Here is a 207,325-nt window from a genome sequence, read left to right as displayed (position 1 = left end):
GGCTCCCCAGTGTTTTCAGAAGTGGGTGAATGCTAGTCTTGACCAACGCTGTTGCCAGGGAGCCCTCATGGGCAATCACAAGATCGAGATTCGTCGCAGTAACGTCGAGAAAATCCTGTTGGCCGCCGAGAAGGTCTTTGCCGAAAAAGGCTTCGGCAGCACCGCCATGGCCGACATTGCCGCCGAAGTGCAATTGCCCCGTTCCAACCTGCATTATTACTTCAGCACCAAGAGCGAACTGTACAGCGCCGTGCTGTTCGACCTGCTGGAGGTCTGGAAGCAGGACGCCTTGTGCTTCGAAATGTTCGACGACCCACGGGTGGTGCTCAGCAGCTACATCCGCGCCAAGATGAACCACTCCCGCAGCCGGCCCTACGGCTCGAAGGTCTGGGCCAACGAAATCATCCACGGCGCCCCAACGCTGGGCCAGGCCCTGGACGCCAGCCTCTACGACTGGGCCAAGATGAAGGAAGCGAAAATCCGCCAATGGGTGGAGGACAAACGCATCCTGCCGGTGGAGCCTTCAAGCCTGCTCTACATGATCTGGGCCTCGACCCAGCACTACGCCGACTTCGACCACCAGATCAACATTCTCAACGACCACCAGCCGCTGTCGGACATGCAGTTCGAACGGGCGGTGCAGACGGTGACCAGTGTGATTTTGCGGGGGATTGGGTTGGAGCCCTGAAATTTGTGGTGTGGCTGATGGCCCTATCGCGAGCAGGCTCGCTCCCACAGTGGATTTCTGGCGTACACAAACTCTGTGAACGACACGACCCAGTGTGGGAGCGAGCCTGCTCGCGATGGCGTCAGTCCAGACACCTCAGTCCTCAGACCGCTACATGGTAGGGATTACGCGGATCATGGTTCCAATCCAGGAACGGCTTGCCGGTGTCCACCGTCACCATCTCGATGCAGTCCTGCACCGGGCAGGTGATCTGGCACAGGTTGCAGCCCACGCACTCTTCATCGATCACTTCATATTTATGGGTGCCGTCAGCCTGCTTGAGGCTGGCGATGGCCTGGTGTGAGGTGTCCTCGCAGGCGATGTGGCAGCGCCCGCATCCGATGCACGCCTCCTGGTCGATCTTGGCGATGACCTGGTAGTTGATGTCCAGGTACTTCCAGTCGGTGGTGTTGCCCACCGCGCGCCCGGAGAACGCTTGCAGGTTGGCGTGGCCCTGGCTGTCCATCCAGCGCGACAGGCCGTCCTTCATCTCTTCGACGATGCGAAAACCATGCAGCATCGCCGCCGTGCAGACCTGCACCGCGCCGCTGCCCAGGGCGATGAATTCGGCGGCGTCGCGCCAACTGCCGATGCCGCCGATGCCGCAGATCGGCAGGCCTTGGGTCTGCGGGTCGCGGGCGATTTCGGCGACCATGTTCAGCGCGATGGGCTTGACCGCCGAGCCGCAGTAACCACCGTGGGTGCTTTGGCTGCCAACGCTGGGCAGGGCGACCATGCGGTCCAGGTCGACGCTGGTGATGGAGTTGATGGTATTGATCAACGACACCGCATCCGCGCCGCCGCGATGGGCCGCTCGGGCGGCGACGCGGATGTCGGTGATGTTCGGCGTGAGCTTGACGATCACTGGCAGCGAACAATAGGTCTTGCACCAGCGGGTCACTTGCTCGACGTACTCCGGCACTTGGCCGACCGCCGCGCCCATGCCCCGTTCCGGCATGCCGTGGGGGCAACCGAAGTTCAGCTCGATGCCGTCGGCGCCGGTAGCCTCCACCAAGGGCAGGATGCGTTTCCAGGACTCTTCGACGCAGGGCACCATCAGCGACACGATCAACGCCCGGTCCGGCCAGTCCTTTTTCACCTGGGTGATTTCCCGCAGGTTGATCTCCAGCGAACGGTCGGTGATCAGCTCGATGTTATTGATGCCCAGCACTTCGCGATTGGCACCGTAGTGGGCCGAATAACGCGAGGACACGTTCACCGCCGCCGGATCCTCTCCGAGGGTTTTCCAGACCACGCCACCCCAGCCAGCTTCGAAGGCGCGGACCACGTTGTAGGCTTTGTCGGTGGGCGGCGCGGAGGCCAGCCAGAACGGATTGGGCGCTTTGATGCCGGCGAAGACAATCGACAGATCGGCCATTTACGCAGCCTCCACGTTGAGCATCAGTTGAGCGTTGATCGCCTCGGCGGCGAGCTTGCCATGCTGCACGGCCTGCACCGTGAGGTCCTGGTCCAGGCTGGTGCAGTCACCGCCGGCGTAGACACCGGGAATGCTGGTGCGCAGGTGTTCGTCCACCAAAATCCGTCCGTCCTGGCGCTTGAGTTCCCGGGCCAGCGGGTCCAACAGTGCGTTGTCGTCGAAGGCCTGGCCGATGGCTTTGAAAATGGCGTCGGCGGGCAGGTCGAAGGTGTCGGTGCCGATGACCAGCCGGCCGTTCTCCAGATGCGTGCGGGAGAAGCGCATGCCGCGCACATGCCCGCCGTCATCGAGCAACACCTGTTGTGGCTGGGCCCAGGTCAGCAGGCGCACCTGATTGGCCTTGGCGATGTCTTGCTCGTGCAAGGTGGCCCCCATGTCTTCAAGGCCGCGACGGTAGACCAGGCTGACGTCCCGGGCACCGAGGCGAGCCATTTGCACGGCCATGTCGATGGCGGTGTTGCCGGCGCCGAGGACGATGCAGCGGTCGGCCAGGGGCAACTGGCTGAGGTCGTCGGCCTGGCGCAGTTCGCGGATGTAGTCGGTGGCGGCCAACAGCCCTGGCGCTTGTTCGTCACTCAGGCCCAGTTGTTTGCTGGCGGCCAGGCCGAGGCCGAGGAACACCGCGTCGAACTGCTGGTGCAGGTCGCTCAGGCTCAGGTTCTCGCCGAGTTTCTGACCGTGGCGGATTTCGATGCCGCCGATCTCCAGCAGGAAGTCCAGTTCACGTTGGGCGTAATCGTCCACCAGTTTGTACTTGGCGATGCCGTATTCGTTGAGGCCGCCGGCTTTCTCCCGGGCTTCGAACATCACCACCTCATGGCCATGCATGGCGCTGCGATGTGCACACGACAACCCCGCCGGCCCGGCCCCGACCACGGCGATGCGCTTGCCGGTGGCGGCGGCACGCGGGAAGGGGTGTTCGCTGAAGTGGGCGTTGTCTACGGCGTAGCGCTGCAACGAGCCGATCAACACGGGCGCGCATTCATGGGCGTTGTTGCGCACGCAGGCTTGCTGGCAAAGGACCTCGGTGGGGCAGACCCGGGCGCAACTGCCACCGAGGATGTTGGCCGAAAGAATCGTCTGCGCCGCGCCTTGGACATTGTCCTGGTGGATGTTGCGAATGAACGAAGGAATGTCGATCTCGCTCGGACAGGCGTTCACACACGGCGCGTCATAGCAGTACAGGCAGCGGGACGCTTCCAAGTGGGCCTGGCGCGCGTTGAGCGGCGGCGCCAGGTCGCTGAAGCGATCGGCGAGGGTGGCCGGGTCTTCCAGGGAATGGGGGAGGTGACTCAAGGGCTGGATCATGGAATGGGCCTCACGGTGTTTGAGGTGCTGCCTCTGGTGGGCAGTGGTTTTTGCGCAGGAACCCTGTAGGAGCTGCCGAAGGCTGCGATCTTTTACCCGGACAATTGAGTCTTGAGTGAAAAACCGCCAGATCAAGATCAAAAGATCGCAGCCTTCGGCAGCTCCTACGCACGGCGTTCGCTTATCGCTTGATGGCAACAGGCCTGTGCAACTCAGCCCGCTTGCTCAGCAAATCGAACACCGCCGGATACGCCGGCCGTTCGATGTAGCGCCCGGCGCCGCGTTCGGCCCGCAGGTCGCCGTCGGCCCAGACCAGCCGACCCTGGCTGATGGTGTGGCTGGGCACGCCGCGCACGGTCTTGCCTTCGAAGATGTTGAAGTCCACTTGCTGGTGGTGGGTCTTGGCGGAAATCGTGCGGCTGCCTTGCGGATCCCATAGCACCAGGTCGGCATCGGCGCCGACGCGGATCGCCCCCTTGCGTGGGTAGAGGTTGAAGATCTTTGCGGTGTTGGTGGAGGTGAGGGCGACGAAGTCCTGCATCGACAGTTTGCCGCTGTTGACCCCCTCGTCCCAGAGCACCGCCATGCGGTCTTCGATACCGGCGGTGCCGTTGGGGATCTTGCTGAAGTCGTCGCGGCCGGCGGCTTTCTGTTCGGCGCAGAAGCAGCAGTGGTCAGTGGCGGTGGTGTGCAGGTTGCCGGACTGCAAGCCATGCCAGAGCGCCTCTTGATGCCCGCGCGGGCGGAAGGGCGGGCTCATCACGTAACCGGCGGCGGTCTGCCAGTCCGGATCGCGATAGACGCTGTCGTCCAGCAGCAGGTGCCCGGCCAGTACTTCACCGTAGACCGGCTGGCCCTTGCTGCGGGCGTAGGTGATTTCGTCCAGGGCTTCCTTGGTGGACACGTGCACCAGGTACAGCGGCGTGCCCAGGGTTTCGGCGATGCGGATGGCGCGGCTCGCAGCTTCGCCTTCCACTTGCGAGGGCCGGGACAACGGATGGGCTTCGGGCCCGGTGATGCCCTGGGCCAGCAGCTTGCGTTGCAGGTGATAGACCAGTTCGCCGTTCTCGGCGTGCACGGTGGGCACCGCACCCAGTTCCAGGCAACGCTCGAAGCTCGCCACCAAGGTGTCGTCGGCGGCCATGATTGCGTTCTTGTAGGCCATGAAGTGCTTGAAGCTGTTCACGCCGTGATGGGTGACCAGCTCGGCCATGTCTTCACGGACTTGCTCGCTCCACCAGGTGATTGCCACGTGAAAACCGTAGTCACTGGCGCTTTTCTCGGCCCAGCCACGCCATTGGTGAAAGGCTTCCATCAGCGATTGCTGGGGGTTGGGAATCACGAAGTCGATGATCGATGTAGTGCCCCCGGCCAGGCCCGCCGCCGTGCCGCTGAAGAAGTCTTCACTGGCGACCGTGCCCATGAACGGCAACTGCATATGCGTATGAGGGTCGATGCCGCCGGGCATCAAGTATTGGCCGCTGCCATCGAGCACTTCGACGCCAGCCGGAACATCCAGGTTTTCACCAATGGCCTTGATCACGCCGTCGGCACACAACACATCGGCGCGATAACTTTCATCATGGGTAATAACGGTGGCACCACGGATCAATAGAGACATTCCGAGTTCCTCGCAGGCATGACCGACTGTTGCCGGTTCTTTATGTTTTTGGTTGTTAAGTGACAACGTCGTGCAGATTTGTATTCTTGTCACGACTGTCAGGATTAGACGCTAGCTGGAGTTATTGAAATGAGCAAGATTATTTTTTATAAGCTTATGCGTTAATTAAATTATTGAAATTAAACGATTAAATCTGAAAATCACCAAAATGGTGAGCCTGCTCACCATTTTGACGCACTTGACAGGATCATTATTTGAGCGAGATTTGTCATGGTAAATCAGCGGCTTGAAAGCGCTTGAAGTGCGGTCCAGACACCTCGCCTTGATTCGGGGTGCACCACTTTGAATCTCGAACTCGACAGGACGTGCAGGTCATCTAGCCTCAAGTCGATGAGGACAAAGTGAAGCAGGGCGGTTAATTGGCTTTAAATCTTTAAATATCAAATGTTTGAGAAGGTTATATCGATCGTCTGGTCAGCTCGGCGCGTTATTCGGCACGGTTATTGAGTGCCGTCGTAGTCTGGCGAGGTGGTCGGTAGCACGCGTGCAAGTACTCCGGCCATCGCCAGTCGATGAGCAAAAATAATGAAAACAGTGGAGCGGACATGACCAGATCAACAGTGACTGAGCGCGACGGGTTGTTCGAGCTTGAAGCCGGCAGCGACGTCCTCGACAGCCCCCGTTATAACCACGACATTGCGCCGACCCAGGTGCACGAGCGAACCTGGAACAAATGGCACATCACCGCATTGTGGGTGGGCATGGCGATCTGCGTGCCGACCTACACCTTGGGCGGTGTGCTCACTGCCTATTTCGGCTTGACGGTGGGCGAGGCGCTGCTGGCGATTCTGTTTGCCAACATCATCGTGCTGATCCCCCTGACCCTCAATGCCTTTGCCGGGACCAAGTACGGCATTCCGTTTCCGGTGCTGTTGCGCTCATCCTTCGGCGTGATTGGCTCCAACGTGCCGTGCCTGATTCGCGCCCTGGTGGCTTGTGGCTGGTTCGGCATCCAGACGATGTTCGGCGGACTGGCGATCCACCTGCTTCTCGGCTCGGTGTTCGAAGGCTGGAAGAGCCTGGGTGGCACCGGCGAAGTGATCGGCTTCATGCTGTTCTGGGTCATCAACCTGTGGGTGGTGTTGCGCGGCGCCGAGTCGATCAAGTGGCTGGAAACCTTGTCTGCGCCACTGTTGGTGCTGGTGGGCGCGGGGCTGTTGCTATGGGCATTGCCCAACGTTTCGATGACTGAACTGATGGCGGTCCCGGCCAAGCGTCCCGAAGGGGCTGGCGTGACCAGCTATTTCCTGGCCGGGCTGACGGCCATGGTCGGTTTCTGGGCCACCCTGTCGTTGAACATTCCTGACTTCAGCCGTTATGCCAAGAGCCAGAAAGACCAGATCGTGGGGCAGGTCATCGGCCTGCCATTGACCATGTTCCTGTTCGCCTCCCTCGGTGTGGTCATGACCGCGGCCTCGGAAAAACTGGTGGGGGTGACCGTCTCCGACCCGGTGAGCTTGATCGGGCACATCCAGAGCCCTGTGTGGGTGGCCCTGGCGATGGTACTGATCATTGTCGCCACGCTCTCGACCAACACCGCCGCCAACATCGTCTCGCCCACCAACGACTTCCAGAACCTGGCGCCGAAACTGATCGGCCGCACCAAGGCGGTGATGCTCACCGGGCTGGTGGGGTTGGCGCTGATGGCCCACGAACTGTTGAAGAAACTTGGCCTGATCGTCTCCGAGGTCAGCCTTGAGTCGGTCTACTCCAACTGGCTGCTGGGTTATTCGAGCCTGCTGGGGCCGATTGCCGGGATCATGGTGGTGGATTATTTCCTGATCAAGAAACAGCAACTGGACCTGGCCGGGCTGTACCGCGACGACGTCTACCCGGCGTGGAACTGGAACGGCTTCATCGCCTTTGGCGTGCCGGTGGTGCTGACGCTGCTGTCCCTGGGCAGCGATGCGTTCAGTTGGTTCTACAGCTACGGCTGGTTCACCGGCTCGGCGCTGGGCGGGGTGATTTATTACGGGTTGTGCAGTCTGCGAGCGAGCCCGTCCGTTGCCAAAACAGCGGTGTGAAGGACGGCCTCATCGCGAGCAAGCTCGCTCCCACACTGGATTTGGGTGGATGCAAAATCTGTGTGCAGAGCAGATCCCCTGTGGGAGCGAGCTTGCTCGCGATAGCGGCCTCAAGCACACCAAAAACATGCCTGAAAAAATGGAGATCCCCATGAACGCAGCCATCGACGTTCTGCAATCCACCCATCAGCACATCAACCGCGATCGCCTGTGGCAATCGCTCATGGACCTGGCCCAGCTCGGTGCCACGGTCAAGGGTGGGGTGTGCCGGCTGGCCCTGACCGACCTTGACCGGCAGGCCCGCGACCTGTTCGTGCAATGGACCCAGGCGGCGGGCTGCACCGTCAGCATCGATGCGGTGGGCAATATCTTCGCCCGTCGCCCGGGGCGCAATCCGAACCTGCCGCCGGTGATGACCGGCAGCCACATCGACACCCAGCCCACCGGCGGCAAGTTCGACGGCTGCTTTGGCGTGCTCTCCGGGCTGGAGGTGCTGCGCACCCTCAATGACCTGAACATCGAAACCGAGGCACCGCTGGAAGTGGTGGTCTGGACCAACGAAGAGGGCTCGCGTTTCGCCCCGTGCATGATGGGCTCCGGCGTGTTCGCCGAAAAATTCACCCTCGAAGAAACCCTCGCCAAGGTCGACGCCGAAGGCATCAGCGTGGGCCAGGCGCTCGATGCCATTGGCTATGCGGGTTCGCGTCCGGTCAGTGGGCATCCGGTGGGGGCGTATTTCGAGGCACACATCGAACAGGGGCCGATCCTCGAAGACGAAGGCAAGACCATCGGCGTGGTGATGGGCGCGCTGGGGCAGAAGTGGTTCGACCTGACGTTGCGCGGCGTCGAAGCCCACGCCGGCCCGACCCCGATGCACCTGCGCAAGGATGCCCTGGTGGGCGCGTCGATCATCGTCGGTGCTGTCAACCGCGCCGCCCTGGGTCATCAACCCCATGCCTGCGGCACGGTGGGTTGCCTGCAAGCCTATCCGGGGTCGCGCAATGTCATCCCCGGCGAAGTGCGCATGACCCTGGACTTTCGTCACCTGGAGCCGGCGCGTCTGGATTCGATGATTGCCGAGGTCAAGCAGGTCATCGAAGACACCTGTCGGCAGCACGGCCTGACCTTCGAGTTGAAACCCACGGCCGACTTCCCGCCGCTGTATTTCGACAAGGGCTGCGTCGACGCCGTACGCAGCGCGGCCCAGGGGCTGGGCCTGTCCCATCTGGACATCGTCAGCGGCGCGGGCCATGACGCGATCTTCCTCGCCGAACTGGGCCCGGCCGGCATGATCTTCGTGCCCTGCGAAGGCGGCATCAGCCACAACGAAATCGAAAACGCCGCCCCGGACGACCTCGCCGCCGGCTGCGCGGTGCTGCTGCGAGCGATGCTGGCCGCCTCACAAGCGATTGCCGAGGGGCGCATGGCGGCTTGAAGGCTAAAAGATCGTAGCTCCCACGGGGGAACGCCTATGTAGGAGCTGGCGAAGCCTGCGATCTTTTGATCTTTCGCTTGAGATTCAAGTGTCTGGGGAAAGATCGCAGCCTCGTTGCACTCGACAGCTCCTACACAGCTCCACACAGCTCCTACACAGCTCCTACATAGCTCCTACAGGGAACGCGTCGATATGTAGGAGCTGGCGAAGCCTGCGATCTTTTTGCTCATCAAATCCAAATGGCATCCCACAGGGGATAGTCACCCACGCGCATCACCAATCCGGCACGCAACGGATTGCTGATGATGTACCGTGCAGCGTCCTTCAGATCCTCATCCTTGCGTAGCGCACGATCATAGTAGCCTCGCTGCCACAATCGGCCTTGCTGGCAACGGGCAAGATTGACCGCTCGGCTGCTGCGGGATTTGATGCGGCTCATCAGCTCGGCCAGACTGCCGCTATGCAATTGTGCCAGCCAATGCACATGATCCGGCATCACTACCCAGGCGAGGGAGGTCACCATTGAGACTTCTTCGGCACAGCGCAACTGATCGACGAGCAGCCGGCCCAGTCGCCAATCGCTAAAAACAGGTTGGCGCTGGTACACCACGGCAGTCAGCAGATAGATTCGGTCGGGTTCATTTACTCGACCTTTACGCAAACGACATCCATGTGCTGCGGTGGGCATTGCGTGATCTCCAAAGGAAAATATGTAGATCATCGAAAATTAGTCGTTGCGACGAAGGACGATTGAAAAAGCAATTGCGCAATATTTCAGCGCATGCCGATTTCCGTAGGAGCTGGCGAAGCCTGCGATCTTTTGATCTTGATCTTTTGCTTGGGATTCAAGTGTTAGGGGAAAGATCGCAGCCTCGTTGCACTCGACAGCTCCTACACAGCTCCTGCGCAGCTTCTATGCAACTCCTACGGGAACGTGTCGTCACTGCGGGTGGTCGTAATCTCCATGCACTTGCGACCACATGGAGACCCAATGAATCAGCAAGTCCCGACCACCGATACCAACCGTCGTCAATTGCTGCAGATCATTGCCGGGCTGTCCGACGGGGTGATGTTGATCGAGGTCGACCAGACCATTGCCTGGGCCAACGCAGCGGCCTTGGCGATGCACGGGGTCGACGACCTCCGTGAGCTGGGCACCACGGCCCGGCAATACGCCCGGCGTTTCAATTTGCGTTATCGCAACAATCACCCGTTGAGCGAAGACAACTATCCCATCGCCCGGGTTGCCCGTGGCGATGAGTTCAGTGATGTGCTGGTGGAAGTCACGCCCCAGGCCGACCCGGATCGCACCTGGGTGCATCGGATCCGCAGCATGGTGCTGGCCGACCGCAACAGCGAGCCGGAGCTTCTCGTGCTGATCTTAAGCGATGCCACCGAATGGGCCAGCGCCGAGCAGCGCTTCGAGAAAACCTTCGGCGCCAACCCGGCCCCGGCGGTGATCTGTCGCCTCAGCGACCTGCGTTACATCAAGGTCAATCCGGGGTTCCTGGAGATGACCGGCTACAGCCGCGAGCAGGTGATCGGGCGTTCGGTGTATGAGCTTGATGTGCTTGAGGCCGCCGAAAAACGCGATTTGGCCATCGAGCGCCTGGGGCAGGGCGCGACCATTCCGCAAATGCAGGCCGAGTTGAAATTGCCCGACGGCACCGGCAAACAGGTGATCGTCGCCGGCCAGCCGCTGGACCTGCACGACGAAGACTGCATGCTGTTTTCCTTCATGGACATGGAGCCGCGACGCAAGGCAGAAACGGCGCTGCGCCAGAGCGAGGAGCGCTTTGCCAAGTCGTTCCGCCTCTCGCCCGTACCGACCCTGGTGTGCAGCGCCGAACAACAGTTGTTGGAAGTCAACGAGGCGTTTCTCCAGACCTCCGGTTACGCCAGCGAAGAGCTGTTGGGCAAGACCGTGGAGGAAGTCGGCTTTCTCGACAAGGATGCCAGCGCCGCGCTGTTTGCCCGGCTGGAAAAGGCTGCCGCTGTTTCAAGCATCGACGTCAAGGTGCACAAGAAGGGCGGCGAACTCATCGACTGTGAGGTGGCCGCCGATACGGTGCTCATCCAGGACAAGCCTTGCTACCTGCTGGTGCTGATGAACATCACCGAGCGCAAACGTTCGGAGCTGGAGTTGGTGGCGGCTATTGAGGAAGTGATGAAAGACGCTTCCTGGTTCAGTCGGACCCTGATTGAAAAACTGGCCAACGTGAAGAGCATCAACGCTCAGGTGCCGAGTGTGTCATTCACCGAGCTGACGGCCCGGGAGCGGGACGTGCTGGGGCTGATTTGCGAAGGCCTGGCAGACAAGGAAATCGCCGCGCGCCTGAAGCTGGCGCCCAACACCGTGCGCAATCACGTGGCTACGCTGTATTCGAAACTCGATGTCCATAGCCGCAGCGAGGCGATTGTCTGGGCGCGGGAGCGGGGATTGTTCGCTAATGAATGGCGCATGAAGGCACCATGATAGCCAGTGCAAATGCACCGGGCGTGCTGGTGCAAATTCGGGTTTTGCAGGGAGAGGCGGTTCCTTAGGCTGTCAGTGTGCGACATCGTCCGTGATGTCGCGTCCCCACGAAACAGTCAAGGAATACGCCACAATGTGCAGAGAACGAACTCAGTATGAGAGCGACAGGATGTCTATACGAACCAGGAGGCCGGCACTGTCCACCGTTCATTTGCGCCCCCGCGGCTGAGGTGCATCGCATGACCCATCTGGCCCCCTTGCGCGCCCGCCTCGAAGAAAGCTTTACGCCGCTGGCTTGCGAATGCAGCCTCAATGGCGACGGGACCCTCACCGTGCGCTTGTATCATCGTGAAAGCGGTGAAGTAGACCTGGTGGTGAGTGGCATGAGTGTCGACAGCGTCCGGTCGGAAGAGAGCATCGCAAAGTTGATCGACGAGCTGCGCTATGAGCTGGAAAACATCCCGCTGCATCGCAGTGACCATCTTCTGTAGGAGCTGGCGAAGCCTGCGATCTTTTGATCTTGATCTTGATCTTGATCTTTCGCTTGAGATTCAAGTGTCTGGGGAAAGATCGCAGCCTCGTTGCACTCGACAGCTCCTACGCAGCTCCTACACAGCTTCTGCGCAGTTCCTACACAGCTCCTGCACAGCTTTTGCGCAGCTTTTGCGCAGTTCCTGGCGGGAGCGAGCACTCTCGCCACAGGTGCTGTTCCAGTCCCATGGCTACAACAACGTCCCCCGGCAATCGAGCACCAACTGTGCGCCGCCGTATTCGCTGCTGCCCACCTCCAGTGTGAACCCATGCAGATTGACGATCGCCGCGACGATCGACAGGCCCAGGCCGAATCCGCCGTGCTGGCTGCTGCCCTCGGCACGGTAGAAGCGGCGGAACACGGCCTTGCGCTCCGCATCGGGAATGCCCGGGCCTGAGTCGAGCACTTCGATGCGCGTGCTGTCGCCCTGATCGACCCCGCGCAGTATCACCGTGCCTCCCGGCGGGGTGAACTTGATGGAGTTGCTCAGCAGGTTCGACACGGCTTCGAACAGCAATGCCCGGTCGCCGTTGAGCAGGGGCAGGGCATCAGGCGCCTCCAGGATGAAGGTCAGTTCGCCTTCCTCGGCCAGCGGCAGGTAAAAGTCATGCAACTCCTGCAATAACTGCAACGGGTCGAGGCGCACGAAGCCCGAGCGCCGTTGCTGGTCTTCCAGCTCGGAAATCCGCAACAAGCCACGAAACCGTGCCATCAGGGTGTCGGTTTCGCCGATCACCTGGTCCATTTGCAAGGCCTCGGGCGAGCCGTCCGGCGCTTGCTGCTGGATGCGATAAAGTTGGGCGCGCAGACGCGTCAAAGGGGTGCGCAGGTCATGGGCGATGTTATCGCACACGCCCTTGACCTCATTCATCAAGCGTTCGATGCGCTCGAGCATGGCATTGACGATCGCCGCCAGCATGTCCAATTCATCACGCCGGCTCGACAGCGGCAGGCGGTGGGTCAGGTCGCCGGCGACGATGGCTTCGGCGCTGGCCTGCAGTTTGCGAATCCGCTGCAACGGTCGGCGACGCAGCAGATGCCAGCCGGCGATCCCCGGCAGGATCGTCAGCGATACCCCCCAGAACAGCGCGTGCAAGATGATGCGGGTCACGGCGAACAGCGAACCATTGTCCCGCGCCAGTACCAGCCAGCGGCCGTCTTGGGTCCGGGTCGCCACCGCGTCACAACTGTCGGAAGGCACGCTCGGGTCGTCGGAATCGACGCAACCGCCGAGCATGTGGATCTTGCCGTCCAGCGGCAGGTCCGCCGGGATCCGCACGATCGGCCCGCTCAAATGCCGCAGTAGTGGATCGAACAAGCCGTAGGCGTCAACGCCGCGCTCGTCCAGCGTCAGGCTGGCCATGAGCGCATCTTCCAGTTGATCGCCATGGATCCGGGCGAACAGGTGCTGGCGTTGCATCAGGGAGTGCTTGGCCAGGCTGTCGAGGTAGCCGAACACTTCGTAATACATGACCCCCATCAGGATCGCGCTCCAGATCACGAACAGCGAACTGTACAGCGCCAGCAGGCGGCTGCTGGAGGAGCGCCAGCCTTTAGCGGGGTTCAGCAATGACATAGCCGGAACCCCGTACCGTGCGAATCAGCGGTTCCAGGCCCGGCGGATCGATTTTCTTGCGCAGGCGGCCGATGTGGACGTCGATCAGGTTGGTGCCGGGGTCGAAGTGATAGCCCCAGACTTCCTCGAAAATCATCATGCGCGAGAGGATCTGTCCGCTGTTGCGCATCAGGAACTCCAGCAACTTGTATTCGGTGGGCAGCAGGCTGAGCAGTTGCCCGTTGCGGCTGGCTTCGCGGCTGATCAGGTTCAACTCAAGGTCAGCCACCCGCAACACGGTTTCCGGTTCGCGGGCGCCATTGTTGCGCCGCAGCAGCACTTCGACCCGGGCGGCCATTTCGTCGGTGGCGAACGGCTTGGTCAGGTAATCGTCGCCGCCGGCCCGCAGGCCGCGGACCCGCTCGTCCACGTCGGAGAGGGCGCTGATCATCAGGATCGGCGTGGCCACGCCCATGGTGCGCAGCGTGGTGACGATTACCAGGCCGTCGAGCTCGGGCAGCATGCGGTCGAGGGTGATCAGGTCGTAGTCGCCGCTCACCGCCCGTTCCAGGCCTTCGCGGCCGTTGTCGACCCAATCGACATCCAGGCCGTTGCGGGTCAGCTCGGCAACGATTTCACGGGCGGTCACGGCGTCGTCTTCGATGGTCAGGATGCGGTTCATGGGCGGTACCGTGTTGGGAAGTTGGTGCTATTGCGCAGCATTCTGCCAAAGAATACCTGTCGGCTTTCTGAAAAAAAGTTCATGAGCCGGCGAGCCATTTCGCTGGCCTGGATCAACACTTGGTCACAAATAATCCCTAACATAAATTTCGTGCGCACTATCATGTTGCGTCTGTTGCCCTGTTTTGGCGCTACCGCTGCAGGGTACCGATGCGAACCGGTGATGGTGTGCCGCAAGGAGCCGAGCCCCCACAGAATCTTCAAGGAAGAGCAGTATCATGCAACCTTCAGACCTTCTACGCCGAAAATTCGATATCCAGCCGCTGCCACAGGCCGACATGACGGTACGCCTGGACGGGCAGGCTGTCGGCGCTGCCCACGGTGAAACCGTCCTCACCGTCATCCAGTCCCTGGGACAACGCCAGGTGGCCCGCAACGACCACGACCAGATCAGCGGTGCCTATTGCGGCATGGGCGTGTGCCAATGCTGCCTGGTCAAGATCGACGGTCGCCACAAGCGCCGCGCCTGCCAGACCCTGGTGCGCCCTGGCATGCAGATCGAAACCCGGGTCAACCGCATCACCGAAACGGAGGCGCCATGAACCTCGATCCGGTGATTGTCGGCGGTGGGCCGGCGGGCATGGCCGCGGCCATTGAACTGGCCTCCCACGGCGTGCGCTGCACCTTGCTCGAAGAAGCGCCGCGCCTGGGTGGCGTGGTGTATCGCGGGCCGCTGCGTGATGGTGTGCGCCTGGATTACCTGGGCCCGCGCTACAGCGAAGCCCTGGAGAAACTCCACGGAGAATACCAGCGCCACGCCGGCCTGATCGACGTGCGATTGAGCAGCCGTGTCATCGGTGCCGAAGGCTTCCGGGCGCTGATGCTGCTCGATGCCGACGAGCGCCTGGGCGAGGTCGCCTATTCCCATCTGGTCCTGGCGGCCGGTTGTCATGAACGCAGCGTGCCGTTTCCTGGCTGGACCCTGGCGGGCGTGATGATGCTCGGCGGCCTGCAATTGCAGATCAAGAGCGGTGTGGTCAAGCCGCCGAGCCCAGTGGTGATCGCGGGCACCGGTCCGTTGTTGCCACTGGTGGCCTGCCAACTGCACGCATCGGGCGTGGCGGTGGCGGGTGTGTATGAGGCTTGTGCGTTCGGCCGGATCGCCAAGGAAAGCCTGGCGTTGCTGAACAAGCCGCAACTGTTTCTCGACGGCTTGAGCATGTTGGCTTACCTCAAGCTCAATCGCATTCCCGTGCGCTATGGCTGGGGCGTGGTGCAGGCTGACGGGGAAGGTGAATTGAGCCATGTGACCGTCGCGCCGTATTCCAGTACCTGGGAGCCCGACCTCAAACGCGCTGAACAGATTCCAGCCCAGACGCTGGCAGTCGGCTACGGGTTTATCCCGCGGACTCAATTGAGCCAACAGATGGGCCTGGAACATGGCTTCAGCGACGACGGCTATTTGCGGGCCGTGTCCGATGCCTGGCAACAAAGCAGCGAAGCGCACATTCACCTGGCTGGCGACATGGGCGGGATTCGCGGCGGTGAAGCCGCCATGCTGAGCGGGCGCATCGCGGCGCTGTCGATCCTGATGCAACGCAACGTGCTGGACCCGTCTACCGCCCTGGCGCATCGGGAGCGCTACCAGGCACAACTGGAGCGGATCATTCGCTTTCGCGCCGCCGTGGATCGCTACACCCAGCGTGGCGCCGGGCAAACCGCGTTGCCGGCCGCCGATACGGTGATCTGCCGCTGCGAGCACGCCACCCGTGCCGACATCGACCGGGCGCTGGAGCAAGGCGTGCAGGACATGGCCAGCCTGAAGATGCGCACCCGCGTGAGCATGGGCGATTGCCAGGGGCGGATGTGCGTCGGCTATTGCAGTGACCGCTTGCGTGAAGCCACCGGGCGTGCCGACGTGGGCTGGCTGCGGCCGCGTTTCCCCATCGATCCGATTCCCTTTTCAGCGTTCCAGAATGTCGGTATGGAGGCCGTTTCCCATGATTAAGGACTATGACGTGGTCATCGCTGGCGGCGGTGTGATCGGGGCCTCGTGTGCCTATCAACTGTCCAAGCGCAAACACCTGAAGATCGCCCTGATCGACGCCAAGCGCCCCGGCAATGCGACCCGTGCCTCGGCAGGTGGCCTGTGGGCCATTGGCGAGTCGGTGGGCTTGGGTTGCGGAGTGATCTTCTTTCGCATGATGTCGGCCAACCGCAAGCGCCAGGCCCAGGGCGCCGCCGTGGCGGTGGATGCCAGTACGCCGCACATCCTGCCCCAGTCGTTCTTTGATTTCGCCTTGCAGTCCAACGCGATGTATCCGCAGTTGCACCGCGAATTGATCGACAACCATGGCATGGACTTCAAGTTCGAGGAGACCGGGCTCAAGTTCGTGATCTACGACGACGAAGACCGCTTGTACGCCGAGCACATCGTCGCCTGCATTCCCCACCTGGCAGACCAGGTGCGCTGGCTTGACCAGGCTGCCCTGCGTGAGGCGGAGCCGAATGTCAGCCATGAGGCCCTGGGGGCGCTGGAGTTTCTCTGCGATCACCAGGTCAGCCCGTTCCGCCTGGCCGACGCCTACACCGAAGGCGCCCGGCAGAACGGTGTCGACTTGTTCTTCAACACCAGCGTGACCGAGGTGCTGCGCAGCGGCACGCGGGTCACAGGCGTGGAAACCGCCGAGGCGGGGACGTTCAACTGCCGGACCCTGATCAACGCGGCCGGTGCCTGGGCGGCGGACTTGAGTGAGCAGGCCACTGGCGTGCGGATTCCGGTCAAGCCGGTCAAGGGGCAGATCCTGCTGACCGAGCGCATGCCCAAGATCCTCAACGGTTGCCTGACCACCAGCGACTGCTATGTGGCGCAGAAAGACAACGGTGAAATCCTCATCGGCAGCACCACCGAAGACAAAGGCTTCGACGTGACCACGACCTATCCGGAGATCGAAGGGTTGGTGCAAGGCGCGGTGCGGTGCATCCCACAACTGGCCCACATCAACCTCAAGCGGACCTGGGCCGGCCTGCGCCCGGGGTCACCTGATGAATTGCCGATCCTGGGGCCGATGCGCGGGGTGCAAGGCTATCTCAACGCCTGCGGGCATTTCCGCACCGGCATCCTGACCTCGGCCATCACCGGGGTACTGTTGGACAAGCTGGTGAACAACGAACCGTTGCCGCTGGACATTACCCCGTTCCTGGAAGATCGCTTCGAGGTGGCGACGACAGTAAAGCCCCAGGAAATGGAACTGGCCTGAAGAAACTCTGTGGGGAACACATATCCCACAGTCACCCGAAAACAAACTGTGTGCGAGCCTGTGGGAGCAAGCTTTGCTCCCACAGGTACTCTGGTTACCCCCAGGGGTTTTTGTTCACAACCGATTATTCCATCGGCGTACCGACAAACGCCTCCAACCCTTCGGCATAAGCCGTAAACGCGCTGATCAACGGGAAAGCCTTGCCCTGCACCTGGTCCGGCACCACCAGGTTGGTGAAGCTCCAGGCCACTGCCACGGTGATGCCGGCCTGATCGAGTGTGCCATCGGTGCCCAACGGCTGTTTCTCCAGCTCCTGTTCCAGCATTCCATAGGCCGCCGCCAATTGGCCTTCCACGCGTTCAACCCAGGGGGCGTGCTGGATCTCTGTCGGCCGCAGGTTGCGTTCGTAGTAGATCTGCACCGACTTCTCGCACGCCGCCAGGGCCAAGCCAATCAGGCGCAGTGAGCGCAGCCGTTGCCCAAGGTCGACCGGCATCAAGCTTTTGCCCGGCGCGGCCAAGGCCTCGAGGTAGTCGATGATCAATGTGGAGTCCATCAGCACGTTGCTGTCGTCCAGCACCAGGGTCGGGGCCTTGACCACCGGGTTGATGCGCTGGAACTGTTCGAAATGCCTGAACACCGAAACGGACTCGTGCTCCAGGGCAACGCCCAGGCACTTGGCGCAAATGGCGACGCGTCGCACGTAGGGCGAGTCCAGCATGCCGATCAGTTTCATGACTTCTCCTTTAGAAAGTCTTGCGGGTGTTAATCCTCGAACCCGACCTGTTCATGGATTTCATCGACCTTGAGTTCCAGTCGGTAAGCCACGGCGATGAACAACGCCTGGCACAGGCACAGCGTGGCACTCAACGAACGGAAGGCGAACGAGCTGCCTTCGTTGACCAGCAACACCGCGTTGGCCCGTTTGGCCAGGGGCGACAGGTTGCTGTCGGTGATGATCAGGGTCTTGGCCTGGTGGTGCTGGGCAATGCGCAGGCAGTGCTGGGTTTCCTTGCCGTAGGGCGTGAAGCTGATGGCGATGACCAGGTCGTTGGCGCGCACGCTGCGCATCTGCTCGCGGTAACTGCCGCCCAGGCCGGACACCAGGTGAATGCGTTTATTGGTGTGTTGCAGGTTGTAGACCAGGTAATCGGCGACCGCGAATGAGCGGCGCACGCCCACTACATAGATGTTGTCGGCGTTGACCACCAGGTCCACGGCCTTTTCGAACGCCTGGTCGTCCAGTTCCAACCCCAGGCGCTCGATGCCCGACAGGGTCGCATTGACGCACTCGCGAGCCAGGTCGCCGCCGCTGGCCTTCTGCGACTTGTTGGCGATCATGCTGCGGATGCGCTGCTGGTAGTTCTGCACCGGGGTGGTCTTGTGGGTGTAGGCCTCGCGGAACAACGCCTGCATTTCGCTGAACCCACTGAAGCCAAAGCGCTGGGAGAACCTGACGATGGCCGAGGGGTGCACTTCGCATTCCCGGGCAATGTCGCTGATGCGGTCGACCATGATCCGGTCGCTCTGCTGGCTCATGTAGCTGGCGATGCGTTTGAGCTGGCGCGGCAGGCTTTCGTACTCATCGGTGATCAGTTGCAACAGGCGCTCGGCATTGATCGGTGGGCTCGGGAGGGCGGGTTCGGACGCGCTCTCGGACGGCGCCGGCAGATCATCGGGGCGGGTCATAGAAAATCCTTCTGGCTTGTTCTTTTAGGGCGGCCCGGAAAAAGGCCGGCCCTCGACAATAGGTTGGCTGGTCGCAGTCTACAGCGTAGGCGCAGGGAAAATCATGGGCGGACAAATGTTGCCGCCTCTGCTGAAACGATGCACTGCGTCTGGCTCGCTTGGGTCATGGTCTATTGGAAAAAATATTCCACATAAAAAATTTATAGAATAATTATTGATTGTTGCGCGCTGCTCGTTTTAGTCTGCATCCACCAACAGCGTTGGCGCCGGTTTCGGCGACAAGCGCAGGCTGATAAAAATAACAGGAGCCAGCATGGGCCAGACTCGTTTTGCCGGTGGGCGTCAATTGGATGTGATTTGCCTGGGACGCCTGGGTGTCGACCTCTATGCGCAGCAAGTCGGCGCGCGCCTGGAAGATGTCGCAAGCTTCGCCAAATACCTGGGCGGTTCCTCTGCCAACATCGCTTTCGGCACGGCGCGATTGGGGCTCAAGTCGGCGATGTTGAGCCGGGTAGGGGATGACCACATGGGCCGCTTCCTGGTGGAGTCCCTGACGCGCGAGGGCTGCGACGTCAGCGGCATCAAGGTCGATCCCGAACGCCTGACGGCCATGGTCCTGCTGGGTATCAAGGACCGGGAAACCTTTCCCCTGGTGTTCTATCGGGAAAATTGCGCCGACATGGCGCTGCGCGCCGAAGACATCGACGAAACCTTTATCGCTTCCAGCAAGGCGCTGCTGATCACCGGCACCCATTTCTCTACCGATGGCGTGTACAAGGCCAGCATCCAGGCGCTGGATTACGCCCAGAAGCACAATGTCAAATGCGTGTTGGACATCGATTATCGGCCGGTGCTCTGGGGCCTGGCGGGCAAGGCCGATGGGGAAACCCGCTTTGTGGCCGACCAGAAGGTCAGCCAGCATGTGCAAGGCATCCTGCCGCGTTTCGACCTCATTGTCGGCACTGAAGAAGAATTCCTGATCGCGGGCGGCAGCGAAGACCTGCTGAGCGCCTTGCGCACCGTGCGCTCGCTGACGGCGGCGACCCTGGTGGTCAAGCTTGGCCCGCAAGGTTGCACGGTGATCCATGGCGCTATCCCGGCCCGCCTTGAAGACGGCGCCCTTTACCCAGGTGTCCGGGTCGAGGTCTTGAATGTATTGGGCGCCGGTGATGCATTCATGTCGGGGTTCCTCGCCGGTTGGCTGGAGGACGCCAGCGATGAGCGCTGCTGTCAGTTGGCCAATGCCTGCGGCGGCCTGGTGGTGTCGCGCCATGCCTGTGCGCCGGCGATGCCGACCCGGGCCGAGCTCGACTATTTATTCAAGAGCCCGGTGCCCATCACCCGGCCGGACCAGGACGCCGTGCTGCAACGGTTGCATCAGGTCAGCGTGCCCCGCAAGGCCTGGAAACAACTGTTCGTCTTTGCTTTCGACCATCGCTGGCAGCTGGTGGAACTGGCCCAGAAGGGTGGCCGTGAGTTGAGCAGCATCGGCGAACTCAAGCAATTGTTCATCCAGGCGGTAGAGCGGGTCGAAGCCGACCTGCAGCGCCAAGGCATCGAGGCCGACGTCGGTCTGCTGGCCGACCAACGTTTCGGCCAGGACTCGCTGAACGCTGCCACCGGACGTGGCTGGTGGGTGGCGCGACCGGTAGAAGTGCAGGGTTCGCGGCCACTGGCGTTCGAACACGGACGCTCCATTGGCAGCAACCTGATCGCCTGGCCACAGGAACAGATCATCAAGTGCCTGGTGCAATTTCACCCTGACGACGAACCGCTGCTGCGCCTGGAGCAGGAAGCGCAATTGATGGGGTTGTACAAGGCCTCCCAGGTCAGCGGCCATGAATTGCTGCTGGAAGTCATTCCGCCCAAGGATCATCCATCGCCGCACCCGGACGTGCTCTATCGCGCCCTTAAACGCCTCTACAACCTGGGTATCTTTCCGGCGTGGTGGAAGATCGAAGCCCAGGGCGCGGAGCAATGGAAACAGCTCGATGAGCTGATCCAGCAACGCGACCCGTATTGCCGCGGCGTGGTCCTGTTGGGCCTCAACGCCCCGGCCTCTGCCTTGGCCGAAGGCTTCCGCCAGGCCAGTCAGAGCACCACCTGCCGCGGTTTTGCCGTGGGCCGCACGATCTTCCAGGAGCCGAGTCGGGCCTGGCTGGCCGGGGAAATCGATGATGAAGCGCTGATCCGGCAGGTGCAGGGCAGGTTCGTGGAGTTGATCGAGGCGTGGCGTGCCGCGCGGGATTGATGACTGTGCAGGCTTGTGTGGCAGGGAGCTCGCTCCCGCAGGACGCTGTAGGAGCTGGCGAAGCCTGCGATCTTTTGATCTTGATCGTTCGCTCTCGACTCAATTGGTATTGGAAAGATCGCAGCCTCGTTGCACTCGACAGCTCCTACAGGGCGCAGCCGAGCGGGAGCAATCTCTGGCCACAGGTGATCGGTTGAACATTAGAGACAACAATAAAAGGTGCAGCCATGCCCGCTATTCGAATTGGCATCAACCCGATTTCCTGGAGCAACGACGACTTGCCGTCGTTGGGCGGCGAGACGCCGTTGAGCACGGCGCTGAGTGAAGGCAAGGAAATCGGCTACGAAGGTTTTGAACTCAACGGCAAATTCCCCAAGGACGCCAAGGGCGTCGGCGATGTGCTGCGGCCTTATGACCTGGCGCTGGTTTCCGGCTGGTATTCCAGTCGCCTGGCCCGGCGTTCGGCGGCCGAGGAGATCGACGCCATCGCCAGCCACGTCGAACTGCTGGCACAGAACGGCGCCAAGGTGCTGGTCTATGGTGAAGTCGCCGATTCCATTCAAGGCCAACGCATTTCACTGATCGAGCGGCCGCGTTTCCATACGGATCAAGCCTGGCAAGCCTACGCTGACAAGCTCACCGAACTGGCGCGCTTCACTTTGTCCCAAGGTGTGCGCCTGGCCTATCACCACCACATGGGCGCCTACGTCGAGTCGCCCACGGACATCGACAAACTGATGGCCCTGACCGGCAGCGAAGTGGGCCTGCTGTTCGACTCGGGCCACTGCTACATGGGCGGTGGCGAGCCGTTGCAGGTGCTGCGCAAACACATCGAGCGGGTCTGCCATGTGCACTTCAAGGACGTGCGCAAACCAGTGGTGCAACTGGCGCGCAATAACCTCTGGAGTTTCCCCGACTGCATCATCAACGGCACCTTCACTGTGCCGGGGGACGGTGACATCGACTTCGCCGCGTTGCTCGATGTGCTGCTGGCCGCCGACTACCAAGGCTGGCTGGTGGTGGAAGCCGAGCAGGATCCGGCCGTGGCGCCGAGTTATGCCTACGCCAAAAAGGGCTACGACACGCTGCGTGCCTTGCTGCAAGAAAGGAGTCCGTCATGAGCCTGTTGATCAAGAGCCATTCCAGTGGTCGAACCATGGTCCAGTTGCCGGCAGGTGAGCTGGAATACGTCGGGTTCGCCGCCTATCGCCTGAGCCTCGGTGAAACCCTGCCGGTGGCCGCCGGCGACAAGGAGTTGTGCCTGGTGCTGCTCAGCGGGCGCATCAGCCTCAAGGGCGAAGCACCAGGGCAGGGGGCCTTCGATTGGGACAACCTCGGCGATCGCCAGTCGGTGTTCGAGGACAAGTCACCGTATGCCGCTTACCTACCGCCCGGCAGCCAGGCCCAGGTCACCGCGTTGAGCGATGTACAGATTGCCGTGTGCGCCGCGCCGGGGTCTGCGCAGCACAGCCATGGCCCACGGTTGATCCGCCCGGACAGCATGAAGCGCAGCGTGCGCGGCAAGGGCGCCAACACCCGTTATGTCTGCGACATCCTGCCCGACAGCGAGCCGGCCCACTCACTGCTGGTGGTGGAAGTGCGCACGCCGTCGGGACACTCCTCCAGCTACCCACCGCACAAGCACGACACCGACGACCTGCCGCACCAGAGCTTCCTGGAGGAAACCTATTACCACCAGGTCAACCCGTCCCAAGGCTTCGTGTTCCAGCGGGTCTACACCGACGACCGCAGCATCGACCAGGCCATGGCCGTGGAGAACAGCGACCTGGTAGTGGTGCCCAAGGGTTACCACCCGGTCAGCGTGCCCTACGGGTACGAGTCGTATTACCTGAACGTCATGGCCGGCCCGAAGCGGGTCTGGCAGTTCCATAACGATCCGCAGCACAGCTGGCTGCTGGACCTCTGATTTCCAACATTCGCACGGAGAACACGCACAATGAGTGACGCCCCGGTAGTCGGCCATTACCTCAACGGCCACGTGCAGGACCGCGACAGCACGCGGTTCGGCAATGTCTTCAACCCGGCCACCGGCGCGGTGCAGGCCCGGGTGGCCCTGGCCGAGCCGGGCACCGTCGACGCGGCGGTGGCCTCGGCGCTGGCGGCGTTCCCGGCCTGGTCCGAGCAGTCGTCATTGCGTCGTTCGCGGGTGATGTTCAAGTTCAAGGAACTGCTGGACCGTCACCACGACGAGCTGGCGCAGATCATCAGCCGTGAACACGGCAAGGTGCTGTCCGATGCCCACGGCGAAGTTACCCGCGGCATCGAGATTGTCGAGTACGCTTGTGGTGCGCCGAACCTGCTCAAGACTGATTTCAGCGACAACATCGGCGGCGGCATCGACAACTGGAACCTGCGCCAACCCCTGGGCGTTTGTGCCGGGGTCACGCCGTTCAACTTCCCGGTGATGGTGCCGTTGTGGATGATTCCCCTGGCGCTGGTCACTGGCAACTGCTTCATCCTCAAGCCTTCGGAGCGCGATCCGTCCGCCAGTTTGCTGATGGCCCGTTTGCTGACGGAAGCCGGCTTGCCGGACGGCGTGTTCAACGTCGTTCAAGGCGATAAGGTGGCGGTGGATGCACTGTTGCAGCACCCGGACGTCGAAGCGATTTCCTTTGTCGGCTCCACGCCGATTGCCGAATACATCCACCAGCAGGGCACGGCGAACGGCAAGCGCGTGCAGGCCCTGGGTGGGGCCAAGAACCACATGATCGTCATGCCTGACGCCGACCTGGACCAGGCGGCGGATGCGTTGATCGGTGCAGCCTACGGTTCGGCCGGCGAACGCTGCATGGCGATTTCCATCGCTGTGGCGGTGGGCGATGTGGGCGATGAATTGATCGCCAAATTGTTGCCTCGCATTGACCAACTGAAAATCGGTAACGGCCAGCAGCCCGGCACCGACATGGGCCCGCTGGTCACTGCCGAGCACAAGGCCAAGGTGGAAGGTTTCATCGACGCTGGCGTCGCCGAAGGGGCTCGCCTGATCGTCGATGGCCGTGGCTTCAAGGTGCCTGGGGCCGAGCAGGGGTTCTTTGTCGGCGCGACGCTGTTCGACCAGGTCACCGCCCAGATGAGCATCTACCAGCAAGAAATCTTCGGCCCGGTGCTGGGGATCGTTCGCGTACCGGATTTCGCCACGGCGGTGGCGCTGATCAACGCCCATGAGTTCGGCAACGGCGTGTCTTGCTTCACCCGTGACGGCGGCATTGCCCGGGCGTTCGCCCGCAGCATCAAGGTCGGCATGGTGGGCATCAACGTGCCGATTCCGGTGCCCATGGCCTGGCACTCCTTTGGCGGTTGGAAGCGTTCGCTGTTCGGCGATCACCATGCCTACGGCGAAGAAGGCCTGCGCTTCTACAGCCGCTACAAGAGCGTGATGCAACGCTGGCCCGACAGCATCGCCAAGGGCCCTGAGTTCAGCATGCCGACAGCCCAATAATCTTTTTATAAGTGCCGGAGGGAGAACAACAATGAACAAGCCCCTGCGTTTTGCCTTGAACCGAATGGTTGCGCCACGCCTGTCACTGCCTGCTTTCATCGACCTGGCCCTGGCGTTGAAAACCGATGCCATCGAGATCCGCAACGATCTGAAGGGCGTCGAGATCGAAGACGGCATGCCGCCGGCTCGGGTGCGTGAGTTGTGCGAGGCGCGCGGCATCAAGGTGCTGTCGATCAACGCCTTGTATCCCTTTGACGTGTGGAACGAAGAGCGGCGTGCCCAGGCCGTGCGGCTGGCCGACTACGCCCGCGAATGCGGCGCCGAGGGGCTGGTGATGTGCCCGCTCAATGATCGCGCCGACCCGCGCAGCGAGGCTGAACGCGCGGCGGGGCTGCGTACGGCCCTCAGTGAACTGGCGCCGATCCTGCGCGCCTTCGGCATCTACGGGTTCATTGAACCCCTGGGTTTCGAAGAGTGTTCGCTGCGCCGCAAGCGCACGGCGGTGGAAGCGATCAAGAGTATGGGTGGGCTGGATGTGTTCCGCCTGGTGCATGACACCTTTCACCATCATTTGGCCGGTGAACAGGAACTCTTCCCCGAGTTGACCGGGCTGGTGCACATCTCCGGCGTCGAGGATGCCCAGGCGCCTTTGGCAACGATCCGTGATGGTCACCGGGTGCTGGTGGGCGAGGCCGACATCCTCGGCAACGCAGCGCAGATCGAGGCGCTGCGGGCTGGTGGTTATGCGGGCTACCTGTCTTTCGAGCCGTTTGCCGAGAGCGTCCATGAACTGGCCGACATTCGCCAGGCGCTGGGAGCGAGCATGAACCACCTGCAAAGCTGCCAGGCCTGACCCTGTTTTCGAGCTGATGAAGATCCCCTTGTGGGAGCGGGCCCGCTCCCACACTTGACCGAGTTGCGTTTGAAAAGGTGCAAGCATGACCACAACACGACTGACCATGGCCCAGGCCCTGGTGAAATTCCTCGATAACCAGTACATCGAAGTCGATGGCGTCCAGAGCAAGTTCGTCGCCGGGGTCTTTACCATTTTCGGCCACGGTAACGTGCTGGGCCTGGGTCAGGCGCTGGAGCAGGACAGCGGCGACCTGGTGGTCCATCAGGGCCGCAACGAGCAGGGCATGGCCCACGCCGCCATCGGTTTTGCCAAGCAGCATCTGCGGCGCAAGATCTACGCCTGCAGTTCGTCGGTCGGCCCTGGCGCGGCGAACATGCTGACCGCCGCTGCCACCGCGACGGCTAACCGTATCCCATTGCTGTTGTTGCCCGGCGACGTCTACGCCAGTCGCCAGCCAGACCCGGTGCTGCAACAGATCGAGCAGTTCCATGATCTGAGCATCAGCACCAACGATGCCTTCAAGGCCGTGAGCAAATACTGGGATCGCATCAACCGCCCCGAGCAATTGATGACCGCCGCGATCCATGCGATGCGCGTACTGACCGACCCGGCCGAAACCGGCGCGGTGACCCTGGCGCTGCCCCAGGACGTGCAAGCCGAAGCCTACGATTACCCGGATTACTTCCTGCAAAAGCGGGTTCATCGCATTGAGCGTCGCCCGGCCACCGAGGCGATGCTCGACGATGCCCTGGCGTTGCTCAAGGGCAAGCGCCAGCCGTTGATCATCTGTGGCGGCGGCGTGCGCTACGCCGGTGCCAACGCCGCGTTGCAGGCCTTTGCCGAACGCTTCGACATTCCGTTCGCCGAGACCCAGGCGGGCAAGAGTGCGGTGGTGTCCAGTCACCCGCTGAATGTCGGCGGTGTCGGTGAGACCGGTTGCCTGGCGGCGAACCTGCTGGCCAAGAAGGCCGACCTGATCATCGGCATCGGCACCCGCTACAGCGATTTCACCACGGCATCGAAATGGCTGTTCCAGCACCCGGATGTGCAGTTCCTCAACCTCAACATCAGCCCGTGCGATGCCTTGAAGCTCGATGGCGTGCAACTGCTGGCCGACGCCCGTTCGGGGCTGCAGGCACTGTCTGCCGCGATGGGCGACTATCGCGCCGAATGGGGAGGACAGATCGCCGATGCCAAGGCCCAGCTGGACGCCGAAGTGGACCGGATCTATCAAGCGGACTTCCAGGCCGAGAATTTCGTCCCGGAAATCAACGACCACATGGACCCGGCGGTGTTTCGCGAGTTCATCGAACTCACCGGCTCCTGCCTGACCCAGAGCCGCGTGCTCGGCACCCTCAACCAGACCCTGGCCGATGACGCCATCATTGTCGCCGCCGCTGGCAGCCTGCCCGGTGACTTGCAGCGCAGTTGGCGCAGCAAGGGCGTGAACACCTACCACGTCGAGTACGGATATTCGTGCATGGGCTACGAAGTGAATGCGGCGCTGGGGGTGAAACTCGCCGAGCCCGACAAAGAGGTCTACGCGTTAGTGGGTGATGGCTCCTACATGATGCTGCACTCGGAACTGGCGACCTCGATCCAGGAACGTCGCAAGATCAATGTGGTGTTGCTGGACAACATGACCTTCGGTTGCATCAACAACCTGCAAATGGAACACGGCATGGACAGCTTCGGCACCGAGTTCCGCTTCCGCAACCCGGACTCCGGCAAGCTCGACGGCGGTTTCGTGCCGGTGGACTTCGCCATGAGTGCCGCGGCCTATGGCTGCAAGACCTACAAGGTCAAGACCCTCGACGAACTGCACGCGGCCCTGGCCGATGCGCGGCGCCAGAGCGTCTCGACGCTGATCGACATCAAGGTCCTGCCCAAGACCATGATCCACAAATACCTGTCGTGGTGGCGGGTCGGCGTGGCGCAAGTGTCCACCAGCGCCCGCACCGATGCCGTCGCCAAGACCCTCAATGAACGACTGGCCAAGGCCCGTCAATACTGATTGCCCCAACACTACGAAAGGAGTTTTTCATGTCTTTGAAGCTGGGCGTCATCGGCGCCGGGGCCATCGGCCAGGACCATATCCGTCGCTGCAGCCAGACCTTGCTCAACAGCCAGGTGGTGGCGGTGACCGACATCAACCTGCAACAAGCGGCCAAGGTCGTTGCCGATCTCAAGCTGACCGCCGAGGTCTACCCCGACGGTCACGCATTGATCAAGGCGCTGGAGGTGGAGGCGATCCTCGTCACTTCCTGGGGCCCGAGCCATGAAGAGTTCGTGCTGGCGGCGATTGCAGCGGGCAAACCGGTATTCTGTGAAAAGCCCCTGGCGGTCACGGCCGAAGGTTGCCGCAAGATCGTCGAGGCCGAAATCGCCCACGGCAAACGCCTGGTGCAGGTCGGTTTCATGCGTCCGTACGATGAAGGCTATCGCGCGCTCAAGGCAGTGATCGACAGCGGCCAGATCGGCGAACCGCTGATGCTGCATTGCGCCCACCGCAACCCAAGCGTGGGTGAAAACTACAAGACCGACATGGCGATCACCGACACCTTGATCCATGAGCTGGATGTGTTGCGCTGGCTGCTGGCCGATGACTTCGTGTCGGTGCAGGTGGTGTTTCCGCGCAAGACCAGCAAGGCCCTGGCCCACTTGCGCGACCCGCAGATCATCCTGCTGGAAACCGCCCGGGGCACGCGCATCGACGTCGAAGTGTTCGTCAACTGCCAGTACGGCTACGACATCCAGTGCGAAGTGGTGGGGGAGACCGGCATCGCCAAGCTGCCGGAACCGTCCCAGGTGCAATTGCGCAGTGGCGCCAAGTTGTCGAATGCGATCCTGATGGATTGGAAGGACCGTTTCATCGCGGCCTACGACGTCGAATTGCAGGCCTTCATCGACGGCGTGCGCGCCGGGCAGGTGGGCGGGCCGTCGGCCTGGGATGGTTTTGCCGCTGCCGTGGCGGCGGATGCCTGTGTCCAAGCGCAGCAGAATGGGCAGATCGTCAAGGTCGACCTGCCCGAGCGCCCGCGTTTCTACGGCTAACCACAACCCCAATGTGGGAGCGGGCTTGCTCGCGAAGACGGCGGCACATTCAGCATCAATGCAAGCTAATCCACCGCTATCGCGAGCAAGCTCAGCTCCCACAGGGACTGCATTCAAACCGTGATCTAAGGAGCTTTCATGCGAATCGGACTAGTGGGCTACGGCAAGGGCGGGCGGTTTTTTCATGCGCCGTTGATCAGCAGTCTGCCCGGGGCCACGTTCGTCGGCGTGGTGACCCGGTCTGCCGAGCGGCGCCAGCAACTGGCGAATGATTATCCGCACGTCCAAGCCTTCGACTCCCTCGAACAACTGGTCGCCGCCGGCGTTGATGCGGTGGTGGTGTCCACGCCGCTGGACGGCCGCCCGGAGGTGGTGATGCAAGCCATCGACCTCGGCGTGGCGGTGGTCAGCGACAAGCCTTTTGCCTGGGATGCAGCGCAAGCCGAGGCAATGGTGGTCGCCGCCGAACAACGCAACGTGCCGTTGAGCGTGTACCAGAACCGTCGCTGGGATTCGGACTTCCTGACCTTGCGCAAACTGCTGGCTTCCGGCGCCCTGGGGCAGGTCATTCGTTTTGAATCCAGCGTCGAGCGCTACTCGCCGACCTCGGTCGGCAAAGGCAGCGGTGGCGGGTTCCTGCGCGACTTGGGCAGCCACCTGGTAGACCAGGCGCTGCAACTGTTCGGGCCGGTGGAGCGGGTCTACGCCGAGCTGGACTACCGGCAGGCGGACCAGGTGTTCGACAACGGCTTCTTCCTGTCCTTGACCCATGCCGGCGGCGTGATTTCCCACTTGAGCGGCAACTGTGTGCAGAACGCAGCGCGCCCGCGCTTTCGGGTCAGCGGCACCCAGGGTTGCTACACCGTCGAAGGCTTGGATGGGCAGGAGGCTCAGGCGCTGGCCGGGTTGAGCCCGGCGACCGAGGGTGAACGCTGGGGCGCTGAGGAGCATCGGCGCTGGGGCTGGTTCGAACACGGCACCGAGCGCGAGCGGGTGACCTCGGAGCGTGGCTGTTGGCTGGCGTTCTACCAACACTTGCAAACCGCGTTGCAGGGTGCTGGTCCGCTGCCGGTGGAGGGCCGTGATGCACTGGCAACCACACGCATCCTTGACGCTGCCAGGCAGAGTGCCGAGCAGGGCGAAGTGGTGCGGTTGTCCACGCCTGTCGGTCATGGAATGAAAAACGAATAAAATTCTAAAATGAGTTGATATGGAAAATATTTTCCAATAAAGTCGATTCCAGGTTACCGACAATCCTGTCTGTCTCCCGCCAAGCCAGCCTTGAACGGATGACAGACGAAACAAAAACAAGAAACACAGCTAGGTACCGTCGATGAAAACCTTCAGCCGCTCTGCGTTTGACCTGCCACATCTGCTGCGCCTGTCCGCCGTCCTTCCCCTGTTCCAATCCCTGTGTATCCAGCGTAAGGGCGCCGTGGTGTGTTGCATGCCCGGCGCGCCCATCGTGCCCTTGCCCCGTTCCTGATCCGTCACGCCTTATCCATAAAACCAACAAAAAAGTGGAGAAAGATCGTTCATGAAGACCAAGACCCGTATCGCCTCGCTGGCCCTGTCGTTGATGCTCACCAGCGGCGCTGCCCTGGCGGACCTGAAGATCGGCGTCAGCATGTCCCAGTTCGATGACACCTGGTTGACTTACCTGCGCGAATCCATGGACAAGAAAGCCAAGTCCTTGCCGGACGGCGTCACCCTGCAGTTCGAAGACGCGCGCAGTGACGTGGTCAAGCAACTGAGCCAGGTGGAAAACTTCATCAGCCAGAAGGTCGACGCGCTCATCGTCAACCCGGTGGACACTGCCGCGACCCAGCGTATCACCAAGGCCGCCGTGGCTGCCGGTATCCCGCTGGTGTACGTCAACCGCCGTCCGGATGATCCGAAGTTGCCAGCAGGCGTGGTCACCGTGGCCTCCGATGACCTGGAAGCCGGCCGCATGCAGATGCAATACCTGGCCGACAAGATGGGCGGCAAGGGCGACATCGTGATCCTGCTGGGTGACCTGGCCAATAACTCCACCACCAACCGCACCAAGGGCGTCAAGGAAGTCCTGGCCAAATACCCTGACATCAAGATCGAGCAGGAGCAGACGGGCACCTGGTCCCGGGACAAGGGCATGACCCTGGTCAACGACTGGCTGACCCAGGGCCGCGATTTCAATGCCGTGGTGGCCAACAACGACGAGATGGCCATCGGTGCCGCCATGGCCCTCAAGCAAGCGGGCACCAAGAAGGGCAGCGTATTGATTGCCGGGGTCGATGGCACACCGGACGGCTTGAACGCCATCAAGAAAGGCGACATGGCGGTCTCGGTGTTCCAGGACGCCAAGGGCCAGGCCGACGGCTCGATCGATACGGCTGTGAAAATGGTCAAGAAACAAGCGGTCGAACAGTCCGTCTGGGTGCCGTACCGCCTGATCACGCCGGAAAACGTCGATCAGTTCAAGTGACGTTTGACGCACCGGTCCCACCACAACAATAAACAGGCAAGGTTGCAACGCCGACCTTGCCGAGGGAGTACCTGATCATGTTCGCTTCAGCGACTGCTTCGAGCGCCCCGGCGATGACTTTCCGGCCGGACGTAATACCTGATGAGCCGTATCTGCTGGAAGTCGTCAATGTCAGCAAAGGCTTTCCCGGCGTGGTGGCCCTGTCCGATGTACAACTGCGGGTACGCCCCGGTTCCGTGCTGGCCCTGATGGGCGAGAATGGCGCAGGCAAATCCACCTTGATGAAGATCATCGCCGGTATCTACCAGCCGGACGCCGGCGAACTGCGCCTGCGCGGCACGCCGGTGACGTTCGACACGCCGCTGGCGGCCTTGCAGGCCGGCATCGCGATGATCCATCAGGAACTGAACCTGATGCCCCACATGAGCATCGCCGAAAACATCTGGATCGGTCGCGAACAGCTCAACGGCCTGCACATGGTTGACCATGGCGAGATGCATCGTTGCACCGCCCGGCTGCTGGAGCGCCTGCGCATCAACCTCGACCCCGAGGAGCAGGTGGGCAACCTGAGCATCGCCGAGCGGCAGATGGTGGAGATTGCCAAGGCCGTGTCCTACGACTCCGACATCCTGATCATGGACGAGCCGACCTCGGCCATTACCGAGACCGAGGTCGCCCACCTGTTCTCGATCATTGCCGACCTCAAGTCCCAAGGCAAAGGCATCATCTACATCACCCATAAAATGAACGAGGTGTTTGCCATCGCCGATGAAGTGGCGGTGTTTCGCGACGGTGCCTACATCGGCTTGCAACGGGCCGACAGCATGGACGGCGACAGCCTGATTTCGATGATGGTCGGGCGTGAACTGAGCCAGCTGTTCCCGGTACGCGAGCAACCTATCGGCGATTTGGTGCTGTCGGTGCGCGACCTGAGCCTGGACGGTATCTTCAAAGGGGTGTCCTTCGACCTGCATGCCGGGGAGATCCTGGGCATCGCCGGGTTGATGGGCTCGGGCCGGACCAACGTGGCCGAGGCGATTTTCGGCGTGACCCCGAGTACCGGCGGCGAAATCCTGCTGGACGGCCAACCGGTGCGCATCAGCGACCCGCACATGGCCATCGAAAAAGGTTTCGCGCTGTTGACCGAGGACCGCAAGCTCAGTGGCCTGTTCCCATGCCTGTCGGTGCTGGAAAACATGGAGATGGCCGTGCTGCCCCATTACGTGGGCAACGGCTTCATCCAGCAGAAAGCCCTGCGCGCCTTGTGTGAGGACATGTGCAAGAAGCTGCGGGTCAAGACCCCGTCGCTGGAACAGTGCATCGACACCTTGTCCGGCGGTAACCAGCAGAAAGCGCTGTTGGCCCGCTGGCTGATGACCAACCCGCGCATCCTGATCCTTGACGAGCCGACCCGTGGCATCGATGTCGGTGCCAAGGCCGAGATCTACCGGCTGATTTCCTACCTCGCCAGCGAAGGCATGGCGGTGATCATGATTTCCTCGGAACTGCCGGAAGTCCTGGGCATGAGCGACCGGGTCATGGTGATGCACGAAGGCGACCTGATGGGCATCCTCGACCGCAGCGAAGCGACCCAGGAACGAGTCATGCAATTGGCCTCGGGCCTGTCCTGATGCCCGTCGTCCGGATCAATAACGTCGAGAAATAATCCCGTGGCGAGGGAGCAGGCTCGCGCTGGGTCTGTAGAACGGTGTAGGAGCTGACGAGTGCAACGAGGCTGCGATCTTTCTCCAGGCACTTGAGTCCCAAGCGAAAGATCAAAAGATCGCAGGCTTCGCCAGCTCCTACAGAACCCAGCGGGAGCAAGCTCCCTCGCCGCAGATAAAAAAGGTGAATGGTTATGAACGCGATACTGGAAAACAAACCCGCGGCAGCACCGGCCAGGGCGCGCCGGCGACTGCCGACGGAACTGAGTATCTTCCTGGTGCTGATCGGTATCGGCCTGGTCTTCGAGATGTTCGGCTGGATCGTGCGCGACCAGAGTTTCCTGATGAACTCCCAGCGCCTGGTGCTGATGATCCTGCAAGTGTCGATCATCGGCCTGCTGGCCATCGGTGTGACCCAGGTGATCATCACCACGGGTATCGACTTGTCGTCCGGCTCGGTGCTGGCGCTGTCGGCGATGATTGCCGCCAGCCTGGCCCAGACTTCTGACTTCACCCGGGCGGTGTTTCCCTCGTTGACGGACTTGCCGGTGTGGATACCGGTGGTGGCGGGGCTCGGCGTAGGGCTGCTGGCCGGGGCGATCAACGGTAGCATCATTGCCATCACCGGCATCCCTCCTTTTATTGCCACCCTTGGCATGATGGTGTCGGCCCGTGGCCTGGCGCGCTACTACACCGAAGGCCAGCCGGTGAGCATGCTGTCCGATTCCTATACCGCCATCGGCCATGGCGCGATGCCGGTGATCATCTTCCTGGTGGCGGCAGTGATCTTCCACATTGCCCTGCGCTACACCAAGTATGGCAAGTACACCTACGCTATCGGCGGCAACATGCAGGCGGCGCGCACATCAGGCATCAACGTCAAGCGTCACCTGGTGATCGTCTACAGCATCGCCGGGCTGCTGGCCGGGTTGGCCGGCGTGGTGGCCTCGGCGCGGGCGGCGACCGGGCAGGCGGGCATGGGCATGTCCTATGAACTGGACGCGATTGCCGCGGCGGTGATCGGCGGCACCAGCCTGGCGGGCGGGGTGGGGCGCATCACCGGGACTGTGATCGGGGCACTGATCCTTGGGGTGATGGCCAGCGGTTTTACCTTCGTCGGGGTCGATGCCTACATCCAGGACATCATCAAGGGGCTGATCATCGTGGTGGCGGTGGTCATCGACCAGTACCGCAACAAGCGCAAACTCAAGCGCTGACACCCAAGAAGTTGCGACAAAGCGCCACGCCTGACCCGCGTGGCGTTGCCATTTGTCTTCTTAATACAGCTATTGCACCGAATTTCTTGTTATAAACGCACTCCGATGACTGCCAAAAGCCTGTCAGAGAACATTTGAAGGGGTTGTCGGACATTTTCCCTATGTTTTCAGTTGCTGAGGCCTCGACTCGGCCTTAGACTGCCGCCCCTCGTAAATTGAGTGCCGGGTGGCGCTTGGAATAGACGGCGCCTTCCTGATGAGCGCGGCAGCTGCGCTGCGGGACGCTCCATAATTCGCCTTAATGCACGTTTTTTTATAGAGAAATCAATGACAAAGGAAAAGTTGCTGGCCATGCCGGCGGATGACTACATGAATGCCGAGCAGCTGGCTTTCTTCACCAAGCTGTTGCAGAACATGAAAGTCGAAACCCACGAGCGCATCGAACAGAACCGAATCGCCATTGAGAGCCTGGACACCCCGGCTGACCCGGCGGACGCTGCTTCCGTAGAAGAAGAGCGTACCTGGCTGGTCAACGCCATCGATCGCGACCAGCGCATGCTGCCTCAGCTGGAGCAGGCCCTGGACCGTATCAACGACGACAGCTTCGGCTGGTGCGACGACAGCGGCGAGCCGATCGGCCTCAAGCGCCTGCTGATCAGCCCGACCACCAAGTACTGCATCGAAGCCCAGGAACGTCACGAACAGATCGACAAGCACCAGCGTCAGGCCTGATTCGCGTTTTCCAAAAAGATCGCGACCTTTTAACGAAGGCCGCGATCTTTTGCTTTCGTGGGTGCTCGTTCGTCGACTCCCGTTGATCTGCTGCAAGAACGCTACTAATGGACCATGGATAATGGCTCTGTAGTGGCGTTTAATGCGGTCATAACAACGAGAATGTGGGTGACGAACATGGCGACAGACCGAACGCTGACAGGGGCGGTGCCGGCCTCGGTACCTGAGACAAAAAGCACGGCGCGCTGGCTGACGCCGACCTTGCAGAGTCTCGCCCTGGCATTGCTGCTGTGCGGCATGACCCTGGGCGGCTGGTCGCTGTACCTGGGCCTGCCGCTGGTCATGCTCATCGTCTGGTTGCCGCGCCTGCGTTCGCGCGTGGCCGCGGCGCCCGCACCTACGACCGACACCCTGGCCGAGCTGACCCGCGACCTGTCCTACACCACCAGCCATAACGCGCTGTCAGCGGCCGGTGTCGCCTATTCGGTCAAGCAACTGGCCGGCAAGGTCCAGTCCCAACTCGACGCGGCGGCGCAGATCGTCAGCAATGCCGAATCGATGATCGCCACCGAACAGGCCACTTCACAACTCAGCCAGCAGGCCCTGGGCGCCGCCAGCGAAGCCCATCGCAGCAGCGTGGCCGGGCGCAGCGAGCTGGTGGAATCCATCAGCCGCATGCACCAACTCAGCCAGCGCGCAAATGACAGCCGCGAGTTGATCGAAGCCTTGAGCGTACGCAGCGATGAAATCCAGCGGGTCAGCCTGGTGATCCAGTCGATCGCCAGCCAGACCAACCTGCTGGCGCTGAACGCGGCCATCGAGGCAGCACGGGCCGGTGAGCATGGCCGTGGGTTCGCGGTGGTGGCCGATGAGGTACGAGGCCTGGCTGGGCGCACAGCCGCGGCGACCGGCGAGGTCGGGGTGATGGTGGCCGACATCCAGCAGCGCACCGCCCAGGTGGTGGAGCAGATCCGTCAACTGGCCGCTGACCTGGACATTGGCGTGCAGCAGGTCGAGCACACCGGCCAACATCTGGAAAACATCGCCCGGCTCGCCGCCGGCGTCGAAACCCAGGTCAGCGCCATCGCCGAAGGCACCGACACCAATCGCGAACAACTCGACAGCCTGTTCCACGCCATCGAGCAGATGCGCGGCGACCTGTCCATCAGCGACCAGCAGACCCAGCGCCTGGCCGAGGCGGCCGTGCAGATGGAAGGCCAGGCCGAAACCATCAGCGAACGCCTGGCCGAGGTGGGCCTCGACGATTATCACCAACGGGTCTACGACCTGGCGCGCGAAGGTGCGAGCCAGATCGCCGCGCAGTTCGAGGCCGACATCGACCAGGGCCGTGTCAGCCTGGAGGACCTGTTCGACCGTAACTACCAGCCCATCCCCAATACCCAGCCGGCCAAATACCAGACCCGCTTCGACCGCTACACCGACCAGGTTCTGCCGGCGATCCAAGAGCCCTTGCTTACCCGGCATGAGGGCCTGGTGTTTGCGATTGCCTGCACCCAGCAGGGCTATGTGCCGACTCATAACAAGGTCTTCAGCCAGCCGCTGACCGGCGACCCCCAGGTGGACACGCTGAATAACCGCACCAAGCGCAAATTCTCCGATCGCACCGGGATCCGCTGCGGCAGCCACCAGCAGCCGGTGCTGCTCCAGACCTACACCCGCGACACGGGTGAGTTGATGCACGATCTTTCCGTACCAATCATGCTCAAGGGGCGTCACTGGGGTGGTTTGCGCCTGGGCTACAAACCCGAGAAGCCGCGATAGACCTGATTACAGGTGGTGGGATTTTCAGCCCACCACAATCCCTGGTGATTGAGTTTTCCATCCAGCCACAACCCTTTGGCGAGGGAGCTTGTGTAGGAGCTGCCGAAGGCTGCGATCTTTTGATCTTTCGCTTGGGACTCAAGTGCCTGGGGAAAGATCGCAGCCTCGTTGCACTCGACAGCTCCTACAGGGCGCACCCCAGCGGGAGCAAGCCCCTCGCCACAAAAAAGCGGTGGTGGCTTTTGAGACTATTTGCCGCCGTGCAGGCGCACGTTCAGTTCGTCCACCAACAAAGCTTCTTCGCCGTCGGCGAGCAGCCATTCCCGAAGCAGGTCTTTTTGCTGGTCCGACCAGAAATCGGCCTCCACCAGTTTGATATCCTGGGCCAGCGGGTGGGCGATGATGAACTCGTCAATGGCCTTGCCGTCGGAGGGCAGGCCCAGTTGGTCAAACAGGGTCTCGATATCGTGGGAAGGTTGTTCCATGAAAGTCTCCTTTGAGTGGGGCGCCGTCGCGGCGCCTCGGTGCTTACCTTTATCTGAGGCAAGCGCTCATCAGGAGTTCGATTGGAATCAGGCGTTCAAGGCCCCTTCGTCCACGGCGGCCTTCAATGCCTTGGCCGCTTCCCTGGCAGCCTCGGCAGCGATCTGCGCAGTCTTGAACCAGCGATCTTTCTCCACCTGGTGGTAACTGACGGTGGTCAAGGGTGGCTTGGCGCGCATAACGATGACGGCCTGGAACTCGCCTTCGACCTCTCTGGCTTCGCCCCGGATAAAAAATTCGCCGATATCAAATTCCGTCACGTCGCGCCTTCTCCTCGAAGTCATACTGTGGGTGCGCGATCCGTCGATGGGCGACGGCTTCGCTGGGCGGGCAGTATGGCAGCAGTTGCCCGTCGACGGCTGAGTTAAGTCATGGACGGGCACAGATGAGTTCAGGCGCTGCTTTCCAGACGCCTGGCCAGGTAGCAGGCTTCGTTATGGTCGGTTCGGAATCCTCTTACACGTCCAGTCGATGTTTCCTCAATGTGAAAGAAACACCTGCCAGCCAAAACGACCCGATAACGCGGTTGAATCAACGAAAGGTGCAGGGTATTGACCCCGTCAAACGTGTCAGCTGTATCAACGATGCAAGGTGGGCAGGGGTGGGGCAGGGTTGTGAAAGAGGTCATGTGAATTCCTTTTCTATGGTTTACCGACGAATTGTCGGGTATTTCGAGTAGTCTCCACGCCTCCAGCTGCTCTAGAATCGGCAGTGTCGTGTGGACGGTTGCGCCTATCTAAAGCAATTTTTTTTGGGCTCGATGTCAGAAAAATGCTTTTTTAAGTGAGAAATTTCCCTAAAGTTAGTAGTCCCATCTTTTCCGATGCTCAGAGTGGCTTTTTCCTTCAGCCTCTGGCGATCTCCTGGGAAAGACGGCGAGAGCGGCAACCTTTAGTCTGCTCTCGGCCCGGGACAGGGCGCGCCGTTCACTTCGAAACTCAGTTACAGGTCCATTACGACACTACCGTCGGCACGGGTTCTCGTGGTCCGTCCTTTATGCAGGGCGGGCCTTTTTCAAAGATGGGGATGTTTCCTTGGCAGTAAGTAATCTCGACATGCATGCGTTATTCGTACTTGGTGACCTGCGGGCAAAACTGGTCAAACTCTTCCAGTCACGTTTCGTCTACATCACCGAGCAGACCGCCGAAGGTATTTATGTCGCCGAAATCGACACCGAGTCGGCGCTGGTGGTCGATGACAAGCCCAGGCTCGAACTCAAGGTCGGCGATCATTTTCGCGCAGCGGTGTTGCCCAGTCGTGAAGGTGGCAAGTTTGAAATCCGCTTTCGCGAAATCAAGCTGACGGTCTATGGCCTGGGCGATTACGCCTTCGTCACGACCCCCGGTGGTCAGGCAATTTTGTTCAAGGAAGGCCACAGTGTGGTGACCGTGTTTGCGGCCAACGAACAACTGCAAGAAGGCTTGACCAAGACCCTGAAGGCGGTCACCGCCAAGGCCGCCAAGTGGCGCAAGGGCGAACTGGTGACCTTCAAGGCCAGTGAGTGACCGTTTCAGAGCCTTTGCGCCTGAACCGTGACAGTTTCGCAAGAACTCGCTGGAACCTCGGCTACAGTCAATTGACTGAACTATTCAGGGCTTGCGTTCGGTTACGCAGGGCCGTTCAGCTATTGGGGTATCTGGCATGAGGTGCAAAGCATGAAACGAGTTCGACAGTGGCTGGCTGCCTGGGCCACCTTCGCTGTGTTGGTTTCACCCCTTCCGGCGTCGGCTGCCACAGCGCCGATCCACTTTGCCGACTTGAACTGGGAAAGTGGCAGCCTGATCACCGATATCCTGCGGATCATCGTCGAAAAAGGCTACGGGTTGCAGACCGACACATTGCCGGGCACTACCATTACCCTGGAAACCGCCCTGGCCAATAACGACATCCAGGTGATCGGCGAGGAATGGGCCGGCCGCAGCCCGGTGTGGGTCAAGGCCGAGGCCGAGGGCAAGGTGATCGCCCTGGGCGATACGGTCAAAGGCGCGACGGAAGGTTGGTGGGTGCCTGAATACGTCATCAAGGGCGACCCGGCCAAGGGCATCAAGCCCCTGGCGCCGGACCTGCGCAGTGTCGAAGACCTGGCGCGCTACAAGCATGTGTTCAAGGACCCGGAGAGCCCCGACAAAGGCCGCTTCCTCAACAGCCCCATTGGCTGGACCTCCGAGGTGGTCAACAAACAGAAGCTCAAGGCCTATGGCTTGTCTGACAGCTACGTGAATTTTCGCAGCGGCTCGGGCGCGGCGCTGGATGCGGAAATCAGCTCGACGATCCGCCGGGGCAAGCCGATCCTGTTTTACTACTGGTCGCCCACGCCACTGCTCGGGCGCTTCAAGCTGGTGCAGTTGCAAGAGCCACCGTTCGATGCCGAGGCCTGGAAAACCCTGACCGACGCCGATAACCCCAACCCGAAGCCGACCCGCTCACTGGCCTCGAAACTGTCGATTGGCGTATCCGCGCCGTTCCAGAAGCAACACCCGGACATCGCCGAGTTCTTCAGCAAGGTCGATTTACCCATCGAACCGTTGAACAAGGCCCTGGCCGACATGAGCGAGAAGCGCACGCCACCCCGTGAAGCCGCCGAGGCGTTCCTCAAGGCGCATCCGCAGGTCTGGCAGGCCTGGCTGCCCAAGGAGGTAGCGGACAAGGTGTCTGCCGGTCTCTAGGCCTCGCGTGCCGGCAGGTTGAACTCTTGATCCTGGGCAATGAGTCATTCGCTGGAAACTGGCAACCTGCACCCATCCAGCGAAATGCCAAATTCAAGCTAGGATGAGTGTTCAACCCTTTTCAGGAGGCTGGCGAATGACGCTTTTATTGGCTCGGTCGCTGGTCGCAGTGTTTGCGACCATCAGCTTGATTCATATGTATTGGGCCCTGGGTGGGCGGTGGGCGGCCAAGGCTGTGGTGCCTCAGGTGCCGACGAAGCAGGGAGAGGCGTTGCGGCCGGCATTCAACCCCTCGGGCTGGCTGACCTTGCTGGTGGCCGTGGCACTGCTGATGGTGGCGCTGCTGGTGTGCCTGCGGGTCGGCCTGCTGGCGCAGCCGGTCACCCATCGGGCGTTGCAGTGGCTGATCAGCGCGATCGCCTTGCTGATGTTCGCCCGGGCCATTGGCGAGTCGGAGCTGGTGGGTTTCTTCAAGGAGGTCAAGGGCTCGACCTTCGCCAGGCTCGACACCTGGGTCTATTCGCCGTTGTGCGTGGTGCTTGGGGCCGGGCTGCTGACGGTGGCGTGGGCCTGAGTCTCTAACGGCGAACGCAGCCGTGGCGAGAGCTTGCTCCCGCTGGGCTTGTGTAGGAGCTGCCGAAGGCTGCGATCTTTTGATCTTCGTTCGAGACTCAAGTGTCTGGGGAAAGATCGCAGCCTCGTTGCACTCGACAGCTCCTACAGGGCGCAGCCCAGCGGGAGCAAGGGGGCGGCTCAAGGTAGCAGTCAGCCATCCTGCCCGGTCCTGCGACTGCTGACCTCCGCCGGCACATCATCCCCAGCCATGCGCTTGCGGAACAACGCCGCTCGGGCCAGCAGCAGGGTGGTCACCGGGACGGTGATGGACAACAGGATCGGTATCAGCCAGGCGTGCAACACCGGCCCGGACTTGAGCGCTGAAAAATACACGATCGAAGCCAGTGCCACGCACCAGGCGCCCAGTGTGGACGCCAGGGCCGGAGGGTGCATGCGTTGAAAATAATCCTTCAACCGCACCAGGCCGATCGCCCCGGCCAGGGCGAAGAGGCTGCCGAGCACCAGCAGGATCGCCACCGGGATCTCGACCCACATCGACAGTTCGCCGTTCATTCGATCACCTCGCCACGCAACAGGAACTTGGCCAGGGCAAACGAGCCGACAAAGCCGAACAAGGCGATCAGCAACGCCGCCTCGAAATAGGTGTCACTGGCATAACGGATGCCCAGCACCAACATCATCAGCATCGCCACGATGTACAGGTAGTCCAGGGCCAATACCCGATCCTGCGCCGAAGGTCCCCTGAACAGCCGCCACAGGGTCAATGCCATCGCCAGGGAGAACAGGAACAGGCTCAACAGGATCGCATTGGACAGCAAGGGGCTCATTGGAAAATCTCCATCAACGGGCGCTCGTAGGTGGCCTTGAAATGCGCGATGAATGACGCCTCGTCCTCCAGATCGAACACATGTATCAGCAAAATGCTGCGGTCCAGGGCCAGTTCCGACCAGACTGTCCCCGGAATCACCGTGGTGATCATCGACAGCGCGGCCAGGCCGTTGGCGTCGTGCAGGTCCAGCGGCACCTTGATGAACCGCGAGCGAGGCGGGCGGCGCCCGGCGTTGAGCACCCCCCAGGCCACCGTCAGGTTGGACACCAACACATCACGGCCCACCAGCAGAAACAAGCGCAATACCACCCACGGTCGCCGGATACGGATGGGCCGCGGTCGCAACCGGCGCATCATCAGCGGCGCCAGGAAGCCCAATGCGGCGCCCAGCAGCAGATGGCCGGCGCTGACGGACACGTTCAACACCAGCCACAGCACGCCCAGCGCCAGGGACAGCCACGGGGCGGGAAACAGGCGCTTCATGGCTGCACCTCCCGCAACGCGGCGCGAGCTTCGGGGTTGGGCACGGCGCGGGTGGCGAGTACTGACATCACGTAATGTTCCGGGTTGTTCAGTGCATCGGCGGCCGATTGGGTATAGCGCAGCAATGGTTCGGCCTTGAAGGTCAGGGCGATGCCCAGGCCCAGCAGCACGATGATCGGCAGGCACTCGAACGGTCGCAGCAACGGTGACGGTCGCTCTTGCGGCGTCCAGAAACGCTGGATGCCCAGGCGTGAGAAGGCAATCAAGGAGGCCAGCCCCGACAGGATCAGCAATGCCAACAGGCCCCACGCCTGGTTCGACACCAGTGCCTCGGTGCTGGCCCCGAACCCTTGGGGATTGAGCAGGGCGCTGAGCAGGCTCAGCTTGCCGATGAACCCTGACAGCGGCGGCATGCCGATAATCAACAGCGCACAGAAGATAAAGCTCAAGCCAAGGAAGGCCATGGTCCAGGGAATCACTTGCCCGACCACGGCTTTCTGCTCGTCATCGAGGTTGATGCCCTTGGGCAGTTGCAAGGACTCCAGCGGTCGCGGCAACGTGTCGAGGTCGTCATCCAGGGACAGTTCGTTGGCCGAGCGTGAGCGTTCGATCAGCTCGGCCAGCAAGAACAGCGCGCAAAGCGCCAGGGTCGAGCTCACCAGGTAAAACAGCGCCGCGCCCACCAGGTTCGGTTGGGCGAAGCCGATGGCCGACAACAGGATGCCGGCCGAAACCAGGATGCTCAGGCTCGCCATGCGCTCCAGGCGTTGGGCCGCCAGAATGGCGATGGCCGCGCAGACAATGGTCGCCATGCCGCCGTAGACCAGCCAGTCGGCGCCGAAATACGCCGAGGCGCCGGCCTGGCCGGAGAACAACAACGTCCACAGGCGCAGGATCGTGTAGACGCCCACCTTGGTCATGATCGCAAACAGCGCTGCCACCGGTGCGCTGGCGGCGCTGTAGGCCGGCACCAGCCAGAAGTTCAGCGGCCACATGCCGGCCTTGGCCAGGAACGCCACCGCAAGGATGCCTGCCCCGGCGTGCAGCAAGCCGCGGTCGGCCTCCGGCACCAGCGGGATTTTCAGGGCCAGGTCGGCCATGTTCAACGTGCCGGTGACGCCGTAGATCAGCGCTGCGCCAATCAGGAACAACGACGAGGCCAGCAGATTGATGGAAATGTAATGCAGGCCCGACGACACCCGCGCCCGGCCCGAACCGTGCAGCATCAGGCCGTAGGAGGCCGCCAGCAAGACCTCGAAGAACACGAACAGGTTGAACAGGTCCGCCGTCAGGAAGGCACCGTAGAGGCCCATCAGTTGGATCTGGAACAGCGCGTGGAAACTCGCCCCGGCGCGGTCCCAGCGGGCCATGGCGAACAGCAGCGCGCTGACGCCGATGATGCCGGTCAGCACCAGCATCAGCGCCGACAGGCGATCGACCACCAGCACAATGCCAAACGGTGCCTGCCAGTTGCCCGGCAGATACACGCCAATGGACGCGGGCAAGGCCTGGTCCTGGGTCCAGTACAGCAACAGCACGGCGATGCCCAGGCCCAGCAGGCTGGAAAGCAGATTGATCCGCGCCTTGAGCGGGCGGTGTTTCTCGCCGAGCATCAGCATCAACGCGGCGGTCAGCAGCGGCAGCAGGATGGGCGCGGCGATCAGGTGGGGAGAGAACATCATTCCTTGGGCTCCCGACCGTCCACGTGGTCAGTACCGGTCAGACCACGGGACGCCAGCAGCACCACCAGGAACAGTGCAGTCATGGCAAAGCTGATCACAATGGCGGTCAGCACCAGTGCCTGGGGCAGCGGGTCGGTGTAGTGCAGCAGGTCCTGGGGCACGCCGTCCTTGATGATCGGCTCCTTGCCGATGAACAGGCTGCCCATGCTGAAGATGAACAGGTTGACGCCGTAGGACAGCAGGCACAGGCCCATGACCACCTGGAAGGTCCGTGGTCGCAGCACCAGCCAGACACCGGAGGCGGCCAGTACGCCGATTGCGATTGCGATGACTTCTTCCATCAGGCGGTGGTTCCTTTGGCGGTGGCGACGGGTTTGGCATGCAGGCCCGGCTTATGGGCCCGTACCGATTGGTGCGCCAGGGCGGTGAGGATCAACAGTGTGGAGCCGACCACCACGGCGTACACGCCGATGTCGAAGAACAGCGCGCTGGCCACATGGAAATCACCCAGCAGCGGTAATTCGAAATGCCAGGTGTGGGTGGTCAGGAACGGATAACCCACGGCCATCGCCCCCAGGCCCGTGGCGGCGGCGAACAACAGCCCGGTGCCCATCCAGCGCAGCGGTCGCAGGCTCATTTGCGCCTCGACCCACTGGGTGCCGGCGACCATGTATTGCAGGATGAACGCCACCGACATCACCAACCCGGCCACGAAGCCGCCACCGGGTTGATTGTGGCCGCGCATGAACAGGTAGAACGACACCACCAGGGCGATCGGCAACAGCAGGCGCACCAGCACCGACGGCACCATCATGAAGCCCAATGCGGTGTCGCTGGCATGGCGCGGGTTGACCAGGTCGGTGACCACGTCCGGTGCCAGCAGGCGCTGTTGCGCTGGTAGCTGCATGCTTTCCTTCGGCGGACGGAAACGTCGCAGCAGGGCGAACACCGCCAGGGCCACTGCCACCAGCACGGTGATTTCCCCGAGGGTGTCGAAGCCGCGGAAGTCCACCAGCATCACGTTCACCACGTTGCTGCCGCCGCCTTCGGGCAGGGCACGGCTCAAGTAGAACGAAGAAATGTCGTTGGGCGTCTGGCGCGTGAGCATCGCATAGGACAACAGCGCCATGCCGCCGCCGACGGCGATGGACAGCAGCAAGTCGCGCAGGCGGCGGATGCGCGCGCGGCGCTCGCTGTTGGGCCGGGGCAAGGCGTCCTCGATCCGCCGTGGCAGCCAGCGCAAGCCCAGCAGGATCAGCACGGTGGTGACCACTTCCACCACCAGTTGCGTCAAGGCCAGGTCGGGCGCGGAGAACCAGACGAAGGTCACGCAGGTCATCAGGCCACAGACGCTGACCATGGTCAGGGCCGCGAGCCGGTGGTACTTGGCCTGCCAGGCCGCGCCCAGGGCACAGGCGATCGCCAGCAGCCACAGGGCGACGAAGACGATGGAGCCGGGGATCTTCGGCCGGTCGCCCCAGACCAGCGTGCTGTGCAGCATCGGGACCAGCCCGGCGAGCACCGCAACCAGGACCAGCCAGAACAACTGGGCCTGCAGGCGGCGGGTGCTGATCCGTCGTTCCAGGCGCCGGCCTTGGCGCATCATCATTACCAGGGAACGTTCGAACAGGCGCTTGCCGCTGAGTCGGCCAATGAACGGCGGGTGCGTGATGTGCCCTTGCCGGAGCTGTTTGCGCAGCAGCAGGTACAGGACGATGCCGCCGGACATGGCTACCAGGCTCATGATCATCGGTGCGTTCAGGCCGTGCCAGATCGCCAGGCTGTACTGCGGCAGCGTCCCTCCCACCACCGGCAACGCGGCCGCGGCGAGTAACGAGCCGACCACTTGGGCGGGGAAAATCCCCACCACCAGGCAGGTGAACACCAGCAACTCCACCGGCGCGCGCATCCAGCGCGGTGGTTCGTGAGGGGTATGGGGCAGGTCGGTGGCGGCGGGGCCGAAGAACACATCCACGGTGAAGCGCAGGGAATAGGCGACGCTGAAGGTCCCGGCGATGGTGGCGATGATCGGCAGCGCCAGTTCGACCCAGGCCGTGGCGGAAATGAACACGGTCTCGGCGAAGAACATTTCCTTGGACAGGAAACCATTGAGCAGCGGCACCCCGGCCATTGCCGCGCTGGCGACCATGGCCAGGGTCGCGGTGAACGGAATCAGCCGCACCAGGCCGCTGAGCTTGCGAATGTCACGGGTGCCGCTTTCGTGGTCGATGATCCCGGCGGCCATGAACAGCGAGGCCTTGAAAGTGGCGTGGTTGAGGATATGAAACACCGCCGCCACGGCCGCCAGGGGGCTGTTCAGGCCCAGCAGCAGGGTGATCAGCCCGAGGTGGCTGATGGTGGAGTAGGCCAGCAGGCCCTTGAGGTCGTTCTGGAACATCGCGCAGTAGGCGCCCAGCAGCAACGTACAGGCCCCCGCGCCGCCGACGATGTAGAACCATTCTTCGCTGCCCGACAGCGACGGCCATAATCGCGCCAGCAGGAACACCCCGGCCTTGACCATGGTCGCCGAGTGCAGATACGCCGACACCGGCGTGGGGGCAGCCATGGCATGGGGCAGCCAGAAGTGGAACGGAAACTGAGCGCTTTTGCTCAAGGCGCCGATCAGGATCAGCGGCAACAGGATGGGGTAGAGGGCATGGGCACGGATCAGGTCGCCGGCGGCCAGGACCTTGTCCAGCTCATAGCTGCCCACCACATGGCCGAGCAGCATCACCCCGGCCAACAGGCAAAGCCCGCCGGCCCCAGTCACCATCAACGCCATATAGGCACCGCGTCGAGCGTCGGCGCGGTGGTGCCAGTAGCCGATCAGCAGGAACGAGAACAGGCTGGTCAGTTCCCAGAAAAACACCATCTGGATCAGGTTGCCGGAGATCACCAGCCCGAGCATGGCGCCCATGAACGCCAGGAAAAAGGCGAAGAAGCGTGGCACCGGATCGTCCGGTGACATGTAGTAGCGAGCGTACAGCGACACCAGCGTGCCGATGCCCAGCACCAGCACCGAAAACAGCCAGGCGAACCCGTCCATGCGCAATACGAAATCCAGGCCCAGGCTGGGCAACCAGGCGTAGTGCTCACGGATCACGCCGCCGTCGGCGATCTGCGGGTACAGCAAGGCCACCTGAACCGTGCCGGCCAGGGCCACGAGGCCGGCCAGCAATGATTCGGCGTTACGGGCGTTATGCGGCAGCAGCGCCGCGACACAGCTGCCGATGAAGGGCAAAAGCAATAGAACTATCAGTGACATAGGCTTCTATTCGGCGGGTGGGTAGCAGGGATCATACGTGGCGTATTCCCGATCACCAACCGTGAGGGTGTCGCAGAATCCTACAAGGTAGGGGGGAGTTTTCCTGTTTCGAGTTGTTTTGATGAGCGCCGGGACGTCGGGATCGGCCACGGGTATCAAGGCACTCGTACCATAAGAACAGTCTCCGAGTGCGGTATGTACGTACCGCACCCGAGCATGGCTTCATCGCCATCCTGCGCCATACAGAAAAGGAGATCTGTATGGCAAAGCGAACATTTAGCGATGGATCAAATGGAACGGTAGTTATCAGACCGGGGCGACCCTCATCGGGTGGCGGTTCCGGTGGCGGGTATGGCGGCGGCTTCGGAGGAAACCGCGTCGGAGCGACAGGAGGCCCCAAGCGTTCAGCCAAGGGCATGGAAAAGCGGCGGCAAGCGACGCTCAAGCGCCAGGCCGAGGAAGCGAAAGCCGCTGCAAAAGCGAAGGCCGACGCCGAAAAAGCCAAGGCCGCCGCTGCCGCAAAAGCCAAGGAGCAGGCACGCCAACAAGCGCTGGCGACGATGGTGCAGCGCTACACCACCACCCGGGCCGAGGTGGATCGAAACTTCGCGAGTAAAAAGCAACAGCTCGACGCATCGCTTCAAAAGGAAATTTCGGCAGCAAAACGGCCGCCCACCTCGAACTCGACCGAGCGTTGGCAGCTTTACACCATCACCAAGGAAAAAAACGAAATCGACGGGCTGATCGCCCGCAAGACCAAGGAGCTCAACGCCAGGAATCTCGCGGCTCGCGTCTTTGACGGACAGGATCCGCTCACCCGTTCGGCGAACGACTACCGCACGCGACTGGATCAATTTGGCGCCTCACTCGATGAGGGTCATCGACTCTGGGAGCAGAGTTACACCGCAGCCCAGGAGGCGCGACTGCTGTCCGCGCAGATCAAGGCCCTGAGCGAAAAATCCAACGCGCTGGCACGGCATCATGCCGAACAGGCGGTGGCTTGGCGTGAACGGGAAGCTGTCTGGGAGCGCCAGCGTCAATACGCCGAACAACGGGCGGCGCGCATTCGCTTCAAACAGCAGATGGATGAAAGCGTCCGGCTGGAGCGGTTCAGGCAAGTCCATACCGTGAGTGTGCCCGCCTCTTCGTTGACAGCGGGCGGGATGGTGTTGAGCCAGGGGACCGTGTTTGTGCCCCGGCAAGACACGGCGGTATTGGACAAAGCTGTCCAGTCGGCCGTGGAGATGCTCGGTGAGTTAAAGAGCATTGCCTTGAAGGGGCCAGGTTTATTTATCGCGCTGGCGACACACACCACCCCTCTGGGCAACGGAGAACTCACTGTCGAGCAACGTCGGCGACTGTTTCAAGGCGTTGGCGTACCGGCCCAAACACTGGGTCTGGCGGACGAGCAGAGGCTGAGGTCAGTTGCCGATGCAGGTGGCTCGGTGGAAATGCCTCACCGGCTCAAACCTGAAACCGTGTCCGAAGGCACCACGATCCACCTCGCCAATACTGGTGGGGCAATCAGCGCCCAGGTTCCGGTCATCAATGCAGTCCTGGACCCTCTGACCGGCCTCTATAACGCCGAAGTTCCCGGTGTTGTAACCCGGCAACTACAGTTCGCCACTGACGCGGTCCCACGCACTTCCCCGACAAGCCCGCCAGCGCTGATGCTCATGGCGCCACAAGTCGAGACCCTGCCGGCGGGCGTGGACCTGCGCATTCAAGACTGCATCGTCTGCGTGCCCGGGCTGCCGCCGACCTATTTCTCATTCGATTTGCCACCCCTGGGCTCGGGCATTGTCACGGGTGCCGGCAAGCCGGCTGCGAATGATTGGTGGAGCACGGCCAGCCAGCCCCAGGGCGCGGCCATTCCCGAGCAAGTCGGCCATCAGATGCGGGCGCAGACGATAAAGTCATTCAGCGCCTTGGACCAGGCACTGTGGCGCACCCTCGCCGAGCATCCGACGCTGTGGGACAACACAGACGAACTCAACCAAAAACGCATCGAACGAGGTTTTGCGCCCTACGCGCCGAAAAGCACGTGGGTCGGTGAGCGCCGTGAATTTGAACTGCGTTATCTAAACCGCGCCGAGCTGGGTGAAAACCCTTTCAATTTCGACCGCATCAGCATCACCACGCCAAACAGCCTGCTCGGCAGGCCGGGCATCGTACCGGCTGTCATCCCCTGGCCAGCGCCTCCAATCGGCAACGGCACCCGAACGCCCTTGGTCCCCCCGGGCATCGAACAGCTTGGGCCCACCACCTCACCGATTACACCGCCACTCTCGTCGGTGTATCCCGGCAATCCTGTCATCCCGGTCCTACCGGAAAACGAGACCTTTCCGGCTGTTGACCCGGGGCAAGTCGGTGCCAATATTCCGGGGTATCCGACGGACATGGAACTGCCTTCGCCGGGGTTGGTGTTTGTCGGTCCGCCGGTGGAACCCTTGGAGGTGGGGCCGTATAACGAACTCAGTGGTCGAAGTAGAGGGGATGGGTTGGATATTGACCATATTCCGTCGAGGAAAGCGCTGGAGACCTATATTCGTATGAATTTTGAAACTTGGGACTACGACACGATTTCGGATCTCATCCGAAGGGCTCCAAGCATCGCAATTCCTTCTGGTGTTCATCAAAAATTTAGTGAGACCTACGGTGGGCGCAATAATCTCGATAGGCGCATAAAAGACGCTACAAATCTGGAAGCCGCGGTGAGCAACAATTTCGCAGCGCTCAAACCGGGTCTTGTCGAGTCAGGGTTTTCGGAGGCTGAGCTAAATGCAGCTCAAGAATCACTACATGACCTTCACAAAGAACAAGGATGGTACTAATGAAAAGAGTTGAGCTTGAAGAGCTTATTAGAAGTATTGGAAGTAGTCATGAGACCTTGATAAGTCGTGGGCTCCTGCCGGATTGGCCGTTGAGTGAAATGTATGAAGGTCGGGATCGGTTGGGGTTTAAGCCAGAGCTTGGTATCAATATGGACTTCTGGCGAGTGACGAAAAAATTTGAAGCCCTTTTCATTACGCTCAGAAAAACCACACCTTCAACATCTGCATATCAGGGCGAGCTTCCCGCCCCCTATGTTCGGGAGATGACAAAAACTGATGTGCACGCGATTTTTGGCGAGCCGATGATATCAAAAGGTCCCATTAAAATGCCGCTACCGATCGGGCAGACAGGAGGGTGGGAGTCCTACCAATTGGATCCAGAGCGGTATCTTGGTAAAAAGGTTGTATTTCAATATGGCGTTGATATGAAAGTAAATACCTTGGTTTTTACCTTGCTAGATACAGGTCACTCTTGAGGTTACTTAGCTTGTATGGATAAGGGAGAGCTGTCGATGCAGGATTTGCATAAAAAACAAGGTTGGTATTGATGAAATCTTTTGAGCTTGAAGTGCTCATTGAACGTATTGGGAGTCAATATTAGGTATTGGTAAGCGAGGGCATACTGCCCGATCAGCCATTGACCGAAATGTATGAAGGACGAGATCGACTTGAGTTTGAGCCAGAGCCCGGAATAGAGTTGGGGGTCTGGCGGGAGACGGGGCGATTCGAGACGCTTTTCGTTTCGCTTATACGAACCACACCCTCAACGAAAGAGTATAAAGGCGAACTTCCTGCTCTCTATATGTCGGAAATGACGCAGTCTGATATTCATAGGGTTTTCGGGGAACCGATGGCATCGAAAGGTCCAATAAAAATGCCAGTGCCGATAGGGATGACTGGGGGGGGGAGTCGTACCCATTGGACCCAGAACGGTACCCCGGAAAAAATGTTGTTTTTCAATATACCCAGGATATGAGGTAAAAACCTTGGTATTCACTTTGATGGATAAAGGGCATCATTGAACAAGATGATGAGCGTGCCGAATCACTTTTATCGAGAATGGCTGCTAAATTATCTTCAAGAAAATATGAAGGCTATGCCGGATCTGGGTTTTACAAATCGGGCTTCAAGCCAGAGTAGATTAAACCCCGTATACGCATCTGCTCGACCAATCGAGCAGGTGCGTTACCGAGCATGCACGCTTAAACAAGGAAAACCATAGATGGAACTTAAACCCAAACTCCAGGATTACACCGAGGCCGAGTTTCAGGCGTTCTTAGGAAAAATTTGGAATGTCGACGTGGGCAGAGAAGAGCATGACCGACTGATCAACCACTTCGATCGAATCGTCGGGCACCCCAAAGGTGCGGACCTGCTGTTTTATCCCGAGGATATCGGGTATACGAATGCCCCGGAAACGATTGTCCACTTCGTAAAACAGTGGCACTTCAAAAAGAACGTTATCCCCTTCAAGGGTGGGGTACTGCCTGCCCCGGCCAAGCCCGCGCCTCGCTTGAACATGGCGCAACACGCGACGGCAAGAGCCCAGCGCGAGCTTGCCAATGCACAGCAGATGGCCTCGGACATCACCGCCGCAGACCAGACGGTTGAGAAGGCCTTTACCCAGCTGGAGCTTGCGACCCAGCAACGACAAACCCAACACGATGCAGAGCAGACGCTGGATGCACTCAAGCAGAGCATGCGGCAATTGGAGCAAGCGCAGCACGAAGTGGTCATGGCCGTTGGCGCGTTCGAGCGGCGTAAAATGCGTGTCGAGTTTGCCCTGAACGGCGCCCAGCGTGATCTCACCTATAACAAAGCCGACCAGGCGCTCTGGCAAGCGAATGCGCGGCAGGCCACTGCCAATCATGGCCGTTATCTTGCGCGTTTGTCCTCGATCGCCCAGCGCCATGCTGTTCTTCATGCCGCCGCTGAAGCGGTACTGGAGCGTTCCTCGGAGCAGCTGAGGCGTTTGCGTGGGCAGGACCGAAGCCTGGTACTGTTTCGTATGTCCGCTGTCAACGGTACGAGGCACCCAAACCTGTTGCTGAGCGATGCGCCGCCACTAAGGGTTAGTCAACGGGTGGATTTGCAAAAATCCATTCGCTCAGCCGTCGCCGAGTTCAATTGGTTGATGACGCATCCAGAGCAGGGGCACGCCGGGCAATATGCCGAGGTCCTGGGTTTTGATCTTGTCAGTCGAACCAAAGAGGCGCGTTTTGGCCTGTGTGTGGCGCTGGCCGAGATCTCTGCAGTCGAACAGGACTGGCAGGCCCTCGCCGCGCGGCAGGGCGAGGTGGCGTTGCCGTTGCGAATGAGCACTGCAACGGTCGCGACAAAACCTGGCAGCCGTTTCAGGGGCCTGAAAGAAATACGTGAGCTTTTTCAGATATACATCACGCCTGCCACAGGCGTGTTGCCGTCCAAGGTGCGCGTAAGGCTGGCGGCTTGGGATGAAGTTGGACGGTTTTTTCGCTTGACCACGGACGGCCCGCAGCCCCGAGTGATTGAATGGAGTCGTGCGGATAGCTTGGCGGCGCCGATTGCGTCCGAGCAAAATCGACTCGATTCTGCCGGCTTCATTCACGCTTCACCGGTGCCGACATTGGCATCCTTTGATTCCATCGAAGACGTTCGATTCGATGATTATGTCGTGGTGTTTCCCCAGGAATCGGGATTGGAGCCGGTCTATGTTGTGTTCAACGACCGTCGAAGCGCGTGATTGAAGACACTTGGGTAATGCCAGTCAGGAGATAACACGCCATACCTATAACCCGTGGCGAGGGAGCTTGCTCCCGCTGGGCTCGTGTAGGAGCTGCCGAAGGCTGCGATCTTTTGATCTTGATCTTTCGCTTGGGATTCAAGTGTCTGGGAAAGGATCGCAGCCTCGTTGCACTCGTCAGCTCCTACACAGCTCATAAGCTTCTACCGGCCTCACTGCTCGCGCTCAAGCGCTTCATCCACCTCCACAACACCTTTGCTCCGGGTCTTCAGCTCACTGACAATCACCGCCGCCACGATCAGTGCTGCGCCGAACAAGGCAATCGCTGGCAGCCGCTCGCCCGCCAGGCGCCCGGCGATGCCGGCCCACACCGGTTCACCGGCATAGATCAGCGTGGCGCGGGTGGGCGAGACGCTTTTCTGGGCCCAGTTCATCGCCACCTGGATCGCTGCGCTGGCGGCGCCCAGGCCCACGGCGCTGACCAGCAGCAGCCAGGAAAAATCCGGAATTTTTTCCTGCGTCGGCACCACCATCAGGAAGGCCAACACTGCGGTGCTTGCCAGTTGCACCACGGTCACCCGGCGCACATCGACCTGGCCGGCATAGGCGCTGATCAGGATGATCTCGGCGGCGATGGCGATGGCGCTGATCAGCGTGGCGATCTCACCGGGGCTGAAGTTCAGCGAAGCCCCGGCCGGGCCCGACACCAGCATCAGCCCGGTGAAGGCCAGCATGATGCCGAGGCTGGGCATCAAGCCCGGTCGACGGCCCAGCACCAACCATTGCAGCAAGGGCACGAACGGCACGTAGAGCGCGGTGATGAACGCTGACTGGCTGCTGGGGATGGTTTGCAGGCCGACGGTCTGCAAGCCATAGCCGAGCATGATTGCTACACCGATGAAGGACCCGGCCTTGAGTTCGAACAAGGTCAGCTCCCGGAGATGCCGCCAGGAGAACAGCGCGACAAACCCCGCGGCGGCGGCAAAGCGCAAGCCGACAAAGAACATCGGTCCGCTGACGGTCATGGCGTGCTGCACCAACAAGAAGGTCCCGCCCCAGATCATGGTGATCAGCACCAGCACGCATTCGGCCTTGCTGAACCGGGAGAAACGGGAGGAAGCTTGAGGGGAGTTCACCGATGTCATGACCTTGCGCGCCACTTGAGGCGGACGCACAATGCGCCCGAAGTTGGGCAGTATAATGCGCAGCCCTAGCATGTGAGCAATATAGTGCACAAAGAAACCGGCCAGCGGGCGTCCGTCCTGCAACACGTCAGCCAGAACGTCCGTCGCCTGCGGCATGCCGCACAGCTTAGCCAGACCGCGCTGGCGGAACTGTCCGGGGTCAGCCGGCGAATGCTGGTGGCTATCGAAGCCGGGGAAAAGAACGTCAGCCTGACCACCCTGGACCGTGTCGCCGAGGCCCTCGACGTGGCCTTCAGCGACTTGATCCAGGCTCCCGACGCCCGCGACCCAAGCCGCATCAATGAACTGGCCTGGGCCGGGACCATTGCCGGCAGCAAAGCCGTATTGCTCGCCAAGGCTACCGCCAGCCGTGAAGTGGAACTCTGGGAATGGCGCCTGGAGCCCGGCGAGTATTACGCTTCGGAGCCCGATGCCGACGGTTGGAGCGAGCAACTCTACGTATTCGAGGGCTGCCTGACCCTGCTGTTGGGCAGCGAGGAGCGCCGGATTGGCGCCGGTGAGTTTTTCATGTTTGCCAGCAACCAGCCCCATGCCTATCGCAACGATGGCCCGGTGGCGGCGAGATTCGTACGCAATGTGGTGATTTGATTCCGGGAGAGCGGTATGGGTACAGCGCTGGAGCGATATGAGCAGGGCATTATCCGGGAGGCCGATATCCTGATCATCGGCGGCGGCCTGAGCGGCGCCATGCTGGCGGGGCAATTGCTGCGCTTGCCGGGCCGGCGCGAAGTGCTGATTGTCGAGCCGCGCAGCGAACTGGGTCGGGGCGAAGCCTACAGTGCCGTGGAGCTGGGCCACACCTTGAACGGCAACGCGGCCCGCATGAGTGTCGACCCGGACAACGCCGATGACCTGACCCAATGGCTCACCGCGTTCATCGAGGCCGGCGGCTGGCCCGAGGCGGATCAGCAACACGTGCCGATCAGCGAGTTATTTCCACCCCGGGGGATATTTGGCCTCTATGTGCAGCAACGCCTGGCCGAGGCTAGAGAGTTGGGCGCACGAAACGGTTCGACCGCCGAGCACGTGCGCGGGGAGGCCGTGGACCTGCGGGTTGTCGACGATGCTGTAGTGCTGACGCTGGATGACGGCCAGGTCTTGCGCGGCCGTTTCGCGGTGCTGGCCACCGGTATGTTCCCGGCGGCACGCACCCCGCAAACCGAATCCAGCGGCTTGAATGCCGCGGCATTGGATCCTTGGGATGTCGCGGCCATGCGGCAACTGGATCCGCAGTCAACGGTGATGATCATCGGCTCGGGGCTGACCATGGTCGATGCCGTGGTGTCCCTGGAGCAAGCTGGGCACCGCGGGCCGATTGAAGTGTTTTCCCGCCACGGCCTGCTACCCCATGTGCGTCGCCAGCCACCCGCCTGGGTGGATTTTCTCGCCGACGATCACAGTCTGCGTTCGCCCCGCCAACTAATGCGGGCCCTGCGCGAGCAATGCCGTCAGGCCCACGCCGAAGGGATCGATTGGCAGGCCCCGTTGGACACCGTGCGCGCGCACATCGGGCGCTTGTGGAACCAGGCCAGCGATGTGCAGCGCCGGCAGTTCGTGCGGCATGTGCGGCCCTGGTGGGAGAGCCATCACCATCGCTCGCCACCGTTAAGTGCTGAATTGGTGGCGCGTCTGCACGAAGAAGGGCGGTTGCGGATCCAGGCGGCGTCGTTCAAGGGGCTGGCCGCGTCTGCCGATGGATTAGTGGCCATTAGCGTGCGCCGACGGGGCGAGGCTGAACTGGAAGTGGTGCAGGGTGCCGCGCTGATCAACTCCAGCGGCATTGAATATGATTGGCGGCGTGTTGCCCGGCCGTTGCCGCAACAGCTGTTGGCCCGTGGACTGATCCAGCCTGGGCCGCTGGCCTTGGGCATCGCCGCGCGTGCCGATGGCGCGGTACTGGATGCCAAAGGCAACCCCGCCGACCGCCTGTTCGCCATGGGCCCGCCATTGCGCGGAATGTGGTGGGAAAGCACCGCCGTGACTGATGTGGCGAGCCAGGCCAAGGCGCTGGCGGTTCGGCTGGTTGAACTGCAAACCCAAGATTGAAGTTGGACACACGCTGTGGCGAGGGGATTTATCCCCGCTGCGTGGGAGCAAAGCTTGCTCGCGATGCAGGCGCCTCGGTTCCCAGGGAGACCGTGTCATCTTCATCGCGGGCAAGCCTTGCTCCCACAGATGGGAATAAATCCCCTTCCACACGGGTTCACAAAATGGGCACAAATGAGCGCTTATAGCTCGCTGACCTTCACCCAACGCTCCTCCCGCGCCGCCACACGAATCGCCGCCGCCAGCCGCTCCACTTCCCAGGCCTCTTCAAAATCCGTCCCGCTGCCGCCTTCGCCGGCAAGCGTCATCACCAGTTCATGCACTTCCAACGTCTTCAACTCGTTGTACCCCAACTGGTGCCCGGCCGCCGGGCTGAACGCGGCATAACCCGGCAGATCCGGACCGGCCAGCAGACGCTGGAAACCTGCCTGGCCGCCGCGACACAGGCGCAGTTCATTCAGCCGTTCCTGATCGAATGCCAGTGTGCCGAGGGTGCCGCTGATCTCGAAGCTCAGGTGGTTCTTGTAGCCGTGCTTGAGCCAACTGCTGCTCACCGTGCCCCGGGCGCCGTTGGCGAAACGCAGCAGCGCATGGACCTGGTCATCCACCGCGATGGCGCGTTGTTCGGCATTGCCGGCGTTGGCAGGGCGTTGGTGGTGCACGGTCTGGCTGTCGGCGCACACCGCCTCGACATCGCCCAATAGGTGCCGGGCCATGGCCAGCAAGTGGCTGCCCAGGTCCGCCAGTGCGCCACCGGCGTGGGCCGCTTCACAGCGCCATGACCATGGCGAGGCCGGGTCGGCCATGAAGTCTTCGCTGAACTCGCCCTGGAAACTGATGATTTGACCTAGCTCACCGCGCTGGATCATGTCCCGCGCCCGTTGAATGATCGGGTTGTGCTGGTAGTTGTAGCCGACCCGCGTCACCACCCCGGCCGCCTTGGCCGCCTGGCGCATCTGCTCGGCCTGCTCCAGGGACACCGCCAGGGGCTTTTCACAATAGACCGGCTTGCCCGCCGCCAACGCGGCCATGGCCATGGGGAAGTGCAGGTGGTTGGGCGTGGTGATGGCGATCAGGTTGACCTTCGGGTCGTCGATCAGTTGTTGCCAGTCGCTGTGGGCCGTTTCGAACCCCCAACTGTGGGCGCATTGCCGGGCACGCTGCGGATCGGCGTCGGCCAGGGCCGCCAGTTTCAGGTTCAGGGGGAGGTCGAACACCGCCTTGGCGTTGTGGAACGCCAAGGCATGGGCACGGCCCATGAAGCCGGTGCCAATCAGACCGATGCCGAGTTCACGCATGAGAAAGAGCCCTTTGAATTATTGTTTTCAGAAGGGCTCTTTATGGAATAAATATTCGCTAATTGCAAATGTTGGAATAAATATTCATTTGTGTTGTCACTGCAGATCATCCCGCAGGATGAATGTCGTGATCAGGACAGGAACCCACCATCGACATTCAACGCCACACCCGTGGTGTAGCTCGACGCATCGCTGGCCAGGTACAACACCGCGCCGGCCATTTCGCTCGGGTCGGCCACGCGCTTGAGGGGGATCTGCGCCAGGGCGGTCTTCAGGATGGCGTCGTTCTTGACCAGTGCCGAAGCGAACTTGGTGTCGGTCAGGCCCGGCAACAGGGCGTTGCAGCGGATGCCGAACTGCGCGCATTCCTTGGCGAAGACCTTGGTCATGTTGATCACCGCGGCCTTGGTCACCGAGTAGATGCCCTGGAAGATTCCCGGCGAGATGCCGTTGATCGACGCCACGTTGATGATGCTGCCGCCGCCGTTCTCGCGCATCAGCTTGCCGGCTTCCACCGACATGAAGAAATAGCCGCGGATGTTCACGTCCACGGTTTTCTGGAACGCGCCCAGGTCGGTGTCCAGCACGTTGCAGAATTGCGGGTTGGTGGCGGCGTTGTTGACCAGGATGTCCAGGCGCCCGAACTGTTCGCGGATGTTGGCGAAGACCTGGCTGATCTGCTCCATTTCACCGATGTGGCAGGCGATGGCGGTGGCCTTGCCGCCAGCGGCGATGATGGCGTCGGCCACGTGCTGGCAACCGTCGAGCTTGCGGCTGGACACGATCACATGGGCGCCTTGCTGGGCCAACAGTTTGGCGATGGCTTCGCCGATGCCGCGGCTGGCGCCGGAAACGAAAGCGATTTTACCGTCGAGGTCGAACAACTGGGTCTTGGACATGCTGTTTCCTTGTTATAGGTGCGCTCAGAGCGTGGATTTGCCGATGACCTGCAGGCTCATCTGCTCCAGCAGTTTGTTCATCGAAACGAACTGCGCGAAGCGTTTGTCCTGGGTCTGGCCGTGGAAGAAGCGGTAGTAGATCTGCTGGACGATGCCGGCCAGGCGGAACAGGCCGTAGGTGTAATAGAAGTCGAAGTTGTCGATGCGGATCCCGGCGCGCTCGGCGTAGTAATCGACGAACTCGCGGCGGGTCAGCATGCCGGGGGCATGGCTTGGCTGGCGGCGCATCAGTTGGACGGGGGCCGGGTCTGCGGCTTCGATCCAGTAGGCGAGGCTGTTGCCCAGATCCATCAACGGATCGCCGAGGGTAGTCAGTTCCCAGTCCAGCACGCCGATGATCTGCATCGGGTTCTGCGGGTCGAGGATCACGTTGTCGAAGCGGTAGTCGTTGTGCACGATGCTCGAAGTGGGGTGGTCGGCCGGCATCTTGTCGTTGAGCCAGGCCTTGACCGCTTCCCACTTCGGCGCATCGGGCGTCAGGGCTTTTTCGTAGCGGTCACTCCAGCCGCGGATCTGCCGGGCCACGTAGCCTTCGGGCTTGCCGAGGTCGGCCAGGCCGCAAGCGTTGTAGTCGACGCGGTGCAGCTCGACGAGCCGGTCGATGAAGCTCTTGCACAGTGCTTCGGTGCGGGCGGCGTCGAAACCCAGTTCCGGCGGCAGCTCGGAGCGCAGGATGATGCCTTTGACCCGTTCCATCACATAGAACTCGGCGCCCATCACCGACTCGTCGGTGCAGTGCACGTAGGCTTTGGGGCAGTACGGGAAACCTTCGCGCAATTGATTGAGGATGCGGAACTCACGACCCATGTCATGGGCGGACTTGGCTTTATGGCCGAACGGCGGACGACGCAGGACGAATTCCTGCTCGGGGTATTCCAGCAGGTAGGTCAGGTTCGACGCGCCACCGGGAAACTGGCTGATCTGCGGCACGCCGGTCAGGCCGGGAATGTGGGCCTTGAGGTACGGGTCGATCACGTTGGCATCGAGTTCTTCACCGTCGCGCACGCGGGTGGACTGATCAGTAAACGCCATGCTTATCCCTTCTGCTTATTTTGGAGGCCATCGATCATTGGCTAATCTAATGGCGCGCGGGAGGCGTCACAAGCACGCCAGGGTCTTATAGGTTAGCGTGTTGCTGGATAATCAGCGGGCTTGATGCATGGCGGCGTGCGCGTCGGGTAGGGGCGAGCTAAGGTTTCTCAGAGTCTGTCGCTTCAAAGGAGCAACCACGATGGGATGTCCGCAAGTCTGTGGCACCGCGACCTTGCAATGCAGCTTCGGCGCCGCCCCGGCGGTGCTCAATGTGCTGCCGGTCAATCGCCTGCTGACGGGGGGGATGCCGGCGGCGAACATCATGGATCACATCCCGCTGGTAAACATCACCACGTTCGGCATGTGCATGAGCCTGGCGAACCCGACCGTGGCCGCCGCCACCGCTGCGGCGCTCGGCGTGCTGACCCCCATGCCGTGCATCCCGGCCACCGCGGCCCCATGGATCCCCGGCGGCGCGCCGACCCTGTTGCTGGGCAACATGCCGGCCATCGATGCCAACAGTACCTTGATGTGCACCTGGGCCGGGGTGATCAAGATCGTTGTGCCGGGGCAGGTGCAGATGTTGATTCCCTGATTACACCGTTGTCGGATCATTCCAGCGCCTGAACCACCAGCGCACCCGGGAGATCGGTTTGCCCTCGGCGTCCAGTGGCCGGCCATCTTCAGCGTAGGCATGGGCCGGTTCCAGCAGTTGGCCGTTGAGGTAGCGGGCTTCGACCGCCGGGTTGCCGTTGGGGTGCAGGCGACGATAGCGGCCATCGCGCACGCCGTCGCGATAGAACTCGGCCTCGGCCAGTTGCCCGTCGGGAAAGTAATTGTTCGCTTCGCCGTGCAGCAGCCCGCGACGATAGGTGGCCTGGCGTTGCAACCCACCTTCGGCCGCGTAGAAGCTCGCCACACCTTGCAATTTGCCTTTCACGAATGGCAGTACCGCCGAGACCTTGCCATTGGGGTGATACAGGGTGCTGGTGCCTTGCAGTTCACCTTGGTTGTAGTTGAGTGTTGCTTGCGGGCGTTGCGCTTCTTGGATCTGCAGCGGACCGTCGAGCTGGCCGTCGACCAGTTGCCCGCTCAGTTGGCTGTCGCCACGCTCCAGGTCGAGTTTTTTCGAGGCCATCGATCGGCTCCTGTCAGTTGACCTTCACCAGGCCGCCCTTGATGGTCAGCATGCCGCCGCCGTCCACGGTCTGTTCGGCGGCGGCCTTGTTCATCAGGCTGATGCCGGCATCGTTGGTCAGGGTGGTGCCGGCCTTGTTTTCCAGCGACGTACCGGCCTGGTTGCTCAGGGCCGTGCCGGCTTTCTGGCTGATGGATGTGCTGGCCTGGGCGGCCAGGTCTGCGCCGCTCTTGATCGCGAAGCTGTCGCCGCTTTGCAGGGTCAGGGTGCCACTGACCTTGATAGTCAGGTTGCCGTCCACTGTCAGGCTGTAATTGCCAGTGACCTTGTGCTCGTAGTTGCCGCCGGTGCTGTGGGTCTGGTCCGAGCCCACGGTGACGGTGCGGGTGTCCTTCACGTCGAGGCTGTCGCTGCCGGTCTGGATGGTCACGCTGCGCTTGCCTTTCTCCAGGGTCACGGTTTCGTCGCCATCCTTCACCGTGCGGGTGCGAGCGTTCTGTACCGTGAGGGTTTCGTCGTGGCCGACGGTGGCGGTGGTGTCGTTGAGCACGTTGATGTTGAAGTCTTTCTGGGCCTGGAGAAACACCTCTTCGGCGTCCTTCTTGTCTTCGAAACGCAACTCGTTGAAACCGCCACCGCCCTTGGACGAGTTGGTCTTGATCCCGGACTGGGTCTGGTTCGCCGGCAGCGCATAGGGCAGGGCATTGTCGCCGTTGTAGACGCAGCCGGTGACCAAGGGACGGTCCGGGTCGCCGTCGATGAAGGTCACGATGACTTCCTGGCCGATGCGCGGCACGAACTGCATGCCAAAGCCTTTGCCGCTCCAGGGCAAGACCACGCGGACCCAGCAGGATGAGGTTTCGTCGTTCTTGCCGGTGCGGTCCCAGGGAAACTGCAACTTGATCCGGCCATATTCATCGGTCCAGATTTCTTCGCCGGCCTTGCCCACCACCAGCGCGGTCTGGGTGTGCATGCGCGGTTTTGGCGTGAGGCGGGGCGGTCGATAGACCGTGGCCTTGGGAATTGCTTCGAAGCGGTTGCGATAGCTGTCGTGGCTGGCTTCGTGGCTGACCGAGGTCACCACCCAATCGATATTCAGCGTCGTGTCTTCATGGCCGGCGAGGGTGAACCAATACCCCGGCACCAGCCAGCGGCAGTCGCTTTCGCCGACGAAGCGTCTCTCCTGGCTGCGCAGGCCGTCCACCCGCTGTTTGGTCAACGCATCGCCCTGGGCCTTGGCGGTATAGCCGCCCGGATGTTCGTACATCGAGCTTGGTCCGGCCACAGCTTCGGCCTGGCTGTAGAGCGAGGTCGTCGGCGTGGTGAATTCATAGTCGGTGGCCTGGTAAACCCCGGCGACCGCTTGCAGGCACACTTGGCCGGAGCGGATGCCGTGCAGTTCCCGTTCGCCGATTTTCTGCCCGAGATAATTCACCGTCGGCCCGTTGGGGATGGGCGCGAAGGCGTCGTTGCTGTCGGCAAGGACCAGCGTGTGGGTGCCTTGCTCGTGGGTGAAGAACCAGAAGATCCCGTCTTCTTCCAGCAGGCGCGAGACGAAGGCCAGGTCGGTTTCGCCGTATTGCACGCAGTATTCGCGCGGGGTGTAGCTGGCGGTGAGTTTGAGCTGGAAGTCGGTGAAACCATGGGCCTTGAAAATCGTGGTGACGATGTCCGACGTGACAAGGTTCTGGAACACGCGGTTGTTGCTGGCCAGGCTCAGCCACCAAAGCCAGGGACGCAGCAGGAGTTGATAGCGCTCGGCCGTGGCGTCAGCCGGGAGCTGGCGGATCTCGGCCACCAGCCAATCCAGCGGGCGCAGCAAGGCGTCCTTGTGCAGCGTGGCGGTCACGTGGCTGGCGACGGCCGTCGTGAGGTCCAGCGAAGCGCCGTCGTTGATGCCGTTGAGCATGTGCGAGCCCAAGGCGTTGAGGCGTTCTTCGCCGGACAGCGACTCAGGGTACAGCGCCGACAGCGCAGTCGCGGTGAGGGACAGGGTGGTATTGTTGTCGGTGGCGCGGGGCATTGAACATCCTCATTTGTAATTGGTTTTTTGGGGGTCTTTACCTTTTTTTTTGCGATATTTGACTTCAAATGCCCCCCAGACCAACCGGATGTCATACCAGGGCTGTGTGGTTTTGAGCTCAGTCGCTTTGCTATGCAGTAAGGTGGGGATTGCACCAAGATTGTCGTTGTTATTGATTATCTGGATCAGGGTATCGGTCTGGCTCAGGCTCTTCTTTTGGAGATGATTCATGCTCTTGGTTTTCTTTTCTTCCTGGGCAATCGTTGGCTTGTTCCGCTCCAGATAGGCAATCGCCTTGTCCAGGTTGATAGTTGCCGCGGGGGATTCCGGCCCACCTGCGGGGCCTGATTCATGACCGTGGTACTCATCTTTTCCGCCATAGCCTTCCAGGCATTCAATTATTTTATGATGCGATATGAAGATTCGATCCAATTCCTGAGCCTTGCTCGTACGGTACGACTGGATACAGCTCCAAACGGTTATCGCAGACATTTAATAAACCTCGTTGATCGATTGGGTTGCGTACTCATGGGAAATCATTCCAACACCCACTCCGCCAGTTTTCCCGTCACCTGCGTCATCAGCACATTCTCGACGTCCCTCGCCCCGGCTGCGCTGCACTTGGCGAGCACTGCTTTAACAATCCCCGCATCAAACTCGAATTGCTTACCGGTCGCAGCCTTGTAGCGCCCCCGCAATTTCTCCAGCTTCGCCAGCACGATCCCCTCCAGCGTCGCTTCGTCCAGTGGCCGATACGCCACCACCGTCATGCGCGCCAAAAACGCCGGGCGGAACGCTTGCAGCAGCACCTTGTGCAAGGCTTCGTTGAAGGCGTCGCTGCCCAGTTGCGCGGCGGGCGTATCCAGCAATAGCTCGGCGCCGACGTTGCTGGTGGCGAGCATCACGGTGTTCTTGAAGTCCACCACCAGGCCGGTGCCGTCTTCCATCAGGCCTTTGTCGAAGACGTTGTAGAACGCTTCGAGCACATCCGGGTGGGCCTTTTCGATTTCATCCAGCAGCACCACCGAATAGGGTTTGCGCCGCACCGCTTCGGTGAGCACGCCGCCACTGCCGTAGCCGACGTAGCCGGGTGGGGCGCCTTTGAGTTGGCTGACGGTGTGGGCTTCCTGGTACTCCGAGAGGTTGATGCTGATCAGATTGCGTTCACCTCCGTACAAGGCGTCGGCCAGGGCGTAGGCGGTTTCGGTCTTGCCTACGCCGGTGGGGCCCACCAGCAGGAACACGCCAACCGGTTTCTGTGGGTCGGTGAGGCCGGCGCGGTAGGCTTGCAGGCGTTGGGCGATGGTGTTCAGCGCGGTGCTCTGGCCCATGACCCGCTGGCCCATGCGCTGGCCAAGGGTGCGCACGGCGTGGGCTTCGTCGGCGAGCATCTTGCCCACCGGAATGCCGGTCCAGCCGGCAATCACCGCGGCGACGGTCTTGCTGTCCACCTGTTCGGGCACCAACGGATCGTCCTGGCGAATGGCATCCAGGCCCGCCTCCAGACGCAGCAGTTCGGCGGCCAGGTGGTCGATGCGGTTATCGATCTCGGTGTCGGCTTTTTCACCGTCGGCGCGTTCGCTCAGGGCAAGCAGTTCGCGGCGGGTGTCGAGCAATTCGCGCACGGCTTCGCGCTCTTCGCCCCAGCGGGTTTCCAGCTCGCGGATGGCTTGCACGTTGCTGGTCGATTCGCCTTCGAGCAGGGTGATGCGCTCGCGGTGATCGAGCCCGGTGGCCTGTTCCCGGCGCAGGCGTTCGACCTCGTCCTTGAGGCTGTTCTGCCGATGGCGCAGGCTTTCCAGCGGCGGCGGCACGTCGTGCTGGCCGAGGGCGACCCGGGCGCAGGCGGTGTCGAGCACGCTGATGGCTTTGTCCGGCAACTGGCGCCCGGAGATGTAGCGGTGGGACAGCTTCACCGCCTCGTGGATGGCCGCGTCCAGCACCTGCACGCCGTGGTGCTGTTCCAGTTTGCTCGCCACGCCCCGGAGCATTTCCACGGCGGTGAGTTCGTCCGGTTCTTCGACCTGCACCAGTTGGAAGCGGCGGGCCAGGGCCGGGTCTTTCTCGAAATATTTTTTGTACTCCAGCCAGGTGGTGGCGGCCAGGGTGCGCAGTTCGCCCCGGGCCAGGGCCGGCTTGAGCAGGTTGGCCGCGTCGCTGCCGCCTTCCGCACCGCCGGCGCCGATCAGCGTGTGGGCTTCGTCGATGAACAGGATGATCGGTTTTTCGGCGCTGCGTACCGCGTCGATCACACCCTTGAGGCGCTGTTCGAATTCACCTTTGACGCCGGCACCGGCCTGCAACAGGCCCAGGTCGAGGACGCGCAGGGTGACTTCCTGCAACGACGGCGGCACATCCCCGGCGGCGATACGCAGGGCCAGGCCCTCCACCACCGCCGTCTTGCCGACGCCTGGCGCGCCCACCAGGATCGGGTTGTTCTGCCGGCGCCGGAGCAGGATGTCGATGCACTGGCGGATTTCGCCGTCGCGGCCGACGATGGGATCGATGCGCCCGGCCCGGGCGTCGGCGGTCAAGTCCTGGGTGTACTGGTCCAGGACCGGGTCCTGTTTCTGGGGCGGCTCGCCGGGTTTGGCCGGGCGCACGCCACCGACATGCTCGCGGGAGCTTTCGGTCCATTCCAATAGGTGGGTGCGCAGGGCATCGCGGGGAATGCGCAGCAACGACGAGGCGCTATTGAGCAGCAGGCTGCGGCGCTCATCACGGTCCAGCAGGGCCAGCAACAGCAACCCGGAGCGAATGCTGTCCAGGCCCAGCACGCTGGCCTGGACCACGGCGTCTTCCAGCAGGCCGATGGTTTGCGTCGACAGGGCGGGCGTGCGGGTGCTGCCGGACTTGAACAGGTCCAGGGCCTTGTTGGTTTCCACCGCCACCGCGTCGCGCTCCAGACCGAAACGTGGCAGCAGGCAGGCAAAGTCACCGCCCTCGATGTCGAGCAATTCCAACAGCAGGTGTTCGATTTCCACATAGTGGTGGCTGCGCTGCATGCAGCGTTGCGCGGCCCGTTCCAGGGCGCGGCGGTTGTCCGGGTTGAGGCGTCCGATCAGGCTGGCCAGTTCCATTTCAGGCAATCTCCGGCTGACGAAGGCGGGTTTCGATCCGTTGCACGGCGAGGGTTGGCTGGCGTTGCAGGCCACCGTTCCAGTTCAGCCGTGGCGCTGCCTGGCGGTCCAGTTGCAGCGGGCCGGCGCCACGGATCAGCAGCACCAGGGTGCAATCCAGATCGGGGCCGAAGTACAGGGCGTAAAGGCTGGCGAGCAGCGGATGGGTCTCGCCGTTGGGCAGCAGTGCGTTGGCCTGGCTTGTGGTCAGCGGGCCGAGGATCAGGCGCACGCCGGCATGTTCGTCCCAGACGCGGGTGCCGGCCACCGCGTTGCGGCCCAGGCACAGGTTGCGCCCGCCCGGTTGCAAGCGGCTGCGGCTGGCCGGCGGGATTTCACGCCAGCCACCTTCGTAGGCCTTCAGCTCCACGGGCAGCCCGAACTGTTCGCGGACAATCGCCGCGAACCCGTCCAGGGAGCGCCGGCCATCGGCGTACAGCGCGGTGCAGGCCAGTACCGCCGAGTCGGGTGCGGCCTGGCGCTCTTGCAAGGCCTTGGGCAGCAGGCCGGTCAACGCCCGCAGTTGCGCGTGTACGGCAGATGCGCCTGGGGCGGTAAAACCCACGGCGATGCGATGCTTGCGCATCACCTTGTAAAGCAGGCTGAGCAGGCGATGCTGGAACAGGTCGAGGAATTCCGCCGGGGCATAGTCCTTGGCCCGTGCCCGTTGTTGCAGCCATTCCTGGTAGGCGTAGGGCAACGGGCCGTCGGGGCCGCCGAGGCCGAAGATCGGCGTGGTCAGGGTTGGCGGCAGGCCGGGTTCCTGGCCCAGGCTTTCCACTTCGCTGGCGGCGAACAGCGGCGTCAAGGGCCCACGCAGGCGCAAGGCTTCGGCGTGCGGCGCGGTGCCGCTGCCCAGGGGCTCGGCCTGGGGATGTTCGCGTTCGAGCAACAGCAAGGCCTGGAGCCATTCGAAGCGTTGCGGGTCACGCCGCAGGCGCTGGCTCAGGTTCAGAGCACCAGGGGTTTGCCGGCTTGGGGTTGCCATGTCTTCACCTCCTTGTCGGACTGGACCAGCACGGTGCGCACGAAGCGATTGGCGGTGGCGTAAAGGGAAAAGAATTGCGCCAGCACCCCGGAGAACAGCACGGCGCTGTTACCGACGAAGTATTGCGGATCCAGTTGCAGGCGCACCTCCAGCCCGTTTCGCCAGCCGCGCCAGGCGTCCTCGCCGACATGGGCGATGACCCGGTCGCAACTGAGCCCCGATACGCCGTCGATCTGGCGATGGGCGCTGGCCTCGTCCCGCAGGTTGTGCAGTTGGAGAATCTCGCGCAATGCGTCCAATGCCTGGGGGCCTTCGACCAGTGACAAATGGTTGAGGGTCAGTTGCGACACCAGCCGCCAGCGCGATTCGCCATCCAGGCGCGGCAGGCTTTGTGGGCTGGGTGGGTTGCGCAGACGCGCCCAGGCCACCGGCCCCGGCCGCTCGAAACCCAGCGGGGTGCCAGCCGGCAGGCTCTGGGCCAGGTGGCGGTTGGTGCACAGCAGTTCGGCGGTGAGGCTGTAGTCGCGCGTGTCGGCCAGCGGGTCGAACTGGGTGTCCACCAGGCTGACCATCAAGTCGGTGCCCATTCGGTTCGGGCTCATGCCACTGACCCGTCGTGCATGCCAATAACAGGTTTGGTCGTTGCCATGCTGGCTGCCGTAATAGGCCGGCACTTTGCGCACGCCCTGGCTGGACATGGCGCGCATGCCACGGATGCTGTGGATCTCGACGCTGTTTTCCCGATGACTGTCGGCCACCAACCGGTACTCGCTGCGGGTGCCATCCGGGCGCAGCGGCTCGGAAGTCCTGGGAAACAGGTTGATCACCGGCGTGCAGCCCAGGGCGATGTCGCTGGCCTGCAGCGGCAGGCGGCTGGTGGGGGGGCGGTCGAAAACGATGTACAGGTACAAGGACGGGCCGTCGCTGGTGGCGCCGGCCAGTGGCAGGTCGAAGAAGCCGAATTTATCCGGGAAGGCAAAGTACTCGGCCAGCAGGCGCATGCCGGGATGCACGCCGTCTTCGTCCGGCAGCAAGACCTGGTCACTGGCGAAGCCGACGATTTGTGGCAAGCCTGTCAGTGACTCCGGCACGCTGCCCGGCGCACCGGCCAGGACCTCGATGGCGTGCGCGCCCAGCAGGTCGTACAGCCCGGCGTTGATGATCGGTGATGCCGCCAGGTGTACCCGCAGCGAATCGATCGCCAGTGTCGACCACTGGCTTTCGCCCAGGCACCGTAGCTCCAGGCGCAGGGCCGAGCGTGCCCGGACCACGCCGGTCAATGCCTGGGCTTCGTCGCTGCCCAGCAGCAATGCCTCGCTGATTTGCACCGGCCATAAATGCACGGCGGCGGTGGTCCGAAAATGAATGCTCTGGCCTTTGTCCGTGGTGATGAACAGCGGAGTGTCGCGGGGCAGCGGGTAGCCCTCGTTCAAGTTGCCTTTGCTGGGGTCGGGTTCGAACTGCACGATGGCGCACGACGGCAAGGGACGCATGGCCAACGGATAAAGCTGTTCGAGCAGGGCATCGCTGAATTCGGCGTAGTCGTCGTCCAGTCGGCGTTGCAGGCGGGCGGCCAACAGTGCGAAACCTTCCAGCAGGCGCTCGACATGCGGATCGGGGCATTCGCCGGGGGACAACTCCAGGCGCCTGGCGACCTTGGGATAGCGCTCGGCGAACAGGCTCCCGGCATGCCGCAACCAGGTCAGTTCGCGTTGGTAATAGTCCAAGAGTTGCGGGTCAATCGAGTCGCTCATGTCGTACCTCAAGGCCGTCGCCGGCGTGCTCGATGACAAAGGCCACGGGCCAGGCATGCAGGTCGCAACGCAGTTCGCCCAGCAACCGTATGCACAGTTGCTGTGGGTGGCCCGGCACCGGGCAGACCTCGACCTCGCCCAGGCGCAGGCGAGGTTCGAAGTGGGTGATGGCCTGGCGGATTTCCCGGGTCAGTTGGCGCCGGTCATCGCTGCGCTGCTGTTGCAGCGCGGTCCAGTCGGCGATGCCGTAGTCCAGGATGCTTGGCGGTTCGGTCAGCGCCCGTGGGCCGCGTCGAGTATTGAACAGGCGCGACAGTTCGGCATGCACCGAGTCTTGCAGCGCCTGTCGGTCGAACGCCCGCCGGGTATCGTCCGCCGGGCTGGCCAGGCGTTCGAACAGGGGCGGGCGCAGCCCGAAGCCAGCCATGGGCGCGGCTTCCTTACTTGGTCATTTTGTTGGCGGCCAGGTCCCAGGTCGTGCCCGCCGTGCCTTCCTTGGTGCCATCGTCTTTCTGTGCGGTGAGCTCCCATTTGATCTTGGTGAAGTTCAGCGACAGGGTTTCCACCGGTTTGCCGCCGGTGCCGCCGCTGACACTGACGTTGGACAGCACGACGTTGGTCAGTGTGTAGATGATGAACGGCATGAGTTTGCCGCTGCCCTCGGCGGCATTGCGGCCAATGGTGATGACGGCTTGCGGGATCGGCTTGCCGGCACAGCAATACTCGTTGAGCGAAGGGGTGGAGCTGTCGACGAATTTAGTCAGCGTGAATTCGCCGATGTGCGGCCGGCCGGAAGTGCGCTCCGAGTTGCTGACGTCGTTGGTGACCTGCATCGCCACGTTGTGGCTGTAGGACATGACTTCGATCTTGTCCGTGAAACCCTCCAGCAAGCTGTCGCCCTTGATGTCGCCGCCGAGGTCGAGAATGATTGCATCCATTGTGTGGAACTCCTGAAGAAGACGAATGAGGTAGTGCCCGGTACCTGTAGGAGCTGCCGAAGGCTGCGATCTTTTGATCTTTCGCTTGGGACTCAAGCGTCCTTGGAAAGATCGCAGCCTCGTTGCACTCGTCAGCTCCTACAGTCAGCTCCTACAGAGGGCAGTGGGAGCTTGCTCCCTTGCCAAGGCGGTCAGGCAGCTACCGGTGGCGGCAGGGTCGCCACCAGGCGGATCGAGGCGGTCAGCTCTTCCAGCTGGAAGTGCGGCCGCAAGAACACCGTGGCCTTGTAGGCCCCTGGCTTGCCGGCCACTTCTGTCACGTCCACCCGGGCTTCGCGCAACGGGTATTGCGCCTTTATCTCTTGCGGCGCGTTGTCGTTGATCAGCACGTAGTCGGCGATCCAGTTGTTGAGGTAGGTCTGCACGTTGTCGCGGGTCATGAAACTGCCGACCTTGTCGCGCATGATCACCTTCAGGTAATGGGCGAAACGCGAGGCCGCCAGCACATACGGCAACATGGCCGAGATCCGCGCGTTGGCGTTGGCCTCGTTGGTGTTGTAGGCCTTGGCCTTGTTGGTGGTCTGGCCGCCGAAGAACACCGCCACGTCGCTGTTTTTCTTGTGGCACAGGGAGATGAAGCCCAGGTCGTTGAGTTCTTTTTCACGGCGGTCGGTGATCGCCACTTCGGTTGGGCATTTGAGCGACAGATCCCCGGAACTGGTGCGGAAGGTATGGGCCGGCAGGCCTTCGACCGCGCCACCGCCCTCGGCCCCGCGAATGGCTGCGCACCAGCCATATTTGGCGAAGGCTTCGGTGATGCGTTGCGCCAGCGTCCAGGCGGCGTTGCCCCACAGGTATTTGCTGTGGTCAGTACCGTTGACGTCTTCGACGTAGTTGATGCCTTCCACCGGCAGCGTGTCCGGGCCGTAGGGCAGGCGCAGCAGGAAGTGCGGCAGCACCAGGGACACGTAGCGCGAGTCTTCGCTTTCACGGAAGGCGCGCCATTTGATCAACTCCTGGCTCTCGAAAATCTTCGACAGGTCCCTGGGTATCGCCAGCTCGGTGAAGCTGGTCATGTCGAACAACCGTGGGCTGGCGGCGGCAATGAACGGGGCGTGCGCGGCAGCGGCGACGTTCGAGAGTTTTTCCAGCAGGCCGATGTCCTGCGGATGCCGGCCAAAGGTGTAGTCGCCTACCAGCAGGCTGAACGGGTGTCCGCCGAAGGTCCCGTATTCTTCCTCGTAGATCTTCTTGAACAGCGCGCTCTGGTCGAATTCGACGGCTTTTTCCAGATCGTTCTGCAGTTCTTTCTGGGTGACGTTGAGCAGGCGCAACTTGAGCCGGGTGCTGGTTTCGGTGTTCTGCACCAGCAGGTGCAGGCCGCGCCAGGAGGCTTCGAGCTTCTGCAGGTCGGGATGGTGCAGCACTTCGTTGAGCTGGGCGCTGATCAACTGGTCGATCTGGCTGATGCGGTCGTTGATCATCGCCACGGTGTCCTTGTCGATGGCCATGCCTTCGTCGAGGACCTGGGTGGCGAATTCGGCCAGCATGTCGCGGGCGTAGTCTTGCTGGCTATCGTCGTGGGCCATGCGGCCTTCGGCGATGATCTTGTCCAGCAGGGACAGGGTCTGGGTCGTGCTCTCGCTGGTTTGAGCGCTGGATGAAGCAGGCATGGCGTTATCTCCCGTGAATGATGCGCGCGATCAGGCCTGTGGTTCGGCCGGGGCAGGGTCATCGTTGGCGGCCGCGGCAGGCAGCTCTGGCGGTACGTCCTGGGGTCGGGCCGACTTGATTTCCTGCAGTCCTTCGGTGTTGGCGATCACGTCGCGCAGCAGCTTGTCCAGGTCGTCGTTGCCATCGAGCTTGGTCAAAAGGTCTCGCAGGCGTTGGCGCGCTTCGAACAACCGGCGCAGCGGCGTGACCTGTTCCACGACCTTGACCGGGTCGAAGTCGTCGATGTGACGGAAGTTGAGTTCGATGTTGAGCTTGCTGTCGTCGCCGCTGAGGGTGTTGTTCACCTGGAGCGTGGCGCGGGGGGAGATGGAGGCGAGCACCTCGTTGAAATTGTCCCGATCGATTTCGGTAAAGCGCCGCTCATTGAGCTTGGGCAGCGGGTCCAGTGGCTTGCCTGAGAGGTCGGCCAGAATGCCGACCACCAGTGGCAATTCTTTTTTCTCGATGGCGTTGCCGATTTCCACGTCATAGGTGATCTGGACGCGGGGAGGACGGATTCTGTCGAGCTTGTGCTGGGTACTTTCTGCCATGGCGGCCGACTCCGATGCATGTGTGGGCGCAATGCATCGGGAGTCCCGCTCATCGCATTCCCTTGCTGATCCGCAGGTTGCAAATGGACGGCAGAAAAACTGTCATTCCCTTGACGAACCTGGTGCATTCGACCGTGTGGGTCGAACTACCCAAGACGCTAGAACAGGTCTATAAAAAAGCAAGCAAAAACAATTTTTGACCGCTGAGAAAAGGAAGATTCATTTTGCGTGGTTTTTTTTTCGGATTTCTTTTGAGCCTGGCGCTCACCGGTTGCTCGCTTTTTGCCCCCAGCGTCGACCTGGACAGCCTGACCTTGGACGTCGCTGCCGGCGCCAATGACGACACACCGATCGCCGTGGATTTCATCGCCGTGAACGACCCGGACCTGCTCAAACAACTGTCGGGCATCACCGCCAGCCAATGGTTCGCCGAGCGGGAACAGTTCCAGCGCGACTATCGTCAACTCATGTCGGTGTGGGGGCTGGAGCTGGTCCCGGGGCAATTCATCGACCGCCAACCCTTCCCGTTGGAGGGCCGGCGCGCCGCTGGACTTTTGGTCTTCGCCAGCTATAACACTCCCGGAGCCCACCGGCTTCGGCTGGACGATCAGCGCAAGGCCTGGCTGAAGTTCGACAGTCGCGAGATGACCCTCGTGAATGATGGTCAGCTCGATAAAGGCCAGCTTGAGTGACCGCGTGCCGCCTTGTGCGGCGACATTGGGATGTCGAAGGGAGTCGTATGAGTCTGTTACCTGACGCGGTGTGCTGGCATGAGGGCATGCAATTGCTGCCCCAGCATTTTCAATTGCAAGGGCTGCGTGCCGAGGCCCTGGCCGCGCATTTTGCCGGGGCCTGCAACCCTTGGTTCTGGGGTGTCAGCGAGCTGGAAGTCGATCCTTCGGCCCTCAGCGCCGGCCAGGTGCGGCTGCTGCAACTGCAAGGCACCTTGCCGGACGGCTTGCCGGTCAACCTGCAGGCTGGTGTCGGGCCGACCCTGGAGCTGGATATCGGCGAGGCGATCGACAAGACCGACGACGCCACCGTGACGGTGTACCTGGCCGTCAGCCCACTGTGGCGCGCCGGGCAATTGGTGCCGCTCAAGGGGCGCCTGCAATCGGTGGTTGGCGAGGCGTTGCCGGACCTCACCAGCGGTGCATTTCCCGAGTCGGTCACCGTCTGGCGACCCAACCCGAGGTTGTGTACGCAACTGAGCAAGGCCGATTCGATCTGCCTGCCGTTGTTGCGCATCCGCAAGGAGGGCGGCGGCTTCTGGCGCGTGCCCTACACCCCGCCGACGCCGATCCTGTTGCCGGAGTCGGCCCTCGGTCGACGGGTCGCCGGGGTGTGCGCCCGGGCCCGGGAAAAGTGCATGTTTCTCGCCGGCCGCTTGCGCCAGGCCCAGGCGGCCGGCAACCAGGACGATGCCATGGAGATCCGCCGGCAATTGACCGCCTTGTGGGCGCGCTTGCCGGAAGTCGAAGGGGCGCTGAGCACCCGGGTGGCGACGCCCCAGGCGCTCTACGGTTTGCTGCTGGGGCTGGCCGGGAGCTGGTCGGCCCTCGATCCGCTGGCGGGCGTCCCGGCCTTCGCGCCGCTGGATTTCCTCGAATTGCAGCGCGGCTACGAGCCGTTGCTCGACTGGCTGGAAACCACCCTGGAACTGGTTCGTGCCGGCTATCGCAGCCTGGCCTTCGAACGCGATGAGCAGGTCTTCTCGATCCAGTTGCCCGATGACCAGCCGGAGCAACGCCTGGTGATCGGCCTGCGCATGCCCAACGGCGCCAGCGAGCAGGCGGCGGCCGACTGGTTGCGCGGGGCGATCATCGCGTCGGCGCGGCACATCCCGCTGCTGAGCCGGCAACGCATGAGCGGTCTGCCCCACCAGGCCATGAGCCGCAACGAACAGGTGGCCTACAGCGTGGGCGACGACACCCGTTTGTTCGTGGTGGTCGCCAGCGGGCAATGGTTCGACGCGCAATTGCCGCTGCACATCGTGGCGCCGGCATCGGCCCAGGCCAGCAGCCCGTGGCAAGTGGTGTTGTTCGTGGCGCAAGCCAGTGAAAGTGCCTGATCGCAAAAGGGGAGTCGTATGCCTGATGGAAGTGGCGGGGCGGTTCGGAGTCTGCATGAGGCGCCGCTGAGCAGCGCTTTTCGCCAGGCCTGGCTGAAGTGGTCCCAGGAGTGGCAAGACTTGCCCAGGGACAGCGACCCTGCGGTATTGGTCAATCGGGTGGTGGAGTTTTCCGGGCGCGGCGCCCAGCGTCTGTGGCGGGTGGCCTTCGCCACCGTCGGCGATGCCGCCACCGAGCAGGTCAAGGCGCTGGTCTATGCCTTCGTGGCGCTGGTGGACGAAACCTTGCTGTTCAGCCCTTGGCCCGGACAACTGGCCTGGCAGCAGCACCCCCTCGAGTCACGCATGTATGCCAGTCGCCAGGCCGGCGAGCGCTTGCCCGCGGCGATCAAGAAACTGCTGGACGAGCAGATGCCCGGCACCCGGGACCTGGCGAATGTCTACCTGCAATGCCTGATCCTCGGGTTCCAGGGGCGATTGCGTGGCGAGCCAGGCCAGCTTCAGCATGCAAAGTGGCGCGCGGCGCTGTTCACGTTCGCCTGGCAACACGAGCCCGATTACGTCGACGTCAGCCAGCGCCTGGCGCTGGCTTCGGCGACGCCGCCAGTGCGCATGCCGGTGCAAGAGTCACTGCCGGACGGCTTTCGCCTGGGGCTGGCGATCCTGGCGATGGTGTTGTTGCTGACCGGACTGGGGCAGGTGTTCTGGCGTGACATTCGTTTGGAGCTCGAGCCGGTGTTGCAACTGAATGAGTCGGCGGTGGTTCAGGAGTTGGATTCATGAGCCCGCTGAGCATCGTTGCCCTGGTAGTGATCGCCATTGTCGTGGTGCTGCTGATCGCGGCCCTGATCTGGTGGCTGCGGACCCAAGGCGGGGCGGCGATCCGCAGTTTCTATGGGGCGGTGCGCCGCATGGAGCAGGAGCAGGGCACCCGGGACCGCTATCAGATGCCTTGGCTGATGATGCTCGGCAACGAAACCGACGGCGCCCAATTATGCGCCCAGTGGCGCTTGCAACCGACCGACAAGGCGGCCTGGTTCGGGCGCTGGTTTGCCGATGTCGAAGGCTCGGTGCTGGTGGTGCCCCAGGCGTTGTTCCTGCCCGATGAAGGCATGAACCGGCAACGGGGCAATTGGTGGCGCCTGTTGGGGCTGATGTTGCGCTTGCGCAGCAAGCGACCATTGGATGCGGTGATCTGGACCGTGCCGTTCAGCACCCTTGACGACATCGAGCACACCACCGAACTGAGCCTCAAGGTCCGGCGTGGCTTTATCGACCTGTTGCAACGGTTCGGCCTCAGCGTGCCGGTGTATGTGGTGATCACCGGGATGGAGGAGCTGCCGGGAGTCCAGGAGCTGGTCAGCGCGCTGCCCGCCGAGGCGCGCGAGTCGATGCTGGGCTGGTCCTCGCCCTATTTGCCGGAGGCGGCCTGGCAGTCGCATTGGAGTGACCAGGCCCTGGACGAGGTCAACGCCGCGTTGTCACAGTCGATCATCGAGATCGGTGCGCTGTCGGGGCAATTGGGTGCTGATCTCTATGGGTTGCCGGAGCGCTTCGAAGGCTTGCGGCGGGCCTTGCAGATCCTGCTGGAACCGGTGTTCCAGGGCAATGCCCAAGGCGAAGCGCCGCGTTTTCGCGGGGTGTATTTCACTGCCAGCCAGGCACCGGCTGTCAGCGGCGACGGTTTGACCGCCAGCGACAATGCCCAGCGGCAAACCGTGTTCGCCCGCCAGCTGTGGTCGCGTCGACTGGTGGCCGAACGTGGCCTGGCTCAGCCTGTGCCACGGTTGTTGCGCCTGCGCCAGCGCGGGCATCGGCTGGCCGCAGGGGTGGCGGCGGTGGTGGGCCTGGTCTGGTTGGGAGGCATGGTCTGGGTCTGGCACGACTCGGTGGAACAAGCCGAGGAGCTGTCACGGTTGATCCTCAGCACCCATAAGAACCACGTCGTCGTCGACCGTGACGAACCGCAGCTGGAACCGACCCGGCACAACGTGCAGAACTACTGGCACATGTTGGAGAAGGCCCCGCGCTGGCGCTTCGTCTCGGTGGTCTTTCCCACTTCGTGGTTCTCCTCCGTGGACACACAGCTGGAGAATGGGTTGCGCCTGACGGCTCGGCACCATTGGATATTGCCCCTGCGGGACCTGCTCAATTCAGACCTGGAACAGCTTAAATCCATCCGCAACACCGAGCGGCGGGGCAATGTGGAGAACGAAGACCCGGCGCAGTGGCAGAGCTACGTGAAAGCCAAGGCGCTGGTGGACCTCGCCGTACGCCTGGAACAGCACAACCAGATGTTCAGCCAGGTGGTGAACGATCCCAAGGCACCGCTGGACGAACTGGTGCAACTGAGCAACACCGCCTTGTCCCTGGGGCTCAACACCGGCACCTTGAGCCGGCCGCGGTTCTACAACCGGGTGCTGTTCGATGCCCAGAACAGCGATTTGAAAGGGCTGGACCTGAACGCCGCGCGCCCGGTGGTCTCCGATAATTTCACCGGCCTGATGCAGCGCTGGCTGGACCATTACTTCCTGGCGGACAACTTCGTGCGCCAGGCCGGTTACCTCAAGCTACACCTGCAACGGCTGGAGGCCGGCAGTGGCAATTCGTTGAGCGAACTCGAAGACCTGATGGCGCTGATCGACGATTTGCAAACGCTGGTCAGCCTGACCAATTCAGCCTGGGGCCGGGGCAAGGGCCAGGACCTGGTACCCGGCTACAGCCAGATGCTGGACAAAGTCAGCCACAGCAGCTTGCTGGGGCCGGATATCGAGCAGGACCTGGAGAGCCAGGCGGCGAAGCTTCAGCAGAGCTTTCGTGACCAGTGGATCGTCCAGACCGGCTCCCGGGACAATCTGTTGGTGCAACAGGGCAGTGGCCTGCTGGTCTTGCAAGACCATGTCACGGCGCTGGAGGGCGCGGTGCAGGCGCTGTTCAAGCGTGACTTCGTGGCGTTGGCCATGCAGAAGGATCCGTCGGACAGCAACTCCGGTTCGATGAGCCAAGGCGATGGCAGCGATGATTTCAGCGTCGCCCTGAACTACTTCGCCAGCTACAAGAGCTATGCCAATGAGGAGCTGCCGCGCATTCCGCCGGATTACCGTGACGCGCTGATGCAGGCCGCTGAAGGCGCCGCAGCGCGGGCGATGTGGTTGAGCCTGGATGAAAACGACGAGCCGCTGCCTGGCATGGGCTTCAATGTACAAACGACCCAGGCCGTTGCGCTGCAAAAAGCCTTCATGGACGTGCACCGTGGCGACCTGGCGATCCGTTTCCAGCGTTTGCTCAATCGGCGGGCATTGGCGCAGATCAAGAGTGGCCTGGGCGAAATCGATGCCCAGCCGCTGTTCAGCCAGCGGGCCGACGTCCAGCATTGGGACGGTTCGAAAAACTTCGGCTTGCAGTTGTACGGTGCCCGCGACCCACAAGACCTGAAGCTGAACCTGGACCAGCAGTTTGGCGCGATGCTGCAGATCGCCGAGCAGCGAATGCCTGCGCTGGAATGGCTGATCGTCCAGCAGGACAACCTGTCGACCCTGGAACACGATCAGGTGGCACGCTTCATGGCCCTCAACGATGAATTGCTCAAGTACAAGAGCCAGAACCCGGCCAGCTCGGCGGCCCAACTGGAACAATTGGTGAGCCGGGACTTCATCGCCATGGACACCACCTCCTGCGCGCAGATCTTGCAGACCTCCAGCCTGCCCAGCGGACGCGGTGACCTGGCCCTGCGCACGGTCGCGTTGCAGCAGGGCGCCCTGCAACGGTGCCTGTACCTGCAACAGAACCAGGCGGCGACCGCCTGGAATGACCTTGCCAACTATTTCAATCAGTACCTGGCGGGGCGCTTTCCGTTTTCCCAGGATGTGCGGGCCAGCGATGCCGACCCGGCGCGGGTCCAGCATTTGCTGGAGCTGATCGACACGCGCGTACCCCTGGCCCAGGCCGGGCTGACGTTGAGCCAGACGCCGGAGCGGCTGGCGGCCGAGGATTTCCTCAATCGTTTGAAACAGGCCGGTACCTGGCTCGGGCCGCTGTTCGTGCGCGATAAGAGTGGCATCCTGGGGGTGGAAATGGACGTGCGCTGGCGCACCGATCGCGATGAAGAACGCGGCGCCGACCAGGTGATCGCCTGGAGCCTGGACGCCGGCAACCAACAGATCCGCTACCCCGGCGGCGGCCAGCAGAACCTGCGGTGGATGGTCGGCCAGCCCGTGCGCCTGACCTTGCGCTGGGCCCGTAACGGTTATCAGCGTCCGGCCAACGACCCGCTGCAACCGAACCTGGTGGTGCGCGACCTGGAGGCCGGTTGGGAGTATCAGGGGCCTTGGTCGTTGTTGCGCCTGATGCGCTCGCTGGTGTCGAATCAGCGCCAGCCGAATGTCGACTACACCGATTTTCCCTTGGCTCTGCAACTGCCGGTGACCGCTCAGACCCAGGCCAGCACGGCGCAGCAAACGTTGATGTTCGTGCGCCTGTCGTTGATGAGCCAGGGCTCCAAACTGCCCTTGTCGATCCCGCCGTTGCCGACGCGGGCGCCCCGTTCACCTTTCATGACGAGCGCATCGAACCCCGCCATCGCCACCCGTGAGGAGGGCCTGTGAACTTGCCGATATCGCCTTTGCCTGAGCTGGTCAGCCAGTTGCTCGAGCCGATCAGCGCCGAATCGCCCTGTGGCCCGGACCTGCGCTACGAACCGGAATATGACCAGTTGCGCGAATTGCGCCGGGAGGATGACACCAGCCTGCCCACCGGTGTGTGGCAGTCTTCGATCAAGCGCGCCCTGTGGCCGGACCTGGAGCGGCTCGCGACCACGTTGCTGCTGGAGCGCAGCAAGGACTTGATGATCAGTGCCTGGCTAGGGGAGGCTTGGCTGCATATGGCCGGGCTGGAAGGTTTGCCGGGCAGCCTGGCGCTGGTGGCGGGGCTGTGTGAGCGCTATCCGGAGCAGTTGCACCCCCAGGCTGAGGAAGGCGACCAGTCATGGCGGGTGATCCCGCTGGAGTGGCTGGCCCGTCGCTACAGCGAAGTGCTGCTGACGCGGGTGCCGTTGTTCGACGGTCGGGAACAGGCCTTCGCCGCTTTTTGCCTGGACGACTGGCAACGCTTGCAGCGCCAGCAAGTGCTGGTCAACGACAGCAAGAACGCCAAGGCCTCGGCGGAAGCGGCGCGCAACGATCAAAAGAAACTTGGCGAACTGATTCGCAGCACACCCTTGTCGTTCTGGTTGCATCGCCAAGGCAGCCTGATGTTGAGCCTGCAGCACCTGCAACGGCTCGAAGCCTGGAGCGACGCTTACCTGGGCAACCTGGCCCCGGGCTACAAATCCCTGCAGGACGTGATGCAGGCCTTGCTGGCACTGGTAGAGGAGTTCATTGCGATGCACCCACAGCAACCCACCGTCGTGCCGGTGCAAACGTCCCCGACATCTACAACACCGACGTCCCAGCCGCAGGCGACACCTGCCCAGGTATTCCAGGAACCGGCCAGTCGTGAAGAGGCCTACCGACAGCTACTGGTCATCGCCGGTTACCTGGCCCGCACCGAACCCCACAGCCCGGTGCCCTACCTGATCCGGCGCGGTGTGGAGTGGGGCAACAAACCGTTGAGCGAGTTGCTGGGTGAACTGATCAGTGCCGATGCCGAATCCCGCCGGTTGTGGACGTTGTTGGGCGTTCTCTAACGTTCCTCGTCGGCCAATCGCACCGGCGTCAGCACGGGTTTTCCGGAAAAGAAGGCGGTCAGGTTCTGGCCCACCAGTTCTACCATGGCGCGGGTCGCTTCCGGCGACAGGCCGGCCACGTGGGGTGTGAGGACGACGTTGGGCAGGTTTTTCAGCGCCTGCGGCACCTCGGGCTCGTGATCGAACACATCCAGGGCCGCTCCGGCAATTCGCCTGTGTTCCAGGGCGCTGATCAGATCGGCGGTAGCAACCACGCTGGCCCTGGCGACGTTCACCAGAAACCCTTTTGGGCCGAGCGCATCGAGGGTCTGCTTGTTGATCAACTGCCGGGTATCCAGGCCGCCTGGCGTGGCGACGATCAGGAAGTCCGAGACCCGCGCCAGTTCCGTGGGGGTGGCGCAGAAGGTGTAGGGCACGTCATTGCGTACCCGGCGATTGTGATAACTGACACTCATGTCAAAGCCCTGGGCGGCCCGTTTGGCGATCGCCATGCCCACCGCGCCAAGGCCCAACACGCCCAGCCGCTTACCCGCCAGGGAAGGGCGCGCCCCCCTCGGCCATTCGCCCCGTCGCAGGGCAGCATCGCAATGGGGAATGTCGCGCACCAGCGCCAGCAACAGCGCCATGGCATGGTCGGCCACCGACGAGGCGTTGACCCCGGCGCCGTTGGTGACCACGATGCCCCGGTTGCGTGCGGCCTGCAGGTCCACTTGTTCGTAACCGGCACCGATCACGCAAATGATCTGGAGGTTGGGCAGGGCGGCGATTTCTTCCGCCGTCAGACCCAGTGGACCGCGGGTCAGCACTGCGCTGAAGCGGTCTCCGTGTTCGAAAATCGCCGTCTTGCGTTCGGCAGGCGTGGGCGCCAACTCCAGGTGGTAGCCCTGCCGCTCGAGAATGGGTAGGTATTCATTGACGGTTTCAATCAGTACCAGAACGGTTGCGGTCATGCTGGGCTCCTGTGGGCGCTGGGGCGATTTTATCTATTCAACCTGATTGTAGGAGCCGGGGGCAGGGGGGCTTGGCTTTTTATGTGCATTTCGGTTGCGTGGTGTCCTGGCAGCCGACCTGGCTCTGCGGGTCGTACCCCGTCAGATCTGTGGGAGCAAAGCTTGCTCGCGAGGCGGCGGTACATTCAGCGCTGATGCAAGCTGACCCACCTCTATCGCGAGCAAGCTTTGCTCCCACAGGGCAGGCAGGGGAATGCAGGGATAATTCCATGGCAATGATCTGATCCGCATAACCGCTCCTCAGCTAAGTCTTTGCTTCTACTCACTAATCCCGGACAATCGCGCCCCTGTTTCGGCCAGGGCGCTGCCTGTCGGGTTTTTCCGACTCGTCCCGGCCGGGTGCATGTGACCGGAATACGGAGATCCGCCCGGATGAATGATCAGGCCAATAGCGTCGAAGAGCGCTTTGAAACGACAGCTTCAGCCACCCTCAGCCAGTGGAGTCGCCAGGACACCACATGGATGCTGGGCCTGTTTGGCACCGCCATCGGTGCAGGTACTCTGTTTTTACCCATCAATGCAGGCCTGGGCGGCTTCTGGCCGTTGCTGATCCTCTCGGTGCTGGCATTTCCCATGACGTTCTATGCCCACCGGGGCCTGACTCGTTTCGTGTTGTCCGGTCGCGACGGCGCGGACATCACCGAGGTGGTGGAAGAACATTTCGGCCTCAAGGCCGGTGCGCTGATCACGCTTCTGTACTTCTTTGCCATTTTCCCGATCCTGTTGATCTACAGCGTGGCGTTGACCAATACCGTGGGCAGTTTCCTGGAGCATCAGTTGCATATCCAGGCGCCCCCTCGGGCTGTGCTATCCCTGGTGCTGATCCTGGGCCTGCTGGCGGTGGTCCGCTGCGGCGAGCAGGCGATCGTCAAGGCCATGAGCCTGATGGTCTACCCGTTCATCGTTGCGCTGCTGTTCCTGGCGGTGTTCCTGATTCCCCATTGGAGCGGCGGCATCCTGACCACGGCATCGACGCCGCCTGCACCTTCGGCGCTGCTGCATACCTTGTGGCTGGCAATCCCGGTGATGGTGTTCTCGTTCAACCACTCGCCGATCATCTCGGCCTTTGCGGTGGACCAGAAACGTCGCTATGGCGATAACGCCGAGGAGCGCAGTTCACAGATCCTGTCCCGCGCCCATGTGCTGATGGTGGTGATGGTGCTGTTCTTCGTATTCAGTTGCGTGCTGACCCTGACCCCGGCGCAACTGGCCGAGGCCAAGGCGCAGAACCTGTCGATCCTGTCGTACCTGGCCAATCACTTCAGCAACCCGACCATCGCCTTTGCCGCGCCGTTGATTGCGTTTGTCGCCATTTCCAAATCGTTCCTGGGGCACTACATCGGCGCCAGCGAAGGCCTCAAGGGCCTGATCGTCAAGAGCGGCCGGCGCCCGGCGCCCAAGACTTTGGACCGGCTCACAGCTGTTTTCATGCTGATGGTGTGCTGGATCGTCGCGACCCTCAACCCGAGCATCCTGGGCATGATCGAAACCTTGGGCGGTCCGGTTATCGCGGCTATCCTGTTCCTGATGCCGATGTATGCCATTCGCAAAGTTCCGGCCATGGCCCGTTATCGCGGCCAGGCTTCGAATGTCTTCGTTACGTTGGTGGGGTTGGTGGCGATTACAGCGTTGGTTTACTCCCTCTTGGCGTAGGCCTTTATTGGGGGGCGATGTTGGTGTGTATATCCGTTTTTGCGGTAACGGATATGTCCCCAAAAAAAGGCACTTCCCCTCAAATAGACAGGCATAAAAAAAACGCCGCCCCTCGCAAGAAGGGCGGCGTTTTTAGTCGGGCGTTTTAAGCTTTAGGCTTGAACGACCGGGATGTTGGCGTTTGCAGCCGCTTCACGGAACTCGGCGATCTGGTCGAAGCTCAGGTAGCGATACACGTCCGCTGCCATGCTGTCGATCTTGCCGGCGTACTCCATGTACTCCTCGACGGTCGGCAGGCGACCCAGGATCGAAGCAACGGACGCCAGTTCGGCCGAAGCCAGGTAGACGTTCGCGCCGTCACCCAGACGGTTCGGGAAGTTACGGGTCGAGGTCGACACTACGGTGGAGTTTGGCTCGACGCGTGCCTGGTTACCCATGCACAGCGAGCAACCTGGCATTTCCATCCGTGCACCGGCCTTGCCGTAGATGCCGTAGTAGCCTTCTTCGGTCAGCTGGTGAGCGTCCATCTTGGTCGGCGGCGACAGCCACAGACGGGTTGGCAGCTGACCCTTGACCTGCTCCAGCAGTTTACCGGCAGCGCGGAAGTGACCGATGTTGGTCATGCACGAACCGATGAACACTTCGTCGATCTTCTCGCCAGCAACGCTGGACAGCAGGCGGGCGTCGTCCGGATCGTTCGGCGCGCAGAGCACAGGCTCGCTGATGTCGGCCAGGTCGATTTCGATGACTTCGGCGTATTCGGCGTCGGCATCGGCTTCCATCAACTGAGGGTTGGCGATCCAGGCTTCCATCGCTTGGGCGCGACGTTCCAGGGTACGTGCATCACCGTAGCCTTCGCCGATCATCCAGCGCAGCAGGGTGATGTTCGATTGCAGGTACTCGGTGATCGACTCTTTCGACAGCTTGATGGTGCAACCGGCAGCCGAACGTTCGGCCGAGGCGTCGGACAATTCGAAAGCCTGTTCCAGGGTCAAGCCTTCCAGGCCTTCGATTTCCAGGATGCGGCCGGAGAAGGCGTTTTTCTTGCCTTTCTTCTCGACGGTCAGCAGGCCGTTCTGGATGGCGAAGTACGGAATGGCATGAACCAGGTCACGCAGGGTGATGCCAGGCTTCATTTTGCCCTTGAAGCGCACCAGGATCGATTCCGGCATGTCCAGCGGCATGACGCCGGTGGCAGCGGCAAACGCGACCAGGCCGGAACCGGCCGGGAACGAGATGCCCATCGGGAAGCGGGTGTGCGAGTCGCCACCGGTGCCCACGGTGTCTGGCAGCAGCATGCGGTTGAGCCACGAGTGGATGATGCCGTCGCCCGGACGCAGGGAAACGCCGCCGCGGGTCATGATGAAGTCAGGCAGGGTGTGGTGGGTAGTGACGTCGATCGGCTTCGGATAGGCCGCGGTGTGGCAGAAGGACTGCATCACCAGGTCAGCCGAGAAGCCCAGGCACGCCAGGTCTTTGAGTTCGTCACGGGTCATGGGACCGGTGGTGTCCTGGGAGCCCACGGTGGTCATTTTCGGTTCGCAGTAGGTACCAGGACGCACGCCTTGGCCTTCTGCCAGACCGCAAGCCTTGCCGACCATCTTCTGCGCCAGGGTGAAACCCTTGGTGCTTTCGGCGGGTGCTTCAGGCTTCTTGAACAGGTCGAACGGTGGCAGACCCAGCTCGGCGCGAGCCTTCTCGGTCAGGCCGCGGCCAATGATCAGCGGAATACGACCGCCGGCACGGACTTCGTCCAACAGCACAGGTGTCTTCATTTCGAAGGTGGTGATGACTTCATCGGTACCGTGCTTGCAGACTTTGCCGGCATGCGGGTACAGGTCGATCACGTCGCCCATGTTCATGTTCGAAACGTCGAACTCGATTGGCAGTGCGCCGGCATCTTCCATGGTGTTGTAGAAGATCGGAGCGATTTTGCTGCCGAAGCAGAAACCGCCAGCGCGCTTGTTCGGCACATAAGGAATGTCGTCGCCGAAGAACCACAGCACCGAGTTGGTCGCCGATTTACGCGAGGAACCGGTACCGACCACGTCACCGACGTAGGCAATCGGGAAGCCTTGGCCGCGCATTTCTTCGATCTGCTTCATCGGGCCGGTCTTGCCTTGCTCGTCCGGAACGATGCCGTCACGGGCCATTTTCAGCATGGCCAGGGCGTGCAGAGGGATGTCAGGACGCGACCAGGCGTCCGGGGCAGGGGACAGGTCGTCGGTGTTGGTTTCGCCGGTGACCTTGAACACGCGCAGGCTGATCTTGTCGGCCAGCACCGGGCGCTTCTTGAACCACTCGCCGTCAGCCCAGGATTGCAGCACGGCTTTGGCGTGAGCGTTGCCGTTCTTGGCTTTTTCAGCCACGTCGTGGAAGGCATCGAACATCAGCAGGGTGTGCTTGAGTTCTTCGGCGGCTACCGGCGCCAGCTCGGCGTCGTCCAGCAGCTCTACCAGGGTCACGATGTTGTAGCCGCCCTGCATGGTGCCGAGCAGTTCAACGGCGCGCTTCTTGTCCAGCAGAGGGGATTGCGCCTGGCCCTTGGCCAGGGCGGACAGGAAGCCGGCCTTGACGTAGGCAGCCTCGTCGACTCCAGGCGGAACGCGATTGGTGATCAGGTCAACGAGGAAAGCTTCTTCGCCAGCCGGGGGATTCTTCAGCAGCTCGATCAGGCCTGCGGTTTGTTCGGCGTTAAGCGGCTGGGGAACGATACCCAGGGCTGCGCGCTCTTCGATATGTTTGCGGTAGGCTTCAAGCACAGTTATTACCCTCATCAGTGGTCCCAAATGGGTGTCCGGGACGCTCATCCAGGAACCCACGGTACTCATGCGCGTCGGCGGCTTTTTGAGCCACCACGCCAGAGTTTCCGCACGTTCCTCACAGAAGCTGCTTTCAAAGTTTTACGCCTGCAGAACGGGGAGCTGATGAGGGTTGGCGTTGGGCTTTCCCCGCTGGAAAGACCCTTCGCCAACACCGCTCTGAAGGAACGACTGTGCTCGTGACGCTTTGAAAACAGCTTCTAACGGACATTGGCGCCTTAAAAGGCTGGCTGATTCTACGGGAAAAAAAAATTAAAGGTAAGTTGGGCCTGGAAGTTTGAGGGGTGATCAATCTTAGACAAAGGGCTAACATGCCGGCCTGTCCTGCTTTTGCGTGTGCGTTTCCTTATGCCCAACCAGCTCATCAAGACCCCCTGCATCGGCCTTTGCTCCACTGTCTACGGTGACCTGGTGTGCCGTGGCTGCAAGCGGTTCCACCATGAAGTGATTCACTGGAACGGCTACAACGAGGACGAAAAACGCGCGGTGTGGATGCGGCTAGAGCAGCTGTTGGTGCAGGTGATGGTGGCCAAGTTGGAGGTTTTCGACCCGATACTGCTGCGCCAGCAACTGGAGTCGCGCAAGATCCGCTTTGTGCCGCACCAGTCGCAATATTGCTGGGCCTATCAGTTGATCGCCCGGGGCGCACGGGTGATCAACAACCTGGAGGCCTACGGCATGGTGCTGATGCCGGAGTTTCGCGACTGGGAACTGCCGGACCTGCGCGATGCCATTGATCGGGAGTTTTTCCTTTTGTCCGAAGCCCATTACCAGCGTTACATCGCCCCAGGGTTCCTGAAGGACGCGATTGGCGGCTGACAGCTTTTGTGGCGAGAGGATTTAGCAAAACGTCGCACCGCCCCGCTGTGGGAGCAAAGCTTGCTCGCGATGCAGGCGCCTCGGTTCCAGAGAGACCGCGTCGTTTTTATCGCGGGCAAGCCTTGCTCCCACAGATAAATCCCTTCGCCACAGGTTGGCGTGTCACTCCTTGACCGCCAACTCCACCAGGTGATCCTCGACCTCCTGGGGCTTGAGCACCAGCACATCACTTTCCAGCGTATCGAGCACAGCCTCGGCGGTGTTGCCGATCAGGACCCCGGACAACCCCGAGCGGGCCACGGTGCCGATCACCGTTACCGCTGCCTGCAGCTTGCGCGCCATGAACGGAATCAAGACGTCCGCCGGGCCTTCCTCGATGTGCAGGTGCTGGTCATCGATGTCGAATTCGGCCTGGAACGCCCGGCATTGTTCGCGGTAACGGGCTTCGATGGTTTCCTTGAGCTGGAACGTCGGGTCGGCGGACGAGAGCATCGGCGAGGGATGGGCGCCGATCACATGCAGGTGGGCCTTGGCGAGGAGGGCGATGTCATAGCCATGATCGATGATGGTGGAGTGCAGGTGGCGATGCTCGCCGTCGGCATTGCCAACGTCGACGGCGGCCAGGATCACCTTGTCTTTCCAGGAACCGGCGGTTTTCACCAGCAGCACCGGGGTCGGGCAATGGCGTAGCAGTTTCCAGTCCGCCGGGGTCAGCAGGGCTTTTTTCAGCGGGCTGTCGGGGAAGTGCTGCTTGATCACCAGCCCGCAACCTTCCGCCTGCTGTACGTCGATGATGGTTTCGTGGAGGCTTTCGTTCCAGGCCTGCTCGGTGGTGACGCTGTAGCCGTCAGCCAGCAGTGCGGCCTTGAGCACGCTGAGCAGGCCGGCATGGTCATGCTTTTTGTCGCACACCAGCAGGTGCAGGTGGGCCTGGGTCACCCCAGCGATCAGTTTGGCGCGCTTGAGCGCCAGGCTTTCCGAATGTTCGGGCTCAATGACCACCAGGATGCTGCGAATGGCTTGCATGATCGGTGTTCTCCTGCAATGAAAGGGCTGGCATTGCTCAACTATAGTTGTTGTGGGCAGTCTAGTTGCTGTGGCTGAGTGGTCGACTTGATGCATATCAACGGCGGTGGCTGGTGGTCTGGGGGCAGGCCGGTATAATCGGCGCCCTTCGCTCGACTACCTTTTCCCGTGAGCCCCATGAATCTTCCCGAAATTCACGAATTCCTTGGTTGCCGCACCCCCGATGCCTGGGTCCAGGCCGCGCTGGCTGACCAGGAAACGTTGCTGATCGACCACAAGAACTGCGAATTCAAGGCGGCCAGCACTGCCTTGAGCCTGATCGCCAAATACCATTCCCACGTCGACCTGATCAATTTGATGTCGCGCCTGGCCCGGGAAGAGCTGGTGCATCACGAGCAGGTCATGCGCTTGATGAAAAAGCGCAAGATCGGCTTGCGCCAGCTCTCCGCCGGGCGTTATGCCTCGGGGCTGCGCAAGGTGGTACGCAGTCACGAACCGGTCAAGCTGGTGGACACCCTGGTGGTCGGCGCCTTCATCGAGGCCCGCAGTTGCGAGCGTTTCGAGGCCTTGGTGCCGCACCTGGACGAGGAACTGGGCAAGTTCTATTTCGGCTTGCTGAAAAGCGAAGCCCGGCATTTCCAGGGCTACCTGAAGCTGGCTTACCAGTACGGCGACGCCAAGGACATTGCCCAGGTGATCGACAAGGTCCGTGACGCCGAGCGGGAACTGATCGAGTCACCGGACGCGGAGTTTCGTTTTCACAGCGGTGTGCCTGCGGCATAGGACGTTATGCCGCGCTGCCTTTCAAACGGTCAGCCCCAGGCGCTCATGCCACTGGGCAATTGACTCTTGGGGATAGACCTCGAACTGCTGGTCGCCCGGATGCGCCTCGACTTCCACCCAGGGTGCCTTGGAACCCAGCATCAGGTGGGTGTGCTGCGGCGGTACCGGCAGCGGTGTGTCAATGGCCGAGGCAAAAGGGTGAATCAGGTCCGGCCATTCGGGGCTGAACAGCCATAGCCCTGAACCGCACAAGGAACAGAAATGTCGTTCGGCACTGCTGCGGTGGGCGCGTTGATCGCCTTCGTCCTTGAGCCGCGCATGGTAGATCGAGATGTGCTTGCGACCGCGCACCTTCAGGCTCTGGGCATCGCCCCCCAGGTTGATCGCAAAACCGCCGCCGCCCTGGGTCTTGCGGCAGATCGAGCAGTAGCAGCGCTGATAAGGGTAGGGGTGAGCACTGTCGAGGGTGAACGACACCGCGCCGCAGTGGCAGGATCCTTCGAGCTGCATGGGGAACCTCCAGTGGGATTGGAAATGACTCAGTACAGCCTAGACAGTCTGCGTCTTGTCAGTTGAGTTGAGGGTGACCATGTGACCGCCTTCGCGAGCAAGCCCGCTCCCACAGGGGATCTGTGTCGGTCATGGATTTTCCGCACACGCCCGGTCAGTGTGGGAGCGGGCTTGCTCGCGAAGGCGTCGGTACAGCTTCCATCACTTGGGCACCCGCCACAAATACCACGCCGCCACCGTCCGATATGGGCTCCAGGCCAGGCCGATCTCAGCCATCTGCTTGCGGCTGGGCTGATGCTCCAACCCCTTGAGCCGTCGATAACCTTCGCGTACGCCAAAGTCATCGGCTGGCAGGATGTCCGGTCGCTCGAGGCTGTAGATCAGCAGCATTTCCACGGTCCAGCGCCCGACGCCGCGCAAGGTGACCAGTCGTTCGATCAACACATCATCCTCCATCGCTCGCGCTGTGGCGTAATCCGGCACGATGCCGTCCAGCGTCGCCTGGGCGATGCCCTGGATCGTCGCGATCTTGCTGGCAGAAAACCCACAGCCGCGCAGCTGCGCAACGTCTGTCGCCAGGATCTGCCCGGGACCGGGGAAGGTCTGCGCCGGGAATAATGCCAGCAGCCGACCGAGGATTGCATCGCCTGCCTTGGCGTGCAGTTGCTGGTAGGCAATCGCCCGCACCAGGGCTTCATAGGGATCGCGGGCTGGCTTGGGTTGCAGCAGACAAGGGCCGATGGTCTCGACGTGACGTCGCCAGTCTAGGTCGAGACTTGCCAGCAAGGCACTGGCGTCGTGGTAGGCAGGCATCGGGTATTCGTTCTCCGGGGCGCTCAAAACGCCAGGGGCAGCGAAACCTGCACCGCGGCTTTCTCCAGTCGTAGCAGAAATGCCTTGCGCGGTTGTCCGCCACCATAGCCGGTCAACGAGCCATCCGCACCGATCACCCGGTGACAGGGAATGACGATGGCCAAGCGATTCTGCCCGTTGGCCAGGCCCACGGCGCGGCTGGCGCCGGGGCTGCCCAGGGCCGTGGCGATGTTGCCGTAGCTGCGGGTTTCGCCGTAGGGGATCTTTTGCAGTTCTGCCCAGACCCGTACGGCGAAGGCGCTGCCGGGCATGTGCAGCGGGACGTTGAATGCCGTGAGCTTGCCGGCGAAATAGTCGGCCAGTTCGGTCTCGATCTGCTGCAAATGAGCGTTGTGTCCCGGCGCAACCGTGTAGCCGTAGCGTTGCTGCAGTTCTTCCAGTTCCTTGGTCAGGGCCGGGCGGTCGAGGAATTCCAGCAGCACCAGGCCCCGTCGTTCGGCCATGGCCAGCATCGGCCCTAACGGCGTAGTCAGGCGGGTGAACAGCAAGGGTTCGCTGAGGGCCGCGCGGCCTGGCGTGATGTGGAAGGACTTCACGAACGCGTCACGAAAACCGCTCAATGATTCATAACCGGAGTCGAACGCGGCATTGTCGATCGAGCTGCCGTCCTTGATGCCGCCCAAGGCTATGCCCAGGCGGCGGCTGCGCAGGTAGGCGTGAAAGGTCATGCCGAAATGTTGCTTGAACCAGCGGCGCAGTTTCAGCGGCTCGATGCCTTGTTCCAGCAGCAGGGCGTCGGTCCAGCGCAGGTCGGGTTCGGCGTCCACGGTTTTGAGCAGGGCCTGGATCCAGTCGGGTGCGATGGCGGCGGCGTCCAGCGGCTTGCAGCGCAGGCAAGCCCGGTAGCCGGCCGACATGGCTTCGTCGGCATGGGCGAAGAACTCCACGTTCTCCGGCTTCGGCTTGCGCGCGGTGCAACTGGGGCGACAGAAAATGCCGGTGGTCCTGACCGCAGTGAAGAACACCCCCTCGTAGGCGGTGTCTCGTTCGAGCATGGCGCGGACCATCTCGGCATGGGGCGGGAGCAGCGAGTCGTGTAGGTTCATGGGCCTGAGCATAGAACCGTGTCCGGAACGACTCCACCGAAAAATCGACAGTGAATTTTCCGTTCGCTTGGTCGAATGCTCACGAACAAAAAGCGGACCCTTTGAGTCTGATCACCTGAAGAGAAGCCGCGACGCCTGTTCATGGCGTCGCGGCTTCTTTGTTTGTCTGTTCGAGGTGTTCAATACTTCCAGAACACCGGCGTGAACAGCACCAGCACGGTCAGGATTTCCAGCCGACCCAGCAGCATGCCAATGGTCAGCAGCCATTTGGCCGAATCTGGCAACGTCGAGAAGTTACCCGCCGGGCCGATGATATCCCCCAGTCCAGGGCCCACGTTGCATACTGCTGTGGCCGCACCGGACAGTGCTGTGGTCCAGTCCAGGCCGATCAGCGCCAACCCCAATGCAATGACGCCAATGGTCACCGCGAAAAAAAACGAAAAGGTCAGCAGTGAGCGGGCGATTTCTTCATCGATAGGATGGTTGTTGTATTTCTTTTGAGTCACCGCGCGAGGATGGATGAGCTGTTTCAAGCTGCCCATCAGAAGCGCATTGGCCACCTGGAATCGAAAGATCTTCAGGCCTCCGGAGGTGGATCCGGAACAGCCGCCGACGAAGGTCAGGTAAAAGAACAGCAAAACCGCAAAGCTTCCCCACAACGTGTAGTCCCCGAGCGCCACACCCGTGGTGGTGACCACCGAGGTGACGTTGACGGCTACGGTCCGTACCGCATCGAGCCAGGTGAAGTCACTGTTGAGGCTCAGCCAGGTGCCTGCCGCGAGCCAGACGAAGACCAGAAAAGCGATGAACCCCTGAACCTGGTGATCCTTGATCAGAGCGCGCCTGTTGCCGCGCAACGTGGAAACATACAGCGCAAAGGGCATCCCGCCGAAAATCATGATGACCACGGCGACCCAATGAATGGCCGGTTGTGTCCAGTGAGCTAAAGAGGCATCGGAGGTAGAGAAGCCGCCCGTGGAGATCAGCGTCATGGCGTGATTGATGGCCTCGAACGGCGTCATCCCGGCCAACCACAATGCCGCGGTGGAAAGGGCGGTCAGCCCCAAATAGATCGACAATATGTATTTTGCCGCGACGTGCGAGCGCGGCGTGACTTTATCCGACCAGTCCGACGATTCGGTCTGGAACAGCCGCATGCCGCCGACCCGCAACAGCGGCAAGATCGCCACGGCCATGCCGATAAAGCCGATCCCGCCCAGCCATTGAAGCATCGAACGCCAGATGAGCAGGCCAGGCGATGCGGTATCGAGGCCGCTGAAAATGGTCGAGCCGGTGGTGGTGATGCCGGACATCGTTTCAAAAAAAGCGTCGGTGTAACTGATGTGTCGGATAAACACCATGGGCAGCGCGGCGAAAGCGCATACGAACACCCAACTTGCGGTCGTCAGCAGGTACATGTCTCTGGGGCGCATCTGGGCGTGTGCCGGTCTTCCACGGGCGACCAATGCAACGCCACAGACGAAAGTGATCAGGCTCGACCAGAGAAACGCCGACAAATCATCGTTGCGCTCGTACAGCATCAGCGTGAGCAACGGAATCGCCATGCTGACCGCCAGGGTAATCAGGAAAATGCCGAGGATAAAACCGATGAGACGCAGAACCGCAATGGACATGAGAAACGCCTGATTCAATAAGCCGCACAGTATCGATTGGGGGCAATCGCCTACCGCGTAAAGTTTGCGTAAAAAAGTGAGCGGTCACGCTAGACGACAAGGCAGTTTTCTTCAATACCGCCAGCGCCGGCCCCATTATTTTGGAGGCCCTTTCCTGAAAAGAAGAAGATATGTGATGAGCTTGATACTTTCCATGGCCATTTTTGCTTTGGTGGCTTCCATTACACCCGGCCCGGTCAATATCGTCGCCCTCAGCTCCGGGGCGCGATACGGGTTTCGTGCGACGTTGCGCCATGTGGGCGGTGCGACCCTTGGGTTTGTCTTGCTGCTGGTGTTGATGGGCTTGGGGTTGCATGAAGTGCTGCAACGCTGGCCTGGCCTCACGCGGGTGGTGCAGTTGGGAGGCGTGGCGTTTCTGTTGTTCATGGCCTGGAAACTGGCGATGGATAACGGGCACCTGGGCGGCGAAGACGAGGGACGGGCGCCTTCGATGTTCCATGGCGCGCTGATGCAATGGCTCAACCCCAAGGCGTGGCTGGCCTGCGTAGCGGGGATGGGCGCATTCGTGGCTGACGGCGAGGCGCGGCTGGTGTGGCAGTTTGCGGCGATCTACCTGGTGATCTGCTACGTCTCGGTGGGCTGCTGGGCCTACGCCGGGAGCTTTCTGCGCACGTGGCTGGGTAACCCGGCGACCATGCGCCTGTTCAATCGGGCGATGGCAGTGTTGTTGGTGGCCAGTGCGGTGTATCTGTTGTTGCCTTGAGTCAATACGTTTAGCTGTTGGATATAGGAACTATGTAGGAGCTATGTAGGAGCTGTGTAGGAGCTGTCGAGTGCAACGAGGCTGCGATCTTTCCCCAGCCAATTGAATCTCAAGCGAAAGATCAAAAGATCAAAAGATCGCCAGCTTCGCCAGCGCCTACAGAGCCCGGCCGGAGCAAGCTCAACCGCGATATTGCCCGGGCGTAGCCGCCAGGTGTTGCTTGAAGGCACGCTGGAAATGCGCCTGGTCGGCAAACCCGCTGTCCAGCGCCACGTCGGCGATCAGCTTGCCTTCGCGCAATTGGCGCCGGGCAAACTGGATCCGGCGGTTGACCAGGAAAGCGTGGGGCGTCATCCCGTAATGGCGCTTGAAGGCTCGGCTCAGGTAGGACGGCGACAGCTGCGCGGCGGTGCAGATGTCTTCCAGCTTCAAGGCTTCGCTGCAATGGTCGTGGATAAACTGTGCCGCACGCATCAGGCCCGGATGACTGCCCCGGTCGGGACGACCGGCCGGATTGAGCCGTTGTTGCAGGTCAATGAAAAATGCCTCGGCGGCGGCGTGCTTGGCGGCAGTGTCGAGTCGCTCGTCCACCAGTTGCTCATACAGCCGTCCCAACGCAGCAAACAGCTCCACGTCGCGGCTGTGCGTGGTGGCGAAGCCCTGGAAATCCAGGCTTTCGTCAAAGCCGATACGGCGCTGCAAGTCCCTGAGCCACAGGGTGTCGACGTACAACATCACGTAGGACCATGGCTGATCGTCGATCGGGTTGCACGCGTGGACGTCGCCCGGGTTCATCAGCACCACCGTGCCGCTCTCTACCTGGAAATTCGACCGTTCGTGAATGTAGGTGCTGCGCCCGGCGGTGATCGCACCGATGGAAAAGTGGTCATGGGAATGGCGCGAATAGCAGACCTTGCGCCCATCGCCGATGGCCCGGGCTTCGATGAAGGGCAGGGCCGCGTCGCGCCAGAAACGTGGGGCGTCGTCATGGGGGGCGTGCTTCATCGGTCAGCGTCCTCGTCTTGAACCTGAGTGGCAGTGTATTAGCCCTGGCCGGCAAATGCCCGTCGGATTTAGCCGTTCGGTTTGAACGGCAGTGGTCCTGAACTAGACTTCATGAAGCCCTGCCAATGGAGTTCCCGATGCTTGCGCCACGCAAACCGGACGACGAAGCTGCTCGCCTCAAGAATCTGCACTCGCTCAAGCTGCTTGATACCGCCCCCGAAGAGCGGTTCGATCGCCTGACTCGTCTTGCCCGACGCCTGTTTGACGTGCCCATCGCGCTGGTGTCGCTGGTGGACGCCAACCGGCAGTGGTTCAAGTCCAGCGCCGGCCTGGACGCCAGCGAAACCCCGCGGGAGATTTCCTTCTGTGGGCATGCGATTTTGCAGGATCAGATCCTGGAAATCTGCGACGCGGAACAGGACGAGCGCTTCCATGACAACCCGCTGGTCACGGACAAGCCTGGCATTCGCTTCTATGCAGGACATCCGCTGGGGTTGGAGGACGGCAGCAAACTCGGCACGTTGTGCCTGCTCGACACCCGGCCGCGCAAGCTCAATGACGAAGAACGCGAATTGCTGCGCGACTTGGCATGCATGGCCGAGCAGGAGATGGTCGCGGTGCAGATGGCGAGCATGGACGAGCTGACGCTGTTATCCAATCGGCGTGGATTCCGGACGTTGGCCCAGCATGCGTTGAATGTGTGTGACCGCTTGTCGCGACCGGCGACGCTGCTGTTCTTCGATCTCAACGACTTCAAGCCGATCAACGACCGCTACGGACACGCCGAGGGCGACAGCGCGCTAAAAACCTTCGCCGATGTGCTGCGTATCGCCTTTCGCGAAAGTGATGTGATCGGCCGCCTCGGCGGTGATGAATTCGTGGCGTTGCTCACCGGTTCTTCCCATGTCGAGACAACGACGATCATGGTGCGCCTCAAGGAAATCCTCGATGAGCGCAATGCAATGTTGCAGCGTGGCTATGACATTCGTTTCAGTGTCGGTCAGATCGAGTACGACGCCCAGCGTCATCAGTCGATCGACACACTGCTGGTTGACGCCGATGCGGCGATGTACACAGAAGCAGGCGCTACGCAGCTAGCACAGGGTATTGCGGTGTAATCAGGCAATCGGCAATAAAAAACGCCGCTTGGCCTTTCCAGGGCAAGCGGCGTTTTTGCTGCAACGTGAAGATTACTCTTCGATGTTGCCCATGGCGGTGGTGTTGAAGCCGCCGTCCACGTACATGATTTCACCGCTGACGCCCGATGCCAGGTCCGAGCACAGGAAGGCGCCGGCGTTGCCGACTTCTTCGATGGTGACGTTGCGACGCAGCGGCGTTTGCGCTTCGTTGGCGGCCAGCATCTTGCGGAAGTTCTTGATGCCGGAAGCGGCGAGGGTGCGGATGGGACCGGCCGATACGCAGTTGACGCGGGTGCCGTCCGGGCCCAGGGAGCCGGCCAGGTAACGCACGCCAGCTTCCAGGGAAGCCTTGGCCATGCCCATGACGTTGTAGTTCGGCATGGTGCGCTCGGCGCCCAGGTACGACAGGGTCAGCAGGCTGCCGTTGCGGCCTTTCATCATTTCGCGACCGGCCTTGGCCAGGGCCACGAAGCTGTAGGCGCTGATGTCATGGGCAATGCGGAAACCTTCACGGGTGGTGGCTTCGGTGAAGTCGCCGTCCAGTTGGTCGCCCGGGGCGAAGCCCACGGAGTGCACGATGCAGTCCAGGCCGTCCCACTTCTTGCTCAGTTCTTCGAAAACCTTGGCGATTTCTTCATCGCTGGCCACATCGCACGGGAAGCACAGCTCAGGGCTCGAACCCCAGCCTTGTGCGAACTCTTCGACACGACCCTTGAGTTTGTCGTTCTGATAAGTGAAGGCAAGCTCAGCGCCCTCGCGATGCATGGCGGCGGCGATGCCGGATGCGATGGACAGCTTGCTGGCGACACCGACGATCAGTACGCGCTTACCGGCGAGAAAACCCATGTGTTGCTCCTCTTTCAGGTTATTCGGCAGTTGTTGGGGCCAGGAAGGCGGCCTCCAGCAACTGCTGTGTATAGGGGTGCTGCGGCGCGGCGAATATGCTGCGGGCATCACCTTGTTCGACCACTTGGCCATGCTTGACCACCATCAACTGGTGGCTCAGCGCTTTGACGACAGCCAGGTCATGGCTGATAAACAGGTACGTCAGGTTGTACTTGGTTTGCAACGACCGCAACAGCTCCACCACTTGGCGTTGCACGGTACGATCCAGGGCCGACGTCGGTTCATCCAACAGAATCAACGCCGGCTTGAGCACCAGGGCCCGGGCAATGGCGATACGCTGTCGTTGCCCTCCGGAAAATTCATGGGGGTAGCGGTTCCGGGTTTCCGGATCCAGGCCTACCTCCTTCAATGCCTCAATTATTGCCTGTTCCTGTTCGGCTGCGGTGCCGATCTTGTGGATCCGCAGACCTTCGCCGACGATCTGGCTCACACACATCCGTGGGCTCAGGCTGCCAAAGGGGTCCTGAAACACCACTTGCATCTCCCGGCGCAGCGGCCGGACCTGTTGCTGCGTCAGGCTGTCCAGCGATTTGCCTTCGAAGCGGATCCCGCCCTGGCTGCCGATCAACCGCAGGATTGCCAGCCCCAGGGTGGATTTGCCGGAACCGCTTTCGCCGACGATGCCCAGGGTCTGGCCCTGGGGCAGGCTGAAGCGGATACCGTCCACGGCCTTGATGTAGTCTACCGTGCGTTTGAACAGGCCTTTCTTGATCGGGAACCAGACTTTCAGGTCCTCGACCTGCAACAGCGGCGGGCCGACGACGTTGCTCGCCGGGGTGCCGCTTGGTTCGGCGCTCAGCAGTTCCCGAGTGTACGGATGCTGCGGTGCGCGGAACAACTCTTCGCACGATGCCTGTTCGACGATGCAACCGCGCTGCATGACACATACGCGATGCGCAATTCTTCGCACCAGGTTCAAATCGTGGCTGATCAGCAGCAGCGACATGCCCAATCGCGCCTGCAGTTCCTTGAGCAACTGGAGGATTTTCAGCTGGACGGTGACGTCCAGGGCCGTGGTCGGCTCGTCGGCGATCAGCAGTTCCGGTTCGTTGGCCAGGGCCATGGCGATCATCACCCGCTGGCGCTGGCCGCCGGACAGCTCGTGTGGCAGGGCCTTGAGGCGCTTGTGGGGCTCGGGAATGCCCACCAGTTCCAGCAACTCAAGGGTCCGGCGGGTCGCGACCTTGCCGCTCAGGCCCTTGTGGATGCCGAGCACTTCATTGATCTGTTTTTCAATGGAGTGCAGCGGGTTGAGGGACGTCATCGGTTCCTGGAAGATCATCGCGATCCGGTTGCCGCGGATATGGCGGATGGTTTTTTCCTTCAACCCCAGTAGATTCTGGCCGGCGTACTGGATGGTCCCGGTGGGGTGATGGGCCAGCGGGTAGGGCAGCAACCGCAGGATCGAATGGGCGGTGACCGATTTGCCCGAGCCGCTTTCACCCACCAGGGCCAGGGTTTCGCCGCGCTTGATATCGAAGCTGACGCCCTCGACCACGCGCTGGCGGCGTTCGCCAACAATGAACTCCACCGCCAGGTCGCGCACTTCGATCAGATTATCCTGGTTCATTTCACTTCCTCGGATCGAAGGCATCGCGAGCGGACTCGCCGATGAACACCAACAGGCTCAACATCAGGGCCAGCACGGCGAACGCGCTGATGCCCAACCACGGCGCCTGGAGGTTGGATTTGCCCTGGGCCACCAGCTCACCCAGGGACGGCGCGCCCGGCGGCAGGCCAAAGCCGAGGAAATCCAGGGCGGTGAGGGTGCCGATGGCGCCGGTGAGGATGAACGGCATGAATGTCATGGTCGAGACCATGGCGTTGGGCAGGATGTGGCGGAACATGATCGCCCCGTTCTGCATGCCCAGCGCCCGGGCGGCGCGTACGTATTCCAGGTTGCGCCCACGCAGGAACTCGGCACGGACGACATCCACCAGGCTCATCCAGGAAAACAGCAACATGATGCCCAGCAGCCACCAGAAGTTGGGCTGGACGAAACTGGCCAGGATGATCAGCAGGTACAGCACTGGCAACCCGGACCAGATCTCCAGGAAACGTTGGCCGGCCAGGTCCACCCAGCCGCCATAGAAGCCCTGCAGCGCGCCGGCGATCACGCCGATGATTGAACTGAGCACGGTCAAAGTCAGGGCGAACAGTACCGAGATGCGGAAGCCATAGATGACCCGGGCCAGGACATCGCGGCCCTGGTCGTCGGTGCCCAGCCAGTTCGCCGAAGAGGGCGGTGCCGGGGCCGGGACTTTCAAGTCGTAGTTGATGCTCTGGTAGCTGAACGGAATCGGTGCCCACAGCACCCAGGCGTCCTTGGCCGCCAGCAGCTCACGGATGTAGGGGCTCTTGTAGTTGGCTTCCAGGGGGAATTCGCCGCCGAACGTGGTTTCCGGGTAACGCTTGAGGGCCGGGAAGTACCAGCCGTCGTCGTAGTGCACCACCAGCGGCTTGTCGTTGGCGATCAACTCGGCACCCAGGCTCAGCCCGAACAGGATCAGGAACAGCCACAGCGACCACCAGCCTCGCTTGTTGGCCTTGAACAGTTCGAAACGACGGCGATTGAGAGGGGACAGGTTCATCTCAATGCTCCCGGCTTTCGAAGTCGATACGCGGATCGACAAAGGTATAGGTCAAATCGCCGATCAGCTTCACCACCAGCCCCAGCAAGGTGAAAATGAACAGCGTGCCAAACACCACCGGGTAATCGCGGTTGATGGCCGCTTCGAAACTCATCAGGCCCAGGCCATCGAGGGAGAAGATCACTTCCACCAGCAGGGAACCGGTAAAGAAGATCCCGATGAATGCCGAAGGGAAACCGGCGATCACCAGCAACATGGCGTTGCGGAACACATGGCCGTAGAGCACGCGGTTGCGGGTCAGGCCCTTGGCCTTGGCGGTGACCACGTATTGCTTGTTGATTTCGTCGAGGAAGCTGTTCTTGGTCAGCAGGGTCATGGTGGCGAAGTTTCCGATCACCAGGGCGGTCACGGGCAAGGCCAGGTGCCAGAAGTAATCGAGGATCTTGCCGCCCATGCTCAATTCGTCAAAGTTGTTGGAGGTCAGCCCGCGCAACGGAAACCAGTCGAAATAGCTGCCGCCGGCAAACACCACGATCAACAGGATGGCGAACAGGAACGACGGGATTGCGTAGCCGATGATGATTGCCGAACTGGTCCATACGTCGAAATGGCTGCCGTGCCGCGTGGCCTTGGCGATCCCCAGCGGGATCGACACCAGGTACATGATCAGCGTGCTCCATAGCCCGAGGGAGATGGACACCGGCATCTTTTCCTTGATCAGGTCGATGACCTTGGCATCGCGGAAGAAACTGTCGCCAAAGTCCAGGTGCGCGTAGTTCTTGATCATGATCCACAGGCGTTCGGGCGCCGACTTGTCGAAGCCGTACATGTGCTCGATTTCCTTGATCAGCGCCGGGTCCAGGCCCTGGGCACCGCGGTAGGAAGAACCGGCCACCGACACTTCGGCACCGCCGCCGGCAATGCGGCTGGTGGCGCCTTCGAAGCCCTCGAGCTTGGCGATCATCTGTTCCACCGGCCCGCCGGGCGCGGCCTGGATGATGATGAAGTTGATCAACAGAATGCCGAACAGCGTCGGGATGATCAGCAGCAGTCGCCGAAAAATATAAGCCAGCATTTCGTTACTCCACGCTCGCAGGGGCGGCGATTTGCTGCTCGATGACCTGCTTTTCTACTTCGTCGGCCGGCTTGACCTCTGGCTTGACCCACCAGGTGGTGGTGCCGATGTCATAAGTTGGCGTGATTTTCGGATGACCGATGTGGTTCCAGTAGGCCACGCGCCAGGTTTTGATGTGCCAGTTGGGGATCACGTAGTAGCCCCATTGCAGAACCCGATCCAGCGCACGGGCGTGGGCCACCAGGCTCTGGCGCGAGTCGGCGTTGATCAGTTGCTCCACCAACTGGTCCACTGCAGGGTCCTTGAGGCCCATGGTGTTGCGGCTGCCGGGCTTGTCGGCGGCGGCGGACATCCAGAACTCGCGCTGTTCGTTCCCCGGCGAACTGGATTGCGGGAAGCTGCTCACCACCAGGTCGAAGTCCCGGGAGCGCACGCGATTGATGTACTGGGATACGTCCACCCGGCGGATGACCAGTTCGATGCCCAGGTCGCTCAAGTTGCGCTTGAAAGGCAGCAGTATCCGCTCGAACTCGGTCTGGGCCAGCAGGAATTCCAGCACCACGGGTTTACCTTGGGCATCGACCATCTTGTCGTCGACGATGCGCCAGCCCGCTTCTTGCAGCAATTGGTAAGCCTTGCGCTGCTGGTTGCGGATCATGCCGCTGCCGTCACACACCGAAGGCTGGAACGCCTCGGTGAAGACCTGCTCGGGAATCTTGCCGCGCAGGGGCTCGAGGATCTTCAACTCGTCTTCGCCGGGCAGCCCGGTGGCGGCCATTTCCGAATTCTCGAAATAGCTGCGGGTGCGGGCATAGGCGCCGTTGAACAGTTGCTTGTTGGTCCACTCGAAGTCCAGCAGCAGGCTCAAGGCCTTGCGCACCCGCACGTCCTGGAAGATCGGCCGGCGCAGGTTGTAGACAAAACCCTGCATGCCGGTGGGGTTGCCGTTGGGGATCTGTTCCTTGATCAGCCGGCCTTCGGTCACGGCCGGGATGTTGTAGGCGTTGGCCCAGTTCTTGGCGGTCATTTCCAACCAGAAATCGAACTGCCCGGCTTTCAAGGCCTCGACCGCGACGGTGTTGTCGCGATAGTAGTCGGTCACCAGTACGTCGAAATTATAGAAGCCGCGATTGACCGGCAGGTCCTTGCCCCAGTAGTCCTTGACCCGCTCATAGCGGATCGAGCGTCCGGCCTTTACTTCGGCGACCTTGTAGGGGCCGCTGCCCAGGGGGGGCTCCAGGTTGCCCTTGCTGAAGTCGCGTTCGGCCCACCAGTGTTTTGGCAATACCGGCAATTGGCCGAGGATCAACGGCAGTTCGCGATTATTGGTGTGTTTGAACTTGAACAGGACTTTGAGCGGGTCTTCGGCGATGACGTCGGCGACGTCGTTGTAATAGCCGCGAAACATCGGCGCGCCGTCCTTGGTCAGGGTCTGAAAGCTGAAGACCACGTCTTCTGCGCGTACCGGATGGCCGTCGTTGAAACGGGCTTCGGGGCGCAGGTAGAAGCGCACCCAGGCATTGTCCGGGGCTTTCTCGATTTTTTCGGCGATCAGGCCATATTCGGTGAAAGGTTCGTCCAGGCCCTGCTTGGCCAGGGTGTCGTAGATCAGGCCGATGTCATCGGCCGGCACGCCTTTGCTGATGAACGGGTTGAGGCTGTCGAAGCCCCCAAAACCGCCCTGGCGGAAGATTCCGCCTTTGGGCGCGTCCGGGTTGACGTAGTCGAAATGCTTGAAGTTCGCCGGGTATTTCGGCGGCTCGTTGTACAAGGTCAGGGCATGCTGCGGTGCGGCACAGGCCAGCCCGGCGAATAACAGGCTGCTGGCCTGCAGGAGCAGGGCTCGTAGAGGCTTCATTGATCTTTCTCCGAAGATTTCAGCCACCATGCGCTCAGGCCCAGGGTGTAGGGCGGCGTGGTGACGAAGGCGAACCGGTTGCGGTACGCCAGGCGATGATAATTGAGATACCAGTTGGGAATGCAGTAATGCTGCCACAGCAGCACCCGATCCAGGGCTTTGCCGGCGGCGACCTGTTCGTCGCGGGTTTGGGCGGCGAGCAATTTTTCCAGCAGATGGTCGACCACCGGGTTGGCGATCCCTGCGTAGTTCTTGCTGCCCTTGACCCCGGCCTGGCTGGAGTGGAAGTACTGCCATTGCTCAAGGCCGGGGCTGAGGGTCTGGCCCAGGGTCAGCAGGATCATGTCGAAGTCGAACTGGTCCAGGCGCTGCTTGTACTGGGCGCGGTCCACCGTGCGTAGTCGGGCCTGGATGCCGATGCTGGCGAGGTTTTCGACGTAGGGCTGCAGGATGCGCTCCAGGTTCGGGTTCACCAGCAGGATTTCGAAACTCAGGGGCTGGCGGTCGGCATTGAGCAGGCGCTGGCCGTTAAGGCTCCAGCCGGCTTCCTTCAACAGGCCCAGGGCCTTGCGCAAGGTTTCCCGGGGGATGCCGCGACCGTCGGTCTTGGACAGGCTGAAGGGTTCGGTGAGCAGTTTGGGTGGCAATTGGTCCCGGTACGGCTTGAGCAGCAGCCATTCATGGCCCACTGGCAGGCCGGTGGCGGAGAATTCGCTGTTGGGGTAGTAGCTGAGGGTGCGCTTGTAGGCGCCGCTGAACAGCGTGCGGTTGGTCCACTCGAAATCGAACATCAGCCCCAGGGCTTCACGTACCTTGACCTCGGCAAACGTGTTGCGCCGGGTGTTCATGAACAGACCCTGGGTCTGGGTCGGGATCTGGTGGGGGATTTGCGCCTTGATGACATCGCCCCGATTGACCGCTGGGAATTGGTAGCCGTTGGCCCAGTTCTTGGCCTGGTGTTCGATGTAGATATCGAACTCGCCAGCCTTGAAGGCTTCGAAGGCGACCTCGCTGTCACGGTAAAACTCCACGTCCATGCGGTCGTAGTTGTACTTGCCGCGATTGACTGGCAGGTCCTTGCCCCAGTAGTTCTTGACCCGTTCGAAGACCAGCTGGCGACCTGGTTGCACCTTGGTGATGCGATACGGCCCGCTGCCCAGGGGCGGTTCGAAGGTCGTCGCCTTGAAATCGCGGCCTTTCCAGTAATGCTGGGGCAACACCGGCAGTTCACCCAGGCGCAGGATCAGCAGCGGGTTGCCCGCGCGCTTGAAGACAAAGCGGATTTTCAGCGGATTGAGAATGTCGACTCGCAGTACTTCCTGCAGGTTGGTGCGGTATTGCGGGTGGCCTTCCTTGAGCAGCGTCCTGTAGGAGAACGCCACGTCATAGGCGGTAATGGGCACGCCATCATGAAAGCGCGCTTCGGGTCGCAGGTTGAACACGACCCAGCTGCGGTCTTCGCTGTATTGCACCGACTGGGCGATCAGGCCATAGCTCGACGTCGGTTCGTCACCGGATGGTGCGTACTGGCCTGTGCCGATCATCAGTGGTTCGTTCAGCTCATTGATGCCGTATTGCAGGAAATTGGGCGTGGAAACCGGGCTACTGCCCTTGAATGTATAGGGGTTGAGCGTATCGAAGGTGCCGAATGCCATGACCCGCAAGACTCCGCCCTTGGGCGCTTGCGGGTTGACCCAGTCGAAGTGGGTGAATCTGGCCGGGTACTTGAGCGTGCCAAACTGCGCATAGCCATGGCTTTCGCTGATGGTTGCGCTGGCGGGAGAGCTCAAGGCCAGGCCGATCAGGAGCAAGAGGAGGGGACGTATCAAGTCTGAGATCCGATCCAGGCGGCTTGGGCTTTATGGCCTGTACAGTAACAGCTTGTATCGGCAGGAAAAAGGCGGGGTTGTAGGAGCTGTCGAGCGCAGCGAGGCTGCGATCTTTCCCCAGACACTTAAATATCAAGCGAAAGATCAAAAGATCGCAGGCTTCGCCAGCTCCTACAACAACCCAGTCCCTAGTTACAGGTGCCCCGGTGTCAATGCGGGGAATAGACCGTCAGCATCTGCCCAGGCTTGAGTGCCTTGCCCATCCGCGGGTTCCAGCGCTTGAGGTGCTGCATTTCCACGTTGAAGCGCTTGGCGACGACGTACAACGAATCACCCTGCTTGACCTTGTATTGGGTTTGCTTCTTCTTGCCCTTGGTATTGGCGGCCACCACGGTGCTGATGCGCTTGCCTTTGGCCTTGGTGGGCGTGGCGTCCAGCATCACCAGGGTCTGGCCGATCTTGAGCTTGCTGCCACGCAGCTTGTTCCAGCGTTGCAAGTCCTTGGTCCGGACGTTGTTGGCCTTGGCGATCTGGCCGAGGTTGTCGCCGCGCTTGACGCGGTAGGTGCGTCTTGCACCTGCCAAGTCGCTGTCGTCGGTCGATTCAAACACCGGCTTGGGCGAGCGCTGGCTGATCAGTTCTTCCGGGCGCATGGTCGACAGGCTGGCGGCCAGCAACTGGGCCTTGGACGTTGGCACCAGCAGGTGCTGGGGGCCATCGATGGTGGTGCGCTGCTTGAAGGCCGGGTTGAGCTGGAACAACTCGTCTTCGTCGATGTTGGCCACGGCGGCGACCTTGGACAGGTCCATGCGCTGGTTGATCTCGACGACCTGGAAATACGGTTCGTTGGCGATCGGGTTGAGGTTCACGCCATAGGCTTCGGGCGAGAGCACCACCTGGGACAGCGCCAGCAACTTTGGCACATAGGCCTGGGTCTCGCTGGGCAGCGGCAGGTTCCAGTAGTCGGTGGGCAGGCCAAGCTTCTCGTTGCGCTCGATGGCGCGGCTGACCGTGCCTTCGCCGGCGTTGTAGGCTGCCAGCGCCAGCAACCAGTCACCGTTGAACATGTCGTGCAGGCGCGTCAGGTAGTCCAGGGCGGCCGTGGTGGAGGCGGTGATATCGCGACGCCCGTCATAAAAGCGGGTCTGGCGCAGGTTGAAGTAACGCCCCGTGGACGGGATGAATTGCCACAGGCCCACTGCGTTGGCCCGGGAATAGGCCATGGGGTTGTAGGCACTCTCGATCACCGGCAGCAGCGCCAGCTCCAGCGGCATGTTGCGCTCTTCGAGGCGTTCGACGATGTAATGAATGTACAGGCTGCCGCGCTCGCCGGCGTTTTCCAGGAAGGAGGGGTTGCTGGCGAACCACAGGCGCTGTTGCTCGATACGCGGGTTGACGCCGGCCGTTTCCTGCAGCTGGAAGCCCTGGCGCATGCGCTCCCAGACATCCTGGGGTACTTGGGGGCTGGGTTTTTCACTGAGCCATAGCGGCTTCTGCTTGGCGCGAGCGGCGATATTCGGCGTATGGGCCGCGTCGGTCTGCGGCAGCTGGCTCGAGCTCTGGCAGCCCGCCAATGTGGCTGACACAGCCACCGCGATGGCTTGAGCCAAGCGGGTCAAAGTGTCTGACTGGACGGACCTACGTATAGATGACGACATTGGCTGGAAGTAAGTTCCGGGCAAAAATGTCGGCCGATTCTAGGAAGCGCACCCCAGCAGGTCAACCTTTCAGAATTTTTGTATCAAGCGATAGCTGCCTTAGAACTTATCTTTCCAAGCTCTCAAGGCCGCAAAAACCTCACTTGGCGTCTGGTTTCGCTGGCCATTCCGTTCGTCTGCTTTTTGTTTAACGGATGTTTCAGTCGTGCGCAGGAACGGGTTGGTGAGTTTTTCCAGGGCCAGGGTCGAGGGCAGTGTCATGATGCCTTCGCTGCGTTGTCGGCTGACTTTTTCCAGGCGGGCGGCGATGTCCGGATTGCCTGGCTCCACGGCGGCCGCGAATTTCAGGTTGCTGAGGGTATATTCATGGGTGCAGTAGATCAGCGTATCTTCAGGCAGGGCGGCGAGGCGACTGAGCGAGTGGTGCATTTGCGCAGGCGTGCCTTCGAAGAGCCGGCCGCAACCGGCAGCGAACAGGGTGTCGCCACAGAACAGCAGGCCGTGGTGGTAGTAGGCGATGTGCCCCAGCGTATGGCCAGGCACGGCGTAGACATCGAAGTCCCAGCCGAGCACGCTGACCTTGTCGTTGTCATGCAGGGCCTTGTCCCGCGCCGGGATGTTTTCGCTGGCCGGGCCATGGACGGTGGCGTTCGTCGCATTTTTCAGTACCTGGACGCCGCCGACGTGATCATGATGATGGTGGGTGATCAAGATGTCGCTCAGGACCCAGCCCGGATGGGCCTCGAGCCAGGCCTGCACCGGCGCGGCGTCACCCGGGTCGACCACGGCGCACCGTTGGGTAGAGTGATCCTGTAACAACCAGATGTAGTTATCGGTGAATGCGGGCAGGGCACTGATCTGTATCATCGCGGAATTCGCCAAGCGGAAAACAAAGGCGCATCTTAGAACTTCCTGACGCGTTGGAGAATGCAATGACCGATGAAGCGTTCGCTCAGGCTGATCCTGACTGGTTGGCGTTGATCAGTGCCGCCCGTGAATGGCTGTCCGGCCCTGTCGGGCAATTTTTGCTGGAAGAAGAACGGCACATGCTCGAAGACGAGTTGGGCCGGTTCTTCGGCGGCTATCTGGTGCACTACGGACCTTCGGCGCAGACGCCGCCGTCGGCACCGCAAGTCCAGCGCAACGTGCGCCTGGGGGCGCCGTTGCCCGGGGTGGAAATCGTCTGCGAGGAGCAGGCCTGGCCGTTGAGCGAACATGCCGCCGACGTGGTGGTCATGCAGCACGGCCTGGATTTCTGCCTGTCGCCCCACGGTTTGTTGCGTGAAGCCGCCAGCAGCGTGCGCCCCGGCGGGCACCTGTTGATCATCGGCATCAACCCCTGGAGCGCTTGGGGCTTGCGTCATGTCTTTGCTCATGACGCCTTGCGCCAGGCCCGCTGCATCTCGGCGTCGAGGGTTGGCGACTGGCTCAACCTGCTGGGCTTTGCGCTGGAGAAACGCCGCTTCGGGTGCTATCGTCCGCCGCTTGCATCGCCCAAGTGGCAGGCGCGCCTGGCCGGCTGGGAGCGCAAGGCCGGTGACTGGCAGCTGTCCGGCGGCGGCTTCTACCTATTGGTGGCGCGCAAGATCGCGGTCGGGCTGCGCCCGGTGCGCCAGGCGCGACGCGAGCCGATGGGCAAACTGATTCCCTTGCCAATGGCCAAGGTCAATCGTCGCCACATCGGGCCGTAACCTTTTTCGATGGTCTTGCCGGTATCGGGCCGCGCGTGTTGTCGGGCCGATCGGCGGGCCTTTGCATTTTTTCTGGATAGATTGGCATGAGCGATAGCGTAGAACTCTTCACTGATGGCGCCTGCAAAGGCAACCCCGGTCCGGGCGGCTGGGGCGCGTTGCTGGTGTGCAAGGGCGTGGAGAAGGAACTCTGGGGCGGCGAAACCAATACCACCAACAATCGCATGGAACTGATGGGTGCGATCCGTGGCCTGGAAGAGCTCAAGCGGCCCTGCGATGTGCTGCTGGTGACCGACTCGCAGTACGTCATGAAAGGCATCAACGAGTGGATGGCGAACTGGAAAAAGCGCGGCTGGAAGACGGCGGCGAAGGAACCGGTGAAAAATGCCGATCTCTGGAAGCTGCTGGATGAGCAGGTCAACCGCCACAACGTCACTTGGAAATGGGTGCGCGGCCACATCGGCCACCACGGCAACGAACGCGCCGACCAGTTGGCCAATCGTGGGGTCGATGAGGTTCGGGGCTACAAGCAGGCCTGATTCAGCCGGATGTACCTCCTATGGCGAGGCGCTTGTGTGGGAGCAAAGCTTGCTCGCGACACAGGCGCCCCGGTTTTCCTGCAAGAGCGCATGATCTTCATCGCGAGCAAGCTTTGCTCCCACAGTGTTTGCTCTCGCTCATCATCTGCTTCCACGAGCCTGGCTCTCAGGTAAATCCCCTTGCCACAAGAGCGTGTTAACATCCGCGCCTTTGCAAGCATGTCCGCTGGGAACTGAACACTGATGGCCAACAGATCTGTAGTACTGGATACCGAAACCACCGGCATGCCGGTGACCGATGGTCACCGGATCATTGAAATCGGTTGTGTCGAGCTGATCGGCCGGCGCCTGACCGGTCGCCATTTCCACGTTTACCTGCAACCGGATCGCGAAAGTGACGAGGGCGCCATCGGCGTGCACGGCATCACCAACGAGTTTTTGGTGGGCAAGCCGCGCTTCGCCGAAGTGGCCGATGAGTTCTTCGAATTCATCCAAGGCGCGCAGTTGATCATCCATAATGCGGCGTTCGACGTCGGGTTCATCAACAACGAATTTGCCCTGATGGGCCAGCACGACCGGGCCGACATTACCCAGCATTGCACCATCCTCGATACCTTGATGATGGCCCGGGAACGCCATCCTGGGCAGCGCAACAGCCTCGACGCCTTGTGCAAGCGCTACGGCGTCGACAACTCCGGTCGTGAACTGCACGGCGCCTTGCTCGACTCCGAGATCCTGGCCGACGTCTACCTGACCATGACCGGCGGCCAGACCAGCCTGTCCCTGGCCGGTAACGCCTCGGACGGTAACGGTACTGGCGAAGGCTCTGGCAACCAGGCCACGGAAATCCGCCGTTTGCCCGCTGACCGCCAGCCATCGCGGATCATCCGTGCCAGCGAAAGCGACCTGGCCGAACATGCCGCGCGTCTGGAAGCCATCGCCAAGTCCGCAGGTGCTCCGGCATTGTGGACGCAGTTGGCCGAGTCGCAGGCCGCTTCGCACGGATGAACTCTGGAAAGGGCCCTGTAGGAGCTGTCGAGCGAAGCGAGGCTGCGATCTTTTGATCTTTCACTTGAGAGACTCAATGGTCAGGGAAAAGATCGCAGCCTTCGGCAGCTCCTACAGAGGCCAGCGGGAACAATCTCTGGCCACAATGATTCATTCAGCCTTAAGTGGGCTACTGCATCCATCGTTCATTTCTCGCCACAATCGCCACGACCTTCTACCCTGAGGTAACGGGCAGTCCACGGATCCCGCTTGATGTGTGAAGACTTGAAAGACAAGGGCAATGGATGGCACCACGCCGTTGGTTGCCTCAAGGAATGAGGACCTTCCCCAGTATGCAACCGGTCATGAATCCCAAGCACCCCGGCTTGTCGGTGCGCGTCGTCGATGACGGCTTTGCCGCCTATATCTGGGGCAGTGATTTCAGTTTCGAAGTCAGCGATTACGCGACGGCGCAGATCGGCCGGCCCGTCGGCCAGTGGCCGGTGACGCCCATTGTTCCCTATCGCAAGTGCTATGGCATCGATCCCGAGGAGTTCAGCAGTTTTCGCGACGCCCCGGACAGCGAGATCTTCATGGCTTATCTCGATGACCAGCCCGTGGGGCATCTGGTGGTCAGTACCAACTGGAACGGCTATGCCCACATCGACGAGTTGGCGGTACACGCCCCGGCCCGTCGCCATGGGGTGGCCAAGGCGTTGCTCGATGTCGCCCAGTTCTGGAGCCGCAAGAAAAAACTGCCGGGCATCATGCTCGAGACCCAGAACAACAATCTGGGTGCGTGCCGGCTCTATGAGCGTTGCGGTTACGTGCTTGGCGGTATCGATCACCTGCGCTATCGCGGCATTGACCGGCATACCGCTGAAGTGGCGTTGTTCTGGTACCGGTTGTTCGACGATCCGCTGGGCATGTCGATCAGTGGCTCAACAACGCCTCGGCTTGTTCCGTAACCCGTTCCAGCAGCGATTGGAGGGCGGGTGAGGGCGGCGTGCCGTTCAGGCTCAGGGCATAGAGGCCAATCGCAATGGCGGGCGATACCGGGCAGACGTCCAGGCCACTGCCCTTGGCACCGGAGGCAGTGAACGGGTCGACGATGGCAAGACCTTCGCCGGCCTCGACCATGGCGCGCATCATTTGATGGGTCTGGACGCGGATCTGGATCATCGGTGCCGGTCGCAACGCCGCCAGTTTATGCTCGAACGCAGGGCTCAGCGGGTCATGGCCATCCAGGCCTATCAATGGCTGGCCCGCCAGGTCCTGGAGTGAAATGTATTTCTGCCGTGGTTGCAGCCAGCCGTGGGGTGCCAGCAATTGCAGCTTGCCTTGGGCGATCGTCTGGCAATGAATGTCGGGGTGTTCGGGATCGTGCAAGCTCAGGCCCAGGTCGCTTTCACGCAACAGCAGGCTGTGGACGATGTCGCGGGTCGGTTGGCTGAGCAGGGTGCAAGGTGCATCCGGATGGCGGCGACGCAAGGCAGCGATGCTCTGGGGTAACAATTGCTGGGCCAGCGGCGGGGTGCAGATAATACGCAAGGGCGGCGCTTGATAGAGTTTCAGGCTGCTGGCCAGGCGCTGCACCGGTTCGAGGGTGTCGTACACCCGCGTGATGCCTTCGCGCAGTTCAAGGGTTTCCCGGGTGGCCTGCAAACGCCCGCGCACGCTGGCAAAGAGCATGAAGCCCAACTGGGCCTCGGCATCGCGCAGGATCGCCTCGACCTCCGCCACCGGCAGTTGCAGCCATTCGGCCGCCGTGCCGAGGTGGCCGGTTTGCAACAGCGCCTGGATCACTTCGATGTGGCGTAAACGCATGCAAGAAGTCCATGTTCGGCGGGTGAGCCATCAAGTGGCTGAATCCTAACCCAAATCCGGGCATGACTTCTGCTCATAACCAATTGGTTACAGCGCTATTTGCGTTTCAGTGGATGTTTGCGCCTGCAGTGGCGGTTCCGGTTCGCGCGTCAATTCGATTTGAGATTGCACCAGAATAAATTTGCCGTCGTCGAGTTTGTTGACTCGATCACCGATAGCCAGCTTATAGGTGGTGACAGGCTCCTTGCCGTTTCCGTCAGGCGACGGGGTCGATTCCTGGAACTCATGCACCGAATAGACGCGACCTTCGCCGTCCCGCGCATGAAATTGTCCGACAAGTACTGCTGCCATCGCTTAGAACCTCTGGAAATAAATCACTCGATTTGCGGTTCTGTAGACCCTGGTCAAGCGCGGTAAGTTTTCCTACATGAAAAAAATAGTCCAGCCGACAGGTTTTCGTCGCTCCACTGGTCCAATTGTTGCCCCGATCATCTATAACTACAGGCTCCTTTGAGCTGACAGTCGAGAAGCCTCTTATGAGTAATGTCTATACAGTGGCCGTTTTGGTGGGCAGCCTGCGCAAGGCATCGATCAACCGCAAGGTCGCGCTGGCACTGGCTGACCTGGCGCCAGCCAACCTCAAGCTGAACATCGTCGAGATTGGCGAACTGCCACTTTATAACGAAGACATCGATGTAACACCGCCGCCAGCCTACACCACATTCCGCCAGCAGGTGGGCGCGGCCGACGCCTTGTTGTTCGTCACGCCTGAGTACAACCGCTCGGTGCCGGCGCCGCTGAAGAATGCCATCGACGTCGGTTCGCGTCCCTATGGCCAGAGTTGCCTGAGCGGTAAGCCGGGCGCGGTGATCAGTGCTTCGCCGGGCGCCGTCGGTGGTTTCGGCGCCAACCATCATTTGCGCCAGTCGCTGGTCTTCCTTGACGTTCCCTGCATGCAGCAGCCGGAAGCCTACCTGAACGGTGCCGGGACGGCGTTTGACGAGGCGGGCAACCTGTCGGAGTCGGTACGGCCTTTCCTGCAGAAGTTCATCGATGCCTACGGCCAGTGGGTCGAGCAACACAAGAAGGCTTGATCTCTTCGCACAGCTTCAAGCCAATCGCCTTTGTGGCGAAGTAATTTTCTGTGGGAGCAAGGCCTTGCTCCCACAGTGGAATAACCCTCCCTCGCGACATCGGCAACTCATCTGCGCGCTTTACTGAATATTCGAATTTCCATATATTCGCCCCTTCGCACCACCAGGCCGTTTTTCGTCACGCCTGACTCCCTCTTTTCAGTTCTCCTTCCAAGGCTGTTGCGCATGCTGATCGCGTCGTTGATTTTCCTGCTGACCATTACGCTGGTGATCTGGCAGCCCAAGGGGCTTGGCGTCGGCTGGAGCGCGACGCTCGGCGCGCTGCTGGCGTTGTTGAGCGGGGTGGTGCAGGTCAGCGACATTGCGCTGGTCTGGCAGATCATCTGGAACGCCACCGGTACGTTTGTCGCGCTGATCATCATCAGCCTGCTGCTGGACGAAGCCGGCTTCTTCGCCTGGGCGGCCTTGCATGTGGCCCGTTGGGGAAAGGGCAGTGGACACAAGCTGTTTGCGTTCATGGTGCTGCTGGGGGCTCTGGTGTCGGCCCTGTTTGCCAATGACGGGGCGGCGTTGATCCTGACGCCTATCGTGATTTCGATGTTGCTGGCATTGCGCTTTTCCCCGGTAGCGACCCTGGCATTCGTGATGGGCGCCGGTTTCATTGCCGACACCGCGAGCCTGCCGCTGGTGGTATCGAACCTGGTGAACATTGTCTCGGCGGACTTCTTCGGCATTGGTTTCAACCGCTATGCAGCGGTCATGGTGCCGGTGAACCTGGTCAGCGTGGCGGCCAGCCTGGCGATCTTGCTGTGGTTCTTTCGTCGCGACATCCCGCGCGACTACGACCCCGATCAACTGGACGATCCGGCGCAGGCGATCCACGACAAGGCAACGTTTTATACCGGCTGGGCGGTGCTGGTGATCCTGCTGCTGGGCTGCTTTGCGCTGGAGCCGCTGGGGATTCCCATCAGTGCGATCTCGGCGGTCTGCGCTGCATTGCTGCTGGCTGTCGCGGCCCGCGGCCACAAGATTTCCACCCGCAAGGTGATGAAGGAAGCGCCGTGGCAGATCGTGATTTTCTCCCTCGGCATGTACCTGGTGGTCTATGGCCTGCGCAACGCCGGGCTGACCGGCTACCTGGCCCATTGGCTCGACGGCTTCGCCGAATATGGGGTATGGGGTGCGGCCATGGGCACCGGGTTGCTGACGGCTTTCTTGTCATCGATCATGAATAACATGCCGACGGTACTGGTCGGTGCCTTGTCCATCGATGCCAGCCAAGCCACCGGGGTGGTGAAGGAGGCGATGATCTACGCCAACGTCATTGGCAGCGACCTGGGCCCGAAAATCACCCCGATAGGCAGCCTGGCGACTTTGCTGTGGCTGCATGTGCTGGCGCGCAAGAACATCCAGATCAGCTGGGGGTATTACTTCAAGGTCGGGATCGTGCTGACGCTGCCGGTGTTGCTGGTGACGTTGGCGGCGTTGGCTGTGCGGTTGTCCCTGTAGGCGCTGCCGAGCGAAGCGAGGCTGCGATCTTTCCCCTGGCACTTGAGTCTCAAGCGAAAGATCAAGAGATCGCAGGCTTCGCCAGCTCCTACAGGGCTTGCGCCAATCTATTAAGCACTACCCGGCACATTCGGCCAAAGATCGGCCACCAGGAACACCCGCTCGGCTTCCTCCCACTCGCCCTCGGCGTTTTCGCTCAGGCGCACCATCAACTGCGCCGGGGCCATGGGGTCCAGGGCCATTCGCCAAGCGTCAAATTGCGCGGTGCTCCAGGTTTGGTCCGCCGGATAATGCGCCGGGGCCAGCCAGGCGGCGCGGGGCAGGGGTTGCCAGCGCCCCGGTGGACGCTGGGCGATAAACTCAGGCCAGTCCCGCTGGTGCAACCAGCGGCCGCGCAAATGCCGGGGGTGGGCACCGGCCGGCGGTTCAGCCTGGCCCGGCCAGGGGTACAGCAGATACCCGCCCAACCAGAGTTCGGAACGAAACAGCTCGATCCCCGTGGGCTCGATACCCAGTGCCGCCAGGGCCTCTCGGCTTTCCGGGCGGGCCGAAATCGGCAGTTGGTGTTCGCGTAGATGGGCCAGCTTGCGGTCGAGCCGATCATGACAACCCGGGCCCAGCCATTGCGCGGCGTCCAACCCGTTACCGTGCTGGGGGCCAAGGTACAACTTGATCGCCAGCTCCAGGTGATGGATGCCGTCACGATCGCGCAGCAGCAGGTCCAGTTCACCCAGCGTTTGGCCTTCGTGGCGGATCGGCAGGTTCGCGGCAATCAGTTCGATGCCCGGGGCATGCTGCGCGGCAAACTGCCACAGCCTTTCGTAATACAGGCCCAGGCGCCGCGTTCGCCCTTGGGACAGGCAATGCAGCAGCGGGTAGCTGTCACGGTCCAGTTGCCGCAGCCAGTGCTCCAACTGATCAGGTGCCTGTACCCAGTCACTGCCGGCCAGGGGATGGCGCTGGGGCCAGGGCGTGTCGATGAGCATCGGCGGGGCGATGATCGCCCACGCGAGGTCGCGCACTTCGGGATGGCGCAGGCGGCGGGGCAAGTCCAGCAATTCAGGGAACAGGATCATTTTGCGAGCATAGCTGCTGCGACGAAGGCTTAAAGGATTTTGTCTATGGAGCGCTTTCGCCCATAATCGTGGTTTTCGCCCGCCGCAGACCCTCGCAGGAGCCTCATGGAGCAATTTCGCAATATCGGCATCATCGGTCGCCTGGGCAGTTCGCAGGTGTTGGACACCGTTCGCCGTCTCAAACGTTTCCTCCTGGAGCGACACCTGCATGTGATCCTCGAAGATACCATCGCCGAAGTCTTGCCGGGCCATGGCCTGCAGACGTCGTCGCGCAAGATGCTGGGCGAGGTCTGCGACATGGTGATCGTGGTCGGTGGCGACGGCAGCCTGCTGGGGGCCGCCCGGGCCTTGGCGCGGCACAACATCCCGGTGTTGGGGATCAACCGGGGCAGCCTGGGGTTCCTCACCGATATCCGCCCTGACGAGCTGGAAACCAAGGTCGCCGAGGTGCTGGACGGCCACTACCTGGTGGAAAACCGCTTCCTGCTGCAAGCCGAGGTCCGCCGTCACGCCGAGGCCATTGGCCAGGGCGATGCCCTCAATGACGTGGTGCTGCACCCTGGCAAATCCACGCGCATGATCGAATTCGAGCTGTACATCGACGGCCAGTTCGTCTGCAGCCAGAAAGCCGACGGCCTGATCGTCGCCACACCCACCGGCTCCACGGCCTACGCGCTTTCGGCCGGTGGGCCGATCATGCATCCCAAGCTCGACGCTATTGTGATTGTGCCCATGTACCCCCATACCTTGTCTGGGCGACCGATTGTGGTCGATGGCAACAGTGAGCTGAAAATCGTCGTGTCCAAGGATATGCAGATCTACCCGCAAGTGTCCTGTGATGGCCAGAACCATTTCACCTGCGCGCCGGGTGACACCATTACCGTCAGCAAAAAAGCGCAGAAGCTGCGTCTGATCCATCCGCTGGATCACAATTACTACGAAGTCTGCCGGACCAAGCTCGGCTGGGGCAGTCGGTTGGGGGGTGGAGGCGACTGATGCTCGATCCCGCGCGCAGTTACGATTTGATCGGTGACGTGCACGGATGCGCCCTGACCCTGGAACACCTGCTGGACCGACTCGGTTACCACAAGCAGGGCGGGGTCTGGCGGCATCCGTCGCGCATGGCCGTGTTCCTGGGGGACATCATCGACCGTGGCCCGCGGATTCGCGAGGCGCTGCACATCGTCCACGACATGGTCGTGGCCGGCCAGGCGCTGTGCATCATGGGCAACCACGAGTTCAACGCCCTGGGCTGGAGCACACCGGCATTGCCGGGCAGCGGTCAGCGCTACGTGCGCGAACACACGCCGCGCCATGCCCGCCTGCTCAACGAGACCCTGACCCAGTTCGAGCAGCATCCCGGCGACTGGCATGACTTTCTCAAATGGTTCTACGAGCTGCCGCTGTTTGTCGACGCCGGCCGGTTCCGGGTGGTGCATGCCTGTTGGGATGCGGGCCTGATCGAACCGCTGCGTGGCCTGTTCCCCGACGGTTGTGTCGACGAGCATTTCCTCCAGGCCTCGGCGCAACCGGGCAGTTTTGCCTGCACGGTGTTCGATCGTTTGCTGCGTGGCACGGACATGCGCCTGCCCCATGGCTTGACGCTGACGGGAGGCGATGGCCTGACCCGTTCGTTTTTCCGCACCAAGTTCTGGGAAGACAACCCGCAGACCTACGGCGACATTGTGTTCCAGCCCGACGCCTTGCCGGAACCAGTGGCCCGCACGCCGCTGTCGGCCGATGAAAAAAACAACCTGCTGCGCTATGGCGTCCATGAACCGTTGCTGTTCGTCGGCCACTATTGGCGCAGCGGCAAACCCGCGCCCATTCGCCCGAACCTGGCCTGCCTGGATTACAGCGCAGTGCTCTACGGCAAACTGGTCGCCTATCGTCTCGACCAGGAAACCCGCCTGGATCCGCACAAGTTCGTCTGGGTCGATGTCGAGCGGCCGGAGGTGGTGCAATGAGATTGTCTGTCACGCGAACGCATTTTTTGAGGAAGTGCCATGGATGATTCGACGTTCGACCAACTGGAGGCCGCACTCCTTGCTGCGCCCGGTAACGTCGCGCTGCTGACACTGCTGCTCAACGCCAGTGTCGAGCGCAGCGAGTACGCGCGCGGGCTTGAGTTGCTGCCTGCCGATCTTGAGCAATGGGGCGATGCCCAGGCCTTGAAAATGGCTGCGGCCGGGCTATGTATCGCCGCGGGCCAGGCGCAACGGGCCCTTCGCCTGATTGAAGGCGACGAGCCTGCTGCGCGGATGCTCAGGGCGCGCGCCTTTGCGGCCCTGGAGCAGATGAAGGAGGCCCAGGTGGAATACCGCGCCGCGGTGGATGCCAACCCAGCCCTTGAAGACATGGCGCTATGGCGTCAGTTGAACGTATCCGTGACCGACTTTTCAGCTGCGCAAGGGCGTCCGCGCTTGCGCGTGATCTCCAATGACAACACCGACCAGACTGAGGTCCGTCGACTATTGGTGCCGGAAAAGGAAGTCCTGTCTTTCGATGACATCGGTGGCCTGGACGAGCTGAAGAAAACCATCCACAAAAAAATCATCCTGCCTTATCAGAAGCCCGGCCTGTTCCAGCGCTTTCGCAAGCGTGTCGGCGGTGGCGTGTTGCTCTATGGGCCTCCGGGGTGTGGCAAGACCATGCTGGCCCGGGCCACGGCCGGGGAGTGCAAGGCGACGTTCTTCAACGTGGCCATTTCCGATGTCCTGGACATGTACATCGGCGAGTCCGAGCGCAAGTTGCACGCGCTGTTCGAACAGGCCCGTGCCCAGGCGCCGGCGGTAATGTTTTTCGACGAGGTCGAGGCCTTGGGGGGCAAGCGCTCCAATACCCGGGATTCGACATCTTCGAAGCTTGTCAGTCAGTTCTTGTCCGAGATGGACGGTTTTACCAAGGACAATCACGGCGTATTGATTCTCGCCGCGACCAACGTGCCTTGGTCGGTGGACTCGGCTTTCAGGCGTCCGGGGCGTTTTGACCGGGTACTGTTCGTGCCGCCGCCGGACCGGCCTGCCCGGGAAGCCATGCTCAAATTGATGATGCAAGGCCGTCCGATGGCCGAGGACATCGACTTTGCCTTCCTGGCGAAAAACACCTCGGGCTTTTCCGGTGCGGACCTGGGTGAGCTGGTGGAAACCGCCGCTGACGAAGCGATCGAAGAGTCCATCAGCGGCGCGAGCGAGCAACCGATCTGCGACCGACATTTCAAGCAGGCGCTCAAGGAAGTACGGGCAACCACCCTGGAATGGCTGACCACGGCGCGCAATTACGCGCGTTACGCCAATGAAGGTAACCAGTACGACGAAGTGCTGGCCTTCCTCGACAAACATGGGAAGGGCCGTTGATGGCGCAGTACGGTGGTTATCGCATTGAAGACGAACCGCGTCCGGGCGCTCTGGCCAAGTGGGCCGTCTCGCCTTTTTGGCCGTTGCTGGGGCTGATGCTGGGGGGCGCCTGGCTCGGCTTGCCGTGGTTTGTCTTCAACGCCATCGCGGTGGGCAGCCCGACCCGCGTACGTGAGTGGTTGCTGGCCGGCCTTTGCCTGGTGGGCAGCCTGGTCATCGGCGTGGTGCTGCTGCAACTGGTGGACGCCGGTTACATCCAGAACCAGGCGCAGATCCAATACGCCTTGTTGACCCTGGTGGTGTGGAAACTTGCCATCGGGTATCTGCTGTTCATGCAGCAAAACGCGACCATCGAGATCTACCAGTACTACGGTGGCGTGCTGAACCGCTTTGGCTTGCCCGTCGTGCTGGTTGGCGCTTTCGTGCTCAAGGGCATGGTCATCAAGTGGGTGCCTGCCACTCTCTGGTATCTGGTGGTGAGCTGATGAATACCGATTATCTGCTGCAACTGGCGTATCAACGCTTGCAGGCCGACCATTACGACGGTGCTATCGACGCGCTGCGCCAATTGCTGGCGAGCGATCCGGACTCGGCCGAAGCCCATGCGTTGCTGGCGGTGTGCCTGATCAATCTGCGCCGCGTGCATGCTGCCAGGCGCGAGGTGCAGTTGGCGCTGGCAGCCGATGCACAACTGCCGCTCGCCCATTACGCCGCCGCCCAGGTTGCCATTGCCCTGCGCAAGTTCAAGCTGGCCCAGGAACACTTGACCCAGTTGCTGGACATGGAACCGCTCAATCCGGTCAATTACCGCACCCTGGCCGATCTTTACCAGTTGACCGGCCGCCTGGAGCAAAGCCGCGAGCCGTTGGAAAAAGCCCTGGAATTGGGGCCCGACGATGCGTCAAATCTGGTTGCCATGGCTCAGTTTTATCGTGCCAGCGGCGACTGGGGGAAGGCGCACCAGTTCGCCCGCCAGGCCTTGCAGGCCGAACCGGGGCATACCGGGGCCGTGGTGGTGCTCGGGCATCTGTTGTTGCGCGAAGGTGACGTCGAGGGCGCGCGTGAGCACGCCATCTGGGCCTTGCAGGAAAACGCCAATGACCGGGCCGCGCTGCACTTGCTGACCGCCGTCAAGGCCCGCGGCAGTCTGTTTTTGGGAACATGGTGGCGGTTCAACAGTTGGATGAGCGAGCGCAGCGCCAGTCGCGCCATTGTGGTGCTGTTGCTCATGTTCGTGGTCTATCGGGTGGTGGTCATCACCCTGACGGCCCAGGGCTACCCGCAGGTGGCTCAGGCGATTGACTGGCTGTGGCTGGGGTTTGCCGCGTACACCTTTGCCGCGCCACAGATATTCAGGCGCTCCCTGGAAAAAGAGCTGGCCCAGGTCAAGCTGTCCAGGGAATTCTAGATTAGCGGGTATCCACACGGCTGTCAGTCGTGCTTTGCCTTGGAAAACCACGACATTATTGGAGATTGCTTAACATGTCGTCTTTTGCAGAAATGATCCAGAACATCACCCCCGACATCTACCAGAGCCTGAAGCTGGCGGTGGAAATCGGTAAATGGCCCGATGGCAACAAGCTCACCGCTGAGCAGCGCGAGCTGTCGCTGCAGGCGATGATCGCCTGGGAAATGCAGAACCTGCCCGAAGACGAGCGCACCGGCTACATGGGCGCGCAGGAATGCCACTCGAAATCCACCGAAGTGCCCAATATCCTGTTCAAGTCGGACGCCATCCATTGATCGAGATTGGCCGCGGTGCAATCAGCAAGATGTCGGCGCGCCTTGACGGGGCGACCGTTCAATACGCCTTTCGCCTGGGCGATGTCGAGGTGCCGGTCAACCCGTTGATCGGCAGCACGGTGCGCCTGGAGTACCTCGGCGCGATCCACTGTACCCACTGTGGACGCCGGACCAAGACCAGCTTCAGCCAGGGTTATTGCTACCCCTGCATGACCAAGCTGGCCCAGTGCGACCTGTGCATCATGAGCCCCGAGCGTTGCCATTACGAGGCGGGCACCTGTCGTGACCCGGCCTGGGGCGAGCAGTTCTGCATGACCGATCATGTGGTCTACCTGGCCAACTCCTCAGGCGTGAAAGTCGGCATCACCCGCGCCACGCAATTGCCGACCCGCTGGCTTGACCAGGGCGCCAGCCAGGCGCTGCCGATCCTGCGGGTCGCCACCCGCCAGCAATCGGGGTTTGTCGAAGACCTGTTCCGCAGCCAAGTGGCGGACAAGACCAACTGGCGCGCCTTGCTCAAGGGCGATGCCGCCGCGGTGGACCTGCCGGCGATCCGCGACGCGCTGTTCGAAAGCTGCGCCCAGGGATTGCAGGGCTTGCAGGAACGATTCGGCCTGCAAGCGATCCAGACCATAGCGGACGTCGAGCCCATCGAGATCCGTTATCCGGTGGAGCAATACCCGGCCAAGATCGTCAGCTTCAACCTGGACAAGAACCCGATTGCCGAAGGCACGCTGCTGGGGATCAAGGGCCAGTACCTGATTTTTGACACCGGCGTGATCAACATTCGTAAATACACGGCCTACCAGCTCGCCGTGCATCAGTAGAAGGATTCGACCCATGCGCACCGAACAACCGAAGATGATTTACCTGAAGGACTATCAGGCGCCCGAGTACCTGATCGATGAGACGCACCTGACCTTCGAGTTGTTCGAGGACCACAGCCTGGTCCATGCGCAACTGGTGATGCGCCGCAATCCCGAGCGCGGCGCCGGGCTGCCGCCGCTGGTGCTCGATGGCCAGCACCTGGAACTGGTCTCGCTCAAGCTCGATGACGTCGACCTGGGGCAGAGCGACTATCAACTGGACGACAGCCACCTGACCCTGCACCCCAAGGCCCAGGCCTTCACGGTCGACACCACTGTCCGGATCCACCCGGAAACCAACACCGCCCTGGAAGGCCTGTACAAATCCGGCAGCATGTTCTGCACCCAGTGCGAGGCCGAGGGTTTCCGCAAGATCACCTATTACCTCGACCGCCCGGATGTGATGAGCAAGTTCACCACCACCGTGGTGGCCGAGCAGCACAGCTATCCGGTGCTGCTGTCCAACGGCAACCCGATTGCCAGCGGGCCCGGCGAAGAGGGCCGGCACTGGGCGACCTGGGAAGACCCGTTCAAGAAACCTGCCTACCTATTTGCCCTGGTGGCCGGCGATTTGTGGTGCGTCGAAGACACCTTCACGACCCTGAGCGAGCGCAGCGTAGCGCTACGCATCTATGTCGAGCCGGAAAACATCGACAAGTGCCAGCACGCCATGACCAGCCTGAAGAAGTCGATGCGCTGGGACGAAGAGGTATACGGGCGCGAGTACGACCTGGACATCTTCATGATTGTCGCGGTCAACGATTTCAACATGGGCGCCATGGAGAACAAGGGCCTCAATATCTTCAACTCCAGCGCTGTGCTGGCCCGCGCCGAAACCGCCACCGATGCCGCGCATCAGCGGGTCGAGGCGATCGTTGCCCACGAATACTTCCATAACTGGTCGGGCAACCGCGTGACCTGCCGCGACTGGTTCCAACTGTCGCTCAAGGAAGGCTTCACGGTGTTTCGCGACGCCGGCTTCTCGGCCGACATGAACTCCGCCACCGTCAAGCGTATCCAGGACGTGGCGTACCTGCGTACCCACCAGTTCGCCGAAGACGCCGGCCCCATGGCGCATCCGGTGCGTCCGGACAGTTTTATCGAGATCTCCAACTTCTACACCCTGACCGTGTACGAAAAGGGTTCGGAAGTGGTAGGCATGATCCATACCCTGCTGGGCGCCGAAGGCTTCCGCAAGGGCAGTGACCTGTACTTCGAACGCCACGACGGCCAGGCCGTGACTTGCGATGACTTCATCAAGGCCATGGAAGATGCCAATGGCGTCGACCTGACCCAGTTCAAGCGTTGGTACAGCCAGGCCGGTACGCCACGGCTTGCAGTGAGCGAGTCCTACGACGCCGCCGCCAAGACCTACAGCCTGACCTTCAGCCAGAGTTGCCCGCCGACCCCGGACAAGATGGAAAAGCTGCCGTTCGTGATTCCCGTGGAACTGGGCCTGCTGGATAGCCAGGGTGGCGGGATCCCGTTGCGCCTGGCCGGTGAAGCGGCGGCGGACGGCACATCACGGGTGATCTCGGTGACCGAAGCCCAGCAGACCTTCACCTTTGTCGACATCGCCGAACACCCCCTGCCTTCATTGCTGCGTGGTTTCTCGGCGCCGGTGAAGCTGAGCTTCCCGTACAACCGCGACCAGTTGATGTTCCTGATGCAACACGACAGCGACGGGTTCAACCGCTGGGATGCCGGCCAGCAACTGTCGGTGCAAGTGTTGCAGGATCTGATCGTCCAGCATCAGCAGGGCGCCAGCCTGACGCTGGATCCGCGCCTGGTCAGTGCGTTGCGCAGCGTGCTGACGGACGAGTCCCTGGACCAGGCCATGGTCGCCGAAATGCTCTCGCTGCCAAGCGAAGCCTACCTGACGGAAATCAGCGAAGTGGCCGACGTCGAGGCGATCCATGCTGCCCGTGAGTTCGCCCGCCAGCAGTTGGCCGAGAACCTGTTCGAAGCCCTGTGGCTGCGTTATGCCGCCAATCGCGACCTGTCGAAGAAAACGCCATATGTGGCCGAGGCCGAGCATTTCGCCCGTCGCGCGTTGCAGAACATTGCGCTGTCGTACCTGATGCTCAGCGACAAGCCTGAGGTGCTGAGCGCGACCCTGGAACAGTTCGACACCGCCGACAACATGACCGAGCGCCTGACCGCGCTGGCGGTACTGGTCAACTCGCCGTTCGAAGCCGAGAAGGCCAAGGCCCTGGAAGTGTTTGCGGAAAACTTCAAGGGCAACCCGCTGGTCATGGACCAATGGTTCAGCGTCCAGGCCGGCAGCCCGTTGCCGGGTGGCCTGGCGCGGGTCAAGGCATTGATGGAGCACCCGGCGTTCAATATCAAGAACCCGAACAAGGTGCGCGCGCTGGTCGGTGCGTTTGCCGGGCAGAACCTGATCAACTTCCATGCCGCCGACGGTTCGGGTTATCGCTTCCTGGCGGACCTGGTCATCCAGCTCAATGGCTTCAACCCGCAGATTGCCTCCCGGCAACTGGCCCCGCTGACTCGCTGGCGCAAATACGACAGCGCCCGCCAGGCGCTGATGAAGGCTGAACTGGAGCGCATCCTGGCGTCCGGCGGGCTTTCCACCGATGTGTTCGAGGTGGTGAGCAAGAGCCTGGCATAAACAGGCTCTGCCTGGCTTGCTCCCGCTGGCCTCTGTAGGAGCTGGCGAAGCCTGCGATCTTTTGATCTTGATCTTGATCTTGATCTTGATCTTGATCTTGATCTTTCGCTTGAGACTCAAGTGTTAGGGGAAAGATCGCAGCCTCGTTGCACTCGACAGCTCCTACACAGCTCCTACACGGCTCTTACACGGCTCTTACGCGGCTCTTACGCGGCTTTTACGCAGCTCCTGCATGGCTCCTGCATGGCCAGTGGGAGCTTGCCCCCTCGCAACATTCATCATCCTCACGAATGTCTTCTTATTCGCCCTTGGCCTATATCCCCGTGGTTAACAAAAGATAACGCGGCGTCGATTGTCAGACCTTTCGAAAGCCCGATAGGATAGGTCAGCTTCCGAAGTGGCTCTAGATTGCAGGTTTCAGGACTATCCTCCAGGACCGGCAACCTTGCAGAGCCTGCTTACGGCGCCCTGAAGGGTTGAATGACCTAACAATAATAATGGGGGAAAGGTCTATGAATGAGCCTGTCATGGCTGTGGGCCGCAGCCGGCCGCCGATACTGCGCAGAGTCGCATTGCTGGCTTCGGCGCTGTCGCTGCTGGGCTCTGCCGTATTGTCGGCACCGGTGATGGCTGTTGCGGCGTCGACCTCCGATGTCATCTATTCCATCGAATCGGCCAAGGCCAGCAAAACCCTGATGCTCGATGTGGTCCATGCCGGCCAGCGCCTGGTGGCGGTCGGTGATCGCGGGCACATTGTCTATTCCGATGACCAGGGCACGTCCTGGACCCAGGCCAAGGTGCCGACTCGCCAACTGCTCACGGCGGTATTTTTCGTCGATGACAAACACGGCTGGGCCGTGGGGCACGACGCGCAGATCCTCGCCAGCGATGACGGCGGCAGCACCTGGACCAAGCAATTCGAAGACCTCGCTCGTGAAGCGCCATTGTTGGATGTCTGGTTCAAGGATGCCAGCAACGGTTTCGCCGTGGGCGCCTATGGCGCACTGTTGGAAACTGCTGACGGCGGCAAGCACTGGGAAGACGCCAGCGACCGCCTGGATAACGAAGACCAGTTCCACCTCAATGCGATCGCCGCCGTGAAAGATGCCGGGCTGTTCATCGTCGGCGAGGCCGGCAGCATGTTCCGCTCCGCCGATTGGGGCCAGACCTGGGAAAAAGTCGAAGGCCCATACGAAGGCTCGCTGTTCGGTGTTATCGGCACCGCCCAACCTTCGACGCTGCTGGCCTATGGCTTGCGCGGCAACCTTTATCGTTCCACTGACTTCGGCGGCACTTGGGATCAGGTCGAGCTCCAGGCTGCGCGCGGGGCCCTGGAGTTCGGCCTGTCAGGCGCCACGCTGCTGGCGGACGGTTCCATCGTGATTGTCGGCAACGGCGGCAGCGTCGTGCGCAGTACCGACGACGGCGAGACCTTCAGCGTGTTCAACCGCCCGGATCGAATCTCCGTGGCCGCCGTCACGGCGGCAGGCAACGGCAACCTGATCCTGGCGGGGCAGGGCGGCGTTCGTGCCACCACGTCCACCGGCGCCGAACTGAGCAAATGAGTCAGGCCTGCAAAACGGGCACAAAAACAAGAAGGCGGAACCCATGAGCAGTCATCACCAAGACAAGGCGACGTTTCTCGAGCGCCTGATTTTCAACAACCGCCCGGCAGTGATCGTCATTTGCCTGCTGGTCAGCGTTTTCCTGTTCTGGCAGGCCACGCTGATCCGGCCGTCCACCAGTTTCGAAAAAATGATCCCCCTCGAGCACCCCTTCATCCAGAAGATGCTCGAGCACCGCAACGACCTGGCGAACCTGGGCAACACGGTGCGCATTTCCGTGGAGGCCACCAACGGCGACATTTTCTCCAAGGAATACATGGAGACCCTGCGCCAGATCCACGACGAGGTGTTCTACATCTCCGGTGTCGACCGTTCCGGGCTCAAGTCGTTGTGGAGCCCGAGCGTGCGCTGGACCGAAGTGACGGAGGAGGGCTTCGCCGGTGGCGAGGTGATCCCCCAGAGCTACAACGGCTCGGCCGACAGCCTCGATCTGCTGCGCAACAACGTGCTCAAGTCCGGCCAGGTCGGGCGCCTGGTGGCCAACGATTTCAAGTCGAGCATCATCGACATCCCGCTGCTGGAGTCCTATCCCGACCCACAGGACCAGGGCAAATTGCTCGCCCTGGATTACCAGAAGTTCTCCCACGAACTTGAAGACAAGATTCGCAACAAGTTCGAAGCCCAGAACCCCAACGTGCAGATCCACATCGTCGGTTTCGCCAAGAAGGTCGGCGACCTGATCGACGGCCTGGTCATGGTGGTGCTGTTCTTCGGCGTGGCTTTCGTCATCACCCTGATCCTGCTGTACTGGTTCACCCACTGCATGCGCAGCACCATTGCGGTGTTGACGACCACCCTGGTGGCGGTGGTCTGGCAACTGGGGCTGATGCATGCGGCCGGGTTTGGCCTGGATCCGTACTCGATGCTGGTGCCGTTCCTGATCTTCGCCATCGGCATTTCCCACGGCGTGCAGAAAATCAACGGCATCGCCTTGCAGTCCAGCGATGCGGACAACGCCCTGACGGCGGCGCGGCGCACCTTCCGGCAGTTGTTCCTGCCAGGGATGATCGCGATCCTGGCGGACGCCGTGGGCTTCATCACCTTGCTGATCATCGACATCGGCGTGATCCGCGAACTGGCCATCGGTGCCTCCATCGGCGTGGCGGTGATCGTGTTTACCAACCTGATCCTGCTGCCGGTGGCGATCTCCTACGCCGGCATCAGCAAGCGTGCGGTCGAGCGCAGCAAGAAAGACGCGACCCGCGAACATCCGTTCTGGCGCCTGCTGTCGAACTTCGCCAGTGCCAAGGTCGCGCCGGTGTCCATTGCCCTGGCGGTAATCGCCTTTGGCGGTGGCCTCTGGTACAGCCAGAACCTGAAGATCGGTGACTTGGACCAGGGCGCGCCGGAGCTGCGTCCGGACTCGCGCTACAACCAGGACAACAACTTCATCATCAGCAATTACTCCACCAGCTCCGATGTATTGGTGGTGATGGTCAAGACCAAGACCGAAGGTTGCTCGCGCTATGAGGCCATGGCTCCTATCGACGAATTGATGTGGAAGATGCAGAACACCGAGGGCGTGCAGTCGGCGATTTCCCTGGTGACCGTGTCCAAGCAAATGATCAAGGGCATGAACGAGGGCAGCCTGAAATGGGAGACCCTGTCGCGCAACCCTGACGTGCTGAACAACTCCATTGCCCGGGCCGATGGCCTGTACAACAACAATTGCTCCCTGGCACCGGTGCTGGTGTTCCTCAACGACCACAAGGCCGAGACGTTGGACCGTGCGGTGAAGGCGGTGCAGGACTTCGCCAAGGAAAACAACCGCGATGGCCTGGAGTTCATCCTCGCCGCCGGTAACGCCGGTATCGAGGCAGCCACCAACGAAGTGATCAAGGAGTCGGAACTGACCATCCTGATTTTGGTGTACATCTGCGTGGCGACCATGTGCATGATCACCTTCCGTTCCTGGGCGGCGACGCTGTGCATCGTGCTGCCGCTGGTGCTCACTTCGGTGCTGGGCAACGCCCTGATGGCGTTCATGGGCATTGGCGTGAAGGTCGCGACCCTGCCGGTGGTAGCACTGGGCGTGGGGATTGGGGTGGACTACGGCATCTACATCTACAGCCGCCTGGAAAGTTTCCTGCGGGCCGGGCTGCCATTGCAGGAGGCCTATTACCAGACGCTGAAGTCCACCGGTAAAGCGGTATTGTTCACCGGTCTGTGCCTGGCCATTGGCGTGTGCACCTGGATCTTTTCGGCCATCAAGTTCCAGGCGGACATGGGGTTGATGCTGACGTTCATGCTGCTATGGAACATGTTCGGCGCGCTCTGGCTGCTGCCGGCGCTGGCGCGGTTCCTGATCAAACCGGAAAAACTGGCGGGGCAGAAGGGCAATTCGTTGTTTGCTCATTGATTGGGGCTGAAGTAAATCTTTGGTGAGGGAGCTTGCTCCCCCTGGCCCCTGTAGGAGCTGGCGAAGCCTGCGATCTTTTGATCTTGATCTTTCGCTCAAGACTCAGTTGGTAGGGGAAAGATCGCAGCCTCGTTGCACTCGACAGCTCCTACACAGCTCCTACACAGCTCCCTCGCGGCTCCTGCAGCCAGTGGGAGCTGGGTGAGCGGCATCACTATCCTTACGCTTGTGTTGTAATCAGGTCGCCAACGGCAAGAACTTGCTTTGCGCCAGGGGTTTGCCGATTTTCCCTCGATGCACATTCACCACCGCGTAAGGGCTATTCGCCTTGGCGAGCAGGGAATAATAGTCTTCTCGACGCTGCTCCTTGGTTTTCAGATGCGCGACGCTGTAGCCAGCCTTCGGCGTATCGACTTTTTCGTAGTGAAAATGTGCATACCACAGGGCCGCTCCGTCACGGTCATTGATGGCATATTCCTGGAGAAAATCCTTGCGGGTCCCTCTCAGGGCCTTGCGCCCGCCGAGCCGCGCGACCTGGATGAGATTTTTCTCGAACAGGTAGCTAAGGTTGCCGTCGGTAGGCGGCAGTCGCATGCTCAGTTCAATGCGCAAGGCCGTGCCCTTGGCGGTCAGCGCGGAAATAGCCTCTGAAAGGCTTTGACTCAAGGCGTGATCCGCCTGGGTCCGTTCGGTTTGCTTGGCTGCGTAGGCCCTGTCGAGTTCTGCCGAGATCGTGCGAAAACGGCTCGCCTCATTGTTCATGATCTCTTCGATTTCCTGGGGGTGGCGACAGCGGCTCTTGTAGCCTTCTGCACGGCTCAGACGGACGTCCAGTTGGTCGAGCAACTGGCGTGCGTCACGCTTGATGGCATTGACCGACCGGGTTTTGGGCGCGGGCGCCGGCCGGCGTATGTCGACGGGATCCCACACTTCGCCATGCTGCGAATAGGTGGCAATCACTTCATCGTCGACTTGGGAACGCAGCTCGACGACTTCAATCGGCAGTGAGGTGCCAGCCGGTTTCAGATCGCCGATCAGTACGCCATTCTTTCGAGTCTTGATCACTTTTTTCTGAGGCTGGCCACTGGGCGCCTTCGAACGCTTGGGCGCACGTTTGCGTGGTGTCGGTTCCGGTTTGACTTCTGTTGCCAATTTGCCGGACGTATCCTGATACAGGCTGCCAACCAGTTTGATCAGCCTGTCGAAGTTGGCTTCTTGGATGTCGTCGGCATAGAGGGCTTTCATGCCCTGCAGGGCATCCAGTGCTTCACCATATTGCTCGGTCAGACTGGTCAACACCTCAAGCTGGTCCGAGGGGGGCAGTTCGTACAATTGCAAGTTCGCATGGGAGCGCATCTGCTCGGACAGTGGCTTGACAACGAGATGCAGGCTCTCGGACAGGCCGGATCCGAGACTTTTGATCGCCAGCAACGGAAGCAAGGACAGTTGAAAGGCCTTGACGCCTATTGCGTTTTTTTCGTTCTGCGGGCGGTCGCTGGTCAGGCGTTCGAACGCTTGCGCGCCGTCGGAATCCAGATTCAGCAGCTTCTCCAGATAGGCGTCCTTGAGTTCCAGCCAATGAATGGAGCGATCATTGAGTTCACAGAGGGCATCCAGGTACCTCAAATACCCCTCGATACCGCCGGCCACCAGTTCATCCATAGGCCTTAGCGCAAACCCCGGATTGGCGGCAATGAGGGCGTCCAGTTCCATCTCGATGACCACGACAGATTTGCGGGCATTGTTGATCACATTTTCCATCAGCCCGCGCAGCATTACAGACGGGAACTCAATTTTCAGCCGCGCGCGCTCCGCTGCGCTGTCCAAGAGCTTTAGATAAATGGCCGTCTGTTCATTGAGCAGCCCGTCATAAATTTTTCGCTTCGGCGCGCGTTGTTCTTCGGAATAGCGGCTTCCATCCTGGAACAGGGTCATCACCTGTTGGGCAACGTCGATAGCTCGTTGTTGGTCGACCTGCTGGGTGAGGAAGTTCTCCAGTTCCTGGCTCAGCTCGGCGGCTCTGCGGGCATTCTGGCGACGCTGGTCGGCCAGGCGTTTGGGCGGTGCGCCGCCGAGCAGGCGCAAGCGCAGGTCCAGGGACCAGTTACCCTCGGGATCCGCTCGCAGGGCGGGGCCCCTTTGTGTCGGATCAAGCGGGTCGATAATCGTGATCTGACCTTCCGGATCCAGGTCGATTTGATACAGACCGTCTTGGAGCAACGCATGCCACTTTTCGGCGATCAAGTACAAACCTTTCAAAGGCCCGTACGGGATCGGCACAGGCAATGACGCGGGGCGTGGTACCTGCATGCGCAGGAGACGGGTGCGTTGTTCCTGCGTCAGCCGGTTTCGAGGGTTGCTGAAACTGAAATCCAGGAAAGCATTGGGATGTTCGCCAGGCAAGGCAATGGATCCCTGGCGGATGGTTGGCAGGTCGGGTGCGGGCCATTGCTGTGCAACGAGGCGCGGCGCCGGGGCGTGCATCGCTTGTTCCTTGATCGACATGGGCACGGAAGGGCGAACAGGTGCCTGAATGGAAGGAAACTGGGTCACCAACATGGCGAGGTTGACCAGCAAATCGACAGCGGCCAGTTCCCGCGTCACGGGATCGTCACTGCTCAGGTCTGGAATGTCGTGGCTGGCGGCGGCCATCAGGCTCCATAGCCAGGCGACGGTCATGGTCGGACCGCGTAGCAGTGGGAACAGCAACGTATTGAACAGCAGGCTCGCGCCCTTGAGCAGCACCGCCCAGCGGCTTTCACGGTTGGAAATCGAAGCGCGGTCGGCCTGGGTGATCAGGGCTTGGGCGTTGCAGCCATACAGGTATTGCATCAGCTTGCCGTTGCGCAGGTATTGCAGCAGTTCATCGCTGTCGGCATGGGTGGCGAGCGTCGCGGGGGCGGGCACTTCAGGAACGCCAAACTCGTCGCCCTGGAGAAAGTGCACGATGTGCGGCTGCTGGAAGCCGCCATTGGTGTACACCGGGCGGGCGTCGTCGGACATCCAGGTCAGGACGCTGTTCTGCAGTTCGATGTCGCTGATGACAGACTGTAACAGCGCCTGGCGCGTCGGGAACTCCATCAGTACGGGCGTATACAGGGGACGATACAACACGTGCGGCCCCGTGCTGGTGTCCTGCGCCTCGATAATGAACATGTTGCTCACGATGTCGGGCCGGGCCAGGGGCTTGCGCAGGAAGGCCAAGTGTCGGATCACCACGGGGCGACCATCAACCTGCTGGTCGCCTGCGTCCGGTTGCAACAGGGCTTCAATCAGGCGCAGCCCTTGACGGGTCATGCCGTTTTCGTTGCCGAGCACTTGCTGTAACGCCTCGAGCGGTAGCTGCGCCGGGACCTGTTCTGCAAAGATCCGTTGGTAGTCGAGCGCTTGAGGCGAGTCCCCCAACAGCTCCTGTTGCAGGTAGCGAGGGTAGGTGGTGCCAATGTCGAGCTGTTCGATCAGCCCACCCCGGCGGGTGATGAAGTCCGGCGTCAACCATGCGGGCAGTGTCAAACCCCGGCGATGGCTGAGCGCCAGGTTTCCACTGGGGCGCGCGATGAGGTTGTCGATGGCCAGTTGCGTCAGACTCATTGTCCTTTTTTCGCTGATGCCGACAGTCCCCGGATACCCTGCGGAGACTGTGAAGATCAGCTCCACGTCATCCGGTTGGAAGCGGTTGGCGTCAGCCTTGGCTTTGTCATTGTCGTTGGTTTCATTCATCTTGCTGAGCAACGCGTCAGCCGCGAAAGCCCTGATGTCGCTGACAGGGGGACGCCCTTGGCTGCGTTTCTTGACGCTGGCCATCGCCAGGCTATATCGCTGGAACCTCGCCTGGTCGACGCTGGCCGCTGTTTTGAGCCAGTCGGGCAGTATCGGCCGCAGTTTTGCCACTGTCTGCGTCGCGAGGCAGGTGGCCCCGCCCATAGAGCGAGCTGGATCGCTCAGCTCGCTATAGAGCATCCCGAGCTTCTGTGGGCCGATCCGCGAGGGCAGTTGCACAGCCCTCAGGTCCGCCAGTTGCTGCTCCAGTATCAGTTGCGCCTGGGTATCGAAGGCGTTGCCGCCTATTTCATAGCGTTGGCAGGTGACGCTGTCGACGAGGTAGGCGTTGGCAATCCGTTCAGCCCAAAAGTCATTGAAAGCATCCAGTGAATCGAAGGTTCGCACGGCGTTGTCAGGGCTGCACAGCACGATGACCAGGTCATTGGGGGTGTAATGCAGCAGCAGGATCTCGCTGCTTGGCAACTGCGCAGTGGAGGCGCCGTAGGTGACGATGCTTTCCAAGCTGTAGGCGTAGACGGGAGGGACATTGTTTTTGAAACGCTGTTCGCGGTCGGGCCAACGTACGATCTGATCCAGGGCCTCGCGCACCGGCTCACTCAATCCAGGCTGTTGCAGCCCTTGGATATGCAGCATGTTGCGCAAGGTGTCGCTGAGCCATTGCCAGCGGTTGGTGGAGGTGCGGTCATCGACTTGGGGGGCGTCATCGATGTCAGCGTTCCAATAGCGGGTCAGGGCATCTTCCAGTTCGATCGGTATCGTCACGGGCAGTTCAAGCACGAGTTTTTCGATGACCTTCATGTCCAGGCTGTAATCGCCTGATTTGAGGCGGTGCGGCGGGGCATCGGACAGATAACAGTCGAAGTTTCCTTGTGGCGTGAAATCCAAAGGCGTGCCAAGGCTCAGGTAATCGAGCACAAGGCGCATGAAAGGCTGGAAGCGCCAGCGGCGAGCGGCCACATCCGGGGTTGCCAGTTTGGTTTTGGACAGGTCGATGTTCGAGGTGGGGAATCTTTTCTGAATCGCCTGTTGCAGTGCTTTCTGTGCGACTTGCTCGAACGTCGGGCGTCCGGCAAATCGCTGGCTGACGTTTTGCGAAAATGCGCAATGGCTGTCAGCCGGAGAGGGGGAGGTCATAAGAAATCCTTTTCCTGGACTCGTGGTCGTCGGGATGACGACCACGCCAGTTTCGGAATTTCTTCAATGCGCTGTGCGGTACATAGTTACCGCACCGTATCAGGCAGGATCGCTGCCCAGTACTACATTCAGTGCGCTGCGCGCATCGTCCAGCTGCACCAGCGTGGCATGGCGGGCACCGAGGGCGTCGCGGTTCTCGATGGCGGTGAGGATTGCCTTGTGTCGCGGCATCGCCAGTTCATGCAGGTTGGGCCGCTGGTTGGAATGCTTGAGTGCCTCGGCGATCGCCACCGACAACATGTTGCAGAGGTTGGCGAGCAGGTCGTTGTGAGTGGCGTCGGCGATGCGACTGTGGAAGTCCAGGTCCGGTTGCAGCACGGCCTCGGGGGTCGGGGCCGCTTCCATGCGCTGGTAGGCTTCGCGGATGGCAGCAATGTCGGCCTCGTCGGCGAACTGTGCGGCGAGGGCAGCGGCGGCCGGCTCGATGATGCTGCGCACGCTGGTGAGCAGGTTGAAGAATTCATTCTGCGGGCTGCTCTGCATCAGCCAGTGCAGCACATCCGGGTCGAGCATGTGCCATTCCCGCCGGGCCTTGACCACCGTGCCCACGCGCGGGCGCGAATACACCAGGCCCTTGGCGACCAGCACCCGCGTGGCTTCGCGCAGCACCGGGCGGCTGACCGCATACTCTTCGCACAACAAGGCTTCAGCGGGCAGTTTGTCGTCCGGCTTGAAGCGTCCGGAAACGATCTGCATGCCCAGTTCCTGGACGATGCGTGCGTGCATGCTTTTGCGGTCGGAGGGTTTGCGGTAATCCATGGGAGGCGGCGCGATCCTGTGCGAGGGGAGTGCTGCGCATGATAGCAGGCGCGGCGGATATTCATCAGGCCAAACCCTTGGGGCTGGTGACCTTGTGGCCAGAGCTTGCTCCTGCTGGATTTGTGTAGGAGCTGCCGAAGGCTGCGATCTTTTGATCTTTTGATCTTTTGATCCTTTGATCTTTCGCTTGAGATTCAAGTGTTAGGGGAAAGATCGCAGCCTCGTTGCACTCGACAGCTCCTACACAGCTCCTACACAGCTCTACACAGCTCCTGCACAGCACGCACGAGCACCTGCACAGCACGCACGAGCACCTGCACAGCACCTCATAACGGGTCAGTGGGAGTGGCGTGGCACCTCGGCGCCGCGGCAGCCCACCAGGAAGTCGAAGTCACAACCCTGGTCCGCTTGGAGCACGTGGTCGATGTACAACTGGCGATAACCGCCCACCAACAGGTTCTGCGGTGGCGGCAGGTCGGCCAGGCGCGCGGCGAGTTCGGCGTCCGGGATGTCCAGGTGCAGGCGGCCGCTGGCGCAATCGAGCTCGATCCAGTCGCCTTCCTTCACCGCCGCCAGAGGTCCGCCGGCGGCGGCTTCCGGTGCCACGTGCAGCACCACCGTGCCGTAGGCGGTGCCGCTCATGCGTGCGTCGGAAATGCGCACCATGTCCGTCACGCCCTGGGCCAGTAGCTTGGCGGGCAAGCCCATGTTGCCCACTTCGGCCATGCCCGGATAACCCTTCGGCCCGCAGTTTTTCATCACCAGGATCGAGTCGGCGTCCACGTCCAGTTCCGGGTCGTTGATCCGTGCCTTGTACTCGTCGAAGTTCTCGAACACCACCGCACGTCCGCGATGCTGCATCAGTTCGGCGGTGGCGGCGGACGGCTTGAGCACTGCGCCCAGTGGCGCGAGGTTGCCGCGCAGCACGCAGATACCGCCGTCGGCGCGGATCGGGTTGTCCAGGGTGCGAATGACTTCGTCCTGGCCGTAGATCGGTGCGTCCTTGGTGTTTTCCCCCAGGCTCTTGCCGTTGACCGTCAACGCGTTTGGATGCGGAATGAGGTTGGCTTCGCCGAGGCGACGCAGCACGGCGGGCAGGCCGCCGGCGTAGTAGAACTCTTCCATCAAGAAGCGCCCGGACGGCTGCAGGTCGACGATGGTCGGCATGCCGCGACCGATGCGGGTCCAGTCGTCGAGGTCCAGTTGCACGCCGATACGCCCGGCAATGGCCTTGAGGTGGATCACCGCGTTGGTCGAACCGCCGATGGCCGCGTTGACGCGGATGGCGTTTTCGAAGGCTTCCTTGGTCAGGATCTTCGACAGCTTCAGGTCTTCACGGACCATTTCCACGGCGCGCATACCGGACATGTGGGCCAGCACATAACGCCGTGCGTCCACGGCCGGAATCGCCGCATTGTGGGGCAGGGAGGTGCCGAGGGCTTCGGCCATGCAGGCCATGGTCGAGGCGGTGCCCATGGTGTTGCAGGTGCCGGCCGAGCGGGACATGCCGCCCTCGGCCGCAAGGAAATCGTCAAGGGTGATGGTGCCGGCCTTGACCTGCTCGCTCAATTGCCAGACCACCGTGCCCGAGCCGATGTCCTGGCCTTTGTGCTTGCCGTTGAGCATCGGCCCGCCGGTGACGACGATGGCCGGCACGTCACAACTGGCGGCGCCCATCAGCAAGGCGGGGGTGGTCTTGTCGCAACCGGTGAGCAGCACCACGCCGTCAATCGGGTTGCCGCGAATCGCCTCTTCCACGTCCATGCTCGCCAGGTTGCGGGTCAGCATGGCGGTGGGGCGCAGGTTCGATTCGCCGTTGGAGAACACTGGAAATTCCACCGGGAACCCTCCGGCCTCGATCACACCGCGCTTGACGTGTTCGGCGATTTGCCGGAAGTGCGCGTTGCACGGCGTCAGCTCCGACCAGGTGTTGCAAATGCCGATGATCGGCTTGCCATGGAACTGATGGTCGGCTATGCCCTGATTTTTCATCCAGCTGCGGTACATGAAGCCGTTTTTGTCGGCGGTGCCAAACCATTGGGCCGAGCGCAGGGAGGGTTTCTTATCAGACATGATCGATTCTCTTATTGTATGACTATATTGTTCTAGATGAAGCGTAACATAAGCGCAATTTGTGCGGTTTGGAAGTGTTGTTGGGTAAATAGTATTACTATATAGTCCAATTCAACGGAGGGATTGTCCTGGCGGTCATTCGCGAGAGAAATCCCCAAGGTTCCATAACAACAACAATCGGAGACCGGTCCCATGAGCCAGGAATTGCGGCTTATTCGCCGCATCACACTCAAACTGATTCCTTTCCTGATCCTGCTGTACCTGATCGCCTACGTGGACCGCTCTGCGGTGGGCTTTGCCAAGCTGCACATGGGGGCCGACCTGGGCATCGGCGACGCCGCCTACGGCCTGGGTGCAGGGCTGTTTTTCATCGGTTATTTCCTGCTGGAGATCCCCAGCAACCTGATGCTGGAACGCTTCGGTGCCCGGCGCTGGTTCGCGCGGATCATGATCACCTGGGGCGCCATCACCATCGGCATGGCGTTCGTGCAAGGCCCGCATAGCTTCTATGTAATGCGCTTTTTGCTGGGCGCGGCCGAAGCCGGGTTCTTCCCGGGCGTGCTGTACTACATCACCCAGTGGTTCCCGGTGCGCCATCGCGGCAAGATCCTGGGGCTGTTCATTCTTTCCCAACCCATCGCCATGATGATCACCGGTCCCGTATCCGGCGGCTTGCTGGGCATGGACGGTGTCCTGGGGCTGCACGGCTGGCAGTGGTTGTTCATCGTCATCGGTATGCCGGCGATCCTGCTGACCTGGCCGGTGCTGCGTTATTTGCCGGACGGTCCGCAACAGGTGAAATGGATGGATCAGACCGAGAAGGACTGGCTGACTGGTGAACTGAAAAAAGACCTTGAGGAATACGGCCAGACCCGTCATGGCAATCCGCTGCACGCCTTGAAGGACAAGCGCGTCCTGCTACTGGCGTTGTTCTATTTGCCGGTCACCCTGAGTATCTACGGGCTGGGCCTGTGGCTGCCCACGTTGATCAAGCAATTTGGCGGAACGGACCTGGTGACCGGTTTCGTGTCCTCGGTGCCCTACATCTTCGGCATCATCGGTTTGCTGATCATTCCTCGCAGTTCCGACCGTTTGAATGATCGCTACGGTCATCTGGCCGTGCTCTATGTGCTAGGGGCCATCGGCCTGTTCCTCAGTGCCTGGCTGTCGGTGCCGGTGTTGCAATTGGCGGCGTTGTGCCTGGTGGCGTTCGCGCTATTTTCCTGCACGGCGGTGTTCTGGACCTTGCCGGGGCGCTTTTTTGCCGGCGCCAGCGCGGCGGCGGGCATTGCGCTGATCAACTCGGTGGGCAACCTGGGCGGCTACATCGGCCCGTTCGTGATCGGTGCGCTGAAGGAGTACACCGGCAACCTGGCCTCGGGGCTGTATTTCCTGTCCTGTGTGATGGTGTTCGGCCTGGTGTTGACCGGCGTGGTCTATCGCCTGCTGGAGCGCAAGCATGTGCTGCCGGCGGACCAGTTCGCGGCCAGCGCGCGAGGGGCAACGCGTACCTGAGGTCACCGCAATCAACTCTGGAGCGAGTTTTTGTGGCGAGAGAGCTTGCTCCCGCTCGACTGCGTGTAGGAGCTGTGTAGGAGCTGAGTAGGAGCTGTCGAGTGAAACGAGGCTGCGATCTTTCCCCAGACACTTGAATCTCAAGCGAAAGATCAAGATCAAGATCAAGATCAAAAGATCGCAGCCTTCGGCAGCTCCTACACCACAAAAGCCTGCTACGCCTATTCAAGTTTTGTTTACAGGGAGAAACCCATGCGTCTAGTTCAGTTCGAATTGAGTAACGGCGAACGCCGCGTCGGTGTGGTCGATGGCGATCGGGTGCGCGAAGTGCAGGGCGCCGGCACCGTGCGCGAGCTGGCGCTGGCGGCTATCGAGGGGGGCGTGAAGCTTGAGCAACAGGTCGACAGCCTGGGCCTGGGGGCGAGCCATGACTACGCCCGGTTGCTCGGTGAGCTGCGCATCCTGCCGCCACTGGACCACCCGGACCCGGCGCACCTGTTGGTCAGCGGCACCGGCCTGACCCACCTGGGCAGCGCCTCGGCCCGGGACAAGATGCACCAGCAGGCCGGCGACGAAGCGGCCATGACCGACACCATGCGCATCTTCAAGTGGGGTGTGGAGGGCGGTAAACCCGAGGCCGGGCAGGCCGGCGTGCAACCGGAGTGGTTCTACAAGGGCGACGGCAGCATCGTTGTCCGTCCGGGCCATCCGTTCCCGTTGCCGCCGTTCGCTGAAGACGCTGGCGAGGAGCCGGAAATCAGCGGCCTGTATGTGATCGGTCACGACGGCAGACCCTATCGGCTGGGCTTTGCCGTGGGCAACGAGTTCTCCGACCACGTGATGGAGCGCAAGAATTACCTGTACCTGGCTCATTCGAAATTGCGCAGTTGCAGCTTTGGCCCGGAACTTCGCGTAGGTGAACTGCCTCAACATCTTTCCGGGACCAGTCGTATCCTGCGCAACGGCGAAGTGCTGTGGCAGAACGAATTCCTCAGCGGCGAGGCGAACATGTGCCACAGCCTCGAAAACCTGGAATTCCACCATTTCAAGTACAGTCAGTTCCTGCGCCCGGGGGACGTCCACGTTCACTTCTTCGGCACCGCGACCCTGTCGTTCGCCGATGGCATCCGCACGCAGCCGGGGGATGTGTTCGAAATCAGCCAGGCTGAATTCGGCGCGCCGCTGGTCAACGGCATTGCCCCGGTAGACGCGGTGTTCAACCCGGGTACTATCGGCACACTTTAAAAGGAGACTTGCGATGAACCAGATCCTTGGCCACAACTACATCGGTGGGGCGCGCAGTGCGGCCGGCCAGACACGTCTGCAAAGCGTCGACGCCAGTACCGGCGAGACCTTGCCCCATGAATTCGTCCAGGCCACGGCAGAAGAAGTCGACGCCGCCGCTAAGGCTGCCGCGACGGCTTATCCGGCCTACCGCAGCCTGAGTGCGGTGCGCCGGGCCGAGTTCCTTGAGGCCATTGCCGATGAACTGGATGCCTTGGGCGATGCGTTCGTGGCCGTGGTCTGCCGTGAAACCGCGTTGCCAGCAGCCAGGATCCAGGGCGAGCGTGGTCGCACCAGCGGGCAGATGCGTTTGTTCGCCAAGGTCCTGCGCCGCGGTGATTTCTACGGTGCGCGCATCGATCGGGCGTTGCCTGAACGCACGCCGTTGCCGCGTCCGGACCTGCGTCAATACCGCATTGGCCTCGGGCCGGTGGCGGTGTTTGGCGCCAGTAACTTCCCCCTGGCGTTTTCCACCGCCGGTGGCGACACGGCGTCGGCCCTGGCGGCCGGTTGCCCGGTGGTGTTCAAGGCCCACAGCGGCCACATGGCGACCGCCGAACACGTGGCCGATGCGATCATCCGCGCGGCTGAAAAGACGGCGATGCCGGCGGGTGTGTTCAACATGATCTACGGCGGTGGCGTTGGTGAATGGCTGGTCAAGCACCCGGCGATCCAGGCCGTGGGTTTCACCGGCTCCCTCAAGGGCGGGCGCGCCCTGTGCGACATGGCGGCCGCGCGGCCGCAGCCGATCCCGGTGTTTGCCGAAATGTCGAGCATCAACCCGGTGATCGTGTTGCCGCAAGCGCTGGAAACCCGCGCCGAGAGCGTCGCTCGCGACCTGACCGCCTCGGTGGTGCAAGGCTGCGGCCAGTTCTGTACCAACCCGGGCCTGGTGATCGGCATTCGTTCGCCGCAGTTCACCGCCTTCACCCAGCAAGTGGCGGCGTTGATCGGCGATCAGGCGCCCCAGACCATGCTCAACGCCGGCACGCTGCAAAGCTACGGCAAGGGTCTGCAGAAGTTGCTGGCTCACCCAGGCATCGAACACTTGGCCGGACGCGAACAGCAGGGCGGCCAGGCCCAGCCGCAGTTGTTCAAGGCCGACGCCAGCCTGCTGATCAACGGTGACGAGGCGCTGCAAGAAGAGGTCTTCGGCCCGACCACGGTGTTTGTCGAAGTCGCGGACCAGGCGCAACTGAGCGCCGCGCTGAACGGCCTGCACGGCCAACTGACGGCAACGATGATCGGCGAGCCAGCGGATTTCGAGCGGTTCAGCGAACTGACGCCGTTGCTGGAGCAGAAGGTCGGCCGCATCCTGCTCAACGGTTATCCGACCGGGGTGGAGGTGTGCGATTCGATGGTGCACGGTGGGCCTTACCCGGCGACGTCCGATGCCCGTGGTACGTCGGTGGGCACCCTGGCGATCGATCGTTTCCTGCGTCCGGTGTGCTTCCAGAACTACCCGGACAGCCTGCTGCCCGAGCCGCTGAAGAATGCCAACCCGTTGGGGCTCTTGCGGTTGGTGGATGGGGTGCCGGGGCGCGAGGCGCTCTGAGGGTTGCGGTGAGGTCGTTATGTTCAAGTTGAATGTAGCGGCCTCATCGCGAGCAAGCTCGCTCCCACAGTTGGATTTTCAGTGAACACCAGTTTTGTATTCACAAAATATCCACTGTGGGAGCTTGCTCGCGATGGCGATCTTCCAGTCGACAGCGCTTTCGAACCTTATGGCCCAAGGCCCACGCCCACATTGGGTTATCATGGCGACTTTCCCAACGACCGACTGATCACCATGACTGCCGTAACCGACCACCTGCTGCATGCCCTCGAATCCTGCGACATGCTTATCATCGACGGGCTGCATGCGTTCGATTTCTCCCTCGACGAACAGGACCAACTGCACGTCGAGTGCATGAACGGTCGTACCCTCGAGCACTGGCGTTTTACGCCGGCGCAGATGCTGGCTGCGACCTTCGATAGAACCCTGAACCACTGGATCATCACCAGCGATTCGGGTGATCACCACTTGGAGTGCGTGGAAGCCACCAGCGGCCACGACGATGAGGACGACGAAGATGAAGATGCGTAGTCTCTGGCCGTTGTTGATGGCCGGCAGCGTGGGCGCCATGGGCGTCCAGGCGGGCACCGATGAACGCCATCAACTGCTGGTGGGTTCCTACACCGCCGGCCAGAGCCAGGGCATCTACCGGATGCAATTCGACAGCCGCACCGGCCAGCTCGATGCCAAGCCGTTGCAAGTGATCAAGACTGACAACCCATCGTGGCTGACCCTTTCCAAGGACATGACCCGGTTGTTCGTGGTCAACGAAAACGGGCCGGGCCAGAAAGACCCGGTGGGCAAGGTCAGCAGCTACGCCATTGACCCGAAGACCCATGAACTGAGCCTGATCAACCAGGTGCAGTCACTGGGTAACGAGCCAACCCATTCCAGCCTGAGTCACGATGGCCAGCATTTGCTGGTCAGTAATTATTCTGTCTTGGAAAACCCGGGTGGTACTTTGGTGGTGCTGCCAGTGGAATCGAACGGCAAGCTGGCTCCGGTTGTGCAGTCGGGCGCTCATCAGCCCAGTCGGGTCAATCCCGAGCGGCAGAAATCGGCTCACGTGCATTCGGTGGTGCCTTCACCGGATGGCAAGTACGTGTTCGCCAACGACCTGGGGGCGGACAAGGTGTTCGTCTATCGCTACGACCCCAAGGCCAATCCCGAGCTACCATTGACACCTGCCGATCCGGCATTCGTGCAATTGCCGCCCGGCAGCGGCCCGCGTCACCTGTTGTTCAGCGCTGATGGCAAGCATGCCTGGCTGACCATGGAAATGAGCGCGCAAGTGGCGGTGTTCGATTATCAGGATGGCCGATTGACCCAGCGTCAACTGGTCGACCTGGCGGCTGGCAAGCCGCAGCCGGGCAGGGCGGCGGCTGCGCTGCATGCGTCCGCGGATGGCAAGTTCCTCTACGTCAGCAACCGGGGCACCACCAACGAAGTGCTGGTGTTCGCCATCGACCCGGCCGCCGGCACGCTCAAAGAGCTGCAGCGGCGCTCGGTCGAAGGCGATCATCCACGGGAGTTCAGCCTCGACCCGAGCGGGAAATTCCTGCTGATTGCCAATCAGAAGAGCAACCAGATCGTGGTGATCGAGCGCGATCCGAAGACCGGCCTGCTGGGTAAAACCGTGCAGAAAATGCCGATGGATGCGCCCAGCGATTTGAAGTTCATCGTCCGTCAATAGACCGCAGGCCCCGTTTTTTGGGGCCTGCGCCGTTGTATCAACGAGACTGATATTCGCAAGTGATGTAAAGCATTTCAACGCAGGACGCCTCGGCGCGTAAGTTTGCTTCACGGCCCAACCGGGCAAGCAAGCCAACTGAATCCGAGGTCTACCGCCATGAATCTGAATCTCTTCTCCGTGATCGCCGCTTCCGCTATCTCTGCCACCGTGGCGCTGCCCGCCAGTGCCAGCGTCGAGATCAGCGACAAGAAAAATCGCACCCAGAGCTACACCGAGAAATACCTGCAACAAAGCGCCAACTTCTATGCGGCACTGGACCACAAGACCCAACACTGAAATCTCGCGCAACGACCGAAGCCTGCGATCTTTTCATCTTCACCGACCCACAGGTGCAAGAGAAAAGATCGCAGGCTTCGCCGTTTCTGGAGAAATCCTGCTGTAATATCACTTGGCCATGTGTTTAAATTTGACGCTGATAAATTGACTCCTTTGCCGATTAAGGACCGACACCATGGCGATGCGTCTGGCGGTGATGCTGCTGTTTCTCTATTCCACGCCGATTGTCTCGGCGGCCCAGCCGGATGCCGGCGAGTTGGAAGTGGCGCGTGAGCGATTATTGAGTTTGCTGAGCGACTGATTGCTTCGATAACAGGGCTGCATAATGCTTTTTTGGCGAGGGAGCTTGCTCCCGCTGGGCCTGTGTAGGAGCTGCCGAAGGCTGCGATCTTTTGATCTTTCGCTTGAGACTCAAGTGTTAGGGGAAAGATCGCAGCCTCGTTTCACTCGACAGCTCCTACACAGCTCCTACACAGCTCCTACGCAGGCCAGCAGGAGTAAATTCCCTCTTCACACTAATGGTTACTTGGCCATGATCGCCACGAACAGCTCGGACTCCAGAAACCTATGCAGCCAGTCCTGTAGCCGAGGGTAGGGCGCCTGGGCAAACCACTCACGGTCGACGTGGGCGAACTGCCGTATGAAGGGCATCACTGCCACGTCGGCCAGGCTCGGGTGATGCGCCGCCAGGAACGGCCGAGTTTCAAGCAAGGCCTCCAGCCTGCGCAGAAAGCTTTCACCCTCGCTGCGGTAATGTTCCTTCGGGTACTCGGGATAGCGTTCGGGGTATTTGTAGCGATTCAAGTGCAGCTTGAACACCTGATCGTTTTCCTCGATCAACGCCGCCGTCAGCGCCTGGCCTTCGGGGTCGTCCCGTAGCCTCCAGTCTTGCGGATCGTGCTGGGCCAAGGCCCAGCGCATGATCTCCAGGCTTTCATCGATCATCCGGCCATCGACCTGCAGCACCGGCACCGTGCCTTTGCTGGAGAGTGCGAGCATCTCGGCTGGCTTGGCCTTCAGGCTGACTTCGACAATCTCCATCTCGACCGCGCTGTAGCGCAAGGCCATGCGCGCCCGCATCGCATAGGGGCAGCGGCGGAAGGAATAGAGCGTGGCGTGGCTCATTTCACCTCCACTGTGCTCAAGCCGTTGCCCTGGCGCCGCACCTGGATCTGCACCGGGATCCGCTCGTGCATTTCCTGCACGTGGGAAATCACCGCGACCTTGCGGCCCTGGGCCTGCAGTCCGTCGAGGGCGTCCATCGCCAGTTGCAGCGACTCGGGGTCGAGGCTGCCGAAGCCTTCGTCGATGAACAGCGATTCGATCTTCAGTGTGCTGGACGCCATCGAGGCCAGGCCCAAGGCCAAGGCGAGGGAGACCAGGAAGGTTTCGCCGCCGGACAATGAATGCACCGAGCGCAGTTCATCGCCCATTTCCGTGTCCATCACCAGCAGCCCGAGCATGCTGCCGCCGCGCTTGAGCCGGTAGCGGCGCACCAGTTGCCGCAGTTGGGCATTGGCGTGATGCACCAGCAAGTCGAGGTTGTAGGCCTGGGCCAGCTTGCGGAAGCGGTCGCCGGTGGCCGAGCCGATCAGGGCGTCGAGGCGTGCCCAGCGCTGGTATTCGGTGTAGGCCTGTTCGATCTGTTGGACCAGGGCCTGGTTGGCGTTCTGCCGGCGCTGGTCGTCGGCTTGTTGGGCGCGCAGTTCGGCGCAGTGTTGTTCGCTGGCGGCGAATTGAGCTTGCAGTTCGGTGAGGGCTTGGGCGAGTTGTTCGGGCGCCAGGTTGCCGTTGTGCTGGGCCTGGTGGTTTTGCAGGCGCTGTTCGCGCTCGGTGAGCAGGACGCGGGCCTGTTCGATGGCTTTTTCGCTGTTGAGCAAGCGCTGGCGCAACTGGCCGACGTGTTGTTCGTCCAGGTCGAGCAGGGTGTCGAGGGCGGCATCGTCCAATTCAGGATGAGTGGTGCGCCATTGCGCGATACCGGTGGCCAGCGTCTGGTGTTCGTGGTCCAGGGCTTGGGCCTGTTCCTGGCGGGCCTTGAGTTCGGCACCCAGTTGTACCAAGTCGTTGCGCAGTTGCTGCAACTGCTGATTGGCCGTCGCCTCGGCATCCCGCGTCTGTTCCAGGCGCTGGTCGAGTTGTTGCTGCCAGTGTTCGGCGCTGGTGTGCTCGCCGAGCAGTTGCGTGAGTTTCTCCTGGCAGGCCTGTTGTTGCTCGTTCAGGGCGCTGAATTGCAGGCGGGCCGCTTCCAGTTGCTGGAGGCGGGTCTGCTGGCGGTCCTGCTCTTTCTCCAGGGTCTGCTGGCGCTGGAGCTGTTCGTCCTGCTCGTCGCGCTGCTGTTGCAGTTGCTCCAGGCGCTGGGCGATCTGCTGGTCGAGCTGCAAGAAGGTTGCGGCGGGCTCGCTGCGCAAGGCCTGCAAGGTGTCGGCGGGCAGCAGGGTGCTGAAGTGGCTCAGTTCCTCGTCCAGGCGCTGACGGTCGCGGGCCAGTTCCTGCTGCTGGTTGCTCAGGTGCTGTGAGGCCTGTTGGCTGGCCGCCTCGGCTTCACGCAGCCGCTGGGCCATGCGCGCAGCGTCCTGCTGCAAGGTCAAAAGGGCGGTCTGCCGTTGTTCGTCCTGGCTGATGCGCAGGCTCAGTTGGCTGTTCTGCTGGGTCAGCCAGGCGTCGCGTTTGTTCGCATCCTGGGCCAGCAGTTGTGCCGACAACGGGTGGGCTTCGAGGCTGGGGGCGAGGCCCTGTTGCTGGCTGGCGAGCTGTTCCTGCTGCTGCTTGAGTTCCTTGAGCTGGGCGATGACCCCGCTGTATTGCGCTCGCAGGTCGATGACTTTTTCATTGAGCAGGTCCACGGCCTTGCGGGCGTTGGCTTCTTCGGTTTCATCAAAACGCCCGAGATTTTCCAGCAAGGCTTCGGGCTGATGATAAGGATGCTCGACGCTGCCACACACCGGGCAGGGCTGCTCGTCCTGTAGCTGTGCGCGCAGTTGCTCGACGCTTTCGCTACGAGCCAGGCGCTGACGCTCGAGCAGCTCGCGGGTGACGGTCAGGGTCTGTTCGGCAATGGTCAGTTCGGCCTTGGCTTCGCCGCCTTCACGCACCAATCGGTCACGTTCCTGCAACGCCTGTTGTTGGCGTTGTTCAAGCTCGGCGCCCCGTTTGTCCAGTTCTTGCTGACTGGCCCACAGCCGGGTCAGCTCTTCGAAGGCGCGCAGTTGCTTGCGGTTGTCTTGCAACAAGGTGCCGAGCAATTGGATCTGTTCGGCCACGGCCTCCGGCTCGGCGCCGGCTTCCTTGTAGAGCACTTCGAGGTCTTGCCGGCGGGTGGCGAGTTCCTCGGCGGCGCGGGCGGCGCCTTGTTCCAGCGTGGCGAGTTCGGCCTGGCCCTGATTCAGGCGATTGCCGATCAGCATCAGTTGTTGCAGGCGATCGCGATAGGCGTTCCAGGCATCGCTCAGCGGGGCCAGGTGTGTGCTTTGTGCAAGCTCGCTGGCGATGCGCTGCAAGCGCTCGGCCACCAGCTTTTGCTGTTCGAGCAAGGTGTCGATGGTGCGCTGGCCTTCGGTGCAGGCCTGTTGCGCCTGTTCCTGGCGCTCGGCGCCCTGGCTGGCGTCCCTGGCGAGGCGGGCCAGGGTGCTTTGCTCTTCAAAAGCCTGGCGCAGCAACGGCGCACTGTCGCTGCTGTGTTGCCGGGCTGTGGCCAGTGCCAGTTGCGCGGCGCCCAGGCCTTTTTCCAGTTCGACCTGCTGTTCATGGAGGTCGATCTGCTGCTGGGTGAGCTGCTGGATCTGCACGATCAAGGGGTCGAGCTGTCGGCCCAGTTCGGCCTGGCGGATGAACTGATGGCGCTGGGGCGCCAGTTGTTCCAGGCGGACGAGTTTCAGGCGCTCGTCGGCCAGGGCGTTCCAATCGGCCTGGGCCTGTTGCAGCTGTTCGGCGGCGCTGGCGTGTTCTTCCTGCAACTGGCCCAAGTCGCGCAGCCAGGTGTGTTGCTGCTCCAGTTGCTTGAGTTGTGCCTGTTGGGCCTTGAGTTGTTGCTGGGCGTCGTTGAAGCGCTGGTCCAGCTCGGCCCGGGCTTCGGGGGCCAGCGGTGTGACGCCGGTGGCCTGGTCCTGCAACTGCCGGTGGCTGTCCTTGGCTTGCTTGGCCTTGTCGAAGGCGCGGCGACCGAGGCGGGTATACAGGGCGGTGTCGGTGAGTTTTTCCAGCAGTTCGCTGCGATCGTTGTCATCGGCCTTGAGGAATGCGCTGAACTCGCTCTGGGCCAGCAGCACGGCCCGGGTGAACTGTTCGAAGTTCAGGCCCAGGGCCGCTTCGAGCTGGGTCTTGTATTCGCCTTTCTGGCTCGCCAGCAGTTGATCGTTGTCCAGGTCCCGCAGGCTCTGGCGGCTGGCTTGCAACTTGCCGCCGGCCTTTTCCCGGGCACGATTGGCTTCCCAGCGGGCCCGGTAGCGGCGTCCGTCGATGCCGCGAAAATCCACTTCGGCATAGCCATCGCCGGTACCACGGCGCAACAACGTGCGCGGATCGCCCGTGGCAATCTCGCCATCGACGTCCGGCACCTTGGCGTCGCGGCCGGTGTTATTGAGGCGTGGCACGGCGCCGAACAGCGCCAGGCACAGGGCGTCGAGCAACGTGCTCTTGCCGGCGCCCGTGGGACCGGTAATGGCGAACAGGCCGGCGCTGGCCAAGGGTTCGGCGGTGAAATCGATTTCGAAAGGCCCGGCCAGGGACGCCAGGTTCTTGAGGCGGATCGCGAGGATCTTCATGGCTGCTCGCTCTCCATCTGCACGTCTTGCAACAGCACGGCAAAGTCCTTGAGGGTCTGTTCGTCCACTTCGTTGCCGTAGGTGTCCTGCCAGGCGCGGCTGAACAACTCCTGCGGGCTGAGTTGATCCAGCTCCACCAGCGCGCTGCCGTCAGCGGCACTGCCGGCGCCGCCGTTGCCGGCGTACTCGGCGGCGATCCGCACCAGGCGTACAGCCTTGCCTTGCAGTGCGGTCTCCACCTGGTGACGCAGGTCCGGCTGCGGTTCATCGAGGCGCACCCGCACTTCCAGCCAGGGTTGACGCTGGACATCGGCCAGCAGATCGATGTCGGGCAAGTCCTTGAGTTGCACCAGGAGATCGGCCAGGGGCAGCGGGCCCAGGCGTTGCAGGTTGACGGCCCGGGGAATCAGGCGTGGCTCGACCTTGACCAGGGTTTCGCCGTCCAGGGTGATGTCGAGAATTTGATGCTGATAGCCGATCTCCGAAAATGACAGCGGGATCGGCGAGCCGCTGTAGCGGATACGTTCTTCGCCGTTGACCTTCTGCGGCTTGTGCAAATGGCCGAGGGCGACGTAGCTGATGCTCGGGCCGAACAGGCTGGCGGGCAGGGCCTCGGCGTTGCCGATGATCAGGCTGCGCTCGGAATCCTCGGACACCGACCCGCCGGCCATGTGCGCATGGCTGATGGCAATCAGCGCCTGGCCTTTCTTGCGCTTGCTGTTGGCCGCGGCGATCAGCCATTCATGTACCTGGCCGATGCCCCGCAAGTAGTCGTCGCCCAGTTGCGCACCGGTGACTTCGGCAGGGCGCAGGAACGGCAGGGCCAGGCACCACGCCTTGACCTTGCCCTTGGCATCGGGCAACGGCAACAACAGGCGCTCGACGTCCAGTTGCCCATCGTCGAGCCACAACACTCGACCCAATGCATGGGTGCGCAGGCGTCGCATCAGCGGCGCAGGCAATTCGATACGCGAGCCGGAGTCGTGATTACCGGCGATCATCACGATGGTCAGGTTGGCGTTTTGTTCATGGGCGCTGACGATGAAATCGTACAGCCGTTCCTGGGCTTTGACCGGCGGGTTGACGGTGTCGAAGATGTCGCCGGCGATCAGCAGCACGTCGGGTTTTTCGTGGGTCAGTTGACGCAGCAGCCAGTCGAGGAAACAGGCGTGTTCGAAATCACGTTCCTGGCCGTGAAGGTTTTGCCCCAGGTGCCAGTCGGAGGTGTGAAACAGACGCAAGGCAAACTCCAGAAAACAGATGATGGCCGCGGTGAAAAGGAGGGCGGCTAAAAGAAGGAGAGTTTACTGGGAAACAGGGCTGAGGACTTGTTCAACTTCGCTGGATCTATCGAAGACTAATCCTGTGGCAAGGAAATTTATGTGGGAGCAAGGCTTGCCCCCGCCACAAAGGCTGCGAAACAGAGCGGGATTATTTGGGGTAAAGCGGCGGCAAACCCGAATCACTCGCCGAGTCCAGCGCCCCTTCGGTGGGCGGAATGGCACGGATGGCCCGCCACAGATCCTCGCCTTGCCAGTGCTGGCCGGTCTCGCTGTAGAGCGCGCCGTTGAGACCGTCCAGGGCGTCTGACAGCGGCACGAAGCGCGCCGCCATGTCGGCCAGGGTTTCCGGCTGCTGGCGGGCCCAGGCGTCAAGGGCCTGGCGGGTGGCGTGGGGGTCGTTGGCCAGGCAGGTGCGTTTGAGGTCATCCAGCAGGGTACGCGGGCTCGGTCCGGTCTGGGTCGAGCGCAGGATCGCTGGCTGCCAGCGGGCGCGCCACCACAAGCCAAAGCCCAGCAGCGTCGTGCAGGCGAGGAGGAAGGTGCTCAGTTGCCAGTACCACAGGGCCTCGCTGTCGACCGTTGTCACGATCTGCGTCGTACCGGCCGGCGTGTCCACCATCAGGCTTGGATTGTTCGCCACTTGCAGGGTCCGCGCCGGGAGGCTGGTGCGGTCCAGGTGGTCTTCCAGGGTGTTCCACCAGATCACTTCCACCGGGGGCAGCTCGATGGTGCCGCTGCGGTTGGGCACCAGGGCCTCGCGGTCTTCGCGGCTGCCCACCAGCCCGCGCTCACTGTTGCGGCTGCTGAGTACCGGTTGGTCCGGATAGCGCCGCAGGCCATTGATCTCAGTGGCCGGCAGGGGCGGCAACTGGGCGCTGGCCAGGCCTTCGGCTTCCAGGGTCAGGCTGCGGGTCAGGGAGTCGCCCACCTGGCTATGGGTTGGTTCCGGGCTCCAGCTTTCACTCAAGGACAGGCTGCGTGCGGGCAGCCAGGGCACATCGGCCGGGTAACTGGCCGGCTTGGGGTTGACGTGCAGCAGCAGTTGCGGGGAGCTTACCCGCATCAACTGGCCGGGCTTGGGACCCGAAGGTACGGCGTCCTGGGCCACCGGCTCGACCAGGGTGGCACTGAATGTCTGGGCCGGAATCGTCAGTTCGCCGCTGCGTTGCGGGTAGATGCCGTAACGCAGTTCAATCACGCCATGGCGCACATCGTTGATGACTTTTTCATAGGTGCGCGATTCGCCCAGTTGCTCGGTGCGGGCGTCGGGAATGTGCAGCGGCGTGAGACTGCTGTCGTCGTACAGCGACACCGAATGGTAGATGCGCAGGGTCAAGATCGCCTGGGCCTGAACATATACCTGGGTCTGGTCGAGGCTGGCCTCGATGAACACCGGTGCCAGGGGGCCCGAGGCGTTGCGGGTTTCGCTTTCGATTACTTGCAGGGTGATCGGCTGGCTGGTCACTTCGCCCAATTGCAGCGGCGGAATGATCACGGTGCCGCTTTGGCGCGGCAGCAGGGTCACGATCCAGCGGGTGGTGGCGCGGTTCTCACCGTCGAGGGTCGTCAACTGGTTGACCTGGCGGGTGCCGCGCACATCGAACAAAGCCTGAAGCGGGCCCAGGTCAGGTTTGCCGAACAATGTGGCGTCGTTGGATTCCAGGGTCAGTTCCACCGTTTCCCCGGAGTTCAGGCGGCTGCGGTCCACACTGGCCGTCAGCTGTGCAGCCTGGGTTCCAGAGGCCCAGAGCAGCAACACGAGGAGGTAGGCGGTGAAGCGGGTCATTGGGTTTTTTCCTGGGCCTGATGGCTTTGCTGTTCATACCAGAATTTACGCCTGAGCAACTCCCCTGGATTATCCGGGATCTGGCGCAGCCATTGTTCCAGTGCCTGACGCTGTTCTTCTTCGTTACGCTGACCTGCGGCAGGACGCAGTGGCGGGGTGGTGGTCTGCTCATCGGGCAGTTCGCTGCCCGGGACATCCTGGGCGGTGGGCGGCTGTGCCGTGCGCGCAGGCGCGGATTCGTCCGATGTTGCGCTTGCCTCGCGGGAGGGCTGCCCTGGGTCGGAAGACCGGGAGGGTGAGGCGGCATCCGGCGATTGCTCGGCGGGGCCCGACTCCTCGCTGTCGGCAGGCTTGGGTTCTTCCGGTACGGGGGCCGGTTCTTCCAACAGCCTTTCCACCAGGGCCTTGTTGGTCTGGGCGGGGCGCAGGTCGGGTTGCAACTCCAGGGCCTGCTCATAGGCGTCCAGTGCGGCTTCCAGTTCGCCGCTCCTGGCCAGGGCGTTGCCACGATTGTAGTGCGCGCGGGCATCGTTGCCTTCGGCGAAGCGTCGGGCGGCTTCGCTGTATTGGCCGGCCTCGTACAAGGCGACGCCTTGCCACTGGCTGTCCTCGAAGTGGGCGGCGGCTTCGGCGGGACGCTTTTGCTTGAGCAAATGCTGGCCCTGTTGGTCGGCGCGCAACCACAGGTCCTGGAATTCGAAGGCGTGGCTGGTTTGCGGCAACATGAACAACAGCGGCAGGCAGAACAGCCAGCCTCGGCGCCCGGCACAGGCGGCCAGCAGCAACAGCGGCAAGAGCAGCCAATAGCCCTGGTCGGCCCAAGTGTCCAGGCGCAGCGTTTGTCCGTCGCTGCGCAGATGGCTAGGACCTGCCAGCAGGCCCAGGCCGCGCAGGTCGCTGTCGTCCAGCCGCGCCGGCCGGTAGCGACCGTCCAACTCGTTGGCGAAGGCCTTGAGGCCCGGGCTGTCCAGGCGTGGCACCAGGATCGCACCCTGGGCATCCTTGAGGTAACTGCCATCTTCCTGGGGCACCGGTGCGCCTTCGCGGGTACCGATGCCCAGCATCAGCCACTGCGTGGCGGAACCGTCCAGGGCCTGGCGAATGCCCTGGCGTTCCTGCTCGTTCAGCGACGAACCGATCAGCAGGATCCGGCCATGGCCCAGTTCGCCCTGGTCCAGCAGGGCCAAGGCCTTGCGGACCGCCAGGTCGGCACGATGGCCGCTTTGCGGCATGATCGACGGTGCGAGGGCTTCGAGCAGGTTGGTGCTGGTGGACAAGTCGTCGGACAGCGGCACCAGCGTATGGGCGCTGCCGGCATAGACGATGATCGCGGTCTGGGCGTCGCTGCGGTTCTGCAACAGGTCCAGGACCTTGCGCCGGGCCTGTTCCAGGCGCGTGGGCGGGACGTCGGTGGCGAGCATTTCCGGGGTCAGCTCCAACACCACCACCAGCGGGTCGGCGGGTCTCTGGCTGGTCTGTTCGACCCGCGCCCAGCTCGGCCCGAGCAACGCCAGCACCATCAACAGCCAACCCAGGCCCAGTGCAATCCACGGCAACCGGCTTTCCCGGCCACTGCCGCCACTGAGCAGCACCGCATGAAAGGCGGGCGGCAGGATCATCTGCCAGCGGCCCACGCGTTTTTGCCGGTGCCACAGTTGCCAGAGCAACCAGCCCAGCAGAGGCAGCAGCAACACGAACCAGGGGCGTAGCCAGTGTGGCCAGAGGGCGATCATCGACGCCTCCGCAAGCGCAGGCGCTTGAGCCGCTGGCGCCACTCGGTGTGTTGGGCCGGCTGGAACAGCGCTTGGTTGAGCAGGCGTTGCAGCGGATTGTCCGGCCAGCGCGCCCGGGCCACCAGCAACATGCTCAACAGCAGCGCAACGGCCAGGGGCCAGTGATACAGCGCCAGGGCAGGACGAGCCTGGGTCGGTTGCTGGGTCACTGGCTCGAGCTGGTCGAGGGTGGTCTTGATCGCCAGTAATTGCTCGCCATCCTGGGCACGAAAATACTGGCCACCGGTGACTTGGGCGATGTCCTTGAGTGTCGGTTCGTCCAGGTCCAGGCTCGGGTTGACGCCGAGCAAACCCGTGGTGCCGCTTTGTTCCGGGTCGGCACCGATGCCGATCGGGTAAATTTTCACGCCTTCGTCGGCAGCCAGTCGCGCGGCGGTGAGGGGGTCGATTTCGCCGCCGTTGTTGGCGCCGTCGGTGACCAGGATCAACACACGGCTCTGGGCCGGCCGCTGGCGCAGGCGCTTGAGGGCCAGGCCGATGGCGTCGCCGATGGCGGTATTTTTGCCGGCGATGCCGATACGCGCCTCATCGAGCCAATGGCGCACGGTGCGGCGGTCGAAGGTCAGCGGTGCCTGCAGATAGGCCTGGCTACCGAACAGGATCAGGCCGACCCGGTCACCTTCGCGGCCTTCGAGAAAATCCCCGAGCATATGCTGGACCAGCGCAAGGCGACTGACCTCTTCGTCCTTCCAGTGCATGTCGGGAAAATCCATGGAGCCCGAGACATCCACCGCCACCAGCAGGTCGCGACCGCTGGCGGCAATGGGCAATGGCTCGCCCAACCACTGTGGTCGGGCCGCGGCGATCAGCAATAGCAGCCAGAGCAGGATGAAGGGCGCCTGTTGCCGCCAGGTCGGCAGATTGGCCCGGGCTCGCCGCCCCACCAGGCCTTCCAGGTCAGCGAGGAAACTGACCTTGAGCGCAGGCTCGCCGCTGTCGGCCGCCGGCAGCACCAGGCGCATCAGCCAAGGCAGCGGCAACAGGGCCAATATCCACGGCCAGGCGAACTCAAACATGTTTGCGAATCCAGATTTCGACCGCCTGGGTCAGGCCGGCGATGGCTTTGTCATCGAGCTTGCATTCGGGTTTGTAGGCGCCTTCCACCAGCACCATCCAGCGGGTCAGGCCGGCTGCCGGACAGCGGTTGTCCAGGAAAGCCAGCCATTTGCGCCCATTGAGGGTATGGCTCTGGCTATAGGGGTAATGGTTGCGACACAGGCGCTTGAGCAGCCCGTTGAGTTGTTGCAGCCAGGCCCCGGCCGGCGCCCCATCGTAGGGTTTGGGCAGCAGGGCGAGCTCGGCCAGCGCGGCCAGTCGCACCGGGTCCAGGGGCTGTTCGGCACGGGAGCCGGTGCGCTTGGCGGGAATGAACCGGCGCAACTGCCACAGGCCCAGGCCCAGCAGGGGGATCAACACCAGCAGCAACCACCAGCCTGGCGCAGGAGGCCAGAAACCAATAGGGGGCGGCGCCATCAGCGGCTGCAATTGATCCAGGTTGCTCATCGACTTTTCCCGGCCCGCTTGGGGTTCAGGTATTCGCGCAGTTGCTCGACCATGTCGCCCTGGGTGCTCAAGGGCATCATCAGGATCCGCAGCTTCTGCGCCAGTATTTCCCAGCGCTCCTGACGCGCCTCGGCCTGGGCGCGATAGGCCTGGCGCAGTTCGAAGTTCAGGGTGTCGAGCTCCAACTGTGAAGCACGCTGGGCGAAGCGCAGCAGGCCGGCGGCGGGCAGGGCGTGATCCAGTGGGTCCGACAGCGGCAGCAGCAACAGGTCGCAATGGCGCGACAACAGGCTCAGCTGCTGCTCGGCGCTATCGGACAACGCACGCTCGTCGCAAATCACGATCACCAGGCTGCCGGGCCGTAGCACTTCCCGGGCCCTGCGCAGGGCGATGCCGAACGAGTCGCGGTCCGGCTCGCCTTCGGTGTGCAGCGACTGATTGACTCGCACCAGCCGGTTGAGCAATTGCAACAGGCTCTGTTTGCTGCGCCGCGGCTTGACCTCGTAATGGGTGTTATTGCCGAACACCAGGCCGCCGACCCGGTCGTTGTGCCCCAGTGCGGCCCAGCCGATCAGGCTGGCGGCCTGGGCGGCGAGCACCGACTTGAACATCAGCCCCGAGCCGAAGAACAGGCGGTGGCTTTGCTCGATCATGATGAAGATCGGCCGCTCGCGTTCTTCGTGGAACAGTTTGGTGTGGGGCTCCTGGGTCCGGGCGGTGACGCGCCAGTCAATGGTGCGCACGTCGTCGCCGGCCTGATAGACCCGCACCTGGTCGAAATCCACGCCGCGTCCGCGCAGCTTGGAGTGATGCAGGCCGATCAGCGGGCTGCGCTGGCCCGGCGTCGAGAACAACTGCACCTCGCGCACACGATGGCGCATCTCGATCAGCTCCGAAAGGCTGACGCGGATGCCCGGTGCGGGCGCCAGTGGGTTATTCATGACTCATGCTCAAGCGACAGCAACGACGTCGAGAATCCGCTGCACGACCCGGTCCTGGTCGATGCCGGCGGCCTCGGCTTCGAACGACAGGATGATGCGATGGCGCAGCACGTCGAACAGCACGGCCTGGATATCTTCCGGGCTGACAAAGTCGCGTCCGGCCAGCCAGGCATGGGCACGGGCACAGCGGTCCAGGGCAATGGAGCCCCGCGGGCTGGCGCCGTAGGCGATCCATTCGGCCATTTCCGGATCGAACTTGGCCGGGTTGCGGGTAGCCATGATCAGTTGCACCAGGTATTCCTCCACGGCGTCGGCCATGTACAACCCGAGGATTTCCTTGCGTGCGGAGAAGATCGCCTGCTGGCTCACGCGGCGCTCGGGCTTGGTCTCGCCGTTCAGCGCTTCACCCCGGGCCTGCTGGAGGATGCGACGCTCCACCGTGGCATCGGGAAAGCCGATCTTGACGTGCATCAGGAAGCGGTCGAGCTGGGCTTCGGGCAGTGGGTAGGTGCCTTCCTGCTCGATCGGGTTCTGCGTGGCCATCACCAGGAACAGCGGCGACAGTTCATAGGTGCTGCGCCCGACGCTGACCTGGCGCTCGGCCATGGCCTCGAGCAAGGCCGACTGGACCTTGGCTGGGGCGCGGTTGATTTCGTCGGCCAGCACCAGGTTGTGGAAAATCGGCCCTTGCTGGAACACGAAGCTGCCGGTTTCCGGGCGATAGATTTCCGTGCCGGTGATGTCGGCGGGCAGCAGGTCTGGGGTGAACTGGATACGATGGAATTGCGCTTCGACGCCTTCGGCCAGCTCCTTGATGGCCTTGGTCTTGGCCAGCCCCGGCGCGCCTTCGACCAGCATGTGGCCGTCGGCAAGCAGGGCGATGAGCAGGCGCTCGATGAGTTTTTCCTGGCCGAGAATCTGCGTTGAAAGAAAGGTTCGCAGCGCAAGCAGCGCTTCACGATGTTCCATCGGTGACTGTTCCTGGAAAGGGTGGCCCCAGGCGTTCGGATAACGCCGGGGCTGGGGGCATTACTTTAATGCATGGCGGGGGGTGGCGACTAACGGGATTTTGTCTGGTGTGCGGATTTGTGATCGGCGTCGAACGCGCTGCACCTTGAAGCGCCGCAATCACGGCGGGCTTGGGCGCCGCGTTGTCTTGATTTCAAATATGCAGCTACGCCCGGATGGACCGCATAGGCTTGCTCTGTCGGGCTTCGAGGCCTGCGAAAGATAATCTGCGACAGCTTCAATTCATCCAAAACACATAAATGAATCGTATACACCTGTAATTTCTGACAGTAGATGCCTTGGCTTTTGGCTAATAGATTAGAGATGGGCGACGGGGCCCCGTGTCTTTTTTGAGGAGTCATTCCATGAGCTTGCAATTGGCGTCCACAGATGAAGAGTTAAAAAAGTTGATCACTCGAATGGAGAGCGATGCGTTAGTAACACCTGCTGAATTCAGGGAAATCAGGGAGAAAGCGGACATCGAAGTCGATAGCGTTACCGATGAATCGTTCCGCCAAGGCATTGAAGCTTTTCAGGCGGCAACTGACATGGTTGCTGAGCGGCTGCAAGAGCTCGCCCTGGCGGCGAGGCAAGCCAAACTAGGCGTTAGGGATAATAAGAATCCTCAGGCGAATGTTGAAAAAGAGCGAATGAAACGGAGTTTGAAATATGCCATCGAGTTTCAACTGGCTTACATTGTCCTGGCCTACAAATCATCCCTTGAGCGACTTTGATATTGAAGCGACAAACGCGCTCCCCGCAGATTCTTTATCGGGATTGAGAATCCAGGCGTTGGCATGAATTCACAGATTGAGTCAGCCTTTCCATACCCCCGGATTTACCGGTCGGCCGGGGCTCGGGCTCGGGCTTACGCCGTGCCGTGTTTTGGCACGGCTGTTTCGTTTTTCGACCCGTGTAGAAAATCTTTCGACAATTGCTGATACAACTCAGGCCCCATCCTTGAACTCACCGCTTTGGCGATCAACGCCACTGCCATGAGGCTGATGACCAACTCATGGCTATCGATCATCTCCATCACGATGATTGCGGAGGTGATTGGCGACTGTGTGACGGCGGCGAGAAAGCCAACCATGCACAACGCAATAATGGGTTGCAGGGCAAGACCAAACAGTTCGGCAGCGTTTGATCCAACGGCGGCTCCGATCGCCAGGGAGGGCGCGAAGATGCCACCCGGAATACCGGAAAAGTAAGTGACGATCGTCGCGAGGAAACGGGTAATCGGTGCATGCCAGGGCAGGCCGACGTCTTGGTTGATGACCTGGGAGGTAATCCCGTAGCCACTTCCAAACGACGTTCCTGCGCTGAGCCAGCCCAGTATCGCCACAATGACGCCACAGATCCCGGCGAACCATACCGGATGCGCACGACGCCACTCCCAGAGCACGAACCGATGATGACGCTGAGGCCACAACAGCATCCGGCTGAATAACCCACCCAGCAGGCCGCAGCCGATGCCCGCCGCCAGTATCGGGACAAGCATATCGCGGCCGACCTCCTTAACATCGAAATGGCCGAAATAGTTGTAGTTTCCCTGTAAGGCGATCGCGACCATCCCTGAAAGAATAATGGTGCTGAGCAATACGCCGCTGGTACGGGTTTCCAGCTTGCGGCCAAGCTCTTCAACCGCAAAGGCAATACCCGCCAGAGGAGTATTGAACGCCGCAGCAATACCGGCGGCGCCACCGGCCAGTATCAGGTCCTCTACGCGAATGATCCGGGCATTGGGCAGAAAGCGGTGGAAGAAATGCATGATCGAGGCGGCAACCTGTACCGATGGTCCTTCACGCCCTGCGGAGAAGCCGCCTGTCAGTGCAAGCGCGCCCAGGCCGATCTTGCCAAAGGCAATTCGCAGTGAAACCAGCTTGTCGACGCTTTTCCCGTGTCTGGCCAGTTTCGTTGCGGCGATCACCTGGGGTATGCCGCTGCCTTGGGAGCCCTTGAAAAAACGGTTGGTCAACCAGACCACGAACATACCGATCAGAGGGGTGTAAATGAATGGCAGCCAAGGCCGTTCAGCTGTCTGCTGCGCGAATTGCGACAATGCCAGATCTGCCAGCCTGGCGAACATTACGACGAGCAAGCCAGCAGCCGTGGCGGCGGTCCACAACGTCACTCGAGTACGCCAACGGATGGAGGTGAAACGGCGATGTATCAGAGTAAACGGCTTGATCACCGGCCTGATTCCTGTTGATGGGCATAATGTCTATTCGGCCAAGCCTAACCTCATACATAACGCCATCCAAGTCTGCGGTGGTGTGGGAGCCGAGCTTGCTCGCGATGGCAGCGGCGCATTCAACTTCAATGCAGCCTGACCCACCGCTGTCGCGAGCAAGCTCAACTCCCACAGAGGATTGGCGGTGGATGCAGGGCAAGGCACGCCGCCGATCCAGTGTGCGAGCTTGCTCGCGATTACCGTAGTAGATCCGGCACCTCATATTTGCGCTACTTTTGCATCCGAATCTCATCCACCAGCAGCCTGATTGCTGGCCTGTCGATCAGATCCCGCCACGGACCATCCTCCACGATTGCCCCGTCATGCATCACAATGACCCGGTCAAACCGATGCAAGTGGTCCACGTCATGGGTGACACATATCAACCCCTGCCCGGCAAATACGTCGAATAACAGGTCCCAAAGAGGCGTGGTCAGCCTAGGTTCGATGGATGCGCTTGGCTCGTCGAACATATTGAATTTTCCAGGCTTGTTGATCAGGCGCAGCAGTGATAGGCGTTTGGCTTCGCCTCCGGAGATATTCGATGCATTTTCGCTGACCTGCCGTGTTGTCACGATCTCATCCAGTTCCAATTGCCGTATGGCTCTAGACAAAATCGGCGATGCGCTGCCTCCGAACAGAACCGATTGTTCAAAAGAGCCTTCCAGAAACCGCGGTTGTTGGGGGCAATATCTCAAGGCGTCCAAGTGAGCCTGACCGGACAAAAGTGAGACCGGTACCGAGTCGATACTCAGTTGGTCTCGCTTTGATGCATCAAGCCCGGCGAGGACTTCCAGAAAAGTGGTTTTACCTGCGCCGCTAGGGCCCGTGACGGCCACTGATTGCCCTTGAGCAAATGCCAGGGAGCGCTTGATCGACAGGCGAAGCGGTCCCGTTCCTGTCACTTCGCAGGGGCCGAGTTCCAGAACTGAGGACCGCTGGAAATCAACCCAGGCCAGCCGATTGCTGCGATCGAAATCCGGAAGTGATAGCAGACCCTGAAATTGACGCTGGTCTGCAAGGAACTGATCAAGAACACGATACCCTTCGGTCAAGGTTGAAATACTGAGCAGATAACTCCCCGCGATTGAAAAAATGGCAACCAGCTGCCCGACACTGATACTGGGATGAGCCGAAAGTTGATCCGCGACGCCCCAGTAGAGCAATCCCCCAGTGGAAAGGCTTACGAACAGTATCTTGGCGGTGCTCAGCAGACCGCCAGATGATGCCGTAGTCACCGCTGCGTTGGCATAACGTCCGAACGCCGCGTTCAACGGGCGCAGGGCGGTAGGTATGGCAGTTTCCAGTTTTATGATTTTCCCAGCGTTGAGGGTGTTGTAGAGGTGGGCACTTAACTCATCTTCCTGTTCATTGACTGCATCGATGTGCTTTCTCCGCCATTTGATAATTTGATGGGTGGCCGCCAGATAGATAGTTCCGAACGCTGTCATGCTCAAAAAAATTTTACCGCCACCTATGTAAATAAAGGCAGCTCCAACAACTATGAATTCCAAGAGTACGGGAAGCGCAATGGTCACAATGAAAGTGAGTAGTTGTTCGTGCGCAGTAATTCCGCGCTCGACCGATTTGATGAAATGGCCGATTCTCCAAGAGTTGAATAACGAAAACTCTTTGCCTATGAGTTCGGTGATCCACTCAATGGAAGCGTTCATGATAATGCTCTGTACCAGCTTTGACAGTGCATGGAGCTGCAGAGGAGTGATGATGGCATGAATCCACCCCGCGACAATCAGGCCTGTCGTCAGTGCGAGCAGGGTGCCGGGTGCTGGGTTTCTGTTACCTTGCAGAGTGTCGATGATGGTTCCGAGTAACAGTGGAGGGGCAAGTGTGATGAGCTTGAGTGCGATGATTGTGACTATCGTCATTGCTAGAAGTTTGGTGTGTTTTTTATAGGCGTTTTTTATCATTGCCCGGATGCTATGCATGTACTCGATCCTGGTTGCTTTGTATTCGATAATTCAACCGCGTAACACGTACTGTGGCACCACCAAGCGACCGTTTCTAATGATGTTGAATCGCTCAAGTCCTGGAATGAGCGACGCGAGCGCCCAACTTGCGTGTGTTCGCAAGTGATTAATTAATAACATTGGGGTGAGGTGAGGGCTATTGCGCGACTTCCGAGGCTGACGTAGGTTCGCTCTTGCCGTTGAGTAGGAGGGGGGTGTAGGAATGTAGCTGCTTTGTTGAAAGTGTGGTTTCTCTATACTGTTCTCTCTGTTTGGGATGTTTATATTATTTTAAGCGAGGATCAAAAGGATAATCTGGCAGCGGTGTTCTAAGGCGGGTGTACCCGGAAAGGTTGTGTTACGTGCACATCTAAATGAGTACAGATGCCATCGCGACCCCGCTAGCGATGGCATATTCGAAGGCGGCAATAGGTCAGCCGATCCATGCCCCCGCATTCACCAGATTCGCTGGCCGCTCCCCTGCCAACGCCGCCAACAGGTTGTCCACCGCACAACGCGCCATCGCCTCCCGGGTCTCGTGGGTGGCCGAGCCCATGTGCGGTGTCGCCACCACGTTGTCCATCTGCAGCAACGGCGAATCCGCACTCAAGGGCTCGCGCTCGAACACATCCAGCCCCGCGCCACGGATCTGCTGGTTGCGCAGGGCGTCGATCAGTGCCGCTTCATCCACCACTTTTCCCCGGGAGATATTGATAAAGATGCTCTCGGGACGCATCTGCGCGAACGCTTGCGCACCAATGAGTCCTTGGGTTTCGGCCGTCAATGGCAAGGTCAGGCAGATGAAATCCGCCTGCTGCAACAGTGTATCGAGGCTGCAATAGCGCGCGCCGAAACGCTGCTCCACCGCAGGCTTGGGCGAATGGCTGTGGTAGAGCACCGGCATGCCGAAGCCGAAGTGCCCGCGTTGGGCCAAGGCTTCGCCGATGCGGCCCATGCCGATGATGCCCAGGGTCTTACCATGAACATCAGTGCCGAAATGCCGGGGGCCGATGCTCTGTTGCCACCCGCCTGCGCGAACCAGGTTGGCCAGTTCCACCACGCGTCGGGCGGTTGCCAGGATCAGGGCGAACCCAGTGTCGGCGGTGGTTTCGGTCAGCACGTCCGGGGTGTTGCTGAGCAGGATCCGGCGTTCGGTCAGGTAATCGATGTCGTAGTTGTCGACCCCCACCGAGACGCTGGCGATGGCTTGCAGGTTCGGCGCCAGGTCCAACAGCGCCGCATCCAGCTTGAGGCTGGCGCCCAGCAGGCCGTGGGCGGCGGGGAGGGCGTCGCGCAGTTGCGCCAGGCCCTGGGCATCGAGGCGCTCGATGAGCGTGACGTCGGCCTGGGCTTGCAGGCGGGCCATCAATTGGGGTGACAACGCTTTGTACAACACCACATGCTTTTTCATGGGACGGGTCTCGATTCAGGAACGGGCGGGCGCCGGGTGTGGCGTCGCGGTATGTGAGGCTTCCCGGTCGCTGGCGCCGGGCTTGAGGGCGAGGGTCAGTACCACCGACAGCAGCAACGCGCCGCTCATCAGCAGGAAGGACATGCCGGGGGAGCCGGTGGTGCCGTTGAGGTAGCCCACCAGGTATGAGCCACCGAACGAACCCAGCGCGCCCATGCTGTTGATCAACGCCATGGCGCCGCCGGCGACATTGGCCGGGAGGATTTCCGGAACGATGGCAAAGAACGGACCGTACGGCGCGTACATGCAAGCGCCGGCGACCACCAGCAAGCCATAGGACCACCAGAAATGCTCGGCCCCCAGCAGGTAGGAGGCGTAGAACGCGACGGAGGCGATCAGCAGGGGCGGCCAGACAAAACGCTTGCGCTTCTGCGCCTTGTCCGACGCCCAGGACACCACCAGCATGCCGATCACCGCCGCCAGGTAAGGCAAGGACGACAGCCACCCGGCCTCGACCATGTTCATCTGCAGGCCGGCCTTGAGGATCGACGGCAACCACAACACAAACCCGTAGACCCCGATGCTCCAGCAGAAAAATTGCAGCGCCAGGATGATCACCTTGGGGGAACGGAAGGCCTCGGCATAGTTCTTTACCGCCTTGATGCCGGCCTGTTCGGCCGCCAAGGCGCTTTCCAGGTCCTGTTTCTCCTGGTCGCTGAGCCACTTGGCCTGGGCTGGGCGATCATCGGCCAGGCGCCACCAGATAAAGGCCCAGAGCACCGCCGGCAGGCCTTCGATGATGAACATCCAGCGCCAGTCGAATTGCTGCACCAGGTAACCCGACACCACCGACATCCAGAGCATGGTCACCGGGTTGCCGAGGATCAGGAAGGTATTGGCGCGCGAGCGTTCGGCCCGGGTGAACCAGTGGCACAGGTACACCAGCATCGCCGGCATCACGGCGGCCTCGACCACCCCGAGCATGAAGCGGATCACGATCAGCCAGTAGGCATTGGAGACCACACCCGTCAGGGTGGCCAGCGAGCCCCAGAGGATCAGGCTGACGAAGATCAGCTTCTTCACGCTGTGCTTTTGCGCGTAGATCGCCCCCGGTACCTGGAAGAAAAAGTAGCCGAGGAAAAACAGCGCACCGAGCAATGAGGACAGGCCCGGGGTGATCATCAGGTCCTTGGCCATGCCCGAGGCAGCGGCAAATCCATAGTTGGCCCGATCCAGGTAGGCCAGGCTGTAGGTGATGAACACGATGGGCATGATGTACCACCAGCGGCGGGTGGATAGGTTGAGCGTTTGCATGTCGTTGACTCCTGAGCTTGTTGTTTTTGTTGCAGCAGGTGTGTTTTTCGGTGGCTCTATCGCGAGCAAGCTCGCACACATGGGATCGAGTTAACCCCCGTGGGAGCGAGCTTGCTCGCGATAGGCGGTTTCAAATTCAGTCAATAACTCAAGGCGCATCGGCAATCCCTCCATATCCCCACGGCTCTGTACCGCGCGGCTGCCAATCCAGTTGGCGCGCAGCACGGCCTCGGTGATGGCGCGGCCTTCGAGCAACGCACTGATCAGGCCGACGGCGAAGCCATCGCCGGCACCCACGGTGTCCACCACCCGGGCAACCGGCACGCCGGCGATAACACCCTGGTCCAGGTGCGTGCGGTAATAGGCGCCGTCCGCGCCGAGCTTGATCACGACGATTTCGGCGCCTTGGTCCAGATAGAACGCGGCGATGTCGGCCGGGTCGTCGAAACCGGTCAACAAGCGACCTTCGCCGAGCCCCGGCAAGACCCAGTGGGCGAGGGCGGCGAGTCGATTGATCTCGGTGATCATCGTCGACTCGCTGGCCCACAGGCTCGGCCTCAGGTTAGGGTCGAACGACAGGCTGCGGCCGGCCTCCCGCATGCGGGTCATTAATTCAAAGGACATCTCGCGAGCCGTGACCGACAACGCCGGGACGATGCCGGTGGCGTGCAAGTGACGGGCTTCAAGCAGCAATGGCGCGATGCAATCGATCGACAGATGACTGGCCGCCGAGCTACGACGGAAGTACTCGACTTGCGGGTCGCTGCCATCGCCGGTACGGGACTTGAACTGAAATCCGGTGGGATGCCTTGGATCGACCGCCACGTGGCGACAATCCAGGCCTTCGTTTTCCAGCGTCTGCACCACGAAGCGTCCCAGGGAGTCGGCGCCGACCCGGCTCAGCCACGCCACCTTGAAGCCCAGCCGCGACAGACCGATGGCCACGTTGCTGTCGGCCCCGGCGATGCGCTTGTGGAACTGGTCGACGCTGGCCAGGTCACCGCGCTGGTCAGCCACCAGCATCGCCATGGTTTCGCCGAACGACAACACATCGAACTCAGGCATGGGCTGGCTCCCGGCGCGACTGTCCGAGACGGGCCAGCGTGGCGACATGTCCAGCGGTCAATTGCAGCAAGTCTTCGCCTTGCAGCGGGTATTCGGCGGCGCGCATTACACCAATGGGCATGTGCTTGAGCAGTTGCTCCCACAGGTGCAGGTCTGCCATGGCCGGAGGCACGGCGACCAGTTTGCCGTCGGCGCGCCGGGCCACGGCCTTGCAATGCACATAAGCCACATACCGTCCGAGCCGTCGGGCGGCCACGGCGGCCGATTGGTCCTGCCATTGCCAGTTGCCGATATCGAAGGTCATGCCGACGGGCAATGCGTGCGCTTGTGCTGCGTTGAAGAAGCGTTGCATCGGTTCGATCCGTCCGCCTTGCAAGGTCTGGTCGTTTTCCACCAGTAGCTGCACCGGGCTTGCGCCGAGCGTATCCGCCAGTGCCGACAGGTCATTTGAGTCGGTGAAATGCCCGAGGGAGACTTTCAGCCATGCCGAGCCGAACGCCTCGGACCGTTGCAGCGCCAGCGCCAGGGCGGGGTTGGGCCTGGACTGCCCGGCGAGCCATAGTTCCAGTGGCGACGAGAAAACACTTTGCAGCCCCTGGGCGCGGGCGCGAGCGGCCAGCTCGGCGGGCTGCTCCGTGGTGAGCAATTCTTCGCGCCATTCGATGCGTGAGGCGCCAGCTGCAGCCAGCAGATCGATGAAACTGCCTTGGCCTTGTTGCCGCACCAGGTCGGCGCCGTAGCTGGAAAGGCTGATGGATACGGGTGGGTTGTGCATTGTTTTTATACCTCTGAAACCGGTTTCAGTTTTGTGCAAAAAAAAGTGGTGTGCTTCAGGGCCTCATCGCGAGCAAGCTCGCTCCCATGCTGGATCTGTGTCGCGCTGGAAATCCCTGTGGAGGCGAGCTTGCTCGCGATAGGGCCCGCGCGATCACCGAGAAACCCCAAGCGTCGACCCACGCTCAATCAACCGCGCCGCAAAATCCAGGGTCCGCACCGGTCCTTTGTCCCCGCGCAAACGCTTGAGCAGACACTCGAACGCACTGGCGCCGATCTGCGCCGTCGGTTGGGCCAGGGCCGTGATGCCGCTGCCCACCAAGGGGTACCAATCCAGGTCGTCGAGGGCGATCAGGCCCACGTCGTCGAACAAGTGACAACCCAGCTCGCGCAACACCGTGGTGGCGGCCAACGCGGCAATGCCGTTGGCACAGAACAGCGCCTTGGGGCCGGGGCCTGGTTGGGCCAGGAAGGCCTTGATGCGCTCGCTCAATTGGTCGCAGGTTTCCACCACGGCACCGGTCAGGGCAGGGCGTCGCGTGATGCCGGCCTTGAAACTCTCGACCCGTTCGATTCGTGAACTGGTGCCGTCGAACGGTTCGGTCACCAGCAACAGATCGCGGTAGCCCCGTTGTTCGAGGTGATCGAGGGCCATCTCGACGGCCTTTGGGTTGTCCAGCCCGACCAGGTCGCTGTCGAGCTGGTCGACCTTGCGATCCACCAGCACCAGGGGCATTTCGCTGCGCAGTTCGAACAGTTCGTCACGGTGATGACCCAGGGTGTTCACGATCAACCCTTCGATGTTGTAGGCGCGCAACAGCGCCAGGTGCTGGCGCTCCTGCTCGTCATCGCGGTCGGTGTTGCACACCACCAGGCTGTAGCCATGACGACGACAGGCGGTTTCCACGCCATGCATCACGGCAATCGAATAAGGGTTGCGGATATCGGCCACCAGCATGCCGATCAGGCGTGTGCGCCCGCGCTTGAGGCCGCGGGCCATCTGGTTTGGCCGGTAGCCCAGCTCGCTGATAGCTTGCTCGATACGCCGGGCAATGGCCTCGGAGAGCAGGGCGCGGTCTTCGCCAATGAAACGCGAGACACTGGCCTTGGAGACCCCGGCGCGTTCGGCGACGTCAAGCATGGTCACGCGACTGCGCTGGGCGGCGGAGAAGGAATTCACGGATTGAAACCTGCTTATTGGATTTATTAGCGGTTCTGAAACCGGTTTCAGGAAACACTAGAATCCAATGGGACGTCAAGGGCAACGTGTCAGAGGCACGACCGACGGTGGTTCGCTTCCGCTCGGCAGCTCAGTCGAGCGGGAACGTGTTTGTCTTCGGATTTTACAGTTGGCTTGTGTAGGTCCCTGTCCCCTTGAGGATGTTCTTCAACGTCAGTTCCACTTCCGCCAGGTCCGCCGCATCGGTGCCGTGGATGATCTCCAGCGTGTCGTCGCCGTTCAACGCATCGGCATCCGCTGCGGCGATTTCGATTTTCAGCAGGGTAGGGCTGAGGGTGACCTTCACGCCCTCCAGCGTCGAAGGCTCGCCATCGAGGGTGATTTCCAGTTCGTCTTCGTCGGGGTAGCGGGTCATCAGGAACATCTCGCCCTGGGCGCTGTGGCAGCAGATCATGGCCAGGTTGTCTTCTTCGTCGTCACATGGGGTGGCGATCAGCAGGGCGGTGGTCATTTGCATGGTGATGGTTCCTGGCTCGATGCACCCGCTGGGTGCAAAAAAAAGTGGATTCTGCCAGCCCGAACGATTTTCTGCAGGATTACTACCTCTGGGTGCCGTTTCGCCCCTGGGCTGCTAGGGTTGTTCGATGAACTCGGGCCGGTTTAGCTTGCCGATGACCGAATATGTCGCAGCGCTGCAAGCAGGCACATTGTCGCACTCGTTAAGCTGCGCAACGGATGTGCTCCTGCAAAGTCCACCCCGGGGTGGTTTTTGCAGGTGTCCATGACGTGAAATTACATGGAAAAGGATGTGACCTGCCGGTCCTGTCCAGCTTCACCCACCTGTCGTCCTGTTTCCTCTGCCCGAGAATCAGGAACGGGATGGCCGACAGCCCCGCAGGGGTTGCACGCGACGCTTCAATCAATAACAAGCCCAAGCGGAGTACCACAGATGGCGTTCTTCACCGCAGCCAGCAAAGCCGACTTCCAGCACCAACTGCAGGCGGCACTGGCGCAGCACATCAGTGAACAGGCACTGCCACAAGTGGCGCTGTTCGCTGAACAATTCTTCGGCATCATTTCCCTCGATGAACTTACCCAGCGCCGGTTGTCCGACCTTGCCGGCTGCACCCTGTCTGCCTGGCGCCTGCTTGAGCGCTTCGATCACACGCAACCGCAGGTGCGCGTCTACAACCCCGATTACGAACGCCACGGCTGGCAGTCGACCCACACGGCCGTGGAAGTGTTGCACCACGACCTGCCATTCCTGGTGGACTCGGTCCGCACCGAGCTGAACCGTCGCGGCTACAGCATCCATACCCTGCAAACCACCGTGCTGAGCGTGCGTCGCGGCAGCAAGGGCGAGTTGCTGGAAATCCTGCCAAAAGGCACCCAGGGCGACGACATCCTGCAAGAGTCGTTGATGTACCTGGAGATCGACCGCTGCGCCAACGCCGCCGAACTCAACGTCCTGAGCAAGGAACTCGAGCAAGTGCTGGACGAAGTGCGCGTGGCCGTGGCCGATTTCGAACCGATGAAAGCCAAGGTCCAGGAAATCCTCGACAGCCTGGACAGCAGCGCCTACGCCATCGACGCTGATGAAAAGAGCGAGATCAAGAGTTTCCTGGAATGGCTGGTGGGTAACCACTTCACCTTCCTGGGCTACGAAGAATTCGTGGTTCGCGATGAGGCCGATGGCGGTCACATCGAATACAACCCTGATTCGTTCCTGGGCCTGACCAAATTACTGCGCGCCGGCCTGACCGCCGAAGACCTGCGCATCGAAGACTACGCCGTCAATTACCTGCGCGAACCGACGCTGCTTTCGTTCGCCAAGGCCGCGCACCCAAGCCGCGTACACCGTCCGGCCTACCCGGACTACGTGTCGATCCGTGAAATCGACGCCGACGGCAAGGTCATCAAGGAATGCCGCTTCATGGGCCTGTACACCTCTTCGGTGTATGGCGAGAGCGTGCGGGTCATCCCGTACATCCGCCGCAAGGTCGCGGAAATCGAGCGTCGCTCGGGCTTCCAGGCCAAGGCGCACCTGGGCAAGGAACTGGCCCAGGTGGTCGAAGTGCTGCCCCGTGACGACCTGTTCCAGACCCCGGTGGACGAGCTGTTCAGCACCGTCATGTCCATCGTGCAGATCCAGGAACGCAACAAGATCCGCGTGTTCCTGCGCAAAGACCCGTATGGCCGTTTCTGCTATTGCCTGGCCTACGTGCCACGTGACATCTACTCCACCGAAGTGCGCCAGAAGATCCAGCAAGTGCTGATGGATCGCCTGAAGGCCTCGGACTGCGAGTTCTGGACCTTCTTCTCCGAATCCGTGCTGGCCCGTGTACAACTGATCCTGCGGGTGGACCCGAAGAACCGCATCGACATCGACCCGTTGCTGCTGGAAAAAGAAGTCGTGCAGGCCTGCCGCAGCTGGAAGGACGACTACGCCAGCCTCGTCGTCGAGAGCTTCGGCGAAGCCCAAGGCACCAACGTGCTGTCGGATTTCCCGAAAGGTTTCCCGGCCGGCTATCGCGAGCGCTTTGCCGCGCACTCGGCCGTGGTCGACATGCAGCACCTGCTGAGCCTGAGCGAAAAAAACCCACTGGTCATGAGCTTCTACCAGCCGCTGGGCCAGGTCTCCGGCCAGCGTGAGCTGCACTGCAAGCTCTATCACGCCGACACGCCACTGGCGCTGTCCGACGTGCTGCCGATCCTGGAAAACCTCGGCTTGCGTGTGCTGGGCGAATTCCCTTATCGCCTGCGCCACACCAATGGCCGCGAGTTCTGGATTCATGATTTCGCGTTCACCGCCGCCGAAGGCCTGGACCTGGACATCCAGCAACTCAACGACACCTTGCAGGACGCCTTCGTCCACATCGTGCGTGGCGATGCCGAAAACGATGCGTTCAACCGCCTGGTGCTGACCGCCGGCCTGCCATGGCGCGACGTGGCGCTGCTGCGCGCCTACGCCCGTTACCTGAAGCAGATCCGCCTGGGCTTCGACCTGGGTTACATCGCCAGCACCCTGAACAACCACACCGACATCGCTCGCGAGTTGACCCGGTTGTTCAAGACCCGCTTCTACCTGGCGCGCAAACTCAGTGGCGATGACCTGGAAGACAAGCAGCTGCGCCTGGAGCAAGCGATCCTCTCGGCCCTGGACGACGTCCAGGTGCTCAACGAAGACCGCATCCTGCGTCGCTACCTGGACCTGATCAAGGCGACCCTGCGGACCAACTTCTACCAGACCGACGCCAACGGCCATAGCAAGTCGTACTTCAGCTTCAAGTTCAACCCGCACCTGATCCCGGAACTGCCGAAACCGGTGCCCAAGTTCGAGATATTCGTCTACTCGCCACGGGTTGAAGGCGTGCACCTGCGCTTTGGCAACGTAGCCCGTGGCGGCCTGCGCTGGTCCGACCGTGAGGAAGACTACCGCACCGAAGTGCTCGGCCTGGTAAAAGCCCAGCAAGTGAAGAACTCGGTGATCGTGCCGGTGGGCGCCAAGGGTGGTTTCCTGCCACGTCGCCTGCCGTTGGGCGGCAGCCGGGACGAGATCGCGGCCGAGGGCATCGCCTGCTACCGCATCTTCATCTCGGGCCTGTTGGACATCACCGACAACCTCAAGGACGGCGCGCTGGTACCGCCGGCCAACGTCGTGCGTCATGACGACGATGACCCGTACCTGGTCGTGGCGGCGGACAAGGGCACTGCGACCTTCTCCGACATCGCCAACGGCATCGCCATCGACTACGGCTTCTGGCTGGGCGATGCGTTCGCCTCCGGCGGTTCGGCTGGCTACGACCACAAGAAAATGGGCATCACCGCCAAGGGCGCGTGGGTCGGCGTGCAGCGCCACTTCCGCGAGCGCGGCATCAATGTCCAGGAAGACAGCATCACCGTGGTAGGTGTCGGCGACATGGCCGGCGACGTATTCGGCAACGGCTTGTTGATGTCCGACAAGCTGAAGCTGGTCGCGGCCTTCAACCACCTGCACATCTTCATCGATCCGAACCCGGAGCCGGCCAGCAGCTTTGCCGAGCGCCAGCGTCTGTTCGACCTGCCGCGTTCGGCCTGGACCGACTACGACACCAGCATCATGTCCGAAGGCGGCGGTATCTTCTCGCGCAGCGCCAAGAGCATCGCCATCTCGCCGCAGATGAAAGAACGCTTCGACATCAAGGCCGACAAACTGACCCCGACCGAGCTGCTCAACGCTCTGCTCAAGGCGCCGGTGGACCTGTTGTGGAACGGCGGTATCGGTACCTACGTCAAGGCCAGCACTGAAAGCCACGCCGATGTCGGCGACAAGGCCAACGATGCACTGCGCGTGAACGGCAACGAACTGCGCTGCAAGGTCGTGGGCGAGGGCGGCAACCTGGGCATGACCCAGCTGGGTCGCGTCGAGTTCGGCCTCAATGGCGGCGGTTCCAACACCGACTTCATCGACAACGCTGGCGGCGTGGACTGCTCCGACCACGAAGTGAACATCAAGATCCTGCTCAACGAAGTGGTGCAGGCCGGCGACATGACCGACAAGCAACGCAACCAGTTGCTGGCGAGCATGACCGACGAAGTCGGTGGCCTGGTGTTGGGCAACAACTACAAGCAGACCCAGGCCCTGTCCCTGGCGGCACGCCGCGCCTTCGTGCGGATCGCCGAATACAAGCGCCTGATGAACGACCTGGAAGCCCGTGGCAAGCTGGACCGCGCCATCGAGTTCCTGCCGACTGAAGAGCAACTGGCCGAACGCGTGTCGGCAGGCCATGGCCTGACCCGTGCCGAACTGTCGGTGTTGATCTCCTACAGCAAGATCGACCTCAAGGAAGCGCTGCTCAACTCCCTGGTACCGGACGACGATTACCTGACCCGTGACATGGAGACCGCGTTCCCGCCGACCCTGGTCAGCAAGTTCTCCGAGGCCATGCGTCGCCATCGCCTCAAGCGCGAGATCGTCAGCACCCAGATCGCCAACGACCTGGTCAACCACATGGGCATCACTTTTGTCCAAAGGTTGAAAGAGTCGACGGGCATGAGCCCGGCGAATGTTGCGGGTGCGTATGTAATAGTTCGGGATATCTTCCACCTCCCGCACTGGTTCCGTCAGATCGAAGCTCTGGACCACCAGGTGTCGGCCGACGTGCAACTGGAGCTGATGGACGAGCTGATGCGCCTGGGGCGTCGCGCCACGCGCTGGTTCCTGCGCAGCCGCCGCAACGAGCAGAACGCTGCCCGTGACGTCGCGCACTTCGGTCCGCACCTGGCCGCGTTGGGCCTCAAGCTCGACGAACTGCTGGAAGGTCCGACCCGCGAAGGCTGGCAGACCCGCTACCAGGCCTACGTGGCCGCCGGTGTGCCGGAGCTGCTGGCGCGCATGGTCGCCGGCACCACGCACCTGTACACCTTGTTGCCGATCATCGAGGCGTCCGACGTCACCGGTCAGAACGCTGCCGATGTGGCCAAGGCTTACTTCGCCGTGGGCAGCGCCCTGGACATCACCTGGTACCTGCAACAGATCAGCGCACTGCCGGTGGAAAACAACTGGCAGGCACTGGCCCGTGAAGCGTTCCGCGATGACATCGACTGGCAGCAACGGGCGATCACCATCTCGGTCCTGCAGGACGGCGATGCGACCCAGGACGTGGAAACCCGCCTGGCGCTGTGGCTGGAACAGCACCGTGAAATGGTCGAGCGCTGGCGCGCCATGCTGGTGGACATCCGTGCCGCCAGCGGCACCGACTACGCCATGTACGCGGTCGCCAACCGCGAACTGCTGGACCTGGCGTTGAGCGGTCAGGCGGTCGTCACGGCCAACTGATCCGGCGTTGAATGAAAAAGCCCCGCATTGAGAGATGCGGGGCTTTTTTTTGGGGAGTTGTACAAGATCCCCTGTGGACCCCAGGGAGACTGCGTCTTGGCTGTTAGTTTTTCAGCGGTATCAACACCGCCTCATCCTCACCCATCACCATGAACACCAGCAATTTCGCCGGTTGGCTCGTGCTGGCGTTTTTCGAGACCAAATGCTCGGAACCCGCCGCTTCATACCAGAACTCTCCAGCCTTGTAGGTCTTCGCCGGCTCACCCTTGACCTGGGACGTGATGGCGCCTTCGAGCACGTAGGCCATGGCCGTGCCCTCATGCTTATGGGCAATGGACGCTTGGCCGGGGGCATAGTTGACGGTCAGCATCATGGTTTTTTTACCTGGAACGTTTTTCAGCAATTGCTCCTGCAGCACCGTGACCTTCTCCGAAGGCGCGGCTTCGTGGGCGTAGGTCTGGGTCATGGGCAGCAGGCCGAGGGCGGCGATCAGACAGAGTGTTTTCATGAAGGTATGACCTGTGTGGTTTAGAGTGATTTCGCGCTGTCGCGGCGATGGATTCACCCTAAGCCCCACGGTGGAGTAAGCAAACGTCCAATCTTTCGGAAGGTGGGTAGACCAATACCGCGATCCACCCCATGTGAACGGTACCCCTGTAGGAGCTGCCGAAGGCTGCGATCTTTGGCTCTTGATCTTTGGCTTGAGATTCAATTGGGTTGGGCAAGATCGCAGCCTCGTTGCACTCGGCAGCTCCTACAGGCGTGGGGTGTCAGCTGTTGAAGTCGACGCTTCGGGCCAGGCGGTTGTCGATCAGGCTGATGAAGCCTTGCACTTCGGGGCAGTTGAAGTGGGCTTGCATGGCCGCTTCCGACTGCCAGCGGGCGCTGACGTTCCAGCGGTCGCCATCGTCCGGGCAACGGTCGACCAGGTAGGCGTCGCAGCCCGGCTGGGCACGCAGGGTCTCGACGATTTGCTGCAATTGCCGGCCCAGTTCTTCCGAGCGACCGGCGGCGGCTTGCACCTGTACGGTATTGATCACTTGGCGAGACATTGTTCAGGCTCCTGAATAAAGTCGCAGGGGGTTGCTCACTATCAATGACACCCGTGCAGGATAGGCCCGGCGGGGCAAGGCTCAAACAGCCAATGGGCGGATAAATGCCCAGTCCAATCCCTCAGGCCACTTGCTGCAGAATGTCGCGCAAGCGGTCCAGGGCGATGTCGATGTCCAGGGTTTCGATCGCGCCGAAACCAAAGAACAGGCCCGGCCGCACCGGGGTATCGTTGAAAAAGCCATCCAGGCTGTAGAGCCCGACTTCGGCTTTTTTCGCCAACTCGATCACCAGCGCCAGGTCCATCGGGACCTTGCACAGCACCGCCATATGAAAGCCCGCGGTGGTGGGCACGGCCTCGAACCAGGGTGACAAGTCCCCGCCCATGCGTGCCAGGATTCGCTCGCGGCGGCCGGCATACAGGGTGTGGCAGCGGCGGATGTGCTTGAGCAGGCACCCCTCGGCGATGAACTTCGCCAGTGCCCACTGGGGCAGGGTGGAGGTGTGCTGGTCGGTGAGGCGCTTGGCCAGGATCACCGCTTCAAGAATCGCTGGCGGCAGGATCGCATAGCCTAGCCGCAGTTCCGGCAACAAGGTCTTGGAGAAGGTGCCGACGTACGCCACGATCCCGCGTTCATCCAGGCTCTGCAACGAATCGGCGGGCCGGCCTTCGTAGCGGAATTCGCTGTCGTAGTCGTCTTCGATGATGATCGCCCCCAGCTCATAGGCCCGCGCCAGCAGGGCCTCGCGGCGGGCCTGGCTCATGGGCATGCCCAAGGGAAACTGGTGGGAGGGCGTCACATAAATCAACCGCGTGCCGTCGGGGATCAGGTCGACCCGCATGCCTTGCTCGTCCACCGGTACCCCGGCCACCGTGGCGCCCTGGGAGCCGAACAGCAGGCGCGCCGGCGGATAGCCCGGATCTTCCATGGCCACCAGGCTGCCAGGACGGGTCAACACTCGCGAGATCAGGTCCAGGGCCTGCTGCGCGCCGTTGCACACCACCACGTCTTCATCCTGGCAATTGACCCCGCGGGAAAACGCGATGTGCCGGGCAATGGCATTGCGCAACGACGGCAGCCCTTCGGGCTGGCTGTAGAAGCCCTTGGCACTGGCAATCTGGCGCAGCGCGTGGGCCGTGCAGCGCCGCCAGTCGTCCAGCGGAAACTGGCCCTTGCCGGTGGCACCGCCGATGAAGTCGTAGCGCAACGCACCTTCGAGTGTGGGGTGGCGCATCAGGTCCGGCATGGTGCGCCAGGCTTCGACGACGTCGGCACCGGCCAGCTCGCGGTGGCTCTGTTTGCGCACGATTCTGACCGGCCGTGCGTTGACGTAGGTGCCTTTGCCGATGATGCCGGTGAGCAGGTTTTCGTAGGTCAGTTGGGCGTAGGTGTCGGAGACGGTCTTGCGCGAGACGCCCAGTTGCTCGGCCAGCAGGCGGCTGGGCGGCAGTTGCGTGCCGGCCGCCAGGCGACCGCTTTCGATGGCGCTGCGCAATTGTTGATACAACTGGCCCGACAGGTCCTTGCGGCCGTTGATGACAACATGAAGTTCCATACCCGCAAGCTCCTGGGCGATTGTTTGGCCGCCAGCGTCAAAGGCGCAAGATTACCCGCATTGTGCGACTGCATAGAAGTTGCGTGGGGAAAATCGCGCCCATTGGACTTGCCTCCGGGTTTTTCGACGAATTGGACCTGTCATTGACCGACCCCCGGGCCTACCGTGAAGGTCTTGAATACCACGGAGCCCGCCATGAGCCCGCGTCTGGATTACTACACTGCATCCCCCGGGGCGATGCGAGCCATGATCGGCCTGGAAGCCCTGGCCAGCCGCCTGAGTATCGAACCGGCGCTGCTGCACCTGATCAAGATCCGCGCTTCACAACTCAACCGCTGCGCCTTCTGCACCGACATGCATTCGGTGGAGGCACGACGCCAGGGCGAGAGCGAGCGCCGGCTCTACGCGGTGGCGGTGTGGCGCGACAGCGGTTTTTTCACTGCCCGCGAACGCGCCGCCCTGGCCTGGACCGAGGCGGTGACGCTGTTGGCTGAGAGCCAGGTGCCGGACGACGTCTATGCCCAGGCCAGGGCCTGCTTCAGCGAGGAGGAGCTGGTGGACCTGACCCTGGCGATCAGCACCATCAACAGCTGGAACCGGCTGGCGGTGAGTTTCCGCCAGAGTCCCAGTGCCTGATCGCGAGAGCCAACTGTTGGAGCAAGGCTTGCCCGCGATGAACGATGATGAGGTGAATCTGGCGGACCGTGTTGCCTGGATCGCGAGCAAGCTTTGCTCCCACAGGGCAGGTCTGGCGCTTGTCTCTATTTATTTCCATTGGGCAGCGGCGAGTTGCCGGCCGGAACCGGCGGCCTCTGAGGCTTGACCGAAGTGCCAAACGTATTGCCCATGCGCACGCCAGTGGCCGCCGGGGTGGCCAGGCCGATGCTGTTCGGCGCGCGTTCGTTGACCGGCACATTGATGGCGTCCTGAGCCTGTTGCGCAGCGGCTGCAGCCTGCGGGTCGTTGCCCATCTGCCGGCTCAGGCAGTTGTAGTCGGGGGTCTTGTAGCCACCGACGGTCACTTCGATACACGCCGGGGCTTCTTCGCCCTGGGCCCAGGGCAGGGCCATGAGCAGCCCGAGGCCAGCCATCATTTTCGTCCACTGTTTCATCATCGACCTCCTGCCCGTTACACCGGACGGTTCGTTGTCTGGCACCAGTCTAGTGCGGCCCGGGGGATTTGTATCAGTTGTCATACGACATTCATAAACTCCCCTCAGGATGACGGTTTTCAACGGATACGTCAGTCGTGCAGCAGGGCAGAGCCGGGGGCGGACGCAGGCGTGGAATGACCAGGACGCCCTTGCGGTGGCTGATGATGTTGCTGTGTCTGCTGGCCGGGCCGATCCAGGCAGTCGGCCTGGTGGACCTGGACATCGCGCCCCAGGAACTGACCACGGCGCTGGAGCAGTTCAGCCGGGCGACGGGCATGGCGGTGCTGGTGGACCACCAGTTGTCGAGCCAGCGCCATACGCTGGGTGTGCAGGGGCTGTTCACTCCTTCCGAAGGGTTGAGGGTGTTGCTCAGCGGCACCGGGCTGGCGGCGCACTATGCCCGGGCGGATGCGTTCACGTTGCAGCCGGTGCGGGTCCGCGAGGTACCGCTGGCTCCCGGTGTAACCCCGGGCTTGAGTGACAGCAACTACGCGGCAGCCATCCAGACGGTCATCCAGCGCAACTTGTGTCGTTCACCGTTGACCCGCCCGGGCAGTTTCCGGGCGGTGCTGCAAGTGTGGATCGGCCGGGACGGCGTGGTCCAGCACAGCCGCCTGGTCAGTTCCACGGGCGACCTGATGCGGGACAAGGCCTTGGTCAACAGTTTGCAAAACCTCAGGATCGACCGCCCGGCGCCCAGTTCGTTGCGCCAGCCGGTGACCCTGCTTTTGTTACCCGACTCATCAGGAAGAAGCATGGAATGCATAGCAGGGGAAGGGGTGTCCGGGCGATGAAAGACTCCGGTCGCAGCCCGTTGGTGAAGTTGTTCCTCACCTCGTATGAGGATTTCAAGGTGCGCCTGCGCAGGCGCCTGGGCTCCGAGGAACTGGCAAACGATGTGTTGCATGAAACCTATCTGCGGGTCGATCGCATGGTCGATACGCCGGAGATCGCCCAACCCAACGCTTATTTGTATCGCATGGCCCTGAACATCGCCGCCGACCGTCGACAGGCCGATGCGCGCCTGCTCACCGGCGATGAAATCGAGGAGTTGCTGCAGGTCTCGGATGAAGCACTGGATCCGGCCCGGGTGGTGGGGGGACAGAAGGAACTGCAGACCCTGCTCAAGGCCTTGTACGAACTGCCGGCGCGCCGACGCAGGATCTTCATCGCCGCACGCCTGGAAGAAGCGCCGCACCTGGAAATCTCCCAGCGTTTCGGTATTTCCACGCGTATGGTGGAAAAGGAAATCAAGGCTGCGCTGGGGCACTGCGCCCAGCGCCTGGAAAGAAAAGTCATTCAGCGGTTCGGTCCCGGCGCGGGAAAACCGTCTTGAGAGTAGAGACCCGACCCTTTCGTGAGTGTGTGTGCGCTTGAACATCTTCAGCATCGCTTCCCCTGATGCCACGCCCCAGGCCCGATTGGCCAGCGAGGCCCGAGACTGGCTGATCCTGCTGACCTCGGGGCGCGCCACCGTGGCCGATGCCCGGGCCTTGCGCCTATGGTGCGAGCAAAGCCCCGAACATGCCCGGGCCTTCAAGCAGGCCAAGGCGCTGTGGCACGGGCTGCAACCCGCCGCCGCGGCGGTACAGGCGCCCCGGCATTTCGGCCGTCGGGCGTTGTTGGGTGGCGCCATTGCGGCGTCGGCGGCTTTCCTATTGATCCGCGCCACGGTGCCTGGTGGTGTTTCCGGGCTGGGGGCCGACTACATCACCGACGTCGGCGAGCAGCGTCGGGTGGAACTGGCCGAGGGCGTCAGCCTGGAGCTCAATACTCAGACCCGCCTCAGCCGCCGCCCGCTGGACGATGGCGGACAAGGGTTGGAATTGCTCAGCGGCGAGATTGAAGTGCAGGGGCGCAGTGCGCAGGTGGTCAGCGTCCAGGCCGGCGCCGGTTGGATCAGCGCCGCTCGGGCACGCTTCAACATCCGCTACACCGACCAGAGCGTCTGCGCCACCTGCCTGGAGGGCGTGGTGCAGGTCGAGGTGCAAGGCCAGCGGTTCCGCCTGGAGCCGGGCATGCAGTTGACTTACGACCCTGGCCGGGTGGGCGTTCCCAAGCGGGCCGATGTGTCGGCAGCGATTGCCTGGCGTGAGCAGGTCCTGGTGTTCAACGACGCGACCCTGGCCAGCGTCATCGATGAAATCAACCGCTACCGGCCCGGCATGTTGCTGTTGCTCAACCGCGAACTGGGCCAGCGCAAGGTCCAGGCGCGGTTTCGCCTTGACCAACTGGCGGGCGTGGCGCTGTTGATCCGCGATGCCTATGGCGCCAAATGCACCGAATTGCCGGGTGGGGTGGTGGTGCTGAGCTGAGGCCGGTGGCGCCTGGGCGGGCCCCTTCGCGAGCAAGCCCGCTCCCACAAGGGTGCGTATTCGCTGGGCTTACTCCAGCGGCCCCAACACCTGTCGATAATGCTCGACGCCTTGGGGTGTCTGGCGGGTCAGGCTGATTTCGATGCCCATCGGGTTTTCCTGGCGGTTGCCGCTGAGCTTGCGCCAGCCTTTTTCCTTATCCCAGAACCGCAGTGCGGCGTCGCTGACGTCACTGAGCACCGCCATGCCCGAGCCGGGTGCCGGCAGTGGGTAGCGGCTGCGGGCCTGGCCTTGGGCGCGGTAAAGCGTGTCGCCCTTGAGCCACCAGCGCACCCGTTGCAGCTCGCCTTCCTGGGCCGCTGCCACGCGGATGACATCCAGGCGAAAGCCCCGACCTTCGGTGCTGCGCACGGTGAGGGCGGGTGGGGCGGTCGAGGGAGGGTCGTCGACGTCGGGTTTGACCGGTTCGCTCAGTTCGATGCTGGCGCGCAGGGCGACGTCGCGCTCCAGTTGGTTCAACACCCGCAACAAGGCTTCGGTCTGTTCGGTACTGGCCTGCAAGTGGCTGTCGGCACGGGTCACGCTGTCCAGCCCGCGCCAGGCAATCAGGCTGACCACCGCCATCAGCAGGATCGCCACCATCACTTCCAACAAGGTGAAGCCTGTCTGCCGGGCGCTCATTGAAGTTGCACCCGCCCGGCGGCACTGCGTTGCACAGTGATGCTGTTCAGGCCGTCCGACAATCGGATCTGCAAGGGCGCGCCGAGCCATTCGGCATCCAACACGACCCGCTGCCTCGGTTCCACGCGCACCTCCATCGACGGACTCTGCCAACGACGTGGGTGCAGTTGCGGGTCGTCCTTGAAGCGATCCATCCCGACGCCTCGATCGGCGCGACGGCTGAAGCCAAACCCCTTGGCGTCCCAGCGCCAGGTAATCGGTCGCCCATCGGTGCGGGCTTCGGTCTGGGCCAGTTGCAACAGTTGCACCAGTTGCTCGCCATCCTGGCGCAGCAACTTCAACGGATCCGGCTTGATGCTCAGGCTTACGGCGGCGCTGGCAATGCCGATGATCACCAGCACCACCATCAGTTCGATCAAGGTGAAACCGTGTTGCTTGCCGAGGTTCATGGGCGCTCCTTTGCGTGTGAGCCATCCTGCACGGTGAAGATGATAAGGATGTGAAATAAAACGGAGAGAATTGACGCGTACGCTGGCCGCTGGAACCCAAAAAAGGAGATTCAGGCCATGGCGTTCATCGAGCGTGTGTCCCCGGCGCAAATCGTCCAGGCCGTGGGCTTGTTGGCGGCATTGGCCGGGGTGGCGACCTGGTCTTCGCTGCTGCTCACGCCGGCCGAGTCGCGCACGCCGGATGTTGCCCCGCAACGCATGGCCGAGCGTTCCGATAACCCAGCGCTGCAGTGGTTCTCCAACCAGCCGGCGCCGGTGGAGATCAAGGTCAGCGGCGTGATGGCCGGCACCCGCGCGCCCGTGGCGATCCTCAGCCTCAACGACGGGCCGCCGCGCAGTTTCCTGGTGGGTGAACGGGTGGCCCAGGGGGTACGGTTGGTGGCGATCGAGGCGCAGGCGGTGGTCATCGAACGCGGCAATGAACAGACCCGTCTGGCCCTGGCTCGGTTGCCGGATTCGGTGAGCTTGCCCTCGCTAATCCCCTGAAACCCTCGTGGCGAGGGAGCTTGCTCCCGCTGGGGCTGTAGGAGCTGTCGAGCGAAGCGAGGCTGCGATCTTTTGATCTTTCGCTCACGACTCAATTGTCAGGGGAAAGATCGCAGCCTCGTTGCACTCGACAGCTCCTACAGCAGCCCAGCAGGGATTCCGTTTAATCAGGGCTTCTCCCGGCTGACCAACGTCTCCAACCGAGCCAACGGCGGTGCTTCGCGACTGCGATCCGACACGCTCAGCTCAACCCGCAGCAACCGGCCATTTTCCGCCGGGCGCAGGTTCTGTTCGCAGCGCAACAGCAATCGCCCCTGATCGCAATCGAACACTTTCGAGCCCTGGGTAAAACGGCCTTCCAGACGCAACTGCGCCAACTGGCTGCGGGCGGCCAGCAGGGCGATGGATTTGTCCCGTAGCAGGCCGTTGCTTTGGGTCATCACCGCGGCCACGCGCACGGCGGCCGACATGGCCACGGCGATGATCGCGAGGGCCACCAGCACTTCGATCAGAGTGAAGCCGGCTTGCGGAGCAGGGCGTGGCATGGCACGGGCTCAAGGGTGAAGGCAGCCTTCAAGATTAGCCCGCGCTCGTGACCAATTGACGACGCAAGCTCCTGAGCAATTTCAATATCACTGACATATTTTCTTGCAACACTGCGCCTCGAATCGAATCCAGCGAAGGACCGTCGAGATGCAGATCGCCCGTTACAACGCCCGTTCCCAAGGCCCTCGCGGGCAGCGGGGTTTCACCCTGATCGAAATCATGGTCGTGGTGGTGATCCTCGGCATCCTGGCGGCGATGGTGGTGCCCAAGGTACTCGACCGCCCCGACCAGGCGCGGGCAACGGCGGCGAAACAGGACATTGGCGGCCTGATGCAAGCCTTGAAGCTGTATCGCCTGGACCACGGCAGTTACCCGAGCATGAACCAGGGCCTCAAGGTGCTGGTGGACAAGCCGGCCGATGCGAAAAACAGCACCTGGCGCTCTTATCTGGAGCGCCTGCCCAACGACCCGTGGGGCCGTCCTTATAACTACCTCAACCCGGGTGCCAACGGTGAAGTCGATATCTTTTCCCTGGGGGCCGACGGCCAGCCTGACGGCGACGGCGTGAATGCCGACATTGGCTCCTGGCAGTTGTAAGGGCCGTGATGCGAACGGATTCGCCCGCAGCGGCGAAGCAGCGCGGCATGGCGGTGATCAGTGCCTTGCTGATCGCTGCCGTGGTGGCGGTGATCGCCGGCGGCATGCTGACCCGCCAGACCCTGTTCACCCGCAGCCTGGAGGCCGAGCAGCTACGTGTCCAGGGCATGGCGCGGTTGCAGGGCGGCCTGCAACTGAGTCGCCAGTTGCTCTGGGATGCCCGCCAGCGCGATCCGTTGACGCGTTTTGGCCAACCCTGGGCCAAACCCATCGTGATGCCGGGCTCGGGCCAGGTCGATACGCCGTTCGAAGGCCAGTTGGAAGATGAGCAAGGCAAGTTCAACCTGCGCAACCTCGTCGCCAATGAGCGTGTGGATGAAGAACAAGTGCGCGCCTTCGAACGCTTGTGCCAGCAGCTTGGTGTGGCCGCGACGGTCCGCACGCGCATCGTCGAAAGGGTGGTCGAGGCGTATCCGCGCCTGTTGAATCCGCCGCGGGCGGACGAAGCGTCGAAGGCCAATACCTTCAACAGTGGCCGCGAAACCTCGCCACAGGCCGACAACACGCCGCTGGCCCCGACGCGCCCGATGCTGCGCACCTTGCAAGACCTGCGCAGCGTCAAGGGCGTCACCACGCGGTTGCTGGACACACTGGCACCGTACGTGACGATCCTGCCGACCAACACCTGGCTCAATGGCAACACCGCCAGCGCCCCGGTGCTGGCCGCCTACGTGCCGGGGCTGTCGCTGCAACGGGCCGAGGCACTGGTCAGGGAGCGCGACGGCGGCCACTGGTTTATCAACCGCGGGGATTTCGTCAATCGCCTGCGCATGCCGGAACTGGAGACTGCCAGCGTCAAGGTCGGCATCACCAGCGACTGGTTCCGCCTGCGGGGCCAGGCACGCAGCGGTCAGCGACGGGTTGAACTGGAGGCGTTGCTGCAACGCACCGAGGACCGCTTGCCCCAGGTGATCTGGTCCAGGGTGGGCGTATGACGCGCTTGCGCATCGCCCTGGCGCCGCTGGGCAGCCTGGACCTCGACAGCGAGGTGGCATTTGCCTGGCTGGATCGCCAGGGCCAGGTCCGCGAACAGGGCCGTAGCAGCCTGCGGGCACTGGGCCAGGGCGGTAAGAATATTTCGCTGGAATGCTTCCTTCATCCCCGCGACAGTTTGCTGACCCGCCTGGAATTGCCGCTGTTGCCTGCGGCCAAGATCACCGCAGCGGTGACGTGCGCGGCCCAGGCCCTGATGCTCGGCGCCAGCGAACACATGCAGGTGGCCCACAGCCCGCGTGACGTTGACGGGCAGGTGCAGATCGCCTGGCTGGATCGTGAATCGCTCGCCTCGCTGGGCCGGCTTGTGCATCAGGCCGGTATGAAGCTGCGCGGCCTCTACCCGGCGGCCTACGCCTTGCCGGTGCTGTCGGGGCCGGTGGCCTGCATCGAGGACGACCATCTGCTGGTGCGCCATGGCCTGCAGCACGCCGTGGTGCAACCGTTGCAGCAAGAGGCGCTGGACGAATGGCTGCTGGAAACGGGGCCCGGGTTGCACTGGATCGGCGACGCGCCGCCGCAACCCTCGATCAGTACCTTGGCCGAAACCCAACGCTGGATGGGCCCCGCGCCAGGCTGGGGGTTGCATGCCGGCCTTGCACGCCATGCGGCCGAGCGCGGCGGTTGGGGCCGGGCGGCGGCGATCTGCGCGACAGCGCTGGCGGTGTGGGTGATCGGGCTGAATTTCTACGCCGCCCGCGAAGCGGCGCAGGGCCAGCGACTCAAGGCGCGGATGAGCCAGCGAGTGAAGCAGGCGTTTCCCGAGTTGCCGGTGATTCTCAACCCGCTGCAACAGGCACGCCAGCAAATCGCGGCGCGCCAGAGCGGTGCGGCGACCGACCCGGCCCAACGCTTTGCCAACCTGGTGCAGCAGGCGGGCAGTGCCATGCCGTTCATGAGCGGCAATGTCCAGGCGCTGGTATTCGAGAACGGTGAGTTGCGCCTGAATGTCGTGGCCGAGGCGCAGAAACCCGCCACTGCAGAGGATTGGAAAATCCCCCTGGCCCAGGCCGGCATCGACATCGCGGCCATCGATCAGGGCTGGACCTTGCGGGTGGCACCGGCCGGCCAGGGCAACCAGGACAGCCCCGACGAAACCCCGGGCGCAGACGATGAATAAGCATTCCCTGGCACTGGCGTGGGGGCGCTGGGAAACCTTTCGCACGCGTTTGCGCACGTTCTGGCAGGGGCTTGCCGTGCGCGAACAGGCCGCCGTGGCCCTGGCTGCACTGGTGGTGGGCGGCTGCCTGGTCTGGCTCGCACTGATCCAGCCGCCGCTCAAGACCATCGCCTACTGGCAAGCCGAAACCCCGAAGCTGCGTTCACAGACCCAAGCCCTCGAAGTGCTGTTGCGTGACGTCGCCGGGCCTGCACCGGACCAGCCCCTTGAGGCTGCTTTGCGCCAGAGCCTGGAAGCCAGTGGCTTGAGCCAGCATTACCAACTGCAAGCTCCCGACGCCGAGCGCCCCAACGCCTGGCAGCTCACGTTCGACAAGGCTCCGGCAGAGGCGGTGATCAGCTGGCTATTGGGCAACCCACGGCAATTCTCCCTGGAAGTGATCGAGGCCCGTTTGCAGCGCACCGCCCTTGCCAGTCCCGACAACCACGACAACGACAACACCGCCGGCACACTGTCCGGCACCGTACGCATGGATCAGGCGCAAAGCGCTAAGGAAGCTTCATGAAAGGGGCCCGCTACCCACGTCATTGGCGCAAGGCTGCACCGCTGTTGTTGCTCGCGTTGAGTGCGTGCAACAGCACGCCGCCCGCGTCGCAGCCACCGTTGCTGGTGGACAGTGAGTTGGGCATTCCATTGGGGAGCACCCAGCGCAGCGGCGATGCATTGCTCGATCGCCAGCGGGCCCAGGACCTGCGTGAACGCAAGCCTGCGGTGCGGCATCAGGTCGATCTTACCGCCCGTGCCCGTGAGCCGCGCAGCACTGCGCCGGCGCGCACGCCCCTGGGCGATCAACCGGTGACGCTGAACTTCGTCGAGGCCGATATTCAGGCGGTGGTGCGGGCCTTGTCCCGTTCCACCGGCCAACAATTCCTGGTGGATCCGCGGGTCAAGGGCAACCTGACGCTGGTGTCCGAAGGCCAGGTCCCGGCTCACCAGGCCTACGACATGCTGCTGGCCGCGCTGCGCATGCAAGGCTTCAGCGTGGTCGATGTCGGCGGCGTCGCCCAGGTGGTGCCGGAGGCCGATGCCAAGCTGCTGGGTGGGCCGATCTACAGCGCCGACAAACCGGCTGGCAACGGCATGCTGACCCGCACCTTTCGCCTGCAATACGAAAACGCCGTGAACCTGATCCCGGTGCTGCGCCCGATCGTGTCACCGAACAACCCGATCAATGCCTACCCGGGCAACAACACCATTGTCATCACCGATTACGCCGAAAACCTGTCGCGGGTGGCGCAACTCATCGAAGGCATCGACACCCCCAGCGCCATCGACACCGACGTGGTGCCGGTCCACAACGGCATCGCCGTCGACATCGCGCAAATGGTCTCTGACCTGCTGGAAACCCAGGGCGGCGACCAGACCCAGAGGATCAACGTGATCGGCGACCCGCGCTCCAACTCCATCATCATTCGCGCCGGCAGCCCCGAACGCACGGAGCTGGCGCGCAACCTGATCTACAAGCTCGACAACGCCCAGAACAACCCGAGCAATCTGCACGTGGTGTACCTGCGCAATGCCCAGGCCGGCAAGCTGGCCCAATCCCTGCGTGGTTTGCTCACCGGGGAAAGTGAAGGCGAGGGCAACGACAACTCGCGCTCGGTGCTCAGTGGCATGGGTGGCAGCACCAATGGCCAAAGCGGGCAGAGCAGCAGTGGCGATGGCACCAGCAGCACCACCACCGGCGGCAGTGCTTCGACCAGTGGCAACGGCTACGCCCAAGGCAGCAACGGCACGACCTCCGCTTCGACGAACAACGAGCAGGGCACCGCCTTCAGCGCTGGCGGCGTGACCATCCAGGCTGACGCCACCACCAATACCTTGCTGATCTCCGCGCCGGACCCGCTGTACCGCAACCTGCGGGAGGTCATCGACTTGCTGGACCAGCGTCGCGCCCAGGTGGTGATCGAGAGCCTGATCGTCGAGGTCGGCGAGGACGACGCCAGCGAATTCGGCGTGCAATGGCAGACCGGCAACCTCGGTGGCAGCGGCGTGATCGGTGGGGTCAATCTTGGCGGCACGGGGCTCAATCTCAATGGCAAGACCAGCATCGATGTATTGCCTCAAGGCCTGAACCTTGGCTTGGTCAACGGCACGGTGGACATTCCCGGCATCGGCAAGATACTCGACCTCAAGGTCCTGGCCCGGGCCTTGAAGAGCAAGGGCGGCACCAATGTGCTGTCGACACCGAACCTGCTGACCCTGGACAACGAAGCGGCGAGCATTTTTGTCGGCCAGACCATTCCCTTTGTCAGCGGCAGCTACGTCACCGGCGGAGGCGGCACCAGCAACAACCCGTTCCAGACCGTGACCCGCGAGGAGGTGGGTTTGAAGCTCAATGTCCGACCGCAGATTTCCGAAGGCGGGACGGTCAAGCTCGACATCTATCAGGAGGTCAGCAGCGTCGATAATCGCGCCTCGAGCACCACCGGTATCGTCACCAACAAGCGCGCCATCGACACCAGCATCCTGCTCGACGATGGGCAGATCATGGTCCTTGGCGGGCTGCTGCAGGATGGCTACAGCCAGAGCAACGACGCGGTGCCGTGGCTGTCGACGATTCCCGGGATCGGCGCGCTGTTTCGCAACGAACGGCGGCAGATCACCAAGACCAACCTGATGGTGTTCCTGCGGCCCTACATCATCCGCGACACGGCGGCGGGCCGCGGCATCACCCTCAACCGCTACGACTTCATGCGCCGCGCCCAGGGCCTGCTGCAACCGGAACGCAGCTGGGCACTGCCGGACATGCAAGCTCCGCAATTGCCGGCCTCGGCCCGGGCGATCCCGGGGGCTGCGCCGGTGAGCTTGCAAACGCCCAGGGCGGTGATCAAGGCGGTGCCCCTCACGGAGCCGGTTGGACAATGAGCACCGTGGCGAGGAAGCAAGTTCGCGCTGGGTTCTGTAGGAGCTGGCGAAGCCTGCGATCTTTTGATCTTGACCTTTCGCTTGAGATTCAAGTGTCTGGGGAAAGATCGCAGCCTCGTTGCACTCGACAGCTCCTACACAGTGTCGACGCGCCAGTCACGGTGTGTCCGTCATTCGAGGAGGCGTTGAGGCCATGAACACCCTCCCATACGCCTGGGCCAAGGCCCAGCGCCTGGTGCTGCGCCAGTCCGAAGAGGGGGCGGTGCTGATGGTGTGTCCGTCCACGCCGGGCTGGTCCATCAGTGAAGTGCGCCGCCAGTTTGGCGAGGTGCGCCTGGAGCGGGTGCGCGACGAGGAGCTCGATGGGCTGCTCAACAGTGCCTATGCCGACACCGGCAGCGCCGCCGCGGTGGTGGGCGCTGCGGAAAATGAAGTGGATCTCGACCGGTTGATGCAGGACATCCCCGAGATCACCGACCTGCTGGACACCCAGGACGGCGCGCCGGTGATTCGCATGATCAATGCCTTGCTGACCCAGGCCGCACGGGACGAGGCCAGCGACATCCACATCGAACCCTACGAGAGCCATTCGGTGGTGCGCTACCGCGTCGACGGCACCCTGCGCGATGTGGTTTCGCCGCGCAAGGCTCTGCACGGCGCGCTGGTGTCGCGGATCAAGATCATGGCCCAGCTCGACATCGCCGAAAAACGCCTGCCCCAGGATGGGCGCATCGCCCTGCGCGTGGCCGGGCGACCGATCGATATCCGCGTCTCGACGGTGCCCACCGGCCACGGCGAACGGGTGGTGATGCGGTTGCTGGACAAGCAGGCCGGACGCCTGCAACTGGAAACCCTGGGCATGGACCCGGACGTGCTGGGCAAGCTCGATCACCTGATCCGCCAGCCCCACGGCATCGTCCTGGTGACTGGCCCCACCGGCAGCGGCAAGACCACCAGTCTCTACGCCGCCCTGGCTCGGCTGGACGCCAGCGTCCACAACATCCTCACCGTGGAAGACCCGGTGGAATACGACCTGCCGGGCATCAGCCAGATCCAGGTCAACGCCAAGATCGACATGACCTTCGCCCTGGCATTGCGGGCGATCCTGCGCCAGGACCCGGACATCATCATGATCGGCGAAATCCGCGACCTGGAAACCGCGCAAATCGCCGTGCAGGCCTCCCTCACCGGTCACCTGGTGTTGGCGACGCTGCACACCAACGACGCGGTGTCGGCCGTCAACCGCCTGATCGACATGGGCGTCGAGCCGTTCCTGCTGGCCTCATCGATGCTCGGCGTGCTCGCCCAGCGCTTGGTGCGCAGGCTCTGCCCGCAGTGCAAACAGCCCGATCCGGCCACGCCCGGCACCTGGCGGCCGGTGGGCTGCCCGATCTGTAACCAGACCGGCTACAGCGGCCGAACCGGTATCCATGAACTGTTCTGCATCGACGATGACATCCGCACGCTGATCCACCAGGGGGCAGGGGAGCAGGCACTGCGCGCCGCCGCTCGCCGGGCCGGGATGTTCAGCATGCGCGAGGATGGCGAGCGTTGGGTGCGTAGCGGCACCACGGCCCCTGAAGAAATCCTGCGCGTAACACGGGACGCCTGATGAATCGCTACCGTTTCGAGGCCGCCGACGCCCAGGGCAAGATCGAATCCGGACACTTGGAAGCCGACAGCCAGGGCGCGGCCTTCAACCTGTTGCGCAGTCGCGGGCTGACGGCATTGCAGGTGCAGGTCGAGCGCAACACGACACCGGCCAACGGCGGTGGCGTGTTCAGCGCCAAACTCTCGGACAACGACCTGGCCTGGGCCACCCGGCAACTGGCAAGCCTGCTGGGCGCAAGCCTGCCGCTGGAAGCCGCGTTGAGCGCCACGGTGGAACAGGCCGAGCGCAAGCACATCGCCCAGACCCTGAGCGCGGTGCGCGCCGATGTGCGCAGCGGCATGCGCCTGGCCGAAGCCCTGGCGGCACGGCCCCGGGACTTTCCGGAAATTTATCGGGCGTTGATTGCCGCTGGCGAAGAGTCCGGCGACCTGGCCCAGGTGATGGAGCGCTTGGCCGACTACATCGAAGAACGGAACAACCTGCGGGGCAAGATCCTCACGGCGTTCATCTACCCCGGGGTGGTGGGGTTGGTGTCGATCGCCATCGTGATTTTCCTCCTCAGCTATGTGGTGCCGCAGGTGGTCAGTGCGTTCTCCCAGGCTCGGCAAGACCTGCCCGCGCTGACCGTGGCGATGCTTACCGCCAGTGATTTCATTCGTGCCTGGGGCTGGTTGTGCTTTGGCGTGCTGGCCGGTGGCTTCTGGAGTTGGCGCATGTACTTGCGCAAACCGGCGGCGCGGTTGAGCTGGCACGCACGGGTGTTGCGCTTGCCGCTGATCGGGCGTTTTGTGCTGGGCCTCAACACCGCACGGTTTGCCTCGACCCTGGCGATTCTCGGCGGCGCCGGGGTGCCATTGCTGCGAGCGCTTGAGGCCGCGCGCCAGACGTTGTCCAACGACCGCCTGAGCCAGAGTGTCAGCGAGGCCACGGCCAAAGTTCGCGAAGGCGTCAACCTGGCGGCGGCGCTGCGGGTGGAAAAAGTCTTCCCACCGGTGCTGATCCACCTGATCGCCAGCGGCGAGAAAACCGGCTGCCTGCCACCGATGCTCGAACGCGCCGCGCAAACCCTGTCCCGCGACATCGAACGCCGGGCGATGGGCATGACTGCGCTGCTGGAGCCGCTGATGATCGTGGTCATGGGTGGCGTGGTGCTGGTGATCGTCATGGCGGTGTTGTTGCCGATTATCGAGATCAACCAGTTGGTTCAATAGCCTATCGCGCAAAAAAAACGTGGCGAGGGAGCTTGCTCCCGCTGGGCTCTGTAGGTACTGGCGAAGCCTGCGATCTTTTGATTTTGATCTTTCGCTTGGGATTCAAGTGGTTGGGGAAAGATCGCAGCCTCGTTGCACTCGACAGCTCCTACACAGCTCCTGCGCTCCAAAAGCAGCCGATGATTTTGCCGTGCCGCAGCACCTCCCGAGCCTCGATCGCGCCAAACTCGGGTTCCTCGTTCTGTCATTTTTCCGCGCCCGGCAACCACCCGCCGTCCTCTCCACCACGCCCCCACATGGCACGGCCGTGAAACCTGCTCGAAACCCCAACCCAGAGCCCTCGAACACCCGAGAAAAATGCCTTGAAAACAGCCCTCAGCTCCCGAGGTTTTTTCCTTTATCTGTCACCGGAAGCTGCGAATTTCTAACCCATGGCCTCACCCCATCGCCACCGGCACAGGACCGAGCGCCATGACGGCAAGCACGCGTCACCCAACCTACGTACGAACACGATGAAAGGAGATTCTTCATGTTTAAGCGCAACGTTCTCGCGGTATCCCTGACCCTCGCCGGCCTCTGCGCCGCTCAGGCCGCCATGGCTGATGTCAACGGTGGTGGCGCTACCTTGCCTCAGCCGCTGTACCAGACTTCCGGCGTACTGACTGCCGGTTTTGCCCCTTACATCGGTGTGGGCAGCGGCGCTGGCAAGGCTGCTTTCCTGAACAACGACTACACCAAGTTCGTATCTGGCAACACCAGCAAGAACGTGCACTGGGCGGGTAGCGATTCGAAGCTCACCCAGGCTGAGTTGGACACCTACGTCACCAACCACGGCACCGCCTGGGGTCCATTGATCCAGGCGCCTTCGGTCGCCACTTCGGTTGCCATTCCGTTCAACAAGACCGGCACTGCCAACGTCGATCTGAGCGTCAACCAGCTGTGCGGCGTGTTTTCTGGTCGTCTGACTGACTGGAGCCAGATCACCGGTTCTGGCCGTACTGGCGCGATCACTGTGGTTTACCGCAGCGACCTCAGTGGCACCACAGAATTGTTCACTCGCTTCTTGAACGCCAAGTGCGCTGAAACCGGTACCTTCGCCATCACCACCAACTTCGCTAACAGCTACAGCGGTGGCGTGCCGGCCGGCGCCGTTTTCGCCTCCGGCAGTGCCAACGTCATGACTGCGCTCAACGCAGCCCAAGGCCGTATCACCTACATGAGCCCGGATTACGCGGCAACTACTCTGGCAGGTCTGGACGACGCCACCAAGGTTGCCCGCGTTGCCGGTGTTTCCCCAGCGCCAGCCAATGTGTCGACAGCTATTGCTGCCGTGCCAGTTCCTACTGCTGCCAACCGTTCAAATCCTAACGCTTGGGTGCCGGTGTTCACTTCGCAAGAAATCATCAATGCAAACCCGAACGACCCTAGCTTGCGTCTCTACCCAACCAGCGGCTATCCGATCCTGGGCTTCACCAACGTGATCTTCAGCCAGTGCTACGCCAACGCTGCCCAGAGCACTCAGGTACGTGATTTCTTCACCCGTCACTACGGCGCAGTTGCTGCCAACAACAACGATGCTGCTATCACCGCCAACCGCTTCGTGCCGCTGCCAACGGCCTGGAAAAACGCCATTCGTGGCAGTTTCCTGACCACTACCAGCGCTCAAAGCATCGGCAACACCAACGTGTGCAATGGCATCGGTCGTCCGCTGTAACACCACGCTAAGCGACACGTAACACCGATCAGCAACGGCGAAAGCCGTTGCTGATTTTCTGCTTTGGCGTCGCGACCAACACAGCCACATGAAATTTTCATGACAACCGTTCGGTCCCGTCCCCCTGTAACCGCCTAACCCCTAGAACCAACGCTGGCAGCTTGATACCACCGCGTTGCGACCCTAAAGAAGCGAACCCGAAAGGATAAGTAGGATGCTGCGCAGCAAACCCCAGACGAACCTGAATGCTCCACGTCGCGATGGCGAATTGTCGATGTTGCGGCTCAAGCCGCTGGCCCAGGCCATTGCCCTGCTGATGGTGGCTGGCAATGCCCACGCGGCGACGGCATTCAGTTCGGCCTGGTTTGCTGCCAAGGGCGCGTCCCAGGCCGGTGGCACGGGGCGGCCTACGACGGCTAAGCCAGGGATGCCGCCACCCCTGGCGCAACAGCAACGGGCCAATGCGCAGTTGCAGCGTTCGTTGACCAACCTGAATAACACCGTCGCCGCCATTGCGGCCCAGCAGGCGGCCCAGGCCGCGGGGCGCCAAGCCGCGCTCGGGCAGGTGCAGACCGTGCCCGACGGTTTGGGCGAGGGCGGGCTCAAGGTCGATAACAGCCTGACCCAGGGCTGGCTCAACGCCAAGGGACCGCAGCAGACCCAGGCTGGCGGCAAGACCACGGTGAAGATCGAGCAGACTGCCGACAAGGCGATTCTCAATTGGGAAACCTTCAACGTCGGGCGCAACACCACGGTGGACTTCCAGCAGCAATCAGACTGGGCCGTACTCAACCGGGTCAACGATCCCCAGGCGCGACCGAGCCAGATCCAGGGCCAGATCAAGGGCAATGGCACGGTGATGCTGGTCAACCGCAACGGCATCGTGTTCAGCGGCAGCAGCCAGGTCAACGTGCGCAACCTGGCGGCGGTGGCGGCGAATATCAGTGATGAGCAGTTCAGCAAGCGCGGCTTGTATATCGATGCCACTGGCAGCCAGCCGACCTTCACTGACGCGGCGGGCAAGGTCGAAGTGCAGCAGGGCGCACTGATAGAAACCCACCGCGCCGCCACCTCCACGGCCGGTGGCGGTTATGCCTTGCTGCTGGGTAGCGAAGTGGAGAACGCCGGCTCCATCATCACCGCCAAGGGCCAGACCACCCTGGCGGCGGGCGACAGCTTCTACATCCGACGCGGCCAGGGCACCAGCGGCAACCTGCGTTCCACCACCCGCGGCAACGAGGTTGCGACGTCCCTCAAGTCGGGCAGCAGCGCCGGCACGGTGATCAACAGCGGCCTGATCCAGGCCAGCACCGGCGACATCACCCTTACCGGGCACAATGTGCAGCAGAACGGCGTGGCGGTGGCGAGCAGTTCGGTGGACACCCGCGGCACCGTGCACTTGCTCAACGCCTTCAGCGACAGCACCGGCAGCGTGACCCTGGGGCAGGGCAGCGCCACGGCGGTGTTGCTCGACGCCGCGGGCGGCAGTGCCCTGGACAGCCAGCGCAATGCCGGACCGGCCGGCCTGGATGGCACGCCGAACAACCTGATCACCGGCCAGTTCAACAACCTCAGCAGCGTGGTCGACCGCACCGATCAGTCGCGGGTCGAGATCGTCAGTGGCGGCAGCGTCGACTTCCAGAATGGCTCCATCACCCTGGCCACCGGTGGCCAGGTTGCGGTCAGCGCCGCCGGTCGCAGCCTGGTGCGCGATGGTGCGGTGATCGATGTGTCCGGCGCCATCGGCGTCAAGGTGGCGATGGAATCCAACTCCATCAAGGTCAACGTGCAGGGCAACGAACAGCGCGACGCACCGGTGAACCGCGACGGTGGCAAGCTGACCAACAACGATGTCTGGGTAGACGTACGTGATTTGATCTACGTGCCGGCGGGCACCAACGGCTACGCCACCGACCGTTGGTACACCGCGGGTGGGCTGTTGGAAGTCGGCGGTTATTTGGGGACCCGAGGCCACAGCGCCGGTGAATGGGCTGCTCAAGGCGGCACCCTGACGTTCACCGGCAACGACGTGGTGACCCAGCAGGCGGCGCAACTGAACCTGTCCGGCGGTACCCTGGATGTGCAGAGCGGCTACCTGCGTCAGTCCTGGCTCAAGGGCCCCAATGGGCGTTTGTATGACTTGTCCAAGGCGCCGGGGGACATTCTCTATACCGGCATCTACAAAGGCTACGAAGACCACAGCCAGCGTTGGGGCCAGACTGATTACTACTACAACCCGTTGATCGCCCCGCGCGAGCGCTTTGAAGCCGGCTACACCGTCGGCCGTGATGCCGGCAAGCTGGTGGTGTCGACCCGCAACGCGGTGTTGGAAGGCCAGATTGTCGGTGAGGTCTATCAGGGCGAACGCCAGACCCAGGCACCCAATCTCAATCTCGACGGCTACCAGCAATCGCAAAACGCCGTGGCCCGACGGGCGCAATTGTGGGTGGGCAGCTACACGCCGATCTATGACAAGACCAGCGGTGTGATCAACAGCGCCTTGAACCCCACGCTCGATCAGATCACCGTCGGCAAAGTGGCCGACAAGATTGCTGCGGGCCTTGACCTGACCTCGGTGGTCGACACCGATCGGCAAGGCAAACTGGTTCTGGATAACGATCTGCTCAACGGCTTCCAGCTCGGTGCGGTCAAGGTGGCGGCGCTTGAGGGCATCAAGGTCGATGGCGCGCTCAAGGTAGCCGATGGCGGCGACATCACGTTTTATGCACCACAGGTCGAGGTGAATGCTGACCTGACGGCCCGCAGCGGTCGCATTGTGCTGGGTAACGTGCTTAAACAGGTCAGAACCGATAATTTCCAGATGGGCGATGTCGTGCTTTCGCCCGTCACCGGTCAGCGTGCTGTGGTCACGTTGGGCGAGGGCGTGACGTTGAACGCTGCTGGCCGCTGGAGCAATCTGTTGCTTGATGGCAACGACCGTCAGAACCTGCCGTTTATCAACGGCGGTGCCGTGGTCGTGCGCAGCGACAATATCGATGTGCGCCAGGGCAGCCTGATCGACGTCAGCTCCGGCGCCGCGGTCATGGCCGATGGCAAGACCCGCGGCGCTAAGGGCGGGGACCTGACCCTGACGGCGGTTATCAATACGTCGTCAGGCAGCGGCAACTTGAGCCTGGACGGTGAACTGCGCGGTACCGGAGTAAGCGGTGGCGGGACCTTGAAGCTGGCGGCCAATAAAGTGCTGATCGGCAACAGCGGCTCGCCGCTTGAACCGGGCACCTTGCAACTGAGTGGCGATTTTTTCGACAAGGGTTTCTCGGCTTATGACATCACTGGCAACGAAGGCCTGACCGTGGCCGACGGGACCCGGGTCGATGTGACGATGCCGGTGTACCGCTTTGGCAAGCAGGCGTTGAGCACCGGCAGCGGCGCAGAAGCGGCCGATGCGTTGCAGCGCTGGACGCCGGACCTGTACCAGGAAGACGCGATCAAAGGGGTTCTCACCCAGCGTCGCGGCGCGAGTTTGAGCCTCACTGCCGGCACCGAGAACGCCAGCGCCGCCGACATGGCCAGCACGGTGTTGAACCTGGGCAAGGGCAGTGTGATCAGCGTCGATCCGGGGCAGGGCATCGATGTGCGCAGCATCGGTCAACTGACCGCCAACGGTACCCTCAACGCCTGGGGCGGTCGGGTCAGTCTCACCGAGTTGAGCGTCGGCGATACGGTCCGCGATCAAGTCAATGCCCAAGGCCACGGTCATTCCATATGGCTGGGTGAACAATCACTGATCGATGTATCGAGCCGGGCCATAACAGCTCGGGACATGCGCGGTCAGACCTACGGCCTGGTGCGCGACGGCGGGCAGATTGTCATCGGCGGCCAGATCGATGCCGCGAAAGGATCGACTTCGGCGTCCGAATTGTTTGTGGTGGTGCGTGACGGTGCGCGTCTGCAAGCGGATGGCAGCCAGGCGACTCTGGATATTCCCGGCCAGGGACGCACGTCGGTGGCGAGCAATGGCGGCAGCATTTCCCTGGCGTCGGCCAATGGTCTGTACCTGGACGGTTCGTTCAGCGCCCGTTCGGGTGGAGCAGGGGCCGCAGGGGGTAGTTTGTCGGTAGCGCTGGAAACGCCCTATTACTTCAAGAGTGCTGTCAATGATCGGGTGTTGAAGGTGCGTGAACTGGTGCTGGCGCGCGCTGCCCAGGCCAGCCCACTGAGCGATACGGCTGAAACCTCGGCGGATTCGCTGGTCTATGGTCACGGGCGGCTAGGTGTCGATCAGGTCCAGGCCGGTGGTTTCGATAGCCTGTCCCTGTTAAGCAACGGCCTGATGAGCGTCGATGGCGACCTGTCGATGTCCCTCGGCCAAAGCCTGAGCCTGTACGCCCGCAGCTTTGGATTGAGTGCAACCGCGCCAGCCAATACCCGGGTCGAGCTCAATGCACCCCATGTGTTGCTGGCACTTGCGACAGGGCTGGCGACCACTCGACCGAGTTTTGACCCCTATACCCGGCCAGTGGTCGAGGGCGGCGGGGTGTCGCTATTGACGAACAAGGCGGTATTTTCCGTCAATGCGGACCTGCTGGATGTACAGGGCAGTGTGATATTTAGCGGCAAAGGCAAGCTGAGGCAGGCCGACGGCAATACCGTCGAGCTGGAACGCGCCGGTTTCGACCGGGTTCAGCTACGCAGTCGGGGGGATTTGCGATTCCTGGCAGGGCTCTCCAGTGGGGGAATGCCTACGGGCTTTACCGCCCAATTGCTGACCCCTTCGGACATGGTGTTGCAAGCGGCGCAGCTGTATCCGGCGACCGGGGTTGGAGCACGGGTGTTGGCGGGGTATACCGGTGCCAGTGCCCCTGTCTATGACCCGGAGCGCAGTCTGGTCATTGAGCGTACTACCCAGGTCACACCTGCAGTGCCTTATTCGGCATTTGGCCGCTTGCAACTGGGCAGTGCGAAGATTGAGCAGGGCGGGGTGGTACGGGCACCGTTGGGGTTGATTGAAGTCGGCATAAACGATGGCTTAGGTACCACTGATCGAGTGGAGCTGTTACCGGGCAGTCTGACTTCGGTCAGTGGCCTGGGCCTGGTCCTACCTTACGGCGGCACCGTCGACGGCCAGAGCTACGAGTACGCTGGCAAGAAGGTCGTGTTGCTGGGACAGGGGGCGACGCCCAACGACAACTCCGATTTGAACATCGGGGTGATTCTGGGCGGTCGATCTGTGGTGGCGCAAGAAGACGCGGTGCTCGATCTGTCCGGTGGCGGTGAGTTGCTCGGCGCAGGTTTCATCTCCGGCCGAGGCGGCTCCACCGATGCGCGCTTCAACCCGCTGGTACAAATCGGCGCCAATGGCGGTTTCACCTTGCCGGGGCTGTCCAGCAATCCGGTCTACGCCATCGTGCCGGGCAATCAGAGCCAATACGCGCCGGTCGCCCCCGAAGGTGGAGCAGTGGATCCCAGGGTAGGTCAGCAAATTACCATTGGCGCCGGTGTGCCAGGGCTCGCCGCCGGTACCTATACCCTGATGCCATCCACCTACGCCTTGCTGCCGGGAGCGTTCCGGGTCGAGGTCAACGGTTTGGCGGGACAAGGCTCCACTTCAAGCGCGCAACAGATGCGCAACGGTTCCTGGACCACCGCCGGCGTGCTGTCGGTGGCCAATACCGGGCAGCGCAACAGTTTGTCCAGCCAAGTCATCTTGACCTCGGGCGATGTGCTGCGTCGCTACTCGCAATACAACGAAACCAGCTACGCCCAGTTCGCCGTGGCCGACGCCGCGCGTTTGGGCGTTCCCAGGGCTTTGTTGCCAGTAGATGCCAAAATGTTGAAGTTGAACCTTGCAAAGGGCGCCGCAGATCAGGCTTTCTCCTTCAAGGGCATCGGTAAGTTCGCACCTCAGACTGGGGGGTACGGCGGAACCGTCGCGGTGGTCGCCAGCAATGGTACCGCGCTGGAGGTGGTCGCCGAAGGGCGGGGGGCTACGGCCGGCTTCGAGGGCGTAACCCTTAATGCCGAAAGCCTCAATGCGTTGAATGCCTCACGCCAAGTGATCGGCGGCCAGTTTTCGGTGCTCTATGGCCAGGGTGGTAACTACATCACGCCGCAACGGGTGTCCCGCAGTGTCGCGCTGCGTGAAGGTGCGACCCTGTCGGCGCCCGAGGTATTCCTGCTGGCCGACGGCGGCGAGCTGTTGGTGGAACAAGGCGCTGCCATCAACACCATCGGAAGGGGAAAGGCCGCGTACGATGCCCGTGATGGTTTTATCTATAACCTCAATGTGAAGTTCCAAAACTACAGCTTGCTGGCCGCCTCCAATGGCTTGCTCAATGTATTGGCCCCTCTGTCAGGCACCACCGGCACAGTCAACATCGGCGGATGCAGCCTGACGCCGTGCAGCGGCGTGACCCGCATTCACTCCGAAGGCAGCATCGTCGCTGCGTCCGGCAGCAGCCTGCAGCTTGACGACCAGGTGCGCTACGGCACCCGTCACCTGACCCTGGCCCTGAGCAACATCAACGTCGGCACCGCCCAGGCCCTGAGCAATGCGGCGACGCGGCAGGTCTTGCCCGCCGGCCTGACCCTGAGCCAGACCGTGCTCGATCGCCTGTTGCGTGGAGACACCGAATACGGCGCACCGGCCCTCGAGACCCTGGAACTGTCAGCCAGCCAGGCACTGAACTTCTATGGCACCGTCAGCCTCGACACCTATGACCCAACAACCGGCAAGTCACGCCTGAACAACCTGATGCTCAGCACTCCGGCCATTTATGGCGCCGGCAGCAACAATGACGTGGCGACCATCCGTACCGCCAACCTGATCTGGAACGGTGCCGTTGGCGCGCCGGGTTCGGTGATTGCCGGTGGGGCCGGCACCGGTGCCGGTCGCCTGGATATCCAGGCCCAACGCATCGAATTCGGCTATGGTGAGTTCGCCCAGCCGAGCTCTATCACTACCCTGGATCGTCTGGCGCTGGGCTTCGCCAACGTCAACCTCAGTGCCAGCGAGCGCCTGACCGCCAACCACAAAGGCAGCCTGGCGGTGTATCAAAGCCAGGGCGCCTATGACGCGAAAACGGGCTACGCCTACAGCGGCGGCAACCTGAATATCCTTACCCCGTTGCTGACCGGTGAAGCCGGCTCGGTTAACCGCATCACCGCAGGCGGCGCGGTCAACGTAGCGGGCACAAGCGCTAAGCCGGGCACTGTCTCCGGGCTTGGGGGCGAGTTGTCCATCAAAGGCGCGAGCCTGAACCTTGCCAGCGCGGTGATGCTGCCCAGCGGCAAGCTGACCCTGAGCGCAACGGATGACCTGACCCTGGCCGATGGGGCACTGATCGACGTGGCGGGCCGCACCGTCACCTTCAACGACGTGACACGCTACAGCGCCGGTGGCGAGGTGATCTTGCAAAGCCGCAACGGCAACATCCGCCAGGCGGAGGGTTCAAGCATCGACCTCTCGGCCCGTAACAACCAGGCTGGCCGGCTCAGTGCCGTGGCCCTGGACGAGGCCGCTGGGATCGTTGATTTGCAGGGTCGGATTCTCGGCAGCAGCACGGGCGAATATGACGCCGGGGGCACTGCCATGCCATATCTGGCCGGCGGCGTGGAGATCCAGGCCCAGCGCCTGGGCGGCAGCGGTAGCCTCAGCGAGCAGTTCGCGGCCTTGAACCAACGATTGAACGACGGGCAGGTGTTCGGTTCCCGTGGCTTCCAGCTCAAACAGGGCGACCTGGTGATCGGCAACGGACTCAAGGCCTCGACCATCAGCGTGTCGGTCGACAGCGGAAACCTGTTGGTCAATGGCAAGGTAGACGCCAGCGGCGAACGGGTCGGCAGCATCCGGCTCGCCGCCGGGCGCTCCCTGACGCTGGGCAGCAACGCGCTGCTCGATGCCCATGGCAATCGTCTGCGTGTAGATAGCTACGGCAAGATCATCGACTCACCGAACCGCGCCATGGTCGACCTGACCTCCCGCGCCGGTGTGCTGACCCTGGCCGACGGCGCACGCATCGATCTGCGCCATGGCACCGCAGCGCGGGCCGGACAATATGACGGTCGCGCCCGGGGCACGCTGGAACTCAACGCCCGCCGCAGCGGACCGGACGCCACCCACGGCGACGTTGCCATCGACGCCAGCGCAAACCTGGATATCCAGGGCGCTCGCTCGATTGCCGTCAACGGTATGTGGCAGTACAGCGATGCCGACTATGGCAGCGATCCGGCGGCCAGTGGCCGTCCTTATCAGGTCATCGACCAGGCCTACCTGGATGGCAAGCATCAGGACAGCCTCGCCTTCATCAACGCGGCCCTGGCCAACAGCGATTTGATGCAACGTAGACTCGCCGGTCTGAACAACGCCCGTTATGCCGATGCGTTCCACCTGCGGCCCGGTGTCGAGATCGTCAGCGCCACGGCCGACGGCGACCTGGTGGTGCAGGGTGACCTGGACCTGTCCCGTTATCGCTACGCCAGTGTGAACCCGCACACGCAGAAAACCGACCTATACGGTTCCGGCGAGGCCGGTGCGCTGACCCTGCGCGCCGGCGGCGACCTGAGCATCTACGGCAGTATCAACGACGGTTTCGCGCCACCTCCGCCCACGCAGGATGACAAAGGCTGGGTGCTGCTGCCCGGCATCGATTTCACCGGTGGCGACATCGTCGTTCCCGGTGCCGGCGTGACGCTGGCCGACGGTACGGCGTTCCCGGCGGGAACCACGCTCAACTACGACTTGCCGATCAAAGATGTGACCCTGGCTGCCGGCACCCGGTTGCCAGTGGCGGCGATCCTCGATCAACCCTTGGAACTGCCGGCCGGCACGGTGTTGGCGGCCGCAGTGCATGACGCTTCCGGCAACCTGCTGTTTGCCGCAGGCACGTTGCTGAGCCGCGCCCAAACACTTGAAGTCGGCACGCAGTTGGGTGCCGGCATTGTGCTGAACGATGCCACGGCGCTGCGCGGCTTCACTTGGCCGAAGGGGGTCGCGCTGCCCAACGTGGCAAACGCGGGCAATGCGCAGACCAATATCCTCAAGCTCGAAGGCAGCCTGGTCTTGAACCGCGGTTCACTGATTCCGTCAGGGACTGATGTGAAGTTGCCGGACGGTGTCGAATCAGTGCAGTTTCGTCCAGAGGTCGCGGGCAGCGACGGCCGGATGTGGGCAATCGCCCCGATGCTCGCTGAAGGCTCCCAGTCCTGGTCGCTGAGACTGGTCGCCGGGGCCGACACGACGGCTGCAGACAGCCGGATCGTCCGGCCTGAACCCGTCCATGGCGACTTGCGTCTCGCCGACAGCCACTACGGTATGTTCGGTGTGCTCGTGCCTGGAAAGGGCAGCCTGATATGGACCGAAGCGGGCGTAGAGGACATGTTGAACAACGGAATCACGGTAGAACTGGGCCAGCCTGTCGACGAAACCATCTTTCGCGATATTTTCGGTTACGAATCGGCCGAAGCTTTTTGTGCTGATTTTGGTGGCAATTGCACGCTCCAGGCTTCTTACAAATGGACCAAGTCAGCAGAGGATCAGCTGGCAAATTCAGGCTTCGAGGTCAAGGCCGGTGAGCTGATCAGCCAGGCCGCGGCGCAATTTTTCAAATTCGATTCAGTCCAGTCGTTTTGCGACGCAGTACCGGAAATTTGTACACCCGCTGACGGGGAATACAATCCGGTTGCCGGCAGTGTCCGTCCAAGTGTCCTCCGCACCGGCACCGGCGACCTGGAACTGCTGAGCGGTGGCAGCCTGCGCATGGATTCGTTGTTCGGGATCTATACCGCCGGCACCTCGTCGGCGCCGACGTTCCCGGGCGATCCCTACAACCAGCCCAAGGCCTTGGGCGGCAACGACACGGTGCTCAACGACGAGGATGGCAGCAATGAAAGGCTGGTCGATGGCGGCACTGAAAGTCTCTATCGCGCCTGGTATCCGGACGCGGGCGGTAACCTGTTGCTTAAGGTCGGCGGTGACCTCAGCGGTAATCTGACCGCGCCAGTCAACTCTAACGGGCGACCGAACCCTATCGACATGGGCCAGGATTCGGCCAATGTGGGCAATTGGCTCTGGCGCCAGGGCAATGGTGATTCAGCGAACAGCCAGCCGACCGCTTGGTGGATCAACTTCGGTAGCTATACCGCGTCGACGGTGTCGGGTGGCGCTGATCAAATGGCCGCTTTCACCGGATTCGGGACCTTGGGCGGCGGTGATCTGGATGTACAGGTGAAGGGTGACGCGGGGGTGTTGAACCAACTCGCCGGTAGCAACTTCAGTTCAAACATCAACGCTCGTAGCCAGGGGCTGCTGTTGGCGGTGGGCAGCACCGGGCGGGTAGGTGCCGATGGGAGTTTGCAATTGACCGGCGGTGGTGACCTCAACCTGCGCGTAGGCGGCGCCTTGAATCCCGATAGCGTGTTCGCCAACGGGCATCTCAACGGCGCGGTCATCAACCTGCGGGGGCTCGCGCAGATCGACAGCGGTGCCATCGGTCGAATTGACCTGCGCTATGGCAACGTTGCTTCGGCACAGTCTCCGGGGGAAACGCGTGCGTACGACTCCTTCAGAGCCACACGTAGCCGGCCAACAGGCGGGCTTACCCTGATGCCGGGCGATGCGACGTTTAATCTGACCACTTCGGGCGACCTGGTAGTGATGGACGTAGCAGACCCGGGCCGGGCGCCGATGATGAGTGTTTCGCCCTTCAAAAGTGGTGCGACCAACGGATCGGGGGTTAGTTGGTTTACGTTGTGGACCGCCAACACGGCAATTGATCTGTGGTCATCGGGGGGGAATCTGACGCCTGTGGTGCCAGAGGTCGAGACGGATCTGGCTGTGGTCTACCCATCGATCCTGAGGGCTGTGGCGGCCAACGGCAGTCTTTACTATGGCAAATCCTCGATATGGGATGGAACCGGCTACAACGGCAACAATCGCCCAGCCCTGCTGCTCGCTCCCGGCATCAACAGTGAGCTGCAATTCATGGCCGGCGATTCCATCTACGGCGGCGATATGTCGGTCAGTCGCTCCGGTGCCGCATCGACTGCCTTGGCGACGCCGTTGCGACCAGCCTTTGTCGGTATCGTCGATGGTTTCATCATAAAGGCCAGCAATCTCTCAGCCGATGGCAACCCCGCTCGCCCTGATGCGAAAATATTGCCTCTGTTTGCCTTCGACACCAGCAGCGCTTCCAGTGAATGGGCCCTCAATGTCGATCCTGCTCGCTTCTATGCGCTGGAAGGTGATTTGCTGGCAGTCGCCACTGGACGGTCAATGACATCGGCATCCGTTGGCAGGTGGCCGGGGCGAATCGCCTACGAAGGCGTCGGAGCTGTACGGATGATGGCTGGGCGAGACATCGTCAGTAGCGGGATTCCACTGGGCGGCTCGTTGAGCAATAACTCCGAAGCGGGAAATTACACCAGCGCCGGCAACCTCTTCATCCACAACAACCCCACCGACATCTCCATCGTCTCGGCCGGGCGCGACATCCTCTACAGCAGCTTCAACGTCGCCGGCCCCGGCCTGCTGGAGATCACCGCCGGGCGAAATATCCTGATGGACGACAAAGTCAGCATCACCAGCCTCGGCGCCGTGGTGCCAGGGGATTCGCGCCCTGGCGCGAGCCTGGTGCTGCAAGCCGGCGCGGGCCTCGACGGCGCGGATTACGATCGCTTCGTCAAGGCCTACCTGGACCCGGCGAACCAGGCCTTGGCCGGTGTGCCCCTGGCGAACCAGGACGGCAAGGTCGCCAAGACCTACGAGGCGGAACTGGTGGATTGGCTCAAGGAACGCTTCGGCTTCAGCGGTGACACCGAGCAGGCCCGCAGCTACTTCGCGGCGTTGCCGGCGGAGCAGCAGCGGGTGTTTGCCCGCGATGTGTACTTTGCTGAACTCAAGGCCGGTGGTCGTGAGTACAACGAAGTGGGCGGCGTGCGCCAGGGCAGCTACCTGCGCGGGCGGGAAGCTATCGATTTGTTGTTCCCAAGCAAGGATGTGGCGGGTAATGCGATCACCTACAAGGGCGACATCACCATGTTCGGCGGGGCCGGGGTGCACACCGATTTCGGCGGCAGTATCCAGATGCTCACCCCGGGCGGCGGGCAGACGTTCGGCATCGAGGGCAACGCGCCGCCGTCCACCGCCGGGGTCATCACCCAGGGCGAGGGCGATATCCAGTTGTATGCGCAGAACAGCATCCTGCTGGGGCAGAGCCGGATCATGACCACCTTCGGTGGCTCGATCCTCGGCTGGTCAGCCCAGGGCGATATCAACGCCGGTCGCGGTTCGAAGACCACCGTCGTCTACACGCCGCCCAAGCGTTTGTACGACACCTGGGGCAACGTGACCCTGTCGCCGTCGGTGCCGAGTACCGGTGCCGGTATCGCCACGCTCAACCCGATTGCCGAAGTGACGCCGGGCGACATCGATCTGATCGCGCCATTGGGCACCATCGATGCGGGCGAGGCGGGGATCCGGGTGTCGGGCAACGTCAATATCGCAGCATTGACCGTGGTGAACGCGGCCAACATCCAGACCCAGGGCAAATCCTCCGGTGTACCACTGGCGGCCACGGTGAACACCGGCGCCATCACTTCGGCCAGTTCGGCGGCGTCCTCGGCTACGCAAGCGGCTGAAGACGTGGCCCGTCAGCAACAGAACGCGGCACGGCAGAACCAGGCGTCGGTGTTTACCGTACAGGTGGTGAGTTTCGGCTCCGAGCAACTGGCCCCGTCCCGCGACGGCGCCAGCCGCGAAGCCCCCCGCGCCTACGACCCGGCCAGCCCGGTGCAGGTCCTGGGCGCGGGGCCTTTGGACGAACAGAACCGCCAGCGGCTGACCGAGGAGGAGCGGGGGCGGCTGAGTTTGTAAGAGACCGAGCTTGCAGTGAGGTTGGCTGTGCTGGCCTCATCGCGAGCAAGCTCCCTCGCCACAGGACCGTGTCGTACCCGGAACCATTATGGGAGCGAACTTGCTCGCGATGGCGGTTGTGAAGAGGTTACAGCCACCTTGGCGTGGTGAAGAACGAGGCCATTTCCGAGCGGGCCAGGGCGGCGCCGAAGTAGGGGCCTTGGACATGGTCGCAGGACACGTTGCGCAGTTGGCTGAATTGCCGCGCATTTTCGATGCCTTCGGCGGTGACCATCAGCCCTACGCTGCGGCTCAAGCGGATCATCGCCAGGACGCCTTCCTTGTCATCCTCCAGGCCTAGCTGCGTGAGGATGTTGCGGTCGAAGCGGATACCATCGAACGGCTGGTCCAGTACTTCACGCAGGGAGGCGATGCTGGTGCCGAACTTGTCGATGTTGATCCGCACGCCGAGGTCCTTGAGCGCATGGAGGGTGCTGGCGACGGTCTTGTGGTCGGCCAGCAGGACCCCTTCGGCCACTTCCAGGGTCAGCCGGTGGGGCGCCAGGCCGCTCGTTTCGAGGGCTTCTTGCACTTGGTTGATCAGGAAGCTGCTGTTGAACCAGCGGGGTGAAACCGCGATGGAGACACTGACGGCGCTCGGCCAGGTGGCGGCCTCTTCACAGACGTTGATCAACATCCAGGTGCCCAGTTCTTCAAGCTGGCCCGAGGTTTCGGCCACCGGCATGAAGTCGGCCCCGCCCAGTTCACCTTTCTCGGGGTGGTGCCAGAAGGTCTGGGCTTCGAAACCGTGCAGTTGTTCGGCGCTGACATCGAAGCGGGGCAGGTAACGCAGTTCCAACTGATCCCGTTGCATGGCATCGCGCAGTTGCTGCTCGTATTGCCGCCGGTCGCGGGCCAGGTTGCCCATGGCTTCCACATACACGCGCCAGGTGTTGCGGCCGGCTGCCTTGGCCGCATACAAGGCGATATCGGCGTGGCGCAACAGTTCATCGGCACGTTCGTCTCCGGGCTGCGACCAGGCAACGCCGATGCTCACCCCCAGGTACAGGGTATTGCCGTCCAGGTGCATGGGCCGTTGCATGCAGTCGATCAGTCGTGCACAGAGTTGATCGAGATCGTCGGCATCGCCGGGCTCGGGCATGACAATGACAAACTCATCACCGCCCAGACGCGCCACCAGATCGGTGCTGCGCACATTTTGCTGGAGGATATGCGCAACTTCCTTGAGCACCTTATCGCCCACGGCATGGCCCAGGGAGTCGTTGACCGGCTTGAATCGGTCCATGTCCAGGTTCAGCAGCGCCAGGGGCGGGCGATCGGCTCGGTCCAGGTGTTCGCGCAGGCAATCGAACAAGCGGTTGCGGTTGGCCAGCCCGGTCAGCGGATCATGCAGGGAAAGGTGCTTGATCTGGGCCAGTGCCCGCAATTCGTCGGTGATGTCGGTGGCGGTGCCGCGAAAACCCAGGGTGCCGGCTTCGATGGCCCGTACCGACAGTTTGCAAGTGCGGATGCGCTGGTTGCGCGCGGTGTACTCGCACAACAGCGGCGCCGAGCAGACGCTGTTGGCACCGCCGAGCAGCCATTGGGCAATCGAGATCGAGCCGCCATGGGGGTGAAGCAGCCGGTGCAGAGGTTTGCCCAGCCATTCCGTGGGGCTGAAGCCGGTCACTTGTTCGAAGCGCTCCGACAGGTAAGTCAGCGTCCCGGTCGCATCGACCTCCCACAACCAGTCGGAAGACACTTCGGCGATGTCGCGGAAACGCTCTTCACTGCGTTCCAATGCCTTGCGGTGGGCCAGCAGGCTGGCGTATTGGCTTTCCTGGGCACGCAGCATCATCAAGGCATGGCGCAGAACGGCCAGCGCCAGAATCCCCAGCACCAGTAACGCCACGGCCAGCAACGGCAGGAGGAATTTTCGCAGGTCCTGGCCCGGGGTTTGCGGCCGCCAGGCCAAGGCTTCCAGGGTCAGTTCGTCGAGCAGCAGTTGGGCGGTATCGGCTGGGCCCGGTGTCCTGGCAATATGCGCATCGGGCAGGGCGAAGTCCCGCGCCAGGTTTTCCAGGGCTCCGGGATCAAGGACCTTGACGAAGAGCATCAGGCTGGGCGGGCCGGGGATTTCGGGCACGCTGTTGTCCGTGCCAATGGTGATGGCGGACGCGGCGACAAACGCCGGGGCGTCCTCGTGATGGAGCATCTCGACGATGACTTCGTCGTGGTTTTGCGCGGCACTGGCTTTTTTGCGCAGCGCTCGCAGGTCACCGGCCAGCCAAGTGTCGGCATCGACCTCGCTCATCTGGCCATCGATCACCGAATAGACGGTCTGGCCGGTTGGCGAAATGACAAACACGGCCTGGTAGCCATAGAGCGAAAACACGCTGCTGCCGACGTTTTCCTGGTCATAGGCCCATTCCTTGTCCATGTCGACATGCAGGTGCCGGTAGGCGTCGCTCCACTTGGAGTAGTCGCTCAGGTCCCGTCCGATCCCCGTGCGGATCCCCTCGATGGCCCGTTGGGCGAAAAACAGGCTTTGTTCACGGGCGCGGCGGTCCTGGGCACCGGTGATGTTGAGCAGCACGGCAATCGCCAGTGCAGACATGACAAACAGCAGGAGCATGATGGCCGGGAACGTGCGGCGGGTGAAACTTCGGGTTGGCGAGCCCGGGGAAAGCACGGTCGAGTCGTTGCCAGCAATTTCAATCATAAAAATAAGTCATCAGCCAAAAAGCGATTTCACCCGCACCTGTCTTATATCGGCTGTCTGGCTGATTTACTTAGGCGTGTTAACGAAGGGGCCGACAGGCTGCATTGTCGTGCCTCACTCTTTATTCGTGCGCTGGCCCGGCAGCAGTGCGCCCAAGACCTGCTTGGCGGTCTGCACCACGATGCCTCGTTCGTTCGGGTCGCCCTGGAGCAGGGTCGAGGCAAATTTTTTCGCCTGTTCCAGCTTGATGTGCGGCGGCAGCGGTGGCACGTCGGGGTCGGTGCGAAATTCGATCAGCACCGGACGGTCCGCCGCCAGCGCGGTTTCCCAGGCGGTGGCCACGTCGTCCTCGTGCAGCACCAGGATGCCCTTCAAGCCAATGGATTCGGCGAACAGGTGGTAGGGCACGTCGGGAATGTCCTGGGAGGCTGCGAATTTTGGATCGCCCTCCATTACCCGTTGTTCCCACGTCACCTGGTTCAAATCCCGATTGTTGAACACCGCACAGATCCAGCTGCCGTTGGCCCAGGTGCGCCAGTATTTGGCGACGGTGATCAGCTCGGCCATGTTGTTCATCTGCATGGCGCCATCGCCCACCAGGGCGATCACCGGCCGTTCTGGGTGACAGAACTTCGCCGCGATGGCGTAGGGCACGGCGGCGCCCATCGACGCCAGGCCGCCGGACAGCGAACACATCATGCCGCGCCGGATCTTCAGGTCGCGGGCGAACCAATTGGCACAGGAGCCGGAATCGCAGGTGATGATGGCGCGCTCCGGCAGCCGGGGCGACAGTTCGAAGGTGACTCGCTGCGGATTGATCGGCTTGGCGGCTACCAAGGCGCGTTTTTCCAGGGTCCGCTCCCAGCGTTCGCGCCAATGTTCGATTTTCTTGCGCCAGGCGCGGTCGGTTTTTTCTTCGATCAGCGGCAGCAGGGCGCGCAAAGTATCGACGCTGTCGCCGTGCAGGCTGACTTCCATGGGATAACGCAGGCTGAGCATGTCCGCCTGAATGTCGATCTGCACGCCGCGGGCCTGGCCTTCAGGGGGCAGGAATTCTGCGTAGGGGAAGCCGGAGCCGATCATCAGCAGCGTGTCGCAGCCGGCCATGAGGTTGTCGCTGGGCTCGGTGCCAAGCAGGCCGATGGTGCCGGTGACCCAGGGCAGGTCATCCGGTACGGCGGCCTTGCCCAGCAGTGCCTTGGCCACCCCGGCGCCGAGCTTCTCGGCGATGGCGATCACTTCGTCGGTGGCATGCAGCGCACCGGCACCGACCAAAATGGCGACTTTCTTGCCGGCATTGAGGACCTCGGCGGCCTTGCGCAGGTCCTCTTCGTAGGGGACGACGCTGGGCTTGCGGTAACCGACGCCGGAGTGAACCGTACCGTGCTTGTGGCGTGGCGCGGTGTATTCCATGTCCTGGAGATCGTTTGGCAGGATCAACGCCGTGACCCGGCGCTCGCCTATCGCCGTGCGTACGGCGCGGTCCAGCAGGTGGCGCACCTGGGCAGGCACACTGGCCTGCTGCACGAATGCCCCGGCCACGTCCTTGAACAGGCTGACCAGGTCCAGTTCCTGCTGGTAATGCCCGCCCAGCGCGGCGCGCGCCTGCTGGCCGCTGATGGCGAGCACGGGCATGTGGTCCATCCGCGCGTCGTAGAGGCCGGTCACCAAGTGCGATGCGCCGGGCCCGGAGGTGGCGATGCAGACGCCCAGCTCGCCGGTGAACTTGGCGTGGGCGCAAGCCATGAATGCGGCCATTTCCTCGTGGCGGGCCTGGATAAAGCGGATTTTTCCCTGGGCGCGGTTCAAGGCGCCAAAGACGCCGTTGATGCCATCGCCCGGATAGCCATAGATACGGCGAACGCCCCATTCGTAAAGACGTTCCACCAGAAAATCACCGACGGTCATGCTCATGCCTGTCCCTCGTTTCAGGCCGCCGTCGCTTGGCGCGACGTGCAGCGGTTGACGTTCATACAGGACTTGACCGGTGCAGGCCGTCCAAGGTTTCGATTTTTTCAACGCCAAGGCCCTGTGCAGGCGCTATGTACGAGCTGTGCAGGAGCTGTGTAGGAGCTGTCGAGCGAAGCGAGGCTGCGATCTTTCCACTGCCAATTGAGTCCAGAGCGAAAGATCAAAAGATCGCAGCCTCGCTTCGCTCGACAGCTCCTACAGACCAGTCGCGTGTTTCAGTCGTTGACGGCGCTGGGTGGCCTGGGCCAGCTTGCCCAGCAGGCGGATGGCGGTGGCGGCGCAGATCAGGCCGAAGGGCAGCACATACCAGGCGCTCATGGGGATGCGTTTGAAATTGGAGTAGGCAAAGATCGCCGCCAGCACCCACATGCCGGTGACATGCAGGCGCTTCCAGGCCTTGAAACCGATCAGGCGCGTGGTGCTTTTGAAAGAGGTCAGTGCCAGCAGCAGGATGAACACGTAGCCTACGGTGCCAGGCACGTTGCCAAGGGTGGTGCGGCCCGGCCAGAACTCGGGATTGAGCTGGCCGTAGCTATAGATCAGCACAGCGTGGACCAGATGGGAAAACGCAAAGGCCAGCCCGATGAAGCGCCGTTCGCGCACCAGGGACCGGCTCAGGGGCGAGGGCACCAGCACCGCGAATGCCGAGGCGGTGAAGGCCAGAAGGAACAAGGCAAAAGATGAGCGAGCCGTGGCGCGAATGGCACTGCGCACGCCTTCGGTCAGGTCCGGATTGAGCACCAGGATCAACCCGGTCATCAACAGCACCAGGGCGGCGAGCAGGCTGAACAGTGACCAGCCCTGATAACGAACGGGGGATGCAGTTGCGGTAGGCATGTAAAGGCTCCTTGGGTGTCGAGGCCCGGTGCTGATAGTCGCCGGGATACGAGCAGTCTTTCAAGCCGGTGTAGGCGGGGTATGTCCGCAACGCAGCATTGTGCAAGTTTGTGTATGCCGATCATCCGCAGACGCACTGGCATACAAACCGAAGCCCGGCCTCATGCCAAACCCCTGTGGGAGCTAGTTCGCGATGGCATCAGGTCAGTTGAACAGGTGCTGGCAGATGCACCGCTATCGCGAGCAAGCTTTGCTCCCACAGAACTGATGGGTGTACGACCGGGAGAGCCAGGTCGGCTGTCAGGCGCGCCTCGCGAGCAAGCTTTGCTCCCACAGAACTGATGGGTGTACGACTGGAGAGCCAGGTCGGCTGCCAGGCCGCCTCGCGGTGGACGTTGATCTCGGCGCCCCGTTAACCACGCTGGCCGAACGCAGGCACCGAGTGGTGGGGCAGAAGCGTTTTGCTTGCTTTTGACTGGGCCGGCTTCCGGGCTCTTCAAAAGTGAGCCGCCGTCAGGGCGGAACCCTAAGTAGCCGTTACCGCAGCAATGGATATGTACCCAGTCAAAAAAAAAGGCCAGCTCTCAGGCCGCTATCGCGAGCAAGCTCCCCACAGAGGCTATGTCAGCTCGCGAATGCCAACCGCAACTCGGCGCACAGGCCGCCGCCGTCGCGGTTGCTCAGGGTCAATGAGCCGCCCATGGCGATCGCCAGTTGCTGGGCGATGGCCAAGCCCAGGCCGGTGCCGCCGGTTTCCCGGTTGCGTGAACTTTCCACGCGGTAGAACGGCTTGAGCACTTCGGCCAGTTCCTGCTCGCTGATCCCGGGGCCGCGGTCCAGTACCTGGATCGCCAATTGCCCGTTATCGGCGAGCTGCACATGGATTTGCGCCGCGCCGCCGAACTTCAAGGCGTTGTCCACCAGATTGACCAGCACCCGCCGCAAGGCATGGGGGCGGGTGTCGATGACGGCGGCGTTTTTTCCGGACAATTGCACGTCCTTGCCCGTGTCCTGGTAGTCGAACGCCAGGCTGTCGAGGAACGCATCCAGGCTGATCCGGCAGCTGGCCTCGGTGGCGCCGTGGATGCTGCGGGCATAGGCCACACCTTCACGCACCAGGTGCTCCATTTCGCTCAAGTCGCTCCACAGCTTGTCCTTCTCGATCCCCTCGTCCATGAACTCGGCGCGCAGCTTCATGCGCGTGATGGGCGTCTGCAAGTCATGGGAAATCGCCGCCAGCAACTGCATGCGCTCCTTGAGGTAGGCCGCGATGCGGTCCTGCATGGCGTTGAATGCTTTGGCTGCATGCACCACTTCGGTCGGGCCTTTCTCGTCCAGGCGCACGCTATGGGCGTTCGGGTCGAGGGTTTCCACCGCCTGGGCCAGCCGGGTCAGTGGGCCGACGGCGAGGCGCACGGCCAGCCAGGTGCAGCCGATCAACAGCGCCAACTGCCCCAGCAACACCATCGGCAGCCACGGCGAGAGGGGAGTCATCGCCGGACGTACATCGATGGTCAGTGGGCTGCCATCGCCCAGGCGCAGGTGCGCCTGATAGTGCATTTTCGGCCCGGGAATCTGCTTGAACGTCAGGCCATAGGCCTGGCCGATGGCTTCCTGGATCGAACTGACCGAAATCGGCGCGTCGGCAAGATCCATCGGTTGCCCAGGCTGGCCTTCGTCGAGCAGGTAGCCATAGTTGCGTCGGGCGAGTTTGGGCAGCCAGGCCTGGCGTTCGGCGGCAGGCAGGCGGTCGAGAATGGCGACCGAGGTCGAGACATCGGTTTCCAGGGTGCCGAGCATGGTCGACTTGGCGCTCTGGTAACGCTCGTAGTACTGGGCGCCGAAGGACAGGCCCTGGGCCAGGATCAGGCCGATCAGGAAGATCAGCGACAACCTCGAGGCCAATGTACGCGGCCAGCGCAGCGGCAGGCTCATACCGAGGCCTCGAGGATCTCCACCGGCAGCGAGAACACGTAGCCTTCGCTGCGCACGGTCTTGATGTACGCCGGCTCGCGGGCATCATCGAGCAGGCGCTGGCGCAGGCGGCTGACCAGCAGGTCGATGGAGCGATCGAACAGGTCGGCGTCCCGGCCTTGAGTCAGGTTAAGCAACTGGTCGCGGTTGAGCACCCGTTGTGGATGGTCGAGGAATACCCGTAACAAACGATACTCGGCACCACTCAAGGCAACCATGGTGCCGTCGGTGTCCAGCAGGTGGCGGGCGGTGGTGTCCAGGCGCCAGCGTCCGAACGCCAGCAGGCGACCGCTCTCGGTAACCACCAGGTTAGGCGGCAGCATGCGGGTGCGGCGCAGCACGGCGTTGATGCGCGCCAGCAGCTCACGGGCGGCGAAGGGCTTGACCAGGTAATCGTCGGCGCCCATTTCCAGGCCGATGATGCGGTCGGTTTCGTCGTTGCGCGCGGTGAGCATCAGTACCGGCGTGGCCTTGTGCTTGCCGGCACGCAATTCCCGGCACAGCACCAGGCCGTCGTCGCCGGGCATCATGATGTCCAGCACGATCAGGTCCACCGGGGTGGTTTCCAGGAAGGCGCGCATTTGCCGGCCATCGGCAACGACAGTGGTGCGCAGGCCATTCTTTTTCAGGTAGTTGCCAACCAGCTCTCTGATCTCGCGATCGTCATCCACTATCAACACGTGATCGACATGATCCATGGTGTCCAGCTCCTCGGCGTTTCGTTGTGAGCAGTCTACA

The 207,325-nt window shown here is 62.0% G+C and carries 162 protein-coding genes; 80 read left to right on the top strand and 82 right to left on the bottom strand.

The features are described from left to right. Nucleotides 1–67 precede the first annotated feature (67 nt). A complete protein-coding gene (locus AC09SL_RS09015) occupies nucleotides 68–688 on the top strand; it encodes a TetR/AcrR family transcriptional regulator (RefSeq protein WP_003202912.1) in 621 nt (206 codons plus the stop codon). Nucleotides 689–830: 142 nt separating this feature from the next. On the opposite strand, the gene preA is transcribed toward AC09SL_RS09015, so the two are convergent. From preA to hydA, 3 genes are all read right to left on the bottom strand, one after another. After that, nucleotides 831–2,105 (bottom strand): NAD-dependent dihydropyrimidine dehydrogenase subunit PreA, encoded by a 1,275-nt coding sequence (preA, locus tag AC09SL_RS09010; RefSeq protein WP_058544472.1) that lies wholly within the window; start codon nucleotides 2,103–2,105, stop codon nucleotides 831–833. Further along, nucleotides 2,106–3,473 (bottom strand): NAD(P)-dependent oxidoreductase, encoded by a 1,368-nt coding sequence (locus AC09SL_RS09005; protein WP_058544473.1) that lies wholly within the window; start codon nucleotides 3,471–3,473, stop codon nucleotides 2,106–2,108. A gap of 181 nt (nucleotides 3,474–3,654) precedes the next feature. Beyond that, nucleotides 3,655–5,094 (bottom strand): dihydropyrimidinase, encoded by a 1,440-nt coding sequence (gene hydA, locus AC09SL_RS09000; RefSeq protein ID WP_058544474.1) that lies wholly within the window; start codon nucleotides 5,092–5,094, stop codon nucleotides 3,655–3,657. A gap of 605 nt (nucleotides 5,095–5,699) precedes the next feature. Between hydA and AC09SL_RS08995 the strand changes: the two genes are divergently transcribed. Both AC09SL_RS08995 and AC09SL_RS08990 read left to right on the top strand, forming a co-directional pair. After that, nucleotides 5,700–7,178: an NCS1 family nucleobase:cation symporter-1 gene (locus AC09SL_RS08995; protein ID WP_058544475.1), complete on the top strand. Its 1,479-nt coding sequence runs from the start codon at nucleotides 5,700–5,702 to the stop codon at nucleotides 7,176–7,178. A 151-nt stretch (nucleotides 7,179–7,329) separates the two neighbouring features. Next, nucleotides 7,330–8,613 carry a Zn-dependent hydrolase gene (locus AC09SL_RS08990; protein ID WP_058544476.1) on the top strand — a complete coding sequence of 428 codons (1,284 nt, stop codon included), beginning with the start codon at nucleotides 7,330–7,332 and terminating at the stop codon, nucleotides 8,611–8,613. Between the two features lie 229 nt (nucleotides 8,614–8,842). Here AC09SL_RS08990 and AC09SL_RS08985 read toward each other — a convergent pair whose 3' ends face one another. Beyond that, nucleotides 8,843–9,301, bottom strand: coding sequence for an REP-associated tyrosine transposase (locus tag AC09SL_RS08985; protein ID WP_058544477.1), 459 nt, complete (start codon nucleotides 9,299–9,301; stop codon nucleotides 8,843–8,845). Between the two features lie 303 nt (nucleotides 9,302–9,604). On the opposite strand from AC09SL_RS08985, the gene AC09SL_RS08980 reads away from it, so the two are divergent. Beyond that, nucleotides 9,605–11,089, top strand: a complete 1,485-nt coding sequence (locus AC09SL_RS08980; protein WP_058544478.1) for a helix-turn-helix transcriptional regulator — start codon at nucleotides 9,605–9,607, stop codon at nucleotides 11,087–11,089. Nucleotides 11,090–11,328: 239 nt separating this feature from the next. Next, a complete protein-coding gene (locus AC09SL_RS08975; protein ID WP_058544479.1) occupies nucleotides 11,329–11,580 on the top strand; it encodes a DUF1652 domain-containing protein in 252 nt (83 codons plus the stop codon). Between the two features lie 231 nt (nucleotides 11,581–11,811). On the opposite strand, the gene AC09SL_RS08970 is transcribed toward AC09SL_RS08975, so the two are convergent. Continuing rightward, nucleotides 11,812–13,197: a sensor histidine kinase gene (locus AC09SL_RS08970; protein WP_058544480.1), complete on the bottom strand. Its 1,386-nt coding sequence runs from the start codon at nucleotides 13,195–13,197 to the stop codon at nucleotides 11,812–11,814. Further along, a complete protein-coding gene (locus tag AC09SL_RS08965; RefSeq protein WP_039592999.1) occupies nucleotides 13,175–13,858 on the bottom strand; it encodes a response regulator transcription factor in 684 nt (227 codons plus the stop codon). Before AC09SL_RS08965 ends, AC09SL_RS08970 begins: the two co-directional genes overlap by 23 nt. A 277-nt stretch (nucleotides 13,859–14,135) precedes the next feature. Here AC09SL_RS08965 and hcnA point away from each other — a divergent pair, with 277 nt between their 5' ends. Genes hcnA through hcnC form a run of 3 tightly spaced genes read left to right on the top strand, consistent with a single transcriptional unit; the run spans nucleotide 14,136 to nucleotide 17,117 of the window. Then, a complete protein-coding gene (gene hcnA, locus AC09SL_RS08960; RefSeq protein WP_058544481.1) occupies nucleotides 14,136–14,459 on the top strand; it encodes a cyanide-forming glycine dehydrogenase subunit HcnA in 324 nt (107 codons plus the stop codon). Beyond that, entirely contained in the window at nucleotides 14,456–15,865 is a 1,410-nt protein-coding gene (gene hcnB / locus AC09SL_RS08955; protein ID WP_058544482.1) for a cyanide-forming glycine dehydrogenase subunit HcnB, read from the top strand. Before hcnA ends, hcnB begins: the two co-directional genes overlap by 4 nt. Continuing rightward, nucleotides 15,858–17,117 (top strand): cyanide-forming glycine dehydrogenase subunit HcnC, encoded by a 1,260-nt coding sequence (hcnC, locus tag AC09SL_RS08950; RefSeq protein WP_058544483.1) that lies wholly within the window; start codon nucleotides 15,858–15,860, stop codon nucleotides 17,115–17,117. The genes hcnB and hcnC overlap by 8 nt, the downstream gene beginning before the upstream one ends. A 124-nt stretch (nucleotides 17,118–17,241) precedes the next feature. Here the strand turns inward: hcnC and AC09SL_RS08945 are convergent, their stop codons facing one another. Both AC09SL_RS08945 and AC09SL_RS08940 read right to left on the bottom strand, forming a co-directional pair. Further along, complete coding sequence (locus AC09SL_RS08945; protein WP_058544484.1) at nucleotides 17,242–17,853, bottom strand: glutathione S-transferase family protein; 612 nt, start codon at nucleotides 17,851–17,853, stop codon at nucleotides 17,242–17,244. A gap of 29 nt (nucleotides 17,854–17,882) precedes the next feature. Next, the gene (locus tag AC09SL_RS08940; RefSeq protein ID WP_003202885.1) at nucleotides 17,883–18,806 is read right to left on the bottom strand and encodes a MurR/RpiR family transcriptional regulator; all 924 of its coding nucleotides are present in this window, start codon (nucleotides 18,804–18,806) and stop codon (nucleotides 17,883–17,885) included. Nucleotides 18,807–19,119: 313 nt separating this feature from the next. Here AC09SL_RS08940 and AC09SL_RS08935 point away from each other — a divergent pair, with 313 nt between their 5' ends. The 14 genes from AC09SL_RS08935 (at nucleotide 19,120) to AC09SL_RS08870 (ending at nucleotide 36,286) form a co-directional block, all read left to right on the top strand. Next, entirely contained in the window at nucleotides 19,120–21,057 is a 1,938-nt protein-coding gene (locus AC09SL_RS08935) for a bifunctional 5-dehydro-2-deoxygluconokinase/5-dehydro-2-deoxyphosphogluconate aldolase (RefSeq protein ID WP_058544485.1), read from the top strand. Between the two features lie 227 nt (nucleotides 21,058–21,284). Beyond that, a complete protein-coding gene (iolE, locus tag AC09SL_RS08930; protein WP_058544486.1) occupies nucleotides 21,285–22,178 on the top strand; it encodes a myo-inosose-2 dehydratase in 894 nt (297 codons plus the stop codon). Then, on the top strand, nucleotides 22,175–22,984 hold the full coding sequence (iolB, locus tag AC09SL_RS08925; protein ID WP_058544487.1) for a 5-deoxy-glucuronate isomerase: 810 nt from the start codon (nucleotides 22,175–22,177) through the stop codon (nucleotides 22,982–22,984). Before iolE ends, iolB begins: the two co-directional genes overlap by 4 nt. Nucleotides 22,985–23,014: 30 nt before the next feature. Next, the gene (locus AC09SL_RS08920; RefSeq protein ID WP_058544488.1) at nucleotides 23,015–24,517 is read left to right on the top strand and encodes a CoA-acylating methylmalonate-semialdehyde dehydrogenase; all 1,503 of its coding nucleotides are present in this window, start codon (nucleotides 23,015–23,017) and stop codon (nucleotides 24,515–24,517) included. Nucleotides 24,518–24,548: 31 nt separating this feature from the next. Continuing rightward, the gene (locus AC09SL_RS08915) at nucleotides 24,549–25,370 is read left to right on the top strand and encodes a TIM barrel protein (RefSeq protein ID WP_058544489.1); all 822 of its coding nucleotides are present in this window, start codon (nucleotides 24,549–24,551) and stop codon (nucleotides 25,368–25,370) included. Nucleotides 25,371–25,455: 85 nt separating this feature from the next. Then, nucleotides 25,456–27,387 carry a 3D-(3,5/4)-trihydroxycyclohexane-1,2-dione acylhydrolase (decyclizing) gene (iolD, locus tag AC09SL_RS08910; RefSeq protein WP_058544490.1) on the top strand — a complete coding sequence of 644 codons (1,932 nt, stop codon included), beginning with the start codon at nucleotides 25,456–25,458 and terminating at the stop codon, nucleotides 27,385–27,387. 29 nt (nucleotides 27,388–27,416) lie between these two features. After that, nucleotides 27,417–28,427 (top strand): bifunctional inositol 2-dehydrogenase/D-chiro-inositol 1-dehydrogenase, encoded by a 1,011-nt coding sequence (gene iolG, locus AC09SL_RS08905; RefSeq protein ID WP_064106907.1) that lies wholly within the window; start codon nucleotides 27,417–27,419, stop codon nucleotides 28,425–28,427. A 138-nt stretch (nucleotides 28,428–28,565) separates the two neighbouring features. Continuing rightward, entirely contained in the window at nucleotides 28,566–29,618 is a 1,053-nt protein-coding gene (locus tag AC09SL_RS08900; RefSeq protein ID WP_058546135.1) for a Gfo/Idh/MocA family protein, read from the top strand. 142 nt (nucleotides 29,619–29,760) lie between these two features. Beyond that, nucleotides 29,761–29,913, top strand: coding sequence for a hypothetical protein (locus tag AC09SL_RS08895; protein ID WP_165826021.1), 153 nt, complete (start codon nucleotides 29,761–29,763; stop codon nucleotides 29,911–29,913). 51 nt (nucleotides 29,914–29,964) lie between these two features. After that, nucleotides 29,965–30,891 (top strand): sugar ABC transporter substrate-binding protein, encoded by a 927-nt coding sequence (locus AC09SL_RS08890; RefSeq protein ID WP_058546134.1) that lies wholly within the window; start codon nucleotides 29,965–29,967, stop codon nucleotides 30,889–30,891. Nucleotides 30,892–30,968: 77 nt separating this feature from the next. Then, entirely contained in the window at nucleotides 30,969–32,522 is a 1,554-nt protein-coding gene (locus AC09SL_RS08885) for a sugar ABC transporter ATP-binding protein (protein WP_058546133.1), read from the top strand. Nucleotides 32,523–32,749: 227 nt separating this feature from the next. Next, nucleotides 32,750–33,772 carry an ABC transporter permease gene (locus AC09SL_RS08880; protein ID WP_058546132.1) on the top strand — a complete coding sequence of 341 codons (1,023 nt, stop codon included), beginning with the start codon at nucleotides 32,750–32,752 and terminating at the stop codon, nucleotides 33,770–33,772. 327 nt (nucleotides 33,773–34,099) lie between these two features. After that, a complete protein-coding gene (locus AC09SL_RS08875) occupies nucleotides 34,100–34,504 on the top strand; it encodes a TraR/DksA family transcriptional regulator (RefSeq protein WP_003202859.1) in 405 nt (134 codons plus the stop codon). A gap of 114 nt (nucleotides 34,505–34,618) precedes the next feature. Beyond that, nucleotides 34,619–36,286: a methyl-accepting chemotaxis protein gene (locus AC09SL_RS08870; protein ID WP_413468822.1), complete on the top strand. Its 1,668-nt coding sequence runs from the start codon at nucleotides 34,619–34,621 to the stop codon at nucleotides 36,284–36,286. Between the two features lie 248 nt (nucleotides 36,287–36,534). On the opposite strand, the gene AC09SL_RS08865 is transcribed toward AC09SL_RS08870, so the two are convergent. The 3 genes from AC09SL_RS08865 to AC09SL_RS08855 all read right to left on the bottom strand — a co-directional run bounded on the left by AC09SL_RS08865 (nucleotide 36,535) and on the right by AC09SL_RS08855 (nucleotide 37,457). Then, nucleotides 36,535–36,771 carry a DUF2789 family protein gene (locus AC09SL_RS08865; protein WP_058543316.1) on the bottom strand — a complete coding sequence of 79 codons (237 nt, stop codon included), beginning with the start codon at nucleotides 36,769–36,771 and terminating at the stop codon, nucleotides 36,535–36,537. A gap of 87 nt (nucleotides 36,772–36,858) precedes the next feature. Next, nucleotides 36,859–37,089: a hypothetical protein gene (locus tag AC09SL_RS08860; protein WP_058543315.1), complete on the bottom strand. Its 231-nt coding sequence runs from the start codon at nucleotides 37,087–37,089 to the stop codon at nucleotides 36,859–36,861. A gap of 131 nt (nucleotides 37,090–37,220) precedes the next feature. Beyond that, nucleotides 37,221–37,457, bottom strand: coding sequence for a hypothetical protein (locus AC09SL_RS08855; protein WP_116641999.1), 237 nt, complete (start codon nucleotides 37,455–37,457; stop codon nucleotides 37,221–37,223). Nucleotides 37,458–37,884: 427 nt separating this feature from the next. Here AC09SL_RS08855 and AC09SL_RS08850 point away from each other — a divergent pair, with 427 nt between their 5' ends. The 3 genes from AC09SL_RS08850 to AC09SL_RS08840 all read left to right on the top strand — a co-directional run bounded on the left by AC09SL_RS08850 (nucleotide 37,885) and on the right by AC09SL_RS08840 (nucleotide 40,069). Beyond that, nucleotides 37,885–38,334: a hypothetical protein gene (locus AC09SL_RS08850; protein ID WP_003202850.1), complete on the top strand. Its 450-nt coding sequence runs from the start codon at nucleotides 37,885–37,887 to the stop codon at nucleotides 38,332–38,334. A 150-nt stretch (nucleotides 38,335–38,484) separates the two neighbouring features. Further along, the gene (locus AC09SL_RS08845; protein WP_058543314.1) at nucleotides 38,485–39,495 is read left to right on the top strand and encodes an ABC transporter substrate-binding protein; all 1,011 of its coding nucleotides are present in this window, start codon (nucleotides 38,485–38,487) and stop codon (nucleotides 39,493–39,495) included. A 136-nt stretch (nucleotides 39,496–39,631) separates the two neighbouring features. Next, entirely contained in the window at nucleotides 39,632–40,069 is a 438-nt protein-coding gene (locus AC09SL_RS08840; protein WP_058543313.1) for a DUF3995 domain-containing protein, read from the top strand. A gap of 191 nt (nucleotides 40,070–40,260) precedes the next feature. Here the strand turns inward: AC09SL_RS08840 and AC09SL_RS08835 are convergent, their stop codons facing one another. Genes AC09SL_RS08835 through AC09SL_RS08810 form a run of 6 tightly spaced genes read right to left on the bottom strand, consistent with a single transcriptional unit; the run spans nucleotide 40,261 to nucleotide 46,330 of the window. Further along, complete coding sequence (locus AC09SL_RS08835; protein ID WP_058543322.1) at nucleotides 40,261–40,623, bottom strand: Na+/H+ antiporter subunit G; 363 nt, start codon at nucleotides 40,621–40,623, stop codon at nucleotides 40,261–40,263. Then, nucleotides 40,620–40,898, bottom strand: coding sequence for a K+/H+ antiporter subunit F (locus AC09SL_RS08830; protein ID WP_058543321.1), 279 nt, complete (start codon nucleotides 40,896–40,898; stop codon nucleotides 40,620–40,622). Before AC09SL_RS08830 ends, AC09SL_RS08835 begins: the two co-directional genes overlap by 4 nt. Continuing rightward, the gene (locus AC09SL_RS08825; protein ID WP_058543320.1) at nucleotides 40,895–41,383 is read right to left on the bottom strand and encodes a Na+/H+ antiporter subunit E; all 489 of its coding nucleotides are present in this window, start codon (nucleotides 41,381–41,383) and stop codon (nucleotides 40,895–40,897) included. Before AC09SL_RS08825 ends, AC09SL_RS08830 begins: the two co-directional genes overlap by 4 nt. Then, complete coding sequence (locus AC09SL_RS08820; RefSeq protein ID WP_058543319.1) at nucleotides 41,380–43,065, bottom strand: monovalent cation/H+ antiporter subunit D; 1,686 nt, start codon at nucleotides 43,063–43,065, stop codon at nucleotides 41,380–41,382. Before AC09SL_RS08820 ends, AC09SL_RS08825 begins: the two co-directional genes overlap by 4 nt. Next, the gene (locus AC09SL_RS08815; RefSeq protein WP_003202835.1) at nucleotides 43,062–43,406 is read right to left on the bottom strand and encodes a Na+/H+ antiporter subunit C; all 345 of its coding nucleotides are present in this window, start codon (nucleotides 43,404–43,406) and stop codon (nucleotides 43,062–43,064) included. The genes AC09SL_RS08820 and AC09SL_RS08815 overlap by 4 nt, the downstream gene beginning before the upstream one ends. Beyond that, nucleotides 43,406–46,330: a monovalent cation/H+ antiporter subunit A gene (locus AC09SL_RS08810; RefSeq protein WP_058543318.1), complete on the bottom strand. Its 2,925-nt coding sequence runs from the start codon at nucleotides 46,328–46,330 to the stop codon at nucleotides 43,406–43,408. The genes AC09SL_RS08815 and AC09SL_RS08810 overlap by 1 nt, the downstream gene beginning before the upstream one ends. A gap of 260 nt (nucleotides 46,331–46,590) precedes the next feature. Here AC09SL_RS08810 and AC09SL_RS08805 point away from each other — a divergent pair, with 260 nt between their 5' ends. From AC09SL_RS08805 to AC09SL_RS08795, 3 genes are all read left to right on the top strand, one after another. After that, entirely contained in the window at nucleotides 46,591–49,164 is a 2,574-nt protein-coding gene (locus AC09SL_RS08805; protein ID WP_081264443.1) for an S-type pyocin domain-containing protein, read from the top strand. Beyond that, nucleotides 49,164–49,640, top strand: coding sequence for a DUF6392 family protein (locus AC09SL_RS08800; RefSeq protein WP_058543317.1), 477 nt, complete (start codon nucleotides 49,164–49,166; stop codon nucleotides 49,638–49,640). Before AC09SL_RS08805 ends, AC09SL_RS08800 begins: the two co-directional genes overlap by 1 nt. A gap of 746 nt (nucleotides 49,641–50,386) precedes the next feature. Continuing rightward, complete coding sequence (locus tag AC09SL_RS08795) at nucleotides 50,387–51,886, top strand: bacteriocin immunity protein (RefSeq protein ID WP_064106908.1); 1,500 nt, start codon at nucleotides 50,387–50,389, stop codon at nucleotides 51,884–51,886. Between the two features lie 212 nt (nucleotides 51,887–52,098). Here AC09SL_RS08795 and AC09SL_RS08790 read toward each other — a convergent pair whose 3' ends face one another. Further along, a complete protein-coding gene (locus tag AC09SL_RS08790; protein ID WP_064106921.1) occupies nucleotides 52,099–53,103 on the bottom strand; it encodes a DMT family transporter in 1,005 nt (334 codons plus the stop codon). 12 nt (nucleotides 53,104–53,115) lie between these two features. On the opposite strand from AC09SL_RS08790, the gene AC09SL_RS08785 reads away from it, so the two are divergent. Together AC09SL_RS08785 and AC09SL_RS08780 are read left to right on the top strand one after the other, a co-directional pair. Beyond that, nucleotides 53,116–53,679: a helix-turn-helix domain-containing protein gene (locus tag AC09SL_RS08785; RefSeq protein WP_058543311.1), complete on the top strand. Its 564-nt coding sequence runs from the start codon at nucleotides 53,116–53,118 to the stop codon at nucleotides 53,677–53,679. A gap of 15 nt (nucleotides 53,680–53,694) precedes the next feature. Next, the gene (locus AC09SL_RS08780) at nucleotides 53,695–55,137 is read left to right on the top strand and encodes an FAD/NAD(P)-binding protein (RefSeq protein ID WP_058543310.1); all 1,443 of its coding nucleotides are present in this window, start codon (nucleotides 53,695–53,697) and stop codon (nucleotides 55,135–55,137) included. Nucleotides 55,138–55,319: 182 nt separating this feature from the next. On the opposite strand, the gene AC09SL_RS08775 is transcribed toward AC09SL_RS08780, so the two are convergent. From AC09SL_RS08775 to AC09SL_RS08765, 3 genes are all read right to left on the bottom strand, one after another. Beyond that, complete coding sequence (locus AC09SL_RS08775) at nucleotides 55,320–56,435, bottom strand: Gfo/Idh/MocA family protein (protein WP_058543309.1); 1,116 nt, start codon at nucleotides 56,433–56,435, stop codon at nucleotides 55,320–55,322. A gap of 131 nt (nucleotides 56,436–56,566) precedes the next feature. After that, nucleotides 56,567–57,334, bottom strand: a complete 768-nt coding sequence (locus tag AC09SL_RS08770; protein ID WP_058543308.1) for an SDR family oxidoreductase — start codon at nucleotides 57,332–57,334, stop codon at nucleotides 56,567–56,569. Between the two features lie 24 nt (nucleotides 57,335–57,358). Further along, nucleotides 57,359–58,426, bottom strand: a complete 1,068-nt coding sequence (locus AC09SL_RS08765; protein WP_058543307.1) for a phosphotransferase family protein — start codon at nucleotides 58,424–58,426, stop codon at nucleotides 57,359–57,361. A gap of 199 nt (nucleotides 58,427–58,625) precedes the next feature. Here AC09SL_RS08765 and AC09SL_RS08760 point away from each other — a divergent pair, with 199 nt between their 5' ends. Continuing rightward, nucleotides 58,626–59,021 carry a DUF4280 domain-containing protein gene (locus AC09SL_RS08760; protein ID WP_003202818.1) on the top strand — a complete coding sequence of 132 codons (396 nt, stop codon included), beginning with the start codon at nucleotides 58,626–58,628 and terminating at the stop codon, nucleotides 59,019–59,021. On the opposite strand, the gene AC09SL_RS08755 is transcribed toward AC09SL_RS08760, so the two are convergent. From AC09SL_RS08755 to tssB, 10 genes are all read right to left on the bottom strand, one after another. Continuing rightward, the gene (locus tag AC09SL_RS08755) at nucleotides 59,022–59,564 is read right to left on the bottom strand and encodes a toxin-antitoxin system YwqK family antitoxin (RefSeq protein WP_058543306.1); all 543 of its coding nucleotides are present in this window, start codon (nucleotides 59,562–59,564) and stop codon (nucleotides 59,022–59,024) included. It lies immediately after the preceding gene. A 13-nt stretch (nucleotides 59,565–59,577) separates the two neighbouring features. Then, nucleotides 59,578–61,587, bottom strand: a complete 2,010-nt coding sequence (locus AC09SL_RS08750; protein ID WP_058543305.1) for a type VI secretion system Vgr family protein — start codon at nucleotides 61,585–61,587, stop codon at nucleotides 59,578–59,580. Nucleotides 61,588–61,596: 9 nt separating this feature from the next. Beyond that, on the bottom strand, nucleotides 61,597–62,079 hold the full coding sequence (locus tag AC09SL_RS08745; protein WP_058543304.1) for a hypothetical protein: 483 nt from the start codon (nucleotides 62,077–62,079) through the stop codon (nucleotides 61,597–61,599). Between the two features lie 44 nt (nucleotides 62,080–62,123). After that, entirely contained in the window at nucleotides 62,124–64,667 is a 2,544-nt protein-coding gene (gene tssH, locus AC09SL_RS08740; RefSeq protein WP_479571941.1) for a type VI secretion system ATPase TssH, read from the bottom strand. A gap of 1 nt (nucleotide 64,668) precedes the next feature. Further along, entirely contained in the window at nucleotides 64,669–65,694 is a 1,026-nt protein-coding gene (gene tssG, locus AC09SL_RS08735; RefSeq protein ID WP_058546048.1) for a type VI secretion system baseplate subunit TssG, read from the bottom strand. Then, a complete protein-coding gene (tssF, locus tag AC09SL_RS08730; protein WP_058546049.1) occupies nucleotides 65,658–67,448 on the bottom strand; it encodes a type VI secretion system baseplate subunit TssF in 1,791 nt (596 codons plus the stop codon). Before tssF ends, tssG begins: the two co-directional genes overlap by 37 nt. Beyond that, nucleotides 67,432–67,875, bottom strand: a complete 444-nt coding sequence (tssE, locus tag AC09SL_RS08725; protein WP_058546050.1) for a type VI secretion system baseplate subunit TssE — start codon at nucleotides 67,873–67,875, stop codon at nucleotides 67,432–67,434. Before tssE ends, tssF begins: the two co-directional genes overlap by 17 nt. 13 nt (nucleotides 67,876–67,888) lie before the next feature. After that, nucleotides 67,889–68,386 carry an Hcp family type VI secretion system effector gene (locus AC09SL_RS08720; RefSeq protein ID WP_024617958.1) on the bottom strand — a complete coding sequence of 166 codons (498 nt, stop codon included), beginning with the start codon at nucleotides 68,384–68,386 and terminating at the stop codon, nucleotides 67,889–67,891. A 191-nt stretch (nucleotides 68,387–68,577) separates the two neighbouring features. Further along, nucleotides 68,578–70,059 (bottom strand): type VI secretion system contractile sheath large subunit, encoded by a 1,482-nt coding sequence (gene tssC / locus AC09SL_RS08715; protein ID WP_003202801.1) that lies wholly within the window; start codon nucleotides 70,057–70,059, stop codon nucleotides 68,578–68,580. A gap of 30 nt (nucleotides 70,060–70,089) precedes the next feature. Continuing rightward, entirely contained in the window at nucleotides 70,090–70,650 is a 561-nt protein-coding gene (tssB, locus tag AC09SL_RS08710; RefSeq protein ID WP_058545476.1) for a type VI secretion system contractile sheath small subunit, read from the bottom strand. Between the two features lie 224 nt (nucleotides 70,651–70,874). Between tssB and AC09SL_RS08705 the strand changes: the two genes are divergently transcribed. The 5 genes from AC09SL_RS08705 to tssA are packed head-to-tail and all read left to right on the top strand — an operon-like array spanning nucleotide 70,875 to nucleotide 78,404. Beyond that, nucleotides 70,875–71,342, top strand: a complete 468-nt coding sequence (locus AC09SL_RS08705) for a hypothetical protein (protein ID WP_058545477.1) — start codon at nucleotides 70,875–70,877, stop codon at nucleotides 71,340–71,342. 47 nt (nucleotides 71,343–71,389) lie between these two features. Continuing rightward, a complete protein-coding gene (gene tssK / locus AC09SL_RS08700) occupies nucleotides 71,390–72,721 on the top strand; it encodes a type VI secretion system baseplate subunit TssK (protein ID WP_064106911.1) in 1,332 nt (443 codons plus the stop codon). 18 nt (nucleotides 72,722–72,739) lie between these two features. Next, entirely contained in the window at nucleotides 72,740–73,504 is a 765-nt protein-coding gene (locus AC09SL_RS08695; RefSeq protein WP_058543084.1) for a DotU family type IV/VI secretion system protein, read from the top strand. Next, a complete protein-coding gene (locus tag AC09SL_RS08690) occupies nucleotides 73,501–77,325 on the top strand; it encodes a type VI secretion system protein (RefSeq protein WP_058543083.1) in 3,825 nt (1,274 codons plus the stop codon). The genes AC09SL_RS08695 and AC09SL_RS08690 overlap by 4 nt, the downstream gene beginning before the upstream one ends. Further along, the gene (gene tssA / locus AC09SL_RS08685; RefSeq protein WP_058543082.1) at nucleotides 77,322–78,404 is read left to right on the top strand and encodes a type VI secretion system protein TssA; all 1,083 of its coding nucleotides are present in this window, start codon (nucleotides 77,322–77,324) and stop codon (nucleotides 78,402–78,404) included. The genes AC09SL_RS08690 and tssA overlap by 4 nt, the downstream gene beginning before the upstream one ends. Here the strand turns inward: tssA and AC09SL_RS08680 are convergent. Further along, nucleotides 78,401–79,354 (bottom strand): 2-hydroxyacid dehydrogenase, encoded by a 954-nt coding sequence (locus AC09SL_RS08680; protein WP_058543081.1) that lies wholly within the window; start codon nucleotides 79,352–79,354, stop codon nucleotides 78,401–78,403. The two genes, tssA and AC09SL_RS08680, sit on opposite strands and share 4 nt — an antisense overlap. Nucleotides 79,355–79,786: 432 nt before the next feature. Here AC09SL_RS08680 and AC09SL_RS08675 point away from each other — a divergent pair, with 432 nt between their 5' ends. After that, nucleotides 79,787–81,067, top strand: coding sequence for a serine/threonine transporter (locus AC09SL_RS08675; protein ID WP_058543080.1), 1,281 nt, complete (start codon nucleotides 79,787–79,789; stop codon nucleotides 81,065–81,067). Nucleotides 81,068–81,219: 152 nt separating this feature from the next. Here the strand turns inward: AC09SL_RS08675 and acnB are convergent, their stop codons facing one another. Then, nucleotides 81,220–83,829, bottom strand: a complete 2,610-nt coding sequence (gene acnB, locus AC09SL_RS08670) for a bifunctional aconitate hydratase 2/2-methylisocitrate dehydratase (protein ID WP_064106912.1) — start codon at nucleotides 83,827–83,829, stop codon at nucleotides 81,220–81,222. Between the two features lie 408 nt (nucleotides 83,830–84,237). Between acnB and AC09SL_RS08665 the strand changes: the two genes are divergently transcribed. Then, the gene (locus AC09SL_RS08665) at nucleotides 84,238–84,708 is read left to right on the top strand and encodes a DUF1289 domain-containing protein (RefSeq protein ID WP_058544546.1); all 471 of its coding nucleotides are present in this window, start codon (nucleotides 84,238–84,240) and stop codon (nucleotides 84,706–84,708) included. Nucleotides 84,709–84,870: 162 nt separating this feature from the next. Here the strand turns inward: AC09SL_RS08665 and AC09SL_RS08660 are convergent, their stop codons facing one another. Further along, entirely contained in the window at nucleotides 84,871–85,734 is an 864-nt protein-coding gene (locus tag AC09SL_RS08660) for a universal stress protein (protein WP_058544547.1), read from the bottom strand. A gap of 177 nt (nucleotides 85,735–85,911) precedes the next feature. Here AC09SL_RS08660 and AC09SL_RS08655 point away from each other — a divergent pair, with 177 nt between their 5' ends. Beyond that, nucleotides 85,912–86,517 carry a MiaE family protein gene (locus tag AC09SL_RS08655; protein ID WP_058544548.1) on the top strand — a complete coding sequence of 202 codons (606 nt, stop codon included), beginning with the start codon at nucleotides 85,912–85,914 and terminating at the stop codon, nucleotides 86,515–86,517. A 21-nt stretch (nucleotides 86,518–86,538) separates the two neighbouring features. Here the strand turns inward: AC09SL_RS08655 and AC09SL_RS08650 are convergent, their stop codons facing one another. The 4 genes from AC09SL_RS08650 to AC09SL_RS08635 all read right to left on the bottom strand — a co-directional run bounded on the left by AC09SL_RS08650 (nucleotide 86,539) and on the right by AC09SL_RS08635 (nucleotide 90,580). Then, the gene (locus AC09SL_RS08650; RefSeq protein ID WP_058544549.1) at nucleotides 86,539–87,027 is read right to left on the bottom strand and encodes a GFA family protein; all 489 of its coding nucleotides are present in this window, start codon (nucleotides 87,025–87,027) and stop codon (nucleotides 86,539–86,541) included. A 201-nt stretch (nucleotides 87,028–87,228) separates the two neighbouring features. Continuing rightward, nucleotides 87,229–87,840, bottom strand: coding sequence for a DNA-3-methyladenine glycosylase family protein (locus tag AC09SL_RS08645; protein WP_058544550.1), 612 nt, complete (start codon nucleotides 87,838–87,840; stop codon nucleotides 87,229–87,231). 23 nt (nucleotides 87,841–87,863) lie between these two features. Further along, nucleotides 87,864–88,946 carry a bifunctional transcriptional activator/DNA repair enzyme AdaA gene (locus AC09SL_RS08640; RefSeq protein WP_058544551.1) on the bottom strand — a complete coding sequence of 361 codons (1,083 nt, stop codon included), beginning with the start codon at nucleotides 88,944–88,946 and terminating at the stop codon, nucleotides 87,864–87,866. 179 nt (nucleotides 88,947–89,125) lie between these two features. Further along, entirely contained in the window at nucleotides 89,126–90,580 is a 1,455-nt protein-coding gene (locus AC09SL_RS08635; RefSeq protein ID WP_058544552.1) for a TrkH family potassium uptake protein, read from the bottom strand. 175 nt (nucleotides 90,581–90,755) lie between these two features. On the opposite strand from AC09SL_RS08635, the gene AC09SL_RS08630 reads away from it, so the two are divergent. After that, nucleotides 90,756–91,343, top strand: a complete 588-nt coding sequence (locus AC09SL_RS08630) for a LysE family translocator (RefSeq protein ID WP_058544553.1) — start codon at nucleotides 90,756–90,758, stop codon at nucleotides 91,341–91,343. A 180-nt stretch (nucleotides 91,344–91,523) separates the two neighbouring features. Here AC09SL_RS08630 and AC09SL_RS08625 read toward each other — a convergent pair whose 3' ends face one another. Then, entirely contained in the window at nucleotides 91,524–92,348 is an 825-nt protein-coding gene (locus AC09SL_RS08625; RefSeq protein WP_058544554.1) for a helix-turn-helix transcriptional regulator, read from the bottom strand. A 137-nt stretch (nucleotides 92,349–92,485) separates the two neighbouring features. On the opposite strand from AC09SL_RS08625, the gene AC09SL_RS08620 reads away from it, so the two are divergent. After that, a complete protein-coding gene (locus AC09SL_RS08620) occupies nucleotides 92,486–93,466 on the top strand; it encodes a GGDEF domain-containing protein (protein ID WP_058544555.1) in 981 nt (326 codons plus the stop codon). 72 nt (nucleotides 93,467–93,538) lie between these two features. Here AC09SL_RS08620 and fabI read toward each other — a convergent pair whose 3' ends face one another. The 8 genes from fabI to gloB all read right to left on the bottom strand — a co-directional run bounded on the left by fabI (nucleotide 93,539) and on the right by gloB (nucleotide 104,271). Next, complete coding sequence (gene fabI, locus AC09SL_RS08615) at nucleotides 93,539–94,333, bottom strand: enoyl-ACP reductase FabI (protein ID WP_058544556.1); 795 nt, start codon at nucleotides 94,331–94,333, stop codon at nucleotides 93,539–93,541. Between the two features lie 19 nt (nucleotides 94,334–94,352). Next, nucleotides 94,353–95,963: an ABC transporter ATP-binding protein gene (locus AC09SL_RS08610; RefSeq protein ID WP_058544557.1), complete on the bottom strand. Its 1,611-nt coding sequence runs from the start codon at nucleotides 95,961–95,963 to the stop codon at nucleotides 94,353–94,355. Between the two features lies 1 nt (nucleotide 95,964). Then, on the bottom strand, nucleotides 95,965–96,984 hold the full coding sequence (locus tag AC09SL_RS08605) for an ABC transporter permease (protein WP_058544558.1): 1,020 nt from the start codon (nucleotides 96,982–96,984) through the stop codon (nucleotides 95,965–95,967). Nucleotide 96,985: 1 nt separating this feature from the next. Beyond that, nucleotides 96,986–98,059, bottom strand: a complete 1,074-nt coding sequence (locus AC09SL_RS08600; RefSeq protein ID WP_058544559.1) for a microcin C ABC transporter permease YejB — start codon at nucleotides 98,057–98,059, stop codon at nucleotides 96,986–96,988. 4 nt (nucleotides 98,060–98,063) lie between these two features. Further along, on the bottom strand, nucleotides 98,064–99,917 hold the full coding sequence (locus tag AC09SL_RS08595; protein WP_058544560.1) for an extracellular solute-binding protein: 1,854 nt from the start codon (nucleotides 99,915–99,917) through the stop codon (nucleotides 98,064–98,066). Then, nucleotides 99,914–101,746, bottom strand: a complete 1,833-nt coding sequence (locus tag AC09SL_RS08590; protein WP_058544561.1) for an extracellular solute-binding protein — start codon at nucleotides 101,744–101,746, stop codon at nucleotides 99,914–99,916. The genes AC09SL_RS08595 and AC09SL_RS08590 overlap by 4 nt, the downstream gene beginning before the upstream one ends. A gap of 209 nt (nucleotides 101,747–101,955) precedes the next feature. Beyond that, nucleotides 101,956–103,404 carry a transglycosylase SLT domain-containing protein gene (locus AC09SL_RS08585; protein ID WP_058544562.1) on the bottom strand — a complete coding sequence of 483 codons (1,449 nt, stop codon included), beginning with the start codon at nucleotides 103,402–103,404 and terminating at the stop codon, nucleotides 101,956–101,958. 99 nt (nucleotides 103,405–103,503) lie between these two features. Next, nucleotides 103,504–104,271 (bottom strand): hydroxyacylglutathione hydrolase, encoded by a 768-nt coding sequence (gloB, locus tag AC09SL_RS08580; RefSeq protein WP_058544563.1) that lies wholly within the window; start codon nucleotides 104,269–104,271, stop codon nucleotides 103,504–103,506. 65 nt (nucleotides 104,272–104,336) lie between these two features. On the opposite strand from gloB, the gene AC09SL_RS08575 reads away from it, so the two are divergent. The 4 genes from AC09SL_RS08575 (at nucleotide 104,337) to AC09SL_RS08560 (ending at nucleotide 107,589) form a co-directional block, all read left to right on the top strand. Then, entirely contained in the window at nucleotides 104,337–105,095 is a 759-nt protein-coding gene (locus tag AC09SL_RS08575) for a class I SAM-dependent methyltransferase (protein ID WP_058544564.1), read from the top strand. A gap of 86 nt (nucleotides 105,096–105,181) precedes the next feature. After that, nucleotides 105,182–105,634, top strand: a complete 453-nt coding sequence (gene rnhA, locus AC09SL_RS08570) for a ribonuclease HI (RefSeq protein WP_058544565.1) — start codon at nucleotides 105,182–105,184, stop codon at nucleotides 105,632–105,634. 243 nt (nucleotides 105,635–105,877) lie between these two features. After that, complete coding sequence (gene dnaQ / locus AC09SL_RS08565; RefSeq protein WP_058544566.1) at nucleotides 105,878–106,642, top strand: DNA polymerase III subunit epsilon; 765 nt, start codon at nucleotides 105,878–105,880, stop codon at nucleotides 106,640–106,642. Nucleotides 106,643–106,974: 332 nt separating this feature from the next. Continuing rightward, complete coding sequence (locus tag AC09SL_RS08560; protein ID WP_058544567.1) at nucleotides 106,975–107,589, top strand: GNAT family N-acetyltransferase; 615 nt, start codon at nucleotides 106,975–106,977, stop codon at nucleotides 107,587–107,589. Here AC09SL_RS08560 and AC09SL_RS08555 read toward each other — a convergent pair. Both AC09SL_RS08555 and AC09SL_RS08550 read right to left on the bottom strand, forming a co-directional pair. Further along, a complete protein-coding gene (locus AC09SL_RS08555) occupies nucleotides 107,555–108,448 on the bottom strand; it encodes a LysR family transcriptional regulator (protein WP_058544568.1) in 894 nt (297 codons plus the stop codon). The genes AC09SL_RS08560 and AC09SL_RS08555 overlap by 35 nt on opposite strands. An 87-nt stretch (nucleotides 108,449–108,535) precedes the next feature. Continuing rightward, a complete protein-coding gene (locus tag AC09SL_RS08550) occupies nucleotides 108,536–108,799 on the bottom strand; it encodes a hypothetical protein (RefSeq protein ID WP_058544569.1) in 264 nt (87 codons plus the stop codon). A 185-nt stretch (nucleotides 108,800–108,984) separates the two neighbouring features. On the opposite strand from AC09SL_RS08550, the gene AC09SL_RS08545 reads away from it, so the two are divergent. Continuing rightward, the gene (locus AC09SL_RS08545) at nucleotides 108,985–109,542 is read left to right on the top strand and encodes an NADPH-dependent FMN reductase (RefSeq protein ID WP_058544570.1); all 558 of its coding nucleotides are present in this window, start codon (nucleotides 108,985–108,987) and stop codon (nucleotides 109,540–109,542) included. 225 nt (nucleotides 109,543–109,767) lie between these two features. Next, nucleotides 109,768–111,051 (top strand): arsenic transporter, encoded by a 1,284-nt coding sequence (locus AC09SL_RS08540; protein ID WP_058544571.1) that lies wholly within the window; start codon nucleotides 109,768–109,770, stop codon nucleotides 111,049–111,051. A gap of 110 nt (nucleotides 111,052–111,161) precedes the next feature. Here AC09SL_RS08540 and AC09SL_RS08535 read toward each other — a convergent pair whose 3' ends face one another. Beyond that, on the bottom strand, nucleotides 111,162–112,127 hold the full coding sequence (locus AC09SL_RS08535; protein ID WP_058544572.1) for a DUF1853 family protein: 966 nt from the start codon (nucleotides 112,125–112,127) through the stop codon (nucleotides 111,162–111,164). A 105-nt stretch (nucleotides 112,128–112,232) separates the two neighbouring features. Here AC09SL_RS08535 and AC09SL_RS08530 point away from each other — a divergent pair, with 105 nt between their 5' ends. The 10 genes from AC09SL_RS08530 to AC09SL_RS08485 all read left to right on the top strand — a co-directional run bounded on the left by AC09SL_RS08530 (nucleotide 112,233) and on the right by AC09SL_RS08485 (nucleotide 124,708). Further along, entirely contained in the window at nucleotides 112,233–113,123 is an 891-nt protein-coding gene (locus tag AC09SL_RS08530; RefSeq protein ID WP_003202709.1) for an NAD(+) kinase, read from the top strand. Then, nucleotides 113,120–114,094: a metallophosphoesterase gene (locus tag AC09SL_RS08525; protein ID WP_175360836.1), complete on the top strand. Its 975-nt coding sequence runs from the start codon at nucleotides 113,120–113,122 to the stop codon at nucleotides 114,092–114,094. The genes AC09SL_RS08530 and AC09SL_RS08525 overlap by 4 nt, the downstream gene beginning before the upstream one ends. Nucleotides 114,095–114,133: 39 nt before the next feature. Then, complete coding sequence (locus AC09SL_RS08520; RefSeq protein WP_058544574.1) at nucleotides 114,134–115,483, top strand: ATP-binding protein; 1,350 nt, start codon at nucleotides 114,134–114,136, stop codon at nucleotides 115,481–115,483. After that, on the top strand, nucleotides 115,483–115,968 hold the full coding sequence (locus AC09SL_RS08515) for a hypothetical protein (protein WP_043042394.1): 486 nt from the start codon (nucleotides 115,483–115,485) through the stop codon (nucleotides 115,966–115,968). Before AC09SL_RS08520 ends, AC09SL_RS08515 begins: the two co-directional genes overlap by 1 nt. Beyond that, a complete protein-coding gene (locus AC09SL_RS08510; RefSeq protein ID WP_058544575.1) occupies nucleotides 115,968–116,891 on the top strand; it encodes a tetratricopeptide repeat protein in 924 nt (307 codons plus the stop codon). Before AC09SL_RS08515 ends, AC09SL_RS08510 begins: the two co-directional genes overlap by 1 nt. Nucleotides 116,892–116,965: 74 nt before the next feature. Continuing rightward, on the top strand, nucleotides 116,966–117,226 hold the full coding sequence (locus tag AC09SL_RS08505; protein ID WP_058544576.1) for a YeaC family protein: 261 nt from the start codon (nucleotides 116,966–116,968) through the stop codon (nucleotides 117,224–117,226). Further along, nucleotides 117,223–118,053 carry a DUF2797 domain-containing protein gene (locus AC09SL_RS08500; RefSeq protein WP_058544577.1) on the top strand — a complete coding sequence of 277 codons (831 nt, stop codon included), beginning with the start codon at nucleotides 117,223–117,225 and terminating at the stop codon, nucleotides 118,051–118,053. The genes AC09SL_RS08505 and AC09SL_RS08500 overlap by 4 nt, the downstream gene beginning before the upstream one ends. 13 nt (nucleotides 118,054–118,066) lie before the next feature. Beyond that, on the top strand, nucleotides 118,067–120,724 hold the full coding sequence (gene pepN / locus AC09SL_RS08495) for an aminopeptidase N (protein WP_058544578.1): 2,658 nt from the start codon (nucleotides 118,067–118,069) through the stop codon (nucleotides 120,722–120,724). A gap of 512 nt (nucleotides 120,725–121,236) precedes the next feature. Continuing rightward, nucleotides 121,237–122,289, top strand: a complete 1,053-nt coding sequence (locus tag AC09SL_RS08490; protein WP_058544579.1) for a WD40/YVTN/BNR-like repeat-containing protein — start codon at nucleotides 121,237–121,239, stop codon at nucleotides 122,287–122,289. Between the two features lie 43 nt (nucleotides 122,290–122,332). Then, complete coding sequence (locus AC09SL_RS08485; RefSeq protein ID WP_058544580.1) at nucleotides 122,333–124,708, top strand: efflux RND transporter permease subunit; 2,376 nt, start codon at nucleotides 122,333–122,335, stop codon at nucleotides 124,706–124,708. Nucleotides 124,709–124,945: 237 nt separating this feature from the next. Here AC09SL_RS08485 and AC09SL_RS08480 read toward each other — a convergent pair whose 3' ends face one another. The 3 genes from AC09SL_RS08480 to AC09SL_RS08470 all read right to left on the bottom strand — a co-directional run bounded on the left by AC09SL_RS08480 (nucleotide 124,946) and on the right by AC09SL_RS08470 (nucleotide 132,517). Further along, entirely contained in the window at nucleotides 124,946–129,625 is a 4,680-nt protein-coding gene (locus AC09SL_RS08480; protein WP_058544582.1) for a dermonecrotic toxin domain-containing protein, read from the bottom strand. A 99-nt stretch (nucleotides 129,626–129,724) separates the two neighbouring features. Continuing rightward, nucleotides 129,725–130,444, bottom strand: a complete 720-nt coding sequence (locus AC09SL_RS08475; RefSeq protein ID WP_053119770.1) for a FadR/GntR family transcriptional regulator — start codon at nucleotides 130,442–130,444, stop codon at nucleotides 129,725–129,727. A 336-nt stretch (nucleotides 130,445–130,780) separates the two neighbouring features. After that, nucleotides 130,781–132,517, bottom strand: a complete 1,737-nt coding sequence (locus AC09SL_RS08470; protein WP_058544583.1) for an IlvD/Edd family dehydratase — start codon at nucleotides 132,515–132,517, stop codon at nucleotides 130,781–130,783. 192 nt (nucleotides 132,518–132,709) lie between these two features. Between AC09SL_RS08470 and AC09SL_RS08465 the strand changes: the two genes are divergently transcribed. From AC09SL_RS08465 to AC09SL_RS08435, 7 genes are all read left to right on the top strand, one after another. Continuing rightward, the gene (locus AC09SL_RS08465) at nucleotides 132,710–134,032 is read left to right on the top strand and encodes an MFS transporter (protein ID WP_058544584.1); all 1,323 of its coding nucleotides are present in this window, start codon (nucleotides 132,710–132,712) and stop codon (nucleotides 134,030–134,032) included. A 252-nt stretch (nucleotides 134,033–134,284) separates the two neighbouring features. Further along, nucleotides 134,285–135,277 (top strand): AraD1 family protein, encoded by a 993-nt coding sequence (gene araD1 / locus AC09SL_RS08460; RefSeq protein ID WP_058544585.1) that lies wholly within the window; start codon nucleotides 134,285–134,287, stop codon nucleotides 135,275–135,277. Nucleotides 135,278–135,290: 13 nt separating this feature from the next. Beyond that, nucleotides 135,291–136,871 carry an aldehyde dehydrogenase (NADP(+)) gene (locus AC09SL_RS08455; protein WP_058544586.1) on the top strand — a complete coding sequence of 527 codons (1,581 nt, stop codon included), beginning with the start codon at nucleotides 135,291–135,293 and terminating at the stop codon, nucleotides 136,869–136,871. 234 nt (nucleotides 136,872–137,105) lie between these two features. Then, nucleotides 137,106–137,402, top strand: a complete 297-nt coding sequence (locus AC09SL_RS08450; RefSeq protein ID WP_058544592.1) for a DUF5629 family protein — start codon at nucleotides 137,106–137,108, stop codon at nucleotides 137,400–137,402. Further along, nucleotides 137,389–138,564, top strand: a complete 1,176-nt coding sequence (locus tag AC09SL_RS08445; RefSeq protein WP_058544587.1) for a lactonase family protein — start codon at nucleotides 137,389–137,391, stop codon at nucleotides 138,562–138,564. The genes AC09SL_RS08450 and AC09SL_RS08445 overlap by 14 nt, the downstream gene beginning before the upstream one ends. A gap of 156 nt (nucleotides 138,565–138,720) precedes the next feature. After that, nucleotides 138,721–138,900: a hypothetical protein gene (locus tag AC09SL_RS08440; RefSeq protein ID WP_003202673.1), complete on the top strand. Its 180-nt coding sequence runs from the start codon at nucleotides 138,721–138,723 to the stop codon at nucleotides 138,898–138,900. A gap of 175 nt (nucleotides 138,901–139,075) precedes the next feature. Further along, nucleotides 139,076–139,201, top strand: coding sequence for a hypothetical protein (locus AC09SL_RS08435; RefSeq protein ID WP_256587218.1), 126 nt, complete (start codon nucleotides 139,076–139,078; stop codon nucleotides 139,199–139,201). Nucleotides 139,202–139,422: 221 nt separating this feature from the next. On the opposite strand, the gene AC09SL_RS08430 is transcribed toward AC09SL_RS08435, so the two are convergent. The 9 genes from AC09SL_RS08430 to AC09SL_RS08390 all read right to left on the bottom strand — a co-directional run bounded on the left by AC09SL_RS08430 (nucleotide 139,423) and on the right by AC09SL_RS08390 (nucleotide 151,938). After that, nucleotides 139,423–140,025 (bottom strand): glutathione S-transferase, encoded by a 603-nt coding sequence (locus tag AC09SL_RS08430; RefSeq protein WP_058544588.1) that lies wholly within the window; start codon nucleotides 140,023–140,025, stop codon nucleotides 139,423–139,425. Further along, nucleotides 140,022–143,663, bottom strand: a complete 3,642-nt coding sequence (locus AC09SL_RS08425) for an AAA family ATPase (protein ID WP_058544589.1) — start codon at nucleotides 143,661–143,663, stop codon at nucleotides 140,022–140,024. Before AC09SL_RS08425 ends, AC09SL_RS08430 begins: the two co-directional genes overlap by 4 nt. Further along, nucleotides 143,660–144,904, bottom strand: a complete 1,245-nt coding sequence (locus tag AC09SL_RS08420) for an exonuclease SbcCD subunit D C-terminal domain-containing protein (protein WP_058544590.1) — start codon at nucleotides 144,902–144,904, stop codon at nucleotides 143,660–143,662. Before AC09SL_RS08420 ends, AC09SL_RS08425 begins: the two co-directional genes overlap by 4 nt. A gap of 190 nt (nucleotides 144,905–145,094) precedes the next feature. Continuing rightward, nucleotides 145,095–146,732: a BatD family protein gene (locus tag AC09SL_RS08415; RefSeq protein WP_064106913.1), complete on the bottom strand. Its 1,638-nt coding sequence runs from the start codon at nucleotides 146,730–146,732 to the stop codon at nucleotides 145,095–145,097. Next, nucleotides 146,729–148,465, bottom strand: coding sequence for a tetratricopeptide repeat protein (locus AC09SL_RS08410; protein WP_058543412.1), 1,737 nt, complete (start codon nucleotides 148,463–148,465; stop codon nucleotides 146,729–146,731). Before AC09SL_RS08410 ends, AC09SL_RS08415 begins: the two co-directional genes overlap by 4 nt. Then, nucleotides 148,462–149,541 (bottom strand): vWA domain-containing protein, encoded by a 1,080-nt coding sequence (locus AC09SL_RS08405; protein ID WP_064106914.1) that lies wholly within the window; start codon nucleotides 149,539–149,541, stop codon nucleotides 148,462–148,464. Before AC09SL_RS08405 ends, AC09SL_RS08410 begins: the two co-directional genes overlap by 4 nt. After that, on the bottom strand, nucleotides 149,534–150,028 hold the full coding sequence (locus AC09SL_RS08400; RefSeq protein ID WP_058543643.1) for a DUF4381 domain-containing protein: 495 nt from the start codon (nucleotides 150,026–150,028) through the stop codon (nucleotides 149,534–149,536). The genes AC09SL_RS08405 and AC09SL_RS08400 overlap by 8 nt, the downstream gene beginning before the upstream one ends. After that, on the bottom strand, nucleotides 150,025–150,969 hold the full coding sequence (locus AC09SL_RS08395) for a DUF58 domain-containing protein (protein WP_058543644.1): 945 nt from the start codon (nucleotides 150,967–150,969) through the stop codon (nucleotides 150,025–150,027). Before AC09SL_RS08395 ends, AC09SL_RS08400 begins: the two co-directional genes overlap by 4 nt. Nucleotides 150,970–150,978: 9 nt before the next feature. After that, nucleotides 150,979–151,938, bottom strand: coding sequence for an AAA family ATPase (locus AC09SL_RS08390; RefSeq protein ID WP_058543645.1), 960 nt, complete (start codon nucleotides 151,936–151,938; stop codon nucleotides 150,979–150,981). Between the two features lie 404 nt (nucleotides 151,939–152,342). On the opposite strand from AC09SL_RS08390, the gene AC09SL_RS08385 reads away from it, so the two are divergent. Then, nucleotides 152,343–152,711: a hypothetical protein gene (locus AC09SL_RS08385; protein ID WP_058543646.1), complete on the top strand. Its 369-nt coding sequence runs from the start codon at nucleotides 152,343–152,345 to the stop codon at nucleotides 152,709–152,711. Nucleotides 152,712–152,845: 134 nt separating this feature from the next. Here AC09SL_RS08385 and AC09SL_RS08380 read toward each other — a convergent pair whose 3' ends face one another. From AC09SL_RS08380 to AC09SL_RS08345, 8 genes are all read right to left on the bottom strand, one after another. After that, nucleotides 152,846–154,171: a chloride channel protein gene (locus AC09SL_RS08380; RefSeq protein WP_058543647.1), complete on the bottom strand. Its 1,326-nt coding sequence runs from the start codon at nucleotides 154,169–154,171 to the stop codon at nucleotides 152,846–152,848. Nucleotides 154,172–154,440: 269 nt separating this feature from the next. Further along, the gene (locus AC09SL_RS08375; RefSeq protein WP_058543648.1) at nucleotides 154,441–156,156 is read right to left on the bottom strand and encodes an ATP-binding cassette domain-containing protein; all 1,716 of its coding nucleotides are present in this window, start codon (nucleotides 156,154–156,156) and stop codon (nucleotides 154,441–154,443) included. 454 nt (nucleotides 156,157–156,610) lie between these two features. Next, a complete protein-coding gene (locus AC09SL_RS08370) occupies nucleotides 156,611–157,588 on the bottom strand; it encodes a 2-hydroxyacid dehydrogenase (protein WP_058543649.1) in 978 nt (325 codons plus the stop codon). Between the two features lie 15 nt (nucleotides 157,589–157,603). Continuing rightward, nucleotides 157,604–158,902, bottom strand: coding sequence for an MFS transporter (locus tag AC09SL_RS08365; RefSeq protein WP_058543650.1), 1,299 nt, complete (start codon nucleotides 158,900–158,902; stop codon nucleotides 157,604–157,606). Nucleotides 158,903–158,992: 90 nt separating this feature from the next. Further along, nucleotides 158,993–159,967, bottom strand: a complete 975-nt coding sequence (locus AC09SL_RS08360) for a sugar kinase (RefSeq protein WP_058543651.1) — start codon at nucleotides 159,965–159,967, stop codon at nucleotides 158,993–158,995. Beyond that, nucleotides 159,960–160,742, bottom strand: a complete 783-nt coding sequence (locus tag AC09SL_RS08355) for a sugar phosphate isomerase/epimerase family protein (protein ID WP_064106915.1) — start codon at nucleotides 160,740–160,742, stop codon at nucleotides 159,960–159,962. The genes AC09SL_RS08360 and AC09SL_RS08355 overlap by 8 nt, the downstream gene beginning before the upstream one ends. Nucleotides 160,743–160,895: 153 nt before the next feature. Next, the gene (locus tag AC09SL_RS08350; protein WP_058543652.1) at nucleotides 160,896–161,921 is read right to left on the bottom strand and encodes a LacI family DNA-binding transcriptional regulator; all 1,026 of its coding nucleotides are present in this window, start codon (nucleotides 161,919–161,921) and stop codon (nucleotides 160,896–160,898) included. 163 nt (nucleotides 161,922–162,084) lie between these two features. Further along, nucleotides 162,085–162,438, bottom strand: a complete 354-nt coding sequence (locus tag AC09SL_RS08345) for a hypothetical protein (RefSeq protein ID WP_058543653.1) — start codon at nucleotides 162,436–162,438, stop codon at nucleotides 162,085–162,087. A gap of 432 nt (nucleotides 162,439–162,870) precedes the next feature. Between AC09SL_RS08345 and AC09SL_RS08340 the strand changes: the two genes are divergently transcribed. Next, nucleotides 162,871–167,739, top strand: a complete 4,869-nt coding sequence (locus AC09SL_RS08340) for an NAD-glutamate dehydrogenase (protein WP_058543654.1) — start codon at nucleotides 162,871–162,873, stop codon at nucleotides 167,737–167,739. Nucleotides 167,740–167,842: 103 nt separating this feature from the next. Here the strand turns inward: AC09SL_RS08340 and AC09SL_RS08335 are convergent, their stop codons facing one another. The 3 genes from AC09SL_RS08335 to pdxR form a co-directional block, all read right to left on the bottom strand. Next, complete coding sequence (locus tag AC09SL_RS08335) at nucleotides 167,843–168,247, bottom strand: cupin domain-containing protein (protein ID WP_058543655.1); 405 nt, start codon at nucleotides 168,245–168,247, stop codon at nucleotides 167,843–167,845. A 262-nt stretch (nucleotides 168,248–168,509) separates the two neighbouring features. Next, a complete protein-coding gene (locus AC09SL_RS08330; protein ID WP_018614356.1) occupies nucleotides 168,510–168,791 on the bottom strand; it encodes an antibiotic biosynthesis monooxygenase family protein in 282 nt (93 codons plus the stop codon). Nucleotides 168,792–168,912: 121 nt separating this feature from the next. Next, nucleotides 168,913–170,346, bottom strand: a complete 1,434-nt coding sequence (gene pdxR, locus AC09SL_RS08325; protein ID WP_064106916.1) for a MocR-like pyridoxine biosynthesis transcription factor PdxR — start codon at nucleotides 170,344–170,346, stop codon at nucleotides 168,913–168,915. A 195-nt stretch (nucleotides 170,347–170,541) separates the two neighbouring features. On the opposite strand from pdxR, the gene AC09SL_RS08320 reads away from it, so the two are divergent. Further along, on the top strand, nucleotides 170,542–170,982 hold the full coding sequence (locus tag AC09SL_RS08320) for a carboxymuconolactone decarboxylase family protein (protein WP_058542691.1): 441 nt from the start codon (nucleotides 170,542–170,544) through the stop codon (nucleotides 170,980–170,982). A gap of 125 nt (nucleotides 170,983–171,107) precedes the next feature. On the opposite strand, the gene AC09SL_RS08315 is transcribed toward AC09SL_RS08320, so the two are convergent. After that, a complete protein-coding gene (locus AC09SL_RS08315) occupies nucleotides 171,108–171,461 on the bottom strand; it encodes a hypothetical protein (RefSeq protein WP_058542692.1) in 354 nt (117 codons plus the stop codon). A gap of 200 nt (nucleotides 171,462–171,661) precedes the next feature. On the opposite strand from AC09SL_RS08315, the gene AC09SL_RS08310 reads away from it, so the two are divergent. Genes AC09SL_RS08310 through AC09SL_RS08300 form a run of 3 tightly spaced genes read left to right on the top strand, consistent with a single transcriptional unit; the run spans nucleotide 171,662 to nucleotide 173,815 of the window. Further along, nucleotides 171,662–172,294: a TonB C-terminal domain-containing protein gene (locus AC09SL_RS08310; protein WP_081264446.1), complete on the top strand. Its 633-nt coding sequence runs from the start codon at nucleotides 171,662–171,664 to the stop codon at nucleotides 172,292–172,294. Beyond that, entirely contained in the window at nucleotides 172,291–172,836 is a 546-nt protein-coding gene (locus AC09SL_RS08305) for a sigma-70 family RNA polymerase sigma factor (RefSeq protein WP_058542694.1), read from the top strand. Before AC09SL_RS08310 ends, AC09SL_RS08305 begins: the two co-directional genes overlap by 4 nt. 37 nt (nucleotides 172,837–172,873) lie before the next feature. Beyond that, the gene (locus AC09SL_RS08300; RefSeq protein ID WP_058542697.1) at nucleotides 172,874–173,815 is read left to right on the top strand and encodes a FecR family protein; all 942 of its coding nucleotides are present in this window, start codon (nucleotides 172,874–172,876) and stop codon (nucleotides 173,813–173,815) included. Nucleotides 173,816–173,884: 69 nt separating this feature from the next. Here the strand turns inward: AC09SL_RS08300 and AC09SL_RS08295 are convergent, their stop codons facing one another. Both AC09SL_RS08295 and gspH read right to left on the bottom strand, forming a co-directional pair. Next, nucleotides 173,885–174,496, bottom strand: coding sequence for a PulJ/GspJ family protein (locus AC09SL_RS08295; protein ID WP_058542695.1), 612 nt, complete (start codon nucleotides 174,494–174,496; stop codon nucleotides 173,885–173,887). Beyond that, nucleotides 174,493–174,945: a type II secretion system minor pseudopilin GspH gene (gspH, locus tag AC09SL_RS08290; protein ID WP_058542696.1), complete on the bottom strand. Its 453-nt coding sequence runs from the start codon at nucleotides 174,943–174,945 to the stop codon at nucleotides 174,493–174,495. The genes AC09SL_RS08295 and gspH overlap by 4 nt, the downstream gene beginning before the upstream one ends. Nucleotides 174,946–175,062: 117 nt before the next feature. On the opposite strand from gspH, the gene AC09SL_RS08285 reads away from it, so the two are divergent. Beyond that, complete coding sequence (locus tag AC09SL_RS08285; RefSeq protein WP_064106917.1) at nucleotides 175,063–175,491, top strand: type II secretion system protein N; 429 nt, start codon at nucleotides 175,063–175,065, stop codon at nucleotides 175,489–175,491. A 167-nt stretch (nucleotides 175,492–175,658) separates the two neighbouring features. Here AC09SL_RS08285 and gspI read toward each other — a convergent pair whose 3' ends face one another. After that, a complete protein-coding gene (gene gspI, locus AC09SL_RS08280) occupies nucleotides 175,659–176,036 on the bottom strand; it encodes a type II secretion system minor pseudopilin GspI (RefSeq protein WP_058545567.1) in 378 nt (125 codons plus the stop codon). 148 nt (nucleotides 176,037–176,184) lie between these two features. Here gspI and gspG point away from each other — a divergent pair, with 148 nt between their 5' ends. From gspG to AC09SL_RS08235, 9 genes are all read left to right on the top strand, one after another. Continuing rightward, complete coding sequence (gene gspG, locus AC09SL_RS08275) at nucleotides 176,185–176,634, top strand: type II secretion system major pseudopilin GspG (RefSeq protein WP_058545566.1); 450 nt, start codon at nucleotides 176,185–176,187, stop codon at nucleotides 176,632–176,634. A gap of 8 nt (nucleotides 176,635–176,642) precedes the next feature. Then, nucleotides 176,643–177,629, top strand: a complete 987-nt coding sequence (gspK, locus tag AC09SL_RS08270; RefSeq protein ID WP_058545565.1) for a type II secretion system minor pseudopilin GspK — start codon at nucleotides 176,643–176,645, stop codon at nucleotides 177,627–177,629. Continuing rightward, nucleotides 177,626–178,807 carry a type II secretion system protein GspL gene (gene gspL, locus AC09SL_RS08265; protein ID WP_058545564.1) on the top strand — a complete coding sequence of 394 codons (1,182 nt, stop codon included), beginning with the start codon at nucleotides 177,626–177,628 and terminating at the stop codon, nucleotides 178,805–178,807. Before gspK ends, gspL begins: the two co-directional genes overlap by 4 nt. After that, nucleotides 178,800–179,372 (top strand): type II secretion system protein GspM, encoded by a 573-nt coding sequence (gene gspM / locus AC09SL_RS08260; protein ID WP_058545563.1) that lies wholly within the window; start codon nucleotides 178,800–178,802, stop codon nucleotides 179,370–179,372. Before gspL ends, gspM begins: the two co-directional genes overlap by 8 nt. Beyond that, nucleotides 179,369–181,735, top strand: coding sequence for a type II secretion system secretin GspD (gene gspD / locus AC09SL_RS08255; RefSeq protein WP_058545562.1), 2,367 nt, complete (start codon nucleotides 179,369–179,371; stop codon nucleotides 181,733–181,735). Before gspM ends, gspD begins: the two co-directional genes overlap by 4 nt. A 193-nt stretch (nucleotides 181,736–181,928) precedes the next feature. Continuing rightward, nucleotides 181,929–183,347 (top strand): type II secretion system ATPase GspE, encoded by a 1,419-nt coding sequence (gene gspE / locus AC09SL_RS08250; RefSeq protein WP_058545561.1) that lies wholly within the window; start codon nucleotides 181,929–181,931, stop codon nucleotides 183,345–183,347. Continuing rightward, the gene (gene gspF / locus AC09SL_RS08245; RefSeq protein WP_058545560.1) at nucleotides 183,347–184,558 is read left to right on the top strand and encodes a type II secretion system inner membrane protein GspF; all 1,212 of its coding nucleotides are present in this window, start codon (nucleotides 183,347–183,349) and stop codon (nucleotides 184,556–184,558) included. The genes gspE and gspF overlap by 1 nt, the downstream gene beginning before the upstream one ends. Nucleotides 184,559–185,087: 529 nt before the next feature. Further along, nucleotides 185,088–186,272, top strand: a complete 1,185-nt coding sequence (locus AC09SL_RS08240) for a substrate-binding domain-containing protein (protein ID WP_058545559.1) — start codon at nucleotides 185,088–185,090, stop codon at nucleotides 186,270–186,272. A gap of 214 nt (nucleotides 186,273–186,486) precedes the next feature. Then, entirely contained in the window at nucleotides 186,487–199,104 is a 12,618-nt protein-coding gene (locus tag AC09SL_RS08235) for a filamentous hemagglutinin family protein (RefSeq protein WP_064106919.1), read from the top strand. 127 nt (nucleotides 199,105–199,231) lie between these two features. On the opposite strand, the gene AC09SL_RS08230 is transcribed toward AC09SL_RS08235, so the two are convergent. The 5 genes from AC09SL_RS08230 to AC09SL_RS08210 all read right to left on the bottom strand — a co-directional run bounded on the left by AC09SL_RS08230 (nucleotide 199,232) and on the right by AC09SL_RS08210 (nucleotide 207,285). Then, nucleotides 199,232–201,805 (bottom strand): bifunctional diguanylate cyclase/phosphodiesterase, encoded by a 2,574-nt coding sequence (locus tag AC09SL_RS08230; RefSeq protein WP_058545558.1) that lies wholly within the window; start codon nucleotides 201,803–201,805, stop codon nucleotides 199,232–199,234. A gap of 114 nt (nucleotides 201,806–201,919) precedes the next feature. Next, the gene (locus tag AC09SL_RS08225; protein ID WP_058545557.1) at nucleotides 201,920–203,719 is read right to left on the bottom strand and encodes a thiamine pyrophosphate-requiring protein; all 1,800 of its coding nucleotides are present in this window, start codon (nucleotides 203,717–203,719) and stop codon (nucleotides 201,920–201,922) included. Between the two features lie 252 nt (nucleotides 203,720–203,971). Further along, the gene (locus tag AC09SL_RS08220; RefSeq protein ID WP_058545556.1) at nucleotides 203,972–204,613 is read right to left on the bottom strand and encodes a ferric reductase-like transmembrane domain-containing protein; all 642 of its coding nucleotides are present in this window, start codon (nucleotides 204,611–204,613) and stop codon (nucleotides 203,972–203,974) included. Between the two features lie 624 nt (nucleotides 204,614–205,237). Continuing rightward, the gene (locus AC09SL_RS08215) at nucleotides 205,238–206,548 is read right to left on the bottom strand and encodes an ATP-binding protein (protein WP_058545555.1); all 1,311 of its coding nucleotides are present in this window, start codon (nucleotides 206,546–206,548) and stop codon (nucleotides 205,238–205,240) included. Continuing rightward, nucleotides 206,545–207,285: a response regulator gene (locus AC09SL_RS08210; protein WP_003202589.1), complete on the bottom strand. Its 741-nt coding sequence runs from the start codon at nucleotides 207,283–207,285 to the stop codon at nucleotides 206,545–206,547. The genes AC09SL_RS08215 and AC09SL_RS08210 overlap by 4 nt, the downstream gene beginning before the upstream one ends. Between the last annotated feature and the right edge of the window lie 40 nt (nucleotides 207,286–207,325).

It is taken from the genome of Pseudomonas sp. PF05 (genome assembly GCF_056521845.1).
This window is presented reverse-complemented; position numbering and strand designations above follow the sequence as displayed.

Excerpts from the sequence above, each read along its gene's own strand:
- AC09SL_RS09015 (WP_003202912.1), top strand. The coding sequence starts at position 68 with ATGGGCAATCACAAGATCGAGATTCGTCGCAGTAACGTCGAGAAAATC.
- preA (WP_058544472.1), bottom strand. The coding sequence starts at position 2,105 with ATGGCCGATCTGTCGATTGTCTTCGCCGGCATCAAAGCGCCCAATCCG.
- AC09SL_RS09005 (WP_058544473.1), bottom strand. The coding sequence starts at position 3,473 with ATGATCCAGCCCTTGAGTCACCTCCCCCATTCCCTGGAAGACCCGGCC.
- hydA (WP_058544474.1), bottom strand. The coding sequence starts at position 5,094 with ATGTCTCTATTGATCCGTGGTGCCACCGTTATTACCCATGATGAAAGT.
- AC09SL_RS08995 (WP_058544475.1), top strand. The coding sequence starts at position 5,700 with ATGACCAGATCAACAGTGACTGAGCGCGACGGGTTGTTCGAGCTTGAA.
- AC09SL_RS08990 (WP_058544476.1), top strand. The coding sequence starts at position 7,330 with ATGAACGCAGCCATCGACGTTCTGCAATCCACCCATCAGCACATCAAC.
- AC09SL_RS08985 (WP_058544477.1), bottom strand. The coding sequence starts at position 9,301 with ATGCCCACCGCAGCACATGGATGTCGTTTGCGTAAAGGTCGAGTAAAT.
- AC09SL_RS08980 (WP_058544478.1), top strand. The coding sequence starts at position 9,605 with ATGAATCAGCAAGTCCCGACCACCGATACCAACCGTCGTCAATTGCTG.
- AC09SL_RS08975 (WP_058544479.1), top strand. The coding sequence starts at position 11,329 with ATGACCCATCTGGCCCCCTTGCGCGCCCGCCTCGAAGAAAGCTTTACG.
- AC09SL_RS08970 (WP_058544480.1), bottom strand. The coding sequence starts at position 13,197 with ATGTCATTGCTGAACCCCGCTAAAGGCTGGCGCTCCTCCAGCAGCCGC.
- AC09SL_RS08965 (WP_039592999.1), bottom strand. The coding sequence starts at position 13,858 with ATGAACCGCATCCTGACCATCGAAGACGACGCCGTGACCGCCCGTGAA.
- hcnA (WP_058544481.1), top strand. The coding sequence starts at position 14,136 with ATGCAACCTTCAGACCTTCTACGCCGAAAATTCGATATCCAGCCGCTG.
- hcnB (WP_058544482.1), top strand. The coding sequence starts at position 14,456 with ATGAACCTCGATCCGGTGATTGTCGGCGGTGGGCCGGCGGGCATGGCC.
- hcnC (WP_058544483.1), top strand. The coding sequence starts at position 15,858 with ATGATTAAGGACTATGACGTGGTCATCGCTGGCGGCGGTGTGATCGGG.
- AC09SL_RS08945 (WP_058544484.1), bottom strand. The coding sequence starts at position 17,853 with ATGAAACTGATCGGCATGCTGGACTCGCCCTACGTGCGACGCGTCGCC.
- AC09SL_RS08940 (WP_003202885.1), bottom strand. The coding sequence starts at position 18,806 with ATGACCCGCCCCGATGATCTGCCGGCGCCGTCCGAGAGCGCGTCCGAA.
- AC09SL_RS08935 (WP_058544485.1), top strand. The coding sequence starts at position 19,120 with ATGGGCCAGACTCGTTTTGCCGGTGGGCGTCAATTGGATGTGATTTGC.
- iolE (WP_058544486.1), top strand. The coding sequence starts at position 21,285 with ATGCCCGCTATTCGAATTGGCATCAACCCGATTTCCTGGAGCAACGAC.
- iolB (WP_058544487.1), top strand. The coding sequence starts at position 22,175 with ATGAGCCTGTTGATCAAGAGCCATTCCAGTGGTCGAACCATGGTCCAG.
- AC09SL_RS08920 (WP_058544488.1), top strand. The coding sequence starts at position 23,015 with ATGAGTGACGCCCCGGTAGTCGGCCATTACCTCAACGGCCACGTGCAG.
- AC09SL_RS08915 (WP_058544489.1), top strand. The coding sequence starts at position 24,549 with ATGAACAAGCCCCTGCGTTTTGCCTTGAACCGAATGGTTGCGCCACGC.
- iolD (WP_058544490.1), top strand. The coding sequence starts at position 25,456 with ATGACCACAACACGACTGACCATGGCCCAGGCCCTGGTGAAATTCCTC.
- iolG (WP_064106907.1), top strand. The coding sequence starts at position 27,417 with ATGTCTTTGAAGCTGGGCGTCATCGGCGCCGGGGCCATCGGCCAGGAC.
- AC09SL_RS08900 (WP_058546135.1), top strand. The coding sequence starts at position 28,566 with ATGCGAATCGGACTAGTGGGCTACGGCAAGGGCGGGCGGTTTTTTCAT.
- AC09SL_RS08895 (WP_165826021.1), top strand. The coding sequence starts at position 29,761 with ATGAAAACCTTCAGCCGCTCTGCGTTTGACCTGCCACATCTGCTGCGC.
- AC09SL_RS08890 (WP_058546134.1), top strand. The coding sequence starts at position 29,965 with ATGAAGACCAAGACCCGTATCGCCTCGCTGGCCCTGTCGTTGATGCTC.
- AC09SL_RS08885 (WP_058546133.1), top strand. The coding sequence starts at position 30,969 with ATGTTCGCTTCAGCGACTGCTTCGAGCGCCCCGGCGATGACTTTCCGG.
- AC09SL_RS08880 (WP_058546132.1), top strand. The coding sequence starts at position 32,750 with ATGAACGCGATACTGGAAAACAAACCCGCGGCAGCACCGGCCAGGGCG.
- AC09SL_RS08875 (WP_003202859.1), top strand. The coding sequence starts at position 34,100 with ATGACAAAGGAAAAGTTGCTGGCCATGCCGGCGGATGACTACATGAAT.
- AC09SL_RS08870 (WP_413468822.1), top strand. The coding sequence starts at position 34,619 with ATGGATAATGGCTCTGTAGTGGCGTTTAATGCGGTCATAACAACGAGA.
- AC09SL_RS08865 (WP_058543316.1), bottom strand. The coding sequence starts at position 36,771 with ATGGAACAACCTTCCCACGATATCGAGACCCTGTTTGACCAACTGGGC.
- AC09SL_RS08855 (WP_116641999.1), bottom strand. The coding sequence starts at position 37,457 with ATGACCTCTTTCACAACCCTGCCCCACCCCTGCCCACCTTGCATCGTT.
- AC09SL_RS08850 (WP_003202850.1), top strand. The coding sequence starts at position 37,885 with ATGCATGCGTTATTCGTACTTGGTGACCTGCGGGCAAAACTGGTCAAA.
- AC09SL_RS08845 (WP_058543314.1), top strand. The coding sequence starts at position 38,485 with ATGAAACGAGTTCGACAGTGGCTGGCTGCCTGGGCCACCTTCGCTGTG.
- AC09SL_RS08840 (WP_058543313.1), top strand. The coding sequence starts at position 39,632 with ATGACGCTTTTATTGGCTCGGTCGCTGGTCGCAGTGTTTGCGACCATC.
- AC09SL_RS08835 (WP_058543322.1), bottom strand. The coding sequence starts at position 40,623 with ATGAACGGCGAACTGTCGATGTGGGTCGAGATCCCGGTGGCGATCCTG.
- AC09SL_RS08830 (WP_058543321.1), bottom strand. The coding sequence starts at position 40,898 with ATGAGCCCCTTGCTGTCCAATGCGATCCTGTTGAGCCTGTTCCTGTTC.
- AC09SL_RS08825 (WP_058543320.1), bottom strand. The coding sequence starts at position 41,383 with ATGAAGCGCCTGTTTCCCGCCCCGTGGCTGTCCCTGGCGCTGGGCGTG.
- AC09SL_RS08820 (WP_058543319.1), bottom strand. The coding sequence starts at position 43,065 with ATGATGTTCTCTCCCCACCTGATCGCCGCGCCCATCCTGCTGCCGCTG.
- AC09SL_RS08815 (WP_003202835.1), bottom strand. The coding sequence starts at position 43,406 with ATGGAAGAAGTCATCGCAATCGCAATCGGCGTACTGGCCGCCTCCGGT.
- AC09SL_RS08810 (WP_058543318.1), bottom strand. The coding sequence starts at position 46,330 with ATGTCACTGATAGTTCTATTGCTTTTGCCCTTCATCGGCAGCTGTGTC.
- AC09SL_RS08805 (WP_081264443.1), top strand. The coding sequence starts at position 46,591 with ATGGCAAAGCGAACATTTAGCGATGGATCAAATGGAACGGTAGTTATC.
- AC09SL_RS08800 (WP_058543317.1), top strand. The coding sequence starts at position 49,164 with ATGAAAAGAGTTGAGCTTGAAGAGCTTATTAGAAGTATTGGAAGTAGT.
- AC09SL_RS08795 (WP_064106908.1), top strand. The coding sequence starts at position 50,387 with ATGGAACTTAAACCCAAACTCCAGGATTACACCGAGGCCGAGTTTCAG.
- AC09SL_RS08790 (WP_064106921.1), bottom strand. The coding sequence starts at position 53,103 with ATGCTAGGGCTGCGCATTATACTGCCCAACTTCGGGCGCATTGTGCGT.
- AC09SL_RS08780 (WP_058543310.1), top strand. The coding sequence starts at position 53,695 with ATGGGTACAGCGCTGGAGCGATATGAGCAGGGCATTATCCGGGAGGCC.
- AC09SL_RS08775 (WP_058543309.1), bottom strand. The coding sequence starts at position 56,435 with ATGCGTGAACTCGGCATCGGTCTGATTGGCACCGGCTTCATGGGCCGT.
- AC09SL_RS08770 (WP_058543308.1), bottom strand. The coding sequence starts at position 57,334 with ATGTCCAAGACCCAGTTGTTCGACCTCGACGGTAAAATCGCTTTCGTT.
- AC09SL_RS08765 (WP_058543307.1), bottom strand. The coding sequence starts at position 58,426 with ATGGCGTTTACTGATCAGTCCACCCGCGTGCGCGACGGTGAAGAACTC.
- AC09SL_RS08760 (WP_003202818.1), top strand. The coding sequence starts at position 58,626 with ATGGGATGTCCGCAAGTCTGTGGCACCGCGACCTTGCAATGCAGCTTC.
- AC09SL_RS08755 (WP_058543306.1), bottom strand. The coding sequence starts at position 59,564 with ATGGCCTCGAAAAAACTCGACCTGGAGCGTGGCGACAGCCAACTGAGC.
- AC09SL_RS08750 (WP_058543305.1), bottom strand. The coding sequence starts at position 61,587 with ATGCCCCGCGCCACCGACAACAATACCACCCTGTCCCTCACCGCGACT.
- AC09SL_RS08745 (WP_058543304.1), bottom strand. The coding sequence starts at position 62,079 with ATGTCTGCGATAACCGTTTGGAGCTGTATCCAGTCGTACCGTACGAGC.
- tssH (WP_479571941.1), bottom strand. The coding sequence starts at position 64,667 with ATGGAACTGGCCAGCCTGATCGGACGCCTCAACCCGGACAACCGCCGC.
- tssG (WP_058546048.1), bottom strand. The coding sequence starts at position 65,694 with ATGGCAACCCCAAGCCGGCAAACCCCTGGTGCTCTGAACCTGAGCCAG.
- tssF (WP_058546049.1), bottom strand. The coding sequence starts at position 67,448 with ATGAGCGACTCGATTGACCCGCAACTCTTGGACTATTACCAACGCGAA.
- tssE (WP_058546050.1), bottom strand. The coding sequence starts at position 67,875 with ATGGCTGGCTTCGGGCTGCGCCCGCCCCTGTTCGAACGCCTGGCCAGC.
- AC09SL_RS08720 (WP_024617958.1), bottom strand. The coding sequence starts at position 68,386 with ATGGATGCAATCATTCTCGACCTCGGCGGCGACATCAAGGGCGACAGC.
- tssC (WP_003202801.1), bottom strand. The coding sequence starts at position 70,059 with ATGCCTGCTTCATCCAGCGCTCAAACCAGCGAGAGCACGACCCAGACC.
- tssB (WP_058545476.1), bottom strand. The coding sequence starts at position 70,650 with ATGGCAGAAAGTACCCAGCACAAGCTCGACAGAATCCGTCCTCCCCGC.
- tssK (WP_064106911.1), top strand. The coding sequence starts at position 71,390 with ATGAGTCTGTTACCTGACGCGGTGTGCTGGCATGAGGGCATGCAATTG.
- AC09SL_RS08695 (WP_058543084.1), top strand. The coding sequence starts at position 72,740 with ATGCCTGATGGAAGTGGCGGGGCGGTTCGGAGTCTGCATGAGGCGCCG.
- AC09SL_RS08690 (WP_058543083.1), top strand. The coding sequence starts at position 73,501 with ATGAGCCCGCTGAGCATCGTTGCCCTGGTAGTGATCGCCATTGTCGTG.
- AC09SL_RS08680 (WP_058543081.1), bottom strand. The coding sequence starts at position 79,354 with ATGACCGCAACCGTTCTGGTACTGATTGAAACCGTCAATGAATACCTA.
- AC09SL_RS08675 (WP_058543080.1), top strand. The coding sequence starts at position 79,787 with ATGAATGATCAGGCCAATAGCGTCGAAGAGCGCTTTGAAACGACAGCT.
- AC09SL_RS08665 (WP_058544546.1), top strand. The coding sequence starts at position 84,238 with ATGCCCAACCAGCTCATCAAGACCCCCTGCATCGGCCTTTGCTCCACT.
- AC09SL_RS08660 (WP_058544547.1), bottom strand. The coding sequence starts at position 85,734 with ATGCAAGCCATTCGCAGCATCCTGGTGGTCATTGAGCCCGAACATTCG.
- AC09SL_RS08655 (WP_058544548.1), top strand. The coding sequence starts at position 85,912 with ATGAATCTTCCCGAAATTCACGAATTCCTTGGTTGCCGCACCCCCGAT.
- AC09SL_RS08650 (WP_058544549.1), bottom strand. The coding sequence starts at position 87,027 with ATGCAGCTCGAAGGATCCTGCCACTGCGGCGCGGTGTCGTTCACCCTC.
- AC09SL_RS08645 (WP_058544550.1), bottom strand. The coding sequence starts at position 87,840 with ATGCCTGCCTACCACGACGCCAGTGCCTTGCTGGCAAGTCTCGACCTA.
- AC09SL_RS08640 (WP_058544551.1), bottom strand. The coding sequence starts at position 88,946 with ATGAACCTACACGACTCGCTGCTCCCGCCCCATGCCGAGATGGTCCGC.
- AC09SL_RS08635 (WP_058544552.1), bottom strand. The coding sequence starts at position 90,580 with ATGTCCATTGCGGTTCTGCGTCTCATCGGTTTTATCCTCGGCATTTTC.
- AC09SL_RS08630 (WP_058544553.1), top strand. The coding sequence starts at position 90,756 with ATGAGCTTGATACTTTCCATGGCCATTTTTGCTTTGGTGGCTTCCATT.
- AC09SL_RS08625 (WP_058544554.1), bottom strand. The coding sequence starts at position 92,348 with ATGAAGCACGCCCCCCATGACGACGCCCCACGTTTCTGGCGCGACGCG.
- AC09SL_RS08620 (WP_058544555.1), top strand. The coding sequence starts at position 92,486 with ATGCTTGCGCCACGCAAACCGGACGACGAAGCTGCTCGCCTCAAGAAT.
- fabI (WP_058544556.1), bottom strand. The coding sequence starts at position 94,333 with ATGGGTTTTCTCGCCGGTAAGCGCGTACTGATCGTCGGTGTCGCCAGC.
- AC09SL_RS08610 (WP_058544557.1), bottom strand. The coding sequence starts at position 95,963 with ATGAACCAGGATAATCTGATCGAAGTGCGCGACCTGGCGGTGGAGTTC.
- AC09SL_RS08605 (WP_058544558.1), bottom strand. The coding sequence starts at position 96,984 with ATGAACCTGTCCCCTCTCAATCGCCGTCGTTTCGAACTGTTCAAGGCC.
- AC09SL_RS08600 (WP_058544559.1), bottom strand. The coding sequence starts at position 98,059 with ATGCTGGCTTATATTTTTCGGCGACTGCTGCTGATCATCCCGACGCTG.
- AC09SL_RS08595 (WP_058544560.1), bottom strand. The coding sequence starts at position 99,917 with ATGAAGCCTCTACGAGCCCTGCTCCTGCAGGCCAGCAGCCTGTTATTC.
- AC09SL_RS08585 (WP_058544562.1), bottom strand. The coding sequence starts at position 103,404 with ATGTCGTCATCTATACGTAGGTCCGTCCAGTCAGACACTTTGACCCGC.
- gloB (WP_058544563.1), bottom strand. The coding sequence starts at position 104,271 with ATGATACAGATCAGTGCCCTGCCCGCATTCACCGATAACTACATCTGG.
- AC09SL_RS08575 (WP_058544564.1), top strand. The coding sequence starts at position 104,337 with ATGACCGATGAAGCGTTCGCTCAGGCTGATCCTGACTGGTTGGCGTTG.
- rnhA (WP_058544565.1), top strand. The coding sequence starts at position 105,182 with ATGAGCGATAGCGTAGAACTCTTCACTGATGGCGCCTGCAAAGGCAAC.
- dnaQ (WP_058544566.1), top strand. The coding sequence starts at position 105,878 with ATGGCCAACAGATCTGTAGTACTGGATACCGAAACCACCGGCATGCCG.
- AC09SL_RS08560 (WP_058544567.1), top strand. The coding sequence starts at position 106,975 with ATGCAACCGGTCATGAATCCCAAGCACCCCGGCTTGTCGGTGCGCGTC.
- AC09SL_RS08555 (WP_058544568.1), bottom strand. The coding sequence starts at position 108,448 with ATGCGTTTACGCCACATCGAAGTGATCCAGGCGCTGTTGCAAACCGGC.
- AC09SL_RS08550 (WP_058544569.1), bottom strand. The coding sequence starts at position 108,799 with ATGGCAGCAGTACTTGTCGGACAATTTCATGCGCGGGACGGCGAAGGT.
- AC09SL_RS08545 (WP_058544570.1), top strand. The coding sequence starts at position 108,985 with ATGAGTAATGTCTATACAGTGGCCGTTTTGGTGGGCAGCCTGCGCAAG.
- AC09SL_RS08540 (WP_058544571.1), top strand. The coding sequence starts at position 109,768 with ATGCTGATCGCGTCGTTGATTTTCCTGCTGACCATTACGCTGGTGATC.
- AC09SL_RS08535 (WP_058544572.1), bottom strand. The coding sequence starts at position 112,127 with ATGATCCTGTTCCCTGAATTGCTGGACTTGCCCCGCCGCCTGCGCCAT.
- AC09SL_RS08530 (WP_003202709.1), top strand. The coding sequence starts at position 112,233 with ATGGAGCAATTTCGCAATATCGGCATCATCGGTCGCCTGGGCAGTTCG.
- AC09SL_RS08520 (WP_058544574.1), top strand. The coding sequence starts at position 114,134 with ATGGATGATTCGACGTTCGACCAACTGGAGGCCGCACTCCTTGCTGCG.
- AC09SL_RS08515 (WP_043042394.1), top strand. The coding sequence starts at position 115,483 with ATGGCGCAGTACGGTGGTTATCGCATTGAAGACGAACCGCGTCCGGGC.
- AC09SL_RS08510 (WP_058544575.1), top strand. The coding sequence starts at position 115,968 with ATGAATACCGATTATCTGCTGCAACTGGCGTATCAACGCTTGCAGGCC.
- AC09SL_RS08505 (WP_058544576.1), top strand. The coding sequence starts at position 116,966 with ATGTCGTCTTTTGCAGAAATGATCCAGAACATCACCCCCGACATCTAC.
- pepN (WP_058544578.1), top strand. The coding sequence starts at position 118,067 with ATGCGCACCGAACAACCGAAGATGATTTACCTGAAGGACTATCAGGCG.
- AC09SL_RS08490 (WP_058544579.1), top strand. The coding sequence starts at position 121,237 with ATGAATGAGCCTGTCATGGCTGTGGGCCGCAGCCGGCCGCCGATACTG.
- AC09SL_RS08485 (WP_058544580.1), top strand. The coding sequence starts at position 122,333 with ATGAGCAGTCATCACCAAGACAAGGCGACGTTTCTCGAGCGCCTGATT.
- AC09SL_RS08480 (WP_058544582.1), bottom strand. The coding sequence starts at position 129,625 with ATGACCTCCCCCTCTCCGGCTGACAGCCATTGCGCATTTTCGCAAAAC.
- AC09SL_RS08475 (WP_053119770.1), bottom strand. The coding sequence starts at position 130,444 with ATGGATTACCGCAAACCCTCCGACCGCAAAAGCATGCACGCACGCATC.
- AC09SL_RS08470 (WP_058544583.1), bottom strand. The coding sequence starts at position 132,517 with ATGTCTGATAAGAAACCCTCCCTGCGCTCGGCCCAATGGTTTGGCACC.
- AC09SL_RS08465 (WP_058544584.1), top strand. The coding sequence starts at position 132,710 with ATGAGCCAGGAATTGCGGCTTATTCGCCGCATCACACTCAAACTGATT.
- araD1 (WP_058544585.1), top strand. The coding sequence starts at position 134,285 with ATGCGTCTAGTTCAGTTCGAATTGAGTAACGGCGAACGCCGCGTCGGT.
- AC09SL_RS08455 (WP_058544586.1), top strand. The coding sequence starts at position 135,291 with ATGAACCAGATCCTTGGCCACAACTACATCGGTGGGGCGCGCAGTGCG.
- AC09SL_RS08450 (WP_058544592.1), top strand. The coding sequence starts at position 137,106 with ATGACTGCCGTAACCGACCACCTGCTGCATGCCCTCGAATCCTGCGAC.
- AC09SL_RS08445 (WP_058544587.1), top strand. The coding sequence starts at position 137,389 with ATGAAGATGCGTAGTCTCTGGCCGTTGTTGATGGCCGGCAGCGTGGGC.
- AC09SL_RS08440 (WP_003202673.1), top strand. The coding sequence starts at position 138,721 with ATGAATCTGAATCTCTTCTCCGTGATCGCCGCTTCCGCTATCTCTGCC.
- AC09SL_RS08435 (WP_256587218.1), top strand. The coding sequence starts at position 139,076 with ATGGCGATGCGTCTGGCGGTGATGCTGCTGTTTCTCTATTCCACGCCG.
- AC09SL_RS08430 (WP_058544588.1), bottom strand. The coding sequence starts at position 140,025 with ATGAGCCACGCCACGCTCTATTCCTTCCGCCGCTGCCCCTATGCGATG.
- AC09SL_RS08425 (WP_058544589.1), bottom strand. The coding sequence starts at position 143,663 with ATGAAGATCCTCGCGATCCGCCTCAAGAACCTGGCGTCCCTGGCCGGG.
- AC09SL_RS08415 (WP_064106913.1), bottom strand. The coding sequence starts at position 146,732 with ATGACCCGCTTCACCGCCTACCTCCTCGTGTTGCTGCTCTGGGCCTCT.
- AC09SL_RS08410 (WP_058543412.1), bottom strand. The coding sequence starts at position 148,465 with ATGATCGCCCTCTGGCCACACTGGCTACGCCCCTGGTTCGTGTTGCTG.
- AC09SL_RS08405 (WP_064106914.1), bottom strand. The coding sequence starts at position 149,541 with ATGTTTGAGTTCGCCTGGCCGTGGATATTGGCCCTGTTGCCGCTGCCT.
- AC09SL_RS08400 (WP_058543643.1), bottom strand. The coding sequence starts at position 150,028 with ATGAGCAACCTGGATCAATTGCAGCCGCTGATGGCGCCGCCCCCTATT.
- AC09SL_RS08395 (WP_058543644.1), bottom strand. The coding sequence starts at position 150,969 with ATGAATAACCCACTGGCGCCCGCACCGGGCATCCGCGTCAGCCTTTCG.
- AC09SL_RS08390 (WP_058543645.1), bottom strand. The coding sequence starts at position 151,938 with ATGGAACATCGTGAAGCGCTGCTTGCGCTGCGAACCTTTCTTTCAACG.
- AC09SL_RS08385 (WP_058543646.1), top strand. The coding sequence starts at position 152,343 with ATGAGCTTGCAATTGGCGTCCACAGATGAAGAGTTAAAAAAGTTGATC.
- AC09SL_RS08375 (WP_058543648.1), bottom strand. The coding sequence starts at position 156,156 with ATGCATAGCATCCGGGCAATGATAAAAAACGCCTATAAAAAACACACC.
- AC09SL_RS08370 (WP_058543649.1), bottom strand. The coding sequence starts at position 157,588 with ATGAAAAAGCATGTGGTGTTGTACAAAGCGTTGTCACCCCAATTGATG.
- AC09SL_RS08365 (WP_058543650.1), bottom strand. The coding sequence starts at position 158,902 with ATGCAAACGCTCAACCTATCCACCCGCCGCTGGTGGTACATCATGCCC.
- AC09SL_RS08360 (WP_058543651.1), bottom strand. The coding sequence starts at position 159,967 with ATGCCTGAGTTCGATGTGTTGTCGTTCGGCGAAACCATGGCGATGCTG.
- AC09SL_RS08355 (WP_064106915.1), bottom strand. The coding sequence starts at position 160,742 with ATGCACAACCCACCCGTATCCATCAGCCTTTCCAGCTACGGCGCCGAC.
- AC09SL_RS08345 (WP_058543653.1), bottom strand. The coding sequence starts at position 162,438 with ATGCAAATGACCACCGCCCTGCTGATCGCCACCCCATGTGACGACGAA.
- AC09SL_RS08340 (WP_058543654.1), top strand. The coding sequence starts at position 162,871 with ATGGCGTTCTTCACCGCAGCCAGCAAAGCCGACTTCCAGCACCAACTG.
- AC09SL_RS08335 (WP_058543655.1), bottom strand. The coding sequence starts at position 168,247 with ATGAAAACACTCTGTCTGATCGCCGCCCTCGGCCTGCTGCCCATGACC.
- AC09SL_RS08330 (WP_018614356.1), bottom strand. The coding sequence starts at position 168,791 with ATGTCTCGCCAAGTGATCAATACCGTACAGGTGCAAGCCGCCGCCGGT.
- pdxR (WP_064106916.1), bottom strand. The coding sequence starts at position 170,346 with ATGGAACTTCATGTTGTCATCAACGGCCGCAAGGACCTGTCGGGCCAG.
- AC09SL_RS08320 (WP_058542691.1), top strand. The coding sequence starts at position 170,542 with ATGAGCCCGCGTCTGGATTACTACACTGCATCCCCCGGGGCGATGCGA.
- AC09SL_RS08315 (WP_058542692.1), bottom strand. The coding sequence starts at position 171,461 with ATGATGAAACAGTGGACGAAAATGATGGCTGGCCTCGGGCTGCTCATG.
- AC09SL_RS08310 (WP_081264446.1), top strand. The coding sequence starts at position 171,662 with ATGATGTTGCTGTGTCTGCTGGCCGGGCCGATCCAGGCAGTCGGCCTG.
- AC09SL_RS08305 (WP_058542694.1), top strand. The coding sequence starts at position 172,291 with ATGAAAGACTCCGGTCGCAGCCCGTTGGTGAAGTTGTTCCTCACCTCG.
- AC09SL_RS08295 (WP_058542695.1), bottom strand. The coding sequence starts at position 174,496 with ATGAGCGCCCGGCAGACAGGCTTCACCTTGTTGGAAGTGATGGTGGCG.
- gspH (WP_058542696.1), bottom strand. The coding sequence starts at position 174,945 with ATGAACCTCGGCAAGCAACACGGTTTCACCTTGATCGAACTGATGGTG.
- AC09SL_RS08285 (WP_064106917.1), top strand. The coding sequence starts at position 175,063 with ATGGCGTTCATCGAGCGTGTGTCCCCGGCGCAAATCGTCCAGGCCGTG.
- gspI (WP_058545567.1), bottom strand. The coding sequence starts at position 176,036 with ATGCCACGCCCTGCTCCGCAAGCCGGCTTCACTCTGATCGAAGTGCTG.
- gspG (WP_058545566.1), top strand. The coding sequence starts at position 176,185 with ATGCAGATCGCCCGTTACAACGCCCGTTCCCAAGGCCCTCGCGGGCAG.
- gspK (WP_058545565.1), top strand. The coding sequence starts at position 176,643 with ATGCGAACGGATTCGCCCGCAGCGGCGAAGCAGCGCGGCATGGCGGTG.
- gspL (WP_058545564.1), top strand. The coding sequence starts at position 177,626 with ATGACGCGCTTGCGCATCGCCCTGGCGCCGCTGGGCAGCCTGGACCTC.
- gspM (WP_058545563.1), top strand. The coding sequence starts at position 178,800 with ATGAATAAGCATTCCCTGGCACTGGCGTGGGGGCGCTGGGAAACCTTT.
- gspD (WP_058545562.1), top strand. The coding sequence starts at position 179,369 with ATGAAAGGGGCCCGCTACCCACGTCATTGGCGCAAGGCTGCACCGCTG.
- gspE (WP_058545561.1), top strand. The coding sequence starts at position 181,929 with ATGAACACCCTCCCATACGCCTGGGCCAAGGCCCAGCGCCTGGTGCTG.
- gspF (WP_058545560.1), top strand. The coding sequence starts at position 183,347 with ATGAATCGCTACCGTTTCGAGGCCGCCGACGCCCAGGGCAAGATCGAA.
- AC09SL_RS08240 (WP_058545559.1), top strand. The coding sequence starts at position 185,088 with ATGTTTAAGCGCAACGTTCTCGCGGTATCCCTGACCCTCGCCGGCCTC.
- AC09SL_RS08235 (WP_064106919.1), top strand. The coding sequence starts at position 186,487 with ATGCTGCGCAGCAAACCCCAGACGAACCTGAATGCTCCACGTCGCGAT.
- AC09SL_RS08230 (WP_058545558.1), bottom strand. The coding sequence starts at position 201,805 with ATGATTGAAATTGCTGGCAACGACTCGACCGTGCTTTCCCCGGGCTCG.
- AC09SL_RS08225 (WP_058545557.1), bottom strand. The coding sequence starts at position 203,719 with ATGAGCATGACCGTCGGTGATTTTCTGGTGGAACGTCTTTACGAATGG.
- AC09SL_RS08220 (WP_058545556.1), bottom strand. The coding sequence starts at position 204,613 with ATGCCTACCGCAACTGCATCCCCCGTTCGTTATCAGGGCTGGTCACTG.
- AC09SL_RS08215 (WP_058545555.1), bottom strand. The coding sequence starts at position 206,548 with ATGAGCCTGCCGCTGCGCTGGCCGCGTACATTGGCCTCGAGGTTGTCG.
- AC09SL_RS08210 (WP_003202589.1), bottom strand. The coding sequence starts at position 207,285 with ATGGATCATGTCGATCACGTGTTGATAGTGGATGACGATCGCGAGATC.